206 protein-coding genes and 2 tRNA genes (2 of these 208 cut by a window edge) are annotated in these 227,620 nt (G+C 62.4%); 125 read left to right on the plus strand and 83 right to left on the minus strand.

Annotation, left to right across the window (positions count from 1 at the left end):
- The 14 genes from GLS_RS09065 to glmM form a co-directional block, all read left to right on the plus strand.
- Window positions 1-529, plus strand: the 3' portion of a protein-coding gene (locus GLS_RS09065; protein ID WP_041111978.1) for a YebC/PmpR family DNA-binding transcriptional regulator. 221 nt of this gene lie to the left of the window's left edge; 529 of the gene's 750 nt are visible here — the last part of the coding sequence; its start codon lies off the left edge, out of view; the stop codon is at window positions 527-529.
- Window positions 526-1,032: a crossover junction endodeoxyribonuclease RuvC gene (gene ruvC / locus GLS_RS09070; RefSeq protein ID WP_041111979.1), complete on the plus strand. Its 507-nt coding sequence runs from the start codon at window positions 526-528 to the stop codon at window positions 1,030-1,032. Before GLS_RS09065 ends, ruvC begins: the two co-directional genes overlap by 4 nt.
- Window positions 1,029-1,631, plus strand: coding sequence for a Holliday junction branch migration protein RuvA (ruvA, locus tag GLS_RS09075; RefSeq protein ID WP_041111980.1), 603 nt, complete (start codon window positions 1,029-1,031; stop codon window positions 1,629-1,631). The genes ruvC and ruvA overlap by 4 nt, the downstream gene beginning before the upstream one ends.
- Window positions 1,628-2,677, plus strand: coding sequence for a Holliday junction branch migration DNA helicase RuvB (ruvB, locus tag GLS_RS09080; RefSeq protein WP_041111981.1), 1,050 nt, complete (start codon window positions 1,628-1,630; stop codon window positions 2,675-2,677). The genes ruvA and ruvB overlap by 4 nt, the downstream gene beginning before the upstream one ends.
- Window positions 2,678-2,729: 52 nt before the next feature.
- On the plus strand, window positions 2,730-3,155 hold the full coding sequence (gene ybgC, locus GLS_RS09085; RefSeq protein WP_041111982.1) for a tol-pal system-associated acyl-CoA thioesterase: 426 nt from the start codon (window positions 2,730-2,732) through the stop codon (window positions 3,153-3,155).
- A 29-nt stretch (window positions 3,156-3,184) separates the two neighbouring features.
- Window positions 3,185-3,976: a protein TolQ gene (tolQ, locus tag GLS_RS09090; RefSeq protein WP_172492883.1), complete on the plus strand. Its 792-nt coding sequence runs from the start codon at window positions 3,185-3,187 to the stop codon at window positions 3,974-3,976.
- A 3-nt stretch (window positions 3,977-3,979) separates the two neighbouring features.
- Window positions 3,980-4,420: a protein TolR gene (gene tolR / locus GLS_RS09095; protein ID WP_024716946.1), complete on the plus strand. Its 441-nt coding sequence runs from the start codon at window positions 3,980-3,982 to the stop codon at window positions 4,418-4,420.
- A gap of 12 nt (window positions 4,421-4,432) precedes the next feature.
- On the plus strand, window positions 4,433-5,428 hold the full coding sequence (locus tag GLS_RS09100) for a hypothetical protein (RefSeq protein ID WP_041111984.1): 996 nt from the start codon (window positions 4,433-4,435) through the stop codon (window positions 5,426-5,428).
- Between the two features lie 16 nt (window positions 5,429-5,444).
- Entirely contained in the window at window positions 5,445-6,806 is a 1,362-nt protein-coding gene (gene tolB / locus GLS_RS09105; protein ID WP_041111985.1) for a Tol-Pal system beta propeller repeat protein TolB, read from the plus strand.
- 487 nt (window positions 6,807-7,293) lie between these two features.
- The gene (gene pal / locus GLS_RS09110) at window positions 7,294-7,773 is read left to right on the plus strand and encodes a peptidoglycan-associated lipoprotein Pal (protein WP_011253210.1); all 480 of its coding nucleotides are present in this window, start codon (window positions 7,294-7,296) and stop codon (window positions 7,771-7,773) included.
- Window positions 7,774-7,916: 143 nt separating this feature from the next.
- Entirely contained in the window at window positions 7,917-8,783 is an 867-nt protein-coding gene (locus GLS_RS09115; RefSeq protein ID WP_041111986.1) for a tetratricopeptide repeat protein, read from the plus strand.
- Between the two features lie 62 nt (window positions 8,784-8,845).
- Window positions 8,846-10,042 (plus strand): tRNA lysidine(34) synthetase TilS, encoded by a 1,197-nt coding sequence (tilS, locus tag GLS_RS09120; RefSeq protein ID WP_080692001.1) that lies wholly within the window; start codon window positions 8,846-8,848, stop codon window positions 10,040-10,042.
- Window positions 10,043-10,213: 171 nt separating this feature from the next.
- Window positions 10,214-12,118: an ATP-dependent zinc metalloprotease FtsH gene (gene ftsH / locus GLS_RS09125; protein WP_011253213.1), complete on the plus strand. Its 1,905-nt coding sequence runs from the start codon at window positions 10,214-10,216 to the stop codon at window positions 12,116-12,118.
- Window positions 12,119-12,211: 93 nt separating this feature from the next.
- Window positions 12,212-13,570, plus strand: coding sequence for a phosphoglucosamine mutase (gene glmM, locus GLS_RS09130; RefSeq protein WP_041111988.1), 1,359 nt, complete (start codon window positions 12,212-12,214; stop codon window positions 13,568-13,570).
- A gap of 68 nt (window positions 13,571-13,638) precedes the next feature.
- Here glmM and GLS_RS09135 read toward each other — a convergent pair whose 3' ends face one another.
- Window positions 13,639-14,382: a response regulator transcription factor gene (locus GLS_RS09135; protein ID WP_041111989.1), complete on the minus strand. Its 744-nt coding sequence runs from the start codon at window positions 14,380-14,382 to the stop codon at window positions 13,639-13,641.
- A gap of 190 nt (window positions 14,383-14,572) precedes the next feature.
- On the opposite strand from GLS_RS09135, the gene fliI reads away from it, so the two are divergent.
- Window positions 14,573-15,931, plus strand: a complete 1,359-nt coding sequence (gene fliI / locus GLS_RS09140; RefSeq protein ID WP_041111990.1) for a flagellar protein export ATPase FliI — start codon at window positions 14,573-14,575, stop codon at window positions 15,929-15,931.
- An 11-nt stretch (window positions 15,932-15,942) separates the two neighbouring features.
- Window positions 15,943-16,368 carry a flagellar export protein FliJ gene (gene fliJ, locus GLS_RS09145; RefSeq protein ID WP_041111991.1) on the plus strand — a complete coding sequence of 142 codons (426 nt, stop codon included), beginning with the start codon at window positions 15,943-15,945 and terminating at the stop codon, window positions 16,366-16,368.
- Here the strand turns inward: fliJ and GLS_RS09150 are convergent.
- The 3 genes from GLS_RS09150 to GLS_RS09160 form a co-directional block, all read right to left on the minus strand.
- Window positions 16,350-16,781 (minus strand): hypothetical protein, encoded by a 432-nt coding sequence (locus GLS_RS09150; RefSeq protein ID WP_041111992.1) that lies wholly within the window; start codon window positions 16,779-16,781, stop codon window positions 16,350-16,352. The genes fliJ and GLS_RS09150 overlap by 19 nt on opposite strands.
- A 68-nt stretch (window positions 16,782-16,849) precedes the next feature.
- On the minus strand, window positions 16,850-17,401 hold the full coding sequence (locus GLS_RS09155) for a hypothetical protein (RefSeq protein ID WP_226986559.1): 552 nt from the start codon (window positions 17,399-17,401) through the stop codon (window positions 16,850-16,852).
- Between the two features lie 11 nt (window positions 17,402-17,412).
- Window positions 17,413-18,696 (minus strand): aminopeptidase, encoded by a 1,284-nt coding sequence (locus GLS_RS09160; protein ID WP_041111993.1) that lies wholly within the window; start codon window positions 18,694-18,696, stop codon window positions 17,413-17,415.
- 84 nt (window positions 18,697-18,780) lie between these two features.
- Here GLS_RS09160 and GLS_RS09165 point away from each other — a divergent pair, with 84 nt between their 5' ends.
- Complete coding sequence (locus GLS_RS09165) at window positions 18,781-19,596, plus strand: glycosyltransferase family protein (RefSeq protein ID WP_041111994.1); 816 nt, start codon at window positions 18,781-18,783, stop codon at window positions 19,594-19,596.
- A gap of 52 nt (window positions 19,597-19,648) precedes the next feature.
- Here the strand turns inward: GLS_RS09165 and GLS_RS09170 are convergent, their stop codons facing one another.
- From GLS_RS09170 to GLS_RS09185, 4 genes are all read right to left on the minus strand, one after another.
- Entirely contained in the window at window positions 19,649-19,924 is a 276-nt protein-coding gene (locus GLS_RS09170) for a hypothetical protein (RefSeq protein ID WP_024716948.1), read from the minus strand.
- A 139-nt stretch (window positions 19,925-20,063) separates the two neighbouring features.
- A complete protein-coding gene (hisC, locus tag GLS_RS09175) occupies window positions 20,064-21,131 on the minus strand; it encodes a histidinol-phosphate transaminase (protein ID WP_041111995.1) in 1,068 nt (355 codons plus the stop codon).
- A complete protein-coding gene (locus tag GLS_RS09180) occupies window positions 21,128-21,628 on the minus strand; it encodes an ankyrin repeat domain-containing protein (protein ID WP_193363807.1) in 501 nt (166 codons plus the stop codon). Before GLS_RS09180 ends, hisC begins: the two co-directional genes overlap by 4 nt.
- Window positions 21,629-21,679: 51 nt before the next feature.
- Complete coding sequence (locus tag GLS_RS09185; protein ID WP_041111997.1) at window positions 21,680-22,684, minus strand: MBL fold metallo-hydrolase; 1,005 nt, start codon at window positions 22,682-22,684, stop codon at window positions 21,680-21,682.
- A gap of 137 nt (window positions 22,685-22,821) precedes the next feature.
- On the opposite strand from GLS_RS09185, the gene tkt reads away from it, so the two are divergent.
- The 11 genes from tkt (at window position 22,822) to GLS_RS09240 (ending at window position 35,327) form a co-directional block, all read left to right on the plus strand.
- On the plus strand, window positions 22,822-24,879 hold the full coding sequence (gene tkt / locus GLS_RS09190) for a transketolase (protein WP_041111998.1): 2,058 nt from the start codon (window positions 22,822-22,824) through the stop codon (window positions 24,877-24,879).
- A 12-nt stretch (window positions 24,880-24,891) separates the two neighbouring features.
- Entirely contained in the window at window positions 24,892-27,765 is a 2,874-nt protein-coding gene (locus tag GLS_RS09195; RefSeq protein ID WP_041111999.1) for a bifunctional transaldolase/phosoglucose isomerase, read from the plus strand.
- 3 nt (window positions 27,766-27,768) lie between these two features.
- On the plus strand, window positions 27,769-28,767 hold the full coding sequence (gene gnd / locus GLS_RS09200; protein ID WP_041112000.1) for a phosphogluconate dehydrogenase (NAD(+)-dependent, decarboxylating): 999 nt from the start codon (window positions 27,769-27,771) through the stop codon (window positions 28,765-28,767).
- Window positions 28,768-28,873: 106 nt separating this feature from the next.
- Entirely contained in the window at window positions 28,874-29,734 is an 861-nt protein-coding gene (locus GLS_RS09205) for a Cof-type HAD-IIB family hydrolase (RefSeq protein ID WP_193363808.1), read from the plus strand.
- Window positions 29,731-30,471 carry a 6-phosphogluconolactonase gene (gene pgl, locus GLS_RS09210; protein WP_041112001.1) on the plus strand — a complete coding sequence of 247 codons (741 nt, stop codon included), beginning with the start codon at window positions 29,731-29,733 and terminating at the stop codon, window positions 30,469-30,471. Before GLS_RS09205 ends, pgl begins: the two co-directional genes overlap by 4 nt.
- On the plus strand, window positions 30,468-31,163 hold the full coding sequence (rpiA, locus tag GLS_RS09215; protein ID WP_193363809.1) for a ribose-5-phosphate isomerase RpiA: 696 nt from the start codon (window positions 30,468-30,470) through the stop codon (window positions 31,161-31,163). Before pgl ends, rpiA begins: the two co-directional genes overlap by 4 nt.
- Window positions 31,164-31,165: 2 nt before the next feature.
- On the plus strand, window positions 31,166-31,702 hold the full coding sequence (locus tag GLS_RS09220) for a gluconokinase (protein WP_148295918.1): 537 nt from the start codon (window positions 31,166-31,168) through the stop codon (window positions 31,700-31,702).
- 3 nt (window positions 31,703-31,705) lie between these two features.
- Window positions 31,706-32,233 carry a YaiI/YqxD family protein gene (locus GLS_RS09225; protein ID WP_041112003.1) on the plus strand — a complete coding sequence of 176 codons (528 nt, stop codon included), beginning with the start codon at window positions 31,706-31,708 and terminating at the stop codon, window positions 32,231-32,233.
- A gap of 55 nt (window positions 32,234-32,288) precedes the next feature.
- The gene (locus tag GLS_RS09230) at window positions 32,289-33,161 is read left to right on the plus strand and encodes a LysR family transcriptional regulator (RefSeq protein ID WP_041112004.1); all 873 of its coding nucleotides are present in this window, start codon (window positions 32,289-32,291) and stop codon (window positions 33,159-33,161) included.
- 139 nt (window positions 33,162-33,300) lie between these two features.
- Window positions 33,301-34,743: an aldehyde dehydrogenase gene (aldA, locus tag GLS_RS09235; RefSeq protein ID WP_041112005.1), complete on the plus strand. Its 1,443-nt coding sequence runs from the start codon at window positions 33,301-33,303 to the stop codon at window positions 34,741-34,743.
- 56 nt (window positions 34,744-34,799) lie between these two features.
- Window positions 34,800-35,327 (plus strand): type 1 glutamine amidotransferase domain-containing protein, encoded by a 528-nt coding sequence (locus GLS_RS09240; RefSeq protein ID WP_041112006.1) that lies wholly within the window; start codon window positions 34,800-34,802, stop codon window positions 35,325-35,327.
- 73 nt (window positions 35,328-35,400) lie between these two features.
- Here GLS_RS09240 and GLS_RS09245 read toward each other — a convergent pair whose 3' ends face one another.
- The 4 genes from GLS_RS09245 to GLS_RS09260 all read right to left on the minus strand — a co-directional run bounded on the left by GLS_RS09245 (window position 35,401) and on the right by GLS_RS09260 (window position 41,676).
- Window positions 35,401-36,507 carry a glycerophosphodiester phosphodiesterase gene (locus tag GLS_RS09245; RefSeq protein ID WP_041112007.1) on the minus strand — a complete coding sequence of 369 codons (1,107 nt, stop codon included), beginning with the start codon at window positions 36,505-36,507 and terminating at the stop codon, window positions 35,401-35,403.
- A gap of 11 nt (window positions 36,508-36,518) precedes the next feature.
- On the minus strand, window positions 36,519-38,900 hold the full coding sequence (locus GLS_RS09250; protein ID WP_041112008.1) for a TonB-dependent receptor: 2,382 nt from the start codon (window positions 38,898-38,900) through the stop codon (window positions 36,519-36,521).
- Between the two features lie 108 nt (window positions 38,901-39,008).
- Window positions 39,009-40,448 (minus strand): ATP-binding protein, encoded by a 1,440-nt coding sequence (locus tag GLS_RS09255; RefSeq protein ID WP_041112009.1) that lies wholly within the window; start codon window positions 40,446-40,448, stop codon window positions 39,009-39,011.
- A 4-nt stretch (window positions 40,449-40,452) separates the two neighbouring features.
- Window positions 40,453-41,676, minus strand: a complete 1,224-nt coding sequence (locus tag GLS_RS09260; RefSeq protein WP_041112010.1) for a TIGR03862 family flavoprotein — start codon at window positions 41,674-41,676, stop codon at window positions 40,453-40,455.
- A 74-nt stretch (window positions 41,677-41,750) separates the two neighbouring features.
- On the opposite strand from GLS_RS09260, the gene panC reads away from it, so the two are divergent.
- Both panC and ade read left to right on the plus strand, forming a co-directional pair.
- The gene (panC, locus tag GLS_RS09265; RefSeq protein WP_041112011.1) at window positions 41,751-42,578 is read left to right on the plus strand and encodes a pantoate--beta-alanine ligase; all 828 of its coding nucleotides are present in this window, start codon (window positions 41,751-41,753) and stop codon (window positions 42,576-42,578) included.
- A 58-nt stretch (window positions 42,579-42,636) separates the two neighbouring features.
- Entirely contained in the window at window positions 42,637-44,334 is a 1,698-nt protein-coding gene (gene ade / locus GLS_RS09270) for an adenine deaminase (protein WP_041112012.1), read from the plus strand.
- Window positions 44,335-44,387: 53 nt separating this feature from the next.
- Here ade and GLS_RS09275 read toward each other — a convergent pair whose 3' ends face one another.
- From GLS_RS09275 to GLS_RS09285, 3 genes are all read right to left on the minus strand, one after another.
- Window positions 44,388-47,216 (minus strand): Hint domain-containing protein, encoded by a 2,829-nt coding sequence (locus GLS_RS09275; RefSeq protein ID WP_052327544.1) that lies wholly within the window; start codon window positions 47,214-47,216, stop codon window positions 44,388-44,390.
- Between the two features lie 225 nt (window positions 47,217-47,441).
- A tRNA-Arg gene (locus GLS_RS09280) sits at window positions 47,442-47,518 on the minus strand.
- A gap of 87 nt (window positions 47,519-47,605) precedes the next feature.
- Complete coding sequence (locus tag GLS_RS09285; protein ID WP_193363810.1) at window positions 47,606-48,640, minus strand: alpha/beta hydrolase; 1,035 nt, start codon at window positions 48,638-48,640, stop codon at window positions 47,606-47,608.
- A 51-nt stretch (window positions 48,641-48,691) separates the two neighbouring features.
- Between GLS_RS09285 and polA the strand changes: the two genes are divergently transcribed.
- The 4 genes from polA to GLS_RS09305 are packed head-to-tail and all read left to right on the plus strand — an operon-like array spanning window position 48,692 to window position 54,853.
- A complete protein-coding gene (gene polA, locus GLS_RS09290; RefSeq protein ID WP_193363811.1) occupies window positions 48,692-51,526 on the plus strand; it encodes a DNA polymerase I in 2,835 nt (944 codons plus the stop codon).
- A 13-nt stretch (window positions 51,527-51,539) separates the two neighbouring features.
- Window positions 51,540-52,148, plus strand: coding sequence for an SCO family protein (locus GLS_RS09295; RefSeq protein WP_041112013.1), 609 nt, complete (start codon window positions 51,540-51,542; stop codon window positions 52,146-52,148).
- Window positions 52,149-53,804: an ABC transporter substrate-binding protein gene (locus tag GLS_RS09300; RefSeq protein ID WP_041112014.1), complete on the plus strand. Its 1,656-nt coding sequence runs from the start codon at window positions 52,149-52,151 to the stop codon at window positions 53,802-53,804. It begins immediately after the preceding gene.
- A gap of 56 nt (window positions 53,805-53,860) precedes the next feature.
- Window positions 53,861-54,853, plus strand: a complete 993-nt coding sequence (locus GLS_RS09305; RefSeq protein WP_041112015.1) for a hypothetical protein — start codon at window positions 53,861-53,863, stop codon at window positions 54,851-54,853.
- A gap of 20 nt (window positions 54,854-54,873) precedes the next feature.
- On the opposite strand, the gene purD is transcribed toward GLS_RS09305, so the two are convergent.
- Window positions 54,874-56,103: a phosphoribosylamine--glycine ligase gene (gene purD / locus GLS_RS09310; RefSeq protein WP_041112016.1), complete on the minus strand. Its 1,230-nt coding sequence runs from the start codon at window positions 56,101-56,103 to the stop codon at window positions 54,874-54,876.
- A gap of 66 nt (window positions 56,104-56,169) precedes the next feature.
- Between purD and xseA the strand changes: the two genes are divergently transcribed.
- Together xseA and GLS_RS09320 are read left to right on the plus strand one after the other, a co-directional pair.
- A complete protein-coding gene (gene xseA / locus GLS_RS09315) occupies window positions 56,170-57,723 on the plus strand; it encodes an exodeoxyribonuclease VII large subunit (RefSeq protein WP_041112017.1) in 1,554 nt (517 codons plus the stop codon).
- Between the two features lie 36 nt (window positions 57,724-57,759).
- Entirely contained in the window at window positions 57,760-58,122 is a 363-nt protein-coding gene (locus GLS_RS09320) for a hypothetical protein (protein WP_041112018.1), read from the plus strand.
- Window positions 58,123-58,216: 94 nt separating this feature from the next.
- Here the strand turns inward: GLS_RS09320 and GLS_RS09325 are convergent, their stop codons facing one another.
- Entirely contained in the window at window positions 58,217-61,018 is a 2,802-nt protein-coding gene (locus GLS_RS09325; protein ID WP_052327650.1) for an Rne/Rng family ribonuclease, read from the minus strand.
- A 556-nt stretch (window positions 61,019-61,574) separates the two neighbouring features.
- On the opposite strand from GLS_RS09325, the gene GLS_RS09330 reads away from it, so the two are divergent.
- The 3 genes from GLS_RS09330 (at window position 61,575) to GLS_RS09340 (ending at window position 65,110) form a co-directional block, all read left to right on the plus strand.
- Window positions 61,575-62,399 (plus strand): N-acetylmuramoyl-L-alanine amidase family protein, encoded by an 825-nt coding sequence (locus tag GLS_RS09330; RefSeq protein ID WP_148295919.1) that lies wholly within the window; start codon window positions 61,575-61,577, stop codon window positions 62,397-62,399.
- A gap of 209 nt (window positions 62,400-62,608) precedes the next feature.
- Window positions 62,609-64,180: a 2-isopropylmalate synthase gene (locus tag GLS_RS09335; protein WP_041112020.1), complete on the plus strand. Its 1,572-nt coding sequence runs from the start codon at window positions 62,609-62,611 to the stop codon at window positions 64,178-64,180.
- 162 nt (window positions 64,181-64,342) lie between these two features.
- Entirely contained in the window at window positions 64,343-65,110 is a 768-nt protein-coding gene (locus GLS_RS09340) for a sulfite exporter TauE/SafE family protein (protein WP_080691945.1), read from the plus strand.
- A gap of 25 nt (window positions 65,111-65,135) precedes the next feature.
- Here the strand turns inward: GLS_RS09340 and GLS_RS09345 are convergent, their stop codons facing one another.
- Entirely contained in the window at window positions 65,136-65,642 is a 507-nt protein-coding gene (locus tag GLS_RS09345) for a hypothetical protein (RefSeq protein ID WP_041112021.1), read from the minus strand.
- A 48-nt stretch (window positions 65,643-65,690) separates the two neighbouring features.
- Window positions 65,691-65,945: a hypothetical protein gene (locus GLS_RS09350; RefSeq protein ID WP_041112022.1), complete on the minus strand. Its 255-nt coding sequence runs from the start codon at window positions 65,943-65,945 to the stop codon at window positions 65,691-65,693.
- A gap of 295 nt (window positions 65,946-66,240) precedes the next feature.
- Between GLS_RS09350 and GLS_RS09355 the strand changes: the two genes are divergently transcribed.
- The 5 genes from GLS_RS09355 to rodA all read left to right on the plus strand — a co-directional run bounded on the left by GLS_RS09355 (window position 66,241) and on the right by rodA (window position 72,075).
- Window positions 66,241-67,290 carry a rod shape-determining protein gene (locus tag GLS_RS09355; RefSeq protein ID WP_011253257.1) on the plus strand — a complete coding sequence of 350 codons (1,050 nt, stop codon included), beginning with the start codon at window positions 66,241-66,243 and terminating at the stop codon, window positions 67,288-67,290.
- 18 nt (window positions 67,291-67,308) lie between these two features.
- Window positions 67,309-68,238: a rod shape-determining protein MreC gene (mreC, locus tag GLS_RS09360; RefSeq protein WP_041112023.1), complete on the plus strand. Its 930-nt coding sequence runs from the start codon at window positions 67,309-67,311 to the stop codon at window positions 68,236-68,238.
- Between the two features lie 5 nt (window positions 68,239-68,243).
- Window positions 68,244-68,810 carry a hypothetical protein gene (locus GLS_RS09365; protein ID WP_041112024.1) on the plus strand — a complete coding sequence of 189 codons (567 nt, stop codon included), beginning with the start codon at window positions 68,244-68,246 and terminating at the stop codon, window positions 68,808-68,810.
- 77 nt (window positions 68,811-68,887) lie between these two features.
- Window positions 68,888-70,888, plus strand: coding sequence for a penicillin-binding protein 2 (gene mrdA / locus GLS_RS09370; protein ID WP_041112025.1), 2,001 nt, complete (start codon window positions 68,888-68,890; stop codon window positions 70,886-70,888).
- 11 nt (window positions 70,889-70,899) lie between these two features.
- A complete protein-coding gene (rodA, locus tag GLS_RS09375; protein ID WP_041112026.1) occupies window positions 70,900-72,075 on the plus strand; it encodes a rod shape-determining protein RodA in 1,176 nt (391 codons plus the stop codon).
- Here rodA and GLS_RS09380 read toward each other — a convergent pair.
- The 3 genes from GLS_RS09380 to GLS_RS09390 are packed head-to-tail and all read right to left on the minus strand — an operon-like array spanning window position 72,072 to window position 77,035.
- Window positions 72,072-74,105, minus strand: a complete 2,034-nt coding sequence (locus tag GLS_RS09380) for a DUF2075 domain-containing protein (protein WP_041112027.1) — start codon at window positions 74,103-74,105, stop codon at window positions 72,072-72,074. The two genes, rodA and GLS_RS09380, sit on opposite strands and share 4 nt — an antisense overlap.
- 4 nt (window positions 74,106-74,109) lie before the next feature.
- Window positions 74,110-76,164: a glycine--tRNA ligase subunit beta gene (glyS, locus tag GLS_RS09385; RefSeq protein ID WP_041112028.1), complete on the minus strand. Its 2,055-nt coding sequence runs from the start codon at window positions 76,162-76,164 to the stop codon at window positions 74,110-74,112.
- A complete protein-coding gene (locus GLS_RS09390; RefSeq protein WP_041112029.1) occupies window positions 76,157-77,035 on the minus strand; it encodes a glycine--tRNA ligase subunit alpha in 879 nt (292 codons plus the stop codon). Before GLS_RS09390 ends, glyS begins: the two co-directional genes overlap by 8 nt.
- A 154-nt stretch (window positions 77,036-77,189) precedes the next feature.
- Between GLS_RS09390 and GLS_RS09395 the strand changes: the two genes are divergently transcribed.
- The 5 genes from GLS_RS09395 to GLS_RS09415 all read left to right on the plus strand — a co-directional run bounded on the left by GLS_RS09395 (window position 77,190) and on the right by GLS_RS09415 (window position 82,742).
- Entirely contained in the window at window positions 77,190-77,966 is a 777-nt protein-coding gene (locus GLS_RS09395) for a DUF2076 domain-containing protein (RefSeq protein ID WP_041112826.1), read from the plus strand.
- Between the two features lie 144 nt (window positions 77,967-78,110).
- On the plus strand, window positions 78,111-79,682 hold the full coding sequence (locus tag GLS_RS09400) for an FAD-dependent oxidoreductase (RefSeq protein WP_041112030.1): 1,572 nt from the start codon (window positions 78,111-78,113) through the stop codon (window positions 79,680-79,682).
- 93 nt (window positions 79,683-79,775) lie between these two features.
- The gene (gene aspS / locus GLS_RS09405; protein ID WP_041112031.1) at window positions 79,776-81,572 is read left to right on the plus strand and encodes an aspartate--tRNA ligase; all 1,797 of its coding nucleotides are present in this window, start codon (window positions 79,776-79,778) and stop codon (window positions 81,570-81,572) included.
- A 136-nt stretch (window positions 81,573-81,708) separates the two neighbouring features.
- Entirely contained in the window at window positions 81,709-82,272 is a 564-nt protein-coding gene (locus tag GLS_RS09410) for a ferritin-like domain-containing protein (RefSeq protein ID WP_041112032.1), read from the plus strand.
- A gap of 197 nt (window positions 82,273-82,469) precedes the next feature.
- The gene (locus GLS_RS09415) at window positions 82,470-82,742 is read left to right on the plus strand and encodes a YXWGXW repeat-containing protein (RefSeq protein ID WP_024716818.1); all 273 of its coding nucleotides are present in this window, start codon (window positions 82,470-82,472) and stop codon (window positions 82,740-82,742) included.
- A gap of 43 nt (window positions 82,743-82,785) precedes the next feature.
- Here GLS_RS09415 and xth read toward each other — a convergent pair whose 3' ends face one another.
- Together xth and GLS_RS09425 are read right to left on the minus strand one after the other, a co-directional pair.
- A complete protein-coding gene (gene xth / locus GLS_RS09420; protein WP_041112033.1) occupies window positions 82,786-83,562 on the minus strand; it encodes an exodeoxyribonuclease III in 777 nt (258 codons plus the stop codon).
- Window positions 83,563-83,566: 4 nt separating this feature from the next.
- On the minus strand, window positions 83,567-83,911 hold the full coding sequence (locus GLS_RS09425) for a HesB/IscA family protein (protein WP_041112034.1): 345 nt from the start codon (window positions 83,909-83,911) through the stop codon (window positions 83,567-83,569).
- A 233-nt stretch (window positions 83,912-84,144) separates the two neighbouring features.
- Here GLS_RS09425 and GLS_RS09430 point away from each other — a divergent pair, with 233 nt between their 5' ends.
- The 10 genes from GLS_RS09430 to GLS_RS13000 all read left to right on the plus strand — a co-directional run bounded on the left by GLS_RS09430 (window position 84,145) and on the right by GLS_RS13000 (window position 93,942).
- Window positions 84,145-85,308 (plus strand): deoxyguanosinetriphosphate triphosphohydrolase, encoded by a 1,164-nt coding sequence (locus GLS_RS09430; RefSeq protein WP_041112035.1) that lies wholly within the window; start codon window positions 84,145-84,147, stop codon window positions 85,306-85,308.
- A 43-nt stretch (window positions 85,309-85,351) separates the two neighbouring features.
- Window positions 85,352-87,160: an arginine--tRNA ligase gene (argS, locus tag GLS_RS09435; protein WP_041112036.1), complete on the plus strand. Its 1,809-nt coding sequence runs from the start codon at window positions 85,352-85,354 to the stop codon at window positions 87,158-87,160.
- Entirely contained in the window at window positions 87,157-88,278 is a 1,122-nt protein-coding gene (locus GLS_RS09440; protein WP_041112037.1) for an SPOR domain-containing protein, read from the plus strand. Before argS ends, GLS_RS09440 begins: the two co-directional genes overlap by 4 nt.
- Before the next feature lie 10 nt (window positions 88,279-88,288).
- Window positions 88,289-89,053 carry a segregation and condensation protein A gene (locus GLS_RS09445; RefSeq protein ID WP_041112038.1) on the plus strand — a complete coding sequence of 255 codons (765 nt, stop codon included), beginning with the start codon at window positions 88,289-88,291 and terminating at the stop codon, window positions 89,051-89,053.
- Window positions 89,050-89,640, plus strand: coding sequence for an SMC-Scp complex subunit ScpB (gene scpB / locus GLS_RS09450; protein WP_148295920.1), 591 nt, complete (start codon window positions 89,050-89,052; stop codon window positions 89,638-89,640). Before GLS_RS09445 ends, scpB begins: the two co-directional genes overlap by 4 nt.
- Before the next feature lie 9 nt (window positions 89,641-89,649).
- On the plus strand, window positions 89,650-90,252 hold the full coding sequence (locus tag GLS_RS09455) for a preprotein translocase subunit TatB (RefSeq protein ID WP_041112040.1): 603 nt from the start codon (window positions 89,650-89,652) through the stop codon (window positions 90,250-90,252).
- A complete protein-coding gene (gene tatC, locus GLS_RS09460) occupies window positions 90,249-91,034 on the plus strand; it encodes a twin-arginine translocase subunit TatC (RefSeq protein WP_011253278.1) in 786 nt (261 codons plus the stop codon). The genes GLS_RS09455 and tatC overlap by 4 nt, the downstream gene beginning before the upstream one ends.
- Window positions 91,035-91,061: 27 nt before the next feature.
- Window positions 91,062-92,324, plus strand: a complete 1,263-nt coding sequence (gene serS / locus GLS_RS09465; protein WP_041112041.1) for a serine--tRNA ligase — start codon at window positions 91,062-91,064, stop codon at window positions 92,322-92,324.
- Between the two features lie 12 nt (window positions 92,325-92,336).
- The gene (locus tag GLS_RS09470; RefSeq protein ID WP_041112042.1) at window positions 92,337-93,077 is read left to right on the plus strand and encodes an META domain-containing protein; all 741 of its coding nucleotides are present in this window, start codon (window positions 92,337-92,339) and stop codon (window positions 93,075-93,077) included.
- A gap of 253 nt (window positions 93,078-93,330) precedes the next feature.
- On the plus strand, window positions 93,331-93,942 hold the full coding sequence (locus GLS_RS13000) for a helix-turn-helix domain-containing protein (protein WP_011253281.1): 612 nt from the start codon (window positions 93,331-93,333) through the stop codon (window positions 93,940-93,942).
- Window positions 93,943-93,978: 36 nt separating this feature from the next.
- Here GLS_RS13000 and GLS_RS09480 read toward each other — a convergent pair whose 3' ends face one another.
- On the minus strand, window positions 93,979-96,480 hold the full coding sequence (locus tag GLS_RS09480; RefSeq protein ID WP_193363865.1) for a helicase-related protein: 2,502 nt from the start codon (window positions 96,478-96,480) through the stop codon (window positions 93,979-93,981).
- Between the two features lie 135 nt (window positions 96,481-96,615).
- Here GLS_RS09480 and GLS_RS09485 point away from each other — a divergent pair, with 135 nt between their 5' ends.
- The 3 genes from GLS_RS09485 (at window position 96,616) to GLS_RS09495 (ending at window position 101,043) form a co-directional block, all read left to right on the plus strand.
- Entirely contained in the window at window positions 96,616-97,503 is an 888-nt protein-coding gene (locus tag GLS_RS09485) for a ferredoxin--NADP reductase (RefSeq protein WP_041112043.1), read from the plus strand.
- A gap of 25 nt (window positions 97,504-97,528) precedes the next feature.
- Window positions 97,529-98,923 (plus strand): glutathione-disulfide reductase, encoded by a 1,395-nt coding sequence (gene gorA / locus GLS_RS09490; protein ID WP_041112044.1) that lies wholly within the window; start codon window positions 97,529-97,531, stop codon window positions 98,921-98,923.
- An 80-nt stretch (window positions 98,924-99,003) separates the two neighbouring features.
- Window positions 99,004-101,043 (plus strand): FUSC family protein, encoded by a 2,040-nt coding sequence (locus GLS_RS09495; RefSeq protein WP_041112045.1) that lies wholly within the window; start codon window positions 99,004-99,006, stop codon window positions 101,041-101,043.
- 6 nt (window positions 101,044-101,049) lie between these two features.
- On the opposite strand, the gene GLS_RS09500 is transcribed toward GLS_RS09495, so the two are convergent.
- Together GLS_RS09500 and GLS_RS09505 are read right to left on the minus strand one after the other, a co-directional pair.
- Window positions 101,050-101,874, minus strand: a complete 825-nt coding sequence (locus GLS_RS09500) for an alpha/beta fold hydrolase (protein ID WP_011253286.1) — start codon at window positions 101,872-101,874, stop codon at window positions 101,050-101,052.
- A gap of 64 nt (window positions 101,875-101,938) precedes the next feature.
- Complete coding sequence (locus GLS_RS09505) at window positions 101,939-102,346, minus strand: hypothetical protein (protein ID WP_024716823.1); 408 nt, start codon at window positions 102,344-102,346, stop codon at window positions 101,939-101,941.
- A 219-nt stretch (window positions 102,347-102,565) separates the two neighbouring features.
- Here GLS_RS09505 and alkB point away from each other — a divergent pair, with 219 nt between their 5' ends.
- The 5 genes from alkB (at window position 102,566) to gltX (ending at window position 107,753) form a co-directional block, all read left to right on the plus strand.
- A complete protein-coding gene (gene alkB, locus GLS_RS09510; protein ID WP_041112046.1) occupies window positions 102,566-103,219 on the plus strand; it encodes a DNA oxidative demethylase AlkB in 654 nt (217 codons plus the stop codon).
- Window positions 103,220-103,266: 47 nt separating this feature from the next.
- Window positions 103,267-104,658: a class II 3-deoxy-7-phosphoheptulonate synthase gene (locus tag GLS_RS09515; protein WP_041112047.1), complete on the plus strand. Its 1,392-nt coding sequence runs from the start codon at window positions 103,267-103,269 to the stop codon at window positions 104,656-104,658.
- Entirely contained in the window at window positions 104,655-105,857 is a 1,203-nt protein-coding gene (locus GLS_RS09520) for a beta/alpha barrel domain-containing protein (protein WP_041112048.1), read from the plus strand. The genes GLS_RS09515 and GLS_RS09520 overlap by 4 nt, the downstream gene beginning before the upstream one ends.
- Entirely contained in the window at window positions 105,854-106,318 is a 465-nt protein-coding gene (locus GLS_RS09525; protein ID WP_041112049.1) for a hypothetical protein, read from the plus strand. Before GLS_RS09520 ends, GLS_RS09525 begins: the two co-directional genes overlap by 4 nt.
- Before the next feature lie 100 nt (window positions 106,319-106,418).
- A complete protein-coding gene (gene gltX / locus GLS_RS09530; protein ID WP_041112050.1) occupies window positions 106,419-107,753 on the plus strand; it encodes a glutamate--tRNA ligase in 1,335 nt (444 codons plus the stop codon).
- 44 nt (window positions 107,754-107,797) lie between these two features.
- On the opposite strand, the gene GLS_RS09535 is transcribed toward gltX, so the two are convergent.
- Genes GLS_RS09535 through cysS form a run of 4 tightly spaced genes read right to left on the minus strand, consistent with a single transcriptional unit; the run spans window position 107,798 to window position 111,830 of the window.
- Window positions 107,798-108,682 (minus strand): aldose 1-epimerase family protein, encoded by an 885-nt coding sequence (locus GLS_RS09535; protein WP_080691946.1) that lies wholly within the window; start codon window positions 108,680-108,682, stop codon window positions 107,798-107,800.
- Window positions 108,651-109,661, minus strand: coding sequence for an ion channel (locus tag GLS_RS09540; protein ID WP_052327651.1), 1,011 nt, complete (start codon window positions 109,659-109,661; stop codon window positions 108,651-108,653). Before GLS_RS09540 ends, GLS_RS09535 begins: the two co-directional genes overlap by 32 nt.
- A 31-nt stretch (window positions 109,662-109,692) precedes the next feature.
- A complete protein-coding gene (locus GLS_RS09545; RefSeq protein ID WP_041112051.1) occupies window positions 109,693-110,469 on the minus strand; it encodes an RNA methyltransferase in 777 nt (258 codons plus the stop codon).
- Window positions 110,470-110,471: 2 nt separating this feature from the next.
- Entirely contained in the window at window positions 110,472-111,830 is a 1,359-nt protein-coding gene (gene cysS, locus GLS_RS09550; RefSeq protein ID WP_041112052.1) for a cysteine--tRNA ligase, read from the minus strand.
- An 86-nt stretch (window positions 111,831-111,916) separates the two neighbouring features.
- Between cysS and GLS_RS09555 the strand changes: the two genes are divergently transcribed.
- A complete protein-coding gene (locus tag GLS_RS09555) occupies window positions 111,917-113,311 on the plus strand; it encodes an MATE family efflux transporter (protein ID WP_041112053.1) in 1,395 nt (464 codons plus the stop codon).
- On the opposite strand, the gene GLS_RS09560 is transcribed toward GLS_RS09555, so the two are convergent.
- Window positions 113,265-114,479: an MFS transporter gene (locus GLS_RS09560; RefSeq protein ID WP_041112054.1), complete on the minus strand. Its 1,215-nt coding sequence runs from the start codon at window positions 114,477-114,479 to the stop codon at window positions 113,265-113,267. The genes GLS_RS09555 and GLS_RS09560 overlap by 47 nt on opposite strands.
- A 100-nt stretch (window positions 114,480-114,579) precedes the next feature.
- A complete protein-coding gene (locus GLS_RS09565; protein ID WP_041112055.1) occupies window positions 114,580-115,050 on the minus strand; it encodes a BON domain-containing protein in 471 nt (156 codons plus the stop codon).
- A gap of 365 nt (window positions 115,051-115,415) precedes the next feature.
- Here GLS_RS09565 and rpsD point away from each other — a divergent pair, with 365 nt between their 5' ends.
- Together rpsD and GLS_RS09575 are read left to right on the plus strand one after the other, a co-directional pair.
- Complete coding sequence (gene rpsD, locus GLS_RS09570) at window positions 115,416-116,033, plus strand: 30S ribosomal protein S4 (RefSeq protein ID WP_011253300.1); 618 nt, start codon at window positions 115,416-115,418, stop codon at window positions 116,031-116,033.
- A gap of 166 nt (window positions 116,034-116,199) precedes the next feature.
- Window positions 116,200-117,747, plus strand: a complete 1,548-nt coding sequence (locus GLS_RS09575) for a peptide chain release factor 3 (protein ID WP_041112830.1) — start codon at window positions 116,200-116,202, stop codon at window positions 117,745-117,747.
- A 39-nt stretch (window positions 117,748-117,786) separates the two neighbouring features.
- Here the strand turns inward: GLS_RS09575 and mtnK are convergent, their stop codons facing one another.
- From mtnK to aroB, 8 genes are all read right to left on the minus strand, one after another.
- A complete protein-coding gene (gene mtnK, locus GLS_RS09580) occupies window positions 117,787-118,974 on the minus strand; it encodes an S-methyl-5-thioribose kinase (protein ID WP_041112056.1) in 1,188 nt (395 codons plus the stop codon).
- The gene (locus GLS_RS09585) at window positions 118,971-119,669 is read right to left on the minus strand and encodes an NUDIX hydrolase (protein WP_041112057.1); all 699 of its coding nucleotides are present in this window, start codon (window positions 119,667-119,669) and stop codon (window positions 118,971-118,973) included. Before GLS_RS09585 ends, mtnK begins: the two co-directional genes overlap by 4 nt.
- A 74-nt stretch (window positions 119,670-119,743) precedes the next feature.
- Window positions 119,744-120,586: an endonuclease/exonuclease/phosphatase family protein gene (locus tag GLS_RS09590; RefSeq protein WP_052327546.1), complete on the minus strand. Its 843-nt coding sequence runs from the start codon at window positions 120,584-120,586 to the stop codon at window positions 119,744-119,746.
- A gap of 17 nt (window positions 120,587-120,603) precedes the next feature.
- Window positions 120,604-121,287 (minus strand): carbonic anhydrase, encoded by a 684-nt coding sequence (locus GLS_RS09595; protein ID WP_024716826.1) that lies wholly within the window; start codon window positions 121,285-121,287, stop codon window positions 120,604-120,606.
- Between the two features lie 116 nt (window positions 121,288-121,403).
- Window positions 121,404-124,043: an alanine--tRNA ligase gene (gene alaS / locus GLS_RS09600; protein WP_041112058.1), complete on the minus strand. Its 2,640-nt coding sequence runs from the start codon at window positions 124,041-124,043 to the stop codon at window positions 121,404-121,406.
- 83 nt (window positions 124,044-124,126) lie between these two features.
- Complete coding sequence (locus GLS_RS09605) at window positions 124,127-124,690, minus strand: GtrA family protein (protein ID WP_052327652.1); 564 nt, start codon at window positions 124,688-124,690, stop codon at window positions 124,127-124,129.
- A 167-nt stretch (window positions 124,691-124,857) separates the two neighbouring features.
- Window positions 124,858-125,997, minus strand: a complete 1,140-nt coding sequence (locus GLS_RS09610; protein ID WP_041112059.1) for an OmpA family protein — start codon at window positions 125,995-125,997, stop codon at window positions 124,858-124,860.
- Window positions 125,998-126,313: 316 nt separating this feature from the next.
- On the minus strand, window positions 126,314-128,005 hold the full coding sequence (gene aroB / locus GLS_RS09615; RefSeq protein ID WP_080691947.1) for a 3-dehydroquinate synthase: 1,692 nt from the start codon (window positions 128,003-128,005) through the stop codon (window positions 126,314-126,316).
- A 60-nt stretch (window positions 128,006-128,065) separates the two neighbouring features.
- Here aroB and GLS_RS09620 point away from each other — a divergent pair, with 60 nt between their 5' ends.
- From GLS_RS09620 to GLS_RS09630, 3 genes are all read left to right on the plus strand, one after another.
- On the plus strand, window positions 128,066-128,479 hold the full coding sequence (locus tag GLS_RS09620) for a hypothetical protein (protein ID WP_041112060.1): 414 nt from the start codon (window positions 128,066-128,068) through the stop codon (window positions 128,477-128,479).
- Between the two features lie 10 nt (window positions 128,480-128,489).
- Window positions 128,490-129,425: a tyrosine recombinase gene (locus tag GLS_RS09625; RefSeq protein WP_041112061.1), complete on the plus strand. Its 936-nt coding sequence runs from the start codon at window positions 128,490-128,492 to the stop codon at window positions 129,423-129,425.
- Window positions 129,426-129,488: 63 nt separating this feature from the next.
- A complete protein-coding gene (locus GLS_RS09630; RefSeq protein ID WP_041112062.1) occupies window positions 129,489-130,463 on the plus strand; it encodes an acetyl-CoA carboxylase carboxyltransferase subunit alpha in 975 nt (324 codons plus the stop codon).
- A 46-nt stretch (window positions 130,464-130,509) separates the two neighbouring features.
- Here GLS_RS09630 and GLS_RS09635 read toward each other — a convergent pair whose 3' ends face one another.
- A complete protein-coding gene (locus GLS_RS09635; RefSeq protein ID WP_041112063.1) occupies window positions 130,510-131,280 on the minus strand; it encodes a competence/damage-inducible protein A in 771 nt (256 codons plus the stop codon).
- Window positions 131,281-131,379: 99 nt separating this feature from the next.
- Here GLS_RS09635 and GLS_RS09640 point away from each other — a divergent pair, with 99 nt between their 5' ends.
- Complete coding sequence (locus GLS_RS09640; RefSeq protein WP_041112064.1) at window positions 131,380-132,273, plus strand: SMP-30/gluconolactonase/LRE family protein; 894 nt, start codon at window positions 131,380-131,382, stop codon at window positions 132,271-132,273.
- A 1-nt stretch (window position 132,274) separates the two neighbouring features.
- On the opposite strand, the gene GLS_RS09645 is transcribed toward GLS_RS09640, so the two are convergent.
- The gene (locus tag GLS_RS09645) at window positions 132,275-133,282 is read right to left on the minus strand and encodes a bifunctional GNAT family N-acetyltransferase/(deoxy)nucleoside triphosphate pyrophosphohydrolase (RefSeq protein WP_041112065.1); all 1,008 of its coding nucleotides are present in this window, start codon (window positions 133,280-133,282) and stop codon (window positions 132,275-132,277) included.
- A gap of 1 nt (window position 133,283) precedes the next feature.
- Window positions 133,284-134,456, minus strand: coding sequence for a Rieske 2Fe-2S domain-containing protein (locus GLS_RS09650; protein WP_080691948.1), 1,173 nt, complete (start codon window positions 134,454-134,456; stop codon window positions 133,284-133,286).
- 479 nt (window positions 134,457-134,935) lie between these two features.
- Here GLS_RS09650 and GLS_RS09655 point away from each other — a divergent pair, with 479 nt between their 5' ends.
- Window positions 134,936-137,149 (plus strand): TonB-dependent receptor, encoded by a 2,214-nt coding sequence (locus GLS_RS09655; RefSeq protein WP_405002438.1) that lies wholly within the window; start codon window positions 134,936-134,938, stop codon window positions 137,147-137,149.
- A gap of 42 nt (window positions 137,150-137,191) precedes the next feature.
- On the opposite strand, the gene GLS_RS09660 is transcribed toward GLS_RS09655, so the two are convergent.
- Both GLS_RS09660 and GLS_RS09665 read right to left on the minus strand, forming a co-directional pair.
- Complete coding sequence (locus tag GLS_RS09660) at window positions 137,192-137,647, minus strand: hypothetical protein (protein WP_041112067.1); 456 nt, start codon at window positions 137,645-137,647, stop codon at window positions 137,192-137,194.
- A gap of 53 nt (window positions 137,648-137,700) precedes the next feature.
- Window positions 137,701-138,579: an ATP-binding protein gene (locus GLS_RS09665; protein WP_041112068.1), complete on the minus strand. Its 879-nt coding sequence runs from the start codon at window positions 138,577-138,579 to the stop codon at window positions 137,701-137,703.
- Between the two features lie 119 nt (window positions 138,580-138,698).
- On the opposite strand from GLS_RS09665, the gene yajC reads away from it, so the two are divergent.
- Window positions 138,699-139,043: a preprotein translocase subunit YajC gene (yajC, locus tag GLS_RS09670; RefSeq protein ID WP_024716829.1), complete on the plus strand. Its 345-nt coding sequence runs from the start codon at window positions 138,699-138,701 to the stop codon at window positions 139,041-139,043.
- 89 nt (window positions 139,044-139,132) lie between these two features.
- Here yajC and GLS_RS09675 read toward each other — a convergent pair whose 3' ends face one another.
- On the minus strand, window positions 139,133-139,741 hold the full coding sequence (locus GLS_RS09675) for a superoxide dismutase (protein ID WP_011253320.1): 609 nt from the start codon (window positions 139,739-139,741) through the stop codon (window positions 139,133-139,135).
- 68 nt (window positions 139,742-139,809) lie between these two features.
- A complete protein-coding gene (locus tag GLS_RS09680) occupies window positions 139,810-140,682 on the minus strand; it encodes an NAD(P)-dependent oxidoreductase (protein WP_011253321.1) in 873 nt (290 codons plus the stop codon).
- Between the two features lie 80 nt (window positions 140,683-140,762).
- On the opposite strand from GLS_RS09680, the gene msrP reads away from it, so the two are divergent.
- Window positions 140,763-141,701, plus strand: coding sequence for a protein-methionine-sulfoxide reductase catalytic subunit MsrP (gene msrP, locus GLS_RS09685; RefSeq protein WP_041112069.1), 939 nt, complete (start codon window positions 140,763-140,765; stop codon window positions 141,699-141,701).
- The gene (gene msrQ, locus GLS_RS09690) at window positions 141,701-142,327 is read left to right on the plus strand and encodes a protein-methionine-sulfoxide reductase heme-binding subunit MsrQ (RefSeq protein ID WP_080691949.1); all 627 of its coding nucleotides are present in this window, start codon (window positions 141,701-141,703) and stop codon (window positions 142,325-142,327) included. The genes msrP and msrQ overlap by 1 nt, the downstream gene beginning before the upstream one ends.
- Window positions 142,328-142,343: 16 nt before the next feature.
- Here msrQ and GLS_RS09695 read toward each other — a convergent pair whose 3' ends face one another.
- Window positions 142,344-142,907, minus strand: coding sequence for a uracil-DNA glycosylase family protein (locus GLS_RS09695; protein ID WP_041112070.1), 564 nt, complete (start codon window positions 142,905-142,907; stop codon window positions 142,344-142,346).
- A complete protein-coding gene (locus GLS_RS09700; RefSeq protein WP_041112071.1) occupies window positions 142,904-143,512 on the minus strand; it encodes a LabA-like NYN domain-containing protein in 609 nt (202 codons plus the stop codon). Before GLS_RS09700 ends, GLS_RS09695 begins: the two co-directional genes overlap by 4 nt.
- Window positions 143,513-143,711: 199 nt before the next feature.
- Between GLS_RS09700 and rpoZ the strand changes: the two genes are divergently transcribed.
- The 19 genes from rpoZ to gloA all read left to right on the plus strand — a co-directional run bounded on the left by rpoZ (window position 143,712) and on the right by gloA (window position 162,147).
- The gene (gene rpoZ / locus GLS_RS09705; RefSeq protein WP_024716831.1) at window positions 143,712-144,107 is read left to right on the plus strand and encodes a DNA-directed RNA polymerase subunit omega; all 396 of its coding nucleotides are present in this window, start codon (window positions 143,712-143,714) and stop codon (window positions 144,105-144,107) included.
- 36 nt (window positions 144,108-144,143) lie between these two features.
- Window positions 144,144-146,441: a RelA/SpoT family protein gene (locus GLS_RS09710; RefSeq protein ID WP_041112072.1), complete on the plus strand. Its 2,298-nt coding sequence runs from the start codon at window positions 144,144-144,146 to the stop codon at window positions 146,439-146,441.
- A 4-nt stretch (window positions 146,442-146,445) separates the two neighbouring features.
- Complete coding sequence (acpS, locus tag GLS_RS09715) at window positions 146,446-146,919, plus strand: holo-ACP synthase (RefSeq protein ID WP_041112073.1); 474 nt, start codon at window positions 146,446-146,448, stop codon at window positions 146,917-146,919.
- Window positions 146,920-146,949: 30 nt separating this feature from the next.
- Window positions 146,950-147,744, plus strand: a complete 795-nt coding sequence (gene lepB, locus GLS_RS09720) for a signal peptidase I (protein ID WP_041112074.1) — start codon at window positions 146,950-146,952, stop codon at window positions 147,742-147,744.
- Window positions 147,741-148,475, plus strand: coding sequence for a ribonuclease III (gene rnc / locus GLS_RS09725; RefSeq protein WP_024716833.1), 735 nt, complete (start codon window positions 147,741-147,743; stop codon window positions 148,473-148,475). The genes lepB and rnc overlap by 4 nt, the downstream gene beginning before the upstream one ends.
- 25 nt (window positions 148,476-148,500) lie before the next feature.
- Entirely contained in the window at window positions 148,501-149,388 is an 888-nt protein-coding gene (era, locus tag GLS_RS09730; RefSeq protein WP_011253331.1) for a GTPase Era, read from the plus strand.
- Window positions 149,389-149,499: 111 nt separating this feature from the next.
- A complete protein-coding gene (gene pyrH / locus GLS_RS09735) occupies window positions 149,500-150,240 on the plus strand; it encodes a UMP kinase (protein ID WP_041112075.1) in 741 nt (246 codons plus the stop codon).
- Window positions 150,241-150,308: 68 nt separating this feature from the next.
- Window positions 150,309-150,875 (plus strand): ribosome recycling factor, encoded by a 567-nt coding sequence (gene frr, locus GLS_RS09740; protein ID WP_041112076.1) that lies wholly within the window; start codon window positions 150,309-150,311, stop codon window positions 150,873-150,875.
- A gap of 95 nt (window positions 150,876-150,970) precedes the next feature.
- Complete coding sequence (uppS, locus tag GLS_RS09745) at window positions 150,971-151,651, plus strand: polyprenyl diphosphate synthase (RefSeq protein WP_049750784.1); 681 nt, start codon at window positions 150,971-150,973, stop codon at window positions 151,649-151,651.
- Entirely contained in the window at window positions 151,648-152,496 is an 849-nt protein-coding gene (locus GLS_RS09750) for a phosphatidate cytidylyltransferase (RefSeq protein ID WP_041112077.1), read from the plus strand. The genes uppS and GLS_RS09750 overlap by 4 nt, the downstream gene beginning before the upstream one ends.
- The gene (gene dxr / locus GLS_RS09755; RefSeq protein ID WP_041112078.1) at window positions 152,489-153,715 is read left to right on the plus strand and encodes a 1-deoxy-D-xylulose-5-phosphate reductoisomerase; all 1,227 of its coding nucleotides are present in this window, start codon (window positions 152,489-152,491) and stop codon (window positions 153,713-153,715) included. Before GLS_RS09750 ends, dxr begins: the two co-directional genes overlap by 8 nt.
- A complete protein-coding gene (gene rseP, locus GLS_RS09760) occupies window positions 153,708-154,808 on the plus strand; it encodes an RIP metalloprotease RseP (protein ID WP_041112079.1) in 1,101 nt (366 codons plus the stop codon). Before dxr ends, rseP begins: the two co-directional genes overlap by 8 nt.
- A gap of 132 nt (window positions 154,809-154,940) precedes the next feature.
- Window positions 154,941-157,409, plus strand: coding sequence for an outer membrane protein assembly factor BamA (gene bamA, locus GLS_RS09765; protein ID WP_052327549.1), 2,469 nt, complete (start codon window positions 154,941-154,943; stop codon window positions 157,407-157,409).
- A 52-nt stretch (window positions 157,410-157,461) separates the two neighbouring features.
- Window positions 157,462-158,358, plus strand: coding sequence for an OmpH family outer membrane protein (locus tag GLS_RS09770; RefSeq protein ID WP_193363812.1), 897 nt, complete (start codon window positions 157,462-157,464; stop codon window positions 158,356-158,358).
- A gap of 20 nt (window positions 158,359-158,378) precedes the next feature.
- A complete protein-coding gene (gene lpxD, locus GLS_RS09775; RefSeq protein WP_041112081.1) occupies window positions 158,379-159,428 on the plus strand; it encodes a UDP-3-O-(3-hydroxymyristoyl)glucosamine N-acyltransferase in 1,050 nt (349 codons plus the stop codon).
- A 112-nt stretch (window positions 159,429-159,540) separates the two neighbouring features.
- Window positions 159,541-160,050: a 3-hydroxyacyl-ACP dehydratase FabZ gene (gene fabZ / locus GLS_RS09780; protein WP_011253341.1), complete on the plus strand. Its 510-nt coding sequence runs from the start codon at window positions 159,541-159,543 to the stop codon at window positions 160,048-160,050.
- Window positions 160,051-160,055: 5 nt separating this feature from the next.
- Window positions 160,056-160,913, plus strand: coding sequence for an acyl-ACP--UDP-N-acetylglucosamine O-acyltransferase (gene lpxA, locus GLS_RS09785; RefSeq protein WP_052327654.1), 858 nt, complete (start codon window positions 160,056-160,058; stop codon window positions 160,911-160,913).
- A gap of 2 nt (window positions 160,914-160,915) precedes the next feature.
- Window positions 160,916-161,758, plus strand: a complete 843-nt coding sequence (locus GLS_RS09790; RefSeq protein WP_148295923.1) for an LpxI family protein — start codon at window positions 160,916-160,918, stop codon at window positions 161,756-161,758.
- Complete coding sequence (gene gloA / locus GLS_RS09795) at window positions 161,758-162,147, plus strand: lactoylglutathione lyase (RefSeq protein ID WP_011253344.1); 390 nt, start codon at window positions 161,758-161,760, stop codon at window positions 162,145-162,147. Before GLS_RS09790 ends, gloA begins: the two co-directional genes overlap by 1 nt.
- Here gloA and GLS_RS09800 read toward each other — a convergent pair.
- A complete protein-coding gene (locus GLS_RS09800; RefSeq protein ID WP_226986562.1) occupies window positions 162,131-162,346 on the minus strand; it encodes a hypothetical protein in 216 nt (71 codons plus the stop codon). The two genes, gloA and GLS_RS09800, sit on opposite strands and share 17 nt — an antisense overlap.
- Window positions 162,347-162,492: 146 nt before the next feature.
- Between GLS_RS09800 and rpmH the strand changes: the two genes are divergently transcribed.
- The 6 genes from rpmH (at window position 162,493) to argB (ending at window position 166,771) form a co-directional block, all read left to right on the plus strand.
- The gene (gene rpmH, locus GLS_RS09805) at window positions 162,493-162,627 is read left to right on the plus strand and encodes a 50S ribosomal protein L34 (protein WP_011253345.1); all 135 of its coding nucleotides are present in this window, start codon (window positions 162,493-162,495) and stop codon (window positions 162,625-162,627) included.
- Between the two features lie 49 nt (window positions 162,628-162,676).
- Window positions 162,677-163,051, plus strand: coding sequence for a ribonuclease P protein component (gene rnpA / locus GLS_RS09810; protein WP_041112084.1), 375 nt, complete (start codon window positions 162,677-162,679; stop codon window positions 163,049-163,051).
- A complete protein-coding gene (gene yidD / locus GLS_RS09815; RefSeq protein WP_034953791.1) occupies window positions 163,048-163,299 on the plus strand; it encodes a membrane protein insertion efficiency factor YidD in 252 nt (83 codons plus the stop codon). Before rnpA ends, yidD begins: the two co-directional genes overlap by 4 nt.
- Before the next feature lie 90 nt (window positions 163,300-163,389).
- Window positions 163,390-165,117, plus strand: a complete 1,728-nt coding sequence (gene yidC / locus GLS_RS09820) for a membrane protein insertase YidC (protein ID WP_041112085.1) — start codon at window positions 163,390-163,392, stop codon at window positions 165,115-165,117.
- 17 nt (window positions 165,118-165,134) lie between these two features.
- Window positions 165,135-165,815 carry a ribosome biogenesis GTP-binding protein YihA/YsxC gene (gene yihA / locus GLS_RS09825; protein WP_024716842.1) on the plus strand — a complete coding sequence of 227 codons (681 nt, stop codon included), beginning with the start codon at window positions 165,135-165,137 and terminating at the stop codon, window positions 165,813-165,815.
- Entirely contained in the window at window positions 165,812-166,771 is a 960-nt protein-coding gene (argB, locus tag GLS_RS09830; RefSeq protein WP_041112086.1) for an acetylglutamate kinase, read from the plus strand. Before yihA ends, argB begins: the two co-directional genes overlap by 4 nt.
- A gap of 27 nt (window positions 166,772-166,798) precedes the next feature.
- Here argB and GLS_RS09835 read toward each other — a convergent pair whose 3' ends face one another.
- Window positions 166,799-168,127 carry a sensor domain-containing diguanylate cyclase gene (locus GLS_RS09835; RefSeq protein ID WP_226986563.1) on the minus strand — a complete coding sequence of 443 codons (1,329 nt, stop codon included), beginning with the start codon at window positions 168,125-168,127 and terminating at the stop codon, window positions 166,799-166,801.
- Window positions 168,128-168,406: 279 nt separating this feature from the next.
- On the opposite strand from GLS_RS09835, the gene dapD reads away from it, so the two are divergent.
- From dapD to GLS_RS09850, 3 genes are read left to right on the plus strand one after another with little or no spacing between them, the layout of a single operon-like run.
- The gene (dapD, locus tag GLS_RS09840) at window positions 168,407-169,237 is read left to right on the plus strand and encodes a 2,3,4,5-tetrahydropyridine-2,6-dicarboxylate N-succinyltransferase (protein WP_011253351.1); all 831 of its coding nucleotides are present in this window, start codon (window positions 168,407-168,409) and stop codon (window positions 169,235-169,237) included.
- 4 nt (window positions 169,238-169,241) lie between these two features.
- Window positions 169,242-170,387, plus strand: a complete 1,146-nt coding sequence (dapE, locus tag GLS_RS09845) for a succinyl-diaminopimelate desuccinylase (RefSeq protein WP_041112088.1) — start codon at window positions 169,242-169,244, stop codon at window positions 170,385-170,387.
- Window positions 170,388-170,425: 38 nt separating this feature from the next.
- The gene (locus tag GLS_RS09850) at window positions 170,426-171,007 is read left to right on the plus strand and encodes a hypothetical protein (RefSeq protein WP_155720925.1); all 582 of its coding nucleotides are present in this window, start codon (window positions 170,426-170,428) and stop codon (window positions 171,005-171,007) included.
- Here GLS_RS09850 and truA read toward each other — a convergent pair.
- From truA to def, 3 genes are read right to left on the minus strand one after another with little or no spacing between them, the layout of a single operon-like run.
- The gene (truA, locus tag GLS_RS09855; protein WP_052327655.1) at window positions 171,004-171,813 is read right to left on the minus strand and encodes a tRNA pseudouridine(38-40) synthase TruA; all 810 of its coding nucleotides are present in this window, start codon (window positions 171,811-171,813) and stop codon (window positions 171,004-171,006) included. The genes GLS_RS09850 and truA overlap by 4 nt on opposite strands.
- Before the next feature lie 10 nt (window positions 171,814-171,823).
- Window positions 171,824-172,738 (minus strand): methionyl-tRNA formyltransferase, encoded by a 915-nt coding sequence (gene fmt / locus GLS_RS09860; RefSeq protein ID WP_041112091.1) that lies wholly within the window; start codon window positions 172,736-172,738, stop codon window positions 171,824-171,826.
- 6 nt (window positions 172,739-172,744) lie between these two features.
- Window positions 172,745-173,299 (minus strand): peptide deformylase, encoded by a 555-nt coding sequence (def, locus tag GLS_RS09865; protein ID WP_041112092.1) that lies wholly within the window; start codon window positions 173,297-173,299, stop codon window positions 172,745-172,747.
- A 191-nt stretch (window positions 173,300-173,490) separates the two neighbouring features.
- Here def and GLS_RS09870 point away from each other — a divergent pair, with 191 nt between their 5' ends.
- The 3 genes from GLS_RS09870 (at window position 173,491) to GLS_RS09880 (ending at window position 174,732) form a co-directional block, all read left to right on the plus strand.
- Window positions 173,491-174,003 (plus strand): Hsp20 family protein, encoded by a 513-nt coding sequence (locus GLS_RS09870; RefSeq protein WP_041112093.1) that lies wholly within the window; start codon window positions 173,491-173,493, stop codon window positions 174,001-174,003.
- Between the two features lie 91 nt (window positions 174,004-174,094).
- The gene (locus GLS_RS09875; protein WP_011253358.1) at window positions 174,095-174,346 is read left to right on the plus strand and encodes a DUF1150 family protein; all 252 of its coding nucleotides are present in this window, start codon (window positions 174,095-174,097) and stop codon (window positions 174,344-174,346) included.
- Between the two features lie 23 nt (window positions 174,347-174,369).
- The gene (locus GLS_RS09880; protein WP_011253359.1) at window positions 174,370-174,732 is read left to right on the plus strand and encodes a RidA family protein; all 363 of its coding nucleotides are present in this window, start codon (window positions 174,370-174,372) and stop codon (window positions 174,730-174,732) included.
- A 294-nt stretch (window positions 174,733-175,026) separates the two neighbouring features.
- Here GLS_RS09880 and GLS_RS13440 read toward each other — a convergent pair whose 3' ends face one another.
- The 9 genes from GLS_RS13440 to GLS_RS09920 all read right to left on the minus strand — a co-directional run bounded on the left by GLS_RS13440 (window position 175,027) and on the right by GLS_RS09920 (window position 181,226).
- Complete coding sequence (locus tag GLS_RS13440) at window positions 175,027-175,185, minus strand: hypothetical protein (RefSeq protein WP_193363814.1); 159 nt, start codon at window positions 175,183-175,185, stop codon at window positions 175,027-175,029.
- Between the two features lie 4 nt (window positions 175,186-175,189).
- A complete protein-coding gene (locus tag GLS_RS09885) occupies window positions 175,190-175,432 on the minus strand; it encodes a hypothetical protein (RefSeq protein WP_041112094.1) in 243 nt (80 codons plus the stop codon).
- A gap of 144 nt (window positions 175,433-175,576) precedes the next feature.
- On the minus strand, window positions 175,577-176,893 hold the full coding sequence (rpoN, locus tag GLS_RS09890; protein WP_041112095.1) for an RNA polymerase factor sigma-54: 1,317 nt from the start codon (window positions 176,891-176,893) through the stop codon (window positions 175,577-175,579).
- Window positions 176,894-176,902: 9 nt separating this feature from the next.
- Window positions 176,903-177,658, minus strand: a complete 756-nt coding sequence (gene lptB / locus GLS_RS09895) for an LPS export ABC transporter ATP-binding protein (protein ID WP_011253363.1) — start codon at window positions 177,656-177,658, stop codon at window positions 176,903-176,905.
- Window positions 177,655-178,614, minus strand: coding sequence for an LptA/OstA family protein (locus GLS_RS09900; RefSeq protein WP_041112096.1), 960 nt, complete (start codon window positions 178,612-178,614; stop codon window positions 177,655-177,657). Before GLS_RS09900 ends, lptB begins: the two co-directional genes overlap by 4 nt.
- On the minus strand, window positions 178,611-179,417 hold the full coding sequence (lptC, locus tag GLS_RS09905) for an LPS export ABC transporter periplasmic protein LptC (protein ID WP_041112097.1): 807 nt from the start codon (window positions 179,415-179,417) through the stop codon (window positions 178,611-178,613). Before lptC ends, GLS_RS09900 begins: the two co-directional genes overlap by 4 nt.
- Window positions 179,414-180,412, minus strand: coding sequence for a KpsF/GutQ family sugar-phosphate isomerase (locus tag GLS_RS09910; RefSeq protein ID WP_041112098.1), 999 nt, complete (start codon window positions 180,410-180,412; stop codon window positions 179,414-179,416). The genes lptC and GLS_RS09910 overlap by 4 nt, the downstream gene beginning before the upstream one ends.
- 19 nt (window positions 180,413-180,431) lie before the next feature.
- On the minus strand, window positions 180,432-181,076 hold the full coding sequence (locus GLS_RS09915; protein WP_011253367.1) for a ribonuclease D: 645 nt from the start codon (window positions 181,074-181,076) through the stop codon (window positions 180,432-180,434).
- A 63-nt stretch (window positions 181,077-181,139) separates the two neighbouring features.
- Window positions 181,140-181,226, minus strand: a tRNA-Leu gene (locus GLS_RS09920).
- 109 nt (window positions 181,227-181,335) lie between these two features.
- On the opposite strand from GLS_RS09920, the gene GLS_RS09925 reads away from it, so the two are divergent.
- The 4 genes from GLS_RS09925 (at window position 181,336) to GLS_RS09945 (ending at window position 189,499) form a co-directional block, all read left to right on the plus strand.
- Window positions 181,336-182,358 (plus strand): complex I NDUFA9 subunit family protein, encoded by a 1,023-nt coding sequence (locus GLS_RS09925; RefSeq protein WP_226986564.1) that lies wholly within the window; start codon window positions 181,336-181,338, stop codon window positions 182,356-182,358.
- A 795-nt stretch (window positions 182,359-183,153) separates the two neighbouring features.
- Window positions 183,154-184,593, plus strand: coding sequence for an NAD(P)-dependent oxidoreductase (locus GLS_RS09935; protein WP_041112100.1), 1,440 nt, complete (start codon window positions 183,154-183,156; stop codon window positions 184,591-184,593).
- On the plus strand, window positions 184,590-189,110 hold the full coding sequence (gene gltB, locus GLS_RS09940) for a glutamate synthase large subunit (RefSeq protein ID WP_041112101.1): 4,521 nt from the start codon (window positions 184,590-184,592) through the stop codon (window positions 189,108-189,110). The genes GLS_RS09935 and gltB overlap by 4 nt, the downstream gene beginning before the upstream one ends.
- A gap of 14 nt (window positions 189,111-189,124) precedes the next feature.
- Entirely contained in the window at window positions 189,125-189,499 is a 375-nt protein-coding gene (locus tag GLS_RS09945) for a hypothetical protein (RefSeq protein WP_041112102.1), read from the plus strand.
- A gap of 73 nt (window positions 189,500-189,572) precedes the next feature.
- Here the strand turns inward: GLS_RS09945 and GLS_RS09950 are convergent, their stop codons facing one another.
- Complete coding sequence (locus GLS_RS09950) at window positions 189,573-190,712, minus strand: acyltransferase family protein (RefSeq protein ID WP_041112103.1); 1,140 nt, start codon at window positions 190,710-190,712, stop codon at window positions 189,573-189,575.
- A gap of 112 nt (window positions 190,713-190,824) precedes the next feature.
- Between GLS_RS09950 and GLS_RS09955 the strand changes: the two genes are divergently transcribed.
- The gene (locus GLS_RS09955) at window positions 190,825-192,633 is read left to right on the plus strand and encodes a M3 family oligoendopeptidase (RefSeq protein ID WP_052327551.1); all 1,809 of its coding nucleotides are present in this window, start codon (window positions 190,825-190,827) and stop codon (window positions 192,631-192,633) included.
- An 8-nt stretch (window positions 192,634-192,641) separates the two neighbouring features.
- A complete protein-coding gene (locus tag GLS_RS09960) occupies window positions 192,642-194,003 on the plus strand; it encodes an ABC1 kinase family protein (RefSeq protein ID WP_041112105.1) in 1,362 nt (453 codons plus the stop codon).
- 95 nt (window positions 194,004-194,098) lie between these two features.
- Here GLS_RS09960 and GLS_RS09965 read toward each other — a convergent pair whose 3' ends face one another.
- From GLS_RS09965 to GLS_RS09975, 3 genes are all read right to left on the minus strand, one after another.
- Window positions 194,099-196,528 (minus strand): TonB-dependent receptor, encoded by a 2,430-nt coding sequence (locus GLS_RS09965; protein WP_041112106.1) that lies wholly within the window; start codon window positions 196,526-196,528, stop codon window positions 194,099-194,101.
- 339 nt (window positions 196,529-196,867) lie between these two features.
- On the minus strand, window positions 196,868-199,234 hold the full coding sequence (locus tag GLS_RS09970; RefSeq protein WP_041112107.1) for a glucose/quinate/shikimate family membrane-bound PQQ-dependent dehydrogenase: 2,367 nt from the start codon (window positions 199,232-199,234) through the stop codon (window positions 196,868-196,870).
- Window positions 199,235-199,501: 267 nt separating this feature from the next.
- A complete protein-coding gene (locus GLS_RS09975) occupies window positions 199,502-199,906 on the minus strand; it encodes a hypothetical protein (protein WP_024717091.1) in 405 nt (134 codons plus the stop codon).
- Between the two features lie 166 nt (window positions 199,907-200,072).
- On the opposite strand from GLS_RS09975, the gene uvrB reads away from it, so the two are divergent.
- Both uvrB and greB read left to right on the plus strand, forming a co-directional pair.
- A complete protein-coding gene (uvrB, locus tag GLS_RS09980) occupies window positions 200,073-202,286 on the plus strand; it encodes an excinuclease ABC subunit UvrB (RefSeq protein WP_052327658.1) in 2,214 nt (737 codons plus the stop codon).
- Between the two features lie 104 nt (window positions 202,287-202,390).
- Complete coding sequence (gene greB / locus GLS_RS09985; RefSeq protein WP_041112108.1) at window positions 202,391-202,897, plus strand: transcription elongation factor GreB; 507 nt, start codon at window positions 202,391-202,393, stop codon at window positions 202,895-202,897.
- A 19-nt stretch (window positions 202,898-202,916) separates the two neighbouring features.
- On the opposite strand, the gene GLS_RS09990 is transcribed toward greB, so the two are convergent.
- Window positions 202,917-203,390 (minus strand): NUDIX hydrolase, encoded by a 474-nt coding sequence (locus GLS_RS09990; protein WP_080691950.1) that lies wholly within the window; start codon window positions 203,388-203,390, stop codon window positions 202,917-202,919.
- An 86-nt stretch (window positions 203,391-203,476) separates the two neighbouring features.
- Between GLS_RS09990 and gshB the strand changes: the two genes are divergently transcribed.
- Window positions 203,477-204,454 carry a glutathione synthase gene (gshB, locus tag GLS_RS09995; RefSeq protein WP_041112109.1) on the plus strand — a complete coding sequence of 326 codons (978 nt, stop codon included), beginning with the start codon at window positions 203,477-203,479 and terminating at the stop codon, window positions 204,452-204,454.
- 9 nt (window positions 204,455-204,463) lie between these two features.
- Here the strand turns inward: gshB and GLS_RS10000 are convergent, their stop codons facing one another.
- Window positions 204,464-204,658 (minus strand): hypothetical protein, encoded by a 195-nt coding sequence (locus GLS_RS10000; RefSeq protein WP_041112110.1) that lies wholly within the window; start codon window positions 204,656-204,658, stop codon window positions 204,464-204,466.
- A gap of 164 nt (window positions 204,659-204,822) precedes the next feature.
- Between GLS_RS10000 and GLS_RS10005 the strand changes: the two genes are divergently transcribed.
- From GLS_RS10005 to GLS_RS10015, 3 genes are all read left to right on the plus strand, one after another.
- Window positions 204,823-205,503 carry a class I SAM-dependent methyltransferase gene (locus GLS_RS10005; RefSeq protein WP_011253381.1) on the plus strand — a complete coding sequence of 227 codons (681 nt, stop codon included), beginning with the start codon at window positions 204,823-204,825 and terminating at the stop codon, window positions 205,501-205,503.
- A gap of 86 nt (window positions 205,504-205,589) precedes the next feature.
- A complete protein-coding gene (locus tag GLS_RS10010; protein ID WP_041112111.1) occupies window positions 205,590-206,756 on the plus strand; it encodes a cbb3-type cytochrome c oxidase subunit I in 1,167 nt (388 codons plus the stop codon).
- Window positions 206,753-207,703 (plus strand): heme o synthase, encoded by a 951-nt coding sequence (locus GLS_RS10015; protein WP_041112112.1) that lies wholly within the window; start codon window positions 206,753-206,755, stop codon window positions 207,701-207,703. The genes GLS_RS10010 and GLS_RS10015 overlap by 4 nt, the downstream gene beginning before the upstream one ends.
- A 196-nt stretch (window positions 207,704-207,899) precedes the next feature.
- On the opposite strand, the gene GLS_RS10020 is transcribed toward GLS_RS10015, so the two are convergent.
- The 6 genes from GLS_RS10020 to GLS_RS13290 all read right to left on the minus strand — a co-directional run bounded on the left by GLS_RS10020 (window position 207,900) and on the right by GLS_RS13290 (window position 214,205).
- Window positions 207,900-208,850 (minus strand): Tim44 domain-containing protein, encoded by a 951-nt coding sequence (locus GLS_RS10020; RefSeq protein ID WP_041112113.1) that lies wholly within the window; start codon window positions 208,848-208,850, stop codon window positions 207,900-207,902.
- Entirely contained in the window at window positions 208,850-210,181 is a 1,332-nt protein-coding gene (locus tag GLS_RS10025) for a TldD/PmbA family protein (protein WP_041112114.1), read from the minus strand. The genes GLS_RS10020 and GLS_RS10025 overlap by 1 nt, the downstream gene beginning before the upstream one ends.
- A complete protein-coding gene (locus GLS_RS10030; RefSeq protein WP_041112115.1) occupies window positions 210,178-211,443 on the minus strand; it encodes a M16 family metallopeptidase in 1,266 nt (421 codons plus the stop codon). Before GLS_RS10030 ends, GLS_RS10025 begins: the two co-directional genes overlap by 4 nt.
- Window positions 211,444-211,502: 59 nt before the next feature.
- Window positions 211,503-212,903, minus strand: a complete 1,401-nt coding sequence (gene thrC, locus GLS_RS10035) for a threonine synthase (RefSeq protein WP_041112116.1) — start codon at window positions 212,901-212,903, stop codon at window positions 211,503-211,505.
- Between the two features lie 23 nt (window positions 212,904-212,926).
- The gene (locus tag GLS_RS10040; protein ID WP_041112117.1) at window positions 212,927-213,910 is read right to left on the minus strand and encodes a hypothetical protein; all 984 of its coding nucleotides are present in this window, start codon (window positions 213,908-213,910) and stop codon (window positions 212,927-212,929) included.
- A 64-nt stretch (window positions 213,911-213,974) separates the two neighbouring features.
- Window positions 213,975-214,205, minus strand: a complete 231-nt coding sequence (locus GLS_RS13290; protein ID WP_148295924.1) for a hypothetical protein — start codon at window positions 214,203-214,205, stop codon at window positions 213,975-213,977.
- 4 nt (window positions 214,206-214,209) lie between these two features.
- Here GLS_RS13290 and GLS_RS10045 point away from each other — a divergent pair, with 4 nt between their 5' ends.
- On the plus strand, window positions 214,210-215,373 hold the full coding sequence (locus GLS_RS10045) for a tetratricopeptide repeat protein (protein WP_226986565.1): 1,164 nt from the start codon (window positions 214,210-214,212) through the stop codon (window positions 215,371-215,373).
- Here the strand turns inward: GLS_RS10045 and GLS_RS10050 are convergent.
- The 4 genes from GLS_RS10050 to GLS_RS10065 form a co-directional block, all read right to left on the minus strand.
- Window positions 215,357-218,206, minus strand: a complete 2,850-nt coding sequence (locus tag GLS_RS10050) for a [protein-PII] uridylyltransferase (protein WP_041112118.1) — start codon at window positions 218,204-218,206, stop codon at window positions 215,357-215,359. The two genes, GLS_RS10045 and GLS_RS10050, sit on opposite strands and share 17 nt — an antisense overlap.
- Window positions 218,203-220,854 carry a DNA mismatch repair protein MutS gene (gene mutS, locus GLS_RS10055; RefSeq protein WP_041112119.1) on the minus strand — a complete coding sequence of 884 codons (2,652 nt, stop codon included), beginning with the start codon at window positions 220,852-220,854 and terminating at the stop codon, window positions 218,203-218,205. Before mutS ends, GLS_RS10050 begins: the two co-directional genes overlap by 4 nt.
- Before the next feature lie 95 nt (window positions 220,855-220,949).
- Window positions 220,950-222,506 (minus strand): murein biosynthesis integral membrane protein MurJ, encoded by a 1,557-nt coding sequence (gene murJ / locus GLS_RS10060; protein WP_041112120.1) that lies wholly within the window; start codon window positions 222,504-222,506, stop codon window positions 220,950-220,952.
- Between the two features lie 76 nt (window positions 222,507-222,582).
- Complete coding sequence (locus GLS_RS10065; RefSeq protein WP_041112121.1) at window positions 222,583-222,828, minus strand: hypothetical protein; 246 nt, start codon at window positions 222,826-222,828, stop codon at window positions 222,583-222,585.
- 106 nt (window positions 222,829-222,934) lie between these two features.
- Here GLS_RS10065 and GLS_RS10070 point away from each other — a divergent pair, with 106 nt between their 5' ends.
- Complete coding sequence (locus GLS_RS10070; RefSeq protein ID WP_041112122.1) at window positions 222,935-223,324, plus strand: DUF4112 domain-containing protein; 390 nt, start codon at window positions 222,935-222,937, stop codon at window positions 223,322-223,324.
- Here the strand turns inward: GLS_RS10070 and GLS_RS10075 are convergent.
- Window positions 223,318-223,812: a glutathione peroxidase gene (locus GLS_RS10075; protein ID WP_041112123.1), complete on the minus strand. Its 495-nt coding sequence runs from the start codon at window positions 223,810-223,812 to the stop codon at window positions 223,318-223,320. The two genes, GLS_RS10070 and GLS_RS10075, sit on opposite strands and share 7 nt — an antisense overlap.
- Before the next feature lie 181 nt (window positions 223,813-223,993).
- Here GLS_RS10075 and GLS_RS10080 point away from each other — a divergent pair, with 181 nt between their 5' ends.
- Window positions 223,994-225,175, plus strand: coding sequence for a NupC/NupG family nucleoside CNT transporter (locus tag GLS_RS10080; RefSeq protein ID WP_041112845.1), 1,182 nt, complete (start codon window positions 223,994-223,996; stop codon window positions 225,173-225,175).
- 100 nt (window positions 225,176-225,275) lie between these two features.
- Window positions 225,276-225,800 carry a superoxide dismutase[Cu-Zn] gene (gene sodC / locus GLS_RS10085; RefSeq protein WP_041112124.1) on the plus strand — a complete coding sequence of 175 codons (525 nt, stop codon included), beginning with the start codon at window positions 225,276-225,278 and terminating at the stop codon, window positions 225,798-225,800.
- Between the two features lie 9 nt (window positions 225,801-225,809).
- Here sodC and GLS_RS10090 read toward each other — a convergent pair whose 3' ends face one another.
- Window positions 225,810-226,784 (minus strand): NAD(P)H-dependent glycerol-3-phosphate dehydrogenase, encoded by a 975-nt coding sequence (locus GLS_RS10090; protein ID WP_041112125.1) that lies wholly within the window; start codon window positions 226,782-226,784, stop codon window positions 225,810-225,812.
- Between the two features lie 2 nt (window positions 226,785-226,786).
- Window positions 226,787-227,620, minus strand: the 3' portion of a protein-coding gene (locus GLS_RS10095; protein ID WP_041112126.1) for a 23S rRNA (adenine(2030)-N(6))-methyltransferase RlmJ. 6 nt of this gene lie beyond the right edge of the window; only the last 834 of its 840 coding nucleotides appear in the window; its start codon lies off the right edge, out of view; the stop codon is at window positions 226,787-226,789.

A 227,620-nucleotide genomic window follows, 5' to 3' on the forward strand; every position in this document is an offset into this window, starting at 1 on the left:
CGGTGCTGCCGGTGGCGACGACTATGTGGAAGTGCGTTACGAGGGCTATGGTCCGGCCGGCGTTGCGATCATCGTCGAAGGCCTGACGGACAACCGCAACCGGACGGCGGGTGAAGTCCGTGCCGCGTTCTCAAAGCATGGCGGGTCGCTGGGCGAGACGAATTCGGTGTCGTTCATGTTCCAGCGCCTGGGCGTGATCAGCTATCCGCTGGACGTGGCCTCCGAAGACGAGATGCTGGAAGCCGCGATCGAAGCCGGTGCGGACAATGCCGAGACGACCGAAGAAGGCCATGAAGTGACCTGCGCGATGGAGAACTTCTTCGCCGTGCGGGATGCGCTGGAGAGCCGTTTTGGCGAGCCGCAGTCGGCCAAGCTCGACTGGCGTCCGGAAAACAGCGTGACGCTGGACGAAGACAAGGCGCGTTCGGTCATGAAGCTGATCGACGTGCTGGAAGATAGCGACGACATCCAGGCCGTCTATGCAAACTTCGATATTCCCGACGACGTGGCTGAGGCGCTGGCTGCTTGATCCGCCTGATGGGCATTGACCCCGGCCTGCGTTTCATGGGCTGGGGCATCATCGACGTGGACGGCAATCATCTCAAGCATGTGGCTTCGGGTGTGATCGGGACCGATGGGTCCGAATCCGTGCCGCTGCGTCTGTGCGAGCTGCATGGCGCGCTCAAGAAGCTGATCCGTGAATATGCGCCGGCCGAGGCGGCTGTTGAGGAGACTTACGTTAACCGTAATGGCTCCTCGACGCTCAAGCTCGGCTATGCGCGTGGGGTGGCTCTGCTGACGCCCGCCTATGAAGGGCTGCCGGTTGCGGAATACGGGGCGATGACGGTCAAGAAATCCGTGGTCGGGACCGGGTCTGCGACCAAGGAACAGGTGACGATGATGGTGAAGCGGCTTCTGCCGGGGGCGGAGATCCGCAAGGCTGACGCGTCCGATGCGCTGGCGGTTGCGATCTGTCATGCCCATCATCGTGCAAGTGCGGCCCATGTCGTGGCCGGAAAGCGCATGGCATGATCGGGCAGCTCACCGGACTTGTCGGGCAGATCGAAGGCGAGCGCTGCATCGTGGACGTCAATGGTGTGGGGTATGTGGTCTCGGCCTCGACCCGCACATTGGCGGCGCTGCCGCAGCCGCCGTCCGTAGCACGCGTGCTGATCGAGACGATCGTGCGTGAGGATGCGATCCAGCTTTTCGGCTTTGCGACGACGGATGAGCGGGACTGGTTTCGCCTGCTGACGACCGTGCAGGGCGTGGGCGCGAAGGTGGCTCTGGCGATCCTCTCGGCGAACAGTCCGGGCGAGATCCTGCTGGCCATCAATGCCGGGGACAAGGGGTCTCTGACCCGTGCTGCTGGTGTCGGGCCGCGTCTGGCGGACCGGATCCTGAGCGAGCTGCGCAACAAGGTTGCGAAAATGCCGGGTGGGGGCGGGACCGTGTCCGCACCGGGGATCGTCTCAGGGCCGAGCGTCGAGAATGATGCGCTGCTGGCGCTGGCGGGGCTTGGATTCCGTCGGGCCGAGGCCTGGCCTGTGCTGAGCAAGGTGCTGGCCGAGAACGAGAATGCGACGCTTGATCTGGCGATCCGGCTGAGCCTGAAGGATCTCGCGCGATGAGCGACGACTACCGCGAAACCGATCCGGCCCGTCAGCCCGAGGATATGGGCGAGGGCAGTCTGCGGCCTGAAACGCTTGCGGATTTTACGGGCCAGAAAGCCAGCCGTGAAAATCTGGCGATTTTCATTGAGGCGGCTCGGGCTCGGAATGAAGCTCTGGATCATGTCCTGCTGCATGGGCCGCCGGGTCTGGGCAAGACGACGCTGGCGCAGATTGTGGCGCGTGAACTGGGTGTGGGGTTTCGGGCGACGTCCGGGCCGGTCATTCAGCGCGCAGGCGATCTGGCGGCGATCCTGACGAATCTCCAGCCGCGCGATGTGCTGTTCATTGACGAAATCCATCGTCTCCAGCCGGCGATCGAGGAAGTCCTCTATCCGGCGATGGAAGACTTCCAGCTTGATCTGATCATTGGCGAGGGGCCGGCTGCGCGATCTGTGCGGATTGATCTGGCGCCGTTCACGCTTGTGGCCGCGACGACGCGGGCCGGTCTGCTGGCGACACCTTTGCGGGACCGGTTCGGGATTCCGCTGCGGCTGGTGTTCTATACGCCGGAAGAACTCCGGGCGATTGTTTCGCGCGGGGCCCTGAAGCTCGGGATGCGGCTGACGGATGACGGGGCGGAAGAAATCGCCCGACGCTCCCGCGGGACGCCGCGTATCGCCGGGCGTCTGCTGCGACGGGTGCGGGATTTTGCGCTGGTGTCGAAGCATGCGGTCGTGGACCGGGCGCTGGCGGATGCGGCTCTGGGACGGCTTGAGGTCGATGAGCGCGGGCTGGATGCGATGGACCGGCGCTATCTCAAGCGGATTGCCGAGCATCATCATGGCGGCCCAGTCGGTGTGGAAACGCTGGCGGCGGGGCTTGCCGAAGCGCGCGATACGCTGGAAGACGTGATCGAGCCCTACCTGATCCAGGAAGGGCTGGTTCTGAGGACGGCCCGCGGGCGGATGCTGGGTGAGGCGGGGTGGCGTCATCTCGGCCTGACGCCGCCGGCGAGCCAGGTGGATCTGCTCTCCTCGCTGGAGCAGGACGATTCCGCGCCCTGAAAGGCCCTGAACGCGGTTCGGGGTCCGGGCGCACCATGACTGGAGAAACAGTATGGCCACGCACAAGATCAGGTTCCGGGTTTATTACGAAGACACCGATGCGGGCGGTATCGTCTATCACGCGCGCTATCTGGGCTTTGCCGAGCGTGCGCGGAGCGAGGCGATGCGGGATGCGGATGCGTCCGTCACCGAGCTTCTGAACGATTTCGGACTGGTCTTTGTCGTGCGTCAGGCCGCACTCCGGTATCGCTCGCCGCTCCGACTCGATGACGAGATGGAAATCGAGACGGCGCTGGAGGCCATGACTCCGACGCGGCTGAAACTTTGTCAGACCGTCCGGAATTATTCCGGGGGTGGCGAAACGGCTACGGTTATCGACGTTGAGCTGGCCTGTCTGAACGCTGCGGACATGAAACCTGCCAAAATTCCGCCTCGGTGGCGTGATGCAGTAAGAAAACTGGAGGCAGGAGAGGTCTGACCCACTTTCCTGTTTCGTCATGAAGTGCAATGGAGAGTCCTGACCCGCAAGGGACAGGATCTGTACAGGAGAGAACAGTGGATCATGAGGTAAGTTCGAGTGCGCTTGGGGCGGTCGGTGCGGCCGGTCTTTCGCCTCTGGACCTGTTCCTGCACGCCTCCATCGTTGTAAAGCTGGTGATGCTGGGTCTGCTGCTGTGCAGCGCCGGCGTATGGGCGATCATTGCGGAAAAAATCATTCTCATCCGTCGCGTCAATCGTGAAGCGACCGAGTTCGAGGACCGTTTCTGGTCGGGCGGATCGCTCGACGATCTTTACGAATCCGATGGTGCGCGTCCGACGCATCCGATGGCGGCCGTGTTCGGTGCGGCCATGGGCGAATGGCGCCGTTCCGCACGGATTGGCGGAATTGACCTGTCGCGGGGTGGCGTGCGCGAGCGCGTGGACCGCGCCATCGACATCACCATCATGCGTGAGAACGACCGTCTGACGCGCCGTCTGATCTTCCTTGCGACGATCGGCCCGGTGGCACCGTTCGTCGGTCTGTTCGGAACGGTCTGGGGTATCATGCATTCTTTCGCGTCCATCGCGCAGATGCACAACACGAACCTTTCGGTCGTGGCGCCTGGTATTTCCGAAGCCCTGTTCGCCACGGCGATCGGCCTCGTAACGGCCATTCCGGCCTATATCGCCTATAACGGTCTGAGCAATTCCTTCGAGAAGTTCGCTGACCGCATGGAAGCCTTTGGCACCGAGTTCGCGGCCATCCTGTCGCGTCAGTCCGAGGAACGTGCGGACGATACGACCGGCGGGAAGGCCTGAACCATGGGAATGTCTGCGGGAGGACGGGCTGGAGGTGGCGGACGCCGTAAGCGTCGCCCCGCGTCGGAAATCAACGTCACGCCGCTGGTGGACGTCATGCTGGTGCTGCTCATCATCTTCATGGTGACGGCGCCGATGCTGACCAGTGGCGTCAATGTGGATCTGCCGAAGACGGATGCCAGCCCGGTCAATTCGGATACCAAGCCGATCACCGTCTCCCTGAAGACGGATGGGTCGCTCTATCTGGGGGACCAGCAGGTGACGTCGGACCAGCTGATCGACCAGCTCAAGGCACAGTCGCAGAATGATCCGACCCATCGCATTTTCGTCCGTGCCGATGCGCATATCGACTACGGACAGGTGATGCAGGTCATGGGGCAGATCACGTCGGGTGGCTTCACGCATGTTGCGCTTCTCGCGCAGCAGCCCCAGAGCGGCCAGTAAGAGGCCGCTGCCGTGGTGCGTCCACGCCGCTCTGATAACAGGCGCTTTCGTCATGCGCTTTACGGATCAGCCGCCGTTCACCTGGGGCTGATCGCGTATCTGCTTGTGCAGATCCCCCCCGAAAAACCGCCCGAGCCGCCTGAGCCCCCCACGGTTCAGATGGAATTCGAGCAGGCAGGACCGCCGACCCATCCGGTCAAGGGCGATCATCCGGCGCCTGCGCCCGCTCCGGCCCCTGCACCCGTAAAGAACGAGGCGCCTCCCGCCCCGACGCCGCCCCTGAAGGCGCCGACGGAAGAGCCGCCTCCGCCACCACCGCCGCCTCAGCCCGTGCCGCCTCCGCCAGAGACGCCGCCGCAGAAACTGCCGGATATCAAGCTGCCGCCGAAAATGACGGATGAGTCGCCTGAGCCTGTGCCGGCGTCGCCTCCCAAGCCGTCACCGCCGTCTAAATCGACGATGGTTGCACCGCCGAGCCCGCAGACGCAGAAGGCCGACAAGCTGCCGGATATGCCGAAATTTTCGCATATGACGCAGCCGAATGCGGCCAAGAAAACCGAAGCGGACAGTCATTCGCTGCTGGCGACGCTGGACAATTTCCGGGCGGACCAGAAGCAGACCCATGCGCCGACCGCGAAGGCCAATCCGCCGCAGGGTGGTGCGCCTAACGGAGGTGGTGTGCCGAATGGTGACATCACCAAGTCCCTGTCCATGGCGGATCAGAAGGCCATCGGTGGGTCGGTGCGCCGCTGCTACACCGAAGACACCGAAGCGCGGAACTATGCGAGCTTTGTCGCGCATATGGTCGTGACCGTTGATGCGACCGGCGAGGCCCGGATTGTCAAATTTGCGCCTGAAACGGCTGCGAAGATGGCTGCAGATCCGTCTTACCGCGTTCTGGCGGAGCGGGCGCGGGATGCGGTGCTGAGCCCCACCTGTGCCCATCTGCCCATTCCCTCCAAGATGCTTGGTCAGACGCATGAGCTGCGTTTTGTCTTCAGGCCGTAATCCACGAGGAAGTCTCATGTCCTTCATTCCCGATACCGAAGCCGAGGCCCTGAGCGCGCTGTTTTCGCGCCGCTCCGTTCTGGGAGCGACCGCTGCCGGCGGTCTCCTGGCGACGCCTCTGGCGGCCTTTGCCCAGTCCGGTGCGGCCTCCGGCCCCGGCGAAGCAGAAATCACCGTCGATCAGGCCCGTCAGGAGCCGATCCCCATCGTCGTTCCGAATTTCGGGGCAGGGCTGGGTGAGCAGATTTCCGGCGTGATCACGTCCGACCTGAACGGAACTGGTCTGTTCAAGGTCATGAGCGGCAGTGTACCGCCGGGCTCCACGCCGGATTTCAGCGCTCTCAAGACCCAGGGCGCCCGTGCGGCCGTGGCCGGTCAGGCCGTGGGTGCGGGAAGTGTCCGCGTCGAGATGCGTCTGTGGGATGTGCTCTCCGGACAGCAGCTTCAGGGCACGGCCTATACGGCGTCCAACAGCAACTGGCGCCGGATCGCGCATATCATTGCTGACGTGATCTATGAGCGGATGCTGGGTGAAAAGGGCTATTTCGATACCCGCATCGCCTATATCGCCCGCACCGGTCCGCGCCATCACCAGATCACGCGTCTGGCCCTGATGGATCAGGATGGCGCGAACGAGCGCATGTTGACGGGTGGCGAGTGGCTGACGCTGACGCCGCGTTTCAACCCGGTGCGCGATCAGATCGCGTTCATGTCTTACGCCAACAACCGTCCGCGCGTGTATCTGTTCGATCTGGCCTCTGGCCGTCAGCAGATTCTGGGTGAGTTCGCGGGCATTTCCTTTGCGCCGCGCTTCTCGCCGACGGGTGGATCAGTCGTGTTGTCCGCCACGCGCGGGGGCGGGTCTGACATCTTCGTTGTCGATCTGGCGTCCCGTGCGAAGCGGCAGATCACCAATTCCAATGGCGCGATCGACACCAGCCCGTGCTTCAGCCCGGATGGTAGCCAGATCGTCTTCAACTCCGATCGTGGTGGCAGCCCCCAGCTCTACATCATGAGTGCATCCGGTGGGGCGGCGAAGCGGATTTCCTATGGCAGTGGCCAGTATGGATCCCCGGTCTGGTCCCCTCGTGGAGACCTGATCGCCTTTACCCGGATTGGCAGCGGCGGGTTCTCGCTCGGTGTCATGAACCCGGATGGTACGGGCGAGCGTATCCTGACGCAGGGCTTCACGGTGGATGGGGCGACGTTCTGTCCGAACGGTCGTGTGCTGGCGTTCTGTCGCCAGAGCGCGTCCGGTGCGGGCGGTGCGGGCTTCGCGTCCGGTATTGGTACGATCGATATTACGGGCTTCAACGAGCGTCCGATCCGGATCTCGACGGGTGCGTCCGACCCGGCCTGGTCTCCGCGGAACGGCTGAGGTCAGGCTCCGCGCTTTCGATTGGAAAGCGCGGATTTTCAGGGGCGGAAAACCCCTTTTTCCAGAGTCCCGTTGCGGCGTTGATTCGGTCGGTGGTCGTCAGGACCATGCAGACCGGCTCCGGGTGCTAAGCCTGCAACGCTTGGCTGCCACGCGGACAGCGCATGTATTCAAACTGCAAAACTTCAATGGTGAGACGAATATGGCGGAATTCTGCCACATTCGTCAGAGCTGGTGTGACATTTCTGCCGAGTTTTGTGGTTCCGAAACTGAATCGAACTTTCCGGCCTCAACCCGCGTTAAGACGACACTTGACCCATGATTTGAGTCATGAGTATGGGCGCTTATGGCCACTGGTTTTCAGGCGCGGCAGACAGGGATCGAAACCGACTCCTGCTTGTTCCGGTCTGGGAAGAAGTGGTCCGGGATAACGCGGCATTTTCCGCATTCGGTTCCAGATGTGGGGCCGTTCTCAGGATTGAGACACATGAAGTTCAAGGTATTTGGCGCGCTTGGTCTGGCGCTTGTTCTCGCAGCCTGTTCCAACGGCAACACCAACAAGGGTGACAGCACCGGCGCTGGCGCCGTGGCTCAGGAAGCCGGCCCGACGCCCGGCAGCGAAGCCGATCTGGTCGCCAATGTCGGCGATCGCGTCTTCTACGAGCTGAACCAGTCCCAGCTTTCTGAAGAAGCCCGCGCAACGCTGGACAAGCAGGTTGCCTGGCTCGCCAAGTACCCGCAGGTCAGCATCCAGGTTGCTGGCAACTGCGATGACCGCGGCACGGAAGAGTACAACATTGCTCTCGGCCAGCGTCGTGCAAACGCAGCCCGTGACTATCTGGTCGCCAAGGGCGTGAGCGCTTCGCGCATCACCACGATTTCCTACGGCAAGGACCGTCCGACCGCCGATGGCGATGACGAGCAGTCCTGGGCCCAGAACCGTAACGCCATCACGTCTGTTCGCTGAACCGACGTTTCAGGCCTGACGGACTGGGATGATGAGCGGCCGGGGGATTATCCCCCGGCCGTTTCTGTTTTATGACTGGGCCATGTCGCACGCGAGACCTGCCTGCGTGCCCGTGACCGTGAGTTTGTCTCAGGAGATCCGTTATGGTGCTGTCCCGTTCCCTGCGTGCCGTCTTTCTGGGCACGGCTCTTTCCGTCCTGTCGCCCGTCGTTCCGGCGCTGGCTCAGGATGCCCCTGACAGCGGGGAAATTTCTTCACGCGAAGCCATTGCCCTTCAGGATCAGATCGCATCCCTGCGGCAGCAGCTTTCTCAGGTTCAGAACGGTGGGGGGCTCGCTGCGCCAAGCACGACGGCGGCTCCGCAGGTTTCGGCCGCAGATGGTAATCTGACGGCGCAGCTTCTGGAGCGTGTTTCGGCTCTGGAAGAGCAGAACCGCCAGATGCGCGGCGAACTGGATCAGCTCAGCAATTCTGTTCGGGACAATCAGGCCAGCGTGTCCAAGCAGATTTCGGACATGCAGTTCGCGTCCCAGAATGGGGGCGGATCACCGGCCCCCGCTCCGGCCAAGGCCGCTACCGAGGAAAAGGCCTCTGCCCCCGCTGCCGAGGCCGCCGAGCAGCCGAAGACGGCTCTGGATGCTCTGAAGGCCGGCAACGCTTCCCTGCATTCTGGCAATTACACGGATGCGGAAAGCAATGCCCGCTTCGCCATCAAGACGGCGCATAGCGTGTCCGGCAAGATGGATGCGCAGTTCCTGCTGGCCCAGTCCCTGGCAGGGCAGAAGCAGTACCGTCAGTCCGCCGTTGCCTATTACGACGCCTATACCAAGGCGCCCAAATCCCTGAAGGCCCAGGACTCCCTGCTTGGCGTGGCAGCATCGATGCTGGCGCTCGGGGACAAGGGATCGGCCTGTCAGGCGCTGGACAAGCTCAAGACCGAGTTCCCCGCACCTGCGCCGCGTGTGAAGACGGCTGAGACGACGTTCCGGAGCCGTGCTGCCTGTCACTGAGCGATGTCTTGCTGAGTTCGGGGATGGAGCATCCGGTCGGGGAGCAGGAGTTTGCCGACCGGATGGCCAGGTTTGGTCCGTGGCCACCCGATATCGATGACGCACCGGTTGGGCTGGCTGTTTCGGGGGGCGCCGATTCCATGGCACTCGCGTTTCTGGCCCGCCGCTGGCGGCGGAATGTTGTGGCGTTCGTCGTGGATCATGCCTTACGTCCTGAGTCCGCTGCCGAAGCGCAGCTGACGGTTTGTCGTCTTGCCGCGATGAACGTGAAGGCCCGGCTTCTGACGCTTGCGCTGTTTCCGAAAGGCCGGATGCAGGAGCGCGCACGCCAGGCCCGGTTCGACGCTCTTGAGGCGGCCTGTGTTTCGGAGGGCTGTCTGGATCTTCTGGTTGCGCATCATGCCGGCGATCAGGACGAGACGGTGTGGATGCGGCATCTGCGGGCGAGCGGCCCTCTGGGGCTGAGCGGCATCCAGCCTGTTTCCGTTCGCGGGCGTATCCGGCTGGTCCGGCCGCTTCTTACGTTTCCCACAGCGCGTCTGCGCCTGACTCTGCAAGCGGAAAACCTGCCTTGGATCGAGGACCCGTCGAACGCCAACCGGCGTTTCGAGCGGGTTCGTCTGCGGCAGGACCTGACGCCGGAGCAGAGACAGGAAGCCCGGGCTGTGCAACGGGTGGCTCTACAGGCGCGTCAGCGCCTTGAGGCGGAACTGGCGGGACAGCTTGGGCGCCACGCCGTCTGGTATTCGCAGGGCTGGGTTTTTCTCGGGCAAGAGGGAGTGGACGAAGAGGCTCTGTCAGTTCTGATCCGGCTGGTTTCGGGAAATCCCTATCGTCCGGCGCGTGAGGCTGTGCGGACCCTGATGACACAGGGATACGGAACGCTGTCAGGGATTCAGGTCCGGCCGGCGGGGCGCTTTGGGGACGGGATCATTCTGGTGCGGGAGGAAAGGGCGCTTGGTCCGGCCGTTCCCGCGAATGCCGGAGCGGTGTGGGATGGACGCTGGCGCCTTCTGGCCTGCGATGTTCCACAGGGGAGTCTGATCGGGCCTCTGGGGGACGCGGTTCATGTGCTGGATTTGCGCAGGCTGGGCGTGCCGTATGCGGCTGCCCGTTGCCTTCCGGGCGTGTGGCATGAGGGACGACTGGTTTTGGGACCGCGTCTGGGGGAGATGGCCTGGGGCGGATTTGCCGGTGAGGCGGATTTTGTCTGGTCGTCCGGCGTCCCTGCGACGGGAGAAAATCATTTCAGGACGTAAAAAGAGCTTCAAAAACGCAAGAAATGCGTTTTCCTGCCCCCGATGGGGTAGGATCGTGGACGCGGAGGCTTATGTTATGAAGTCAACGCAGAATGTGACCGGTCGGCCAGTTGTGACGGGGGTTCCCGGACCGCATCTGACGGAACAGTCTGAAGGACGACAGAGAGCGAGATGAACAATTTAGGCCGTAACGTCGCGATCTGGGTGGTCATCATCGTGGTCGGAATGGCAGTGCTGACAGCCTTCCAGCCCGGTGGCGGCCAGCATGCAGCCCAGCAGATCGCCTATTCCGATTTCATCCATGATGTAGACCAGCATCAGGTCCGTTCGGTTGTGATCCAGGAGCAGAATGTCTCCGGGACGCTGACGAACGGAACGTCTTTCGAGACCTACGCTCCGCTTGATCCGAGCCTTCCGGCCCGTCTGACAGCCGCGAATGTCGAAGTGACGGCCAAGCCGATGGAAAGCGGCGAAAGCCCGATCCTGCGTTATGCGAGCGCCTACCTGCCGGTTCTGCTGCTGCTCGGGCTGTGCTTCATGGTTTTCCGTCAGATGCAGGGCGGTGGTGGCCGGGCCATGGGCTTCGGCAAGTCCCGCGCCAAGCTGCTGACGGAGAAGACCGGTCGCGTCACGTTTGAAGACGTCGCCGGTATTGATGAGGCGAAATCCGAGCTTCAGGAAATTGTCGAATTCCTGCGTGATCCGCAGAAATTCACTCGTCTGGGCGGCAAGATCCCCAAGGGTGCGCTGCTGGTCGGACCTCCGGGTACCGGTAAGACGCTGCTGGCACGCGCCATTGCGGGCGAGGCCAACGTGCCGTTCTTCACGATTTCCGGTTCGGACTTCGTGGAAATGTTCGTCGGTGTTGGTGCATCCCGTGTGCGTGACATGTTCGAGCAGGGCAAGAAGTCCGCGCCCTGCATCATCTTCATCGATGAAATCGATGCGGTGGGCCGTCATCGTGGCGCCGGTCTCGGTGGTGGCAATGACGAGCGTGAGCAGACTCTCAACCAGATGCTGGTCGAGATGGATGGTTTCGAGAGCAATGAGGGCGTGATCCTGATTGCTGCGACCAACCGTCCGGATGTTCTGGATCCCGCCCTGCTGCGTCCTGGCCGCTTCGACCGTCAGGTTGTCGTGCCGAATCCGGATGTCGCTGGTCGTGAGAAGATCCTGCGCGTTCACATGCGCAAGGTGCCACTCTCGTCGGATGTCGATCCGAAGGTGATTGCACGGGGTACGCCGGGCTTCTCGGGTGCGGATCTGTCCAATCTCGTGAACGAGGCTGCGTTGATGGCAGCGCGTCAGGGACGGCGCACGGTCGGTATGGCGCAGTTCGAAGAGGCCAAGGACAAGGTCATGATGGGGGCGGAGCGCCGTTCCATGGTCATGACCGAGGACGAGAAGCGCTCGACGGCCTATCACGAATCCGGACATGCCATCTGCGCCATCTTCACGCCGGGTAGCGATCCGATCCACAAGGCAACCATCGTGCCGCGTGGCCGGGCGCTGGGTCTGGTCATGACCCTGCCGGAGAAGGACAATATTTCCTACAGCCGCAAATGGTGCCTGGCCCGTCTGGTCATTGCCATGGGCGGCCGGGTGGCCGAGGAAATCATCTTCGGACGCGAGGAAGTCAGTGCAGGTGCCTCGGGCGATATCAAGAGCGCGACTGATCTTGCACGCCGCATGGTCACCGAATGGGGCATGAGCGATACGCTCGGCATGATTGCCTATGGCGATAACGGGCAGGAAGTGTTCCTTGGCCACTCCGTGACCCAGAGCAAGAACATTTCGGAAGAGACGGCCCGGGAAATCGACAAGGAGGTCAAGGTCCTGATCGATACGGCTTACAAGCAGGCTCACGATCTGCTGACCACCCGTATCGATGACCTGCACCGCCTGACCGCAGCGCTTCTGGAATATGAAACGCTGACGGGTGAGGACGTGGGTCGCATCATGCGCGGTGAGGCCATCGAGCGTACATCGGACGATGAACAGGTTCCCGATAACCGTCGTGCCTCTGTTCCGACCACGCGTCCAGGCGCGTTTGATCCGGCGCCTCAGGCGGGGTAATCAGGCAGCCAATCGCACCAACGGGCGCGTCATCGGGATCTTTCCCGGTGCCGCGCCTTTTTCATTTCTGGCAGACAGGCAGGATTCTTCATTATGGCCACCAAAAGGTCTCTGTTCGGTACTGATGGCATCCGGGGAACGGCCAATACCGCTCCCATGACGGTCGAGATCGCACAGAGGCTGGGGCAGGCGGCCGGTCTGTATTTCATGCGCAGCCAGAACCGCCGGCACAGCGTCGTGCTCGGCAAGGATACGCGCCTTTCGGGCTACATGCTGGAATGTGCCCTGGTTGCGGGTTTCCTGTCGGCCGGGATGGACGTCATTCTGGTCGGACCGCTGCCCACGCCTGCCATTGCCATGCTGACGCGCTCTCTGCGGGCAGATCTGGGTGTGATGGTCTCGGCATCGCACAACCCCTTTACCGACAACGGCATCAAACTGTTCGGACCGGACGGTTTCAAGCTTTCTGACGAGGTGGAAGGCGAGATCGAGGATCTGATGTCGCAGGATCTGTCCGCGCGCTTGGCGTCACCGGCGCAGATCGGCCGGGCGTCCCGTCTGACGGATGCGGCCGGGCGCTATATTGAGAATGCGAAGGCATCTTTTCCGCGTGGCCTGCGTCTGGATGGCCTGAAGATTGTCATCGACTGTGCCAATGGCTCGGCCTATCGCGTGGCGCCTACGGCCCTGTGGGAGCTTGGTGCGGAAGTCATCAAGATCGGCTGTTCGCCTGATGGGCTGAACATCAATGACGGCGTTGGATCAACGCATCCTGAAACGCTGTGTGCTGCCGTCAGGGAGCATGGTGCGGATTTCGGTATTGCACTGGATGGTGATGCGGACCGTGTCCTGATTGCGGATGAGAACGGCAATCTTGTCGACGGGGACCAGATCATCGGTCTGATTGCAGCCTTCTGGAAGCAGCATGACCGGTTGCGGGGCAATACGGTGGTGACGACCGTCATGTCCAATATGGGGCTGGAAAAGGCCCTGGTAGAGAATGGTCTCGAACTTCAGCGCACGGCGGTCGGTGATCGCTATGTCGTGGAACGGATGCGGGAAATCGGGGCCAATCTGGGCGGCGAGCAGTCCGGTCACATGGTCCTGTCGGACTATGCCACCACGGGCGATGGTCTGATTGCGGCATTGCAGGTCCTGGCGGTGTCCGTCGAGACCAAGCGGCCTGCCAGCGAGATCTGCCGTTTCTTTACGCCTTATCCGCAGCTTCTGAAAAATGTCCGCTATTCAGGGACCAGCCCGATGAGCAGTCCCGATCTCGCCGCGGCCAAGGCCTGGGCAGATGAGCGGCTGGCCGGAAGTGGCCGTCTTGTCCTGCGGGCGAGCGGGACTGAACCGCTGATCCGTGTCATGGCCGAGGCGCAGGATGAGGCGCTGGTGCATGAAGTTGTGGATCATGTCTGTGATGTCATCCGCGCGATCGCGCACGCCTGATTCTGGCAGATGACTGTAAGAAGCGGGAACCTGCCGTAAGCGGTAGGGGCGCCTGATCCCGAGGGAGGTCAGACGGCCGCGATGGCTGCGGGAACGCTGTTTCTGGACGTGGCGTCTGTCACAGCAGGGATTTCCGCGGTGTCGTCTTCGCGCAGGATGTAGCCGCGTCCCCAGACGGTCGCGATCAGGTTTCCCGCGCCGACATTCTGGAGTTTGCGACGCAGCTTGCAGATGAAGACGTCAATGATCTTCATTTCCGGCTCGTCAATGCCGCCGTAGAGGTGGTTGAGAAATGCGTCCTTGGTCAGGACGGATCCCTTGCGGATCACCAGCAGTTCCAGAATGGCATATTCCTTGCCCGTCAGGTGCAGCGGAGCACCATCGACCGTGACGTTCTTGCCATTCAGATCCAATTCCAGATTGCCGACGCGAAGCTTCGGCTCGGCAAAGCCACGGGAGCGCCGCATGACGGCCTGCAGACGGGCGACTAGTTCGCCTGCGTCGTAAGGCTTGGTCATGTAGTCGTCTGCACCCATGGAGAAGGCCCGGATTTTCGCCTGGGGGCGCAGCAGGGCGGACAGGACAAGGATGGGCGTCGTGATACGCGCGGCCCGGGCGCGGCGGATGACTTCGTAGCCTTCAAGGTCGTTCAGCATCAGTTCGAGCACCACCACATCGTAGTCGTAGTGGCGAAGCATCTCGATGGCCTCTTCGCCAGACGGCGTGTGGTCCACGGTGAAAGACGCGGTCCGCAGGATCTGGGACAGTGTGGTGGCGGCTGACTGATCGCTGTCGACAAGAAGGATACGCATGTTCTCAACTCCCGGCTTGGTGAAGCAATGGTTACTACCCAAGGTTGTGCATGTCGATAGACATGGATCAAAAATCGTAAAATTGTCATTATTTTTCCCGTCAGAGGAGAACGTTAGGGTTCTCTTAAGGGTGTGGTTGTAGGGTTGGAAGATCGGAACAATCCGCGGAAAACGGTCAGAAACTGCCACTATGGACGACTACGACAGACTGCTTGAAAGGCTTTCGAACCTCACCTGCGACTGGGTTGTAGGAAGCGTTAAAGACGTTATCGGTCTCTGCCTGACCGTTATCGGACTCGAAGGTTTCATTACGATTGGAGACCGAGTCGCGGTGAAAGCGCGTGACGGACGGGTTGTGCAATCCGAGGTTGTGGGCTTTCAGGGGGATGTCGCGCGGCTCATGTCCTTCGGGCCTCTGGACGGAATTGGTCCGGGCTGCGAGGCCAGGATTCCGCTGAACCGTCATGATGGTGGCCTTGGCGTTAATGAAAGCTGGCTGGGGCGCGTGCTGGATCCGCTGGGACAGCCGATCGACGGGAAGGGGCCTCTGTTTCCGTCGTTTGAACGGCAGCCGGTCCAGTGTCCTCCGCCCAATGCTGCAAGCCGGGCGCGACTTGGTGATCGTATCGACCTTGGGGTTCGAGCGCTTGATACTTTCACGACGTGTCGGCGCGGACAGAGGCTGGGGCTTTTCGCAGGGTCGGGTGTCGGGAAATCGACATTGCTGTCCATGCTCGCCCGGGGCGCGGACTGTGATGTCGCCGTGATCTCGCTTGTGGGTGAGCGTGGGCGCGAGGTGCGGGAGTTCATCGAGGATGATCTCGGGCCGGAAGGGCTGGCGCGGAGTGTGCTGGTGATCGCGACTTCTGATTCACCGCCACTGATGCGTCGCGAAGCCGCTCTATCCGCCATGGCCATTGCGGAATATTTCCGGAACCAGGGCAAATCGGTCCTGCTGCTGATGGATAGCGTGACGCGGTTCTGCATGGCGCTGCGTGAAATCGGTCTGTCGGCTGGAGAGCCGCCCGCGACCCGGGGGTATCCGCCTTCGGTGTTTGCCGAACTGCCGCGTCTTCTGGAGCGGGCGGGGCCTGGCTATGCCGATCAGGGCATGATCACGGCGCTCTTCACGGTTCTTGTGGAGGGGGATGACCAGAATGAGCCGGTTGCGGATGCCGTGCGTGGTATTCTGGACGGGCATATCATTCTTGACCGCAAGATCGGCGAGCAGGGGCGTTATCCTGCCATTGATGTTCTGCGTTCCCTGTCGCGTGCGGTGCCAGGATGTAATTCGCCTGAGGAAAATGCTCTGACGCAACGCGCGCGGGCTGCGATGGCGACCTATCAGCGGATGGCGGACATGATCCGGCTGGGGGCCTACAAGCCCGGAACGGATCGTGAGGTGGATGAAGCCATCGCCCTGATGCCGAAGCTGAACGAGTTCCTGTCTCAGGGGCGGAACGAACGCACCACGCGCGCCGAGGCCTTTGAACAGCTGGCGCAGATCATGCAGATGCCGCTGAAAAACCTGCCCCCGAATGAATCGTAAAGGACCTCACAATGGAACGCTCACCTCTCGAAACACTGATTACCCTGCGGGAGCAGGAGCTCGATCTTGTGGAACGCAGCTTTGCAGAGGCCGTGGCGCGGGAGACGGCTGCGGAAGAAAAACTGACTGCGGCGCAGGCGGAGATCCTGAACGAACAGCGGATCGCATCCAGCCCTACGGCAGATGATGGCGCCGTGGAGGCATTCAGCCGGTGGCTTCCGGCGGGGCGGCAGGCGGTCCTGGAAGCGCGGGAGCGCTGTCGGGAAGCGGCCATGGATCGCGCGGCGGTGCGTTCAGCCCTGATCGCTGCCCGGGCAGCGATGGAGGCCGTCAGGACCTTGCGGGAAGAGCAGAAGGAAGAAGAGCGGCAGGCTGACCTTAGAAAGGAACAGAATGTTCTGGACGAACTCGCTGTCCGTCAGTTCGGCAGGTCGTGAGAGGGTGCATGCCCGCGTAAGGCTGTCTCGATCTGGGCAGCGGTGCCAATCAGGGCGCAGGCGACCGGATGGGTGCTGTCGCGGACGAAGGCCAGGACGAGGTCGGGATCGCTCGGAAAAAGGTCGCTTTGCAGCGTGATGACGGGTGTCATTTCGCCGTTACGGGATGCCCCTTCAGCCGCGTGTGAGAGAAGGCGGGCAACAGCTTTTTCCAGCGCGGGAAGAAGTACCGTGTGAGGGGCGTCATGATGTGCGGCATGGGTCGCGATCAGTTCATCCCAGCCGTTACGGGTTACGAAAGCGGGGATGCCGTTAGCCGGCGTGTCGCGTTCGGCGCGCAAAAGGGCGCCGGACTGGGCCATGCCGAGGATATCCAGGGCAGGGAGAATCGTGGGGTCGAGTTTGATGGACATTCGGGTCTTTGGTTCGCGGGTGGAAGAGGCCGGCGTATTCCACGGAAGGCGCGGCCTCTGTGCCGGTGTCAGTGCGGCGGGTTGCCCATGGCCTGCATCAGGGCCGTAACCTGCTCGGGCTGGGCCTTGAAGAGGGCGACATTGGACGGGTTGGGGCTGGGCATTCCCGTCGGGAGCTGTCCGTTGCTGGCGGCGAGGGTCATGCCGAATGTGGTCATGCCCATCACAAAGCTCTCGGGTGTGAAACCGTGGCTTTGCAGGACGGGTGCCAGTCCCGGCACCTGACTGATCTGCCGGATCGTTTCTGAGAGGCTCGTGCCATGAGAGTTGGGGGGCTGGATATTGCGGGCCTGGAGTTCGGCGATCGTCGCTGCGGCCCGGGTCATGAAGTCAGGCGGCAGCGGGTAGTGCATGGCCCGTTCCGTATCGGCGCGGACCTGCGGCGAGACCTGCTGGGTCTGCTGTGGTGCACCCTGAAGGGGGGCACTTCCGTCGATCTGGGTCTGACTCTGGGTCTGGCTCGGGACGCCGCCCTGATAGGCGGATGGCGGGTAGGTCTGCGCCTGTGCCGCCAGTGGCAGCATTGCAGCGGAAACGAGAAGGGCAGAGAGCCCTGTCATGCGGGGAAATGTCATGCCTGCACCCATTCGCCAGCGCGCATCAGTGGCACGCGGTTGCCATTCTTGAGACCATCGAGGTCGATCTTGTCCGAACCAATCATCCAGTCAATGTGGATGAGGGAGTCGTTGACGCCGCGCTCCAGCAATTCTTCCGGTGTCAGGCCTTCGATATCGACCATGCACTTCGTATAGGCCTGACCGAGAGCGATATGGCTGGACGCATTTTCGTCGAACAGCGTGTTGCGATACAGGATCTTGCTGGCCGAGATGGGCGAGGAGTGCGGCACGAGGGCCACTTCGCCAATCCGGGCGGCGCCTTCATCGGTGCTGAGGATGCGTTTGAGCACGTCTTCGCCATGGCTTGCGGAGGCTTCGACAATCTTTCCGTTTTCAAAGCGGACCGAGATGTTGTCGATCAGCGTGCCCTGATGGAAAAGCGGCTTGGTGCTGCTGACCCGGCCATCGACCCTGCTGCGATGGGGCGTCGTGAAGATTTCTTCTGTCGGGATATTCGGGTTGCAGACAATACCGTTGCCCGATTTTTCCGAGCCGCCAGCCCAGAGATGACCGTCCGCAAGGCCGACCGTCAGATCGGTGCCGGGGCCGCTGAAATGCAGGGCCTCGAAGCGGCTGTCATTCATGTATTTTGCCCGGGCATGCAGACGGGCATTGTGGGCTTTCCACTCGGCGACCGGGTCGGCCACGTCGACGCGGGAAGCCTTGAAGATTCCATCCCACAGGGCGGCGAGTGCCTCGTCGGCCGGAAGCTCCGGGAAGACCTGTGCAGCCCAGGCCGGGGTGGCGCAGGCGATGATGTTCCAGTTCACGGCGAACTGCGTGATGATTTCCATCGCCGGGCGGTTGGCCTTGGAATTGGCACGATTGGCTCGGGAAATACGCTCGGGGTCCTGACCCTTCAGAAGGGTCGGGTTAGCACCCGTGATGGCCATGCGGGCTGCGCCTTCACGGAAAGCGCGTGCCATACCGTCAGCCAGCCATGTGGGGGCGACGTCGAAGGCGTCATCCGGGGCGTGGATGAAGCGGGCCAGCGTGGTCTCGTCATCCGCGTACAGCGTCGTCACCAGGGAGGCGCCGGCCTTGTAGGCGTGTTCCGTGACGCGGCGGACCAGCGGGACGGCGGCCAGAGGTGCTGTGATGAGAAGCTGCTGGCCCGGCGCGATGTTCAGGCCAACGCGGACAGCAACCTCGCCCAGGCGATCAAGCAGCTGTTCGTGCGAAAAGGTGGAAGGAGCGGACACGTTGGACTCTTTCGCAGTGATCATTCTGTCCGTCATGGTGTGCTCTGGAGCGCCGAAGTGCAAGAGAGCAGCGCGGGGTGTGACGTGACAGTCCTGTAGGGGCGCAGTATCGTTTCCGCCATGAAACCCGGACTTCACATTTTCGCCGATCCAGGCGAGCCAGACCAGCGGCCGTTCGATGTTGCGGTCGTCATGCCGAGCCTGTTGCGGCCGAGTATCGTCCGGGCACTTCAGTCCATCTTCGCGCAGAAGGGCGGGTTGCGGGTCCAGGTCATGATCGGGCTGGATCGCGCACCAGGAGAGGGTGCGGACGAACTGCTACGGCGTGCAGTCGAGGGACGGCCGCCGGGCTGGGCTGTTGAAGTTCTGTGGCCCGGTTATTCCACCTCCCAGAGGCATGGCGGATTTGGCCGTGCAAAGGATGGGGGCGTGTTGCGCAGTGTGCTCAGCCAGCTCTCGAACGCGCCGCGGATTGCCTATCTCGATGACGATAACTGGTGGGCGCCTGATCACCTGTCCTCCCTGCTGACGGCGATCGAGGGGCAGGACTGGGCCTGGGCCGGGCGCTGGTTCGTGCATCCGAGAACACTGATGCCCATCTGCGAGGATCAGTGGGAGTCTGTCGGGATCGGGGGCGGGATTTTCCGGGAAAGCTATGGCGGGTTTGTGGACCCGAACTGCCTGATGATCGATCGGACGCGGGTGCCGGAAGCTCTGGATATGTGGAACCAGCCTCTGGCCGGAGACGGGACACAGATGACGGCGGACCGGAATGTTTTCAGACTGCTGAAGGACAGGCCGGGCAGACCGACCGGCGAATATACGGCGTATTATGTCCTGACCGAGACCGACGGTCTTCATCCGGCACGGCTGCGGCTGATGGGGCCGGCGGCTTGGGATGCGGCATCCCGGAAAACGGTCGCTCAGGACGCCTGATGCAAAACGGCCGGTGCAGAGGGGAATTCTGCACCGGCCGTCTCAGACACCATTACATGGAGCGGATCGTATTGCGACGCGGCGGGCGGCGCTGGCGGTCGGACTGGGCGTCCGGATTGGCGGCCTTGGCAGCCTTTTCGCGCGCAATGGTGCGCAGTTCGACCTCCAGTTCGCGGATGCGGCGCTGGATGCTCTCCTTCAGCGTCGGAGAGGTGTGGGACTTCATGGACGCGATCGTCTCCTTGAGGTCCCGGAGCTGTTTTTCCTTTTCGGCCTGATTGCGGCGAATAGGCTGATTGTCGGACATCTGTCCCTGGAATGCACGCATGTGTTCTGTCTTTCCGCATGAAACATTCACAGGCCTCCCGCTCATCCGGAGGATGGCGGGATGGAGCACACGAAAGCGTGCCCGGCTGGCCCTGTCTGGCTCATGATTATGGGGGACGGAGTATTACCGTCCGGTTAATTCAGGATCGGGGAGAGAGGATGTCCCGCAAAGCGTCTGTCAGGCGTATGCAGGCCTCGTCCGTTCCGATCGAGATGCGCAGCCAGTCCTGGATGCGCGGGGTTGAGAGATGCCGGACAAGGATCGCCCGCTCGCGCAGGGCGGCGGCGATGGCTCCGGCTTTGTGCGCCGGGTGGTGCACGAGAACGAAGTTGGCACAGGATGGCAGGACTTGGAAGCCAAGATTTTGCAGATCCGGGACCAGCCTGTCACGGCTGGCAATGACGCGCGCCGTAATGTCCGCAAGCCAGTCGGTATCCTGGATCGCTGCGATGGCCCCGGCCTGTGCCGGGCGGGAGAGGGGATAGGAATTGAAGCTGTCCTTGACCCGGATGAGACCTTCGACCAGCTCCGGAGAGCCAATCGCAAAACCCACACGCAGCCCTGCCAAGGCATAGGACTTGGACAGCGTCTGGACCACTAGAAGATTGTCATACCGGTGTGTCAGTTCAATGGCGGACTGCGCCCCGAAATCGACATAGGCCTCGTCGATGATAACGGTCCGGTCCGGATGACGCTTCAGGAGCGTCTCGATCTGCTCCAGTGGCAGGGCAATACCGGTGTTCGCATTGGGGTTGGCAATGATGATGCCGCCGCAGTCGCCGGTATAGGCGTCGATGTCGATCGCAAAATCGTCATTGAGCGGGATGTGGCGGAATGGCTGTTCGAACAGGCCACAATAGACCGGATAGAAACCGTAGGTCACATCCGAGAACAGGACCGGCGCGTCGTCATGGAACAGCGCGCGGAAAGCATGGGCCAGCACTTCGTCCGAGCCGTTGCCAACGAAAACGCGGTTCGACGTTGTGCCGAAGCGCGTGGCAATGGTGTCGCGCAGAACTGTCGCCGTCGGGTCCGGATACAGGCGCAGATCGTCGGATGCGGCGTCCCGGATGGCTGCCAGCACTTTCGGGCTCGGGCCATAGGGAGACTCGTTCGTGTTGAGCTTCAGCAGGTCCGCGACTTTTGGCTGCTCGCCCGGGACATACGGGTGCAGGTCACGGACACGGCGGTTCCAGAAACGGCTCATGCGGGCGTTCCGGTGAACAGGCCGGTCATGAGCTGGCGTTCGGCGAGGTCGCGGGCGGAGACGCCGTCCGCATCCTTCAGGTCCGGGTTTGCTCCGGCGGCGAGGAGCTTCTTGGCCATGTCTTCACGATTGAACATGATGGAAAACATCAGCGGCGTGCGACCGGCATGATTGGCGTGATCCACCTGTGCGCCGTGATCGAGCAGAAGTGTTGCGATGTCGGTCAGGCCCTTGAAGGCCACACCGGACAGGGCCGTGGCGCCCTTGAGATCGGTGGCTTCCGTATCGGCACCACGGTCCAGCAGCAGGCGGGTGGCGTCCGCGTGGCCATTATAGGTGGCGACGATCAGCGCGGTGTAGCCGCGGCTGTCGGGCGTATCGATGGCCATGCCGGCGTCCAGAAACTGGGTCAGGAGGTCGGTATCGCCTTCACGGGCCGCGTCGATGAACAGGGCGGTGATCTGGTCTGACGTGAAAGTGACGTTCTGGGCGTTCATGACGGTTTCCACATGGCGGTGTCCCCTCGCGGGGTGTTGTCGGAGGGGAGGTTAGCTTTTTGTGTCAGCGGGCGGAAGGGTGAGGCTCTCACCGTTCTCCAGCGCTGCGAAGGGGCGGCTTCCGGGGCGGCTGGCGAATTCCAGACGGGTGGGGGGCTCCAGAATGGCCTCGTCGGTGAGCTGGAAGGTTCCGAAATGGATGGGTAGCCCCTGTTTTGCCCTGAGCGTATCAAAGGCCATGAGGGCTTCTTCGGGCGACATGTGGACGCGCCGCATCAGGTCGCGCGGGTCGTAGGCGCCTATGGGCAGAATGGCGAGGTCGATGTCCGGCCAGCGGCGGTGAATCGCGTCGAAATGCTTGCCCCAGGCCGTGTCACCCGCGAAAAAGACCGTGTGGCCATCCGCTTCGATCGTGAACCCGCCCCAGAGCGCGCGGTTGGAATCGAACGGCGTGCGGGCGCTGCCATGCAGGGCCGGGGTGGCCGTGATGCGGGCGCCGTCATCGGTCGCGCTTTCCCACCAGTCCAGCTCGGCAATGCGCGGCAGGTCGGCTTTTTCCAGATGGCGGCGGTTGCCGGGCAGGGACAGGCAGAGCGGGTCGTCCCGTTCGGCCAGGGCACGCAGGCTCGGCAGGTCCAGATGATCGTAATGGCAGTGCGAGACGAGGATGATGTCGATGCGGGGCAGGGCGTCGAGGGTGATGCCGGGTGGGCGGACGCGACGGGGACCGAAACTGCGGAAGGGGGAGCAGCGTTCGGAGAACACCGGATCAGTGATGATCCGCAGAGGCGCGCGTCCTGTGCGGCCAAACTGGAGCAGAACGGTCGCATGACCGATAAATGTAACGCAGCATTCCCCCGGAGCGGGTGTAACCTGCGGGAAGGCTTTCTGGGGCGGAAGGGCATCCGGCCAGCGGGGGCGCAGCCCCATCTGCCAGCGGAAAATATTCCCGATCCGCTGGGACGTCGTGCGGGCCGTGCGTGTTTCGTCCGGGCGCCAGGCCTCTGGATTTCGGTAATGACGCCCGTCGAAATGTGGCAGGTTGTCATCAAGCACAAGAGCGTGTTTCACAATATGGTTTACCAATCAGCCATTGCGTCCGGCGCGACTTCGCGTCATGCCGTGGCAGCAGAATGTGCGGGGGATATCGTTGCGTTTCTTCCCGTCAGTCACAAGCCGGAGACCCCATTCCGATGAGTACGCTTCCCCAACTCGCCATCAATACGATCCGTACCCTTGCGATGGAAGGTGTCGAACGCGCCAATTCCGGCCATCCCGGCACGGCCATGGCCCTTGCCCCCGCAATGTACGCGGTGTGGCAGCATGACCTGAAATACGATCCGGCCGATCCGTGCTGGCCGGCGCGTGACCGTTTCGTCCTTTCGGTCGGCCATGCCTCGATGCTGCTGTACTCCACCCTGTTCCTGACGGGCGTGAAGGATATCCGGGACGGCAAGGTCGTTGATGCACCGTCGCTTACTGTCGAGGATCTCTCGCAGTTCCGTCAGCTGAACTCCAAGACGCCGGGCCATCCGGAATACCGCTTTACCGCTGGTGTCGAGACCACGACCGGTCCGCTCGGCCAGGGTTGCGGCAATTCCGTCGGCATGGCGATCGCGCAGAAATGGATGTCCGCGCGTTATGACCGCCCGGGCTTCAAGCTGTTCGACTACCACGTGACGGTGTTCTGTGGTGATGGTGACATGATGGAAGGCGTGGCCTCCGAAGCGGCCTCCACCGCCGGTCATCTGGCTCTGGGGAACCTGACCTGGATCTATGATTCCAACCAGATTTCCATTGAGGGTTCGACGGATCTGGCCTTCACGGAAAACGTGGGCAAGCGCTTCGAGGCCTATGGCTGGCACGTCCAGACGCTGACGGACGGCAACGACGTTGACGCCATTCTGGCAGCGCTGAAAGCTGCACGCGCGGTGACGGACCGTCCGAGCCTGATCGTTCTCAAGACGGTCATCGGCTATGGCGCGCCCAAGAAGGCCGGTACGGCGTCGGCGCATGGTGAACCGCTGGGTGCGGACGAGATCAAGGGTGCGAAGCAGGCTTATGGCTGGCCGGAAGACGCTCCGGATTTCTACGTGCCGGACGGCGTGAAGGAGCACTTCGCCGAAGGCCTCGGCAAGCGTGGTGCGGAAGCCCATGCGGAATGGCGCGAGCTGTTCTCGGCCTATCGCGAGGCGCATCCGGAACTGGCGGCTGAAATCGACTGCATCATCGAGCATCGTCTGCCGGAAGGCTGGGACAAGGACATCCCGACGTTCGACGCCGATGCGAAGGGCATTGCTTCGCGTGCAAGCTCCGGTCAGGTGCTGAACGCGGTGGCGAAGAACCTGCCCTGGATGATCGGTGGCTCTGCTGACCTGACGCCGTCCACCAAGACGGACATCAAGGGTGGTGGCTCCTTCCAGCCGGAAAAATGGAATGGCAGCTATGGCGGCCGGAACATCCATTTCGGTGTGCGCGAACATGCGATGGGCTCCATCTGCAACGGCATCGCGCTGTCGGGCATCCGCGCTTACGGTTCGGGCTTCCTGATCTTCTCCGACTACATGAAGGCCCCGATCCGTCTGTCGGCCATCATGGAACTGCCGGTTCTGTACATCTTCACGCATGACTCCATCGGTGTGGGTGAAGACGGACCGACGCATCAGCCGATCGAGCAGCTTGCCCAACTGCGCGCCACACCGGGCATCATGACGATCCGTCCGTCCGACGCCAATGAAGTGGCTGAAGCCTGGCGCACGCTGATCCCGATGACGCACAAGCCGGCCGTGCTGGCCCTGAGCCGTCAGAACCTGCCGACGATCGACCGCACGAAATATGCCTCCGCCGCCGGTCTGGCGAAGGGTGGCTATGTGCTGGCGAGCTGTGAGGGCAAGCCGGACGTCATCCTGATTGCTTCGGGTTCGGAAGTCAGCCTCGTGGTTGCAGCTTACGAGAAGCTGACGGAAGAGGGCATCAAGGCCCGCGTGGTCTCCATGCCGAGCTTCGACCTGTTCGAAGAGCAGAGCCAGGAATACCGCGATTCCGTGCTGCCGCCTGACGTGATCGGTCGCGTGGCGGTCGAGCAGGCTGCGGCCTTCGGCTGGGATCGTTATGTCGGTCTGGGTGGCGCGATCATCGCCATGAACACGTTCGGTGCGTCGGCTCCGGCCTCGGCACTGCTTACGAAATTCGGTTTCACGCCTGAGGCGGTCTATGACGCGGCGAAGCGTCAGGCCCTGCGCGGCAAGTAAGGGAGAGATCCTGTGGCAGACACAATCTCCAACACCGGTCTGAACGAAGTCGGCAGCGTGCTGCGCGACCTTGAAAAATACGGTCAGTCTCCCTGGCTGGACTTCATCCAGCGCAGCTTCACCGAGGACGGCAGCCTCAGCAAGCTGGTGGAGGAAGACGGCCTGCGGGGTGTGACCTCCAACCCGGCCATCTTCGAGAAGGCCATCGGGCACGGCACGGAATACGATCCGCAGATCCGCAAGCTGCTCGAAGGCGAGGGCCTGTCTCCCGGCGAGCTCTACGAGCATCTCGCCATCGACGATATCCGCTCGGCCTGTGCGGTGCTGGATCCGGTGTTCGAAAAGACCAAGGGGCTGGACGGCTATGTCAGCCTCGAAGTCTCGCCCTATCTGGCCTTCGATGCGCATGGCACCATCACGGAAGCGCGCCGCCTGTGGAAGGCGGTCGGGCGTCCGAACCTGATGATCAAGATTCCGGGTACGGTTGAAGGCACGGGTGCGATCCGCGAAGCGATCGCGGACGGCATCAATGTCAACGTGACGCTGCTGTTCTCGCTGGACGCGTACAAGGCTGTTCTGGAAGCCTATATTTCCGGTCTTGAGGCCCGTGTGGCCCGGGGCGAGGAAATCTCGCGCATCTCCAGCGTGGCGTCGTTCTTCGTCAGCCGCATCGATGCCAAGATCGACGCGGAAATCGACCGTCGCGTTGCAGCGGGTGATCCGGAAGCCGAGGCGCTGAAGGCCATCCGCGGCAAGGTCGCGATCGCCAATGCCAAGATGGCGTATCAGTACTATCTGGAAGTCCGCAACAGCCCGCGCTGGAAGGCGCTGGCCGAGAAGGGTGCAAACCCGCAGCGTCTGCTGTGGGCCAGCACCGGCACCAAGGACAAGGCCTATTCCGATGTCCTGTATGTCGAGGAGCTGATCGGTCCCGAGACGGTCAACACCATCCCGCCCGCAACGTTCGACGCCTATCGCGATCACGGCAAGTCCCGTGCAAGCCTGACGGAGAACGTCGATCAGGCACGTCATGTGATGGCTGAGGTCGAGCGTCTCGGACTGGGTCTGGATGCAATCACGGCCAAGCTGGTCAAGGATGGCTGCGCGGCATTCAGCGTCTCGTTCGATACGCTGCTGACGGCCGTTGCCACCAAGCGCGAGGCGGTTCTGGGCGATCGTCTTCTGCGGGTCAGCGCGGATCTGCCGCCTGATCTGCGTGATGATGTCGCAGCGGCCGAAAAGGACTGGAGCCATAGTGGCGGTCTGCGCCGCATCTGGAAGAAGGACCCGTCTGTCTGGACGAACGGTCCGGAAGCCGGGTGGCTGAACTGGCTGACGGTCGTGCAGGATCGTCTGTGGCATATCGAGGAGCTGGAAGTTCTGGCCCGCGATGTCCGCAGTCGCGGCTTCAAGGATATCCTGCTTCTGGGCATGGGTGGTTCGAGCCTTGGTCCCGAGGTTCTGGCCGAGACATTCGGGCAGCGCGAAGGTTGGCCGAAGCTGCATGTGCTCGACAGTACGGACCCGCAGCAGGTTACGGCGTTCGAAAAAGCCATCGATCCGAAGAACACCCTGTTCATCGTGGCCAGCAAGTCCGGCGGAACGCTGGAGCCGAACATTCTGTTCGCGCATTTCTGGCAGGTGGCAGGGCAGGCTCTCGGCAAGAAGCCGGGTGACAGCTTCATCGCCATCACCGATCCGGGTTCGCACATGCAGAAGGTGGCCGAGGAAAACGGCTTCTGGCGCATTTTCTACGGCGATCCGAAAATCGGCGGTCGCTATTCGGTCCTGTCCAATTTCGGTCTCGTCCCGGCAGCTGCGAGCGGCATCGATGTCCGCAAGCTGCTGACGGTCACGCGCCTGATGGTGGAATCCTGTGACGGAAGCGCACCGCCTTCCGCCAATCCGGGTGCAGTTCTGGGCCTGATCCTGGGACATGCCGCGCACTGCTTTAATCGTGACAAGGTCACGATCCTGGCGTCCGAAGGCATTGCCTCACTTGGGGCCTGGCTGGAACAGCTGATTGCCGAGAGCACCGGCAAGAAGGGCCTCGGCCTCATCCCCATCGATGAGGAAGAGCTTGGAACGCCGGATGTCTACGGAACGGACCGCGTCTTCGTGGATCTGCTGCTGGGCGACGATGTTCCCGACAGCCGTCTTGGCGCCCTGCGTGCCGCCGGTGCGCCGGTGGTCACCATCCGTCTGGCGGACAAGGCCCAGATCGGACAGGCGTTCTTCCTGTTCGAGTTCGCCACGGCCGTGGCGGGTGCGGTTCTGGGGATCGATCCGTTCGATCAGCCGGATGTGGAGTTCAGCAAGCTCGAGACGCGCAAGCTGACCTCGGCCTATGCCGAGACGGGATCGCTGCCGCCGGAAACGCCTTTCGCAAAGGATGGTCCGCTGTCCTTCTATGCGGATGCGAAGAACACGGAAGCCTCTGGAAACAAAGGCGATGCGGTCTCCATCCTCAAGGCGCTCTTTGATCGCGTAAAGCCGGGTGACTATGTCGGGCTGCTCGCCTATATCAGGCGCGACCAGCAGACACGGGACTGGGCACAGTCCGTTCGCATGGAGCTTCGGGATGCTCTGAAGGTGGCGACAGCTGCCGAATTCGGACCCCGGTTCCTGCATTCGACGGGCCAGGCCTACAAGGGCGGACCCGACAGTGGTGTGTTCCTGCAGGTCACGGCGACGGATGCGGCAGATGTGCCGGTTCCGGGCCATGGCTTCAGCTTCAGTGTCGTGAAAGCGGCACAGGCGCGAGGCGATTTCGAGGTGCTCGCGGCCCGTGGTCGTCGTGCCCTCCGCGTTCATATCGATGGACCGCTGGAGGACGGGCTGAAGGCTCTGGAAACGGCGATCCACAAAGCACTGGCAGGAGCATAAGTCATGCGGATCGGAATCATCGGACTGGGACGGATGGGCGGCAATATTGCCGTCCGTCTGACCCGGCATGGACATGATGTCGTCGTGCATGACCGCACGCCGGAAGTGACCACCTCTGTCGTCGGGCGGTGTGAAGCCGGGCGTGCAACGCCTGCCGACACGCTGGCAGACATGGCAAAGCTTCTTGAAGGCGATGAGCACCGCGTGGTGTGGGTCATGCTGCCGGCAGGTGCCATTACCGAGGACTGCGTTCAGCAGCTTGGGGGTCTTCTGGGGCGTGGCGACATCATCATTGATGGTGGCAATACCTACTACAAGGACGATGTCCGCCGTTCGGCCGAACTGGCTGAAAAGGGCATTTCCTATGTCGATGTCGGGACTTCAGGCGGTGTCTGGGGTCTGGAACGCGGCTACTGCATGATGTTCGGCGGCACGAAAGAGACCGCCGAATACATCGACCCGATCCTCAGCGCGCTGGCGCCGGGCATCGGGGATGTACCGCGCACACCTGGCCGTGACGAAAAGGGTCATGACCCGCGTGCCGAGCAGGGCTATCTGCATTGTGGTCCCGCCGGTTCGGGCCATTTCGTGAAGATGGTCCATAACGGCATCGAATACGGCATGATGCAGGCCTTCGCCGAAGGCTTTGACATCATGAAGAGCAAGAACTCCCCGATCCTTGCGGAAAAGGACCGGTTCGAGCTCAATATGGGTGACATCGCGGAAGTGTGGCGTCGCGGCAGTGTCGTGTCGTCCTGGCTGCTCGATCTGACGGCCGAGGCCCTGACGCGTTCGGAGACGCTTAATGAGTTCTCCGGCGAAGTCGCGGATTCCGGTGAAGGTCGCTGGACGATCGAAGCCGCTATTGAAGAAGACGTGCCGGCTCCCGTCATGACGGCTGCGCTGTTCACGCGCTTCCGCTCGCGGTCGGGTAATAATTTTGCCGAGAAAATTCTCTCGGCACAGCGTTTCGGTTTCGGCGGACACGTCGAAAAGAAATAAGCCTGCGCCCCTCATGGGCAAGGACTGGCTGGCAGGGTATGGTTTTGCCATCAATGACCAGCCAGCCCCCGCAAAGACTCTGACGGGGGTTTTTACAGGGGCTCTTATGTCCGTTGACCTCGATGCCATCCACGCGGCTCTGCCGCCGCTGCCACAGACCATCCGGATGGTCGTGTCCGATATGGATGGAACCCTCCTGACGCCAGACAAGACCATCGCGCCTTCGACGCTGGCCATGGTCAGGGTGCTGCAGGAGCGGGGAATTCCCCTCTGTCTGGCCAGTGCGCGACCGCCTGCCGCCATGGTCCCCTATATCGAGCAGCTCGGTCTGACCGGGCAGAATGCCGGCTTCAATGGCGGCATTATCTTCAGGCCCGACGGGACCACGTCCGTCAGCCGTGTTCTGTCACCGGATGTGCTGTCGATCGTTCATGACATGCTGCATCTGCACGGGATCGAGACCTGGTTCCTGCGGCAGTCCTACTGGATGGTGCAGGACGCCTATACTCCCTTCGTGCAGCACGAGCAGGGCATCACCGGCCTGACGCCGCATCAGGTTCCTGATCTTCGCAAGGAGTTCGAGGGCATCGGGAAGGTCATGGGCGTGAGCAGCGATACCAGCCTGCTTCAGGACGTTGAGACCGAGCTTGGCGCCATGCTTCAGGGCGATGCGAGCGTGCGTCGTTCTTCCGATATACTTCTCGACGTGACGCCGGCCCTGGCCAACAAGGGTGAGGCTGTTCGCGAACTGGCGCTTGCCCATGGCATCGCGCCGCATGAGGTCGCCTGTCTTGGCGATGCCCATAACGATCTGCCGATGTTTTCGGTCGCGGGTCTGGGCATTGCGATGGGGCAGGCTGAAGACGATGTGAAAGCCGCCGCGCAGGTTCTCACAGACACCAACGAGCGCGATGGCTGGGCCAAGGCCGTCGAGCGCTACATCCTGCCGAGAGTTCCCAATCCATGACCACCGACATCCGTGCCGCCACGCTGGAAACCCTTCCTGACTCTGAAGCCGTCGCTCTGCGGATGGCCGATCTTCTCGTCGAAGGGATTCTGGCCAAGACGGATGGCCCGTTCCGGGTCGCCCTGTCCGGCGGTTCTACGCCCAAGCGCCTGTTCGAGATCCTGGCCACGCCGTCCCGCGCAAAGCTGATCCCGTGGGAGCGTGTCGAGATTTTCTACGGCGACGAGCGCCATGTGCCGGAAGGTCATGCCGACAGCAACCACACCGTCGGTCAGTCCGTCCTGCTGTCCCGCGTTCCGGTGCCGGCGCAGAACGTCCACGCCATTCCCACAGGTGGCACGGCGGAAGAGGATGCGAAGGCTTACGAAAAGACCCTTCAGGCCGCCTATGGGGCAACGACGCTCGATCCGCAGCGCCCGCTGTTTGATCTGGTCATGCTGGGGCTGGGCACCGATGGTCATACGGCCTCGCTGTTTCCGGGGCAGCCGGTCCTGAAGGAGCGGACGGCCTGGGTCGGGACGGCCGCCCCGTCTACAGCACCTTACGAGCGCATCACGCTTACTTATCCCGCCATCCAGTCGAGTGCGCTGGTCGTGTTCCTCGTGACGGGCGCCTCCAAGGTCGAGATGCTGGAGCGCTTGGTCGAGGGCGACAGTTCCATCCCGTCCGCACGGGTGACGAGCGAAGGACGGATCATCATTCTGGCAGACCGCGCTGCGGTGGGAGAAGACGCATGAGCGGTACGGATATGAACGTTCACAAGCGCACGGCTGCCCGTGAAGCTGCGGACATGGTCAAAAGCGGTATGGTCGTAGGGCTCGGGACCGGCAGCACAGCGGCGTACATGATCGAGCGTCTGGGCGAGCGCGTTGCGGAAGGCCTGGAGATCTTCGGCATTCCGACCTCGGATGACAGCGAGGACAAGGCGCTCAAGGCCGGGATCCCGCTGACGGATTTCAGCGCGCATCGCCGCATCGACATCGCCATTGATGGTGCGGACGAGGTCCAGCGTGGTTCGCTCAACCTCATCAAGGGTCTGGGCGGGGCATTGCTGCGCGAGAAGATCGTGGCGCAGGCGGCCAAGCGTTTCGTGATTATCGTGGACGGCACCAAGCCAGTGGACCTGCTGGGTGAACGGGCGCCGGTGCCGGTGGAGGTCATTTCCTTCGGCTGGGAATGCACGGCGGAACGTCTGGCCGCCTGTGGTGCACGCGGCGTGAAGCCGAGGACGGACCGGGCCGGATCGCTGTTTGTGACCGATACCGGCAACATGATCCTGGACTGCCATTTTGGACCGATCGAAAAGCCCGAGGAGCTGGCTGAGAAAATCGACCGGATTGTGGGTGTCGTGGAGCACGGCATGTTTCTCAACATGGCGTCTGAAGTCCTCGTGGCGACGCCGGATGGTGTGGAGCACTGGGAGCCATGAAAATGACGGAAAATGAAACACAGCTGGGTCTGAAGCCCCGTTTCCTCGTGGTTATGGGCGTGTCCGGGACAGGCAAGACGACGGTTGCAACCGGGCTGGCCACGCGTCTGGGCTGGCATTTTCAGGAAGGCGATGCACTGCACCCGCCGGCCAATGTCGCAAAGATGAGCACCGGCCAGCCGCTGACCGATGCGGATCGCGCCCCCTGGCTTGCGCTCTGTCATGACTGGCTGCGCGAGCAGGTGAAGGCCGGACATGGCGCGGTGCTGACCTGTTCCGCGCTCAAGCGCTCTTATCGCGAGCAGCTTCGCGGTGACGATCTGCCGATCGAGTTCGTGCATATCGACACGTCGGCCGGGGAACTTGCGGACCGCTTGCAGCGCCGGGAAGGGCATTTCATGCCGGCGAGCCTGCTGCCCAGCCAGCTTGCGACACTTGAAGTGCCAGGCGACGACGAGCCGGTGATCCGTGTCTCAGGCGAGAAGCATCCCGATGTGGTGCTGGAGGAGTTGATCCGCCATTTTCAGGCGGAGGACTGATTCATGGCCGAGACCACCCGGCTTCTGGTGGATGCCGATGCGTGCCCGGTCAAGGACGAGATCTACCGGGTCGGAGCACGCTACGGCCTGAAAACAATCATTGTCGCCAATAGCTGGATGAACATTCCGCAGTCTCCGCTTATCGAGCGCGTCGTGGTCCCGGAAGGGCCGGACGTGGCCGATGACTGGATTGCGGAACAGGTGACGCCTGCGGATATCGTCATCAGCAGCGATATTCCGCTCGCGGTGCGATGTCTGGCGAAACAGGCTTCCGTCCTGCGTCCCAATGGCGAGGAAATCGACGAACGCTCTGTCGGCATGGTCTCGGCCATGCGCGATTTGATGCAGGGTCTGCGCGAGACGGGGGCGGTCACGACCTATAATCCGTCCTTTGGCAAAGCCGACCGGAGCCGGTTTTTATCCGCACTGGATACACTCATCGTGCGACTCCGCAGGAAAGCTGCCCTCGCGCGATCGGTCCCCAGTTCTTCAGAAACAATCCACAGGCCCTTCCCCGGAGATGTTCCCTGATTCTGGGGATATCTTCTCCCGGGGGATAATCCCGTCCCGATGAGGATTTTTTCCCATGAATCCGCTCCGCCTTGCCCAGCTTGAGATGTTCTGCGCGGTCGTGGAGGAGGGAACGGTCGTTGCAGCGTCCCGGCGTCTGAACTGCGTGGCGTCCAATGTGACGGCGCGGTTGAAGGAACTGGAACTTCTGGTCGGGCAGGAGCTGTTCCTGCGTGAGAAAGGGCGTCTGACCCTCACTCCCGAAGGTCGCCTGTTCTATCAGCAGGCCATGCCGGTCGTGGCTGGCGCACGGAGCCTGACGGATCTGTTTTCCGAGGGCACTCCGCGCGGTGTCCTGAATATCGGAGCGCTGGATGTCGCGTTTGAGGGCTATCTGCCGCGGATCGTGCCTGAGTTCCTCAAAGCCTGCCCGGGTGTGGAACTGAAGATGTTCCTGCGCCCGACCTATACGCTGGAGCGGATGCTGGCGGATGGGGAAATCGATCTGGCGCTGACGGACGGGCCGATCGTTCATCCCCTGATGGAAAGCCGTTTTGCCTTTCGCGAGAAACTGGCGCTCGCCATGCCGGAAGGACAGAAAGGCGCGCGGGACGGGCAGCATGTGTTCCTGTTCAATACCGACTGCTTTTACCGGCGCTATTTCGAGACCTGGCTTGAGCGGCATGGCGTCTCGAACGCGATCATCCACACGGTTGAATCCTATGACGTCATTCTTGCCTGCGTTCAGGCGGGCTTGGGCATTTCCTGTGTTCCGCACAGCATCATTTCACAGGTCAAGAAACGGCGTCGTGAGGGGATCGCGTTTACATATCCGGAAGATCTGAAAGGCAGTGAGGTCTATTTCATCTGGCGTGAGCCGGGACTGAATGATCTGGGGCGGAGATTTCTGGACCATGCGCCAACACATCCGGACACTCACAAAAAGTGAGTCCTGAGCTTACGAATCATCACTTTTTATTATGAGAGAATGCCTGCACCTTACGGTCATCGAATGAACTGCTGGTTGGCTGATGCGTCTGTTTCATCACGGAGCGCATGGTCGCCACATAGAAAATGCAGGAACCTTCATGACTGAGAAAAACAATCTCTTCATTAATGGAAGCTGGGTCGCACCGAAGGGCGGAGAGTGGATCAAGGTTGAAAACCCGGCCACCAAAGCCGTCGTCGCCGAAGTCGCCAAGGGCGGTCAGGCCGATGTAGATGCGGCTGTCTCTGCCGCGAAATCGGCCTTCATTGGCTGGAGCCGCCGTATGGCCACCGAGCGTGCCGATTACATTCATGCGCTTAAGGATCTGGTGAAGCGCGACAAGGAAAAGCTGGCCGCCATCATCACGTCCGAAATGGGCAAACCACTGAAGGAAGCCCGGATCGAGGTGGATTTTGCAATCGGTCTGCTGCGCTTTGCAGCCGAGAACGTGCTGCGGCTTCAGGGTGAAATCATTCCCGGCAGCTCCCCGGAAGAGAAGATTTTGATCGATCGTGTGCCGCTGGGCGTTATCGGTGCGATCACGGCCTGGAACTTCCCGTTGGCTCTGTGCGCCCGTAAGATCGGTCCGGCTGTGGCTGCGGGCAACACGATTGTCGTCAAGCCGCATGAGCTGACGCCGCTGGCTTGCCTGCATCTGGCAAAGCTGGTCGAAGAAGCTAAGATTCCGCATGGCGTCATCAATGTCGTGACGGGTGATGGCAAGGATGTCGGTGTGCCGCTGGTGGCGCATAAGGACATCAAGCTCATCACGATGACGGGCTCGACCCCCGCCGGCAAGAAGATCATGGCCGCAGCTTCGGAAACGCTGAAGGAAGTCCGGCTTGAACTGGGCGGCAAGGCACCGTTCATGGTCATGGAAGATGCCGATATCGACCGTGCGGCTGATGCTGCAGTCACGGCGCGCTTCAACAATGCCGGTCAGGTCTGCACCTGCAACGAGCGCACCTATATCCACGAGGCTGTCTACGACAAGTTCGTCCAGAAGGTCCGTGAGAAGATCGAGGCTCTGAAGGTTGGGCTGCCGACAGACCCGTCTACGGATATGGGCCCGAAGGTGAGCGAGGACGAACTCAACAAGGTGCATGAAATGGTCGAGCATGCTGTCCGTCAGGGCGCACGTCTCGCCATTGGCGGCAAGCGTCTGACGGGTGGCGTGTATGACAAGGGCTATTTCTACGCCCCGACGCTGCTGACGGATGTCACGCAGGACATGGACATCGTTCATAACGAGGTGTTCGGTCCGGTCATGTCGCTGATCCGCGTGAAGGATTTCGATCAGGCGATCGCCTGGGCCAATGACTGCCGCTACGGCCTGTCAGCCTATCTCTTCACCAACGATCTGAGCCGCATCCTGCGTATGACCCGCGATCTGGAATTCGGTGAGGTCTATGTGAACCGTCCGGGTGGTGAGGCGCCGCAGGGCTTCCACCATGGCTACAAGGAAAGTGGCCTGGGCGGCGAGGACGGACAGCACGGCATGGAAGCCTATGTCCAGACCAAGACTATCTATCTCAACGCATAATTGTCTGACGGGCGGCGGCCTTTCCGTCGCCCGCATTCTCTGAAAGGACCGGAACCATGGTAAAAGTCGCTGCACTGGCCACTGACGGCCTCGAAGAAATCGAACTGACGGGTCCGCAGGAAGCGCTGGAAAAAGCCGGTGCGACCGTCACGGTCATTTCCCTCAAGGCAGGGGAATTCCAAGCCGTTAACAAGGACATCTATCCGTCCAACAAGATCCGGGCCGATCTGGCGATTGCCGATGCAAAGGCCGAGGATTACGACGCGTTGCTGCTTCCGGGCGGTCTGGCCTCTCCGGATGCGTTGCGGATGAACAAGGATGTCGTGGCATTCGCCCGCGCTTTCGTGAAAGCGAACAAGCCGATCGCCGCCATCTGTCACGGCGCGCAGACGCTGATTGAGGTGAATGAGCTGAAAGGCCGGACTGTCACGTCCTGGCCGGCCATCCGGACGGATCTGGAAAATGCTGGCGCGACCTGGGTGGATAATGAGGTCGTTGTTGACGGTCCTTATGTCTTCTCACGCTGCCCGGATGATATTCCGGCTTTCAATAAGGCGATCATCAAGCATTTCAAGCTCGCCTGAGATTTCTGTCAGGTCACAAAAAAAGGAGGCTCTCTCGGTCGGGGAGGCCTCCTTTTTTGTGGGGTAATGGCGTTCAGATCATGCCGTTCACGGCAATGCGTCCCAGAGCGGGATCATCCGTGAAGAAGCCGTCGATCCCCATGTCCAGATAGCGGCGGACTTCCGCGATCATGCCTTTGGGGTTGCGGGCGGCGTCTCCGGCATCGCTGCGCAACTGGGCCGGGAGGAAGTGGTTTTCCGGCCGTGCCGTATAGGAATGAACCAGCAGTCCGGCCTTGTGGGCATCCGTTACAAGCGTGGAGGGCTCAAGCCAGCCGCCCTTGCTGTCACGCGGGATCAGGTCCGTGTTGGATGGACCAATCACGTCGGCATAGCGGCGGATTTCCTTGAGGCCTTCCGGCGTCATGAGATCGCCGAACGTCGTGGTCTTGCCTGCTGCCAGAAGATCCGGTGGGACGTCCTTGCGCTCGCCCATAAGCAGCATCAGACGCGCCTGCGGGTTGATGGACAGGACGTCCGCCCGGATGCGTCCCAGATTGCCGGTCTCGAAGGACTGGAGTTCCAGCGGGGCCTGCCGTGTGTACTCGTGGGCGGCGATGGTCCGCAGGAACGCGGCTTCGGGGTTCAGGCCGAGGCTGTTGAAATGGGTGGAATGCTTGATTTCCGGCACCAGTCCAAAGACCTTGCCCGTCGCGGCCGACTGGGCGGCGACCTGCTCGATAACTTCCTCGAAGGTCGGGATTTCGAAGTGGTCGTCATAGCGGGTGTTGTGGACCCGGATCGTGGAAAGGCGTTCGCGGGCACGAAGGGTCTTGAGTTCGGCCAGTGTGAAGTCTGTGGTGAACCAGCCGGTTTCGTTCTTTCCGTCGATCTTCAGCGTGCGATGACGGGAGGCGAATTCCGGATGGTCCGCCACGTCCGTTGTGCCGGCGATGTTGCTCTCATGGCGGACGACCAGATGGCCGTCCTTTGTCATGACGAGATCAGGCTCGATGAAATCCGCACCATCCATCATGGCGCGGGCATAGGACGCCAGTGTGTGCTCCGGACGCAGGGCCGAGGCCCCGCGATGGGCGAACACGAGGGGCTTCGGTGCCAGTGAGGGGGCCGCCTTTGCCCGCAGGTGAAGAGCGGGAACTCCGGCAGCCAGCAGGCCCAGTGCGCGGCGGCGTGACAGCATGACGGAACTCCTTACAGGGCGGCGCTGATGCTCAGGAAGAACATGCGCGGCGCGATGGGATAGGCCGAGAACTGACCCGAAGTCTGGGTCGCGTTGATCGTGGACCATCCCTTGGTGTTTGTCAGGTTGGTAATGTTGCCCTGGACCTTCAGGGACGCCAGATGCGGGATGTTGTGGAAAGTGTAGCCCGCGTTCAAGTTGAACTGCGCATAGGGTGCGGCCCACATGTCGTTGGTGTAGGTCGCATAGCGCTTGCCGATGACGTCACCGGTGAACTGGCCGTAGGCGTTGCCCCAGTTGGTGGTGAAGACGAACTTCTCCGACCAGTCCGGCATGCCGACGACGTTCTTGCCAGCTGTATGGATGACGCTCGAGCCCGTGCTGTAGTTATCGTTGTAAACGGACTTGTTGTAGGACAGCGCGTTATATAGTGAGAAATGCGGGCCGAAATGGGTGGTGAAGGAGAAGTCCATACCATCCGTCGTGACCGAGCCCACGTTTGCAAGCGTGGTGGCCGAACCGATAATGGACGACAGGGTCTGCGTCGTCGCTACGGCCAGAAGACGGTTCGAGAAGTGGACGTGATAGTACTCGACCTGACCTTCAATGGCCGTCAGCGGGCCGAGATGGATCTGGCGATGCTCACGCAGACCGGTCTCATACGTCCATGAGGTTTCGGGCTTGCCGTTCTTCTTGAACTCTTCGAAGGCGGCCTGGCTGGTCGCACCCCAGGGGGTGGCGTTGCCGTAACCTGCGTCCTGATAGGAGCGCATGTTTTCCTGGATGTTGGCGAACCACTGTTCGTGCTTCGTGATGTCCCAGACCGCGCCGAAAGCGGGCAGGAACGGCTTGGCGGCATCAATTTCGCCACCCGGAGCCGTCACGGCATAGGACGGAGAGAGCGAGCCCGGCTTCGCAGCCACGGGGAGCGTGCCGTTCGTATAGACCAGCTCGGACTTGAAGCCCGCCATCAGGGAGAAAGTCTTCGAGATCTGCCAGTTATCCTGCAGATGCGTGACGAATGTATTGGTGTAGAAATTGTTGGTGTACTGGTCGATCAGGGCGTTCTGCTGGCGCTCGTAAGGCGTGGTCGGGTTGTTGGCGTCCAGCGGATACCAGCGACGGGCCTGCGTGTTGTTGTTGCGCTCATACCAGCCACCGACTTCGATCGAGTGTTTGCCGAGATGGTAGCGCAGCGTGGACATCAGGCCGCCGCGGTTGTCCCAGTATTCGGTCGTACGGGTTGCATAGCCCGAGCCACCGAAGACGGTGTTCAGATCCTGCCCCGGATAATAGGCGGCGAACAGCGTCGGCAGACCGGCAGCCGAGATCGGACCGGCCACGACACCTTCACCCAGATCATGGTGATAATAGATGCTGTTGTCCCAGTGCAGGTTCTCGCTGAAATCATGCGTCCATTTGGAATAGGCAAGGAAATCCTCGCGCTGGGCCGCTGAATAATAATTGCGGTAGTTCAGGCCGACGGCGTTGGCATTGGCCTTGGCATAGCTGAAATTCGGGTAGGTGAACGGGCGGACATAGAGACCATAACCGCTCGGCAGCGTAATGCTGTCCTCGTTCGGCTCAACCTTCTGGGACCAGTCGAAGAAGGTCGAAAAGTGGTCATGCTCACTGTTGTGCACGAACTTCGCGTTGACCTGATAGCCGCCCTGATGACCGGCGAAATCCCAGGCGCGGGCATCCTGACGGGAGAAGGAGACATAGGCCGAGTTGCCGTTGCCGAATTCACCCGTATCGATCCGGGCGAAGGTGCGGAACGTGGACCAGCTCCCGAAAACCTGTTCAATCTGCGCGCCGCGCTTCTTCAGCGGATCCTGCGTCGTGAACTGGAGCGTACCACCAAGGTTGGACGTGGACGCCGTGCCAAGCGCACCTGCACCCGAGGAGACCGATGCCGAGCCGATGTTCTCGCTGATGGCCGCGCGCTGCGGGGAGAGGCCGTTATAGTTGCCATAGGCCTGATCGCCGAGGGGGATGCCGTCGAGCGTGTAGCCGAGCTGGTTCTGGTTGAAGCCGTGGACATAGAGCGAGGAGTTCTGCTCGTTATTGCCCCAGGGATCGGCATTGTTGAACACGACGCCCGGCAGCATTTCCAGCGCCTTGATCGGGTTCACACCCGGCAGGATCCGCTGGATCTGCGTATGGCTCAGACCCTGTTCGGAGCGGGTCCGGCGTGCGGTGATGACGAGCTGTTCCGTACCGCCGGCCACGGCGTCAACCTTGGCCTTGTGTTTGGTGTCATGTCTGGCGGTAGTGGTTTTTTTCGTTCCTGTCGTTGCTGCCTCGACAGGGTGGGGAAGGGCTGCAGCCAGCGCAAATGGCGAGCAGAAAACGGTCAGAAGCAGGCGGGAACGCAGCAGGTTGCGCGGCATTGAAAGTCTTTCCGGATGGAGAAGAGATCGAATGCGGCGGAACCTAATCTTTCCTTAAAGAACTGCGTGTGAAGCTCCTGTGAACGTGGCGTGACAGAATGATGACAGTCAGGCCGTCTGCCATCCCAGCCCGACGATGGCGACGCGGCGGCCCAGCGGCGTCTCCTGAAGGACGATGACTTCGCGCTCTTCCAGATAGTTCAGCTGCCGGCGGGCACGGCCCAGAGAGTGCGTGCCATAGGCGCGGGCCAGAGCCTCGTCACCCGGGCAGGTCTCGCCGTCGAGTGCCGTGCGGGCGAGGAGGAGGAAGACGCCCTGCACGTCTTCGGGCAGGGTCGCAGCGATGGCCTGCGCCTGTTTCCAGTCCTCGCTTTCAGAACGCTCGCGGTCCAGCCCGGCGCGGATGGTGGCCAGCATCCGGTGGAACGGCCCCAGTTCCAGTACATTCCGCGACAGGCCCTGAATCCGCGCCCGGAGCTGGAAGTCCTGATACAGGGTGGCCAGCGGCTTATAGTCCGAGCCTTCCCCGGCCACGACTTCGGCCACCAGCGACCAGAGCTGGTCGGGATCGGCTTCGACGACGACGGCTGCCGGAGCGGGCTCTTCGGCCTCGCGTTCGGCGCCATAAGCATCGAGCTGTGCCAGCAGGTCCGGCGGGGGCGGACGGGATTCCCTGCGGGCACGGGGCGTAAATTCGTGGACCGGTTCGAGAATGATATCCCGCAGGTCTTCGGCCGAGACGGGTTCGAGCGGTACGAGAACCGGGCCGGTGGCATGACTGGCTGTCGTGACGGGACCGATGGTCACAAGCTTCGGACGACGGCTCAGGGCTGGGCCGAGCGCCATGAACTGACCGCGCGCCAGATCCCGGAAGGATTCCGCTGCCCGGCGCTCCATACCCAGAAGATCGGCTGCGCGCGCCATGTCGATATCAAGGAAGGTCCGGCCCATCAGGAAGTTGGACGCTTCGGCTGCGACGTTCTTGGCCAGCTTGGCCAGACGCTGCGTTGCGATGACACCGGCCAGACCACGCTTTCGGCCACGGCACATGAGGTTCGTCATGGCTCCGAGTGACAGGCGGCGGGCTTCATCGGACGTGTCGCCCCCCGCGACAGGCGCGAAAAGCTGGGCTTCATCGACCACCACGAGAACGGGATACCAGTGCGCGCGGGGAGCCTCGAACATGCCGTTAAGGAACGCGCCAGCTGCCCGAAGCTGCATTTCGGCTTCGACCTGTTCAAGGTTCAGCACCACGGAGGCCCGATGGGCGCGTACACGTTCGCCAGCAGCGCGCAGACTGGCTTCAGACTGATCTTCGACGTCGATCACCAGATGGCCGTAATGGTCGGCCAGGGTGACGAAATCGCCTTCCGGATCGATCATGACCTGCTGGACGAGGGTCGCGGTCTGCTCCAGCAGGCGCCGCAGAAGATGCGATTTTCCCGAGCCGGAATTGCCCTGGACCAGCAGGCGCGTGGCCAGGAGTTCCGGCAGATCAATGCAGGTGTCGGAGCCGTCGCGGCCCTGTCCGAGAACGATGGATGTCATGGCGTCAGGCGATAGCGGAATTGGACGATTCTAGCCACCCAAGGACGCCATTTGCAGCAGCATGAGCCGTGGAAAAACAGCCCTGAAGCAGATAGCCGCCCGTGGGCGCCTCCCAGTCCAGCATTTCTCCCGCCACGAAAACACCGGAGCGGGATTTCAGCATGAACCGCTCGTCCACGGCATCCTGCCGTATGCCGCCGGCTGTCGAGATGGCTCGATCAAGCGCGTCCATGCCAATCAGTGGCAGGGGAAGGGCCTTGAGGGTCTGAGCAAGCTGGAGTGGAGTGGCGTCTTTCGGGGTGGCGTGCTTCAGAAGGTCGCGGGAGGGTGCATCCAGCGACAGGGCCTTGCGCAGCCGGTTGCTCTGGCTCTCGCGTTCCCGCTGGGCCAGCAGGCGTTTGAGGACGTCATCGACTGAAAGCGTAGGGCGGAGGTCGAGCGTAAGGACTGCGCGTCCTGCGGCTGTGATCCTCTCCCGCAGATCCGCCGAGAGCGCGTAGAGCGCCGAGCCTTCCAGTCCGCGCGATGTGATGGTCAGGTCGCCACGGGTCTGGCGCGTGCCGAAGGATAGCCCCACGGAATGAAGCACGCTGCCTTCATGTCGGGCCGCAAAATCGGCGGGCCAGTCGGGTAGGAAACCGCAGTTTGCGGGAGCGAAAGGCGCTGTCTCATCCGTCATGAAATCCGCCCAGCGGCCGTCCGATCCCAGACGCGACCAGCTTGCGCCCCCCATGGTCAGAACGGTCGCATCGGCTTTGACGGTTCTCTGTCCGTCCGCCGTCTCGAACAGCAATGTTGCACCCTCCCAGCCCAGAAAGCGATGCCGGGTGTAGATCTGGACGCCCTGTTCCGTCAGCCGGTGGAGCCACGCGCGCAGCAGTGGAGAGGCCTTCATGGCTATGGGGAAGACGCGTCCTGAGGAGCCGGAAAAGCAGGTCTGTCCCAGTCCTTCGGCCCACTCCGTTAACGCCGATGGCGGAAACGCGCGGATAGCGGGTTCGAGCCAGTTCCGCGCTTTGCCGTAGCGGCTCAGAAAACGGTCCAGCGGCTCCGAATGTGTCAGGTTCAGGCCGCTGCGGCCTGCCATGAGCAGCTTGCGCCCCACGCTCGGCATCCGGTCGAAAACCTGCACTCTGCATCCTCGTGCGGACAGGATTTCTGCCGCGAACAGCCCTGCGGGACCGGCACCGATAATGGCGATGGATGGGGAAGGGGGCGCAGCATTCATAAGCGCCTGATTGCCATGTGAAGCAGGGTTTGTCAGGCTCCGCGCCCGCAGTTCTGGCGGGAAAGGGACATGACATGCAGGTTTTTGAGACAATCGGGGCATTTCGTGCAGCGCGGACGGCTTATCCGACCTTGGGTTTCGTTCCGACCATGGGATTTCTGCATGAAGGCCATCTCGAGCTGGTTCGACGTGCGAAGGCAGAAAATGGCGCGGTGGCCGTCAGTATTTTCGTCAATCCTACGCAGTTCGGCCCGAATGAGGATTATGCGTCTTATCCACGTGATCCCGAGCGTGATCTGGCGCTTCTGAAAGAGGCCGGAGCCGATCTGGTGTTTCTGCCGACGCCCGATGTGCTTTATCCGTCCGGTGCAGTCACCCGGATTGAAGTCGGCGGCGTTGCGGATGAACTCGAAGGCCAGTCCCGCCCTGGACATTTCTCCGGTGTGGCAACGGTGGTGACCAAACTGTTCAACATCGTCCAGCCGCAGCGGGCCTATTTCGGGCAGAAGGATGCCCAGCAATGCGCGGTTGTGCGCCGCTTCGTGGCGGATCTGGATATTCCGGTTGAAATCGTGGTCTGCGATATCGCGCGTGAAGCAGATGGTCTGGCCCGTTCCAGCCGCAATGTGCGTCTGACAACCGAAAACCGTCAGAAAGCTCCGGCCCTGTTGCAGGCTTTGCAGGAAGCCACGCGGCTGTTCCTCAATGGCGAGCGTGATGTGGACATTCTGGAAAATGCCATGCGTGCGGTCCTGACCGAAGCCGGACTTCCGGATATCGACTATGCGACGGTTGTGAACGCAGACACGTTCCGCCGCGAACAGCCCTGTTCCGATAACGCGCTGGCGCTTCTGGCAGTGCGGGCCGGGGAGGTCCGGCTGATCGACAACATGCCGCTTTGAGTTGCTCACCCTTCGTGCGGTATAAGCATGCACTGCTGACGTACGGAGGATTTCAGGCATGCAGAAAACCATCATGCGTCGCGTGGCCCAGGGTCAGGGCCACGAACCCGCCGATCTGGTCATCCGCAATGTCCGGCTGTTCGATCTGGTCACGGGCGATCTCATCCCAACCGATATCGCCATCTGCGGCGATCGGATCGTCGGGACTTACGGTGAATACGAAGGCGTGCAGACGATTGACGGCGTGGGCCGGATCGCCGTGCCGGGCTTCATCGACACCCATCTGCACGTTGAATCGTCGCTCGTCACGCCGTTCGAGTTCGATCGCTGCGTTCTGCCGCATGGTGTGACGACGGCCATCTGCGATCCGCATGAAATGGCCAATGTGCTGGGGCGTGCGGCGTTCGATTACTTTCTGGCCGCTGCCGAGCGGACCATCATGGATCTGCGCGTCAACCTGTCGAGCTGTGTTCCAGCCACGTCCATGGAGACATCGGGCGCGGTGCTGAACGTGGACGATCTGGTGGCGTATCGGGACCATCCGAAAGTGATCGGTTTGGCCGAGTTCATGAACATCCCGGGTGTTCTGAATGGTGATCCGGGCTGTGTGGACAAGCTGGCCGCCTTTGCGGATGGTCATATCGACGGTCACGCACCGCTCATGCGCGGCAAGGCCCTGAACGGCTATCTGGCAGCCGGTATTTCAACCGACCATGAAGCCACGGCTGCTGATGAAGCGCTGGAAAAAGTGCGCAAGGGTATGACGGTCCTGATCCGGGAAGGATCGGTCTGCAAGGATCTTGAAGCGCTGGTGCCGCTGCTGAACGTCGCGACTTCGCCGTTCTTTGCGTTCTGCACTGATGACCGCAATCCGCTCGAAATCGCCCATGAGGGTCATCTGGATTTCCTGATCCGTCGGGCCATCGAACTGGGTGTGGAGCCGCTGGCTGCGTATCGTGCCGCATCCCTGTCCGCGGCCACAGCTTTTGGCCTGAAGGATCGTGGACAGATTGCGCCGGGCAAGCGCGCGGATATCGTCTTGCTTGATGATCTGGAGCGCTGTCAGGTTTCAGACGTCATTTCCGCTGGTCGTCTGGTGAATGATGCGCTGTTTGCCAGCCGCGAGATCGTATCGCCCGTTGGGTTGGAAAGCGTGAAACTCCCCCGCCCCGTAACGGCGCAGGACATGGCTGTTGAAGGCAGCGGCAGAGACCGTCCTGTCATGGGGGTCATTCCTGGCCAGATCATCACGGAATTCCTGCGGCTGGATTTGCCTGAAGACCATGGCCATGTTCTGCCGGATCCGGAACAGGATGTCGCCAAGGTCTGCGTCGTGGCGCGGCATGGGCATAACGACAATATCGGGCGCGGTTTCGTGCGGGGTTTCGGTCTGAAGGAAGGCGCGCTGGCGTCGTCCGTCGGGCATGACAGCCATAATATCTGCGTTGTTGGAACCAGCGACGCCGACATGGCCTGTGCGGTGAATCATCTGGAGAAAACCGGTGGCGGTTTTGTGGCAGTCCGGAACGGACAGGTTCTGGCAGATCTGCGCCTCCCGGTCGCAGGCCTGATGAGCGATGCGCCTTACGAACAGGTCCGGGATGATCTCATCATCCTGCGCAAGGCGGCGAAGACGATGGGCGTTGTTCTGGAAGAGCCGTTTCTGCAACTGGCCTTCCTGCCGTTACCTGTGATTCCTCATCTCAAGATTACGGATTTCGGGATGATTGATGTCAGGACGATGAGCTTCGTCTGAAAAATGGCTGCTCTGAGGGCAGCCATTCACAAAGACAATCTGCTTGAGACGTCTCAGGCGCTCAGGGCCTGGGCAGCTGTCTCGTCTGCGGCGAGCAGATAGGGTCCCGCATTGACGATCTGAATACAGAGAACGCCGTTTCCGGTTGGTTCGCGATAACCCAGCGGCAGGGTCGCAGAACCGTTGGTCCAGCGCAGGTCTGGGTGTTCCCGCTGATGCCAACCGGGCAGGTCCGTGTTCAGATGGGTGTCAATGACGCGGCTTTCTCTGGAATCCCAGAGTTTCACGTTCCCGATCAGGACGCCAAGTGCGCGCCGGTCATCACAGAACGGGCCGATGACATCCGAAGGTCGTGATGACCGGGATCTGATGATGACCTTGTCGATGCCGGCTGGGATCTCGAACAGGAACTGGTCGCCGGTATGGCGCATGCGCCGAAGACGCTGGCCGGTGAGCGTGAAGACTTCAAGGCCGGGATCCGTGGTGGTGGCAGGAACGGTGGGGCGGCCCATACCCAGGGATTCGGCGCGCTCGCACAGCCGCTCATACACAGGCTGAACCTGGTCCGGCGCGATTTTAAGCGGAGCTGCAGCCTCGGCCCAGGATTTTGCGGGAGCGAACAGCGGAGAGACATTCGTGGTGAAACTCTGACGGTTGCCGGTATCGAGATAGCTTTCCGAAGGCAGGTTCTCCGCCAGAACAACGCTGTGTCTGTCTGTTTCGAAATGATGGTAGCGATAATGGGTGATCGAATGGTCATAGAAAATGCTTGTGCCGTTCACGAGCATTCTGGCCGGAACAAATCCCCCATCGACATAGATACAATGTTCGGGAGTCACCAGAAGATCCCGCGCGGGCTGGTTGTCACCAAAAGCGTTGGCCCGGATCCGGATAGGGTAGCCTGCATCCTCGCTATGCTCCGACGGGCTGACAATCGTATCGCGGTAACCGGTCCAGATAACGGGACGGAACGCTTTCTCATCGTCGAGAACTGCCACCAGATCCCCGATCTGAAGATCTTCAACCTTTACGTCCCCATGATCGGTACGGATCAGGGTGCCGGTCAGATAGCAGGTGTCCTGCCGCAAGGTCGAAATAACCCAGTCTCCATCCGGCAACTGGGACACACCTGCCGTAGCCGCTGGCGTGAAATCACTGGAGACCTGAATATTGTTGAGGACGAGCGTACTGTTGTCAGACCGCGTAATGGTCAGGGTATAGGTTCCATCCTGATTAAGGGAATATGCAGCAGATACGGGCGTATGGTTCCATACGGCAGTGCTTGCATTGTTGATGACGAATGACGTTCCTGCGCTGACATTCTGGAAGGATGCCGAGATTGTATTCTCGTTCCCGTCGAAAACAACCGTATTTGAAGTATTGTCGAAAATTACGCTTTGGGGAAAAGTGCGTGCTCCGAAGTATACGGTGCTGTTTTCCTGAATGTTGAGCGTTGATATATCAAGATAGGCAGGGGTGTTTTCCGAGCCGAATGTTGAATTGATCACATCAATGGTGCCGCCGCCGCAGATGTTCAGGGCATCGAGCACCACTTTCCCCGGATTGTTTTCGATTTTCAGCGTTCCCATGACCTGGACGTGTTCGCCCAGTTCCACACCTGAGGGTGTGTCAATCGTCAGGGTGCAACCGCCATAAATGCAGGCACTTGCTGTTGCGAAAGCATACCCTGCCCCAGACGTCTGGGCCGAAATCAGAAGGTCGCTATTCCCCATGAGTTCGATGCTGGCGATCTGGGTCGCGTTGGCCGTGGCAATGACACCGTAGGCGGACACCCCGTCATAGGTATCAAAATTGGCCGAATTCGCAGGAGTGTCCCAGGGCGTCGTTCCGAGTGCCCAGTTGGCTCCATCGGCCCAGTCCGCGCGGTTATCCGCAGTCGTGGCTGGTGGCGAAAAATGGTTGGTATTGGGCGTCTGGGTGCTGTCGTAAAAATATGTCAGCCCTGCGGGGGATGTATTGGTCGTGTCTGTAAAAGGGGCAGCGCTTGTCACGGTGCCAGTGGACGAAGCATTACTTTCAGAAAGGATATAGTTTCCGGCACTGTCCTGACTGAAACTTGCCGTTCCCGGAATGAATCCATTGGCTGTATGGACATCGTCCAGTGTTACGATCGTGCCCGTGGATGAATTGATCTGGACCGTCCAGGAACCGGTATTGGCATTCTGTGTCCAATTTGCGGAGACAGGGACCACGCCATCGGCAGCACGGATGGCAAAAAGGGATTTCTCGGAAACGCCGTAGAAAGCCGTGTTGATTGTCGCCCCGACATCATCCAGAACAAAGGTGTTCTGTGTGTTGGTGTCAAAAGTAACGGAACCGGTGCTGCCGGAGAGATCGGCGCAGAATGTTGCGTTATTCTGCAAAACAACCGAAAGATCGCCAGTAACGGCTACCGGATTGCTGACTGTGCCCAGCTGGGATCCGATCAGGTTCAATGTTCCGCTGCCGGAAATGGAATCGTTGTCGAGAACGGATCCTGTGTTGTTCAGGATGGTCAGCGTGCCATCGACGGTGCAGCTTGCGCCAAGTTCGACCGGAGCGGCCGTATTGATGACAACCGTGCCTTTGGAGGTGATGTCCAGGGCATGGGTGGCGAACACATAGCCGCCCAGTGACGACGAATTGGCTGCCGCCAGAATTTCAAGCGTGCCATAGTCGCCGACCGTGAGATTGAGGATCTGTCTGATGGCCGGATTACTGGCAACGGCGGTGGCAGGAGCGTCCGAAGTGCCGGCAATGACTACTGTTTCGCCCACGGTTGCCTGTGGAATGGAGTTGTCGCTCCAGTTTGACTTGGTCCCATCAGAACTCTGATAGTAAAAATCGTCTGATTCGGCGCCGATCCAGTAAACAGTCGTCATTCTTCAGGGCCTCTTGTGAGAGGGGTGGGACTGACGCTTCTGGGATGGGGAGGTTCACCACAATCTTCATCGCCAGCTTTTCAGGGGCATGGCAGATCATTATTCGTGTGTGGTTTATAAAAAGTTAAACGGAAGATTCGGCGCTGGACTTTAGTCGGAGCGACCTGCCTGTCCCGCAATATTTGCGGTGACTGTCTTCTGACAGAAATAGCGATTTAAGCTTGATGGTGGACCTGACGCGATTCGAACGCGTGACCTTTGCCTTCGGAGGGCAACGCTCTATCCAGCTGAGCTACAGGTCCATGCGCCCTCAGATAACTGCTTCGGCGACAGATTGCCAGCCCTCTTTTTTGAAAGTTCTGTCGTCAGGGCATACGGCTGGCAGAAGGTCATGGAAAAGTCTGTGTCTGGGCGGTGGCCTGCCATGCGGCAGCGGCGATATCGCCGCCTGATGGCAGGAAGCGGTCGGGGTCTGTCAGCCATGAGACGGCATCCTGTGCCGCGCCCCGGTGGTCCCGGCTGAGAAGATGATGGGCGCCGGGCAGTTCGTCGATCCGCGTGTCGGGGGGCAGTCTACGCAGCAGACGCGCCGTGAAAGGTGGCAGGACGAACTGGTCACGGCCACCAAAAATAATGAGCAGCGGGGTCCGGGCCCGGGGGGCGGCCTTGTAGGCGGTCTGCATCAGCAGGGTCAGGCCATAGAGTGGATGGATCGTCGAACTGTGCAGGGTGAGGGGATCGAAATACATCCGCCGCAGGGCCTTGAGGTTGTCGCTTGCAACCCGGTGACCGGGGACGGCCGATCCGTCGAGCTTCCAGTGTGGGGTCAGGAGATCAAGACCGCCCAGAATGCTCTCCCAGGGCTGACCGATATCGAGCGCCGCAGGGGCAAGCAGGATCGTGCTGCTGATATGGGGCGTGTCTGTCGCGGCCAGAAGCAGGGCTATGGCGCCGCCCATGCTTTCTCCCATGACGTGAATGGGTGTGCCGGGATAGCGGGTATGCAGCCAGAGCACCTGTTCACGGGCGTCCTGCACCAGTCTGGCCGTGCTGCTCCATCCACCCCGGTCGGCAGTTCCGCCAAAGCCCCGGATGTCCGGCGCGGCGAGCGTAAAGCCCTGGGACGTGAAGACCGATGCGGCGAACTCCCAGGCATCCCGGCTGTCGCCGTAACCGTGCAGGGCCAGGATGATGCCGCGGGGGCTCGGTGTGAGGGCCGGATACAGTCGCAGGGGAATATGGGCGCCATCCGACATGTCGAGTGTGAGTGTCGGGGGGATGAGGGCCGTTTCCTGTGCTGTCGGATGCAGGTCCGGAATATGGGGTGCCGTGCAGCCCTGTAGCGCCAGCGGGGTCATCAGGCAGAGCAGGCCGAAGGAAAGACGTCCGAGGCGGTTTGAAACGGAAGGGAATGAGCCTATCATCACGGATGATTTTAGAACGTCCGCTCCTTCGGGGCGAGAAGGGAGACATTCGTGCCGCCAGAAAAACCTGATCCGGGAAAAGCCGATCTGGAAAAGCCTCATCTGGTACTGATCGACGGGTCCGGTTTCATCTTCCGCGCGTTCCACGCCCTGCCGCCGATGAGCAGCCCCCAGGGCGTGCCGGTCAATGCGGTCTATGGCTTTACGAACATGCTGGCGCGTCTGCTGCGGGACCATGTGGGAACGCATTTGGCCGTGATCTTCGATGCCGGCCGCACGACGTTCCGCAACGAGATCTATCCGCAGTACAAGGCACACCGACCGGAAGCTCCGGAAGACCTGCGCCCGCAGTTCGGTCTGATCCGCGATGCTACGGCGGCTTTCAACGTGCCGTCGATCGAGCTTGCCGGATGGGAAGCGGATGACCTTCTCGCAGCCTATGCCAAAGCGGCCGTGGAAGCGGGCGGCTGCTGCACCATCATTTCGTCTGACAAGGATCTGATGCAGCTCGTGCGGCCCGGCGTCGAGCTGATGGACCCCATGAAGCAGAAGCCGATCCGCGAAGCCGAGGTCGAAGCCAAGTTCGGTGTTCGCCCTGATCAGGTCGTGGATGTTCAGGCGCTGATGGGGGATTCGACGGACAATGTGCCCGGCGTTCCCGGGATTGGTCCGAAAGGTGCGGCGCAACTCGTAAACGAGTACGGCACGCTGGAGCAGATCCTCGCCGCCGCGCCGGGTATGAAGGCGTCCAAGCGGCGTGACAATCTGATCGAGCATGCCGATGCCGCGCGCATGTCCCGCAGACTGGTGCTGTTGGACGACAACGCGCCGATGCCACAGCCGATCAGCGAACTCGGTTGCCGCGAGCCTGTTCGCGAGACCCTGCGGGACTGGCTGGAAGAAATGGGATTCCATTCCACCATCCAGCGCATGGGGCTGGGTCTGGCTGCAAAGCCGCGTCCGTTCACGCGCCAGATCGTCCGGCCTGAGGACAAGGCGGCTGCACGTGAGGAGGCTGCGGCCGTCACGATCCCCGATGCGCCTTATGGTCCGTATGAGACTGTGACGGACATGGACGCGCTGGACCGCTGGATTGCGGACGCCCGGGCTGCGGGTGTGGTGGCCGTCGATACCGAAACGGACAGCCTCAATGCGCGGCAGGCCAATATGGTTGGGCTGTCGCTGTCGGTTGCGCCGGGGAAGGCCTGTTATGTGCCGTTCCTGCACGAAACTATACGTGATCTTCTGGAAGAAGATTCAACCGGGGAGGCTTTCGTTCGTCAGCTGGATCGTACCGAGGCGCTGGAGCGTCTGAAGCCGCTGTTGCAGGATGCGTCCGTCCTGAAGGTATTCCAGAACGCGAAATATGATCTGACCGTCTTTCGTGGCGCGGGTGTTCCCGAGATTACGCCCATCGATGATACGATGCTGATTTCCTACGCCCAGTCCGCCGGTGAGCATGGGCAGGGCATGGATGAGCTGTCGGAACTGCATCTGGGGCACACGCCCGTCACCTATGATTCCGTAACGGGGACGGGGCGCAAGCGCATTCCGTTCGCGCAGGTCACAATAGAAGCCGCAACCGCCTATGCCGCAGAGGATGCTGACGTGACGCTCCGTCTGTGGCAGGTGCTGCGTCCGCAGTTGCGGACCCGTCAGGCGCTGGCGCTGTATGAGGAAATCGAGCGTCCGCTGATCCAGATCCTGACGGATATGGAAGATGTCGGAATCAAGGTGGACGCCACCGAACTGCGCCGCATGTCCGCCGATTTTGCCGAGCGCATGGGGACGATCGAGCAGGAAATCCACGAGCAGGTCGGGCGGAGCTTCAATGTCGGCTCGCCCAAGCAGCTTGGCGAGATCCTGTTTGATGAAATGGGGCTGCCCGGCGGCAAGCGAACGAAAAGCGGAAGCTGGGGCACGGATTCCGGGGTTCTGGAATCGCTGGCCGAACAGGGGCATGAGCTGCCGCGCAAGATCCTAGACTGGCGTCAGCTGGCCAAGCTGAAATCCACCTATGCCGATGCGCTGGTCCAGCAGATGGATCAGGACACGCAGCGGGTTCACACGTCCTTCCAGATGGCGATCACCACGACGGGACGGCTGTCTTCGAACGAGCCGAACCTGCAGAACATCCCCATCCGTACCGAGGAAGGCGCGCGCATCCGCAAGGCCTTCGTCGCCGCTCCCGGCTGCGTTCTGCTGTCCGCGGATTACAGCCAGATCGAACTGCGACTTCTGGCTCATGTCGCAAAGATTGAACCGCTGCTTGAGGCGTTCCGTCTGGGGCAGGACATTCATGCCCGTACGGCATCCGAAGTGTTCGGCATTCCGCTCGAAGGCATGGACCCGCTGACCCGTCGCCGGGCCAAGGCCATCAATTTCGGCATCATTTACGGCATTTCGGCCTTCGGTCTGGCGCAGCAGCTCCAGATTTCACCGGGCGAGGCGCGTTCCTATATTGATGCCTATTTCGCCCGCTATCCCGGCATCCGCGCTTATATGGAGCGGACCAAGGAAGAAGCGAAAAAGCATGGCTATGTCACGACGCCGTTCGGTCGCCGCTGTTATGTGCCGGGCATCACCGAAAAGAACGGTGCCCGTCGTGCCTATGCCGAGCGGCAGGCCATCAACGCACCGCTTCAGGGTGGGGCAGCAGATATTATCAAGCGCGCCATGGTCCATCTGGCGCGGCGTCTGCCAGCGACGGGTCTGAAGGCGAAAATGGTTCTTCAGGTGCACGATGAACTGCTCTTCGAAGTCGAGGAGCAGGACGCAAAGGCGCTGGCAGATTTCGTTCGCACGGAAATGGAAGGGGCCGCCAAACTTGACGTGGCTCTTGAAGTAGAAACCGGTATCGGCCCAAGCTGGGCTGACGCACATTAAAGACAGGAAGGTCATGCAGACCAATTACGAACGCCGCAAGCGGGTCGGCAATCGCATCATCTGGGGCGTTCTCGCCGTGGCGGCCGTTCTGGGATATGTCGGCTTCCATCTGGCGTCCAATGGTGGTCCGGGCCTTCTGGTCCAGTCCAACGGCAATGAGGTCGGCGGCAGCTTCCGGCTGGACTCGCTGGGCGAGAGCACCGTCACCGAAGGCGATTTCCACAACACCTGGATGTTGGTCTGGTTCTTCGACGCCAACTGCCCCGAGGACAAGTGCAAGCCCGTGCTGAAGAGCATGGAACAGGCGCTGGTCACGCTCCGGGCCGAGGGTATCCGCGTCTCGCCGCTGGCTGTCTCCCTCAATCCGTTCGACGAGGCTGACCCGCTTAAGGAATATGTCCTGCCCGTCGCACCCCACGTCATGCCGTTCACGGCCACGCCGAACATGATCAAGGCCATGACGGCCGAATATCATGCGCCGCTCCAGAAGGAGGGGGACCATTTCGTTCCCGCGCCGCAGATCGTCATCATGGACCCGAACGCCCGCTATGCTGGCACCATTCCGGCTGATGGCAACGCAGATGCTCTGATCGCGCGTCTGCGTGAACTGGCGAAGCGCTGAATGAAGCGGGGGGCTGCGCTTCTTGCGGCGGGGCTGTTTCTGGGGCCGGGCGCTTCTCAGGCACTTGCCGGAGAGCAGACCCCGCCTGACTGGAACGGCATCACGCTCGGCAGTCCCCATCGCGGCGGCACGCTGCATCTGACGGCAGATGGCCCCGGCGGGACGCTGGACCCGCAGATCAATTACGGCACCCAGTACATGCAGGTGTTCGTCAACATGTACGACCCGCTGCTGACTTTCCGTCTGGCGCGAGGAACAGCGGGGCTGGAGGTCGTACCGGACCTGGCCGATGCCATGCCGCAGATCAGCCCGGATGGCCTGACCTGGCGCCTGCATCTGCGGTCGGGTCTTCATTTTTCCGATGGTGCGCCCGTGCGTGTCGAAGATGTCGTGGCCTCTTTCCGCCGGATCTATCGTGCGGGCAGCCCAACCGCGGCCTCGTTCTATGGCGGTATCGTAGGCGCTGCGGAATGTCTGGAAACGCCCGATCGCTGCACGCTGCCCGGCGTTGAGGGGAATCCGGAAACCGGCGAGATCGTCTTTCATCTGACGAAGCCGGACGGCGAATTTCTTTACAAGCTCGCATTCCCGCATGCCGTGATTCTGCCGGCTTCAACCCCGGTTCATGATATGGGCGGCACAACGGTTCCCGGGACCGGGCCGTATCGCATCACGCAGTACGACCCGGGACACGGGATGGTTCTGGAGCGCAATCCGTACTTCCACGTCTGGAACCCGCAGGCCCAGACGGACGGCTTCGTGGATCGCATCGAATATGATTTCGGGCTGTCGGACGAGGCGCAGGTCACGGCAGTTGAGCAGGGGCGATATGACTGGATGCTGGACGCCAAGCCTGCCGACCGGCTGGGAGAGCTGGGCGCGAATTACACGTCCCAGGTCCATATCGAGCCGTTGCTGGGTCTATATTATCTGGCGATGAACACGCATGAAAAACCGTTCACGGACGTGCGCGTGCGCCGGGCAGTCAGCATGGCCGTCAACCGTCATGCCATGACGATCCTGTTCGGTGGCAGCGCCATCTCCGAGCCGCTGTGCCAGATGGTGCCGCATGGGATTCCGGGCGCCGATCTGGGTCTGGACTGTCCGCAGGATCTGGAAGGGGCACGCCGCTTGATCCATGAAGCCGGTGCGGATGGAGCGTCCGTCACACTGGTCGTTCCCAACCGGGCCATGGAACTCGGGATGGGCACCTATCTGCGCAATGCCCTGCAATCCGCCGGACTGAACGTCCAGCTTCGCCCCATTACGGCCGGGCTTGCGGAATCCTACGAGCAGAACAGCGCCAATCACGTCCAGATCGCGCTGTCCTACTGGTTCGCGGACTATCCCTCCGCCTCAACCTTCCTGGATGACCTGTTCGGCTGCGACAACTACCATCCGAACTCGGCCGTCTCACCGAACTATACAGGCTTCTGTGACCAGCACGTCCAGGCCCTGTTCGATCAGGCCCGCTCCCAGACAGACCCGACAAAAGCCGCCCCGATTTGGCAGGAGGCCGGACATGCCATTATGGAACAGATGCCCGGTGCCCCGATGATCCAGATGCGCACCGTCGATTTCGTCTCGAAACGGCTGGGGAATTATTATGCGACGCTCCTGAGCCACATGCTCTTTTCACATGTCTGGGTGCAATAAAGCCTGCGGAAATAGCAGTATTTTGTGCTTTCCTTTCTTCTCAGGAAGGAATGGGCATGAGAACAGTTTTTTGGATAGCGGTTCTGGCGCTCGTGCTGCACTCTGTGCCTGCCTGGGCGCAGGACAGGAATGTCTCCGACTGTATTGTGGCCTCCATCGTGCTTCCTTTACTCGGGGGGCAGGGTGACTCTCCACTCATTGCAGCCCGCGTTAACGGCGAGAAGGCGACCTTTTACGTCAGCCCGGCCTTTTCCCGCATTCTCGTGCATGACACGGCGGACCTCTGGTTCCCACGAGGCGGGGATGCTCCCCTGATGGCGCAGAATGGGGAACTGATCGTGACATCCAGAACTGGGCTGGATGATCTTCAACTTGGAGAACTCAATCTTCACGGCGTGCCCGCCAACCTTCTGGAAGGACCCGCCCGACACCAGATCAACGGCCTGCCGATCATCGGAATGCTGGGGCTGGGTGGAGATGTGTTTGACACGACATCAATCCTTCTGGACGTCCCGCACCGGAAAATCGCGTTACTGCGCTTCAGAGGTACGGCAGCCTGTCGCACGGCCCCTGAGAGGCTTATGGGGCCGGATGCTTATGGAAGCGATGTGTCTGCGGATGGCCGCATGGCTGTCACGATCGGTCATCACAGCCGGGAAATGGCTTTGGACCCGGATCTTTCGGAAACTGTCATGCCGCAGTCCTGGGCCAATGACGCTGGCGTGACGCCCGACGAATTAAGTCACGATCCCATTGTGACGACGCGCTATGTCGGCATCTCCGTGGGGCGCCGACATGCCGTCACGAATATGGACGTTGGCAGTCATGCCTTGCCAGCGTTCAGTGTCCTGTTTCAGTCGTCTCTTGAAAAGGGGGCATTTGGACTGCCGTTTTTCGAGCATTCTGCAGTCCTGATCGATCGGCAGAATGCCCAGGTTTTTGTTTTACCTGAAGAGAGCAGGCCTCTGGAGGCAGGACATCATCTGCATTTCGATGAAAGCCATCAGGGGCAAACGGCCGTCTCCCAGAAATCCGGGACGATCAACTGACAGCTTGCCCCTGTCCGATCTTACAGGCCGATATCGTTGCGGAAGATCTTGTCCTCCCACTGGATTGCGGATGCCCCTTCATAGGCCAGCTTCCGGGCCTCTTCCGGCGTCGCAGCTTTTGCACAGACCGTCAGCACACGCCCGCCATCCGCGACCAGAACGCCGTCGACCAGCTTCGTGCCTGCATGGAAGACCGAAACGCCTGGAACGGCCTCGGCACGTTCGATTCCGCTGATCCGGCCGCCCTTTTTCGGAGCGTCTGGATAACCGTTCGCTGCCAGTACCAGCGAGATCGAATGCTCGTCGGAAAATTCTGCGGCCGCGTGTTCGAGACTTCCCTGCGCCAGAGCGGCGAGGATCGGCAGCAGGTCCGATTTCAGACGGATCAGCAGGGCCTGTGCTTCTGGATCACCAAAGCGGACATTGTATTCGATCAGCTTCGGCCCTTCGGTCGTCAGCATCAGCCCGGCGAAGATCACGCCGCGGAATGGCGTGCCACGACGGACCATCTCGGCCAGCATCGGGCGCACCATGATGTCGAGGGCCTTTTCCTGCATCTCGCGTCCGAAAGCGGGGGGCGGGGAAATTGCACCCATGCCGCCCGTGTTCGGGCCGGTATCACCGTCGCCGAGGCGCTTGTGATCGCGTGCGGCACCGATGAGCACGGCCTTGTCATCCGAGCAGAACGCGAAGAGCGAGACTTCCTCGCCCACGAGACATTCCTCGATCACGAGCGGCATGCCGAGCCTGCGGATGGCGTCTTCGGCTTCTTCTACGCTCTGGGCCACGACGACGCCCTTGCCGCCAGCCAGACCGTCCGCCTTGATGACGATCGGTGCACCACGACGGCGCACGAATTCGATGGCCGGGGCTTCCTCTTCAAAGCGCTCCCAGCGTGCTGTCGGAATGCCAGCCGCGTCCGCCACATCCTTCGTGAACGCCTTGCTGCCTTCCAGCAGGGCCGCCGCCTTCGTCGGACCTGCGCACGGAATGCCCGCTTCGGCGCAGGCATCCGCCAGACCGGCCACCAGCGGCGCTTCCGGGCCGGGCACGATCAGGTCGATCTTCTGCTCCTGCGCAAAATGCACCAGCCCCGCGACATCATCGGCCTTGAGCGGAACGAGCGTTGCGACAGACGCCATGCCGGGATTGCCCGGTGCCGCATAAAGGGCGGTCAGACCCGGTGAGCGCGCAAGACATGTAGCCAGGGCATGTTCACGCCCTCCGGACCCGACCAGCAAAACGCGCATTCCGCTTATCCTTTATTATGCATTCGTGGGCTTCGTTTGACGGCGTGCGTAGCATAGACTGGCGGCATGATGGAGAGTGATGGCGCATCGATCCGCGGGAATGTTCCGCAATATTCGGTTTCCGAGATTTCCGGGGCGATCAAACGTACGCTGGAGAGTGGATTCGGCCGCGTGCGCGTCCGTGGCGAAGTCACGGAACTCAAGCGCTATCCCTCCGGGCATGTTTATCTGTCGCTCAAGGATGAGGGCGGCAAGATCGCCGGTGTGATCTGGCGCGGAAGCGTCTCACGCCTCGGCATGGCACCTGAAAACGGCAACGAGGTCATCGCGACTGGCCGCGTCTCGGCTTACGGCGAGCGTTCCAGCTACCAGCTCATCATTGACCGCATGGAGTTCGCGGGCGAGGGGGCGCTTCTTGCCAATATCGAGCGCCTGCGCCGCAAGCTGCTTGAAGAGGGCCTGTTCGACCCCGAGCGCAAAAAGGCCATTCCGTTCCTGCCGTCCCTGGTGGGCGTCATCACATCGCGCTCCGGCGCGGTGCTGCACGACATCATTACGACGATCAGTCGTCGCTTCCCGAGGGATGTGCTGCTCTGGCCGGTTCCAGTTCAGGGCGAAGGCGCAGCAGCCCAGATCGCAGCGGCCATTGAAGGCATGTCTGTCCGTCGCCCGCGCACGCCGGATGTGCTGATCGTCGCGCGTGGTGGTGGCTCGCTCGAAGACCTGATGGCGTTCAATGACGAGCGCGTTCTGCGTGCTGTGGCGAACTGCCCGGTGCCGATCATTTCCGCTGTTGGCCATGAAACCGACACGACGTTGATCGACCTTGTTTCGGACCGCCGCGCCCCTACACCGACCGCCGCCGCCGAAATGGCCGTGCCCCTACGCTCGGAAATGGTCGCGGACATGGCGCATCGCAATGCGCGTCTGACCGGGGCACTGACCCGCATCATCCAGACGGCGCGCGCGCGACTGGATCAGGCCGCCGCCCGTCTGCCCGATCTGCCTGGCCTGCTGGATTCCGCCCGGATGCGTCTGGACGATCGCGGCCAGCGTCTCGATCTGGCACTCCCCTCCTTTGTCATGCGCATCCGCAACCGGCTCGATGCGCCGGGGATGCACCTGCCATCGCCGGAGCTTCTGATCGGGCGCAGTCGCGCGCGGTTGCAGGCCCTGCGTCTGCCGGCGCCAGAGCTTCTCGTCAGCCGCGCCCGTGCCCGCCTGACGGCACCTACGACTCATCTTCCCAGCCCGGAACTGCTGATCGAGCGTCGCCGGGCCGCCCTGCGTCTGGTCTCTGGTGAACTTGAGACGGCCTGGCAGCGCGCGCTCCAGACCTTCCAACTCCGGACAGAGCGCCAGCGCCTGTCGCCCGATATCCTCAGAAGCGCCATCCGTCTCCAGCAGGCCCGGCTTCAGGGACTGGGCAGCCATCTTGAGGCCGTCTCTCCCCGGGCTATCCTCAGTCGCGGCTATGTCCTGGTGCAGGATGTGAACGGGCAGCCTGTCACGAGTGCGGAGGCCCGTCCTGTTGCGGATCGCGTCGTTCTGTCTTTCGCCGACGGTGATCGTGGGGCAAGACTGGACAGCCTGTCGCCGCAGGGCGATCTTGGACTGTAAATCTTTCATCCACCCGATCTGTGATCCGGAGTCTGCATGCGTTCGTTCTGGTTGAGTCTCGTTGCCCTGCCGCTGCTTGCAGCCTGTGCCAAGCAGCCGACGGCGCCAGCGCGTCCTGCGGGCTCGCCTCCGACGCAGGCCAGGATCCCGCCGCAGGATTTTGCGCCGGGCCTGGCCGAGGAGACGTCTGAAGACGGCAAGAAGAAGCTGTTCAACGATCCTTCGGCCCCGCTGAATACGCCGCTCTGTGGAACGGCGCTTCAGGAACAGGCGCAGGCGGGGGCGGCGATCTATCCGCAGAGCGTGGCGAGCACGAGTTCCTGCCCGCGCAATGCCTGTTTCCAGCCGCTGACCGGGACCTATATCGCAGCAACCGGCGCACAGAGCGTCTGCCGCTAAAGCAGACTTCAGGGTTTATCCGGGACAAAAGAAAAAAGGCCGGTGGGGATATCCCCACCGGCCTTTTTCTTGGTTCGCGGAACGCGCTGACGGATCAGCGCTTCCACCAGCCGGCACGACGCTTCGTCGGCGCGACTTCATCGATGTTCACCGGCTGAAGGATATTTCCTTCCTCCGTGGTCGGAGCCTCGACAGGCTTGGCCTTCGCTGTGCGACGGGCGCGGGTGCGCTTCGGCTTGACGGCTTCTTCGGAAACAGTCTCCGCGGGAGCCGCAGCGACTTCGGCGGTGGGCTCAGCCGGAGCTTCAGCCTCGACGGGCTGAGCCTTCGGCGTCCGGCGCGTCCGGGTCCGACGCGGCTTGGGCGCCTCTTCGGCCACGGGCTCTTCCGGAGCCGGAGTGGCTTCTGCTGCCGGGGCTTCTTCCGCAACCGTCTCGGCCGGAGCGGTTTCCACAGCCTTGGCGCGGGCCGGACGACGTCCGCGACCACGACGGGGCTTGGGGGCCTCCTCGGCCACCGGTTCTTCCACGACGATGGTCGTTTCAGCAGCCGGAACATGCTCGATCACGATTTCCGTGGGCGTGCTGATCCCGGTCTGAAGGGCTTCGGTCGTCCCTTCAAATTCGGCCTGCTCGATCACATCGAAGATGTCGAAGCTGCCACCGAACGGATCGGCAGGCGTCGGACCCCTATAGCGACGCGGTGCCGGACGCTCCTCGCGCTCTTCACGACGACGCGGGGTGCGGGCCGGGGCAGGCGCGTTCGAACGGGTGGTCGCAGCCGCGCGCGCCGGGGCGACGTCACGACCCTCGGATACGGGCTGTGCAGCCGTATCTTCAGACCCTTCGGTGTCCTTGACGACGCGCTTGAAGCGGGTGCGGCGACGGCCCGGGATGATGCCGTTTTCGTCAGCGGCTTCGGGAGCGGCGATCTCGCGGGTTTCGGCCTTCGGGGCATCCTGCTCCTGGCTGTTTTCCGCTGCCGGAACGCCTCCGTTCTGCTCGCGACGGCCACCACGACGACGGCGACGACGGCGACGGCGGCCGCCGTTGCTTTCCTCTTCGCTCTCGGATGTGGCCACGTCCTCGATGATCTCGGCGTCGACAACCGGCGTTTCCGTCCGCACGACGACAGGCGCTTCTTCCTCGATGATCTCGATCGTACGGATATGCTCCGGTGCGCGTTCCGGCGCACGGACCTGGGCGGGAGCCGGGGTCTGGGCCTGAAGGCGCTCGATGCGCATGTCAGCCGCAGCCAGGTTCTCTTCCGTGCGGAAAATCACCTGCATGCGGTGATGGCGTTCGATATCCGCCAGCCAGGAGCGCTTGTGATTGAGGATGTAAAGCGCGATGTCCGAGCCCACATGCACCTCGATTTCGGACGAACGCTGGCGGGCGCCTTCCTCGTCAATGGCGCGCAGGACGTGCAGGGCCGAGCTTTCCGTTCCACGGATGAAGCCGGTACCCTGGCAGTGCGGACAGGGCGTCAGGACGGATTCCGCAATGGACGGACGCAGGCGCTGGCGGGACATTTCCAGCAGACCGAAATGGGAGATGTGTCCGACCTGGATGCGGGCGCGGTCGGAGCGCAGGGCTTCCTTGAGGCGCTTCTCCACCTGTGCGTTGTGACGGCGGCTTTCCATGTCGATGAAATCGATCACGACCAGACCGGCCAGATCGCGCAGACGCAGCTGGCGGGCGACTTCCTCGGCGGCTTCGAGGTTCGTGCGCAGGGCCGTTTCCTCGATGTTGCGCTGGGAGGTGGACTTGCCGGAGTTCACGTCGATGGCGACGAGAGCTTCGGTCTGGTTGATGACCAGATAACCACCGGACGGCAGACGGGCCGTCGGTGAGAACATGGCGTCCAGATGGCCTTCGACATTGTAGCGTGCGAACAGGCTCTGGCCACGGTTCTGCCAGAGCTTCACCTTGTTGGCGTTGCTCGGCATCAGCAGGCGCATGAACTCGCGCGCGCTCTTCCAGGCCGCTTCGCCATCCACGAGGATGTCTTCGATGTCCTTGGAATACAGGTCACGGATGACGCGCTTGATGAGGCTTGCTTCCTCATAGACCAGCGTCGGCGCGACCGAGGACAGGGCGTGGGAACGGATGTCGTCCCAGAGCTGGAGCAGATATTCGCAGTCGCGCGTCACTTCCGCGGCCGGACGGCCGGCACCGGCTGTGCGGACGATCATCGCCATGGATTTCGGCAGATCCAGCTCCGCGATGACGTCGCGCAGGCGGCGGCGATCGGAATCGGACGTGATCTTGCGCGAGACGCCACCGCCACGCAGGGCGTTGGGCATCAGGACACAGTAGCGACCGGCGAGGGAGATATAGGTGGTCAGGGCCGCGCCCTTGTTGCCACGTTCTTCCTTGACGACCTGCACCAGCAGCACCTGACGGCGGCGGATGACTTCCTGGATCTTGTAGTTGCGCAGGAAACGGGCCGTGCGGCGCGACGATGCGCTTTCCTCACCCGTATCGTGCTCGCCACCGACGGTTTCGGGCGCGCGACGGTCCTGGTTGTCGCCGTCTTCGCTGTCCGTGGCGTCTTCGGCAACCGTTTCGGTCTCGGCATCATCGGAAGACTCACCGCGCTCGGCAATTTCCTCTTCCTGGAGCGCGATGAGCTTCTCGCGGTCTGCGACAGGGATCTGGAAATAGTCGGGGTGGATTTCGCTGAAGGCGAGGAAGCCGTGGCGATTGCCGCCATATTCGACGAAAGCGGCCTGAAGGCTCGGCTCTACGCGAATGACCTTGGCAAGATAGATATTGCCCTTGAGCTGCTTCTTGGTCGATGTCTCGACGTCGTAATCTTCGACGCGGTCACCATCCATGACCACAACACGCGTTTCTTCCGCGTGTGTGGTGTCGATGAGCATACGCTTGGTCATGGAAAACTGAACTCCACGACGCTCCGCAATGGCTGCCTTGGCCGGGCGGAACGTCAGATTGTGTGGGGTGGAGGGAACGGCGCAGTCCGAACGCACAGCGGCGGGACACGTTGGGTCCCGTTCCGGTGAGGTCGTTCGCTGCAAGCACGTTGAGTGACATTCGTCCCCTGAACAGACGGCCGGTCCAGAGTCTGGAGCCGGATGAAAAACCTGATCCGGACGGGCGGCTGGCCTGTACCGGAATCCATAAGATCGCCAGTTCGATCCGGTCAGGACAGGATGCGGAGGGCTAGTCGCGCATCTGTCAAACGACGGGACGTCGTGGCGGGGACAGGAAAAGGCGGGAGCGGTACGGGAAAGGCGTGAGCCCGTGTCCGGTCGGACCGCGCTTTACAGGTCCCTGTCACGCAGGATGACCGAAACAGCCTTCCGTGGCAAGCGCGGCGTTTTTCATTTGTCCGTGCGCTGTTTCTGGTGCGCTTTCTGCCATGTTCCTGACAGGGTTTTGTGCTGTATGATTGTCCCGTCATTCACCGCCGGACGCTGGGAACAAGGGATGCTGACGCGACGCACACTGGTAAGTGGTCTCTCGGGGCTGCCGTTGCTCACTCCTGTTGCGGCATTCGGGCGCCATCCGCTGCATAGGAAACTGTCTGCACCCGCCGTGCATCGCGGTGCCGCACCTCCGAAGCCGCTCGTCATGCTGGACCCGGGACATGGCGGAAAGGATCCGGGTGCGATCGGGATTTCCGGTACCTATGAAAAGCATATCGCGGAAGCTGCTGCGTCCGAACTGAGCCGTCAGCTTCTTGCTTCAGGTCAGTACCGTGTTGCCATGACGCGCTCCGAAGACCGCTTCATCCCGCTGGAAGGACGCGTCGAACTGGCCCAGCGGCATCAGGCGCATCTCTTCATTTCCATGCACGCAGACGCCCTGCATGACAGGGATGTGCGCGGTGCGAGCGTCTATACGCTTTCAAGCGGGGCATCGGATGCGCAGACCGCGTCTCTGGCCCGGACGGAAAACAGTGCGGACCGCTTTGCCGGACCGGCCTTTCACGGCATGTCGCCCGACGTGCAGCAGATCCTGGCCAGTCTGGTTTCGGAAGAAACGCGGCGAGGTTCGGCGCACATGGCGGCAAGTGTCGTCAATTCGTTCCGCAACAGGATCGGACTCCTGACCCATCCGTCACGTCATGCGGCCTTCGTGGTCCTGAAATCGTCTGAAATTCCGTCTGTTCTGGTAGAGATGGGATTCATGTCCAACCGCCTCGATGAAGCGGCACTGCGCCAGGCTGTGCATCGCACCCAGGTCGCCAGTGCGATGAAAACCGCCATAGACCGCTATTTTGCTACTCATGCAGGCGTCATGACGGGCTGATCTGCTCACATTGCAATAGAGACTTCATGGTCATGCGGGTTGCGCATGACGAAAGAATCGGTCATTTAACGCAGCCATGACGTTTCTTTCGATCCTCTCGCTTCGACTTATCGGCCCCTGAACGCCTTATCCAAGGCGGACAGCGCTCCGTTGCGTTCAGGGGATGACAGATCAAAAACCTTCCTGAACCAGACGAGACGATCACAATCATGAGCTTCCACCATCCGTCTTTCGGCACGATCGCCGACGACCGCGTCATCATCTTCGACACCACGCTGCGCGACGGCGAACAGTCCCCCGGCTTTTCGATGAACCTCGAAGAAAAGCTCCGCATGGCCCATGCGTTGAGCAACCTGGGCGTGGACGTGATCGAGGCCGGCTTCCCCGTGGCGTCCGAAGGCGATTTCGAGAGCGTGCGTCGCATCGCTGAGGAAGTCCGCGGATCGGTGATCTGCGGTCTGGCCCGCAGTGGTGGCAAGCGTGACATCGAATCCTGCGGCGAAGCGCTGAAGAAGGCCGAGCGGCCGCGTATCCACAACTTCATCTCCACCTCTCCGCTGCACATGAAGTACAAGCTGCGGATGGAGCCGGAGACGGTTCTGGAAATTATCGCGTCGGGCAACCAGAAGGCACGTCAGTTTACGGATGACGTGGAATGGTCGGCCGAAGACGGCTCCCGCACCGATCCGGACTTCCTGTGCCGCTGCGTGGAAATGGCGATCCGCAATGGCGCCAACACGATCAACATCCCCGATACGGTCGGCTTTGCCACGCCGGAAGAAATGCGCGCCATTTTCACCATGCTGCGCGAGCGCGTGCCGGGCGCGGATCAGGTCATTTTCTCCGCACATAACCATAACGATCTGGGCCTCGGCGTTGCGAACACGCTGGCGTCCGTCGAAGGTGGCGCACGCCAGATCGAATGCACCATCAACGGCATCGGCGAGCGCGCAGGCAATGCGGCGCTTGAAGAAATCGTCATGGCGCTGCGCACGCGTCACGACCAGTACGGCAAGACGACCGGCATCGAGACGACGAAGCTGCTGGGCATGTCCCGCATGCTGGCCACGATTACGGGCTTTGATGTCCAGCCGAACAAGGCGATCGTCGGCCGCAATGCGTTCGCGCATGAAAGCGGCATCCATCAGGACGGTATCCTGAAGAACGCCGCGACCTACGAGATCATGACGCCGGAAAGCGTGGGCTGGAACAAGACGTCGCTGGTTATGGGCAAGCATTCCGGCCGCGCGGCGTTCCGCGACAAGCTGGCGCAGCTCGGTTACCCGCCGCTGGAAGACGAAGCCCTGAACGCCGCCTTCGCGCGTTTCAAGGATCTGGCCGACAGCAAGAAGGTCGTATTCGATGACGATATCCGTGCGCTCGTCGATGACGAGAGCCGCGATCACGAGCGGGTCCACCTGATTTCGCTGGAACTGGCGTCCGGCACGAAGCAGAAGTCCCACGCCAAGCTGGAAATCAGCGTCGATGGCGCCATCCAGTATGCGGCTGTCAGCGGCAACGGACCGGTCGATGCGGCCTTCCGCGCCATTGGTGAAGCATTCCCGCATACGGCCGAACTCGCACTGTTTTCTGTCGCCAACGTTACTGAAGGAACCGATGCGCAGGCCCGCACTACAGTGCGCCTGCAGGAAAACGGCAAGCTCGTGGACGGGCAGGGCGCCGATGCCGACACGGTGGTGTCCGCCGTCCGCGCTTATATCCATGCGCTGAACAAGCTGCTGACCAAGCGTGAGCGGACGGAGCCGGAAGCGCTGTCCTGATCCTCAGGAACAGGACGCTTTCACGAAACGGGCATGCGGGGAGACCTGCATGCCCGTTTTTTGGACACGAATACAAACAACTAAATATAATAGTTTATATAAGAAGTAGACAAACATAACACGATCGGTATGGTTCCCTTATCTGTGGAATAAGGGACCGTCATGCCGCATTCATGGCTTTATACGCTTTCAGGACTGCTGGTTGGTTTTCTGGTAGGAATGACCGGTGTGGGTGGCGGTTCCCTGATGACACCGCTGCTAATCCTGCTTTTTGGCGTCAAGCCGCAGTCGGCCGTGGGGACGGATCTTCTCTATGCCGCCATCACCAAGATCTTCGGTACGGCCCTTAATCGCCATCATGGTGTTGTACGTTGGAGAATCGTTCTTCTTCAGATGGCCGGCAGCCTTCCCGCAGGCCTCCTGTGCCTGATTTTCCTGCGCCACTTCGGCCCGAGTCCGTTTGTCTCGAAGCTGATTACCGAAGTGCTGGGCGTGGCGCTCCTGCTGACGGTTCCTGCCATCCTGTTCAAGCCATGGCTCCAGAAATGGTCCATCGGTGCGGGAACGCTGCGTCCGCAGACCGTCGATGTGCTGACGGTTGTGCTGGGTGTTGTGCTGGGCACGCTGGTGACGCTGTCGTCGGTGGGGGCGGGGGCCATCGGAATGGCGGCGCTGACGGTGCTTTATCCACGGGTCAGCACGCGGGAACTCGTGGCGACGGATATCGCCCATGCTGTTCCGCTGGCGCTTCTGGCCGGTGGCGGCCACTGGCTTCAGGGCGCGGTTGATACCGTTGTGCTGGTGGAACTGCTCATGGGGTCCATTCCAGGCATCCTGCTTGGGACGCTGCTGGCTGGACGCCTGCCAGAGGATGCGCAGAGATGGTTTCTGGGCATCCTCCTGGCGATCATCGGTCTGAGAATGATCTGAGACCGATGGTTTCAGACGTCAGGTCTCAGTAACCATAGCCGCCCTGATAGTTCTGGGCCGGCTGCTGCTGATAGCCACCCTGCTGTGAGTATCCGCTGTTGGCCGGATACTGGCAGTTTGTGTTGGGCGGGCACTGATACTGGGGCTGCTGGCAGGTGGTGCCCGGAGGGCACTGGTACTGCGGCTGCATGTACTGGCCCTGCTGCTGCGGATACGCACCCTGCTGGCCGTTGTAATAACCCTGCTGCTGGCCATTGGCATAGCCGCTCTGATAGCCAGGGCGGTTGGGCGTGGTGATCGCACCTGCGCCGGCACCCAGAACGCCGCCAGCCAGTGCGCCGATCGCCGCACCACGGCCACCGCCTGCGAGAGCGCCGATCGCAGCGCCCGTTCCGCCGCCCAGAAGGCCGCCTCCCAGTGCGCGCGAGCCAGGATCATAGTTTCCCTGACATCCACCCAGAGCCATGACTGTGGCGAATGCTCCGACCAGCGCTGTACCGCGCAGGGCAGAGTGGGAAAAAGCGGTCCTCATAGTCCGAATCCTTGATCGTCTTTAACGGAAGAGAGCGCTGCTTATAGCTCAATATCCGTTGCGTGGGCGGTTGGGCGTTGTCGCTGCACCAACTGCCGCACCTGTGCCTGCTCCGGCAAGGGCCCCGATGGCCGCACCCGTGCCGCCGCCGGCCAGTGCGCCGATGGCCGCGCCGCCGCCGCCGCCGATCAGGGCGCCAGATCCGGCGCGTGCGCCACTGTCATACGGGCTGCCGCAACCCGTGAGGGCGACACCGCAAAGAGCCAGGGCTGCAAGAAAGCGGGGTGTTGTGAAGGTCTTCATGGCAAAACATCCTGTTTGGCGTTCCGGTCCGCAGCCCGATGACCGGCGCGGCGGAACGGTTTCGCGGATCTAGACACACAGAACGTGACAGAAGGGTGGCAGGATCGGGGCGCACGATTATTTTTTTCGATGTCCCCTGATGGGATCTGTACGATCCGTTAAGATCGGGCGCATTATATTGCGTCCTCGGGCCTTGCTGAACCTGCGTCGTCTGGTTAAGTCCACCCGCGGGGAACCGCCCCGCAATCACGATCCGCCATCTGTCCCCCGCACAGAGCCGCGCCAGGAGTTTTGGATGTTTTCTCGTCTGCTGGGTCTCATGTCTGCCGACATGGCCATCGACCTCGGCACTGCCAACACGCTCGTTTATGTCAAGGGTCGCGGTATTGTTCTCGACGAACCCTCCGTTGTGGCGATCGCCGAGGTGCGGGGCAAGAAACAGGTTCTTGCAGTTGGTAACGAAGCCAAACAGATGGTCGGCCGCACACCGGGAAACATCACGGCTATCCGTCCGCTGCGCGACGGTGTGATCGCAGACTTCGAAGTCGCGGAAGAAATGATCAAGCATTTCATCCGCAAGGTTCACAACCGCCGCGCCTTCGCTAGCCCGCAGATCATCATCTGCGTACCATCCGGTGCCACGGCCGTGGAGCGGCGCGCGATTCAGGAAAGTGCGGAAAGCGCGGGCGCGCGTAAGGTCATGCTGATCGAGGAGCCCATGGCGGCAGCCATCGGCGCGGGCCTTCCGGTCACGGAACCTTCGGGCAGCATGATCGTGGATATTGGCGGCGGCACGACGGAAGTGGCCGTGATTTCGCTTGGTGGTATCGTCTATGCGCGCTCGGCGCGCGTGGGCGGGGACAAGATGGACGAAGCCATCATTTCCTATATCCGCAAGACCTATAACCTTCTGGTCGGCGAAAGCTCGGCAGAGCGCATCAAGATCGAACTCGGCTCCGCCATGATGCCGGATGATCCCGCGAACCCTGACGGCCCGCTGACGGAAATCAAAGGCCGCGACCTCATCAACGGCGTGCCTCGCGAAGTGATCGTCAGCCAGGCCCAGATTGCCGAGAGCCTGGCCGAACCCGTTATGCAGATCGTCGATGCCGTGACGACCGCGCTTGAGAACACGCCGCCTGAACTGGCTGCCGACATCGTGGACAAGGGCATCGTCCTGTCCGGTGGCGGTGCGCTGCTGTACCGTCTGGACGAGGTGCTGCGTCTGTACACGGGTCTGCCCGTGACGGTTGCAGAGAACGCCCTGTCCTGTGTGGCACTCGGAACGGGACGGGCGCTTGAGGAAATGCGTCGTCTGCGCAGTGTTCTGAGCAGCATGTACTGAGGACTTGGCTGACGCCGGATGCTGTCCATCCATGCCCGGCAGGTGCTTGCAAAGGCCGTCCTGCCTATCCTGATCCTGCTGGCGGTCGGGCTCGTCCTTCTCGGACTGGTTCGTCGTCCGGCCGTTGACGGGGTGCGTCTGATGGCGACGGATTTCATGGCACCGGCCTATCATGGACTGGTCTGGCCGCAGGAGCGGGTAAAGGTCTGGCTGACGGATCTGCGCGGCGCGACGGATCTGGCGAAGGAAAATGCCCGTCTGCGGGACGAAAACCGCGCCCTGCGCCACTGGTATGATGTTGCCGTGGCGCTCGCGGCGGAAAATGGCCGCCTCAAGAAAAGCCTGCACTGGATCCCCGAGACGGTGCCCCAGTATGTGACCGGCCGGGTAACGCGTGATGATGGCGGACCGTATTCACGCGCGGTCCTGCTGGATGTCGGAAGCGGCCATGACGTGCGGATCGGGGATGTCGCGCTGGATGCCGCCGGGCTGCTGGGACGTGTCACGGAGGTCGGTCCCCATACGGTCCGCGTCCTGATGATCAATGACGATGCGAGCCGCATTCCCGTGACCCTCGGAAGTTCGCATGGCGACGCCATCATGGCCGGTGATGATACGGCCTCGCCCCGCCTGATCTTCTATCCGCAGGACCATCATCCCGTTGAAGGCGAGCGCGTGGAAACCCGCGGCCAAAGCACGATGCCGGCAGGGCTGCCGGTGGGCACGGTCCATTACAGTGCGCCCAACCGTCCGGTCGTGGTGCCGGATGCGGATCTGGACCGGCTGGATATCGTCCGCGTGTTCGATTACGGCGATGACGACTCGCAGGCCCCGGATGCGCCCGGCCGTGTGCGTGTGAAGAAGCTGCCGCAGAACCCTCTGACCGGTCCTCTGCCGTTCTCATGGCTGCCCAACCTGCCGGACATGCCGGGGCGGGGAGGGCAGTAAGCGTCATGGTTGCCGAGAACTCCACGCCGCATCTGCATTCCGCCGTCGAGCCGAAACAGACCTTCCGCCGTGCGCTCGATATGGCGGCGCGGGCGGCCATGCCGTCCCTGTTCATCATGTTTTCCGCGATCCTGCTGTCTGCGCCGTTCGGCATTCCCGGACAGGCACAGCTTCAGTTCGGGATTGCGATGTGCACGGTCTGGTTCTGGGCCTATAGCCGTCCGCGCTCCATGCCGGCTCTGGCAGTTTTCCTGTGTGGGCTGGTGGTGGAGATCTTCAGCTTCGGGCCGCCGGGAACCGTGCTGCTGTCCCTGCTGGTGATCTACGGTGTGGCGCATCACTGGCGCTATGGCCTGTCGCGTCTGGGCTTCATCGCGGGATGGCTGATCTTCAGTGTTTTTGCTGCTCTCGCTTCCTTTTTCCAGTGGGCGCTCGTGTGCCTGCATGCCGTGGCCCTTCTTTCTCCTGCACCCGGCCTCTTTCAGGCAGCGCTGACAATCGGTATCTATCCCAGCCTGACAGCGCTGTTTGTCTGGGGACGCCGCACATTTGCCAATCCCGATCAGGCCTGACAGCGTCTTTTGTGTTCCGCACGCCCTGTGGCGCGCGGAGAGCCGCTTTCTTTTCCGGATCCTGAATTCCTGCCCTGATGTTTTCCCGAAACAACCCTTTCCGGTCTCGGATACGCCAGAAGCGCCAGGCTGAGCCTGTGCGGTCGGGGCGTGGCGTTTTCACGCGCCGTGCGCTGCTGGTCATGGCCGTGCAGGCCGGGGTTCTGGGGGCGCTGGGGCGGCGGCTCTACACTTTGCAGGTGGTGGATGGCGGTCATCTGCGCCAGCTTGCCGAGCGCAACCGGACCAGCAAACGCCTGCTCGCTCCGGCGCGGGGCACGATCCATGACCGTTTCGGCGTGGCGCTGGCGGACAACAAGGTGAGCTGGCGCGCGCTCCTGATGCCCGAAGAGACGACCGATATTCCGGCCGTTATCGAACGTTTCTCCCAGATCGTCCCGCTGGACGAGCATGACCGCGCCCGGATCGAGCGCGACCTGCGGCATGTTCATAAATATGTTCCCGTCACGCTGCATGAATTCCTGTCCTGGGACGACATGGCACGGATCGAACTCAACGCGCCCTCCCTGCCAGGTGTACTGGTCGATGTCGGATCGACGCGACTTTATCCGTTCAAGGATCTGACGGCCCATATCGTGGGCTATGTCGCGCCGCCTAACGAAGAGGACGTGGCGAAGGACACGACGCTTTCGCTCCCGGGCATGCGTGTCGGACGCGCCGGGATCGAGCAGACGCAGGAAGCCGTGCTGCGCGGCGAGCCAGGCTCCGTGGAGATGGAAGTCAACGCGGTCGGGCGTGTCATTGGCGAGATCGACCGAGTAGAAGGCCAGCAGGGCGAGGATGTCCGCCTCACGCTGGATTCCGTCCTCCAGCAGCAGGTACTAAACCGTCTTGAGGATCGTGTGGCCAGTGCGGTGGTCATGGACTGCCGCAATGGCGAGGTGATGGCGATGGTCAGCACGCCATCCTTCGATCCGTCGCTGTTTGATTCCGGCGTCAGCCATGCGCAGTGGAACGAATGGGCGAATGACCCGCGCACGCCGCTTGTGGACAAGGCGGTTTCGGGCCTTTATCCGCCCGGCTCCACCTTCAAGCCCGCGGTGGCCCTTGCCGCTCTGAAATCCGGTTCCGTTACGGCTCAGGACCGTTTCAACTGTCCGGGATATTACGATCTCGGCGGGGTGCGTTTCCATTGCTGGAACCGCTGGGGCCATGGCCTCATCAACATGCGCGAAGGCCTGAAATATTCCTGCGACGTCTATTTCTATGAAGTGGCGCGTCGCTGCGGCATGGACCCGATCCAGGCCGTGGGCAACGCGATGGGGCTGGGCGTCAAGCTGGGGATCGAACTCCCGCATGTGCGCGCCGGTGTGATTCCTACGCCGGAATGGCGGCAGAAGCACGGCTTCCACTGGAACGGTGGTGACACGGTCAATGCCGGCATCGGGCAGGGCTTCGTGCAGGTGACGCCTCTGGCGCTTGCCACGTATGTCTCGCGCATTGCCTCGGGCCGGGATGTGCAGCCGCATCTGTTGCGGGCGACCAATGATCAGATGTCCGCGATGGCTTCCGTGGACGATGTGGCAAAGGTCGATCTGTCGCCCGAGTATCTGGACGTGGTGCGCGGGGGGATGTTCGCGGTCGTCAATGACCCGCATGGTACGGCACCCAAGGCACGGCTGGATCTGCCGGGCATCCAGATGGCGGGTAAGACCGGCTCCGCGCAGGTGCGGCGCGTCTCCCGGGCCCTGCGTGAATCCGGACACTTCAATTCCATGAACCTGCCCTGGGAGTATCGTCCCCACGCGCTGTTCATCTGCTTTGCGCCTTACGACAATCCGAAATACGCGGTCTCGGTGGTCGTGGAGCACGGTAACGCAGGTGCGGATGAAGCCGCCCCACTGGCGAAGCTCATCATGACCGACACCCTGCTGCGCGATCCCGCCAGTGACGTGCGTCCGCCTGCGCCGAGCGTTGCGCAAACACCGTCACCGGTCGCAGACGGAAGTGCACCTGCACCGATAGCTCCTGCACCCGCCGCCTCTCCGAAACAGACGGATCCGGGAGCGGCCCAATGAGACGGAACGGCATGAACACGTTCGGCTTCCTCAAATCCGACCGGCGGCTCCTGCGGGCCGAACCCGATTTCCGTCCGATGGCGCGCCTGCTTCAGGTCAACTGGCTTTATGTGCTGCTGGTCTGTGTGCTGGCGGGCGTGGGTTACATTGCCCTGTATTCGGCCGGTGGCGGGTCCGCCAAGCCGTTTGCGGGACCACAAATGGTGCGGTTCGGCTTCGGGCTGGTGATGATGATCGCCGTCTCGCTCGTCAGTCCGCGTATCCTGCGCATGGCGTCCGTGCCGATCTACCTGCTTTCCGTCACGCTGCTCGCCCTCGTGCTGCGGATGGGACATGTGGGGAAGGGGGCGGAGCGCTGGATCAATCTGGCGGGTATGCAGTTCCAGCCTTCCGAATTTGCCAAGATTGGCCTCGTCCTGATGCTGGCGACCTGGTTTCACCGCATCGGCAATGAGCGGATGGGCAATCCGCTACGCCTGATCCCGCCTGCGCTGCTGACCTTGCTGCCGGTCCTGCTGGTGCTCAAGGAACCCAATCTCGGAACCGCGACCATCATCGGCGTCATCGGTGCGACGATGTTCTTCGCAGCTGGAATGCGGCTGTGGCAGATCCTGCTGCTTGTGGCGCCGCTGCCGTTCATGGGCAAGCTGATCTACAGCCATCTGCACGACTACCAGAAGGCCCGGATCGACACGTTCCTGCACCCCGAACATGATCCGCTGGGTGCGGGCTATAACATCATCCAGTCGAAGATCGCACTTGGCTCTGGCGGCATGTGGGGCGAGGGATACCTGCATGGCAGTCAGGGGCAGCTGAACTTCCTGCCGGAAAAACAGACGGACTTCATCTTCACCATGATCGGTGAAGAGTGGGGCTTCGTTGGTGGGGTCGCTGTCATCACCCTGCTCGGAACGCTCGTCATGGGCGGAATGCTCATCGCCATCCGCAGCCGCAACCAGTTCGGGCGGCTGCTGGGTCTGGGCATTGCGATGGACTTCTTCCTGTACTGCGCCGTGAACCTGTCGATGGTCATGGGCGCCATCCCGGTCGGTGGCGTGCCGTTGCCGCTCATTTCCTATGGCGGTTCGGCCATGCTGACGATGATGTTCGGCTTCGGCCTGCTCATGTCCGCCTGGGTGCATCGCAATGAGCGTGATCCCGGCACGGAAGACGATGACGACGACTAGTCCTGAAGCAGGTCTGCCAGGTCGTTCTGCAAAGTGAAGGGCTGGGCAGGGGCCGCAGGCTCCAGAAGAGGCACGCCGCACCTCATCAGGAAATCTGCAATCCGGTTCAGCGTTTCCGGATCGCGTGTCGGGTCATCCGCGCTGCCCTGCGGCACCCAGATCAGCGTCTCGTAACGCGCCCGCGTCAGCAGAACGCGATAGGTGTTCAGCCGCCACAGTGTCGCTTCTGCTGTGCTGACATTGGCCCATTTCGTGCCTGAAAAGCGGCGTGGCTGCCAGCGATCGCCCGAAGGCGCACGGATCAAATCGCCGTCCCAGCACAGCCCCACAAAGTCCAGCTCCAGTCCCTGAATGGCAAACTCCGTCGCACAGGTTTCCAGCGCGTCGGAGGCCCGGATATCCCGGTCCGGAACCCAGCGGTTCAGGAACCATTGAGAGACGGCCTTGTCGTCCATATGCGGGACTTCACAGCCCAGCCCTTCGGCCCGCAGCCGCTTGGCCTTCGAACTCGCTACCAGCCCGCACCGATAGGTCAGGCGCGAACGGTGTCGCAGTCCCGTCCGCAGATCGTCCAGACTGCGTGTGAGACGGAACGGCAGATCCGTCTGTGCAGCCAGATGCCGGGCCGTCTCGACGTCTCCGTTCAGAACGGCGTTGACCCAGCGCGGTGCGGTTTCCTCGCGCAGAGAGCGGATGGCCACATCGAGATGCAGAAAACGCTGCCGCCCGGCTTCGAGCGTTGCGGGCAGATGCGTCAGATCCCCGGTGCCGATCACGTCTGGAGCGGCCTCAACGCGCCATGCCGGGCGGCTCAGAAGGGCCTCACCCCAGCAGGCCAGACCGCCTTCACCGTCATTGATTTCCTGCCCATGCCCGATCAGGCACAAAATGGCTGCGAACCCGTCATGCCGTCCCATGATGTTCAGCAGATGCGCAGGCTCGGACTCTGTCAGTTTCACATGCCGCTGCTGGCTTTTGCGTACGGCCTGAGCCTGCGTCCAGCAGCGCTGGGCTTCATCAATGACCATGACCTGTTCAGGCGGACATTCCCTCGGCCGCCCGACATAGTGATCGCGGAATTTCGTCAGGGACTGGATGGTGGACTCCATCCGTTGCTCCACGAGGGGACGCTTCTGCCCACGGCTGACTGTATCGCGCGTCAGAGCTTCCCGTAGAACCGAAACAAGGGTCGGGTTCCCGGTCAGGAAAGTCGCCCCCGTCCCGTCGCTCCCATCCGCAAAAGCCGCTTTCAGGCCACACAACGTCTTGCCCGCGCCCGGAATGCCCGAGACGAACACGATGACCTTGCGCCCTTCCATCCGGGCTTTTTCCAGAATGGTGGCGATGCAGGCAGAAGTCTGCGTCAGATTTGTCGCATCCGCACGGGCGGTATGGATATCGGCAACGCTGTGTGTGGCGTAAATCTGCCGTGCCGCTTCCACGATGCTCGGGACCGGGTCGTAAGGAGCGTGTTCCCACTGCGCGGGGATCAGCGGATTTTCGGCATGAGACGTCTGCGCTGCCAGTGTGGTCAGGAGCGTTTTCAGCCCGGTTGCATTGACGCGCTGAACTTCTGTGACGCCCAAAGGCAGCAGAAGCGGCGTTGTCTGAGCGCGGGGCGGCGCATCCGTGGCGACCAGAACGGGAATAAGCGGATGAGACCGGCTGGCGGCATGAAAATCCAGCAGGTCGAGCGCATACCCTTCCGTCTGGGAGAGGGCTGACGCATCGAAACTGGATGAGCCGATTTTGAATTCCAGAACGTAAATCGCGCCGGGCGACACCAGAACCGTGTCGATCCGTCCGCCAAGCCGCGGGATCGGGAACTCGAACAGAACCTGCCAGTTCTGCGCGTTGGGAATTGTAGGAAGGATATCGCGCAGAAGATCGATCTGCGCTTGCCAGGCACGAGCCTGCTGCGGCTCGCCCTGAAAGCGGTTCTGCACCACCTTGTGGGACAGGGCGGCGCAGAGCTGGTCCGGTGGGGTGTGAAGGAACGTGGTGACGGATCCGGACCACCACGCTCCCATGGCCTCAGCCCTCGATCTGGCCGAAATCGGCGATCAGTGCCGTTGTCTCCCGGAAGCGGGACAGCAGTTTGAGGCGGTTGGCCCGCACTTCCGGTTCCGGTGCATTGACCGTCACGGCCTCGAAGAACCGGTCCAGCGTCGAACGCAGGGCCGCAATGGCCTGCATCGCATCAGTGAAGCGCTCTTCCTTCAGGGCTGTCTCAATCGCGGGGACCGCCTGATCCAGACCGGCAGCCAGAGCGCGTTCCTCGTCCTGCGTGTAGAGAGCCGGATCGGGCGCGCCGGTATGCGGGCCGTCTTTCTTATCCTCGATGCGCAGGATGTTGGCGGCACGCTTGGCGGCGGCGAGCAGGTTGCGCCCGTCTTCCGTCTGGATCATTTCCGACAGAGCGGAAGTCCGGGCCAGAAGCCGGACCAGATCCCCATCAAGACCACCCGCCAGCGTTGCGGCAAGCACGTCATGCCGCTCACCTTCGCTGCGAAGCTGCACGCGCAGACGTTCCGCAATGAAGTCCGGCAGCTTGGCCAGTTCGCCACCCGTCCGCCCATTGGCGGCCTGTGCGAACAGCGCCTTCAGGTCCAGACGCAGCCCGTTGTCACGGATTGTGCGGATGATGCCGAGTGCCGCGCGGCGCAGCGCATACGGATCGCCCGAACCGCTCGGCAACTCGCCAATGGCAAAGAAGCCGGCCAACAGGTCCAGACGGTCCGCAAGGGCAACCGCGACCGAAACCGGTGCCTTCGCGGTGTCGTCTGACTGACCGCGCGGCAGATAATGCTCCGCCACGGCGCGGGAGACGGCTTCGTCCTCGCCATCATGCGCCGCATAATAGCCGCCCATGACGCCCTGAAGTTCCGGGAACTCGCCGACCATCCCGGTCGTCAGATCCGCCTTGGCCAGCAGACCTGCGCGCTCGGCCTGGGCGATCTGTGCGCCATCAAGACCCATGGCCTGCGCCACGGTGCCTGCCAGCTTCGAGATCCGCTCGGCGCGTTCGGCCTGAGTGCCTAGCTTGGCATGGAACGTTACCGCCGCCAGCGCCGGAACGCGGTCGGCCAGTTTGGTCTTGCGGTCCAGATCCCAGAAATGCCGCGCATCGGCAAAACGGGCGCGGAGCACGCGCTCATTGCCCGCCGTGGTCAGCTTGCCGCCATCCTTGAACGGCAGATTGCCGACGAATGCGAAGTACGGCGCAGCCTTGCCGTCCGGATTGCGCAGCGCGAAATAGCGCTGGTTGATCCGCATGGAGACCTGCATCACTTCGGCAGGCAGATCCATGAACGCCGCATCGATTTTGCCCAGAAGCGGCACCGGATATTCGACCAGTCCACAGACTTCATCGACCAGCCCGTCATCCTGCACGACCGTGATGCCATGCTGGTTCGCCAGACGCGTCACGCCGGTGCGCACCATGTCGCGGCGGCTGTCCATGTCCACGATGACCGAGCGCGTCTCAAGCTCTTCCTGCCACTGCTGGCCGGAGAGGATCTCGAACGGACCCGGCGCCAGGAAGCGATGGCCTTCGGAAAGGTTGGATGACTTCAGACCATGCGCGTCGTCTCCTTCGCGGGCGAGGGCGAACGGCACGACATGCCCGTCCAACAGACAGGCGATCCGGCGCAGTGGGCGGACCCAGGTGAAGTTCGAGCCCGCACCCCAGCGCATGGATTTCGGCCAGGGGAACTTCCACAGAAGCTCGGGCACGGCTTCGGCCACGCGGCTTTCCGCGCTCACGGGATCAAGCGATTTGTTCAGGACCCAGAAGCCGTTTTCCAGCGTCAGCTCATCCGGTGTCACGCCATGCTTGCGGGTGAAACCGGCCAGAGCTTTCTCCGGCGCACCCTTACGCGGGCCACGCTCGCACACGCTGCGGGCCGGGATTTCGGCATCGACGGTCAGGATTGCCGCAATGCGACGGGCACCGAAGAACGTGCGCAGATCACGCGGGTTCAGGCCATCCAGTGCCTTTGTCAGCAGCGAACCCAGATCATCGGCCGCGCGGGCCTGCATACCGGAGGGGATTTCCTCGCTGAACAGTTCGATAAAGAGTTCAGCCATGGGACGTCTCCTCCTCACCGGCGAGCCAGGCTTCGCAGGCGGCTTTGGCAAGCGCTCGGACGCGCCCGATATAGGATGCGCGCTCGGACACGGAGATCACGCCCCGCGCATCCAGCAGATTGAACAGATGCGAGGCCTTGAGGCACTGATCATAGGCGGGCTGGGCCACGCCGGCCTCGGCCAGACGCATGGACTCACGCTCGGCATCGTTGAAATGGGTCAGCAGCATCTGCGTGTCGGCGAGCTCGAAATTATGGCGCGAGTAGTCCTGCTCGGCGCGCAGGAACACGTCGCCATAGGTCAGGCCCTTGCCGTTGAAGTCGAGGTCGTAAACGTTCTCGACGCCCTGCACATACATCGCCAGACGCTCGAGCCCGTAGGTCAGCTCCGTAGACGGCATGACGGTCGGAATGCCGCCAACCTGCTGGAAATAGGTGAACTGCGAGACTTCCATCCCATCACACCAGACTTCCCAGCCCAGTCCCCAGGCGCCGATGGTCGGGTTTTCCCAGTCGTCTTCGACGAATCGGATATCGTGCAGTTCCGGATCGATCCCGATGGCGCGGTAGCTGTCGAGCAGCAACTGCTGGCTGTCTTCCGGCGTCGGCTTGAGCAGCACCTGATACTGGTAATAGTGCTGCAGGCGGTTCGGGTTCTCGCCGTAACGGCCATCCGACGGACGGCGGCAGGGCTGCACATAGGCGGCGGCCCAGGGCTTGGGGCCGAGCGCGCGGAGCGTGGTGTGAGGGGAGAGCGTGCCTGCTCCGAGTTCGGTATCGTAAGGCTGCAGGATGGCGCAGCCCTTCTCGGACCAGAATTGATGAAGGCGCAGGATCAGGTCCTGAAAGCAGAGCGGCCGGGTCGCAGACAATTCGATAGGCTCCGGTTGGCAGAAATCGGGCGCCACCTTACAGGCACAGACCCTTAACCGGAAGGGAGCGTCATTTCGCCGATCTTGTAGACTGGGCGCGAGTGCATCATATGATTGACGCTCTGCAATTTCTTCATCTGGAAGGATGATGACGATGAACAACGAAGAACGCGATCTGATCGCCCGTTTCGTCGCCCGTGTCGGGGGAGGGCCGCAGGTCACGGGGCCTGGACAGCCACCGGCCGCGCCCCTGCCGCCGATCGACCCTGAAGCGGACCGCTTCATCGCCGAGAACTTCCAGAAATATCCGGAAGCCCGCTACCGCATCACCCAGATGGCCGTGGTGCAGGAAGCCGCGCTTGCGCAGGCGCAGAACCGCATCCGCCAGCTCGAGTTCCAGCTCCAGCAGGCCCAGCAGCAGCTCGCACAGGTGCAGCAGTCGGGCGGGTCCAAGCCGGGACTGTTCGGTGGCCTGTTCAGTGGTGGCAACCGTCCGCAGCAGTCGGCACCGCCGCCGGGCTGGGGTTCGCAGGCTGCTCCCCCGCCGAACTTCATGCCGCAGCAGCAGTATGCGTACCCGCCGGGCTATCAGCCGGGCATGTTCCAGCGCGGCGGCTCGGGCTTCCTTGGCTCGGCGCTGACGACGGCCGCAGGTGTGGCTGGCGGCATGATGGCCGCCAATGCGCTTGAAGGCCTGTTCTCCGATCATCACGGTGCGGGTGGCGATGCCGCCGGTGGCTGGGGTGCGGGTGGCGACACCATCATCAACAACTACGGCAGCGATGCTTCGGCCTCCGATCCGTTCGGCGGTGCCGGGACCGATGCCGGCAGCTTCTCCGATTCCGATTTCGGCGGCGGTGGCGATGCCGGCGGCGGCGGAGATTTCGGTGGTGGCGATGGCGGTGGTGGCGGATTCGACGACATGTTCTGATCCGGCCTCCGTCAGACAGGCACTTTTCAAAGCCCGTCCGGACCCTGTGTCCGGGCGGGTTTTTTGATGTTTGCCAACCCGGCGCCCTATGCTGCGTTCGCTTTTATGACTGTTCCCAATTCCCCAACCGGGAGGCCATATCCGATGCCCCAATCCGCCCCGAACGCTGATTTCCGCGACCTCTCCGCTTTCGACGCGCTCGAAGATGGGAAGATCACGCCCTTTTCCCTGGATGGGACACCAGTGGTCGTCATCCGGGATGGCGACAGCGTGCATGCCTTTGCCGGCAAATGCCCGCACAAGGAAGCGCCGCTGGAGCAGGGAGCGTTCTGCCGGACGGAGAAGGGGAGCGTGCTGGTCTGCCCCTGGCACAAGGCCGTTTTCGATGCGGTGGATGGCAGTCTTGTCGAGCCTCTGGCGCTCGATCCCCTGCCGCAATATCCCGTTCAGGTTGTTGATGGCCGGGTGCTTGTCGGGCTCAGGCCGATGCAGCGTGAGGCGCCTGAAAAGCGACAGGAGAACGAGAGCGTCCTGCTCCTCGGCGCCGGGGCCGCGGCTGTCAGTGCGGCTGTAACGCTCCGGGCAGAGGGCTTTGCAGGCACCATTACGATGGTGAGCGAGGAAAAGGATCTTCCCTATGACCGCACGGCCCTGAGCAAGACCGTTCTCGTCAGCGAATCCGAAAAGGCCCATGCGCCGCCAGTGCGCGACGAGGAGTTTTACAGTGAACGCGGCATTATTCGTGTCCGCGGGCATGTGGCGCAGTTCGATCCGCAGACCCGCACGGCCAGACTACAGGACGGGACGGAACTGACGGCCGATCACGTCCTGATCGCCACGGGTGCCGTGACCAGAAAGCCGGATATTCCGGGCGTGGACATGAAGGGCGTCTATACGCTGCATCGCGAGGCAGATGCGGAGCGGATCGCCGCCATTCTGGATCCCGATCTGGCGGTGACGATCGTGGGGGCAGGATTCATCGGGCTTGAAGCGGCCTCGTCCCTGCGGCAACGCGGTGTGGGCGTGACGATCATCTCCGACAGCGAAATCCCGATGGAAAAGCAGTTCGGCCGCGAAATTGGTATTCGCCTGCGCCAGCTGCATGAAGAAAACGGCGTGGCGTTCGTCTCGGATGCGCGGGTCACGAAGATCTATGCCGATGACGGCAAGGACGGAACGGCTTCGGGTGTGGAACTCGACGACGGGACGCGTCTGCCTGCTGCTTTCGTGCTGCTGGGCGTAGGTGTGACACCCGCCACGGATTATGTGTCGGGTCTGGAGCGCGATGAGAGCGGCGCGATTGTCGTGAACGGTCAGATGCGCGTGACCCGAGGCGGGGAGGCCGGGGGCTATTCCGGCGTGTATGCGGCCGGGGATGCCTCCGCCGTTTTCCATGATGGCGCCCCACGGCGAATCGAGCACTGGCGCCATGCTGAAGTGCAGGGGCGGATCGCGGCCCTGGCCATGATGGGACATGACACGCCCAACGTGCCGATGCCGTGGTTCTGGACGCAGCAGTTCGGCAAGAAAATCGAGCTTCTGGGCTGGGGCGAGAGCTTCGATAACGTGGCGCTGGAAGGCGATATCCGCGGATTCAAGTTCCTCGCGACCTATCTCAAAGACGGCAGGCCCATCGCCCTGGCCGGGGCCGGGCATGCCGCAGACATGGCGCGGGCTGCGGTCGATTTCGATGGTTTCATGCAGGAAAAGGCCTGAACGTGCCCCCAAGGTCGCAGAAAACTTGACATGAGAGGGCCGTCCCGGCTTCCTGCGCCCACTTATCCGCACAGGACGTTGAAGAGGCCCGACATGCATCCATACCGCACCCATGACTGTAGCGCCCTGCGTGAGGAGAATGCCGGGCAGATTGTCCGTCTTTCCGGCTGGGTGCACAGCAAGCGCGATCATGGCGGCCTGCTGTTCATCGACCTGCGCGATCATTATGGCGTGACGCAGATCGTCATTCCCGCTGGTACGGACCTGCTGGAAAAGGCCGAGCGCCTGCGCGTCGAGAGCGTCATCACCGTGACCGGCAAGGTCGTGGTCCGTCATGGCTCCCAGCGCAACCCGAACCTGCCGACCGGTGACGTCGAGGTTCTGGCGGACGCCCTTGAGGTCCGCTCCAGCGCCGAAGTCCTGCCGTTCCAGGTAGCGGGCAACGAGAACTATCCTGAAGACCTGCGTCTGAAGTACCGCTACATCGACCTGCGTCGCGACAAGATGCACCAGAACATCATGCTCCGCAGCAAGGTCATCACGAGCCTGCGCCAGCGCATGATCGAGCAGGGCTTTACCGAGTTCCAGACCCCGATCCTGACGGCTTCGTCCCCTGAAGGTGCGCGCGACTTCCTGGTTCCGGCGCGTCTGCATCCGGGCAAGTTCTACGCCCTGCCGCAGGCTCCGCAGCAGTTCAAGCAGCTTGCCATGGTCGCGGGTTTCGACCGCTACTTCCAGATTGCGCCCTGCTTCCGCGACGAAGCCTCGCGCGCTGACCGCAGCCCGGGCGAGTTCTACCAGCTCGATTTCGAGATGTCCTTCGTCACTCAGGAAGACGTCTTCACCGTGCTCGAGCCCGTTCTCGCCGGCGTGTTCAACGAATTCACGCCCGAAGGCTGGAAGATCACGGACGGCGCATTCCCGCGTATTCCGTATGCCGACGCCATGCGTGACTACGGTTCCGACAAGCCGGACCTGCGCAACCCGCTGATCATCAAGGACGTCACGGATGCCTTCCGGGATTCCGGTTTCGGTCTGTTCGCCAAGATCGCAGCCTCCGGTGGCCAGATCCGTGCCATCCCGGCTGCGGGTGCGGGTGACCGTCCGCGCGGCTTCTTTGACAAGCTGAACAGCTGGGCGCGTGAAAACGGTGCCGGTGGTCTGGGCTACATCATCTTCGGGGAAGAGGGCGGCAAGGGGCCGATCGCCAAGAACCTCGAAGCCGATCGCGTCGAGAGCATCCGCGAAATCTGCGGCCTTAAGGCTGGTGATGCCGTGTTCTTTGCCGCAGGCAAGGGCGATGAAGTCGCCAAGTTCTCTGGCGTTGTCCGCACCAAGGTCGCAACCGAGTTGGACCTGATCGAGAAGAACGCGTTCCGCTTCTGCTGGGTCGTGGACTTCCCGATGTATGAGCTGAACGAGGAAACCGGGAAAGTCGACTTCTCGCACAACCCGTTCTCCATGCCGCAGGGTGGCCTCGAAGCGCTGAATACGCAGCACCCGCTGACGATCAACGCCTATCAGTACGACATCGTCTGCAACGGCGTAGAGCTGTCCTCGGGCGCCATCCGGAACCATCTGCCGGACGTCATGCTGCGCGCCTTCGAAATCGCGGGCTATGGCCCTGAAGTCGTGGAAGAGCGTTTCGGCGGTATGCTGAACGCCTTCCGTTACGGTGCCCCGCCGCATGGTGGTGCAGCGCCGGGCGTGGACCGTATCGTGATGCTGCTGGCCGATGAACCGAACATTCGCGAAGTCATCCTCTTCCCGCTGAACCAGAGCGGCGAAGACCTGATGATGGAAGCACCGGCCCCGGTCGAGCCCGCCCGTCTGAAGGAGCTGCATCTGGCGCTCGACCTGCCGAAGCCCAAGCCGACCGCCAGCAAGTAAGCCTGACGCAGCCTTATCCGCTGTTGAGAACCGGCATCTTCCATTCGGGAGATGCCGGTTTTTTTATATCGGCTGCAACACTTCGTCATTTCTATCGTTGGAGAAACAGATCCCAACCTTCAAGGCAGACACTCCAATGGCCGACGACAAGAAGAACGCCTTCCTGACAGACGTGCAGACGCTGCGCGCAAACGCAAAAAAATCCCTTGATGACGGTGCGGTGACCGCCACCTACAAGGGCGACGTCAAGACGACGATCGATATCCTTCAGGCCGTCGTGGCGACCGAACTGGTCTGCGTTCTGCGCTACACGATGCACGCCATTTCCGTCGAAGGCCTGACCAGCGAGAGCGTGGGCGCAGAGTTCAACGAACACGCAGCCTCCGAGCGCAAGCACATGCTGGCTGCTGCAAACCGCATCGACCAGCTCGGCGGTGTGCCGAACTTCAACCCCGAAGGTCTGGCCACGCGTTCCGCGACCGAATACGGCAATGGCGGTAAGCTGGTCGAAATGGTGAAGCAGGATCTGATCGCCGAGCGCGTTGTGATCGAGCATTATCAGGAACTGATCCGCTATTTCGGTGACAACGATCCCACGACCCGCATCATGCTCGAAGGCTTCCTGGCCGACGAGGAAGATCATGCCACCGATCTGCACGACCTGCTGGTCGCTCATGAAGGCAAGCCTTTCCTGAATTGATCGCGGTCCACCGGACATCTGAAAAGGGTGCTTCCTGCCACGGGAAGCGCCTTTTTTTGCGGTTATGCGGGGATCACGAAATCCGGAAATATAAAATTATGCACTGCCCGGATTCCGCCACAGATGCGCCTCAGACGCGCCAACACAAGCCGTGCATCATCTTTCCGTGACAAGGCGTCATGGAAAGGAGAGCATTGATGCTGAAACATCTGTCAGGGATCTTGGCTGTTTCCGCCCTGTTTGCAGGTACGATGGCGATTGCGCCAATGACGGGAACAGCCCATGCACAGTTCGTGCCCTATAGCGGCCCTTACCGCCAGCCGCCTCCGCCCCCGCATGTTCTGCCCGAACCTGTCCCGCCCCATCATGGCGACATGCGCTGGATTCCGGGGCACTGGCGCTGGAGCGGGAACGGCTATCAGTGGCAGCCGGGCCATCTGACGCGGCGATTCAATCTCCGTCACGCCTGATACGGGCAGGGGCCGGAGCTGTGTCTCTGGCCCCCTTGTGCTGTCAGACCGTGACCAGGACCGGAACGTGGTCAGAGGCCTTTTCCTTCGCGCGCTCGTCCCTGTCGATCACGAAGGATTTCAGCCGTTCCGTCAGGCGGGGGGACAGCAGCGCATGATCAATCCGCAGTCCTGAGTTCCGCTGGAACGCTGCCGCCTGGTAGTCCCAGAACGTATAATGCCGACCGGTGGGATGCAGGGCGCGCAGGGCATCCGTCAGCCCCATCCATTCCAGCCTGCGGAAAGCCGCCCGCGTCTCGGGTCGCACCAGCGCGTCATCCGGGGAAAGGGCGCCAGGAGCCAGATCTTCGTCCGTCGGGCAGACATTGAAGTCCCCGATGAACGCAAACGGCTTTTCCGCATCAAGCAGAACCCGCGCCCGGGCTGCCAGCGCGTCAAAGAAGGCGAGTTTGGTCGCGTAACCGTCCTCACCGCCGGAATTGCCGTTGGGCAGATAGAGATTGCCAATCGTTATCCCATCGAGTTCCGCCTCAATGTAACGCGCAGACGGATGATCGAAGCCGGGCAAGGTGTGATGCGTGACCGTAAAAGGCCGGCGCCCGATCAGGGCCACGCCGTTATAGGCCTTCTGCCCCGAGATCGCGACATGCAGCCCGGCTTCCGCGAACACGGCCGGGAATTGGCTGTCCTCGCATTTGATTTCCTGAAGGCACAGCAGGTCACATTCCGGATGACGCTCCAGCCAGTCCTGAACATGATGGGCGCGGGCCCGGATGGAATTGATGTTCCAGCTTGCGAAAGTGAAGGGCGTGGCACTCATCGGATCAGGTCAGCGAGAAGCTGGTGCCGCAGCCACAGGATGAGGCCGCATTGGGGTTCGTGACCGTGAAATGCGCACCCATCAGCTTGTCCACGAATTCCAGTTCGGCGTTCTCCAGCAGATCCAGACTGGTCGTATCAACAAATACCTGCGCGCCATCGCGTTCGATGACGACATCATCCGCAGCCCGGTCGCGTTCCAGCTTGAACTGGTACTGAAACCCGTTGCAGCCTCCCGCCAGAACCGCAACGCGCAATGCCAGCCCTTCAGGCTCGGGTTGGGCTGCGATGATGTCCTTGATGCGGGCGGCGGCGCTGGCGGAGATGCTGAAAGGCACGGTGTCGGACATGGGCGTGTGTTCCCGGAATCTGAAAAGGCGGCTGGACCCTGCTGGACCCAGCAAGACGGCTGCGGTCCTGATTATATGGTCAGAGCGGCGTTAAGGGCAAAGGCCGTGTGGTTGCACGCGCGCCGGGCTGGCGTAGAATGAAACCGTGATCCGGCCGGAAACGGCGCTCTACCGGCCATAAGGCTTCGGGGCAGGGTTCACAGCCAGACGGCTCACACACAGGACATGTCTTGATGGTAGCGATCTACGCGGTACAGGACTCCGGCTCCCGGGGACGACTCTATCCCGAAGTGGAAAGCCCCGTCCGCTCCCCCTGGCAACGGGACCGTGACCGTGTGCTGCACTCGGCCGGGTTCCGCACCCTGCAATACAAGACGCAGGTTTTCATCAACCATGAAGGCGATTTTTTCCGCACCCGCCTGACGCATTCGCTCGAAGTCGCGCAGATCGCCCGCTCGATCGCCCGTAGTCTGGACCTGAACGAAGACCTGACCGAAACCGTCTCACTGGCTCATGATCTCGGCCATACGCCGTTCGGCCATGCCGGTGAGGACGCGCTCGCGCTGGCCATGAAGGACTGGGGCGGCTTCGATCACAACACCCAGTCCCTGCGCCTCGTGACCGCGCTTGAAGCCCGCTACCACGCGTTCGACGGGCTGAACCTGACCTGGGAAGCGCTTGAAGGGCTGGCCAAACATAACGGCCCGGTCAAACGCCCCACACCCTATTTTGTGGAATACGACGCAAAGCACCATCTGGACCTGCAAAGCCATGCCTCGGCCGAAGCGCAGGTTGCTGCCATGTCGGATGATATTGCCTATCACGGCCATGATCTCGATGACGGTCTGCGCGCCGGGCTGCTGTCCTTCGAGGACATCGAAGACCTGCCACTGGTTGGCGAGGCTCTGCGCCGGTCGCGCGACATGGAGCGTCAGATCGGGCGGGAGGCGTCCGATCAGGCGCAGCGTGTGCGGCATGAAACTATCCGCGTCGTCATCAACCAGCTCGCAACCGACCTGACGGATCAGACACGCCGGAACCTTGAGGCGCTTAACCCGCAATCGGCGGACGACATCCGCCATGCCGGATACCCGGTTGTGGCGTTCAGTCCGGAAATGCGCGAGGCCAACAAGGCCATCCGTAAGTTCCTCTATGCCCGCATGTACAGGCACTGGCGCGTCAACCGCATGGCGCGGAAGGCCAAGATCGCGGTCCGGGAAATCTTCGACATCCTGTCCGAAGATCCCGGCCTTCTGCCCGATCCGCTGCGGGGCCGTGCGAAAGCCGCCGATGACGTGCAGCGCAGGCGTCTGGTGGCCGATTATATTGCCGGAATGACCGATCGTTTCGCGATGGAAGAACATCGACGGTTGACGGACCTCTCCGTGCTGGGCTGATAGAGCCTCTGATCTGAAGACGCGTTACAGGAATCGAGCTGAAATGGCCGCTGACACCACGACCCTTACGACTGACTGTCTCTTTGCCCGCACCCGGGTCCAGGTGTGCGACGCTCTGCGATCGGTCGTCCCCGGCCTGCCGGAAGAGGTGGTGCAGCGCGTCGATCTAACCCCCACCCGCGACCCGTCCCACGGTGACATGGCGACCAATGCCGCCATGCTCGCCGCCAAGCCCGCGCGCCGCAAACCCGCTGAAATCGCCGCCGAACTGGTCGAGAAGCTCTCCGCTCTGCCGGAAGTCGCCAAGGCCGAAGCCGCAGGCCCGGGCTTCGTGAACCTGACGCTCAAGCCTGAAGTTCTGCAGGGCGTGGCCGTCTCGATCCTCAAGGCCGGTGACCGCTACGGCCGCTCCACGATGGGGCAGGGAACGCGCGTGAACGTGGAATACGTCTCCGCCAACCCGACCGGCCCGATGCATGTGGGTCACTGCCGCGGTGCGGTGGTTGGTGATGCGCTGGCCAACCTGCTCGAAGCGGCCGGCAACACCGTCACGCGCGAATACTACATCAACGATGCCGGAACGCAGGTCGTCGCGCTGACCTGGGCCACGTACTGGCGTTATCTGCAGGTCATCGGCACGGAGATTTCCGCTGACGATTTCAGCCCGCTGACCCCGAACGGCCTGCAATATCAGGGCGAATACCTGATCCCTGTTGCCCAGAGCATCGCTGACAAGCACGGTCGCACACTCGCCAACCCTGACGGCAGCCCCGCCGATCCGTCCGTTTGGTTCGAAACCGTGCGTCGTGAAGCCCTGACGCAGATGATGGCGGCCATCCGCGAGGATCTGGAAGCGCTGGGCATTTCGCACGAAGTCTTCGCCAGCGAAGCCGAAACGCTGGCCAGTGGCCGCGTGGATGCCGCGATCGCAAAACTCGACAGCAAGGGCCTGCTTTATGAAGGCGTGCTGGAGCCGCCCAAGGGCAAGATGCCGGAAGACTGGGAAGCCCGTCCGCAGACGCTCTTCCGCTCCACCGAATTCGGCGACGATCAGGACCGCGCACTCCGTAAGTCCGACGGCACCAACACCTATTTCGCCAATGACATCGGCTATCACGCCCAGAAGGCCGAGAATGCCGATGTTCTGATTGACGTCCTCGGCGCCGATCATGGCGGCTACGTCTCCCGTATGCGGGCTGCGATTTCTGCCCTGACGGATGGCAAGACCGGTTTTGAAGTCGTGATGTGCCAGATCGTGCGCGTCGTGAAGAACGGCGAGCCCGTCCGCATGTCCAAGCGTGCCGGCACGTTCGTGACCCTGCGCGACCTGCTGGACGAAGTGGGCCGGGATGCCGTACGCTTCACGATGCTGACCCGCAAGGCCGATGCGCAGATGGAGTTCGATCTGGACGCTGTCGTCGCCCAGACACGCGACAACCCGGTGTTCTACGTCCAGTACGCCCATGCCCGCTGCCGCTCGGTCCTGCGTTCGGCCGAGACGATGTTTGGCGCGGACGCCGTGACGCCGGAAGCCCTGTGCAGCGCCGACCTGTCCAATCTGTCTTCGGACGTGGAACTGGCCGTCCTGCGCCGTCTGGCCGCGTTCCCGCGCAGCGTTGAAGCTGCCGCTACGGCGCGTGAGCCGCACCGGATCGCGACCTATTGCATTGATCTGGCCTCCGACTTCCATGCCCTGTGGAACCGGGGCCGCGAAGACACCACCCTGCGCTTCCTGCATGAGAACGATCGCGCAACCAGCCTGGCCAAGCTGGCACTGGTTTCGGCCATTGCGGGAACGCTGCGCTGTGCCCTCACCATTCTCGGCGTCGTGCCGGTAGAGGAAATGCGATGAGCCCGGAAAACGATCAGGATCGCAACCGCCCCGATCCGGGCGATTACGCCCGTACCCCGAAACAGCCTGCGGGTCCGGCTCCGGGAGCGCGTCCGCAGGCGCGTTTCGACCGCGAGCGCCTGAGCAATGACTATGACGACGAACCCCCGCCGCGTCGCCGCCCGGCTGGCGCCGGCGGTGCGTCCGGGGCAGGGCGTCTGACGTCCGTGCTGGGCAATGATCCTGCCACGCGCAAACTGGTTGGTGGCGCGGTCGGTATCGGCGTTGTGCTTCTGCTGGCCGTCGGCGGTTGGTCGCTCATGGGCAGCCATCATGGCGGCATCCCCATTATCGGTCCGCCGCCGGGCCCTGTTAAGGACCGTCCGGCAGATCCAGGCGGGATGCAGATCATGGGCGGCGATGACGGCGACACCGACATGACCGGCAACGGCGAGGCACATCTTGCTCCGGGTCCGGAGCAGCCGGATACGAAGGCACTGGCCCGCCAGTATGGCGTCCCGCCCGGAACGCCTGGGCCGGAAACACCGAAGACCGATGTCCCCAAGGCAGACGGTGCAGCACCGGATAACGCGCCGGTAGCCCAGACGCCTGCCATCCCGCCGGAAGCCGCCGCGCCTGCCGATACGGGACAGATGTCTCCGGGCACCGCGCTGCCTGCCACGGTTCCAGAGAAGCCGCAGGATCAGGCTGCCGCACCTGCCGAGGCGCCGAAAGCTGCACCGCCCAAGGAAGCGCCGAAGAAGGAAGAAGCGCCTGTCCACCATGCCGCGCGACCGGTCGAGAAGCCGCTGCCTGCGCCGGTTCCGGAACCTGAGAATGTCGGACCGCCGAAAGCCGCCGCTCCGGCTGCGGAGAAGGCGGAAACATCGGGCGGGACGCATGAAGTCCAGCTCGGCGCGCTCGACAGTGAAGCCGCAGCCCGCAAGGAATGGGACAGCCTGCGCCATCAGGCTCCGGCCCTGTTTGCAGGTCATACGCCACTGTTCGAGAAGACCACCCGCGGCGACCATACCTTCGTGCGTCTGCGGATCGGCGGTTTTGCGGATCTCAAATCCGCACGCGCCTATTGCGTGAAACTGCACGCACAGTCCGTCGCCTGTACGCCGGCCCAGTTCTGAGAGCTGGCGTTTGAGCGAGACACTTCATCTGACGCTTGACGGGTTCGAGGGGCCGCTGGACCTGCTCCTCGATCTGGCCCGCAGGCAGAAGGTGGATCTGGCGAAAATCTCCATCCTGCAACTGGTGGAGCAGTATCTGGCCGTCGTGGAAAAGGCCCGTGCGGAAGCGCGGAGCCTGCGGCTGGAGCTGGCGGCAGACTGGCTGGTCATGGCGGCCTGGCTCGCCTGGCTAAAATCCAAACTGCTCCTGCCTGCCGAGACCGAAGACCCGGACGCCGAAGACGCGATCGAACTGCTTCAGGAACGCCTGATCGAACTGGAACGGATGCGCGCCGCCGCCCGATGGCTGGCCGAACAGCCCCGTCTGGGGCTGGACGTGTTCCGGCGCGGACAGGGGGAAGATCATACCGAAATCGACCGCTCCGGTCTGCGCGTGGACATGCCCGCGCTGATCACGGCCTATCTTTCCGCCCGACGCAGGACCGGGCGCAGGCGCGTCTATGCGCCGCGTGCCCGCCGTTACTGGAGCGTGCAGGATGCGCTGTCCCGCCTCAAGCGCCTGCTCGGGACAGACCATGTTGTCGGCTGGCAGACCCTGACCTCTCTTCTGCCGGATCCGGATGAACTGGACGGCGAAGAGGGGCCTTACGGGCGCAATGCCGCTCTCGCAGGCACGCTTCTGGCGGGGCTGGAACTGGCCAAGGGCGGTGCGCTTGAACTGCGTCAGCCCGAGGCATTCGGGGAAATCGAATGGCGGGCGGCCACGCCCTCATGACGGATCCTGTAATGCTCGACCGGGCCTGCCTTCTCGTGGAGGCACTCGTTTTCGCCAGCCCTGAGCCTGTGAAGCCTGCGGCCATTGCCGAGCTTCTGACTGCACAATCCATCCCCGTGCCCGTCGAAGAGGCGCTTGAGGCTGTGCGGAGCCGCTACGCTGATCATGCGGTGGAAATGGTGCTGGTCGCGGGGGGATGGCAGTTCCGCACCCGGCCGGAATTCGCGTCCGCCCTGACCAAAGTCGTGGAAAAGCCCCGCCGTCTCAGCCGCGGCGCGATGGAAACGCTGGCCATCATCGCCTATCACCAGCCCTGTACCCGCGCGGAAATCGAGGCCATCCGGGGCGTCTCGCTCGGGCAGGCGGTGCTCGACGCCCTTCTGGAAGACAGTCTGATTGCCCCCAAAGGCCGCAAGGAAGTTCCAGGACGTCCGGTTCTGTGGGGCACCACGGCCAGTTTTCTGGAAAGTTTCGGTCTGCCGGATCTGCGAGGGCTGCCCCGCCGCGAAGACTTCCTGCTGGACCGCGCGCCCACGGAAGCAGAAGACGATGCTTCTGCCGTAGGCGGAACGGAGCAGACAGGCTAGGAATGATGCATGTTTGACTTCAGTTTCTCGGAAATCGCGCTGTTCGTGATGGTGGCGATGGTCTTCATCCGCCCGAAGGACCTGCCGGTTGCCATCCGCACCCTGTCGAACGGTTTAAAAGCGATGCGGCGCATGGCGGCTGAATTCCAGTCCCATGTGGACGAGATGGTCCGTGAAGCCGATCTCTCCGAAGCGCGCGACCAGTTCCGGGACCTGAAGAATTTCAACCTGCGCGACCGTGTTACGAAGGCCATCGACGGCGACAATTCCATCCGGCGCAGTCTGGAACTCGACACGCCCGCAAAAGCGTCCGCTGCCGATCTGCCGAGAGTTCCGCCAGCGCCACCGCTTCCTCCGCCGCCCCTGACCGATCTGGAAACGGTGCCCTATAATGCCCGTCCGCAGTTCGAACCGGCCGCAGACATCCCCGTCGAACCGGAACCCGAGCCCAACGACGATGTCGGGGATGCTCCGTCCATTCTGCCCCCCAGCACGGCAAGACGGCTCCTGCATGAGCGCTCCCGCTGGCGCGCCCCTGACATCCTGCCGCCCGTCCGCGCCATCCATGCCGGCCGGCGCGTGACCATTGCGAGCGGAAAGGACGGCGAATGACCGATACCGACAGCATCAATGACACGCCGATGCCGCTCCTCGAGCATCTCGTGGAGCTGCGCAAGCGGCTGATCTGGTCCATCGTGACCTTCGTGATCGCCTTTGCCATCTGCTATCATTATTCGGGCGAGATCTACCGGTTCCTGGCGGCCCCGCTCGGCAACATCATGCGCAAGAACGGCGAGCAGCCGCACCTGATCTATACCGCGCTGTATGAGGCCTTCTTCACCTATATCCGCGTGGCCGTTTTCGGTGCGACCTGCCTGTCCTTTCCCATGATCGCCATCCAGGCCTGGATCTTCATCGCGCCCGGCCTGTATCGCAGCGAGAAACGTGCCTTCGCGCCGTTCCTGATCGCCACGCCCATCATGTTTCTGATCGGCGCAGCACTCGCCTATTACGTGGTGTTCCCCTACGCATGGCAGTTCTTCCTGTCGTTCCAGACACCGCAGAGCACCAATGGTGGCATGCAGATCGAGCTTCAGGCCAAGGTCTCGGAATATCTGACGCTGGTCACGAAAATGATCCTGGCGTTCGGAGTCTGTTTCGAACTGCCCGTCGTGCTGACCCTGCTGGTGCGCGTGGGCCTGTTGAGTGTGGCGCAGCTCAAGCGTTTCCGCCGTTATGCTGTCGTTGCGTCCTTTGCGGTGGCCGCCGTGATTGCCCCTCCCGATGCGATTACGATGCTGAGCCTCGCCATTCCCCTCGTCGCCCTGTACGAGGTATCCATCCTCACGGCCCGGTTCGTCGAACCGAAACCCATGGCCGCTGATGAAGACTGATGACCAGACCTGCCGGAGCCCTGAACCATGCATGACCTGAAAGCCCTGCGCGCCGACCCGGCCGCTTTTGACGCTGCTCTCGCACGTCGGGGCCTGTCACCCGTGGGACAGCAGCTTGTCAGTGACGATGAAGAACGCCGCGCTGCACTGGCTGCGCTTCAGGAAGCACAGGGTGCACGCAAGGCGCTGGCCAAGGAAATCGGGCTGCTCAAGCGCCAGAAGCTCGACACCGCCGAGATTGAAGCGAAGGCCGTGGCCCTGCGTGACCAGATCGCCGGTCTGGAAGAGCGTGCCACCACGATCCAGACCCGTATCGACGACGTGCTGAAATCCCTGCCGAACCGCCTCGATGCCTCCGTGCCGGATGGAAAGAGCGAAGACGAAAACGTCGTCGTCCATGTCCGTGGCGAAAAGCGCGAATTTGCTTTCGAGGCAAAGCAGCATTTCGAACTGGGCGAAGCGCTGGGGCTGATGGATTTCCCGACCGCCGCCAAGCTGTCGGGCACGCGCTTCGTCGTCCTGCGCGGCGCACTTGCCCGTCTGGAACGCGCGCTCGGCCAGTTCATGCTCGATACCCACACGACCGAGTTCGGCTACAGCGAAACCAGCGTGCCGCTTCTGGTCAATGATGACGCGATGTACGGCACGGACAAGCTGCCCAAGTTTGCCGAGGACTCGTTCCGCACCGAAGATGGCCGCTGGCTGATCCCGACCGCTGAAGTCCCGCTGACAGCCTCTGTCATGGGCGACATCCTCCCGGCCGATGCCCTGCCGATCCGCATGACGGCGCTGTCCCAGTGCTTCCGCTCCGAAGCCGGTTCGGCCGGACGTGACGTCCGCGGTATGCTGCGTCAGCACCAGTTCACGAAATGCGAGCTGGTCTCCGTCGTGAAGCCCGAAGACAGCGACGCCGAGCATGAGCGCATGACGCAGGCTGCAGAAACGGTTCTGGAGCGTCTGGGCATTACCTTCCGCCGGATGCTGCTCTGCGCGGGCGATACGGGTTTCGGTGCGGCCAAGACGTTTGATCTGGAAGCCTGGCTTCCGGGGCAGAAGGCCTGGCGCGAAATTTCTTCATGCTCGAATACGCGCGATTTTCAGGCACGCCGCATGAATGCGCGCTATCGTGCCGAGAATGGACCGGCCTTCGTCAACACGCTTAACGGGTCCGGTCTTGCTGTCGGTCGGACGATGATCGCTGTTATGGAGACATATCAGAACGAAGATGGCAGCATCGATATTCCAGAGGTTCTGCGTCCTTACATGGGCGGGCTGAACCGCATCGGCTGAGGACTTTCAGGCATGATCACGATCCGTCGTTTCGCGTTGGCTCTTCTGACCGCAGGCTCCGTTCTCGCCTCATGCCCCGCCGAGGCGGACAGCATGCGCACCCTGCACGGTGAGGCGCTGTACCGTGAGCGCATGGCCCTGCCGCCGGGTGCCGTCCTGAGCGTCTGGATCGAGGATACAGGGGCCACGCATGGCGCCCCCCTGGTCATGGCCGAGCAGCGCGAAGAGATCCATCGTGGCGTGCCCATCCCCTACACACTGACTTACCCGGCTCTGCCGCCGGGCGGACATTACGTGCTGAATGCCGAAATCACGGTCGAAGGACGCAGGCTCTTTGCCACGCCGGACGGTGATACGCCTCTGGATCATCCCCGGCTCCTGCTGCGGCATGTGGCGGGCACGGCCATCCGCGCGCCTTACGGGGCGTGGCGGATCCAGAGCGTCGGCAGTCTTCATTTCGACAATACCGCCGAAGCGCCTGGCCTGACCCTGCAACAGGACGGCACGGTTTACGGCACGGATGGCTGCAACCGTCTGATGGGGCATTTCACCCTCTCGGGACAGACGCTTCATTTCCTGCCGCTCGCCATGACCCGCAAGGCCTGCCTGCCGGCCCTGATGGCGCAGGAGCAGCAGATCGGGGCTTTCCTGCCGAGCGTGACCTCATGGTCGCGTGACAGTGACAGTCATCTTGTGTTGCATGGAAGCGGTTCCGTTGGCACGATGGTCCTAGTCCCGCAGGATGCCCAGTAGGTCTCCCTAACAGCCAGTCCAGGCCTGATTTAAAAAAACTTTTGATCCTTCACGATTTTTTGGAAGGGCAGGGGGGTATCGCACCTCTTCCCCTGAAAACGGAAACGGGACTAATGTCACCCGGCTTTCTCCATACTCCAGATGGAGAGAGCAGAAAGATCTTCTCCCGTGTCATTGCGGGAGTCCTCTGACCGGCAGAGGTTTTTTGTCGCATGGCGTGACGCGCTATTGCTATCAGGCCGGAGGCTTGGGAATGAAAACAACGATCCAGCTTGGGCTGGGACAGAAATGGACGGCATCGGCCACTGCAGAGCAGGGTGCAGGTGAGGTCAGGGAGATCATGACTCTGGGGGCCGGCCGGGTGGGTTTCCGGGTGGAAAACCAGTCGCTGGCTCTGACGCAGGTTTCCGAGGCGGCGTACAGGGCATGGATCAGAGAGACGGAGGCCGTATTGACCAGAGACGCCATCCCAGCGGCGCAGCTTTCTCCGGGGCTGGAACTCGGGCGCCGCATCCGGCTTCTTCGGGAGATGGCGGGACTGAGCCAGCAGCAGCTTGCGGACAAAGTCGGGATCTCGCGCTCGGCCGTGGCATTCTGGGAAACGGGCCGCTCGGGGCATGTCGGCAAGCATCTGGGCAGTCTCGCGCAGGTGCTGGGCGTCGAACCTGAAGTGCTGCTGACAGGAATGGCCTACAAGGCCATCCAGGCGACGCTTACCCCTGACGAAAACACGATGCTCACGCTTTACCGGCAGCTTGATCCCCTCATCAAGCTTCAGGCCCAGAAATGGATCGAGCGCCGCGTGCGCAACAAAACAGGCGAAGAACAGGACGCAAAGCCTGTCACTCAGCCTAAAAGAGCCTGATCTCCCGGCCTGACAGATGTCAGGCCGGTCTGCGTTTTATGACGGACGCTTGCGCGGTCCGCCCGGCCGCCGGTTTCCTTTCGCGGGGAAACTGCGGCCCCCCGGCTTTTTGGGGCCGGAAAAACCCGCCCTGTTGCCGGGTCTGTCATTATGGCTGCTGCGGCCAGGGCGGCCCCCGATGCGCTGCTGCTTCTGGCTCTCGCGCATCCGGCTCTGGGTCCGCAGAACCTGTTCAATCCAGTCATTGAGAATGGACGTGTTGATTTCCGCGTCCTGACGCGCCGGATAGGCGTCCGGGAACCGCAGCGCCAGCCATCGCCAGGCCACAAGCCGCTTGTGCCGCTTCTCGGCCCGCTCCAGTTCCTCGCGCCCCGCCTGTTCCGGATGTGGCAGACGCCCCGTACCCGGCGGCGGCACTGAACGCCCGGCCGCATGATCAGCCGCCCACTGGACAAGCCGCTGAATACCATTGTCCCGCTCATCGATCGGGCACATGGCGTAGGTCCAGCGTGTCGAGAGGTCGAGGTTTTCCACGCCTTCCAGGGCAGCCGCGATTTCCAGCGCCTGCTCCATATCGGCCAGACGGTAATTCGGATCGTCCGCCCGCAGAACGGCGTGTTTGATGCGGGTCAGGACACCGTAGAGACTGTCGCTGCCGATCTCTTCGGCGACGGCCCGGACGATGTCCGAATCCGGCTGTACGAGGGGGCGCAGTTCCTTGATCTCTTCGGGCGGGGCGCTCAGCATTTTGCGGACAAAGGTTGGGCTGCCCGCACCAGCCAGTACGCAGACCAGCCCGCTTTCATGCTTGCCGTAACGCCCGGCGCGACCGCCGATCTGCTTGACTTCCTGCGAGACCAGATCACGCGTCTGCCGGCCGTCGAACTTGCGCAGCGCACTGAACACGACACGGCGGATGGAGAGGTTCAGCCCCATGCCGATGGCGTCCGTCGCAATGAGGATATCGGCCTCCCCGCTATTAAAGCGGGCGGCTTCGGCACGACGGACTTCCGGGCTCAGGGCTCCGTAAACCACGGCAACACGACGTCCGCGCGCCATAAGCTCGGCGCGGAGATCCAGCACTTCGCGGCGGGAGAAGGCGATGACGGCATCGCTGGGTTTCAGCTCATCGAGATGGAGCGTCTCACCCGCCTTGAGCGGGCTTTTGCGTTCGAGATGGATCTCGTCCACTGGGTCGTCGCAAAGCTCGGCAATGCGCTTGACGAGCGGGATGCAGTCCGGCGCGCCGAGGATGAAGACATGCCGGGCCGGGACACCCATGATGGCAGCCGTCCAGGCAGCACCCCGGTCCGGATCGGCCAGCATCTGGGCTTCGTCGATGATCGCGACGTCCACCGGGTTATGGAACGGGCACATCTCGACCGTCGCTGCCAGATGGCGCGCACCCGGCATTTCGATCCGCTCTTCACCCGTGGACAGCGATGCCGGAACGCCGCGTGAGAGCAGGGACTCGCGGAACTCATGGGCCAGAAGCCGCAACGGCGCGAGCGCCAGACCGCTCTCGGCATTCGCCAGCGCATTGAGCGCCGTATAGGACTTTCCAGAGTTCGTCGGTCCGGTCACCAGCGTGATGCGGCGCTTCAGCGCACGCGCCGTGCGGAAATGCCCGGCGAACCGGTCCAGCGCGGCCACGCGGGCAATGGCGGCATTGCCGGCCTTGTTGCCCAGATCCAGAACTTCCGGCCGATCCTTGGTTCCGCTGCGCCATTGCGGCAGGAAGGTCCGGAGCCGCTTGAGCTCCGAGGGATCGAAGAAGAACAGCTCGATCCCGTCCGGCCGCGTTTCTCGGCGGGCAATGGGAATCCGGTTTTCGGCGATCCAGCGCAGGGCTTCGCGACGCGAGCAGTGCAGGACATTCGGCAGCTCGTCGAAGCTGACCAGCCCTTCTTCCCACTGGCGCAGCCGTTCAAGCTCACGCGCCCTGCGTTCTTCTGCACGGGCCTGGATATCGGCCTGTTCGCGGGCACGGCGTTCTTCGGCAATCCGCAGATCGTCCTCGAAGCCGAGATCGACGCTGCCGAATGCGGCTGCGATGCTCTGGGAGAGTTTTTCAAGTTGGCCGCTCGACAGGATCACGCCAGTATCGGCCAGATCGGCGCGGACATCCTCCAGCACGGCACGCGGGGAGTCGCCCATTTCCTGCCAGCGCGTCATCAGGACATCGTCGAGCGTCCGGCGCAGGGCAGGCATGTCGGCACGCGGATCATGGATGCGCGCCGCAGCTTCCTGCGTATCCGGCTTGCCGACCCAGACCTCCCCAGCCCTGCGGCACACATTCATGAGCTGGGACGCCCAGGTTTTGCGGCGCACGACGCACAGCGCCTCGATCAGTCCATCAGGGGAAAGGGTCGCCTCCGGCCCTTCAAGTCTGCGCGCAACCTGACGCAGCAGGGCAGGGCGCTCGCGCGGCGTGATGTCGAGCGGGGTCCCGAATTCGGCCTCGGCCCGCTGAAGGGCGCGTTCGGCCGGGGAAAAAGAGTCGGAAAGAGTGGCGTCCGGCATGGAGTCGTCTGTCATAAGAGTCTTGTGCGTCATTCCGGCATGCGCTTCAACGCGCATGGGTTTCCCGAGCGGCAACGATTGGGCTAAAAGACCCGACCATTATCAGGTCCGTGACCTGTTATCCGTTCCGAACCGGAGACAGAACCAGACATGTCCACCCCGACTTTTGCCGCCCCGACTCCGACCATTGACGAGCCCCTGACCGGCCTGGTGCCGTTCGAAGGCCATCCGAAGCAGTACCGCCTGGCTGAACCCAGCAAGGAATACGCCCACCTGTATCCGGCGAAGGTGCTGACGGTCCATCACTGGACGGACCGCCTGTTCAGCTTCACCACGACGCGCGATCCCGGCCTGCGTTTCGAGAACGGCCAGTTCGCGATGATCGGCATCGAAGTCGAAGGCAAGCCGCTCCTGCGCGCTTATTCGATCGCGTCCGCCAACTATGAAGACCACATGGAGTTCCTCTCTATTGCGGTTCCCGATGGCCCGCTGACCTCGCGTCTGCGCCATGTGAAGGTGGGCGATACGGTCCTGATCGGCCGCAAGCCGGTTGGCACGCTGCTGCTCGACAACCTCAAGCCGGGCCGCAACCTGTATTTCCTGTCCACGGGAACGGGTCTGGCGCCGTTCATGAGCCTCATCAAGGATCCCGAGGCTTACGAGCGCTATGAGAACGTGATCCTCAGCCACACTGTCCGCATCTCGGGCGAACTGGCCTATGAGAACCATATCCGCCACGAACTGCCGGAGCACGAGTTCCTGGGCGAGTTCGTCAAGGACAAGCTGCGCTATTACCCGGCTGTGACCCGCGAAGACTATGCCGTGACCGATCGCATCACCAAGCTGATCGAGGCGGGCAAGATCTTCGAGGATCTGGGCATCGACAAGCTCGATCCCGAGCATGACCGCGTCATGATCTGCGGTTCGCCCGAAATGCTGGCCGACACCGAAGCCCTTCTCGAGCGTATGGGTTTCGTGGAAGGCAATATGAGCCATCAGGGTTCGTATGTCGTTGAAAAGGCCTTTGCCGAGCGCTGAGGTCTCAAAGGCACGAAAGGCCGGGATGATGCAGGATTTTGATCTGTTCGTTATTGGTGCCGGTTCGGGCGGGGTGCGCTGTGCGCGCATTGCCGCCCAGAACGGAGCGCGCGTCGCGATTGCGGAGCGCCGACACTGGGGCGGAACCTGCGTCAATCTCGGCTGCGTGCCCAAGAAACTGATGGTCTATGCGGCCGAGTATGGCCACGAGATCGCCGATGCCCCGTCCTATGGCTGGGACGTCAAACCGGTTGCGCATGACTGGTCCACGCTGATCAGCGCCAAGGACCGCGAGATCGAGCGACTGAACCGCATCTATGTCTCAATGCTGGAAAAGGCCGGGGTCACGCTGTTTACGGGCGATGCCAGTTTCGTGGATGCCCATACGGTCGAGATCGGCCCGTCCGAACTGGCGCCGGATGCGTCCGTCCAGCGTGTCCGGGCGAAGAACATCGTCATCGCCACCGGCTCCACGCCCACACGCCTGAACATTCCCGGCGCCGAACATGCGATCGTCTCGGATGACGCCTTCTATCTGGCTGACCGTCCCGAGCGCGTTGCCGTGATCGGCAGCGGCTATATCGGTATCGAATTTGCCGGAATTTTCGCGGGGCTTGGTTCGAAGGTGGATCTGGTGTTCCGCCAGCAGCTTCCCCTGCGCGGCTTCGATCATGAAATGCGCGCCCATCTGGCCGAACTGCTGCCGCTGAACGGCATCAAGGCGCATCCCGGCCGCTCCCCCGAGCGGATCGAAAAGGTTGCGGCCGGCTATCGTCTGCATCTTGAAGGCGGGGACGTCATCGAGACGGACTGCGTGTTCATGGCAACGGGTCGTCACCCCAATCTGGCGCCGCTGAAGCTCGGTAATGCAGGCGTTGCCACATGGGATGGCCGCATTCCGGCCAAGCCCGATGATGCGACGACCAACGTGGCGGGCATCTATGCCATCGGGGACGTGACGGACACCTATAACCTTACGCCCACGGCCATTGCCGAAGGTCACATTCTGGCCGAGCGTCTGTTTGGCGAACCGGGCCGCGAATGGTCCTTTGCCACGACGCCCAAGGCCGTGTTCTTCTCCCAGCCGCTCGCCACAGTCGGCCTGAGCGAAGACGAGGCTGCCCAGAGCCATGATCTGGACATCTACACGTCCAGCTTTACGCCGATGCGCCAGACGCTTTCGGGCCGCAAGGGCAAGACCCTGATGAAGCTGGTTGTCGATGCAAAGAGCAAGATCGTGCTCGGTGCGCACATGATTGGTCCCGATGCGCCCGAGATCATTCAGGGCCTCGCCATTGCGATCACGGCAAAGCTGACCAAGCGGGATTTCGATCGCACGATCGGCCTGCACCCCACCAGTGCGGAGGAGTTCGTGACCATGCGGAGCCTCACACGTCACGTCCCCCGAAAAGCAGGCTGAACCATCATGGCGGCGCGTAACGGTCTTACGGAGGCCCCGCAGTCGGGCCGTCACACAGTTTCTGAAGGGCAGCACCGGGCATGAAGTTTGGCTGGCTGTTTGCCCCGTCCATCACGTCCGTCATGTTTGCCCTCCGCACCACGATCGCAGCGCTTCTGGCGCTGGCGATCGCGCTGTGGATGGAGCTTGGTGAGCCACAATGGGCCGCCATGACCGTCTGGATCGTCGCTCAGAACTCCCGCGGCGAGAGTATTTCCAAGGGCCGCTGGCGTCTCGTTGGTACCGTGATCGGGATGGTGATGGCCATCGTGCTCATGGCGGCCTTTCCGCAATATCCCTGGCTGTTTCTGCCCGCACTCGCGCTCTGGGTCGGGCTGTGTGCCGGTCTTGCGACGCTGACGCATAACTTCCGCGGCTATGCCCTCGTGCTGGCCGGCTATACCTGCACCATCATTGCGCTCGGTGCGGTCAAAGAGCCCGATCACGTCTTCAACGTTGCGATGGCGCGCGGCACCTATATTTTCCTTGGCGTGATCTGCGAGACGGCGATGGGCATGATTGCCCTGCCCAATGTCGCGGGCAGGGCGCGCGAGGAACTTCGCAAGCGTCTTCAGGGTATTCTGACCCGGGCCATTCCTGCCCTGACAGCCGTGCTCCGCCAGAAGCCGGGCGCTACGGACGACCTGTCCACCCTGCTGGGATCGCTTCAGGCTTCCAGCGATCAGATCGAATTCAGCCGCATCGAAATCCGCAGCGAGGGCAACGAGGTCGAGCACGCCTATGTCACGCTCGGGCTTGTCGCGCGCGTCCTGTCACGCGGGCTGGGTCTGCGGACCCGCATGACGTCCGTCACGCATCAGCCCGAAGCCCTGCGGCCTTTCCTGGAAGACATGGCCACTGCCCTGGACGGGCTGCCGGAGCGGCTTCTCACGGATCGTCGCGGCATCGCGGCCCTGGTCCAGACCGAAGCCCTTCTGGCGGAGTGCCGGGGCCGCATGCAGACGATCCTGCCCCGCGATGATGAGGATTCCCTGAACGAAGGGATCATTCTCACCGGCGTGGAAGTCATGCTCTCGGATCTGTGCGAGACGCTGCGTTCCTACCGGGCCAGCGTGGATGGCGCTCCGGTGTCGGAACGCCATCGCCTGACCCGCAATCCGGACTGGCGTGCCTCGATGCGCAATGGCGTGCGCACGACCGTGGCCCTGCTGTTCGGCGCCTATGTCTGGGAAGTCACGGCCTGGCCACAGGGCGGCGTGTTCCTGACCTTCATCGCCGTGGTCTGCGCGCGTTTTGCCACCTTTGAGAATACCGTCCTGCTGAGTGCGGCCTTCTTCTACGGTGCGGTTTTCGCTGCCCTGGCGAGCGTCATTCCGGTGTTCATCGTCATGCCGGTGACGGCCAATTATCCGTTCTTCTGCCTTGTGGCAGGGTTCTTCATGATGCTGGGCGGTCTGGCGTCCCGTAATCCCTCCACCGCCGTCATGGCGGCGTCCTATGGCACGTTCTTCCCGTTCCTGCTGGGCATGGACAACCAGGGACGCATTAACGAACTCGGCTGGTTCAACACCACCATTGCGCTCCTGCTGGGGCTGGGTGCCGGCGTGGTGATTTTCCGCGCCGTGCTGCCTTTTACACCCGCCCGGGCGGGTGAAGTCCTGCGGTATCAGCTCAAGCGCAGCCTGCGACGGCTAGCCCTGCCGGGCGTGGTGATGGACGAGTATGTCTGGATCAACGAAGGCACGCAGAGCATGGAGCGTGCCGTTCGCTTTGCCGGCTCCCTGTCCAGTGACCGGGCGGAAGCCATGCTGCGAGGGACGCTGTCCGTTCTGACCGTTGGGCGTAACGTGCTGATGCTGCGCAAGCTCGCCGAGCACGGAAGCCTGCCGGATACGGCGGTGACGGCGGTGGATGGGCTGGTCCGCAACCTGCTGCGGCGCAAGCTGCCCCTGACCCATACAACCGCTACGATCGATCCGACACTGGACGAGCTCTATGCGCTGGAGCGTCAGTCACAGGATCCGTCGATCCGGCATGATCTGGTTCTGGCCATCGGCTCCCTGCTGATCGTACGCACCGAAATGCCGGTCAGCAGGGCCTTTCTCAAGGGCGCGTTCTGACGCTCGTCAGGGGGTAGCGAGGAACCGCAGCAGGTCCTCGTTCACGCGCTCGGCGTGCGTCATGAACAGCCCATGCGGGGCGCCGTCATAGGAAATCCAGGTTGATCCCGGGATTGCGGCCGCAGCCTTCTCGCCCGCAATCCCCGCCGGGACGGCTGAGTCGGCCGTGCCATGGATCACCAGCGTCGGGATGGTAAAGGCCTGCAGATCGGGGCGGAAATCCGTCGTTCCCCACGCATCCACGCAGTCCAGCGTCGCCATCGGGCTCGCCATGGATGCCAGCAGGAAGGACCAGTCCAGCACGCCCTGGCTGACCGGATGATGCATCAGGCTGACGCCGTAAAAATCGGGAATGAAATCCTTCAGGAAGCCGAAACGGTCCTGACGGATCTTCTGCTTGATCCCGTCGAAGACGGAAATGTCCACGCCTTTGGGATTGTCGGAAGTCTTGAGCAGGAAGGGGACGACCGAAGACAGCAGCACCGTCTTGGAAATGCGTGAGCGGCCATGGCGGCTCAGATAGCGTGCGACTTCACCGCCGCCCATGGAGAACCCGACCAGCGTCGCATCCCACAGATCAAGCTGTTCAAGGATGACGGCCAGATCGTCCGCCAGCGTATCGTAATCGTAGCAGTTGATCGGATGGCCGGACTGGCCAAATCCGCGGCGGTCATAGGTGATGACGCGGTAACCCGCTTCGACCAGGGCCAGCGTCTGTTTTTCCCACATGTCCCCGGTGAGGGGCCATCCATGGATCAGGACGACGGGCTTGCCGGCCCCCATGTCCTTGACGTGAAGGCTCGTTCCATCAGTAGCGGTGATATACGGCATGGTTCTGATCCTCGAAGGCATTCATACGAGGATCAGAACTGGCTGCAGGGAGTTTGGTTGCGTCTTACCAGCCGTTTCCGCGCGGGGCTGTCCAGCCATTGCCCGATGCATCACCAAGCTGTCCGGACTGCGTGTTGTTGCTGCCCTGATAGGACGAACCGAACTTGGACAGGTTCGCACCCGTCACGGAATCTCGCTCCACACCGGCTTCGTGGTCGGGATCGGGACCATGCTCGAAATCGGTGGACGGCGTGTCAGAATAACCCGGCGGCGGCTTGCGATGGCCGCGGGCACGGAAATGCTCACCGCCAGTCGTGGTCTGGGACTGGGCATCGCTCTGACCTGGCTGCGTCGGAAGCGTCGTACCAGCCGCGTAGGGCTGACCGAAGGATGCGGTCTGGGCCTGTGCCGCCCCTCCCAGCAGAGCGGTCGCCAGCAGGGCGTGGCAGAAGAAACGGGAAGAGGACAACATGTGATCCGGTCCTTGGCCGATCATGACAACAAGGCTGCCTTCCGGAGGAAACGCGACGTCAGGCTCTGACATCCCCGGCAAGGCGGCATATCAGTCTATAATCGGCCCGCTTTCCCCCGTGTTCAAGACTTCTTTTCCTCTGGAACCGTTTCAGAGCCGCCCCATATCAGAAGACATGATGATATCAGTACGGGTTTTTCCGCTTCGGGGCGGTGACTGATGGATGATCTTCTGACGTCCATCCGTCCGCGAACCGTCCTGGCCGAAGGGGCCGTATGGCTGCCCGGCTTTGCCCTGGCCGAAGCGCCAGCACTCCATCAGGCCATTGCGGAGGTCTCCGCACAGGCGCCTTTCCGCCATTTTCATACCCGCATGGGGCCGATGTCTGCCGCGATGACATCCTGCGGGGCCTGTGGCTGGGTCGCCGATCCGTCCGGCTACCGCTATTCCCGAACCGATCCGCAGAGCGGGCAGCCCTGGCCTGCCATGCCAGACGCACTTCGTCACCTTGCCGTCCGAGCGGCAGCCGAAGCGGGGTATGAGGGCTTTGACCCCGCGTCCTGCCTCATCAACCGCTACGGGCCCGGAGCGAAAATGGGCCTGCATCAGGACAGGGACGAGGGGATGCCAGAGGCCCCGGTCGTGTCGGTTTCCCTTGGCGTACCCGCCCGTTTTTCGTTCGGTGGCTCACGCCGGACTGACCCGAAACGCATCATCGAACTGCTCGATGGCGATGTGGTGGTGTGGGGTGGGGTATCGCGCTTTGCGTGGCATGGGGTTTCGCCCATCCGCGAAACATTCCATCAGCAGACAGGTGCCATGCGATACAATCTGACGTTTCGCGCTATCAACGCCGCGCTTTTTCGGCCATAACCAGCGCCCCGCAACTTCTGCATTCACACTCATCCGGAGGGCATTTGATGCACCCCTCGAGCCAGACCCCGACGTCCACCAACACGATGTCCTGGTCTCCTGCAAGCTGGCGTTCCCGTCCCATCGTCCAGGCTCCATCCTATGCGGATGAAGCGGCGCTTGCTGCTGTCGAAGCTCGTCTGCATCGATACCCCCCGCTGGTTTTTGCGGGTGAAGCCCGCCGTCTCAAGACGCGCCTGGCTGCCGCATCGCGCGGAGAAGCCTTCGTTCTGCAGGGCGGTGCCTGTGCCGAGAGCTTCGACGAATTCACCGCCGACATCGTGCGTGACACGTTCCGCGTGCTGCTCCAGATGGCTGTGGTCCTGACGTTTGCCGCAAAGGTGCCGGTCGTGAAGATCGGCCGTATGGCCGGCCAGTACGCCAAGCCGCGTTCGTCCAACACTGAGACGGTCGATGGCGTGACGCTGCCCTGCTATCGCGGCGACATCATCAACGGCCCCGAGTTCACGCCTGAGGCCCGTATCCCCGATCCGGCGCGCATGGAGACCGGATATTTCCAGTCCGCCGGCGTGATGAACCTGCTGCGCGCCTTTGCGCATGGCGGTTATGCGAATCTGCATCAGGTTCATCGCTGGAACCTCGGATTCGTCGAGCGTTCCCCGCTGGCCGCCCGTTATCAGGATCTGGCCCATCGCATTGATGAGACGCTGTCGTTCCTGCGTGCCTGCGGTTTTGACGGCTCGGCTTCGCAGATCGACGAGACAGAGTTCTACACGTCTCACGAAGCCCTGCTGCTGCCCTATGAGCAGGCCCTGACCCGCGTGGACAGCACGAGTGGCGATTACTACGACTGCTCGGCTCATTTCCTGTGGATCGGTGACCGTACCCGTCAGCCGGAAGGCGCGCATGTCGAGTTCCTGCGCGGTGTGCAGAATCCGATCGGCATCAAGGTCGGCCCGACCACGACGGTTGCGGATCTCGAAAAGCTGCTCGAAATTCTCAATCCGAAGGACGAGGCCGGCCGCATTACGCTGATCTCGCGCATGGGCAAGGACAAGGTCCGCGATCACCTGCCGCCGCTGCTTGATGCCGTGAACCGCACCGGCCGCACCGTGACCTGGCTGTGCGATCCCATGCACGGCAACACCACGACCACGGCCAGCAAGATCAAGACCCGCTCCTTCGACAACATCCTGGGCGAGGTTCTCGGCTTCTTCGATGTGTTCGAGGCCATTGGCCGCCGTCCGGGGGGCATCCATCTGGAAATGACGGGGCAGGACGTCACGGAATGCATCGGCGGTGCGCAGTGCCTGACCGAGGCCGATCTGGGCGGCCGCTATGAAACATTCTGTGATCCGCGCCTTAATGCGGAACAGTCACTTGAAATGGCCTTCCTTCTTGCTCAGGAATTGACGGGACGAGCAGGAAAGAAAGAATGACCGCTTCCGATCCCCAGAATTCTCCTCAGGCCGCGCTTCAGCGCGCGCTTGGAACACTCGGCCCATTGGACGAGAAAACCATCGAAGCGCGGACGGACGCCTATTTCGGGCGAACGCGGCACATCGTGGAGCATTTCGGGGATTCCCGCGTCACCTATGCGGTGTTCATCCGCCGCCCGGTGATCGCGGCCTGCGGGCTGGTCGTCCAGTGGCTGAAGAACGTGGCGAAGGCCCAGGGCTTCGATCTGCACTGCCGGGAAATGTACGCCGAAGGCGAATGGGTCGGTGCGGGTGAGCCGCTGCTGTACCTGACCGGCAGCTTTGTCCGACTGGCCCCGCTCGAGACGCTGGTCCTCCAGCGGATCGGCTCCACCTGTGTGGCGGCCCATAACGCCTATCAGATGGCCATGGCCCTGCCGACCATCCCGTTCCTTGCCATGGATGCCCGGCACTGCGCGGGTTTTGAAATGCAGGAACAGATGGCCTATGCCGCAGGTGTTGGCTCCCGTGCGGCGCAGAAGGAAGGGGCCCGCGGCTTCATCGGCAACGCCAATGACGCCACGGCCGGTTTCTTTGGCCTCGATGGCGGTCTGGGCACGATGCCTCATGCCCTGATCGGCTATGCAGGCTCCACGCTGCGGGCGGCGGAGATGTATGACGAGGTCTATCCGAACGATCCACTGACAGTTCTGGTGGATTACTTCGGGCAGGAAATTACGGATGCGCTCGCCGTCTGCCGCCGCTTCCCCGAGCGTGCTGCAAAGGGCCATCTGAGTGTCCGTCTCGACACACATGGCGGGCGCTTCCTTGAAGGACTGGACCCCCAGACCTCATATGGTGTGCTTGAGCGTCACACGCCCGGCACCATCCGCCGCTACCGTTCCGATCAGGAACTGCGTGATCTGGTGGGAACGGGTGTGTCAGCCGCAGCCATCTGGCGGATGCGCGAAGCTCTGGATCATGCCGGTTTCCACCATGTGAAGATCGTCGCATCCTCGGGCTTCAACGTCGCCAAATGCTCGACGATGCGGGACGCTCATGCCCCGATTGACGTGATCGGCAGCGGGTCTTTCATCCCCGACCGCTGGTCCGAAACCTATGCAACGGCTGACATCGTGGCCTATGACGGGCAGCCCCGCGTCAAGCTCGGACGCGAGTTCCTGCTCCAGAAGGCCCGTGACAGCCAGGAGACATCATGACCGACGATACGATTGACCCTGTCGAAGGCGCACCCGAAAATGGCGCACAGCCGGGTTCGTGGAGTGTCCGCATCATCGACCTGTCCGGCGCGTCGGAAGACGAGGACGACACGGTCGAGGTCGTGAAGGACTTCATCGACCTGATGCACGCCAACGCCTATGCCCGTGCCTATGTCCGCGACAGCATCGAGCGCTGCCGCACGCCGGGCGCGAGCAGCAAGGAAGTGCTCGAAAACTGGTTCGCCTTTGGTGAGAACGCCGAAGTCGTGGATGCCGGCGAAGATGGCTGGAAGTCCTCCACGGAACTTGAAGACTTCGCGGCTACGCCCGCTACACCGATGGAGCGTGACTGGCGCGCCATCGATCCGCGTCGTCTCGTCGATGACGAGGAAATCGCCGGTCCGCCGGATGATGATGACGACGAGGATGACGAAAACCGTCACGAAGTGATCCGTCACTGAACACCCGGTGCAGGGAAGGGGCATGTTTCCCTTCCTTCACACGGCCGTTCCTACAAAACCTGCTCTGGCAACACGGCGCATCATGCGGCATTAAGGCGTCATGAAACTGCGCTTCGCTCCGTCCCCCACCGGTTACCTGCATGTTGGCAATGCGCGCCTTGCCGTCGCCAACTTCCTTTTCGCGCGCCATAACGGCGCCAAGTTCCTGCTGCGGATCGACGATACCGATACCAGCCGTGGCAAGCCCGAATATGAAGAAGCCATCGGCAAGGACCTGTCATGGCTGGGGCTGAAATGGGACGAGTATGTGCGCCAGTCCGAGCGTCTCGACCGCTATGCCGAAGTCATCGAAAAGCTGAAGGCGTCCGGCCGTCTCTATCCGTGCTTTGAGACGGAATACGAGCTGAACGCCAAGCGTGAAGCCCGCATCCGTGCCGGCAAGGCGCCGATCTATGATCGTGCCATGCTCAAGCTCACTGCTGACCAGCGCGCCCGCGCCGAAGCCAACGGCAAGACGCCTCACTGGCGCTTCCGTCTCAGCGATGGCAGCCGCAAGTGGCAGGACCTCGTCATGGACGAGTGCTCCGTCAAGCTGACGGCTATTTCCGATCCGGTTCTGGTGCGTGGCGACGGCACGATCCTTTACACGCTGGCCTCCGTCATCGACGATCTGGACATGGGCATCACCCATATCGTCCGCGGCGAAGACCATGTGACCAATACCGGCGTGCAGATCGACATCGCCGAAGCCCTTGGCGCAAAGCCCAACCACTTCACCTTCGCGCATCTGCCGCTTCTGCTGGATTCCGATGGAGGTAAGCTGTCTAAGCGGTTTGATGCGCTGGCTCTGAAATCCCTGCGTCAGGACGGGCTGGAGCCGATGTCGATTGTCTCCTATCTCGCCCGCGTCGGCTCCTCGGATGATCCGCAGGTCATGACGATGGACGAGGCCATTGCGGCCTATGACATCTCGCATGTCTCAAAGTCGGCGGCCCGTTTCGACATGACGCAGCTTCTCGCCCTGAACCGGCGTGCGCTGCACAACCTGCCGTTCGAAGCCGCGAAGATCCATCTTCCGCCTGAAGCTGACGAGACGTTCTGGCACGCCGTTCGCGGTAATGTGGATCTGTCGGCTGAAATCCCGCACTGGTGGGATGTGGTGCATGGCACGATCATTCCGCCGTCACAGCCCGAAGACCGCTCTTTCCTTCAGCAGGCCCTCGACACCCTCCCGGCCGAGCCGTGGGGCGAGGAGACGTGGAAGGACTGGACCAACGCGCTCAAGGAACAGTCTGGCCGCAAGGGCCGCAGCCTGTTCATGCCGTTGCGTCTGGCCCTGACGGGCGAGGACGCAGGGCCGGAACTGCATGTTCTGCTCGGCCTGATGGGCCGTGAGCGGACGGTCGCCCGTCTGCGGGACGCCATTCAGGCCTGAGCCTGTTGCCCGTCGCGCCGATCAAAAGCGCGACGGGCTTTTTTTCAGATTGCCCTGACGGACCAGAACGCCGTCCAGCTCTCACCCGGTTTCAGATGCAGCAGACCGGGCTTGCATGAAAAATCATCCGCCAATCCCGTCGGTGTCGCATATCCATACCAGGGTTCGATGCACAGGAATTCCGCGCCTGGCTTTGTCCACAGACCAAGTTCCCGGAAGCCGCCCCAGACGAACCGGATGCCATGCCCGTCCGGATCAACCATATCCACGGACCGGCTTTCCGGCTTCTCCAGGATGAGGGCGTCCTTTGCAAACAGCGCATCCGTCAGGGGAAGAATGTTGTCCCTGACCGGGGTATGGAACTTCTCCGGCAGCATCAGCCCATCGGCACCGATCCGACGGACGGGCAGGGGCTCGTCATATTCGAAGACCAGCCTGTAGCTCTCTTTCGCCACACCGTCCTTCAGCGGCCAGCGGAACGCCGGATGCGCGCCGAGTGAGGCATGGAGGGTCTGGCTACTGTCCGGGTTGTGCAGGTGGTACGAGACCCGCAGCGTGGCGTTCTCGATCAGATAGACCACCCGCAGGCGGAACGCGGCAGGAAAGAGGGCGCGGCTTTCCGCATCGTCCACGAGTTCCAGCGTGCAGCCTTCAGCCGTCCGCGCGATCCATCGGAACACCCGGTCCCGCGCCAGTCCGTGCTGTCTGAGATGCACGGGCTGCCCATTGAGCGTGGCCCTGTCATCAGGGAGCTTCCCGATGATCGGGAACAGGATGGGCGAATGTTTCGGCCATGCCGGTCCTGCGTTCCAGAGCAGGTCTTCCGATCCGCTGCGCAGGGCAACCAGCTCGGCGCCATGACGTCTGACCGAGGCCTTCAGCAGGCCGGTGCCGAAATCATGTCTGTCGTCCGTCACGAAATCCGTCATGGGATGTCTCCTGTCGGGGGGTAGGATCAGGTGCCTTGGGCGTATCACCCGGTTCGGTCGTATGGAAGCGACGGAAATCGACCTCCACCCGGCCATCCGGACGATTTTCGATCATATCCGAAAAACGGTAGCCGTGTTTGACATGTCCGATCTCATAGGCGTGACGGGCAAAAACGGTCTGCGACGAAATCTCGTCCGTGCCATCCATTGTGATGATGATTTCCGCGTTCTGGCCGATGAGCGTCTCCGCAGTGAGGCCGTAAAGCGGGCTGTGCTCGTCGATCAGATGGGTTGCGTTCAGGCTGATCCGGAAGATCGGCATATGGGACTGCACCAGCGTCAGCCGGTCAAACCGGCGCACCAGACGTCCGCGCTCATCGGGCATCAGCCGCGTCAGGGTCATTTCGATATTGGCTGAGAGGATCAGCGTGCGGCGTTGGTTGGCCAGACGGATCGTCAGTGTCGGGATTACGTCGTCATAGGAGACGACCGCCACATGGCTGAACAGCACCCGCGCGCGGGGACGGGAGAAACGGGCAAACACCAGCCCTGTCGCCAGGGCATTGAGCATCATGCCAGCCAGAACTTCAAAAGAAACGATCGTGTTTGTCAGCCGCCCGACGGGGGCCATGGTGCCGTAACCGACGGTCGAAATGGTTTGCACGCTAAAGAAAACATCATCGAGGAAGTCGCCGTGCGGGACACCGCTCACACTGTGCGGGATGACGTAATACATCAGCGCAAAGGCGACATTGATGACCAGATACAGACCCATGGATGCCCAGAAGAAGGCAAACCAGCTCATGGTCATCAGGGTATGGTAGAGGTCGCCAAAGACACCCGCATCCAGACCGGTCCGGATGATGTCGCTTCGGCCGTTCTCTTCGAGAACATGGGCGCGGATCTTGTTGGCGGTTTCGACGACCGTTTCATGTGTTTCAGGATGGACTGGCACTCCAGGATCAGGTCGGGGTTCCATCCGTTTCCTATGGCGCCAGTGGATCATGGGATCAGCTCCTGTTCCTGCGGGCGCTGCTCAGTTCGCTGACAACGCCGTGAAGGGTGCGAAGCTCCTGTTCCGTCACTTCGCCTCGGGTGAAGAAATGACGCAGGTTCCGCACCATGCCAGGGCGTTTCTGCTCATTTCGAAGGAAATTCGTCTCGTCCAGATCGCGGATGAGATGGGACATGAAATTGTCCATCTCCCCCTTGGTCGCCACATGCGTCTCATTCGTCATGAGTTCGCGCGGCGGCGTCATGTCTTCGGTCAGGAACCATTCATAGGCCATGATCAGCACGGCTTGCGCGAGGTTCAGCGACATGAATTTCGGGTTGAGCGGATAGCGGACCAGCGTATCGGCGCGGGCCATGTCCTCGTTGTCCAGCCCGGCGCGCTCGGGTCCGAACAGGATGCCGGTGCGCAGACCGCGATTGGACGCAACGCGCAGTTCGGCCGCGGCTCCGCGCGCGGTCATGACCGGCTTGACCACGTGGCGCGGGCGCGGGCAGGTCGCGAAAATACGGTGCAGGTCGGCGACCGCATCGTCCACGGTCTCAAACACTGTCGCGGCATCCAGAATCCGGTCCGCGCCCGAAGACGCATACCAGGCGCGTTCCTGCGGCCAGCCGTCGCGCGGCGCCACGATGCGCAGATGGAACAGGCCGCCATTCGCCATGGCGCGCGCGGTCGTACCGATATTCTCGGCAAGCTGCGGGCGCACAAGGATCACAACCGGATCGAAATCACCGATAGGGCCGATATTCGCCCCGCCGTCACGTCCGGTCATGGTTAAGCCTTCCGCCATGTTGTGCCACCAGGGCCGTCTTCAAGAGTGATGCCATCGGCTGCAAGCTGCGCACGGATGGCATCGGCACGGGCGAAATCGCGGGATTTGCGGGCTGCAAGGCGCTCTTCAATCAGCTTTTCGATCGCGCCGGCGTCCACACCGGACTGGAACCATTCGGCAGGCGTGACATTGAAGAGGCCCAGCAGCTTTCCGGCTGCCAGCAGGCTGGAAGCTCCATCCTGATCGCCCTGCATGGCGGCATCCGCCAGAGGGTGCAGGGCGGCAATGGCCAGCGGCGTGTTCAGGTCATCGCACAGGGCATCCATGACGGCAGCGGGGACTGCGCCGCCGGGCTGTGCGTTTCCGCGTTCCAGTGCCCGGTACAGCCGGTCCAGAACCCGGCGCGCTTCCTCAAGCTTCTCCCAGCTGAAATCCAGCGTGGAGCGGTAATGCGCGCCCAGATAGAGCAGACGCAGCGGCTCGGCCGGTGAGCGGTCCAGCACTTCGCGGATCGTGAAGAAATTGCCGAGCGATTTCGACATCTTCTCGCCGTTCGACAGCAGCATCCCGTTATGGACCCAGTGCGTGGCGAACTTGCCGTGCGGGTAGCAGCACATGGACTGCGCGCGCTCGTTCTCATGATGCGGGAACAGCAGATCGTCGCCACCGCCATGAATGTCGAAGCTCTCGCCCAGATAACGGTGCGACATGGCCGAGCATTCGATATGCCAGCCCGGACGACCGCGCCCATACGGGCTGTCCCAGCCCGGCAGATCCGGCTCGGACGGTTTCCACAGCACGAAATCGCCCGGATCACGCTTGTAGGGCGCGACTTCAACACGTGCACCCGCAATCATGTCATCCAGCGAGCGCCCGGACAGCTCTCCATAAGATGGGAAATTGCGCACCGCGAACAGGACATGACCTTCGGCCACATAAGCATGGCCGTTCTCGACCAGACGCCCGATCATTTCCAGCATGTCGTCGATATGATGGGTCGCGCGCGGCTCGATATCGGGCGGCAGAATGAAGAGTGACGCGAGATCTTCATGAAAGGCCTGCGTCGTGCGCTCGGTCAGGGCGGAAATGTCTTCCCCGTTTTCCTTCGCGCGCGCGTTGATCTTGTCATCCACGTCGGTCACGTTGCGGACATAGGTCACGCGCGGATACATCGTGCGCAGCAGGCGGATGAGGATATCCGCACACATCATGGCGCGCAGATTGCCCAGATGCGCGCGGTCATAGACGGTCGGTCCACAGAAATAGACGCGCACATTCTCAGGATCGAGGGGCGTGAACGGTCGCTTGTCGCGAAGATGGGTATCGTGCAGGCGGAGCACGTTTGCAGCAGGATCGGCCATACGCCGATCAATGCGCCAGCCTTGGTTCAGGTGCAACAGGCTTTGTTACTCTTGTCGGAAGGTTTGGCCCCTGTAATAGGGGGCACATGAGCAGTGCCCTTTCCAGTCCGCCGACCGATCCGACAACCCCGCGCAGTCATGCGCTGGCCCTGCTGCGCGTTGCCCTGCCGCTGGCCCTGTCGCAGCTTTCTGAAATGGCCATGGGTGTTACGGATACGATCCTGCTGGGTGGCCTCGGTGTGACGGAGGTCGCGATTGGTGGCCTGTCGAGCACATTTTTCTTCACGACGATGGTGACCTTCCAGGCCATTCTGGGCGGGGCAGGGGTGCTTCTGTCGCATGGCCGCGGCGCGGAAGAACATGGCCGGACGTCCCATGACGGTCGTAGCGTCATGAGTGCGACGCTGATGCTGGCCATTGCGGTCTTCATCCCCTGCGCGCTGCTGCTGGCTTTCTCCAAGACGATTTTCGGTGCGATCGGCGAGCCTGCCGAGGTCGTCACGCATGGCAGCCGTTTCATCGACATCCTGCTGCTGTCGCTACTGCCCGATCTGGCAGTCATCGGCGTCCTGCGTGTAGCGCTACCAGCACTTGGAGCGGAGACGCTGCTGCTCTGGATCATGCCGGCCATGGCGGTCTGCAATGGTCTGACCAATGCGGCGCTCATTCATGGCTGGGCCGGGCTGCCTGCGATGGGGCTTTACGGTTCTGCGACCGCCACGACGCTGACCGGCTGGGTGGTCAGTTTTGCGCTGTTCGGACTGTGCCTGACCCATCCGCGCGTCCGGGGGGTGCTGAAGCCCGCTGCCGTGCAGTGGCCTGTCGTGAAGGAACTGCTGAAGCTTGGCGGTCCGATGATGATGGGGGCGGCGGCCGAGATCCTGATGTTCCAGATTACCAGCCTGCGGGCCGGCGAGCTTGGAACGCACAGTCTGGCCGCCCATCAGGTGGCGCTGAATGTCAGTTCGCTGCTGTTCATGGTGTGTCTGGCGATCGGGCAGGCGACCAATGTCCGCGTGGCATACTGGCGCGGTGCCGGCCGTATGGAGCAGAGCCGTCGCGCGGCCCTGACCGGCACGGGCATCGTCCTGATGTGGAGCCTCGCCACATCCTCGCTGCTGCTGATCTGGCCGGAAAAGATCCTGCCGCTGTACTTTTCGAATCGCGCACCCGATCCCGAGACGACGGCGCTCGTCGTCATCCTGCTGCGGACCGCCGGGCTCTATCAGATCGTGGATGGGCTGCAATGCGTGTTCAGCGGTGCCCTGCGCGGTTGCGGCGATGCCGTGACGCCCATGCTGATTGCAGTAGCGAGTTACGGTCTGATCGGTCTGGTTTTCGGGGGATGGCTGGCCTTCCACCAGCATGTTGGTGTGGAAGGCCTGTGGATTGGCATGGCGCTGGCGCTGGCCACGACCTGCGTGGCCTTCGGGATCAGGCTGCTGCGTGTGATGCGGAAGCCCGTCCCTGCCAGATCGTGATGAAATAGATCAGCAGTCCCAGAGCCGAGAACACGGCTCCGCCCCAGCCAACCGATCCCAGTCCGAACCCGGAGCTGACCAGTACGGCGCCCAGCCAGGCGCCAAAGGCATTGGCCAGATTGAAGGCTGAATGGTTGAGCGAGGCTGCCAGCGTCTGTGCGTCTCCGGCGACTTCCATCAGGCGCGTCTGAAGGGCCGGGGAGAGCATGATGATCCCGGCCGGGACAAGGAACGTGACCGGCAGCATGGCGTAGGGCGAGGGCAGAAGTAGCCAGAACCCCAGCATGAAGACGATGCTTGCCGTCAGCGAGACGATCACCGTCCGGTCAATGCTGCGATCCGCCATGGTGCCGCCGAGCGCATTGCCCGCAACCATGCCCAGTCCCCACACGACCTGATAGACCGCGACAAGCCAGCCTGGCAGATGCGTCACCTGCGTCAGGCCGGTGGTCAGGAAGGTGTAGATCCCGAACAGACCACCAAATCCGACCGCGCTGGTCAGCAGCGTCAGCAGGACCTGCGGCCGCTTGAATGCGCCGAGTTCGGACAGTGCGGTTGCGCCCGGATGCGGCCTGTCGCGTGGCGCAAAGAACCAGATGCCTGCGAAACACAGCACGCCCAGTGCTGCGATGCTGCCGTAAGCCACGCGCCAGCCCACATGATTGGCGGCATAGGTCGACAGCGGTGAGCCGATCACCGTCGAGATCATGATGCCCGACAGCACCTGCCCGACGGCCCGCCCACGCCGGGCACGCTCGACCATCGACGCGCCGATCAGCGCCGAAACGCCAAAGAAGGCACCGTGAGGCAGGCCCGTGATGAAGCGCATGAGTTCGATACCGGCAAAGCCCGGCATCAGGATGCTACCGATATTGCCCGCGATGAACAGGCACAGCAGGCACAGCAGAAGCGTACGGCGGGGCAGGCGTGCACCGATGATCGCAATCAGCGGTGCGCCGATGACAACGCCCATCGCATAGGCCGAGATTGCCCAGCTTGCCTGCGAAATGGTGATGTTCAGGGAATGGGAGAATTCAGGCAGCAGTCCCATCATGGCGAATTCGCCGGTTCCGATGGTGAAAGTCGCCAGCATGAGGGACAGCATGGCCGGTCCGACACCGTGGGGTGGGCGCACCCGCTCGACGTCGAGAGGTTCGATGGAGTCCATAAGAAGTAAGTCCGGGAATGGAGGTCAGGACCGCCCTGCCATTGCCGGATACTGAAAAGCGGTAACGGCTCCCCGAGAGGGAGGAGCCGTTACGGACAGATCAGTTCTCGGTTGGCAGACGGATGGTCTGACCCGGATAAATGTCATCCTTGGATGTGACAAGCGGTTGATTTGCATCAAGGAGCTCATCACCCGTGACATCCTGGGGCAGCTTGTCGGCAACCTCGTCCAGCGTCTTGCTGGTCTTGATCTCCAGGAACTCCGGATCGGGCGTGCCGGGGGGCACGGCAATCTCGGCCTCGACCGCGGAGACGCCCGCGACGTTGCCCGCCGCCAGGATCATCTGGTCGCGTTCCTTGGCGCTTTTCGCCTTGCCACGCAGATAGATGGTGCGGTCATCGATCACCAGATGGGACATGTGCATCTGGGCCAGGCCAAATCTCTTGAAGGCACGCTTGATGACGCTCTCCCCGGGCTTGGGGGGCAGCGGCGCGTCAAGGGACTGGACCAGTCCTTCGAGGGAGCCTTCGCCGACACGGCCGGCCTTGGGATTGAAGCGATAGATTTTCATACAGGAAACTCGAAAAAGCGTGTTGCTCCCCCAGGGCGCGCTTCTTCGGAAGCACAGGGGGAGTTCCGGACCGTTAGCGCAGCCGGACATAAAGTGGTTGCGCATTTTCCGAACCCCCAATGCAAGAAAATCACAGGGCTCGCAGGCAGGTTTTGATTGACCCCGACCGGGGACTCCTGTAGGCGCGACGGCACAGCCGGAAACGTGGACGTACCGGCCGGACCATCAGTGCGGGATTCTGCATCCCGCCGGCCCGGCATCTGGGTGCGCGCCCGTCCTTTCCAATCCGGGGAAGGGCCTACCGGCACAACAAAACGGACCGCCATGCAGCATGGGGCGGTTCTGATGAGTACAGGGGTCAACCCATGTCAAAGCGTCTTGAGAGCAAGTACAAGATCAATCGCCGCCTCGGCGTCAACCTGTGGGGCCGTGCCAAGTCCCCGGTCAACCGTCGCGAATACGGCCCCGGCCAGCACGGTCAGCGCCGCAAGCAGAAGCCGTCCGACTTCTCCATCCAGCTGATGGCCAAGCAGAAGCTCAAGGGCTACTACGGCAACATCAGCGAGAAGCAGTTCCGCAAGTATTATGACGAAGCCGTCCGTCGCAAGGGTGATACGTCCGAGAACCTGATCGGCCTGCTGGAGCGTCGTCTGGACGCCGTTGTGTACCGTCTGAAGTTCGCGATCACGCCGTTCGCTTCGCGTCAGTTCATCAGCCACGGCCACGTCACGGTCAACGGCAAGAAGGTGAACATCCCGTCCTACCTCGTGAAGGAAGGCGACGTCATCGAGGTTCGTGACTCCTCCAAGCAGCTCGCCATCGTGCTTGACGCTGTTCAGACGGGTGAGCGCGACACGCCGGAATACGTCGAAGTCGATCACCGCCAGATGAAGGGCACGTTCCTGCGTACCCCGGTTCTCTCCGATGTGCCGTACCCGGTGCAGATGGAACCGAACCTGGTTGTCGAGTTCTACTCCCGCTAATCCGATCCCGGGCCTACCGGCCCGGATCAGAAAGCGACCGGAAAGCGCCGGGCGGGTCTCCCGTCCGGCGCTTCCTGTTTTCAGGCCCACCGCCCGTATGCGCGGCCAGTGCCGGTTTGCGGCGTTCTGGCATAGTTCCGGGCGTCCCGTTCCCATCGGAGTTCCCATGTCCGAAGCCCCCAGCGCGGAAATCAGCCGCGAGATCGCCCGTCGGCGCACCTTTGCCATCATCTCCCATCCGGATGCCGGTAAGACGACCCTGACCGAGCGTATCCTGCGTGCCGGTGGCGCCATTCAGATGGCGGGCAATGTCCGCGCCAAGGGCGAGCGCCGCCGTACCAAGTCCGACTGGATGGGCATCGAGCGCGACCGCGGCATTTCCGTGGTGACCTCGGTCATGACGTTTGAATATGGCGACTGCGTCTTCAACCTGCTCGATACGCCGGGCCATGAAGACTTTTCCGAAGATACTTATCGCACCCTGACAGCTGTGGACTGCGCGGTCATGGTCATCGACGCCGCCAAAGGCATCGAGGACCGGACCCGCAAGCTGTTCGAAATTTGCCGCCTGCGCGACATTCCCATCGTCACCTTCATCAACAAGATGGACCGTGAAGCGCAGGACTGCTTTGCGCTGCTCGATGAGATCGCCAACACGCTGGCTCTGGATACGTCTCCAGCGACCTGGCCGATCGGACGAGCCGCCAAGTTTATCGGCACGTATGACCTGCGTACGAAGGAAGTGCACACCAAGGAGCCGGTCGGCGAGGACGATCCCCGCATCATCCAGATGCGCGAGGAAGTCGAACTGGCCGAAGCCGCACTGCCCGAGTTCGATCGTGAATCCTTCGATGCGGGTCATCTGTCGCCGGTTTTCTTCGGCTCGGCCATGAAGGAAATTGGCGTCACGGATCTGCTCGACGCGCTCGTCGCCTATGGTCCGGCCCCCCGTGCCCAGCAGACCGAGACCCGGGAAGTGAAGGCGAGCGAGGATCAGGTTACGGCTCTGGTCTTCAAGATCCAGGCCAACATGGACCCCAATCACCGCGACCGCATGGCGTTTGCCCGCGTCTGCTCCGGCCGTCTGACCCGTGGGATGCGTCTCAAGCATGTCCGCACCGGCAAGCAGTTCGCCCTGCACACACCACAGTTCTTCTTTGCCCGTGACCGCCAGCTTGCCGAAGAAGCGTTTGGTGGCGACGTCGTGGGCATACCGAACCACGGCACATTGCGCATCGGCGATACGCTGAGCGAGAGCGAAGACCTGCGTTTCACTGGTGTGCCGCACTTTGCCCCCGAAATCCTGCGCCGTGTTCGCCTCGATGATGCGATGAAGGCCAAGAAGCTCCGTCAGGCTCTTGTGGAACTGGCCGAGGAGGGCGTCGTCCAGCTCTTCCGTCCGCAGGACGGTCTGTCGCCGATCGTGGGCGTGGTCGGAACGCTGCAGCTCGACGTGCTCCAGTCCCGGCTTCAGGGTGAGTACGGCGTGGCCATCGGCTTTGAGAGCACGCCCTATTCTCTGGCCCGCTGGATCACCGGCGACCGTGCCAAGATCGAGGCGTTTCAGGATCTGAACCGATCCGCCATGGCCGACGATCTGGACGGAGATCCGGTTTTCCTCGCGACATCGTCCTTCATGATGCGCCGGACCATCGAGATGAACCCCGATCTGGAGTTCCACGATATCAAGCAGATCGGCATGGCCTCGGTCTGAAACGGAAAAACCCCGCTCTGTAAGGAGCGGGGTTTTTTCTTACAGTCCCATCAGGGAAAGAACGCTGTCGAAGGATCGGAGCGATGCGCCTTCGACAATCAGCGTCCGGCCGATCTGAAGCGCCTTCTGTCGTGCGAGCAGACGCTCCTGTTCCGTGGTGCAGAGACCATAATCCGCGACCTGTGCAAATCCGACGGTTCGGCGGATCATCTCCAGCCCGCAGAACCCGGCCGTGTCGCGCAGGATTTCGCTCAGGAAGGTTTCAATGAGGGCTGGTCGGGTATCGGGGCCGGACAGCGCCCACATATCTCCGCAGCCTGCCCGAAGGCTGGCTCGCAGTTCTTCGGAAAACTTCTGCCAGAAGGCCAGCATCTCTGTCCGGATTGCGTCCACCTTGTGCGGAGCCGCGCAAAGATGCAGCGCCAGATTGCCCAGATAAAGACCGCAGTCAAAGCCGATGGGCCCCATCGTTGCGAACTCACCGTCAATGACCCGCACGTCCTCGCCATCCAGCATGATGGAGCCTGTATGCAGGTCGCCGTGCAGCAGGGCCTGCCGGGCTGTCAGGAAGCGGTCCTGAAGCCGTCCGACGGCCTGATGCAGGACCTGATCGGTCTGAAGTGCCTTCACATCCGCCCGCAGGCCTTCTTCCGGCTCCGGATTGCGGTCACAGACTCGATACGGGTCCGTCAGGATTAGGTCGACCGTAATGCGGGTGAGGGCGGTATTGCCGGAAAACTGTTCCAGCAGATGCGCGCCGGTTTCAAAGGGCTGGCTGATCCAGCCCGTCGCCTGGATGGTGCGGGCGACATACGACCCGATCACGACGGAAAACCCCGGAGCGGCCTGATCCGCGATCAGGGCTGAACGCAGCACTTCATGGTCCGTCAGGCATTCCATGACGAGCAGGAACAGGTCCGGATCATAAGCGAAAAGTTCGGGCATCAGCCCCGTAACGGCCGGGGCGACGGCCTGCATGTAGCGCGCCTCATACAGGGCGCGTTCCAGAGGCATCGGCCAGTCCGGTGCGACGCGGACATGGGGCAGAGCCTGCTTGCAGCACAATGCTCCCGCCGGACCATTCACCAGAAACACCGTATTGAGATTGCCGTCACTGACTTCGCGAATGTCCCAGTCGGCAGCCCCGCCGCCCAGACGCTCTGAGAGGTCATGTCGTTGGGCCAGCCAGTCCCGCAGGGCCGGGGCATCGAGAATACGGTAGGTCATCGGGTTTGCTCCAGCATGGCAGACAGGGTGGGGACGAGCCGTTCGGGCAGTTCCGTATCAGGCTGAACCAGTTTCAGCGCCTGATATTCCGCATTGCCAAGACGGCGGCAACGTTCCTTCAGGCCTTCGAAATCCAGTGTGGTGGTAAGATCCATTCCGATATCCACGATATGCGTCCGCGGATGCTCGCAGGCCAGAAGACAGCCCTCGACCTGGCAGTCGGCTTCCGTCAGACCCAGTTCCTCGTGACATTCCGCCAGAAGCTGGGCCGCCAGATCGATCTCCGCCTCACCCTCGCGGCTTTCCACATTGCCCGCCGGAGCGCCCTGCCAGTAGCCGGGAAGATAGATGGAGTGTTCCGACCGCTGACCGATCACGATCCCGTCTCTGGTGCGCAGCAGCCCCACAACTGCCAGCGGGCGTAGCATTTGCGGGCCATAAAGATCCGGCTCACGCATCTGGGCGAGAACCCGGCGGTATTCGGACCAGTGACCGCTGATGACGTCCGACCCGATTACATCCGCACAGAAAACGCGGCCGTTATACAGGCTGGGATGCTTCGCAAGTGCAGCCTCCCAGTGCGATGCCACGCAGGCTTCGATTTCCGAAGACAGCACCGGCATGGAGCGTCCGACCCGCACGACGACATCGGGTTCCAGAGGCGTCACAGGCCATTCTGACGGGGGAGGGGGCATCTGATGCTCCGGGCGAAACAGCGGAAAGAGGGGGCTCTTTCATGGACCGGAATATCCGGCCTCGCAACGTGCGGTCAGGGCATTTCCAGCCGGACCGAAACCGGACAGTGATCAGACAGTCCGGCAGGCACCGTATCGTTCTTATAGGTCATGACCCGCAGGCTGTCGGGCACAAGCCAGTCCCGCGCTGCATTACCCAGCAGGATGTGATCGATGAAATATTCCCCACCCCAGCACGGACTGGCCTTGCCCGCCGTCGTGAGCGTAACGGGCGTTTCGGCCTCGATCTGCTGCATCAGCGGATCATGCAGCGTCAGACGGCGGTTGAAGTCCCCCATAACCGCATAAGCCTCGCCCTCATCCTGCCGCTCCAGCATCCAGTCCTGCATGATGCGGACCTGCTGGTACAGGGTCGGGCAGGAATGCTGGCGCTGGTTCAGCGGCTGGTCCCAGCATCCGGTCTTGAGATGCACCACCAGAAGACGCAGGCTCGCCTGACCGTCGCTGATGGTCACATCCAGCCCACCCCGCAACTGGTGCGGCGCGTCCGGACCTGCGACGTTCAGGGCTGAGAGCTCATCATTGACCGTCACGCGCAGATCCCGACGCACGGCTACGCCTACCCGCTGCACCACAGGATCGGGTGTCAGGATGATCTGATAGGTTGTGGAACTGAAAACACGGGATGCGGCGAGGGGGCCGTCCATTTCTTCGAAAGCCACGACATCCGAGTCCAGATGCCGGGCATAAGCCGCGAGTTTTGCGAAATCACGGTGCTCGCCCCCTGGAACATCTTCCGGCAGGGCCGGATCTCCGGACGGGCGCAGCGTCAGCCAGTCCATGTTCCAGGTTGAGAGTTTGATCGTATGGGCCGAAACGGGCCCCATGCTGCCGGCCAGGAAAAGGCCGGCCAGCATGGAAGCCGCTGCCTGCTTCAGGCTGCCTGTCCTTCGGTCGCGCGGATTTCCTCAAGCACGTTCTCGACGGTGCGCGTCTTGCGCGTGCCCTCGTCGAGAATGAGGATCTCGCCCTTGGGGATGTCGTAGAACCAGCCCTGAAGCTTCAGGGCACCCTGTGCCAGCGCCCGGACGACCGTGGGATGCGTGCGCAGATGCACGAGCTGGAGCAGCACGTTGTATTCGGCAAGCGAACGGATATCTTCCGGTCCGGCATCTTCGGCCTTCAGATCGCCCAGGGCCGCGCGTGCGGCTTCACCATGGCGCATCCAGCTCTTGACCGTCGGCAGGCTGTCCAGCTTCGGCGAGTTCAGATCCATCAGCGCGCCCATGGCGCCACAGTTGGAGTGACCGCAGATGATGACGTTCTTCACCTTGAGCGCGCCAACCGCGTATTCGATCGCGGACGATACGCCGCCGAGCATTTCGCCATAGGCCGGGACAATGTTGCCGACATTACGCACGATGAAGAGTTCGCCCGGCTCCGTCTGGGTAATGAGACTGGGGCTGATCCGGCTGTCGGCGCAGGTAATGAACAGGGTGGACGGAGACTGGCTGGAGGCCAGGCTCTCGAACAGTTCCGCATTTTCCGGATAGACGTCCGTTTCGAATTTCCGGACGCCGCCCAGCAGTTTCGCCAGAGTATCACGACCACAGGCCATGGTGTTCTCCTTCATCTTGAACTACCGGGCAGTTAGAAGGCTTTGTCAGGGCAGGTAAAGCATGATTCCGGTCAACCCATGCTTTGTAACCGCCCTGACATACCATGACGCGTTTCTTATGCGGCTTCCAGTGTCTTGCGCAGCATTGCAAATACTGCGTCCGAGTCTGCGTTTGGACCACCGGCCTGCGCCATGTCCGGACGGCCACCACCGCCCTTGCCACCCATCAGGGCCGAGGCTTCCCGAACCAGCTTCACGGCATCCAGACGGTCCGTCAGGTCCTTGGTCACAGCAATTACGATGCTGCCACGGCCATCCGCACTGGACATCAGCGCCACGACGCCGGACCCGATCTGCTTGGAGATGCTCTCCGCAAGGCCCTTGAGTTCCTTTGGGCTGACATCGCCCAGATCACGTGCCGAAAGCGTAATGCCGTTGATGCTTTCCGTGGCACTGGTGCCTTCACCGGTCGCGAGCTTGCGCTGAAGATCGGAAACCTGCGCCGTCAGGGACTTGCGCTCTTCCAGAAGTGCCGCCACGCGGGAGGCGGCATCGGCAACCGGAACCTTGAGCAGGTCCGCAATCTGCTTCAGACGGCTCTCGGTCTCCAGCGCCAGTGCTTCAGCGGCGAGACCACAGACGGCCTCGATCCGGCGCACGCCAGCCGAGACGCCGCTTTCCGAGACGATCCGGAACGGTCCGATCTCGCCAACGCGCCCCACATGCGTGCCACCACAAAGCTCGATGGAATAGGCCGCACGATTATCGTCGCCTTTGCCCATCGAGACCACGCGGACTTCATCGCCGTATTTCTCGCCGAACAGCGCCATGGCACCTTCCGCCACGGCTTCGTCCTGCGTCATCAGGCGGGTCTCGACCGGGGCATTCTCGCGGATGCGGGCATTGACCTCAGCCTCGACTGCCGCCAGCTCCTCATCCGTCAGCGGGCGCGGCTGGCTGATATCGAAGCGCAGACGCTCCGGCGCATTCAGGCTGCCCTTCTGCGTGACATGCGTGCCGATCTGGCGACGCAGGGCCTCATGCAGCAGATGGGTCGCGGAGTGATGGCCACGAACCGCCGTGCGACGTGCATGGTCGATCTCGGCATGAACCGCCATACCCGGCTTCAGCGTCCCCTCGACGACCTTGCCGTAATGCACGATCAGATCGCCATTGCGCTTCTGCGTATCGGTGATCTCGACGCGCACGCCCGGAGCTGTCAGCGTTCCGTGATCGCCAACCTGACCTCCGCTTTCGCCATAGAACGGCGTCTGGTTCAGCAGGATTGCGACCGTGTCGTCACCAGCCGGCGCCTCGGCCAGTTCGTCATTGCCCCGGAAAATGCCTTGCACTTCCGCATCAGCCTTTTCGGAAACATAACCGAGGAACTCGCTCGGACCGTGCTTGTCGCGTGCGTCGAACCATACCGTTTCAGCTGCGGCATCGCCCGAGCCGACCCAGGCCGCACGTGCACGCTTGCGCTGCTCGGCCATGGCAGTCTCGAAACCGGCCTCATCCACCGTACGGCCCTTCTCACGCAGCGCATCCTGCGTCAGATCCAGCGGGAAACCGAACGTGTCATAGAGCTTGAACGCCACGTCACCCGGAAGAGCGTCCTTGTCACCCAGACGGTCCAGCTCATCAGACAGCAGCGTCAGGCCACGCTCCAGCAGAGCGGTGAAGCGTTCTTCTTCGCCCTTCATCGTCTGTGCAATCAGGGCCTGATGTTGGACGAGTTCCGGATAAGCCGCGCCCATCTGCTGGATCAGCGCCGGAAGCAGGCGATAGAATACCGGCTCCTTCGCGCCCATGATGTGCAGATGGCGCATGGCGCGACGCATGATGCGACGTAGCACATAACCGCGGCCTTCCTTGGACGGCAGCACACCATCAGCGATCAGGAACGCGGTGGAGCGCAGATGATCAGCCACAACGCGATGGCTGGCCTTGAACGGACCATCGGCATCTTGGTGCATGATTTCGGCCGAGGCCTCGATCAGTGCGCGCATCGTGTCGGTGTCGTAGTTGTCGCGCTTGCCCTGCATGATCGCGGCAAAACGCTCCAGTCCCATGCCCGTGTCAATCGACGGGCGGGGCAGGGCATCGCGCGAGCCATCCGGCTGGTCGAGGAACTGCATGAACACGAGGTTCCAGATCTCGACGAAGCGGTCACCATCCTCGTCCGGGCTTCCCGGAGGGCCCCCGAACACGCTGTCGCCGTGATCGTAGAAGATCTCGGAGCACGGACCGCACGGGCCCGTGTCACCCATGCGCCAGAAATTGTCAGATGTGCCGATCCGGATGATCCGGTCATCGGACAGGCCGGCGATTTTCTTCCACAGATCGGCTGCGTCCTCGTCTTCCGCATAGACGGTAGCGAGCAGCTTGTCTTTCGGAAGTCCGAAATCACGCGTCAGCAGTGTCCAGGCGAACTCGATGGCTTCCGGTTTGAAGTAATCCCCGAAGCTGAAATTGCCCATCATCTCGAAGAACGTATGGTGGCGCGCCGTGTACCCGACATTGTCGAGATCGTTGTGCTTGCCACCCGCACGCACGACCTTCTGTGCCGTGGTGGCACGGGAGTAGGGGCGTGTTTCCTGGCCGGTGAAGACGTTTTTGAACGGCACCATGCCAGCATTGGTGAACAGCAGTGTCGGGTCGTTCTGCGGCACCAGGGATGCCGAAGGAACGATGCGGTGGCCCTGCGAACCAAAGTATTCGAGAAAGGCCGATCTGATATCGTTGGTGCTGGTCATGATGAGGGAGCGTCAGTTCCGGGAAGACAGGGAAATAATCTGCCTGTCCTTAGACTATTGTGGCCGCCTTGGAAATGCAGCCCTCAGTCATTGCGGCCATGCGTCCTGATACCATTGTCGGGAAGGGAAGACAGATCCGGTTCAGGTTCGGGTGCCGTCAGACCCGCCGCAGGGATCTCCACAGCCATCTGAACCAGTTCAAGCGGTGTTTCGGGTGTCTGCGCCCGGAAGACAAGACGACGGGAAAGATTGAAGTTCGCCACCATTCCACACAGGGCGCCTGCCGCCAGCGCAAGCTCAGGATAGTTCACTGTCAGTGGAACCGTCGCGTAAAGCAGGAACACCATGCCGCGATTGAGCAGAAAACCGAATGAATTGGCCAGCAGGAACCGCAGCCATTGAAGAACCATGTGCTGGTTTTCCGCCGCGGACAGTCGGAATGTCCAGATGCGGTTAAGGCACCAGTTTCCTGTTGCTGCTACGAAATAGGCAATCAATGTGGCTGCGATCAGACCCGCAGGAACGCGCAGCACGGAGACCGTTCCCCAATCCACCAGGAAACCGAAGGCACCGACGGTTCCAAAGCGCAGGAACTGATCGATGATTTCCGGTCGGCTGCGCGGATAGAAAATACGGCTGCGTCGCAAGGAACATGTCTCCGGAATATCGGGATGGGCTGGCTCTAGCGTGCCGGGAAAGGCAATCGCAAGCGGAGTTTCGCCCTGAACATCGCATTTGCCCAAAGAAAAAGGCGCCCCGAAGGACGCCTTTCTCGATACCGAAGTCGAAGACCCGGCGTCAGATCATGTCTGAATTACTTCAGGATGATCTCGACGCGACGGTTCTGCGGCTCGCGGGTGTTCGGGCCGGTCGGAACCAGCGGCTTGGACTCGCCGTAGCCGTGGATGTCGATGGCAGCAGCCGGGACACCGTCACGGATCAGCTCAGCCTTCACGCTGGAAGCGCGACGGTTGGACAGACCCAGGTTGTACTTCTCGCCGCGGGGACCCGGGTGAGCAGCAGAGTTATCCGTGTAGCCGTTGACTTCGATGCGCGTCGTCTGGACGTGCGTGGAAGCCTGGGCTGCCTGGGCAACGATCTCACGGGCGCGGCCCGTCAGGTCAGACTTGTCCCAGTCGAAGAACACGAGATACGTGCGGGCCGGGGTCGGAGCCGGCGGAACAACAACCGGAGCCGGCGGCGGCGGCGGCGGAGCCGTGTCGAAGGCATAGCGCAGGCCCAGGATGAACTGGTGCGAGAAGCGCTGGTCGAAGTTCACGTTGCCCTTGTGAACGCCGGAAGCGTTGTAGGCCGTGGAACGATACGGACCGTTGACGAAGTCCTGACCGATGAAACGGTATTCCGTCGTGACGGCCAGACCCGGAACGTTCGGGATGTCGTAGGCTGCACCGACGATGCCCTGGTACGCGAAGCTGCCCTGCGTGCCGCCCATGCGGTCAACAGCGCCGTTCACGTAGTTGGTCGTGGTCGGGTTGTAGTGCTGCCACAGATAGCCAGCGCCGACACCGACGAACGGCGTAACGGGGACGTTCAGGCCGAAGTTGGCGAGATCGATGTCATACAGCACGTTGACGAGGCCACCATAAGCCTGGTCGGACCCGTGGGTCATGCCGTTAACAGCCGTCGGACGACGGTGGTTGATCTGGGAGTAGTTGTACAGACCCTCGACTTCAACGCGCAGGCCGTTACCGAAGCCCCAGCCGAATGCACCGAAACCGGTGAAGCCGTCGTGGTGGCGGTAGCGGGAGCTCGAAGCAGCGTTGCTGCTCGTGCCGTCAGCCTGCGTCGTCGGCGAGAAGGAGCCGTGCTGCTGCTGAACCAGGTTGTAACCACCGCCGATGTTGACATAGGGGCCGGTGATCGTGCTGGCCATGGCAAGCGACGGTGCGGCGACCATCGACGTCATGGCAAGGAGTGCCGTGCGGAGACGCATGTTTTCGTCCTCTTAGTGACTAACGTTCGAGCCGTTGGAAAATGCTTTCACCAACGGACCCAGCGCGATGCATAAGCGCATATAGAGCGCAGAGTTCCCCGGGACAAAGCCAGTCAGGGTCTTCAGGCTCTACTCGGGGTAGGGGAGTGACATAAAAGCCACAGTCCATTTCGCCCGCTTCACGATCTACGCCTCGCGTCTACGTTGCCTTAGCTCATGGTTCCAGCAGAAGCCAGAGGCGGGAGAAGAAATCAGCTATGCAAAAATGGAAGCAAAACAGGCATTTAGCTGCCATGTGACGGAATTTTAACATTCCTCACGGACGGCAGCCTTCGCGGATGAGCAGATTACGCACTGTTTCTGAAGAAATATCACGGGTCGTGAAGGCCTTCCCGATCCCGCGCAGCAGAACGAAGGCAACCTTCCCGTCCTGCATTTTCTTGTCCCGAGTCATGTGGTGCAGAAGTGTGCCGGCAGAGAACGACTCCCGGAACCAGTCAAAACTCACTGGCATGTCGAGACTGCGCAGATGACGGTCCAGTCGATGCAGGTCTTCGACTGGCGCGTACCCAAGTTCCACGGACAGGGCCATGGCGAGGTGAATCCCGATCGAGACCCCTTCGCCGTGGAGCAGGCGTCCGTCATATCCCAGTTCCGCTTCCAGGGCGTGTCCGAATGTATGCCCCAGATTGAGCAGCGCTCGGCCGCCGACAGAGGCCTGTTCCTTTTCATCAGCCGCCACGACCGCCGCCTTGAAGGCGCAGGCCCGACGGACGGCTTCCGCCAGGGCAGCAGGATCGCCGTCCAGCACCGCGTGTCCATGCGCTTCGCACCAGGCGAAAAGCTCCGGATCTGCAATGAGCCCGGATTTGACGATCTCGGCGTATCCTGCAACGCGCTGGCGACGGGGCAGGGTCGCCAGAGCGGAACTGTCGGCGAGAACCGCGATGGGCTGATGGAACGCCCCGATCAGGTTCTTGCCCGCTGGTGCATTGATTCCCGTCTTGCCGCCGACGCTGCTGTCCACCTGTGAGAGCAGTGTGGTCGGGATCTGTACGAAGGGAAGTCCGCGCAGGGCCGTAGCCGCGACAAATCCGGCCAGGTCGCCCACGACTCCGCCACCCAGGGCGACAATGGTCGTCTTGCGCTCGATGCCCGTGGACAGGAGTTGGTTCATGACATCGCCGTAGCAGGCGAGGGACTTGCTTTCTTCGCCGCCGGGAACTGAAATCACATCCGCGCGGATGCCGGTTTCCTCGAACGACGCAAGAAGCCGAGGCAGATGCAGTTCAGCCACGGTTGCATCCGTAATGACGACGACACGCTTCTGTGGCAGGTGCGGGGCCAGCCGGGCGCCGGCACGCGAAATGAGATCCGGCCCGATCAGCACATCATAATTGTGATGGCTGAGCGAGACATGCACTGTCTCCGGCCTGCGATATTCCTCCAGGACTTCCCGTACGCGCTGCACGCCCTGTTCCACCGTGTCATCTCCACAATCGATAATGATGTCCGCCTCGGCGTAGACGGGGTAACGCAGCCCGACCAGCCGCTCCAGCACCTCATCCGGGCGTCCCTGCGCCAGAAGCGGACGCCCCGCACGTCCGGCAACCCGCTTGACGAGGACATGCACCGGCGCGCGCAGCCAGACCGAAACCGCATTACGGCGGACCAGATGGCGCGTCTGGGCATCCATCCAGGCCCCACCACCCGTGGCGAGGATGCAGGGTGGGCCGTCGAGGAGTCGCTGGATGACGCGGCGTTCGCCGTCCCGGAACGATGCCTCGCCATGGCGGGCGAAGATTTCGGGAATCGAACAGCCGGCCGCTCTTTCGATCTCGATATCGGCATCCACGAACGGCAGCCCGCAGATCTGGGCAAGGCGCCGTCCGATGGTGGTTTTGCCAGCCCCCATCATTCCAACGAGCACAACCGTGCGTGACGGTATGCCATCGGGCGAGAAAAAGGGTTCCGGCTTGGCTGAAAGGGGGAAAGGCAGGCGTGACATGCCCTGCTACCTATCATAGGAGAAGGAACACGTCCTGCCCTCACTTCGAGACCTTTTTCAATGGCAAATCTTGATCGTTCCCTTTTCCGCCTGCCGATGATCGGCGGGGCTGTTGCCGTCCTTCTTGTTCTGGGCGCCGGCGGAGCGTTTCTGCGTCTGGGCATGACGGCCACTCCGCCGGCCCAGACCATGGTTCACAAGGATCTGTCCGGAGGCGCGTTCGCCGCTTCCGCCACCCCGCAGGCTGCGCTTCCGGCCATGCCGCCCGTGCCGGCAGCCGGACCGATGCCCGCCGCCCAGCCGGCTCCGGCACCTGCCATGGTTCCGGCTTCCGCTCCCGCAGCGGCTGCTCCGGCTGCCCCTGCCGCCGCACCGCTGACGCCTTCCACACCGCTGCCGACGATGCCGGCTCCCAGGGCAGCGCCGGCCCAGCCCATGCCTGCTGCTCCGGTCGCACCGGCTCCCACGCACTGATCCATTCTTCATGGCGCGCGACAGTGACGTCCAGGGGGACTGCAGGCATGTCGAGGCTTTTCTGGAGATGCTTGCCGCCGAACGTGGCGCGGCACTGAAAACCCGTCAGGCCTACGCCTCGGACCTTGCCGATTTCGCAACGCACTGTGCGCCGCTCTCCCTCTCCGAAGCGGGAGGAGAGGAGGTCCGGTCCTATCTTGCGGAACTCTCCCGTGCGGGACTGGCGGCGCGGACAGCGGCCCGGCGTCTGTCCTGCCTGCGCCAGTTCTATCGCTTCCTGATGCTCGAGTCGGTACGTGAGGACGATCCGACCGAGCGCCAGCAGGCCCCCCGAATAACGTCCTCTCTTCCCAGGCCGCTGGATGAAGACGAAATCCGCCTCCTGCTGGAAACCGGCACGCGTGGCCATGAAAACGAACGCCGGGACATCGTCTCCCGCGCCGCGCTGGAGCTGCTCTACACGACCGGCCTGCGCATTTCCGAACTGCTGGCCCTGCCGGCAACCTGTGTGCATGTCCGCGGACCGATGCTGCTGGTGCGCGGGAAAGGTGGACGCGAACGGCTGGTGCCTTTGTCCCAGAGTGCGCGGGAGGCGGCGGATCAACTCGTGTATTTCGATCGCGATCTCGGCAGTCCGTGGCTTTTTCCCGGACGTGATCCGCAGAAACATCTGACGCGGCAGGGATTCGACAAGATCCTGCTTGCGTGCGCCCTGAAAGCCGGCCTCGATCCGGACCGCGTCAGCCCCCACGTCCTGAGGCATTCGTTCGCCAGCCATCTTCTGGCGCACGGGGCCGATCTGAGGGCACTCCAGATGCTTCTGGGTCATGCCGATATCGCCACCACGCAGATCTATACGCAGGTCATGTCCGAGCGCCTGCGACAGGCCGTGGAAGCGCATCATCCGCTGGCACGGAAGGCCGGGGCCCCGGTCGGTGCGGGCTGAACCGATCATTCCGCATATCGCAGGGACTGTTTCCGGACGCGCAGGCGTGCTATCGGGCTGGCCATGCGCCAATTCCTAGATTTCGAGAAGTCGGTCGCCGAACTCGAGACCAAGATCGACGAACTCCGCCAGATGGGCAGCCAGGGCAAGGACTCCGGCACCAGCGGCATCAATATCGATGACGAGATTGCCCGTCTGTCCGAGAAGGCCGACAAGCAGCTCCGCTCGACCTATGCCAAGCTGACGCCGCTGCAGAAAGTGCAGGTGGCCCGTCACGCCCAGCGCCCCAAGGCGCTGGACTACGTGCGTCTGCTGACCACGGACTACACGCCGCTGGCCGGTGACCGCGCCTTCGGTGACGATGACGCCATGATCGGTGGTCTGGCCCGTTTCCGTGGGGAACCGGTTGTTGTTGTCGGGACCGAGCGTGGCCACGACACCGAAACGCGCCTGAAGCACAATTTCGGCATGGCCCGTCCCGAGGGCTACCGCAAGGCGCAGCGCCTGATCGAAATGGCCGGACGTTTCGGCCTGCCGGTGCTGAGCTTCATCGACACCGCCGGCGCCTGGCCCGGAATCGACGCCGAAGCGCGCGGACAGGCCCAGGCCATCGCGAAGTCGATCGATGTCTGTCTCAAGGCGCCCGTGCCGCTGGTCGTGACCGTGATCGGCGAGGGCGGTTCTGGCGGTGCCATCGCCATCGGTGCGGGCGACCGCATCCTGATGCTCGAGCACTCGATCTATTCCGTGATTTCGCCGGAAGCGGCAGCGTCCATCCTGTGGCGCGATCCGAAGCTGGCTCCGGCAGCAGCGGAAGCTCTCAAGCTGACGGCACAGGACCTTCAGTCCCTCGGCGTGATCGACCGTATCATTCCAGAGCCCCTCGGCGGCGCCCAGCGCGCTCCGGAAGAAGCCGTAAAGGCGGTCGGGAACGCGATTGCCGAAGAGCTTGTTTCCCTTCAGGGCCTCACCGGACCGGCACTGATCCAGAAACGCCGGGACAAGTTCCTTTCCATGACCCGCGCCCCTCTGCACTGAGGGAGCCTTCAAAAGCCGCTGCTTTCCCGCAGCGGCTTTTGTGTTTTCAGGCTGGCTGCTTGTGTGCCGCTTCCCCAGCCAGCGGCTCGCGTCCATGCGCCATGATGAGATCATGCAGCGCCAGGGCCGCTTTCCCGACCAGATCCCCGTCATAGCCCTTGGCGACCAGCGCCACACCGCTAGCGCCATCCGGCAGGTGGTAGGGATAGGACCCGAGATCGACCGTCGGGAATGTTTTCTGCAGCGTCGCCAGATCGGCGGCGAAATCGCCTTCCTTCAGGCCTGCGGCATGCCAGCTGGCGGAAACGAGCGGCGCGCCCTTTTCCAGTTGCGGTACCAGCCACGCGACCATCGAGGCAAAGATCGACGGTACGCCCGCCATGACATGGACATTGCCGATGCTGAAGCCGGGCGCCACGGATACCGTGTTGAGGATCGGCGTGGAGCCCTCCGGTAGATAGGCCATGCGCTGGCGGGCCGCGTTGAACCGGTCCGCACCCAGCGCGGCTTCCAGCAGGCGGAAGCTTTCCTCATGCCGGACCAGCGGTGCCCCCATCGCGGTGGCGACGCATTCGGCCGTGATGTCGTCATGCGTCGGTCCGATGCCGCCTGACGTGAAAACGAGGTCGAATGCCGCGCTGCATTCGCGAACCGTCCGCACGATCCGCTCTTCGATGTCGGGAATGACCCGGACTTCCATAAGCCGGATGCCCTGCGCATTGAGCGCCTGGGCCAGAACCTGCGTATTGGCGTCCTGAGTGCGCCCTGAGAGGATCTCGTTGCCGATGACGAGAAAACAGGCAGTTTTTTGAAGCATCTGTCCGCTCCTGATAGTCTTCGCCACAGAACGTAACGGCTCGCCTCGCGTTGTCGAGGACAAACCCGCTCCGGACTTTCGTTTTCATCAGGAGGAACCATGACCAGCATCCCGCTTCACCAGCCCGAATGCATTCTCGATCTGCGCGCGACGCTGGGGGAGGGGCCTGTCTGGATTGAGGGCGAAAAAAGCCTGTATTTCGTGGATATCCCGGAAGCGAAGATCCATCGCTTTACACCCGCCAGCGGTGCCCATCAGACATGGTCCGCGCCGGACCGCGTGGCGTTCCTGCTTCCTGTCGCGGACGGGACATTCCTCGCCGGGATGCCGGACGGCCTGCGCCGTTTTGATCCCCGCAACGGCAGCTTCTCCGAGCATACGATCGTGGAAGCCGAAAAGCCCCGCAACCGCCTCAATGATGGCTGTGTCGATCCGCAGGGGCGCGTCTGGTTCGGCACCATGGACGATGGCGAGGAAAACCCCTCCGGTTCGATCTATCGCGTCGTTCACGACGGCAAGGGGCTGAACATCACCCATCACGACGAAGGCTATACCGTCTCCAACGGTCCCGCCGTCTCTCCGTGCGGCAAGGTGCTGTATGTCTGCGACAGCCCGGAACAGACGATCTACGCTTTTGACATCAAAGCAGATGGCGATCTCGCAAACGAGCGTGTCTTTGCCCGGCTGGAGCACGGCTATCCCGACGGGATCGTGACCGACAGTGAAGGGACCATCTGGTGTGGAACCTGGGGTGGTGGCCGTGTGGAGCGTTTCAAGCCGGATGGTACGGAACTGCCGACGATTCCCATGCCCGTCACGAATGTCACGAAAGTCGCTTTCGGGGGCGATGACCTGAAAACGGTTTTCGTGACGACCGCGCGCAAGGGACTGGACGCAGAGACGATGGCGAAAGAGCCGCAGGCCGGCTCCCTGTTCGCCTTCCGCACGGATGTCGCGGGTGTTCCGCAGCAGGTCTTCCGCCTGAACGGCTGACCTAGTCCAGAAGCTCCTGCAGAAGCGGGATCAGGGGAAGGTCAGGATCGGGCATGGCGTAGCGGCCGAGATCGGCGGCCGCGACCCATTCCAGCGTCTGGCCTTCGCGCGGGGTGGGAACACCCCGCCAGCGCCGCACCACGTAAAGCGGCATCAGCAGATGGAACGGCCCGGCGTTTTCGCTGACGAAGGTGAAGGGTGCCAGACAGGCTCCCGTCAGATCCAGCCCCAGTTCCTCGCGCATTTCCCGGATCAGCGCCTGCTCAGGCGTTTCGTCGCGCTCGACCTTGCCGCCGGGGAATTCCCAAAGTCCCGCAAGACGCTTCCCTTCCGGACGCTTGGCGAGAAGGATCCGCCCCTTCGCGTCGAGCAGGGCAGCCGCCACGACCAGCAATGTCCGGGGTTTGGGCGCTTCCGCGACGACCGGGGTGACCTCAGTCGGGGACGGAGCGGGGGCCTCGGGTGGTTCCTGCGTCTTCGCAAGGAACGTTGCGCGCGGCAGTTCGAACAGATCGATCGGGCAGTCCTGTCCGCGCGAGACGAAACGTCGGCTGGATGTCCCCGTCTTCACAAAGCCGAGCTTTCCCAGAACCGCCGCTGACGCGACATTGTCCTGTGCGGCGTCGGCCGTGATCTTTTCCAGCCGCAGAACCGTCAGCCCCCATTCCACGACGCGCTGACCCGCCTGCGTGGTCAGGCCCTGTCCCCATTCCGTGGGGGCCAGCCAGTATCCGAGCGAGCCGGAACGCCGGTCATCGGAGAGCACGAGCGCGATCGCGCCCAGAAGCGCTCCGTCACGGGTAATGGCAAAATGATGTGCGCTGCCCTGGGCGCTGTCGCGACGGGTGGAGTCGATCCACTGTTCCGCCAGTTCGCGGGGATAGGGGAAGGGCAGGCGACTGAGCATCCGGACGACGCTCCAGTCATTGATGAGACGATGGATTGCCGGGGCGTCACCCGGCTGCAGGGAGCGCAGAACGAGTCTCCCTGCCTTGAGTTCTGGTGTCATGTCAGGACGAAGACACCTGATCATCTGCCGGCTTGTCGGCCGGAACGCCACACCGGGCCAAAAGCCTGCGCAGCATGTTGATGACCGGGAAGACTTCTTGGTTGTGGTCGCCGCCCAGTTCGTTCCAGGCCGCCTGTTCCAGCTCCACGATGTCCCGGTCTTCCTTGAAGATCCGCTCCGTGAACGCGACGAGGAACGGCCAGGCGATATCCAGAACCAGCTTCGCCTTCGGGCGGCGGATCGACAGCAGCCCGAACACGCGGCAGGTCTTCTCTTCAGCATCCTGCGGCACGTACACGATCCACAGATCCATGACCGGCGGCTCGTCACCGGTTGCGATGCGCAGCGTCTGGTACGGATATTCCGTCCGGATCGTCATGACGTCCTTGTGGGCGTATTTCTCGCTCGCGTCGCGACGCTCACCGAAGATGAACGTCTCGCCCCAGGGCTGCTTGCCACCGGTGCGGGCGAAGCTGTAGCGCGCCTCGACCAGTGTGGGCTCGTCCCGGCCGCCGAGGAAACGCGGCTTCATCTGGCCCATCTGCTTCATGTGCATGAACTGATGGTTCATATCCATCAGGTTCTCATGCATGAAACTGTAATGGCAGGCGACCGTCTCACCGAAACGGCGGGTCTTGTATTCGGGGTTGCCCACCGAGCCCAGTTGCGGAAACGGCGTACTCTCGGCTTTTGCCGGATCGCCCGGGAAGATGAAGATCAGCCCGCCTTCCTCGCGGCACGGATAGGTCCGCACACCGTTGGGAAGCTTGCCCTTGCCCAGATACGGCACGTCAATGCAGCGCCCCGAACGGCCATAGGCCCATCCGTGGTAGCAGCACTGGACCGCTTCACCACTGACCTTGCCGAGGCTGAGCGGAACCTGCCGGTGCGCGCAGCGGTCTTCCAGTGCGAATACGCTGCCGTCCATGGGGCGTACGAGCGCGATCGGCTGCCCGGCATAGCGCGTGCCGATGGTCTTGCCGCGCTTGAGTTCGCGCGACCAGGCGACCGGGTACCAGTAGTCGGGGTTGGACAGCACGCGCCGGAGATCCCCGGTCTTGCGGACCACATCTTCCACGGGAGAATATTCACCGATATCCGGGGCGATGACCCGATCCGTGTCCGGAGATGTGCTTTCGGCAGCAGCAGAAGAGGCAGAAATAGTCTGCGACATGAGTATCCTGATCCGTGATGAAACCGCGACGTCGTCTTGTTGGACATCAGCCTAACAGGCAAAGCCCCACCACAGGAAGAGATCATTCTTCACGGACGCAGCGCGTCTTTCCCGCAACATGCGGCACAAAAACCATCTTTTTCGTGTCATTGAAACATCATCTGGCAATGCTGGCGCTTTTCGGGCGATGCAGGCACGTTTAGGAGACCGCTTCCCAAAGTTCATAAATCACAGATTCCGGAGTTTCGGCCACGGTGCGAACCAGATCCCTGCTTCTTTCCTCCATCGCACTGTTTGCAGTCCGTCAGTCAGCCCTGGCCGCGGGCCACCAGCCTCTTCCGGCAGCCGACGATGCGGCGCCGGTCACGGCCCATGCCCGCACCCATGCGGCATCGCGCCATGCCGCAAACGTCACTCCGGCTTCGGGAGTCAAAAACACGCCGACCCGGAACACGCCTGCCCGCCACAAGGCCGAGGCGCTGGAATCCCGTGCAACGGAAAGCGTCGCTGTTACCGGACGTCAGCTGACGGGCCGTGATGCCGAGCAGGCCGTCTCCAAGGCCATCATGCGCCAGTATGTTCCGGGAACCAGCGCTTACAAGATGCTGGACCGTACGCCGGGCGTGAGCTTCACCTCCACCGATCCGTTCGGAATCGACAGCTTCGGCGCCAATCTTTACGTCCGCGGGTTCTTCATGAACCAGATGGGCGTCACGGTGGATGGCGTGCCGCTGAACGATCAGACGTACCAGTCCGTCAGTGGCATGAGCCTTGCCTCCGCCATCATCCCCGACGATATCCAGTCCATGCGCATGTCTCAGGGCGCAGGTTCGGTCGAACTCCCCTCGACCAACACGCTGGGCGGGACGATCCAGATCGGCTCTTCGGACCCGGAGGACAAGCGCGGCGGCAAGGTCAGCCAGTCCTTTGGCAGCTATGGCTCATACCGTACCTATGTCCGTCTGGACTCCGGCAAGCTGAACCCGACCGGTACGAAGTTCTACACCTCCTATGCCCGCACGGATGAAGGCATGTGGATGGGGAGCGGCGACCAGTTCATGCAGCAGGTCGATGCCAAGCTCGTCCAGCCGATCAATGAACGCAGCCGCATGTCGGCTTTCTTCAACTGGTCCAGTCTGGCCCAGTGGAACTATCCGGACACGTCTATCGGCATCCTGAAGAACCTCGGCTGGCGCACGCCGCATCTCTATCCGAATTACGGGCTGGCTTACGGGATCGCCAATGGCACGAGCGCGCTTCCGACCGGTTACGGGAATGTACCGGGCATCGATGGCTCCAACATCGCCATGTATGACGGCGGCCAGGCTGAAACCAACTATATGGGCGGTCTGCATTTTGACCTCGCCCTGACCGATCACCTGACCTGGAACACCACGATCTACGGTCACAGCCAGACCGGCTATTACAGCTATACGGATTCGGACGATCCCTCGCCGAACGGCGCGCCGTTCTCTGAAGAAGTCTGGCAGAACCGTCAGGAGCGTTACGGCCTCGACACCAGCCTGCGCTATAAATGGGGCCGCCACACTTTCGAAGGCGGCGTCTGGTATGAGAACAACAACCAGCAGGCAGGGCTGTTCAATTACCAGCAGCCGATTCTGGGACAGGGCGCGCCACTCAAGGCTGTGGGCCCCTATGACGTTTATGGTCCGGCCTTCCTCGAGGGCTATAACTTCCAGTGGACCACGAACGTCATGCAGTTCCACCTGCAGGACAGCATCCAGCTTGCCCAGGGCCTGACGCTGCATGCCGGCTTCAAGTCCATGACGGCCACCACGTCCGGCGGTGCGCAGTACAATAATGCTGACTGGACAGGCGCCGATGCCCTGCCGAACGGCTCCCTGACCGCATCACAGGCTTTCCTGCCGCACGTCAATCTGGACTGGCACATCAACCGCCACCACGAGATCTATGTGGACGTGGCCGAGAACATGCGAGCCTATGAAGTCTCGGCCTATGGTGTGGCGAACTCGGTCTATTCCGTGCAGGATCAGGCCACGTTCCAGGCCCAGAAAAAGTCCCTCGAGCCGTCCAAGGCGTGGGTCTATCTCGGCGGCTACCGCTATACGTCGAAGTACCTTCAGGCGAACGCCACCGTCTATCACGCCAGTCTGATCCACCCGATCCTGGCGGCAGCTGTCGGCTCCCTGACCAATCCGGTTTCGCAGGTCATCGATTTCGGCCACATCTCCATGACGGGTGCGAATGGTGACATCACAGTCACCCCGATCGACGGCCTGAGCATCAGCAACAACCTGAGCTACAACAAGGGCACGTACGACCGGAATGTCGACACGGTTGGTGGCTATTATGCTCTGGCGGGCAAGAACATCGTCAACTACCCGGCCTGGATGTACAAGGCCGCCATTGCCTATAGCTGGAAGGGCATGACCGCGCATTTCGATGCGAATTACTACAGCCGCCGCTACTACAGCTTCATGAACGACACCTCGATTGGCGGTTACTGGCTCGCCAACGCCGGCGCGCAATACCGTTTTGGCAAGCTGAGCGTCCTCAAGGACGTCACGGCAAGCTTCAACGTCTATAACCTGTTCAACACCAAATACATCTCCATGATGGGCGAGAACGACAACCCTGCCGTCGGCGACTACCAGTCGATGGAGCGCGGTGCCGTTCGGGAGTTCTTCGGAACCATCAGCGCGTCATTCTGACCCGCGGAAGAGGCAGGCGGCTTTGGCTGCCTGCCTTCATCGTCAGGAGAAAACGGGCAAAACTGCCGGGTCAGGGTCGTCGGCGTTTCGTCCCGTCAGACATGCGCGGGCCTTACTCACAACACGTCTGCCCCGGCTCACAGTGCGTCGGAACAACTGCCGCAGAACGAGGATATTTTTTCCTGCTCCCGTCAGCAGCATCGCGAACGCAAGGCTGGACGCCGCTTCGACGAAGGACATAACTTCAAAACTGGTAGCGAAACCAAGAACATCCGGAGCCATCTGTAGGCTTGCGGCAAAACCATCATGGCCCAGTAGCCAAGTGGCACAGCCCACAAGCAGAAGAGTTCCCAGCGCAAGAATGCCTGCAGTGTAGGGAAACTCTCTCACCCATCTGACGGGACGTGTCACAAGCCGATCACGACAGATTCTGCCGATAGATGTATCTGGAGCCGCATAAGCCAGAAAAAATGCGGCGATTATCATCAGGATGATCATATTGCTACTCTCGTGCGTTCGACGTCTTGTGCGAGCACAAACAGCCCTGAAATTCAGGCATCCTGTTCGGGGGTTACACCCAGTTCGGCGCTCAGATCGCTGATGAACTGCGAGGCCACACGACCGGATCGGCTGCCACGCGCCATAGCCCATTGCAGCGCTTTCCGGCGGAGTTCCTCGCGCGGAACCGGCAGCTTGTAATAAGCCGCATAGGCTTCGACGATCGCCAGATAATCGTCCTGCGTCGCGCCATAGAGTCCGATCCACAGACCGAACCGGTCCGAAAGCGAGACCTTTTCCTCAATGGCTTCCGACGGGTTGATCGCACTGCCCGTCTCGTTCTCGATCATGTCCCGCGGCATCAGATGACGCCGGTTCGATGTCGCATAGATCAGCACGTTCTCAGGGCGTCCGCCGATCCCGCCATCGAGAACAGATTTGAGCGACTTGTAATCCGCATCCTGGCTTTCGAACGATAGGTCATCACAGAACAGGATGCAGCGCCGCTTCGTGGTGCGCAGGACGGCCAGCAGCTTCGGCAGCGAAGACAGTTCGTCACGCTGGATTTCGATCAGCGCGAGTGTCCCGCCGCCCTTTGCCCGCTGTTCCTCGTTCACGGCTGCGACGGACGCCTTCACCAGCGAGGACTTGCCCATCCCTCGCGCGCCCCACAGCATCACGTTGTTCGCGCTGAAGCCTTCCGCGAAATGCCGGGTATTGGTCATGACCTGATCCATCTGCCTCTTCACGCCCTGAAGCAGGGACAGCGGCACACCCGAAACCTTCTCGACCGGTGTCAGAACGCCCAGAGCGGCCTGCCACAGAAAGGCGTCATGTTTATGCAGGATGTCCGCACTCGGCGGCGGCGGGCTCATCCGCTCCAGACTGTCGGCAATACGTTCGAGAACACTGAGCAGGGCATGGTCGGTCATGGAAAACGGTCCCGGAACGAAAGGGGTTGAGATCAAAAGACATCGGCGCCGTGCTTGACGGGCAGCCCCCGGACGATATGGTCCCCGCCAGCTTCACTCAAGACTGGACCCTTACATCCATGAGCAGTCTGTTCATTTCTTCCGCCCAGGCCGCCGATGGTGGTGGCCTGCTGTCCAATCCGCAGGTGCTTCAGTTCGCCCCGATGATTTTCATCTTCGTGGTGTTCTATTTCCTGCTCATCCGTCCCCAGCAGCAGCGCGCCCGCAAGCTGCGTGACGAGCAGGGCTCCCTGCGTCGCGGTGACCGGATCGTGACGGCAGGCGGTATCGTCGGCGTCGTACAGGCCACCCGTGATGACAGCGACGAAGTGGATGTCGAGATCGCCCAGGGCGTGCGTGTGAAGATCGTCCGCAGCACGATCACGAACATCATGCCGCGTGACAAGCCGGCCAACGATTCCTGATCCGGTCTTCCAAAAGGCCCGTTCATGAAAAACGCCCCGCCCGGAAAACCGGACGGGGCGTTTTTTTATTCTGATGAGCCCGAAAGGGATCAGGCAGATTTCAGCTCGGCTTCCGCGAACTCGTAGTTGGCGAGCTTGTCCAGATAGTTCGTGATGTAGTCCGGACGACGGTTGCGGAAATCGAGGTAGTAAGCGTGCTCCCACACGTCGAGGCCCAACAGTGCCTTGCCCTGACCTTCGGCCAGCGGGTTGGAGCCGTTTGCCGTCTTCGTGACAGCCAGCTTGCCGGACTTGTCCAGCACCAGCCAGGCCCAGCCTGAGCCGAACTGCGTCGTGGCAGCCTGCTTGAAGAGCTTCTTGAATTCTTCGACGGAGCCGAAGTCTTCAGCGATCTTCTTTTCCAGACCGGTCGGGATCTGGCCGCCCTTGGGGGACAGGTTCTTCCAGAACAGGATGTGGTTCCAGTGCTGGCCTGCATTGTTGAAGACCGGAGCGATCTCGGGCTTGCCGTAGGAGAACGCGATGATCTCCTCAAGCGTCTTGCCAGCCAGTTCCGGCTTGCTTTCCACGAAACCGTTCAGCGCCGTGACATAGGCCTGATGGTGCTTGTCGTGGTGCAGTTCCAGCGTTTCCTGGCACATGCCGGCACCGGCGAGGGCGTTTTCTGCGTAGGGCAGGGGGGGAAGTTCGAAAGCCATGATGTCACTCCTTGGCAGAATAAGACGAGGTGACCGCCCTCAGGGGCGGCCGCTCCCGCATATCGTTCTCATTTATGGGGAAGATTGGCAACGCTGTGTTCCATCGCACCGATGAGGGCCGAGTAGTCCTCATTCGCATGCAGACGGTTCGAAAGGGCCAGCGCCTGATCGGCAACCGCCATGCCCGGCATGAATGCGCCAACCTTGCGTCCGGCATCCAGCAGAAGCCCCATATCCTTGGACATGAGCCGGGTCGGGAACTGGGACGGGAATTCGCGGTTCTGCCCCATCTTCAGCTTGCGCTTGTGATGCGGGCTGACCACAGCCACCTGCTGAAGCGTGTCGAACACGACATCACGGTCCAGTCCCGCGGCCAGCCCGTAAGAGACGCCTTCCGCGATGACGTTGAGCGTGGCACCCATCACGCCGTTCACAACCAGCTTCAGCCGTGCAGCCGAACCGGCAGGCCCGGCATGGATCGTCAGCTTACCGATGACGTCCAGCACCGGCTGCGCACGCTTGACCACGGCTTCGTCACCGCCCACGAGCATGACCAGATCGCCGGTCTCGGCTTCAGGCGTGCTGCCGGACATGGGGGCATCAAGCAGGGAAAACCCATGTTCGACAGCAAGGCTGGCAAAGGCGTCGGCCTGATCGGGGGAGACGGTGGAGGTATCGAGAACGAGCTTGCCGGGTGTCAGGGCCGCAAGTGCCCCGTTCTCGCCATGCAGGGATTCGTTTTCCGCCGCATCATTCGGCACACAGAAGATGATGATCTCGGCCGCTTCGGCAATCGCACGGGGCGAGGGAAGCATTTCCGTCTCGTCCTTGCCGCCCGACGGGGCATAAGCCACCACCGGATAACCGGCTTTCCGAAGATTGGCCCCCATACGCTGGGCCATGGCGCCATAACCGATAAAACCGATCTTTGGACTCGACATGGAAACTGGCTCCTTGTGATGCGTTGCAACAGACTAACGCATCATAGGTGCCAGAGTTTCGCAGAGTCCGGAAATTGATCATGGCGCTTTTTCGCTATCCCCGCCCCCTGCCATCCGAAATCACGCCGAGGGACATGTATCTCTCGCGACGCAGCCTCATCGGCGGTGCGGCAGCGCTGGGCGCAGTTTCCGCCACTGCTGACGCAGCAACACTCCAGACACATCCAGGGCCATATTCAGGGAGCCTCACGCCCACGCCACACGAAGACGTGACGCATTACAACAACTTCTACGAATTCGGCATGGGTAAGGCTGACCCCGCGACTCAGTCGCAGGCTTTCCATCCTCTGCCGTGGACGCTCGAAATCACCGGTCTCGTGCGTAAGCCAGTCCGTCTGGATGTGGAGCAGCTACTGCGCTCCCCGGCGATTGAGGAGCGCATCTACCGCATGCGCTGCGTGGAGGCGTGGTCCATGGTCATCCCCTGGGATGGTATCCCGCTTGCCACGCTGCTGAAGGATGCCGATCCCGATCCCCGCGCCACGCATGTCGCTTTCGAAAGCATCGTACGGCCCTCCGAAATGCCCGGTCAGACCGAAGCCCTGTCTGGCATCCAGTGGCCGTATGTCGAAGGTCTGCGTCTGGATGAGGCCATAAACCCGCTGACCCTGCTGGCACTCGGCATTTACGGTGAAACCCTGCCGAACCAGAACGGTGCGCCCCTGCGTCTCGTCGTCCCCTGGAAATATGGATTCAAGGGGATCAAATCGATCCAGCGCATCCGCCTGCTGGACCACGAGCCTCCGACAACGTGGAACAGGCTCGCTCCTGACGAATACGGCTTCTACGCCAACGTCAATCCGCAGGTCGATCATCCCCGCTGGAGCCAGGCGACCGAACGGGTCATCGGCGCCCATTCCCTGTTCGGCGCTATGCGGCAGCCGACCCTGATGTTCAATGGTTACGGGGAGCAGGTCGCAGATCTTTATCGTGGCATGGATCTGCGGAAAAACTTCTGATGCCGCCACGCCTCACGCCTGCGGTTTCAGAGATACCCGGCGTCTTGCAACGACACTGGCGCCTGGTCCTGTATCCCGTCGGCATGCTCCCGGCAGCGTGGCTCGTCTGGCAGGGGCAGCATGGTGCGCTCGGTGCCGATCCGGTCAATGTTTTTGAACGCTTACTGGGTCTGTGGGCATTCCGGTTCCTGCTGGCCTGCCTCGCCCTTGCGCCGCTGAGGCGTTTTACAGGCCTGAACCTGCTCCGATACCGGCGCCTGGCGGGTCTGCTGGCGTTTTTCTATGCCGGTCTGCACCTGCTGGCCTATGTCGGCCTCGATCACGGCTTTGACTGGTCAGTCCTGTGGGCGGACATGATGCACCGCTATTTCATCATTCTGGGAATGAGTGCGCTCGTCCTGCTCATTCCGCTTGCCCTCACGTCCAATGCCCTGTCCATGCGTCTGCTCAAGCGGCGATGGAAGTTTCTGCACCGGCTGATCTATCCCGCAGCAATTCTGGCGGGCATCCACTTTTTCCTGTCCTTCAAGACCCTGAACAGTGTGTCCGCTCCTTATCTCGCAGCCCTGGCCCTGATTCTGCTGAGCCGTCTCCTGCCGCGTTCACGGACAGGAAACGAGGTCTAGTCACAAGTTAGGCTGTTCAGGCAGCCGGCCGCAGGGCTGCACGGATTTTCGGAGAGAGTTCCGTCAGGGCAGAGCGCCGCTGCGTCAGCATGTCAGCCGGAATGGGGCGGGTCGGGAAGTGACATCCATCCGCCAGAAGCAGCCCGTCCGGCAGATGGGTGATTTCGCCGGGCCGGAAATCAAGCCGCGAAAGCGGAATTCCGCACGCCCCGAGCACGGCGATATGCGCGCTGATCCCGAGCGTCAGGACCAGCTTCAGCCTGTGCATGTTCTGCAGTTCAGTACACAGGGCCGCGCTGCATTCCTCAAGTTCGGAAGGAAGTGCCAGCGGCTGGGGAGAGAGGGGCTGCATCACGGTGGTGATGCGCCCCACGATCGCGTCCGGCGATGCGGGCGCTGCATCGAAAACGATAGTGTTGGCTCGCAGAAAGGAGCCCAGAGTCTCCACGGCGTCTTCCGGATCGAGGCACACGATCAGCATCTCGGCTGAAAGAGGCCCAATTCCTGACCGCCCCCCTTCCGAAGCGGGAAGAGGCGGCGGCGGGGAAGCGGTCGGTCCGGTAGAAGCCCGAGGTGTCATGAATCTCTAGTCTCGTCACTGTTGATGTCGGCAGGATGACGGACAGGTCCCTGTCTGGGGGGATTGCGCGGTTCCGCCTGACGGCGCGTGAACGAAGGCGCAATGTCGGCCAGTTCCACGAACAGGTCAGCCTGACGGCGCAGGTCGTCCCCGATCATGGGGGGCGTCGAGCGCATCGAGGAAATGACCGTAACCCGGACCCCGCGCGCCTGTACCGCTTCCACGGCGCGCCGCAGGTCGGAATCACCGCTTACGATCACGGCATGATCGAGGCGGCCGGCCTGTTCCAGAAGATCCACTGTCAGTTCGACATCCATGTTTCCCTTGATACGCCGTCTTCCTGAATGATCCGTAAACTCCCGGGCATTTTTCAGCACGAGGTGATAGCCGTTATAAGCCAGCCAGTCGGTCAGGGGACGAAGGGGGGAATAGTCGTCCGTTTCGGGCATCGCGGCGTAATAGAAGGCACGCTGGAAAAGGCACTGGCTTTCAAACAGGTTGCGCAGGCTGCGGAAGTCGACTTCAAACCCCAGATTGCGGGCTGCGTGATGGAGGCTGGCGCCGTCGATGAAAAGGGCTGTGCGTTCGTTCTGGCGCAGAAGCATAATGGTAATCCTGGTATGTAAAATATGTTTCCCTGTACGACAGGGGCAGAGGCTGCCTTCCAGCTGCGAACGAGCTTGGATGCACTCAGGTTCAATTCCGGAGGTGAGGCAGGTGCGGATTGCAATCGCATGAACCGCATGTTATTGCCAGCATTCTCTCTTATTTTATTCCTAGTCTTACCCGAAGGGGGCCTGTCGCATGGCGCGCGTAACCGTCGAAGATTGCATCGAGAAGGTTCCTAACCGTTTCGAACTGGTTCTGCTTGCTGCACAGCGTGCACGCGGCCTGTCGCGCGGTGAGGAAATCCGTCTGGATCGTGAAAACGACAAGAACACGGTCGTCGCCCTGCGCGAAATCGCCGAAGACAAGGTGAGCCTGCCGGTCCTGCGCGAAGGCATCATCCGCTCCCTGGCCCGTGCGCCGGAGCCGGAGCCCGTCGATGAGGAAGTGCTGGATCTCATCCCGACCGACCAGAACATCTTCGGTCTTCAGGATGTCTCCACCGAGGAAGAGCATGCCCACATGGCAGAGAACATGTCTGCTGACGAGGCTGCCGCGATCGAAGCTGAACTGGGTGGCCGGGGTCGTCGCTGATTTCTGCCCAATTCCACTGAAAGGGGGATATGCTTCATGCCTGATGCATCTTCCCCGACTGCGCCCCCGCCCGTAGCGAGCGGGGACTTCAAGCCGTCCATTGCCGGACTGCTCCGACGGATCGAAAGCTACGATCCGTCCGCCGATCTGACCCGGATCGAAGCCGCCTATGATGTCGCCGCAAACGCCCATAACGGGCAGCGTCGCGATAATGGCGATGCCTACATTACCCATCCCATCGCTGTCGCAAATATCCTTGCCGGTTTCCGCATGGACGCGACTTCGATCATGGTGGGGCTGCTTCACGATACCGTCGAAGATACGGGTGTCTCCTGTGACTCCTTGAAAGCCCGTTTTGGTGAAGATGTCGCGGCTCTCGTCGATGGCGTGACGAAGCTCACCCGGCTTGAACTCCAGTCCGACCGCACCAAACAGGCCGAGAATTTCCGCAAGCTCGTTCTGGCCATGTCGCGGGATATTCGCGTCCTGATCGTCAAGCTGGCCGATCGTCTGCACAACATGCGCACGCTGCATTACGTGCAGCGGACCGATCGCCGGCAGCGTATCGCCCGCGAGACGATGGATATCTATGCGCCTCTGGCCGAGCGCATCGGTATGGATCGGGTCAAGACGGAGCTTCAGAACCTTTCCTTCGCCCAGCTTGAGCCCGAAGCCGATGCAACGATCCGTGCCCGCCTGAACTTCCTGCGGGGGCAGGGGGCAGATGTCATCGAGCAGGTCCGTCAGGAACTGATGGCCCTGTGCGCCGAAAGCGGGATCGACAAGGTCGAAGTGACGGGGCGCGAAAAATCGCCCTATTCGATCTGGGAAAAAATGCAGCGTCGAAATGTGGCGTTCGAGCAGCTCTCGGACATCATGGCGTTCCGTCTGCTCGTTCCCACACGCGACGCCTGCTACATGGCGCTCGGCGCGATCCACGGCGCTTATCCGATGATCGCCGGGCGCTTCAAGGATTACATTTCTACACCCAAGGCCAACGGATATCAGAGTCTTCATACCGGCGTGACCCTGCGTCATCCGCGCAATCAGAAGATCGAGGTCCAGATCCGGACCGCCGAAATGCACGATCTGGCTGAAAACGGCGTGGCGTCGCACTGGGCCTATAAGGAACACGCAACGCCGAGCGAGCGTGAAGCTGCCGCTCTGTCGTCGGCCTTCGGCGCGCCAACCCGCAAGCTGCGCTGGGTTCAGGACCTGCTGGAAATTCTCGAGGACAGTCAGGCTCCCGACGAGTTCCTCGAAAATACCAAGCTCGAACTCTATCAGGACCAGGTTTTCTGCTTCACCCCCAAGGGGCAGCTGATTTCCCTGCCGCGCGGCGCAACACCCGTTGACTTTGCCTATGCCGTGCACAGTCAGGTCGGCGACACCTGTGTCGGCGCGAAGGTCAATGGTCGTCTGATGCCCCTGCGGCACGAACTGCAGAACGGCGACCAGGTCGAGATCATGACGGCCCGTGGCGGCACGCCGTCCCCGTCCTGGGAGCGGTTCGTCGCAACCGGCAAGGCCCGTGCCCGTATCCGGCGCTTCGTGGCGCAGCAGCAGCGTCAGGTCCATCTCGACAACGGTCGCGCCGCCATCGCCAAGGCGTTCCGTCAGGAAGGCGTGGACGGTTCCGAAAAAGTCCTCGATGGGATTCTCAAGGAACTGCGTCAGGCGTCGGTGGAAGACCTGTACGTCTCGGTCGGAAACGGTCAGCTCGGCCCCAAGGATGTGGTCAATACGGCCTATCCGGAGCTGCGTCAGAGCGTCCGTGCGCCGAGAATGGTGCCCGGCCTTTCTCCTCGCTTTGGCCAGTCCCTCATGCTCGGTGCAGGGCATGCCGGATCCAAGAACACGGCGACCCATTCGGGAAGCACGATCAAGGGAATCGGTTCAGGCATCGCCATCAGCTTTGCAGGCTGCTGCCGCCCGCTGCCGGGTGATCCGATCGTCGGGATCATCGCTCAGGGCAAGGGGGTCACGATCCACCGTCGTGGCTGCCAGAACCTGTCTAGCTTCGCCGATACGCCCGAGCGTTTCCTGGAGGTGGACTGGGACTACGAGGCTCTCGGTCGCCGTCAAGGGGCCGAACCTTATACGGCCCGCCTGTCGGTCGTGGCCGCCAACGAACCCGAAGTTCTTGCAACGCTTACCAATGTGGCCGCCAAGCACAATGGCAGCGTCATCAACCTCAAGATCGTCAACCGGCAGCTCGATTTCATGGAAATTCTGGTTGATCTTGAAGTGAAGGATCTGCGTCACCTCTCGTCCATGATCGCAGCATTCCGGACAGCGGTGGGCGTCATGCAGGTCGAGCGGGCCAAGGGATGACGTCATGATCCTCGGCATGGGGACGGACCTGTGCATGATTTCGCGCATTGAAAAAAGCGTCGAACGCTTTGGGGACCGTTTCCTGAATCGCGTTTTTACCGAAGCCGAGCGCGCCTATGCTGATCGTTTCGCGGGGGCTGCGCGCATGGGGAGCTATGCGAAGCGCTGGGCGGCCAAGGAAGCCTGCGCCAAGGCTCTGGGAACAGGCTTCGCCAATGGGGTTCTGCTTCAGGATATCGGAGTCTGTAATGGCCCGGGCGGCGCGCCGGAACTCCTGCTTTCAGGCGGGGCGGAAGAAGCCCTGAAGCGCCTGACCCCGCCAGGGCAGGGAGCCCAGCTTCTCGTCAGTATGAGCGATGATCCGCCCTTTGCCCTTGCGCAGGTCATCATACAATCCGTCCCCCTGACGGGTGTGCAGTCCGCTCCGCAAGCATCCGTCCGGATTGAACCGCTCGCCAATGCCGCCAAGCTGCGTTAAGAGCGTCTCATGACCAAGGAGAACAGGCCCGTGCAGGGTTCAGAAAGTGCCGGCGACAAGCCCGCGCGCCGCGAAGAGACGCTTGGCGAGAGCATCCGCTATTTCTGCGTGCTGCTGCTGGCCGTATTTGCCGTGCGATCCCTCGTGGTGGAGCCTTTCAACATCCCGTCCGGCTCTATGATCCCGACGCTGCAGATCGGCGATTTCGTTCTGGTCTCGAAGTTCAGCTACGGCTATTCGCGCTTCTCGTTTCCGTTCTCGCCGAATGTCTTCAACGGCCGGATCCTGGGTTCCGAACCTCATCGCGGCGATGTCGCGGTCTTCCGTTTTACGCGTGATACGTCCGTAGACTACATCAAGCGCATCATCGGTCTGCCCGGCGACCATATTCAGGTTACGGGCGGCAAGCTGATCCTCAATGGTATTGAAGTTCCCCGCACGTCGCTGGGTCACTACGAAGTGCTGGACGAGAACAACCGTCTCCTCAGTGGCGACCGCTATCGTGAGAGCCTTCCGGGAAGTGCGGGTCGTCCCACCGTCGAGCATGATATCCTCAAGCTGACGGATGAGGGATTCGCCAACGACACGCCCGAATATGTCGTGCCGGAGGGCTCTTTTTTCGCCATGGGTGATGACCGTGACGACAGTGCCGACAGCCGCTTTCAGGGCGATGGTCCGGATGATCTCGGCTTTGTCCCGATGCAGAACCTTGTCGGTCGCGCGCCCATCGTCCTGTTCTCCATGGATATGCGTCACCCTGCCTGGCAGTTCTGGTACTGGCCGACCGAGATCCGCTGGAACCGCTTCCTGCATTCCGTCACATGAAACTTTCCCACACAGAAGCCCTGGCCTCGATGCAGGCCGCCCTGGGGCATAACTTCAAGAAGCCCGAACTGCTGAGCGAGGCCCTGACGCACCGTTCTGCCGTCTCCGGACGTGACCCGCGTCGTGCCCGCCGGAACCAGCGCCCCAAGGGCAGCGGATCGAACGAACGCCTCGAATTCATTGGCGATCGCGTCCTCGGCCTGCTGATGGCCGAGTGGCTGCTGGAGCGCTATCCGGACGAGCAGGAAGGGGCCCTCGGTCCCCGTCACGCCCATCTGGTATCACGGACCGTGCTGGCCGAAATCGCCGATCAGGTCGGTCTCTCGGCCTCGCTCCAGATTTCCCCGCATGAGGAAGATGCCGGGATCCGGCGTCTGTCCAGCATCCGTGCGGACGCGATGGAAGCCCTTCTCGGTGCGCTGTATCTCGATGGCGGTCTGGAACCGGCCCGCCGTGTGGTGCACCAGTACTGGCAGTCCCGCATCGAAAGCGCCGACCGGCCCCACAAGGAGCCCAAGACGCTGCTGCAGGAATACATGCTCTCGCAGGGGCTGCCGCTTCCGCATTACGAACTCCTGTCTTCGGACGGTCCGTCACATGCGCCGGTTTTTCGCGTCAGCGTCACGACCATGGGGCATACGGGAACGGGAGAAGCCGGCAGCAAGAGGCTGGCAGAAAGCGCAGCGGCAACCGCCCTGCTGAAACACCTCGGTCAGAATGTGGCGTCCTGAGATGTCATCAACAAAGGATCAGAACATGACCACGCGCTGCGGTTTCGTGGCTCTCGTCGGCGCCCCGAACGCGGGGAAATCCACCCTGCTCAACCGGATTGCCGGAGCCAAGCTGTCCATCGTCAGCCCCAAGGCCCAGACGACCCGTTTCAGGACGCTCGGCATCGTCATGCAGGACAATGCCCAGATCATCCTCGTGGACCTGCCCGGCATTTTCAAGCCGCGCCGCCGCCTCGACCGGGCGATGGTCAACGCGGCCTGGTCCGGCTCGCAGGACGCGGATCTGACCCTGCTGCTGGTGGATGCAAAATCCGGCCTGCGCGAGGACGTCCGCGAGATCATCGCCAAGCTGGCCGAAAGCAAGAACCGCATCTGGCTCGTTCTGAACAAGACGGATCTCGTCGAGCGCGGTGAACTCCTGCCTCTGACGCAGGAAATCAGCGGTCTCATCAATGTCGAGCACGTCTTCATGCTGAGCGCCCGTTCGGGTGAGGGCGTGAGCGATCTGATGGCCCGTCTGGCCGCCGAGCTGCCCGAAGGGCCTTTCCTCTATCCCGAAGACGACCTGACGGACCTGCCGGACCGTTTGCTCGCCGCCGAGCTGGTCCGCGAGCAGATCTTCATGCAGACGCATGAGGAAATTCCCTATCAGGCCACTGTCGAGACCGAGAGCTTCAAGGAGCGCCCGGACGGATCGGTGCGGATCGAGGTGACGATTTACGTCTCCCGTCCCGGGCACAAGGCCATCCTGATCGGGGAGGGTGGTCACAAGATCAAGTCCCTCGGCGCACGGGCGAGGATGGAGCTTCAGGAGCTTCTGGACCGCAAGTGCCATCTTTTCCTGAACGTCAAGGAACGCGCGGGATGGGACGAGGAAAAGGCCCGGCTGCGTGCCATTGGTCTGGACGACTGAAAAAGAAAGGTGCCGGAGCGTTTGAAATCCGGCATCCTGACATCGCTTGTTCCAATCCCGCCACGTCTGTATGACAGGCGCACGTCAAGACACATCCAGCCAGAGACGGGCATGATGACCGAAAATCGAGAACAGAGCCCCTCCTACAAACGCGTCCTGCTCAAGGTGTCCGGTGAGGCACTCATGGGCGACGGACCGTCAGGGGTAGACCCCGTAATGGTGGACATGGTTGCCGCCGATATCGCCGATGTGGTGGCTTCCGGAGTGGAAGTCTGCCTCGTCGTCGGCGGTGGCAACATCTTCCGCGGCCTCGCGGCCGCAGCCAAGGGCATGGACCGCGCGCAGGGTGACTATGCCGGCATGCTGGCCACTGTCATCAACGCGCTGATGCTGCAGAACGCGCTCGAGCGCCGCGGCATGGAAACGCGCGTCATGACCGCGATCCAGATGGCCGCCATTGCAGAGCCCTATATCCGCCGTCGGGCCGTGCGCCACATGGAAAAGGGCCGCGTCGTCATTTTCGCAGCAGGCACCGGCAATCCGTTCTTCACGACGGATACGGCCGCCGCCCTGCGCGCCAACGAGATGGAGTGCGACGCGCTCTTCAAGGGGACGCAGGTGGACGGCGTCTATTCCGCTGACCCGCGCCGCAATCCGGACGCCCAGCGCTATGACCAGCTGACCTATCTCGAAGTCCTGGCGCGCGACCTGAACGTCATGGATGCCGCGGCCATCAGCCTGGCGCGTGAAAACAGATTGCCCATTGTGGTCTTCAACATGCATGCTCCCGGCTCCTTCGGGGCCGTGATGCGTGGGGAAGGGCTCTTCACCAAGATCATCGAAGCGGACTGATCTCCGCATTTTCAACGAAATCTTCAGGCTCTCTCCTGAAAACCACGTCGAACTGAAAGGAACAGCTCATGTCCGCTGCCCTGAATGACCTTCTCGCCGATCTGACCCGCCGTATGGACGGTGCGATCGAAAGCCTGCGCCGGGACCTTTCGGGCCTGCGTTCGGGCCGGGCCAGCCCGAACCTTCTGGAGCCGGTGCGCGTCGAAGCCTATGGCTCGGAAGTTCCGCTGTCGCAGGTCGGTTCCATCGCCGTTCCCGAAGCCCGCATGCTGACGGTGTCGGTTTGGGACCGCACGGTTGTCGGCGCCGTCGAGCGTGCCATCCGTGACAGCGGGCTTGGCCTTAACCCGTCCACGGACGGTCAGACGGTTCGCGTTCCCATTCCGGCCCTGACCGAAGAGCGCCGTAATGAACTGGCCCGTGCAGCTGCCCGCTATACCGAAAACGGCAAGATTTCCGTGCGTGGCGTGCGTCGTGACGGTATGGAACAGACCAAGGCGCTGGAAAAGAAGAGCGAGATCAGTCAGGACGACATGAAGACCTGGACTGACGCCATCCAGAAGCTGACGGACCAGTACATCAAGAAGGTCGACGATATTTTCGCGGACAAAGAACGCGAGATCAAACAGGTCTGATTGCGCATTTGTCTGCAGGATCTCTTCCCCGTCACGACCGTATCGTCTCCTCTTCATCCGGAGGCGGCGTGAGCGTCGTTCCCGTCCATATCGCCATGATCATGGACGGGAACGGCCGCTGGGCCCGTGCGCGCAAACTCCCTGTGGCCGCAGGGCACCGTCAGGGTGCGGAATCCGTACAGCAATGTGTTCGCACGGCCATCCGTCAGGGTGTGCGATACCTGACGCTTTATGCGTTCTCTTCGGAAAACTGGCGCCGTTCCGCAGAGGAAGTCGGGGATCTGACATCCCTGCTGCGCTTCTATCTGCGTCACAAGATCAACGAGCTTCATGCCCAGGGCGTGCGCCTGCGGATCATCGGTGAGCCCGAGCGTTTCGAGGGTTCCCTGCGCGAAGAACTGCGCCGCGCCGAAGCCCTGACGCTCCACAACACGACCCTGACCCTCACGCTCGCGCTGTCCTATGGTGGCCGCGCGGATATCGTGCAGGCTGCCCGCCGGCTGGCTGAAGACGCCGTTGCCGGCAAAATCGCGGCCGAAAGCATCAGCGAAGCCATGCTCGACGATGCGCTCCAGACTTCCGACATGCCCGACCCCGATCTGGTCATCCGCACCAGTGGCGAGTGTCGCCTGTCCAATTTCCTGCTCTGGCAGAGCGCCTATGCGGAGCTGGTTTTCATGGATGTGCTCTGGCCCGATTTTGGCGAAGTCGAGTTTCTCGAAGCCCTCTCGCGCTTTGCGAGCCGCCAGCGCAGGTTTGGTGGCCGCCCCGCATGAGTGCCTCCTCCAGATGGTCTGACCTGCGCCTGCGCCTGCTATCCGCTGCGGTCCTGATCCCGGTTGCGGCGTTCTGCATCTGGCAGGGTGGTCCGGTCTATGACGCCCTGATCCTTCTGGCGATGTTCGGTCTGGCCTGGGAGGGTGAAACCCTCATCCGCCAGCCTCTCAAGACATGGCGTGGCGCCCTTCTGCTGGCTTGGCCCGTCATTGCCGGTCTGGCAGCCCTGAAAGGGGAGTGGAGCGCCGCCTTCTGGATGATCTGGCCCACCCTGATTTTCGGCTTTCCGGCCAGCGTGCCCGTCGTTGTTGCCATCATCGGGGGCCTGTCGCTCCTGTGGCTGCGGCACCTGCCGCTCGGCATGGCGTCCGTTCTGTTCGTCATCTCCGTCGTGGTCGCGAGCGACAGCTTCGCCTATCTAGCCGGTCGTATTTTCGGCGGCCCGAAGCTGGCTCCTTCGATTTCACCGGGCAAAACCCGCTCCGGCGCAATCGGCGGCCTTGTGGGTTCGGCGCTGGCCGGTGGTCTGGTCGCCTGGCTGACCGTGCCGGGCACCCAGCTTGGCGGCCTGGTCTGCGGCGCTGTCCTGAGTGTGTTTTCCCAGAGCGGAGACCTTCTGGAAAGCGCCGCCAAGCGTTGTCTCGGCGTCAAGGATTCAGGCCGTCTGATTCCTGGACATGGCGGCCTTCTGGACCGCTTTGACGGTCTTCTCGCCGCGGCACCTGCCGCAGCCCTGCTTTCGCTCGCGGTTGCCGCGCAGCCTTTCTGGTCCATCCTGCCTGCAGATCTGACTGGCGGTTCTGCACACCCACCCATTCTTCAGGGGAGTTCTTCTCATGACTGACGGTTCTGCGCGTCCAACACGCCGCCGCATCACGGTGCTCGGCAGCACCGGCAGTATCGGAACTTCAACGGTCGACCTTCTTGCCCGGATTCCGGATGAGATCGAGGTGCGGGCCCTTGTCGGCGGATGCAACGCCGCCCTGCTGGCCGAACAGGCCCGTCGTCTGAACGCCGAAGTCGCCGTCATTCATGATGAAAGCCGTCACGAAGAGCTGAAATCCTGCCTCGCCGGAACAGGCATCCGGACTGCTGCTGGCCGTCAGGCCGTCATCGAGGCCGGCGCCATGGAAGCCGACTGGACCATGGCAGCCATTACGGGCGCCGCGGGCCTCGAACCTACGCTCGCTGCCGCCCGCAACGGTCATGCCGTGGCTCTTGCAAACAAGGAAGCGCTTGTCTGCGCCGGCGATGTCATGCTGCGCGCCGTTGCCGAAGCCGGTGCGACGCTCCTGCCCGTCGATTCGGAACACAACGCCATCGCCCAGTCGCTTGGCGACTGTGACATGGAGAGCGTCGAGAAGATCATTCTGACGGCTTCTGGCGGACCGTTCCGCAAATCCTCAATCGAGGAAATGCGTGCCGCCACGCCGGAAAAGGCGCTGAAGCATCCGACCTGGACGATGGGGGCGAAGATCACGATTGATTCCGCGTCCATGGCGAACAAGGGTCTGGAAGTCATCGAGGCGGCCCGTCTCTTCGGCCTGACCGAAGACCGGATCGATGTTCTGGTTCACCCCCAGTCGGTCGTGCACGGACTGGTGCAGTTCCGCGACGGCAGCCTCGTCTCCCAGATGGGCTCGGCCGATATGCGTATTCCCATCGCCCACACACTCGCCTGGCCGAAGCGCATGGTGACACCCTGCGAACGTCTTGATCTTGCTGCCTATGGCCGTCTGGAGTTCGAGGCGCCGGATGAAGTGCGCTTCGCCCCCCTGCGCCTTGCCCGCCAGGTTCTCCGGGCCGGTGGCGCGGCACCAGCCGTTTTCTCCGCCGCGAACGAAGTTGCCGTGGATGCGTTCCTCAACCGGCGCATCGGCTTCCTCGGTATCGGCGAGACAATCGACGCTGCGCTGCAGGCTATGGATGAAAATCCGGAACTCAGGACCCTCGATGACGTGCTGCACTGGGACGCGCGGGGCAGGGCCCTCGCCGAAGCCCATATCCTGCGGCAGAGTGGGGGGCTGCGAAACGACGTGAGCGAGAACGCCCTGAATGCATGATCTTCTGCGGACCATTCTGGCCTATGTCCTGATTCTGGGGATCCTCGTCTTCATCCATGAACTCGGGCATTACCTCGCGGCGCGCTGGCGTGGTGTGAAGGTCGACACCTTTTCCATCGGTTTCGGCCCTGCTTTGCATCGCTGGCACGATCGCTCGGGCACGGAATGGCGCATCAGTGCCATTCCCCTGGGCGGGTTCGTCAAGCCGCACGGCTTCGAAGGTCCGGAAGATGCAACCGACGAACAGAAAGCCGCCTGGATTCCGGGCCGGACTTTCCATGACAAGCCCGTAGGCTCCCGGGCTATCGTCATCCTCATGGGCCCGGTCTTCAATTTCATCTTCGCGATCCTGGCCTTCACTGTGCTGTTTGCGGTGGTGGGCAAGCCCGAGATCCACGGGGATATCTCGCAGGTCACGGCCGGAAGTCCGGCGGACCGTGCGGGCGTAAAGCCCGGTGACGTGATTACCCGGATCGGCAATACGCATATCCTTGGCGCCGAGGATGTTATGGCGACCGTCGCGTCCCATCCCGGTCAGCAGACGGTTCTGGGCATCCATCGTGGTACGGAAAATCTCAGCCTTCCGGTCACGCTCGACACCGTGAAGAATGGTGGCCACGACATGGGCAGCCTCGGCGTGGCGTTTGCCATCTCGAGGGGACGTCCCGTTTCCCTGCCTTCGGCCTTCATCATGGGGATGCAGGAGACCTGGGACAAATCGGTCATGACGCTTCAGGGCGTCTGGCAGATCCTCAGCGGGCAACGGAGTGCGAAGGAACTGGGTGGGACGATTCGCATCGCGCAGCTCTCCGGTCAGGTCGCCAGCTACGGTCTGGCCAGCATCATTTCCTTCATGGCGCTGCTTTCGATCAATCTTGGCCTGATCAATCTTTTCCCAATTCCCGTGCTCGATGGGGGGCGTCTCGTGTTCTATGTCTGCGAGGCGATCCGCGGCCGCCCGGTTTCACGCAGGGTGCAGGAGGTGAGCATGCAGGTCGGAATGGCTCTGATCGGCGCTCTTTTCCTCTTTTCAACGGTCAACGATCTGACCAACATCGGACTGTTCCACTGGCTCTTTCACGCAGTAAGCTAAATATTCTGAAAAGACTTGTGATACAGTTGAACACGTCAGGGCATCTTGCGCGGGACAGGGGTTATCGGATACCTCCGCCAATGGCGTAACGTGTCAGTCGCCTGCAAAAAATATGTTACAAGGAAAGCCGGTTTGTCAGGATCACGGTCAAGAGGTTCCCGGTCTTCGAACAAGCGTCTGGTGCTTCTCGCATCAGCCTGTCTGCTGCCCGTCGTCCTCGGAACGGCTCAGGCGCGTTCCGTTCGTCATCAGGCCCCGGCATCAGCCCCCGGTGGAAACATCATCCAGGCCATCTCGGTAAAGGGAAACACCCGTATCGAGACGAGCACGGTGCTGTCCTACATGGTCGCCCAGCCCGGTGACACGTTCAATCAGGATGACCTCGACCGCTCGCTGAAGACGCTTTACGCCACGGGTCTGTTCAAGGACGTGACACTGCACCGTGACGGCAACACGCTTCTGGTGGACCTGGTCGAGAACCCGATCGTCAACCGCATCGTGTTCGAGGGTAACCATGCGCTGAAGGACGAGGATCTCCGCAAGGAAATCAGTCTGCGTCCCCGCGCCGTGTTCTCGTCCCAGACGACCGCTGCCGACCGCCAGAAGATCCTGAACCAGTATGCCGGCAAGGCCCGCTTCGGCGCGACCGTCACGCCCCAGATCGTCAAGCTGTCCCACAACCGCGTGGACGTGGTCTTCAACATCAACGAAGCCCAGCAGACGCTCATCAAGAAGATCGTTTTCGTCGGCAACCACGCCTTCAGCGAAGCACGCCTCTCCCAGGTCATCTCGTCCAAGGAGACGATCTGGTACCGCTTCTTCTCGTCCTCGGATGAATACAATCCCGAGCGCGTGAAGTACGATGCAGAGCTGCTGCGCCGCTTCTATCTGCATAACGGCTTCGTCGATTTCCACATGGTGGACGCCACAGGCGAGCTCGCTCCCGACCACAAGTCGTTCTACATCACCTTCACCGTGCATGAGGGCGACCGCTACCGTCTGGGCAAGATGGATGTGCGCTCCAGCGTGCGCCATGTGACGCCCGAGATGCTGCGCCCGCATGTCGAGCTGTTCCCGCATCAGATCTATGACGGTACGGCGATCCAGAACAACACGAAGAACATGCAGGAATGGCTCCAGGCATCTGGCCATCCCTTCGCCATGGTCCGTTCGGAAATCGCCCGGAACCCGGAAAAGCACATCGTTGACCTGCTGTTCGACGTCACCGAAGGTCCGCATGTCTATGTCGAGCGTATCGACATCAACGGCAACACCATCACCCATGATGACGTGATCCGCCGGAACCTGCCGATGGCCGAAGGGGACCCGTACACCCCGTTCGACCGCAAGTATTCCAAGCTTGGTCTCCAGGATCTCGGCTATTTCAGTTCGGTCTCTGTCGATCAGACGCAGGGCTCCGCGCCTGACCGTGTGAACGTGTCCGCGAACGTGGTTGAAAAGCCGACCGGCGAGTTCTCCCTGGGTGGCGGTTACTCGACGGACGTCGGTATTCTCGGTAACGCCTCGATCAAGCAGCACAACCTGCTCGGAACGGGTGTGGACGCCGGTATTTCCGGAACGGTCGCCTACTATGAAAAGCAGGCCGACATCTCCATTACCGATCCGTACTTCCTGAACCGTAACCTTGTGGCCGGTGCGGATTTCTACTTCATTCAGAACAACTACCAGACGTATCAGAGCTATAAGGAATCCCAGTACGGCATGAGCCTGCGTCTGGGTTACGCCTATAACCGATACCTGTCGCAGTCCTGGAACTATACGCTCGTTGACCGTCAGGTCGGCAACTTCTACGACGCTGCTGCCGTCGCCGAAGATCCGAGCCTGATCCAGTGGGTGCCGTCGATTTACGTCCAGCAGTCGGCCGGCTGGTCGCTGCTCTCGCAGATCAGCACATCCGTGACCTATGACCGTCGTGACCGCCGCATGAACCCGCATTCGGGTTACATGTTCAAGGTTGGTGGCGACTTCGCCGGTCTGGGCGGTAACTCGAAATATGCCCGTGTGAAGGCGGATGGCGCCTACTACCTGCCGCTCGATGACCTGACCGGAAACCATGACTGGACGTTCCAGTTCAAGGGCGGCGTCGGTTACATGGGTGACTGGAGCTCGAGCGGAAACCGCAACATCATCGATAACTTCTATCTTGGTGGTGAAAACCTGCGAGGCTTCCTCCAGGGTGGTGTCGGCCCGCGTTCAGGCCATCTCAAGATCAACGGTGTCTATATCCCGGCCCAGGGTCAGGAAGATCTGCTCGGTGGTCGCTTCATGTACACGGCCTCCGCACAGCTCAACTTCCCGCTGCCCATGGGTGACGATCTCGGAATTTCGGGTCGCGGCTTCATTGATGCCGGCAGTCTCGCAGGCCTGCGCGTCAAGCATCTCTATACGAACCGCACGAATGACGGCGACAACTACACCCCGATCACCGGTGACAACCTGATCCCGCGTGTTTCCGGCGGTCTCGGCGTGTCCTGGAAGAGCCCGTTCGGCCTCGTCAACATTGATGGCGCCGTGCCGATCCGCAAGGAACATGGTGACCGTCTCTATCCGCTGCGTTTCGGTTTTGGCCAGCAGTTCTGAACTGTTCGAGACCTTGCCGTCCTGTTTCTCAACCCCTTGCCAAGAGGTGGTCATGACCCTCAATTCCCTGATGCGCACGGTTTCGGCCGGCGCGCTTCTGGCAGCGACGATTCTCGTCTCCGCTCCGGGCGCCCATGCCCAGGCTTCCGGCGGCAATGGTGGCTGGTTCGTTCCCAAGGCTGCTCATCCTGACGCCCCTCCGCCGCGCCCTGTCCAGCGCCGCGTTCCGGAAGCGGCGCCCGATGAGGAAGAAGATTCCGCACCGGCTGAACAGCAGCAGGCTCCGCCGATCCTGCCGCTGCCGCCGATCCCGGCTCCTCCGAGCATCGCAAAGGCCTCTCCGCCGCCGGCTGCCGTCATTGGCGTGATCAATGTCCAGGCCGTCATGCAGATTTCCAGCGCCTGGCAGGAAATCCAGCAGGTTCTGGGTGCCCGCCGTGACCGTCTGGCGCAGGCCGTGCAGCGTGAGGAAGCCGCCTGGCGTGGCGAGCAGCAGAAGCTTCAGGCCCAGGCCCGCAGCCTGACGTCCGACCAGATCCAGCTGCGCGAACGTCACCTGCAGGAACGCCGTGCCAAGGATCAGCACGATTTCGGCAATCAGGCCCGCATCATCCAGGAAGCGGCACAGGTTGCCATGCACCAGATCGAGCGTGAGCTGGAAGAGCCGAACGGCATCATCGCCGCCGTTGCCGCTGCCCACAACATGAACCTGATCCTGCATGCGGAGCAGGTCGTGCTTCATGTTGGCGGTCAGGACATCACCGAGGAAGTCGGCACGCAGCTCAACAAGACGCTGCCGCATGTCTTCATTCCCGATGATGGCGTGGACCCCGAGCAACTCGCCCGCTCCGGCAAGATGCCCACCACGGCTGACGAACAGCGGCAGGCCCAGGGACCGCAGGCTCCGGCGTCCGCACCGAGTGAGTCCGTTCTGCGTCAGCATCACTGAGGCGACGGGCCGTGTCTGACATGACAGCAAACGAAAGTCGTCCGGGCGACAGCCGTTTCTTCCAGCGTTCCGGACCTTTCGGTCTGGAACGGCTGGCAGAGGTCTCGGGCAGTGACATCATTCCGGCCGCATCGGGGAAGGGACTGCCCGAGTTCCGTGGCGTTGCGCCCCTGCATGTTGCAGGCCCGGATGAAATCAGCTTCCTCGACAACCGCCGCTACCTGCCGCTTCTGGCGGAAACGAAGGCCGGAGCGGTCATTCTCTCCCCGGCCTTTACCGACAAGCTGCCCCCCGATACGGCGGGGCTGGCCTGCAAGGCGCCTTATCTGGCCTGGGCACGTGTAGCCACGCTGTTCCATCCGGCTCCCGCTTCCACGGGTGTCCGCCATCCGAGTGCCTGGATCGCGGAAGACGCCGAAATTGGCGAAAACGTCGAAATCGGTCCTTTCGCCGTTATTGGCAGCGGCGTCCGTATCGGTCGTGACAGCATTGTCGCAAGCCATGTCAGCATCGGCCAGAGCGTCGAGATCGGTGAGCGTTGCCGGATCGGCGCCCATGCCGCCATCTCCCATGCCCGGATCGGTGATCGCGTCACGCTCTATCCCGGTGTGCGCATCGGGCAGGACGGTTTCGGGTTCGCTGTTGGTCCTGAAGGTTTCGAAACGGTCCCCCAGCTCGGGCTGGTCGTGCTGGAAGACGGTGTGGAAGTGGGGGCGAACTCCACTATCGACCGCGGTTCCATGCGTGACACCCTGATCGGAGCCGGAACCCGGATCGATAATCTCGTGCAGATCGGCCACAATGCCCGTCTGGGACGCTGCTGCATCGTCGTTTCGCAGGCCGGGATTTCCGGCTCTACGGAACTGGGTGATTTTGTCACCATCGCTGCACAGGCCGGCCTGATCGGACATATCAAGATCGGCGCGAAGGCCCGGATCGGCGCCCAGTGTGGCGTCATGTCGGATGTGGATGCCGGCGCTGACGTCATCGGCAGCCCCGCGATGCCGTTCCGCGAATTTTTTCGTAATGTTGCCACCTTGCGGAAACTTTCGCGTAAAAGCGGGGACTAGCAGTCCTGCGGCGCGGATGGTAACTCCCCCGCAGGTTTGCTAAGGGAAGCCATTCGTGCTGCCACAGGGCAGCGACTGACAGACAACACCGCTTGAAGGGCATGGTGAAACGATGGACCGAGTGGACGCTCCAGCCGAACAGATGACTCCCGCGACAGACGCCGCTGCTGACAGCCATCAGGTTCCGCAGAGCATCGACATCCTGAAGATCATGCAGTCGATCCCGCATCGCTATCCGTTTCTGCTGATCGACAAGATGGTCGAGATCCATGCCGGGCAGTCCGCCATCGGCATCAAGAACGTGACGGTCAACGAGCCGTTCTTCCAGGGACATTTCCCGTCTCACCCCGTCATGCCGGGCGTGCTGATCGTCGAGGCCATGGCCCAGACGGCAGCGACGCTGGTGGTCATGACGCTGGGCAAGGCGTTTGAAGGCAAGCTGGTCTATTTCATGACGATCGAAAATGCGAAATTCCGCCGCCCGGTCGGCCCTGGTGACCAGCTCCGGATCCATGTCGACAAGGAGCGCTCACGCGCCAATGTCTGGAAGTTCAAGGGTGTGGCCCGCGTGGACGATGTTGCCGTTGCCGAAGCGACCTTCAGTGCGATGATCATGGGTTGACCCTGATGCAGATGGCAGGCAAGCGCCCCGAAACCGCCGAAATCCATGCGACCGCCATCGTCGACCCGCGTGCGCGCATCGGGGAGAACGTGCGCATTGGCCCCTGGTGCCTGGTCGGTCCCAATGTCACGATCGGTGACGGGGTCTGTCTGCACGCGTCCGTTCTCGTGGATGGCTACACGACCCTGCGTGAAGGCGTGGAAGTCTATCCGTTCGTGACGATCGGTCTGGCGCCGCAGGATCTCAAATACGCTGGCGAACCGACGCTATGCGAGGTCGGGGCCAATACCGTCATCCGTGAAAACGTGACGATTCACCGTGGCACCGCGCAGGGACATGCCCTGACGCGGATCGGCGCGAACTGCCTGATCATGGCCAATTCACATGTCGCCCATGACTGTGTCCTCGGTGACCGTGTCATCATCGTCAACAATGTCGTCATGGGCGGTCATGTCGAGATCGACGATGACGCCAAAATCATGGGCTCGGCCGCGCTGCACCAGTTCGTACGGATCGGCCGCGGTGCCGTTGTCGGCGGTGTCTGCGGTGTGGAAATGGACGTCATTCCTTACGGAAGCGTTCTGGGGAATCGCGCCCGTCTGGTCGGACTGAACTGGATCGGCCTGAAGCGTTCCGGTGTTGGCCCTGAGGAAATGCAGGCCATGCGCCGCGCCTTCCGGACGCTTTACCCGCGCCATGGCGCGACGGAGTCCGTTCTGGAAGCCCGGATTGCTGAAGTCCGTCAGGAATACGGGCATCTCGCCCGCATCGCCGAAATGCTGGACTTCATGGAAGCCCCCAGCCGTCGAGGCCTGACCCGCGTTGCGCGTCAGGAAGGACAGTCCGAAACCGAAGGCGCCTGATCGTGGGGGATCGTGGCTGCATCGGCATTCTGGCAGGCTCGGGACCGCTTCCCGCGCAGGTCGCCGCCGCAGCCATCGCCAAGGGGCGCAAGGTTTTCGTCATCGGGTTCCGGGATTTCGCCGATCGTGCGCTTCTCGAACCTTACCCGCACGAAATCATCCGTCTTGCCGCTGCCGGGGACATTCTCGGTGCCCTCAAACGGAACAACTGCCGCGAACTGGTGCTGATCGGGCCGGTGCGTCGTCCCGCCTGGCGTGACCTGCGTCCCGATGCGGAAGGCGCGCGTATTCTGGCCAGGCTGGGCCGCGCCATCTTCTCGGGCGATGACGGGCTGCTCGGAGCTGTCGTCCGTGTCCTCGGTGAGGAGGGCTTCCATGTCCGCGGCGCTCACGAGTTTCTCGAACATGCCACCGGCCGCTCCGGAACCCTCGGCCGCGTCCTTCCGGACGCCCAGGCCAAACAGGATATCGCCCGTGGTGTCGAAGTCCTGAAGGTGATGGCAGCTCTGGACATTGGTCAGGGGTGCGTTGTCCAGAACGGTCTCGTGCTGGCTGTGGAGGCTCTGGAAGGGACGGATGCCATGCTGGGGCGCTGTGGGCGGCTTATGCAGGCGGGAAGCGGCGGCGTTCTGGTGAAGATGCCCAAGACGGGGCAGGATCTTCGGGCGGACATGCCGACGATCGGGCCGGAGACGCTGGAGAATGCGGCCCGGAACGGATTGCGGGGCGTTGCGTTCCAGCCCGGAGTGACCCTCATGACGGACCCTGCAGGCTGTGTGAAGCTGGCGGATCGTTATGGGCTGTTTCTGTATGGGCTGACGCCGGAAGATCTGAAGGACAAGTGATGAGCACGTTTCTGCATACGATGGTGAGAATCCGGGATATCGACCGGAGTCTGGCGTTCTACAAGCTGCTCGGGATGAAGGAACTTCGCCGCAAGGAAGTGCGTGAGGGGCGTTATACGCTCGTTTTCATCGGATTCGATGACAATGAACACGGACAGGCCGAGATTGAGCTGACCTATAACTGGGACCAGGAAACCGACTATGAGGTCGGCACCGGTTTCGGGCATTTCGCAATTGGCGTGCCGGATGTGGCCGCTCTTGTTGAGACGGTCCGCAGCGGAGGCGGCAAGGTGACACGTGAGGCCGGTCCGCTGAAATTCGGGACGATCATCATTGCGTTCGTCGAGGATCCCGACGGCTACAAGATCGAGCTTATCGAGAAGAAGTAAAGTTTTTCAGCAGCTTCAGGGCATTTTCCAGCGCATCGACGATCGTCTTTGCGTTCTGCTGGACCGCCTTGTCCTTGTGCGTGCCGAGAATGTCGGCACAGAGCAGGGCAGGGGCGAGCGCGTTGCGCATGTCGTGGCGGAAGGTCGCGACGTCCTGAGGGGAGTTGCTGGCGGGGAGAGTATTGCTGGACTCGGGCATGGGCTGAAGTTCCTGTGGGTCTGGCATTGACATGAGGGGCCTGCGTGCTTACAAGCCCGGGTCTCAATCACCGGGCGTTTCGTGCGCCCGATCGACGCGGATGTCCAGCAGTTGAGGCGTCCGCCTGGTTTTTAAGGATCAACGTCATGAAGCGCACGTATCAACCCTCCAAGCTGGTTCGCAAGCGTCGTCACGGTTTCCGTACGCGTAGCGAAACCGTCGGCGGCCGCCGCGTACTGGCCAACCGTCGCTCCAAGGGTCGCAAGAAGCTCTCCGCCTGAGTTTGACCCGATCGGCACGATCCATACAACAGGCCACACTCCGCGCCGTTTGAAAAAACGGCCGCAGTTTCTGCGTGTGGCCGGGAAGGGGCGCAAGGTCGCCACTCCCGGTATGGTCGTGCAGATCCTGCCGGATGACACAGCGACCGAAACCCGCGTCGGTTTCACGGTTACGAAAAAAGTCGGTAATTCTGTCATCCGTAACCGCACCCGCCGTCGCCTCCGCGAGGCCCTGCGTCTCGTTGCGCGGGAAGACGGTCTGCCTTCCGGCGATTTCGTCCTCATCGGACGGGACAAGACCCGGGAGCGCGATTTTTCCCTTCTCAAGGATGATCTGCGTCAGGCTCTTCGCAAGGGGCTGGACGTCAATTTCCGGGAAAGCCCCCGCGGGCCGTCTGGCAAAGGCCGGGACCGGGCGAAATGATCGCGTCCGTGATCAGGAAAGCCGTTACGGCCCTGATGCTGTCGCTCATCGACGCCTACAAGCTTTTCATCAGCCCGTTCATTGGCAGGAACTGCCGGTTCGATCCGACATGCAGCACCTACGCGCTGACGGTCATCCGTGAGCATGGGCCTGTACGTGGGGGATGGCTTGCACTGCGCAGGATCGGGCGCTGTCATCCCTGGTCAGAAGGGGGTGTGGACCTGCCTCCGAAGCCACACCGGCATTAAAAAAGCCCTCCGCCTATTGTTTTGAATGCGGTTTTCGGCCACTTGAGGCGCAAGCCCTATTCAGTGAGACGAAAGACCGGCATCCGCCCGATGGACACCAAACGCATTATTGCGGCCACACTTCTCTCGGCCCTTATCCTGATCGGTTTCGACTATTTCATGCCGAAGCCCCATCAGGACGATCCCCATCCCGTCACACATGCGCCTGCAGCACAGGTTCAGAACAGCGCGCCGACCACGGCTGCGCCACCTGCCGAGGCTGCTGCCGAAACGCAGGCGACTGCGCGGCGCATTCCGGTGACGGGGCCGGACGTGCAGGGCTCCCTCAACCTGAAGGGCGCGGTGCTGGATGATCTGATCCTCACGAAATATCGTGAGACCCTGGCCAAGGACAGCCCGCTGGTGCGGCTGCTGGACAAGGCGGGGAGTGCGCATCCCACGTTCGTCGTGATCGGCTGGACGAATGCTCCGGGCTCCAATGCCCGCCTGCCGGACCTGAACACGGTCTGGGAGAGCTCGGACGAGACACTGACGCCGGACCATCCGGTGACGCTGCACTGGGATAACGGGCAGGGGCTGGTGTTCTCCATCCAGATTGCACTGGACGAGCACTACATGTTCGCCGTGAGCCAGACGGTCGAGAACCATTCGGGTCAGCCGGTTGCTCTGGTGCCGTTTGAGCGCGTGCAGCGTGACTATGATGCGCCGGAAGGGGCTTTCACCGCGCATGAAGGGCCAATCGCCGTTATCGGTGGCCGGATGCAGGATGAGAGCTACAAGAACCTGCGCAAGGGGGCTGACCATCCGGATCACGTGTCCTGGTCGTCCACGGGTACGAATGGCTGGGATGGTATCAGCGACAAGTTCTGGCTGACCGCCGTGGCTCCTGCGGATGGCACGCCGGTTTCGGCGAGCTTTGCTTACGTGCCGGGGACGCCGGGGTCGTATCAGGTGGGCATGTCCACCCAGAACGCCCAGCAGATCATGCCGAACGGTTCCATCACCGAGAAGAGCCATGTCTTTGCCGGTGCGAAGGTCGTCAGCCTGCTTCAGGGCTACAGCAAGCAGCTTGGCATTCCCGATCTGGACAAGGCGATCGACTTCGGCTGGTTCAGCTTCCTGACCCGTCCGCTTCTGACGCTGCTGCACTGGCTGTATCTGCATCTGGGTAATTTCGGTCTGGCGCTGATGGCGCTGACACTGATCGTCAAGATCGTTCTCTTCCCGCTGGCTTCCAAGGCTGCCCAGTCCTCGGCGCGGATGCGTCTGCTGGCGCCGAAGGTCAAGGAGATCCGGGAGAAGAACAAGGACGATCCGATGGCCATGAACCAGAAGGTCATGGCGCTGTATCGTGAAGAGAAGGTGAGCCCGGCGAGCGGCTGTCTGCCGATGCTGATCCAGGCGCCGATCTTCTTCTGCCTGTACAAGATCCTGAACATCAGCATCGATGCGCGTCATGCGCCGTTCTTCGGCTGGATCCATGATCTGTCGATGCCGGACCCGACGAACGTGTTCAACCTGTTCGGGCTGTTGCCGTTCGATCCGACGCATTACTCGTCGTTCCTGCATGTCAGCATCTGGGGCACGGCGCTTGGCCTGACGTTCTGGCTGCTGCAGCGCCAGACCAGCTCGACGGCGAGCCTTGATCCGGCACAGGCGCGGATGATGCAGTTCATGCCGCTGGTCTATGTGTTCTTCATGTCCGGCTTCCCGGCCAGTCTTCTGGTCTATTACACCTGGAACAACCTGCTGACGGTTGCGCAGCAGATGTTCATCCAGCGCCGGACGGGTCTGCCCGTTCCGGTCTCGCGGACCTGAGGCCCGGCAGAGGCATGATGAAAGAAATCCCGGGGCCTCCGACCGAGGCCCAGATCGAGGACGGGCGGCTTCTGTTCGCAGGAGAATGTGAATTCTTCTTCGGCTCGCAGAAGATCGACCAGCTTCCGCCTGTCGGCCGCCCGGAAGTTGCGTTTGCCGGCCGGTCCAATGTCGGTAAGTCGAGCATCATCAATGCGCTGACGGGGCGTCGTGCGCTGGCGCGGGCGTCCTCCGAGCCGGGGCGGACCAAGCAGCTCAACTTCTTCAATCTGGCTGACCGCCTGTCCCTCGTGGACATGCCGGGCTACGGGTTCGCCAAGGCGGCGAAGTCGGTCAAGGAAGACTGGCAGGACATGATGTTCGCCTATCTTCGCGGCCGGACGACGCTGGAGCGGGTCATTCTGCTTCTGGATGCGCGGATCGAGCTCAAGGCGTCGGACAAGGATGTCATGGAGCTGCTGGACCGTGCGGCCGTGGTGTTCCAGATCGTGCTGACCAAATGCGATCAGGTGAAGCCGAAAGCGCTGGCGGCGAAAATTGCGGAAGTCGAGGCGCTTGCGCTCAAACATGCCGCCGCCTATCCGCGCATCATTGCCACCAGCAGCGAGACCGGTTTCGGGATCGAGGATCTGCGGGCTGAAATTGCCCGTTTTGCCGTGCCACTCCAGACGTCAGGGGAAGGACAGTCCGGATCATGACCAGTAAGACCCCCATTGAAAACAACAGCCGGACGCATAGCGACAAGCTGCCGGACGTGGCGCCTGTCGTGAATGCGGAGGAAGCGCAGCAGCAGGCTGCCATTCTGTCCAGCGCGCTGCCGTTCCTGCGGCGCTATGCCGGGGACACGATTGTCGTCAAATATGGTGGTCATGCCATGGGCGAGGGCAAGCTGGCGCATGCCTTTGGCTATGACATTTCCCTGCTCAAGCTGGTCGGGATCAATCCGATCGTAGTGCATGGCGGTGGGCCGCAGATCAGCGCCATGCTGGACCGGTTGAAGATCCGTTCGGAGTTCATCGACGGGCTGCGCGTGACGGACAAGTCCATGGTCGATGTGATCGAGATGGTCCTGTCCGGCAGCGTCAACAAGCAGGTGGCGCAGCTGATCAACCGGGCCGGAGCACTGGCCGTCGGCATTTCCGGCAAGGATGGCGGGCTGATCCAGGCACGTCGTCTGACGCGTACCAAGCGTGATCCGGACAGTGAGATCGAGAAGGTCATCGATCTGGGATTTGTCGGACAGCCGGAAAAGATCGATCCGCGGGTGCTGTATGCGCTGCTCGGCGCGGGGCTGATTCCCGTGATCGCCCCCGTGGGTGTCGGCGAGGACGGCGAGACCTACAACATCAATGCTGACACTGCCGCTGGCGCGATTGCCGGTGCAGTCCATGCCTCGCGTCTGCTGATGCTGACGGATGTTCCGGGCGTTCTGGACGAGAACGGCAAGCTCATCGAAGAGCTGAGCGCGGAAGAGGCCATGCGCCGGATTGCGGACGGGTCGATTTCGGGCGGCATGATCCCCAAGGTTGAGACCTGCCTCGAGGCAGTCCGCAAGGGCGCGAAAGCCGCCGTCATTCTGGACGGGCGCGTGCCGCACAGCTGCCTTCTAGAGCTGTTCACACGGGCCGGACCGGGAACGCTCATCAAGGCGTAACCAACTGGTAGCAGGACTGGACCGGGATTATGGCGCTTCGTGTGAGAAGCGCCATTTTCTGTTTTCGGCCACGCCTTCCTGAAGCGCCTGTATGCCACGTTCGAGCAGGCTCTCGGGGGTTTCATCGGCATTGGCTTCCCGGGAGACCAGTCCCAGCTGAAGCGGCAGGTGGACCGGCGGATCGATCAGGATGGGAATGCCGTGGGCCGTCATGCGCTCGGCCCGTTCGGCTGCGGCAAAGCGGTCCCCGCCATCCATCCAGAGCCCGAACGTATTGTTGCTGATCCGGCCGATGGCATCCGTCGGGCGGATAGCTTTTCGCAGAAGAGCCACGCATTGACGCAGCGCCTCTTCGCCGGCCTCGAAGCCCCGGGTCTTTGAAAGCTCTGTCAGGCCGGGCACGCGGGCGATGATCAGGGTTGCGGCCATCGCCTCCTGATCCAGCCGGCGGCTACGCCGCTCCATCTCCGCTTTCAGGCCGTTCCAGTTCAGAAGGTTCGACGCGATGTCGTAGTCGGAATCCGTCAGGATCCGGCGGTGGATGCTGTCCAGTTCCCAAAATCCGGCCAGCAGGGAGCACACCGTCTCGCAGAGCTGCCGGTCCTGCGCAGACCAGGGCTCGGAGCGCCAGAGGACGAGGCAGAGCTGTCTGAGGCTGCGGATGTTTTCGCGGCGGATCATGACATGGCTGCTGCCGGTCCTGAACAGCTCCGTGCCAGCCTGAGGGGCGGGTGTCGACAGGACGGACTGGATGTCCGCAGGCAGGGTGGATGATGTGAAAAGAAAGCTTTTCGGAGCCGCGGTGTCCAGCAATGCGCCTTCTGTAGCTAGGGGGGCGAGCAGGGCGTCCATTGCTGCGGCAGAGGCCAGTCTGGGAACGATGGCCTTGCGGAGTGCGGTGGTGATGGCGGCGAGGATCGTGATCCCGGCGGTGTCGGAATGGCCACCCGTGACATGAGCGGTATCAGGCTGGGGAGCAGAATCGCTTTCGGCCGGGGCCGCAATGGCGGCGGGGATTCCAGGTAGAGTCTGTGAGACCGCCTTGAGGGTGCCGCGTGTTCCGGTGATCCGGCCTTCGCTGTCCTGGAATGGGCATGAGGAGAGGATGACGGTCAGGGGCTCGCCCTGCGGGGTCGTGATCTGGACAGGCGTACCGGTATGGGTCTGAAGGACGTTCACGGTGTCGCACAGCGCGCTGAACGGGCGGCCGATCAGGGGCGTCGTGGGCTGTCCAAGCCATGTTTCGGGGGAAATCAGGATGATCCGGCCCCGGCTGTCAGTCTCGAAGACCAGATCCACCGCCTGATAGAGCAGGGAGCGCCAGCGTTCGCGGCTTTCGAGAGTTGACGCCAGCATGTTCCGCAGGTCCTGCGGGGTCCTGTCCGGGGACGGATTGTTCATGAACTGGGAGAACAAGGAACGCAGATCAGGCAAGGGTGACATATCCCGCAGAGAGCTCTCGGTCGGGCCAGTCAGTCAAAGCCCCCGGTTTTCATAAGCGTGATTGGTTAAGAAGTCATTAACAATGCTGGAGCACGGGCAGAGCGGCCGTCAGGAGTAAAGATCCGTTGACATGAAACCCCTGGAACCGCATGGTCCGGCGGATTTCTGCTTCTTTTTTACCGGACCGACCTGATGCCGAATGCACCCCTTCGTACCGCCATTGAAGCTCTGTGGGAGCGTCGTGCGACGCTCAGCGCCCGTACGGAAGGCGAAGACCGCGATGTCGTGGAAAAAGTCCTGTCCGCGCTGGATGCCGGGACGCTGCGTGTCGCCGAGCCGTTCGCAGATGGCTGGACTGTTCATGAATGGCTGAAGAAGGCGGTCCTGCTGTCGTTCCGTCTGAATGACAGCAGGGTCATGGAGCGCGGTTGCGGCGGTGAGCCGGCATTCGACAAGGTTCCGCTGAAGTTTGATGGCTGGGACCAGTTCCGGTTCGCCGAGGCCGGTTTCCGTGCGGTTCCGGGTGCGATCGTGCGTCGCTCCGCGTTCATCGCGCCGAATGTGGTGCTGATGCCGAGCTTCGTGAATGTCGGCGCGCGCGTCGACAGCGGCACGATGATCGATACCTGGGCGACGGTCGGGTCCTGCGCCCAGATCGGCAAGAACTGCCATATCAGCGGTGGTGCGGGCATTGGTGGCGTTCTGGAGCCGCTGCAGGCTGCTCCGGTCATCATTGAAGACGACTGCTTCATCGGTGCGCGTTCGGAAGTGGCCGAGGGCGTGATCGTCGAGAAGGGCTCCGTTCTGTCGATGGGCGTGTTCCTGGGCGCCTCCACCAAGATCGTGGACCGTGCGACGGGCGAGATCTTCATGGGCCGTGTTCCGGCCTATTCCGTCGTCGTGCCGGGCACGCTGCCGCCGAAGGAGCCGGGGATGCCGTCGCTGGCCTGTGCGGTGATCGTCAAGCGTGTGGATGAGCGGACTCGCTCCAAGACCTCCATCAACGATCTTCTGCGCGACTGATCCTGTGACGGGATCAACCTTTCCGACAGATCCTGTGGCGCTGGCCCGGGATCTGCTGCGCTGCCAGTCGGTCACGCCGGCCGATGGAGGGGCTCAGGCGCTTCTGGCAGGTGTGCTGGAAGGGATGGGGTTCGAGACGTTCCATCTCCCTTTCGGGCCTGCTGACGCGCCGACGCCCAATCTTTATGCCCGGCTGGGGAAAGGGCATCCTGCCCTCTGCTTTGCAGGGCATACGGATGTCGTGCCGCCGGGCGAGGGCTGGGCGCATGATCCGTTTGCGGCGGTTATTGACGGTGACCGGCTTTATGGACGCGGGATCGCGGACATGAAGGGCGGGGTGGCCTGTTTCGTGGCGGCCGTTGCGCGGCGTCTGGAACAGGGGGCGCTCAAGGGTTCCGTCTCGCTGCTGATTACGGGAGACGAGGAAGGTCCGGCGCATTTCGGGACGAAGCCGGTCATTGAATGGCTGGCGGAACGGAGTGAACTGCCGGATTTCTGCGTTTTGGGCGAGCCTACCAATCCCCAGGCACTGGGGGATGTCATCAAGATCGGGCGTCGGGGCAGCATGAATGCTGTCGTGACCGTACACGGGACGCAGGGGCATGTGGCCTATCCGCATCTGGCGGATAATCCGGTCCATCGTCTTCTGGCAGCGTTTTCCGAACTGACGGCGCGGGAACTGGATGCGGGGAGTGAGTGGTTCGATCCGTCGTCCCTTCAGGTCACGAGCATCGATGTCGGGAACGGGGCGACCAATATCATTCCGGGAAGTGCTGTCGGCCGGCTGAATATCCGGTTCAATGATCTGCACACCGGGGCCGCTCTGACGGCGTGGATCGAGGATGTGGTGCGGCGTCACGCGCCTCAGGCGGACGTACAGGTGTCCATCAGCGGCGAGGCGTTTCTGACGCAGCCGGGGGATGCGGTAACGTGCCTGTCCGAGGCTGTACGCAGTGTCACGGGTCGGACGCCCCGGCTCGATACCGGCGGCGGGACGTCGGATGCGCGGTTTATTTCGCAATACTGCGAGGTGGCGGAGTTCGGCCTTGTCGGCGCGACGATGCACAAGCGTGACGAAAACGTGGAGCTTGGGACGCTGGAGGATCTGACACGGATTTATCTCGCGTTCATGGAAGGATACGGGCTGTGACTCCCCGACGGCCGGGTCCGTTCCCACCCACCGGGAATATGGCCATTCCTCTGGGCGTGTGGCTTCTGGGGCGGGGACGGTCCGAAGGGATTAACTGTTTCGCACCCGGAGCGGGAGCCCTGTTCGCGGCTCTGGCACCGACGGTTGCGCTGGCGGTCATTGGTGTGTGGATGGCGTTCATGCTCCCGCCAGCCGAACGGATCATGGGGCTGGTGCGGGCTGTGGTGCCGCTGGTCTGCACGCTGTTGCAGCTTGTGGTGTCTGAGCTTTATGCGGGCGCCCTGAGCCGCAAGGGTCTGTGGACGCGTTATGCCACGGCATCGCTCTGGTGCGGATGGCTGCCACTGGCCATGCTGATCATGGCCCAAGGCGTGCTGCATCTCGTGCTGCCGGGGGCTGCGGCGTCCAGCCAGGCGTTGGGCGGCCTCGCTTTCGGGGCGCAGCTCTATACGCTGTGGCTGACCTGGTATGTGACGAAGGTCGGGCTTGTGACGACTGGCTGGCAGGCTTTTGTCATGACCGTCCTGCAGACCCTGCCGGTGGGGGGGCTGCTCTGGGTCCTGTGGCTGCTGCCGCCGCATTACAATGCGGTTGTCGATCTGCTCGGGCTGTCGTCCTAGGAGCGGTTGAAGGGATCGTCGGGATAGCCGACATCCATCAGGCAGAGCCCCTCGGGAGGGGCTGTCTGCCCGGCCGCGCAGCGGTCTTTTGCTTCCAGAATTTCAATGATCTTTTCGACCGGCCACTGACGTGAGCCGATCATCATCAGGGTGCCGGCCATGTTGCGGACCTGATGGTGCAGGAAGGAGCGCGCCTTCGTGTCGATCATGACCAGTTCGCCATCGCGATGGATGTTCAGGACGTCCAGCGTGCGGATGGGGCTTCTGGCCTGACAGGCGACGGCGCGGAAGGATGTGAAGTCATGCGGGCCGAGGAGATGGTTTGCGGCCTGCTGCATGAGGTTCACGTCCAGCGGGCGCTTGATGTGCCAGACGCGGTTTTCCATCAGGCCCGGACGGGCAGGACGGTTAAGGATGGTGTAGCGGTAGCTGCGCCAGGTCGCGGAGAAACGCGCGTTCCATTCCGGGCCGACTTTCGCTGTTTCCAGCACGACGACGCGGTGGGGTTTGAGGTGGTATCCCATGCCGTCGCGGATCTGCCGGGCGTCGATCGGGGCGTCATCCGGGAAATCAAGATGGATGACCATACCTGCTGCATGCACGCCCGCATCCGTGCGTCCGGCGGTGATGCTGGGAACGGGGCGGTTGCGAACCAGTTTTGAGGCGGCGGCTTCGATCAGGCCCTGAATGGAGGTGCCGTCGTTCTGCTTCTGCCAGCCGAGATAGCCGGTGCCGTCATATTCGATGCGAAGGGCCCAGCGGTTCAGACCCGTGGGCTCGGCGGCAGGTTCAGCGAGAGGCTCCACAGCCTGCGTGTCAGACAAGGCGGGTGCCTTTCGGCACGGGCTGACCGCGCAGGAAGTCGGAGGCGGACATCATGCTGCGACCGGGTTTCTGCAGACGGTCGATGCGCAGGGCACCGGTGCCGCAGGCGATGGTGAGGCTGTCATCGAGCGTGGTGCCGGGGGCAGCGCTATGGCTCTCTGGAGGCAGCGGGGTGGCTGCACCGATCTTGAGGACCACATCGTCGAGCGTGGTGAACGCGCCGGGCCAAGGCGTCAGGCCACGGATCTGGCGGTCGATCTCGGCGGCGCTGCGCGTCCAGTCGATACGGCCGTGATCGCGGGTCAGGCGCTCGGCATAGGTGACGCCCTCTTCGGGCTGCGGAACGGGTTTCGGCTGTTCGGCGAGCGCACGGACGACCAGACGGCCACCGATTTCGGACAGGCGGTCATGCAGCGTGGTGGCAGTGTCGGTCGCGCTGATAGGGGTGGATTCTTCCAGCAGGACCGCGCCGGTGTCGAGGCCCTCATCCATCTGCATGATGGAAACACCGCTCTGGCTGTCGCCTGCGACGATGGCGGACTGGATGGGCGACGCGCCACGCCAGCGGGGCAGGAGGCTCGCATGGATGTTCAGGCAGCCCAGACGCGGGGCGTCCAGCATTGCTTTTGGCAGAATGAGACCATAGGCGGCGACCACGGCGGCATCGGCCTTCAGGGCGGCGAAGGCTTCGTGTTCGGCCGTGTCGCAGCGGACGCGCGCAGGAGTGCGGACCTCGATCCCGGCAGCTTCGGCAGCTTCATGGACCGGCGAGCGGCGCAGTGCCTTGCCGCGTCCTGCCGGGCGGGGCGGCTGCGTGTAGACCGCGACCACCTCGTGACCGGCGTCGAGCAGGGCGTGCAGCGCCGGGACCGAAAAGTCCGGCGTTCCCATGAAGATCAGCCGCATCGGGGATCAGTGCCTTCTGAGTTTCTGCTCTTTGGCCAGGCGGCGCATGATCATGTTGCGCTTGAGCGTCGAGAGGTGATCGACGAACAGGATGCCGTCGAGATGGTCCATTTCGTGCTGGATGCAGGTGGCGAGCAGGCCGGATGCATCGCGCTCGATCGTCTCGCCCGCAAGGTTGCGATAGCGCACGCGGATCGATTCGGGGCGGACGACTTCGGCATACTGGTTTGGCAGGGAGAGGCAGCCTTCCTCACGCGCGGTAAGCTGATCGGAATCAGAAATGATTTCCGGGTTGATCAGCAGCATGGGCTCACGCGGGGCGTCTTCTTCGGCCACATCCACCAGGGCGAAGCGCATGCCCAGACCGACCTGCGGGGCGGCGAGGCCGATGCCCGGGGCCTTGTACATGGCGGAAAACATACCCGGAAGCTGTTCGCGGATGAAGGCAATGTCCTCGGGGCGCACGTCGCGGGTGACCTCCCGCAGCACGGGCTGGGGGGCGATCAGGATCGGGGTGGGCGGCACCGCGTCGATGCCGGACAGGAAATCGAATTCGCTCATGTCCTGCGATGTAGCGAGCGCGGGCGCCAAATGCCAGTGCAAGATCGGGTTTGAGTGCAGGTTTTGCGTTGTGTCCTGTAAGGGTAGAGCTTGCATCCGTGCGGGTGGACACCATATCGTGGGGTCAGCCGGTTGCCGCATGATGGGACCGGCCCTGTTTATGTCTCGCTCATGGAGGAGGCTTTAGCCCTATGTCCGGTCGCCTGTTCACGTCCCCGATGTTCCTCGGTTTCGATCACCTCGAGCAGATGCTTGAGCGTGCTGCCAAATCGACGTCTGACGGTTATCCCCCCTATAATATCGAGCAGCTCAGCGCCACGGCCCTGCGGATTACGCTGGCTGTCGCGGGCTTCGTGATGGACGATCTGCAGATCACGCAGGAAGACAACCAGCTCGTGATCCGCGGCCGTCAGGCGGATGACAGCCAGGGGCGCATCTTCCTGCATCGCGGCATTGCGGCGCGGCAGTTCCATAAGGCGTTCGTGCTGGCCGAAGGTATCGAAATTGGGGGCGCCTGGCTTGATAACGGGCTGCTGCATATTGATCTCCTGCGTCCGGAGCCGGAAGTGCGCGTCAAGCGGATTGCCATTTCGCAGGGACGGCGCAGCCCGGCACCAGGGCCGACGGTCCATCATGAAGTGGTGCCCCCTGTCGTGAAGACGCGGCGTACGACGCGGCCGGCGCGCGATATTGACGACGAATAGGTCCGGCACGCGCCTCTGCCGGCCAGATTTTCTACAGACTGAACCCAGGGCCAGGCGGCATGAACCGCCGTGGCTTCAGAAGGAACCTGACTTGAACAATCCCTTCGAAAACGGTGATCGTTCGGACGACAAACTCCCCGCGGATCTGCGGCGCATCACGGGGCCGCAGCTCCTGACGCTGGGCATGTCCCACCTCGCCTATGTCAAATCCGTCATGCATGACGGGGAACTGGTTGTGGCCATCCATGCCGCCGACGGCACGCCCATGGCGGTCGCGGAAGACGAGGAAAGCGCACTCGATGCGATCCTCGAGCATGAGATGATCCCGACCCTGCTTCAGTAATTCCAGCCAGAAGGTCCACGCCCGTGAGCAAGAACGCCGATATTACCCGTCACCTCGAAGAAGAGCGCCTTGCGGGCGTGGTGGTCCATAACGGACTGGCCTATCTGGCCGGTCAGGTTGCGGATGATGCCAGCCTCGATACGGAAGGGCAGACGGTCGATATCCTGCGCCAGATCGACGCGCTTCTGGCCTCTCTGGGGACGGACAAGAGCCGGATCCTGTCGGTTCAGATTTTCCTGACGGATATCGGAGAGATCGGAGCAATGAACCGGGCCTGGGACGCCTGGCTGGATACGGCAAACAAGCCGGCCCGGGCTACCGTCGAGGCGAAGCTGGCTGTGCCGGAGTGGCGCGTTGAGATGACGGCGATCGCCGCGCTGAAATAATCGACGTTTCCGGGTTTCCCCGGGAATAAAAAAGCCGCTCTTCCAGTTCGGGAGGGCGGCTTTTTTGCGTTCAGATGCCTGTTGCACGGGACAGCACGTCAGGGAGGCGACGATTTCTCGGGACGATCTGCGTCAAGGAAATCCTGGACCGTCTGTGAGAACTTCTCAGGCTGATCCAGCATAACGAAATGGAAACTGTTCACGACACGATAATGACGGAAGACGTTCCCGTGACTGTCCTGCAGGCCCCGAAAAAACCAATGGCTGTCAGAAGGCCTTACAGAACCGAAGGGATCAGTCCTGAAGTTCGGACTTGATTTTCTTGATTTCGGCTTCGAGGGCGTGGATGCGCACCGGGTCTGATTTTTCGGCGCGGGCAAGGTCGCGTTCGACTTCTTTCAGGCGGTGTTCGAGTTTCTGCTGGGAGGGGAGTTCGTGGGAATGGCCGGTCATGGTCTTACTTCCGTGTCAGGATCTGGGTGGCGAGGGCGGTGATGTCGGCGCTTTCGATGCCTTCGGGATTGCGAAGGGCGCGTTTGGCGATTTCCTTCTGCTCTTCGGTCGCGCCTTCAGCGCCCTTGAGAACGAAATGAGCCAGTTCCTCGACTTCGCCTTTCGTCAGCAGCTTGGGCTGACGGTGTGCCTTTTCGGCAAGGTGATGCAGGCTTGATGATTCGTGGGGGACGGGATCGTTGGACATTAGAAATATTCCTGTCAATTCAGCACCCACAACGGCTGCCGTCTGCCTGTTAAACATGGTTTGACATAAATGGTTTTCAATAGAGATATCGAAAATTGCTCTGTCGCGAACCGTATTGAGCGGAGAATGAACTGTTCCAGTTTCTCAAGATGTGCGGCGCAGTCTCTTGCGTTGACTGGATTTCGCGATGCCAAGACCTTCGCGATATTTGGCGACGGTACGGCGCTGGATGGAAAATCCTTCCTTTTGCAGCAGGCCTGTCAGGGCGTCGTCGGACAGGACGTTGTCGCCCTCGGCGGCCACCAGGGCCTGGAGGCGGTGCTGGATGGCATGGGCACTCTGAGTGGTGCCGTCTTCGGATGTTAGGGCGGTTGAGAAGAACAGTTTGAGTAGAACAGTACCGCGGGGCGTATCGATATATTTGCTGCTGACGATGCGGCTTATGGTGCTTTCATGCAGTTCCGTACGTTCGGCGATTTCACGCATGGTCAGGGGGCGGAGCGCAGTGGGGCCATCGCGCAGGAAAGCAGCCTGATGCTGGATGATGGCGCGGCCGACGGTCAGGAGCGACTGTTTGCGACTGTGCAGTGCGCGGATGAGGGCTGTCGCCTCGCCTGCGTAGGCCAGCAGCATCCTGCCCGCTTCCGTATGGCTGTCGATCTGCGCGCGCAGTGTGTCGTCGAGCCGGACTTCTGGCAGCAGACGCGTGTTGAGGGTCAGGCGAAATCCGGTGCCATTGGGGCGCACGATCAGGTCGGGTTCAATAGGCGGCGCGGGGGGTGGCAGGCTGAGGCCAGGGCGCGGATCTAGGGCCTGGATCTCGGCCAGCATGTCCAGCAGGTCATCCTGATCGAGAGCGCATTTTTCACGCAGTCTGCGCCAGTCCCGTCGGGCGAGCAGATCCAGATTGTCGAGCAGGGTCTGCATCGCCGGGTCGAGGCGGTTGCGGACCCGAAGCTGGGCGGCCAGACACTCTTCGAGTGAACGGGCGAAGAGGCCCACGGGTTCGAGATGCATGAGAGTCTGGCGGATCGCCTCCAGGCGAGGCGCGTCTATGCCGAGTTCGGCGGCGAGGTCCGTAACGGAGACGGGGAGGCGGCCGGTTTCGTCGAGACTGTCCAGGAGGTGGAGGGCCGCGTGATGGTCGTCCGGGGGAAGAGAGAGGCGGATCTGGAGGATCAGCCCGTCGCGGTCAGACGGAGGCGGAGCGGCGGCTTCCGGGCGGTCGGGGGCGGTGGTGAAGCGGTCCGGGTCGTCGTCGTGGAAGTCTTCCGACGCGGGGAGGGCTTCAGGAGCTGTATCGCCGGGCTCCAGGATGAGGAGTGGGTTGGTTTCGCAGACCTGCCGGAGATGCTGGGCGAGATCGGTCTGCGTGTATTGCAGCAGCGCAATCGCCTGACGCAGCTGGGGCGTCATGACGAGAGACTGCGACTGACGCTGGATCAGGCCCGGGACAAGCATCCCGGCATGTTACAGCGAGAAATTCTCTCCGAGATAGACCCGACGGACGTCTTCGTTCGCGACGATGGCTTCGGGGGTACCTTCCATCAGGACCTGACCGCCATGCATGATATAGGCGCGGTCAATGACTTCGAGCGTTTCGCGGACGTTATGGTCCGTAATCAGCACGCCGATGCCACGATCCTTCAGATGTGAGACGAGATCGCGGATTTCACCGACGGCGATCGGATCAATACCGGCCAGTGGTTCGTCGAGCAGGATGTAGTTCGGCTGGCTGGCGAGTGCGCGGGCGATTTCGAGACGACGACGCTCACCGCCGGACAGCGCGAGCGAAGGCGAGCGGCGCAGATGGGTGATGCCGAACTCGGCCAGCAGGCCGTTGAGCATCAGGTCGCGCTTTTCCGGATCGGGCTCGACGACTTCGAGGGCCGCCATGATATTCTGCTCGACGTTCAGGCCGCGGAAAATGCTGGCTTCCTGCGGCAGGTAGCCGACGCCGAGGCGGGCGCGGCGATACATCGGCAGCTGCGTGATGTCGGCGCCGTCCAGCGTAATGGTGCCGGTGTCGGGCTGAACCAGGCCGACAATCATATAGAAGCTGGTCGTCTTGCCCGCACCGTTCGGACCGAGCAGGCCCACGGCTTCGCCGCGCTGGACCTGAAGCGAGACGTTCTTGACGACGGCGCGCTTCTTGTAGGACTTGCCGATGCCGCTTGCGACGAGACCCGTTGGAGGCGGCGAAGAGGGAATGTAGCTGTCTGTCACTTGGGTGCCTGGCTGCTGTTGGCCTCGTTCGGCACGACGAGCCCCTGGATGGGCGAGTCCGTGCCCGGCAGCATGGTTGCAATGCCGGTCTTCATGTTCACGATGGCCTGCGAGCCGTTGTTCTGGTTCTGGCCCTGCGTGACATGGACATGTCCGATCAGGCGCGCGATCTGGGTATCGAAAACATAGACACCGCGGTCGCCGGTACCGGTCTGTGTCTGGGTGCGCAGGACGACATGGCCCCAGCCATAGGCGCGGTCGAGTTTCGAGGCGCCGCCGCCCATCGGATTGGAGGAATCGGCGGCCTGTGCCGGCTTGGCCGACTGCGGTGTGCCGGGCGCCGGGGCGTCGCTGGGTTTGCTGAAGGAAACCAGCACGTCCGCCTTGACCTGCTTGCCGTCATTGGTGGTGACAGTGGCGTCACCACGGCCAACCGACATGCGCGTTTTCGAGTGATATTCCATCACGTCACGCGCCGTCAGGACGTCCTGCGGGGTCGTCAGCTTCAGATGTTTGCCGGTCATGACCATGACCGCCTGGTCCATGTCGTACAGGGCATGATCGCCCCAGCCCTGATCGGTCTGGTTGTAGATATGGACGTTGCCGCGGGCCTCGATCCGGTACAGCTCAAGGGAGCCTCCCATCGGGTCGCCGCTGTTATCCTTGGCGTTGGCCGGGGGCGGCGGGGGAGCAGGCTGCCCCGGAGGCGGCGTTTTCTTGCGCAGATATCCGATCAGCGTATCCGCATCGACCGTCACATCTCCACGCACGGCCCGCGCGCCGCCCGTCAGCGTCACAGTCTGGGCATTGCGGTCGTAGATCTCTTCTTTTTTCCAGAAGAGCTGGACGGCTTCGCCGTGGGACATGTCCAGTCCGTCCGCATGCGCCGGGGCGGGGGGAAGTGCGAGCGGCAGGGCGATGAGGAGGGGGAGGAGGGCTGCGGGGCGGGGGGTCATTTTTCGGTCTTCAGTCCTTGCAGGTGCAGGCGGGCCGCCGCACTCGGAGGGCCGTTGTCATCGTTGCGGACCGTCAGTCCCGGTCCTGTAAACTGCATGATACCTGCATGCTGGTCCAGAAAATAGCCTTGGGCGTCCTGCCGGCCGAAGGGGCCTTCCGCGTGGACCCAGTCGCGGGATGCGATCACGTCGGCCTTGAGGTCCAGATCGGCGGAGGGGCCGTTCATGAGGAGGCCGTCGTCACGGTAGAGCACGACGTGGTCGTCGAGATCGAGCGTCTGTTCGTGCTGCATGTAGACGCCGCGGTCGGAGCGGATATGGGCCCAGGAATTGCCGGAGAGCTGGATGTCGGCGACGGGATCGACCAGGTCCACGCGATCGGGGCCCTGCTGGTGGGTGGTGCGGGCGGTGATCATGTAGGGGTGGTTATGGGCGTCGAGGCCGCGATAGGTGGCCTGTTCCATGTTGCCGCTTTCCACGCGCAGGCGGGCCATTTCCTTCAGGGCGGCGCGGTTCTGGTTCATGAGATGGGAAATCTCGGGCCAGGCGGCGATGGAGCTGAGCAGGACGAGGGCCAGGCCCGGCAGCGCCCATTTGGCGAATCCCAGAAGGGAGCGACGGCGGGCGAGCTGTTCGGCGTCGGGGGCCTGGCGGATGCGCTGGAAGGCTGCGCGGCGCAGGCTGTCGAGGCGGGCGAGGCTCTCGGCGCGGTCGGGATCGAAATCCTCGCGGCGGACGCGGGGCTCGCCGTTCTCGGAACCCGGAGCGTTGGGGCCGGGAGCGTCCGGGTTGGGGCCGTTCATGACAGGCCGCTTCGCAGGAGGTCGTGGACGTGGACGATGCCCGTGGGACGGCGGTCTTCATCAACGATGAAGAGGCTCGTGATGGGGCGCTCGCGCTGGTTCATGAGCTGCAGCACGTCCTGCGCCAGTGTGGTGGGGGTGGCGGTGACGGGGGCGGCGTTCATGACGTCCTTCGCCGTGGTCGTGTCGAGGTCACCGGAGAGGGCGCGGCGCAGATCGGCGTCCGTGATGAGGCCCTGAAGTACACCATTGTCATCAGTCACACCCATGCACCCGAATGACTTGCGTGTCATCTCGAGAATGACGGAGCGCAGCGGGAGGCTGCCCTGTCCGAGAGGCAGGGCGTCCCCCGTGTGCATCAGGTCGCTGATGGGGCGCAGGCGGGCGCCGAGGAGGCCGCCGGGGTGGAAGGCGCCGAAATCGCGGGCCGTGAAGCCGCGTTTTTCGAGCAGCGCGAGGGCGAGGGCGTCGCCCAGGGCGAGTTGCAGCAGGGTGCTGGTTGTGGGTGCCAGGCCCATCGGGCAGGCCTCGGTGCTGCTGGGGAGGACCAGCGGGATCTCGGAAGCGCGGGCCAGGGCGGAGGTGCCGACCGAGGTGATGGCGATCACGCAGTGGTTCTGCCGGGCGGCATAGGCCAGAATCGCGGCGAGTTCGGTGGTTTCGCCGGAATTGGAGAAGGCCAGGATCAGGTCGCCCGGGGCCACCATGCCGAGATCGCCATGGGCGGCTTCTGCGGGGTGCAGGAAAAGGGAGGGCGTGCCGGTGGAGGCGAGGGTAGCCTGGATCTTGCGGGCGATATGGCCGGATTTGCCGATGCCGGTGACGATCAGGCGGCCTTCGCTTTCGGCGATGCGGTTCACGGCCTCGCAGAAGGCTTCCCCGAGCGGGCCGGAGAGGGCGTGTTCGAGGGCCTGAAGACCTTCGCGCTCGATGGAGACGGTCTGGAGCGCCGAATCGAGCGCAGTACGGAAGGGGCGGGGCGACGGACGGTGCATGTTCAGGCCAGGCCGGAAATCAGGCGCGGTGCGAGAAAATGTCGGGCTCTTCGTAGCCCATGAGGTCCAGCCGGCAGCGGGCCGGAAGGAAATCGTAGCAGGCCTGCGCGAGGTCACGGCGGTTTTCACGGATCAGCATGGCTTCGAGCTTATCCCACAATGCGTGAAGATACAGCACGTCCGAAGCGGCATAGCGGAGCTGGTCGGGGGTGAGGGTCTGTGCGCCCCAGTCCGAACTCTGCTGGTGTTTGGAGATTTCGACACCCAGAAGGTCGCGGCACAGATAGGCCAGGCCGTGGCGGTCGGTGAAGGTGTAGACCAGCCGGGCGGCGATCTTGGTGCAGATGACCGACGGGATTGTGATGTTGAAGGCGTTCTGCAGGACTGCGACGTCAAAGCGTGCGAAATGCATCAGCTTGGTGACGGAATCGTCTGTCAGAAGAGCCTTGAGATTCGGGCAGTCATAGCCGCGGCCGCCCATGGAGACCGGTTTGATCTGAACGAGATGGGCTTCACCGTCGCCGGCTGAGAGCTGGACGAGGCAGAGGCGGTCACGATGGGGATTGAGACCCATGGTCTCGGTATCGATGGCAACAAGGGGGCCGAGATCGAAATCGTCTGGCAGATCGCCGTCATAAAGATGGATGGCGTTCTGCTGGCTCATTCTATTGTCACCAAGTTTTTTTGATCACCAGAGGATCGAGGCGATATGTCGCCTGATCGTCTGTGGTGCCCAGAAGAAGACTCGAACTTCCACGTCCTTTCGGACACAGGTACCTGAAACCTGCGCGTCTACCAATTCCGCCATCTGGGCTCAGAAAGCACCGGGTTTTTTCAGTTTCCTGAGGCATCCCGGCTCGGTGAAGAGGCGTTTACCCCTGCACGTGTGGGGCGTCAACAGCCAAACTGAAAGAAAAGCAAAAATGCGTACAAATTTTTCCGTAGAGGGCACCGGTGGCGGCATGGATGACGGGATTTATGAGGGGAGCGGGCCGGACAGGGGCGCGCGGTCCGTGGGGCGCGTTGTGGCGGTTCTCGGCGGCGGGGGCTTTGTTGGCCGCGAACTGGTGGGCCGGCTGGTGGCGTCGGGGCATGTGGTGCGCGTCGGCAGTCGCAATCCTGAGGGCGATCAGGCGCTGGCCCGCTTTCCGGGTGACGGGCGTGTGGAATTCATCAAAGCGTCCGTGAATGACGCGGACTCGCTGGAGCGTCTGTTCAGCGGGGCTGATGCGGGAATCAATCTCGTGTCGATCATGTCGCCGGATGTGAAGGCGATGCATCGGGTCAATGTGGAAGGGGCGCGGCTGGCGGCGCTGGTGGCCCGGCGCGAGGGGGTGGAGCAGTATCTGCACATGTCGGCCATCGGGGCTTCGATACGGTCGCCGGGAAATTACGGGCGGAGCAAGGGGCTGGCCGAGCGGGTGGTGCGGGAGGTGTTTGCGGAAGCGGCGCTGTTGCGGCCTTCGGTGATTTTTGGGCCTGAGGACAGTTTCTTCAACATGTTCGCGCTGATTGCCAAGCTCTCGCCGGTGCTCCCGGTGTTTGCGGCGGGGACGCGGTTCCAGCCGGTTTATGTCGGGGATGTGGCGCGGGCGGCGATGGCGCTGGTGACGCCGGAGCGTGCGGGCATGACGGTCGAGGCGGGTGGGCCGGATGTGCTGACCATGAAAGAGCTGATGGCGTTCGTGCTTGAGGCTTCGGGGCGGCGTCGCGTCCTGTTGCCGGTGCCGGACTATGTGGCGAAGCTCGAGGCGGAAATTCTGGAGCCGTTGCCGGGGCATCTGCTGACGCGGGATCAGGTTGTGATGATGGGGCTGGATAATGTGGTGCAGCCGGGCGCGGATGATCTCCAGTCGCTCGGGATTACGCCGACGGCGATGCGGAGTGTGGTGCCGGATTATCTGAAGGGCAGTATTTGTGAGAGCTGGCGGCGGTTCCGTAAATAACGGGCTGTTGTCCTGACTTGTCCTGCGAGGGATGGGGCGAAGATTTTCCGCTTTGATTGGGGGTGTCCGCCGGGAAAACTTGCGACGGACTGAACGGCAACGTAACGTCTTGTTGCGGCCTGTTGCAGGCAGGAGTTCAGTCCTGGACTTGGTGGAGCAAAGCTGGTGCGGAAAATTTCTTTAGCCATTCTGTGTTGTTCGCTACTGACTTCAGGATGCGCGCAGAAGCCGGTTCCGGTTATGATTGGCAATAAATATTATCTGGCTGGCGATAATCTCTGTGTGAAGTACAAGGTTTTGCCAGACGATTCGATCTCGTGTCTGAGTAAATGGGATAAGGTCACTGGCTCTAGATATGCCATGACGGATCGGCAGGTGAGCGATTACATCAAAAAAAGACAGATAATGACCAGGAATATTAAAAACAGAATGCATATGTCGGATTTGGAGTTGCAGATCTACAATCAGCAGCCGTGGCCTCAGTGGCAATAGAAAATGTATTGCCGGGATGTTCGGTTGGGACGCTCGTATGCGTGAACGGGTGGGGTGTAGCGGTTGCAGCACAGGGCCAATGTGTCCCTGATTGACGCGGGTATTGAGGGTGAATGATCCGGATCGGACCTAATAAATTGGATGAAAAATCCCGTTCCTGAGGCTGAGATGGGATAATCTTCCTGAAAGGTCAGTGTCACTGACTGTTATTGGATAAAGTGACGGAATAGCTGCTTTCGGACAGGTCTGATGTGCGTCCGGGGTTTGTGGTCGGGCGGGCATGTTTTGCAGGAGACACGACGCATGGCCGAACGCATGTTGCAGTTCGTCACCCACCCCCAGGTGCTTCCCGAGAAGCGCGATGCGGCTGAACGCCGTCAGGATTTCGGGGAGATTTACCGTGGGTTCGCGCGCAGCCGTGCGGAAGAGCAGGCGTCGCGTTGCTCGCAGTGCGGGATTCCGTTCTGCTCCGTGCATTGTACGCTGGGGAACAACATTCCCGACTGGCTGAAGCTGACGGCTGAGGACCGGCTGGAGGAAGCGTATGAGATGTCGTCCGCGACGAATACGTTTCCGGAGATCTGCGGGCGGATCTGTCCGCAGGACCGGCTGTGCGAAGGCAACTGCGTTATCAACAAGGGCTTTGAGAGCGTCACGATCGGCGCTGTCGAGCGGTTCATTACCGAAAATGCGTTCGAGCAGGGCTGGGTGAAGCCTGCGCTTCCCGATCGTGATCTGGGGCGGAGTGTCGGGATCGTGGGATCCGGGCCGGCGGGTCTGGCCTGTGCGGAGCGGCTGCGGGCTCAGGGTTATGAGGTTCATGTCTATGAGCGTCAGGACCGTGTGGGCGGGCTGCTGACTTACGGGATTCCGAGCTTCAAGCTGGAAAAGCATGTGGTGGCGCGGCGTCATGCGCTGCTGGAAGAGCAGGGGATCGTGTTCCATCTCTCCACGCCTGTTGGTTCGGGCGAGGGCGAGACGTCGCTTGAGGATCTGCGGGCGCGGCATGATGCGGTGTTCCTCGCGACGGGTGTGTATCGCTCGCGCGATGTGAAGGTGCCGGGGGCCGGGCTTGAGGGTGTTGTCGATGCGATCGACTTCCTGACGGCGTCGAACCGTCGGGGCTATGACGAAGATCCGGGCGAGGATGCGGCACTTCATGCGAAGGGGCGTCGGGTCGTGGTGATTGGCGGTGGTGACACGGCCATGGACTGCGTGCGCACGTCGATCCGTCAGGGGGCCGAGCGTGTGACCTGTGTTTACCGTCGGGACCGGGCGAACATGCCGGGATCGCGGCAGGAAGTTTACAATGCCGAGGAAGAAGGCGCGCATTTCGAATGGCTGGGCTCGCCGGAGGCATTCCTTGGTGACGGCAGCGTGTCGGGTGTGCGGGTGCTGAGGATGCGTCTGGGGGCTCCGGATGCGTCGGGGCGCCGGTCCATCGAGGGCACGGGGCAGCATGACGTGATCGAGGGCGATCTGGTCATCAAGGCTCTCGGGTTCGATCCCGAGGACCTGCCGGGGCAGTTCAATGAGCCTGAGCTGGCCGTGACGCGCTGGGGCACGCTGACGGTGCCGCCGGGGGGCTTTGCGACGAGCCTGCCGGGTGTGTTTGCCGGGGGCGATATCGTGCGCGGGGCGAGCCTGGTCGTCTGGGCGATCAAGGATGGCCGGGATGCGGCCGACGCGATCCATCATCATCTGACTGAAACAATGACCGGTGCTCTGGAGGCCGCGGAATGACACAGAATAACGATTTCATCCGCGAGTATGCCGAGAACGTCGAGCGTCTGAAGGGGCTGTATGACCCGTCGCAGGAGCGCGATTCCTGTGGTGTGGGTCTGGTTGCCTCGCTGGATGGCAAGCCGTCGCGTAGTGTAGTTCAGGCGGGCATCGAGGCGCTGGGCAATATCTGGCATCGCGGTGCGGTCGATGCGGATGGCAAGACCGGCGATGGTGCGGGCATTCATGTGGAAATCCCGCAGGATTTCTTTGCCGAGGCGATCCATAACGGCTCCAGCGACGATACGATCGACGGGCGCATTGCTGTCGGCATGGTGTTCCTGCCCAAGACCGATCTGGGGTCGCAGGAACGGGGCCGTCAGATCATCGAGACGGAGATCCTGAACTTCGGTTACGGGATCTATGGCTGGCGTCAGGTGCCGATTGATACGGCGTGCATTGGCGAGAAGGCCAACCAGACGCGGCCGGAGATCGAGCAGATCATGATCCGCAACCGGCTTGGCCGGTCCGAGGACGAGTTCGAGCGTGACCTGTATGTGTTGCGTCGGCGGATCGAGAAGCAGGCGACGGCGCAGCAGGTTGATCTGTATGTGTGTTCGATGTCCTGCCGCTCGGTGATCTACAAGGGCATGTTCCTCGCGGAGAACCTGACGGACTTTTATCCGGATCTGCTGGATGAGCGGTTTGTGTCGCGGTTTGCGATCTATCATCAGCGGTATTCGACCAATACGTTCCCGACCTGGAAGCTGGCCCAGCCGTTCCGTAAGGTGGCGCATAACGGCGAGATCAACACGATTTCGGGCAACACGAACTGGATGCGCTCGCATGAAACGCGGCTCGCGCATCCGGAGCTGGATCCGTACATGGCGGATCTCAAGCCGGTCGTGCAGGCTGCGGGTTCGGATACGGCGGCGCTGGATAATGTGTTCGAGCTGCTGACCTTTGCCGGGCGGGATGCGCCGATGGCAAAGACGATGCTGGTGCCGGCCTCTGGCGGTGCGAACTCGGCGATGTCGGATGCGGCGCGGGCGCTGTTCCGGTACTGCAATGCGGTGATCGAGCCCTGGGATGGTCCGGCGGCGCTGTGTGCGACGGATGGACGCTGGGTTGTGGCGGGGCTGGACCGTGCGGGTCTGCGTCCGCTGCGGTACAGCATCACGCAGGATGGTCTGCTTATCGTGGGGTCCGAGACCGGGATGGTTCGGGTGCCGGATGCGCGGGTCAAAAGCCGCGGGCGGCTTGGTCCGGGGCAGACGCTGGCGCTGGATCTGAAGGAAGGGCGGCTTTACCAGTCCGAGGAACTGCTGGAGATGCTGGCGTCACGTCAGGATTTCCGGGGCTGGGTGAAGCGGATCCGCGATATCGAGCCGATTGTGCGGGATGTGGTCGAGCCTGAGGCGCTGGATCCGGATGTGCTGCGGCGGCATCAGGTGGCGGTCAGTCTGACGCATGAGGAGCTGGAGACCATTCTGCACCCGATGGTGGAGAATGCGGCTGAGGCTCTGGGCTCGATGGGCGATGATACGCCGCTTCAGGTGCTGTCCACGATCTATCGCGGGCTGGCGCATTATTTCCGTCAGGGGTTCAGTCAGGTTACGAATCCGCCGATCGACTCTTTGCGTGAGACGCGGGTGATGAGTCTGGTCACGCGGCTGGGCAATCTGGGAAATATCCTCGATCAGGCGCCGGAGCAGTGCGATCTGTTGCAGTTGCCGAGCCCGGTTCTCACGATTGGTGAGTTTGACGAACTGCTGAAGGTCTGCGGTGAGAATGCGGGTGTGATCGACTGCACTTTCCCGGCCGAAGAGGGCGAGGAAGGTCTGCGGGCGGCGATTGCGTCCATCCGGGCGCAGGCTGAGGATCATGTCCGTGGCGGGTGCACGCATCTGTTCCTGACGGATGACAATACGGATGCGACGCGGGTTGCGATTCCGATGATCCTCGCGACCGCGGCCGTGCATATTCATCTGGTGCGCAATTCGCTGCGGACGTTCACGTCCCTGAACGTGCGGACGTCGGGGGCGATCGATGTTCATGCGATTGCGGTGACGATTGGTGTTGGCGCGACGACGGTGAATCCGGCTCTGGCGCAGTATTGCGTAGCGGACCGGCTGCGCCGCGGGCTGTTCGGTAAGATGTCGCTGCGTGAGGCGATGGAGCGGTATCGCAAGGCCGTGGACAAGGGTCTGCTCAAGATCATGTCCAAGTCGGGCATTTCGATCATTTCGGCCTATCGTGGCGGGTATAATTTCGAGGCGATCGGGTTGTCCCGGGCGCTGGTGGCAGAGTTCTTCCCGGGCATGCCGTCGCGGATTTCGGGGATTGGTCTGCCGGGTATTGCGCGCAACATCCTTGGCGCGCATGCGGCGGCGTGGAACCGGAAGGTCGAGGCGCTGCCTGTTGGCGGGCGGTACAAGCTGCGCCGTCAGGGTGAGACGCATGCGTTCTCCGGGCAGCTCGTGCACATGCTTCAGAGTGCGGTGACGGCGAACAGCTTTACGCTGTACCGGCGTTATGCGGATGCGGTGCGCCAGATGCCGCCGGTGGCGCTGCGTGATCTGCTGGATTTCAAGCCGACCCATGCGCCGGTTCCGGTGGATGAGGTGGAGAGCATCACGCAGATCCGCCGTCGTCTGGTGGCGCCGGGGATTTCGCTGGGCGCGCTGAGCCCGGAGGCGCATGAGACGCTGGCGATTGCCATGAACCGGATCGGGGCGAAGTCCGATTCCGGTGAGGGTGGCGAGGATGCCGAGCGGTCCAAGCCGCGTCCGAACGGGGACAATGCGTCTTCGGCGATCAAGCAGGTGGCATCCGGGCGTTTTGGTGTGACCGCGCAGTATCTGAATGACTGCCGCGAGATCGAGATCAAGATGGCCCAGGGTGCGAAGCCCGGTGAAGGCGGGCAGCTTCCGGGCTTCAAGGTGACGGAGCTGATCGGGCGTCTGCGTCATGCGACGCCGGGGGTGACACTGATTTCGCCGCCGCCGCATCATGACATCTATTCGATCGAGGATCTGGCGCAGCTCATTTACGATCTCAAGCAGATCAATCCGACGGCGACCGTCACGGTCAAGCTGGTGGCGCGGACGGGCATTGGCACGATTGCGGCCGGTGTGGCGAAGGCCAAGGCGGATGCGATCCTGATTTCCGGTCATTCGGGCGGGACGGGTGCGAGCCCGCAGTCTTCGATCCACTATGCGGGTCTGCCCTGGGAGATGGGGCTGTCGGAGGCGCATCAGGTGCTGATGCTGAACCGGCTGCGGCATCGTCTGGTGCTGCGGACCGATGGTGGCATCAAGACGGGTCGTGACGTTGTCATGGCGGCGATGCTTGGTGCGGAAGAGTTCGGTATCGGTACGGCAGCACTCGTGGCGATGGGCTGCATCATGGTGCGTCAGTGCCACTCCAACACCTGCCCGGTGGGCGTGTGTGTGCAGGATGAGAAGCTGCGGGAGAAGTTCGGGGGATCGCCTGAGAAGGTCATCAACCTGTTCACGCTGATTGCGGAAGATATCCGGCATATTCTGGCGGATCTGGGTGTGCGGTCGCTGGAAGAGGTGATCGGGCGGACGGATATGCTGCGGCAGGTGTCGCGTGGTGCGGATTATCTGGATGATCTGGATCTGAATTCGCTTCTGGTTCAGGCCGATCCGGGTGGTCATGCGCGGTTCTGCACCCGTGAGGGGCGCAACGAGGTTCCCGAGACGCTGGACGGGCAGATCATCCCGGATGCGACGGCGCTGTTCGAGCGTCGGGAGAAGCTGCATCTGCATTACACGGTGCAGAACACGCATCGTGCGATCGGTACGCGGGTTTCGGGGCTGATTACGCGCAAGTTCGGCATGAAGGAGCTTCCGGAGGGGCAGCTCACGCTGTCGCTGCGCGGTTCGGCCGGGCAGTCGCTGGGCGCGTTTGGTGTGCAGGGGCTCAAGATCGAGGTCGAGGGCGATGCCAACGACTATGTCGGCAAGGGGCTTTCGGGGGCGACGATCGTTGTCCGCAAGTCACCGGCGGCGCAGTGGGCATCCGAGCAGAGCGCGATCATTGGCAATACGGTTCTGTACGGGGCGACGGCGGGGACGCTGTTTGCGGCCGGGCAGGCGGGTGAGCGCTTTGCGGTGCGTAACTCGGGTGCGACGGCCGTGGTCGAGGGCTGTGGCTCGAATGGCTGCGAATACATGACCGGCGGGACGGTCGTGATCCTTGGGGAGACGGGCGACAATTTCGGCGCCGGCTTCACGGGGGGCATGGCTTATGTGCTGGACGTGAAGGGGCTGTTCGAGGCGCAGATCAACCCGGATACGGTGATCTGGAACCGCGTTCAGGCCGGCAGCCGCTGGGATCAGGAGCTTCGGGCACTTGTGGAGCGGCATGTTGCGGAGACGGGCAGCACCTATGCCGCGGATCTGCTGCATTGCTGGGAGCGGACGCTGGAGCGGTTCTGGCATGTTGTGCCGCGCGATTATGCGCGGATCATTGGCTACGTTCAGGAAGACCTGTCCCAGCTTTCGGCCTGACGGGCGTAAGGAAGATGGTCGATACTGTCGGTGATCTGACGTTGACTTATGATGAGATGGCTTCGCTGAGGAGCTATCTCATCGCAACGGTTTTTGAATTTTTTGATAGCATTGAAATGGCAGCATTGGGAATATTTCAGTCTAATGAAATATTATCAATGGCAAAGAAGGTATCTTCCTTTATAAGGTGGGATAAAAAAGAGTATAAAAATATATTTTCTGACCATGATTATCAAATTATACATAATTGTATTCTTCATGGAGAAATGGCTCTTGGCATTTATTCTACCTACAAAAAGCACATCGACTATGAAACATGTGATTTCGGAATTACAAAAGATAAGATTTATAATTATATTCAGGAATACAGTAAAAATGCAGGATGGTAATCCTGTTGTTGGTCTTGGTTCAATGAAAGTCTGAATTCAGGATTTTTCCGATATGGTTATTGCTCTGCGCTGGTTATGGAAGAAACTGACCGGGGCGGAGTTTCAGGCAGGGGCGTTCTACGAGGCGCCATGAGAGGATGGCTCCGCCGATTGTGGTAAGGATCGTGAGGATCAGGGCGTGTCTGCGGCCGAGGCCGTAGCGGGACTGAAGGTCGCCTGCGGTCATGATGAGGGGCAGGTGGCACAGGTAGAGCGCGTAGCTGTGCGTACTGATGCTGCGGACTGCCGGGCCGATCAGGGGCGGCAGGGTTCGCAGGCGCATCATGGCGGGCATGCACAGGGCATAGCCCAGTCCCGTGACATCAAATGAGACCATGGCGCCGAAGCGCGGAGGCCAAAGGGCACCATCTCCGGTGTTGCGCCACCAGACGGTGAGCACGATCGCGGTGCCTGCGGCGGCGAGCAGTGTGCTGTAGCGGGTGATGGCGGGTCTGTGCCGGTAGAGCCAGGCGGCGGCGATGCCCCATGCAATCGCGTCGAAGCGGCAGGGGACGATCTTGCTGGTGACTTCGTCCCAGTTGACGTCCGTGGGGAGTGACAGGCGCCAGCAGAACGGAACGATGAAGAAGGCCGCGAGCGTGGTTCCGAAGGCTGTGGCGGGTTTGATCCGGCAGGCCAGGAGCGTGAGCAGCAGGGCGGGGAAGGCGATGTAGAACCATTCCTCCACGCAGAGCGACCATGTGACGCCGTACCAGTTCGAGACCATGGGCCAGCCGAGATTCTGCGTCAGGGTCAGGAACCAGGGCAGGGCGTGCCGGGCTTCGTCCCATGGCACGCCGTAGGGGCCGAAATAAGCGAGCGGGATGAGCAGCGCGAACAGCCAGAAATAATAGGCCGGAAGGGTGCGCAGCCAGCGGCGGAGCAGGAAGATGCCCCAGCCTTTCAGGGAGGTTCCGCGTTCCAGCAGGTCCAGCATGATCGTGCCGATCAGGAAGCCGCTGAGGACGAAGAACAGCATCACGCCGTAGAAGCCGAGCACCGCCAGATGGAAGGGGAGGCTGTGGTGCCACCAGGAGGAGAACAGGATTCCGTCATGGCAGATCAGGACATCGAGGATGGCGACCGTGCGCACCAGATCGGGGCCTGCGATTCGCGCCTTCAGGTTTTCAAACGATGTCAGTGTCTCGTATGCCTGGGGGGGGTATATTTGCATGAAGTGGCGGAAGATCCGGGGTTGCGGGCTTTGCGGCGGTTTTACACTACGGTTTTGTCATCAACATCCCGTTTGACGGGGGGGATTGTGGCTTTAAGGTCAGGATATGACCATGCTCTTTTCTGCCGCTGACGGCACGCCGCATTCGTCCTCCGGGGAGCAGATGCCTCCCCGCTGGGATCTCTCTGACCTCTATGCCTCGCCGGAAGATCCGGTTCTGGTGTCGGATTTTGACCGCTGGGCCGGGGCGGCGCGGAGTTTCTGCGAAACGTACAAGGGGCGTCTGGAGACGCTGAGCGGCGCGGAGCTTGCGAAGGCGTTTGCGGAGTATGAGGCGATCGAAGAAGGGCTCGGGAAGATCGGGTCTTTCTCCAGCCTTGGCTTTGCGGCGCATACGACCGATCCGGTCTGGGGGCGGTTTGCGCAGGGTGTGCAGGAGCGGATGACGGAGGTGGCCTCTGATCTGATGTTCTTCACGCTGGAGCTGAACCGCATTCCGGACGAAGTGCTGGCGCGGATCTGCGAGGCGCAGGAGATGCGCAAATGGGATCCGTATCTGCGGGATCTGCGGATGTACCGGCCGTATCAGCTCTCCGACGAGGTCGAGCAGGTGCTGATGGACAAGTCGGTGACGGGGCGGAATGCCTGGAACCGGCTGTTTGACGAGACGATGGCGACGCTGAGTGTCACGATTGACGGTGAGGAGAAGCCGCTCGGGGATGCGTTCAATCTGCTGACGAATACGGACCGCGCAAAGCGCGAGGCTGCGGCGCAGCAGATCAGCGCGGTGCTGGGTGAGAACTCGCGTCTGCTGACGATGATTACCAACACGCTCGCCAAGGACAAGGCGATCGGGGACAAGCTGCGGGGTTATCCGCGTCCCACCAGTGCGCGCAATCTGGCGAATATGGTCGAGGACGAGGTTGTCGATGCGCTGGTGGGCGCTGTGGACGAGGCCTATCCGCGGCTGGCGCACCGGTATTATGCGCTCAAGGCAAAGTGGCTCGGGCTTGAGAAGCTGGAGCACTGGGACCGCAATGCGCCGCTTCCGGGTGTTGAGGCGCGCAAGATCGACTGGGAGCAGGGCAAGGAAATCGTGCGCACGGCCTATGCCGGGTTTGATCCGGGCCTGGGCGAGATCGTGAACCGGTTCCTGACGCATCCCTGGATTGATGCGGCACCGGTGGCGGGCAAGTCTTCGGGGGCGTTCTCCCATTCCTGCGTGCCGTCGGTGCACCCCTACATCCTGATGAACTATCGCGGGCAGCCGCGGGATGTGATGACGCTGGCGCATGAGCTGGGGCATGGCGTGCATCAGACGCTGGCCGGGCAGAAGCAGGGCTATCTGAATGCCGATACGCCGCTGACGCTGGCGGAGACGGCATCGGTGTTTGGCGAGATGCTGACGTTCCAGTCCCTGCTGGATGCGGAGCATGATCCGAAGCGCCGTCGTCACATGCTGGCGGCGAAAGTCGAGGACATGCTGAACACGGTTGTCCGGCAGATCGCGTTCTATCAGTTTGAAGTGAAGGTCCATGACGAGCGGGCGAAGGGTGAGCTTTCGCCGGAGCGTCTGGGGGAAATCTGGCGTGAGGTTCAGGTCCGGAGTCTGGGGCCTGCGTTCCATTTCACACCGGATTATGACCTCTACTGGTCTTATATCCCGCATTTCGTGCATTCCCCGTTCTATGTTTATGCGTATGCTTTCGGGGATTGTCTGGTGAATGCGCTTTATGGCGTTTATCAGGAAAAACCAGAGGGTTTTGCTGCGAAATACCGGACCATGCTCGAAGCGGGCGGGACGCTGCGTCACAAGGAGCTGCTCGCGCCGTTCGGACTTGATGCGACAGATCCGGGTTTCTGGCGTAAAGGACTGGATGTGATCTCGGGACTGATTGATCAGCTCGAGCAGGAGGACTGAGGAGCATCATGGCGAGGGATCTCGACAACACCGGCCTCATGGGGGAGCTGCGTCGCATGGCGCGGACCTCCGGCGCGGTCGGCGGCATTGCGGCGCGGATGGCGGGCAGCCGTCTGGGCTTCAAGACGGACAAGGGCGTTCATGCAGAGGGCCTGAAGTCGGCGTTGGGAAACCTCAAGGGGCCGCTGATGAAGGCGGCCCAGCTCCTTTCGACCATTCCCGGCGCTCTGCCTGACGAATATGCGGAAGAGCTTGCGCATCTGCAGTCCAATGCGCCGCCGATGGGCTGGAGCTTCGTGCGCCGTCGCATGCAGGCCGAGCTTGGCGCTGGATGGGAAAAGCATTTCCGCTCCTTCAGCCATGAGGCCGTGGCGGCGGCGTCGCTCGGGCAGGTGCATCGGGCGCGGCTGGCGGACGGACGCGAAGTGGCGTGCAAGTTGCAGTATCCGGATATGCAGGCGGCCGTGGATTCGGATCTGCGGCAGTTCCGGGCGGCGCTGGGCATTTACCGGCAGTTCGAAACCGCGATCCGTCAGGACGAGGTTTATACCGAACTGGCCGACCGTCTGCGCGAAGAGCTGGATTACCGGCGTGAGGCGAGCCATCTGCGGCTGTATCGGGACATGCTTGCGAATACGCCCGAAGTGACGGTGCCGGCTCCGGTTGAGGCGTTGTCCACGGGGCGGCTGCTGACGATGGACTGGGTGAGCGGGCGCAGCATGCGGACCGTTCTGGGCGAGAACCTGCCGCAGGAAGACCGGAACGCGATGGCGACGGCGCTGTTCAAGGCCTGGTACACGCCGGTTTATCGCTATGGTGTCATTCACGGTGACCCGCATATGGGCAATTTCACCGTGCGGGACGATTATGGCCTGAATCTGCTGGATTTCGGGGCTGTTCGGATCTTTTCGCCGCGTTTTGTGGAAGGGGTTATCGACCTGTTCACGGCGCTGCGGGAGAACAATGAGGAACTGGCGTTCCATGCGTATAGCAAGTGGGGCTTCCAGGGGATTTCGCGCGAGACGGCGAGCATTCTGAATGAATGGGCACGGTTCTTCTATCGGCCGCTGATGACGGACCGGGTGTGTTCCATGCAGGAGAGCAATGATCCGGCTGAGGCGCGGCAGGTTCTGGAGAAGGTCTATGACGGGCTGAAGCGGACGGGCGGTGTGAAGCTGCCGCGTGAGTTCGTGCTGATGGACCGTTCGGCGATCGGGCTGGGGAGTGCCTTCCTGCGTCTGGAGGCGCGGCTGAACTGGCACCGGATGTTCGAGGAGCTGATCGAGGGCTTCGACGTGAATGTGCTGGCGCAGCGTCAGCAGGAGGCTCTGGCGAAGGCGAAGGTGCCGCCGGCGCTGTCTTCGCTCTGAGGGTTTGAGGTTATGAAAAAGGGGCGCTTCCGTTGCGGGAAGCGCCCCTTTTTTTGGTCATGGCTTGGGGTGGCGCGTGATCCGCCACGAAGCCTTCAGAAATCCACGCTTGCGCTGCCGCCGACGAAGAAAGGTGAAGCGACGTAATAAGTCGTGCTTCCTGCGACGATTGCGGAGCCGAAGACGCCGGTTGTTGCTTTGCCGTTTGAGGCAGTTCCGTTCACGAAGCCAAGATAGTGATTGTTCGTGATGTTCTGGATGTTGAGCTTGAGAACAGGGTTCTTCAGGACGCCATAGTTCCGGAAGCGGTAGCCTGCATGGACATCCATCGTGACATAGCCCGGGATGGACGTATCATTATTGAAGGTGGCGTACTGCTTGCCGACATATTTCAGTCCGAAACCGCTGAAGAACGCGCCGTCGTCATAATCCAGGTTGAAAGCCACCTGAACCTTTGCGGTCTGGGGAGCGAACTTTCCTTTACTGTGGACATAATCATTGGTGCTGCCGCCAGCAGCGACGTTGCTGTCGGTTCGGGCGTCAATATATTCCGCGGAAATATAGGGGCGGAGGTGGTACAGGATGGGGCGTGTTCCGATTTCGAAATCGACGCCATCGGCGTGGGAGTTACCGCCGTTGACGCTCGTGGAATAGTAGGCCCCGTTAGACTGTACAACGGTCTCGGAATAGAGACGGTTGGTGAAATTGTAGTGGAAATAGCTCAGTGTTCCATTGAAGAGCGCGCCCTGATAGCGGATGCCTGCTTCTTCGGAAATCGAGATTTCCGGTTTCATGTTGGTGTTGGCCTTGGTGCTGTAGCCTGAGCCGGACGTGTATGTGCCGGAATCGTAGAGCGCCGTGTTCATCGGGATACGGAAATTGGTTGTTCCCGATGCGAAGAGCTGGATTTCGTTGTTCAGCTTGTAGCGGATGGATGCGGCGGGGAGAGGCTCGTTCCAGCTTCCGTTGATATAGGGGCCGGTGGAGGTGTCCGGCAGGAAGTTGTGACCCTGTCTGGCGACCATCGCGTATTTCAGTCCGGCCTCGAGCGTCAGATGATTATTCAGCAGCGAGAGGCTGTCATCGATGAACAGCGTGTGGATACGGGTCTGGGTGAGGGTGTCGCGATATTCAGCCGTGACGCCGTTGGAGAGGACCATGTTCGTCCCGCCGCCATAGACGTCCAGCGGGGTGCCTGTTGCCATGTTGACGAGGCTGTAGGGGCTGGTCTGGAGCTGCTTGGAATACTCGAACCAGTATCCGATCATCAGGCGGTTTGCACCCGTATGCAGGGCCAGTTTGGTGACGGCGCCGGGGCGATAGGTCTGTGTGTTGGAGGGATTGTAGACCAGAAGGCTCTTCGTATTGGATGAATTATACTGTCCGATGGAAGCAGAGAGCGTTTGAGCCCCGTACTGCTGGCTGGACAGGCTTTCGCTGTAGGCGCCGCCGCCGTTACCGTTGCCGTACCAGAAATACGGTGTTTCCGTGAGGGTCAGGTGGTCGGTCAGTGTGAATGTCGAAGGGGCGCTGGCATAGATGTTGGTAAAGGGGTTCTGGTGCAGCTTGTAGTAATTGGTGCTGGGGCTGCTGGGGTTCCACTTGCCGGTATAGGTATAGTTGACGCCGTATTTCTTCCAGTTTGCCAGCGACATGGACGGGAAGAGGGTGCTGTTGCTCTGGTTGCCGACGATTGCGAGGGAAATCCGGTTGCCCTGACCCCATTCATTGACCCATTTCGTTTCGCCGTGCAGCTTTCGCTGGGAGCCGGGGCCACGCCATGAATCTTCATGGGCTGCGGAGAAGGATACGTAGCCCTTGAGGTTGGTGTTGCCGATTTTTCCGGTGTCCATGCGTCCGAAAATGCGACGGGAATTGTAACTGCCGTATGTTCCATCCAGATGGCCGCCGAAGTGGTCCTTCGGATCGAGCAGATACATGTTCACGGCACCGCCGGATGCGCTGATATGCGGGCTGTCCAGATCTGCGGAGCCCTGCTCGACATTGATGGAGCGGAGGTTCTCGGAGTCTACGATTTCCTGCGGATAGACGGCGTAGTTTCCGATGTCGTTGATCGGGAAACCTTCCAGCGTGAAGCCGATCTGGCTGGCATTCAGGCCGCGCATGGTCATGTTGCCGCCATTGAGGCCGAGAGGATCGACGGAGGTGGTGTTCACACCTGGCAGCATTGCAATGAGCTGCATCGGGTTGACGCCCGGCGTCTGCTTGGAAATGAACTCCTGTGTCACGGTCGAGCGGGATTTTGCCGCATCTTCGTGGACCATCAGACCTGCGCCTGGCGAGGACCGGCGGCTGCCCTGGACGCGGACGGTTTCGGATCTGGCTTCATCTGTTGGCGAGGTGGAGCCCATCATGGACGGGCTATCTTCCTTCGTTGCGGCGGATTTATGGGTTTGTGTGTGACGGTGGCTCTTGGACTTTGGCGCGACGTCAGACTGGGCGAAAGCGGCGGAAACGCTTAGGGCCAGAGCGGTCGTGGCGCAGAGACAGTAACGAGATCTCATCGTCGTGGTAAATCCTTGGAAGATGCCGGGTTATGATGGCTCTGTATGAGCGCTTTCCGGAGACGCAGTTATCACGGACGATTTGGTTTTGTTATTACAGTTTGATGACGAAATAAAATATACTTCCGTGTTTCTTTGTGAATTCGTTTTGAATTGTTTGGATACATATTTCGTTTCTTAAGTAACCAATTGTCTCTCAAGAATTATATTTTGAGTTCTGGGAGCGTTGGGATCGAAGCGCGCCGGATGTGCGCAGAAGTGCCTGTCGGGTTCGGTGGAGGTCATGAAAAAAGGGGCGCTTCCCACAAAGGAAGCGCCCCTTTTCCTGGTTCTGCGCTCTTATTCTTCGGAGGGCAGGGCGTAGGCGATGACGTAGTCGCCGCGGTTTTTGTCGACGCCGGAGCGGGTCAGGCCGCCTGCGGTGACGACGATGTACTGTTTGCCGGTCTTGTCGGACATGTAGCTCATCGGAGCGGCCTGTGAGGCGACGGGGAGACGGGCTTTCCAGACGACTTCGCCGGTGTCGGTGTTGAGCGCGCGGACATAGTTGTCGAGCGTGCCGGAGAAGAAGACCAGGCCGGTATGGGTGGCCAGCGGGCCGCTCATGGTCGGCATTCCGAGCGGGATGGCGAGGCCGGGGACCATGCCGTGGACCGGCATGTCCTGGATCGTGCCAAGCGGCATGCTCCATTTGACCTTGCCGCTGCGCAGGTCGATGGCGTTCATCGTGCCATAGGGCGGTTTCACGCAGGGGAGACCGGCGGGGGAGAAGAACATCGAGCGGACGACGCCCCAGGGGGTGCCTTTCTGTTCGGAATATTCGCCTTCCGAGCTGGGTTTGAAGCCGCTGCGGCGGGCTTCTTCTTGCTTCATGAACTTGCCCCACTGGGCCATGCGGATGTCGTTGACCAGCAGCGTTCCGGTGCTTTCATCCACGGCGCCGCCGCCCCAGTTGATGCCGCCGTAATAGCCCGGATAGATGATGGTGGCCTGCTTCTCGTTGACGGGGGTGAACTCGCCTTCATAGCGGTAGGAGGCGAACTGGATGCGGCACAGGAGCTGGTCGAAGATCGTGCCGCCCCACATATCGCTGGGTTTCAGGCGCTCTGTTCCGATGGAGAGGGCGGAATAGGGCTGTTCGGGGGCGAGGTACTGGTGTTCCGGTGCGCCGTCCTGGGGGACTTTGCGCATTTCCACGGGGACGATCGGGGTGCCGTCGCGGCGGTCGAGCACGAAGATCTGGCCGCGCTTGGTCATGGCGATGATCGCCGGGCGGGTGCCGCCATGGCCGTCCGGAATGTCGTAGAGGATGGGCTGGGCCGTGGCATCGTAGTCCACGAGATCGTGGTTGGCGGTGCGGAAGTGCCAGCGTTCGTCGCCGGTTTTGGCGTCCACGGCGACGAAGGCGTCGTTGTATTCATCCGAGGCCTTGCTGCGGTCGCCGCCCCAGAAATCGGGGGTCTGGTTGCCGAGCGGGAAGAAGACGAGGTTGAGTTTCGGGTCGTAGCTGGCGGTGCCCCACATGTTGGGGGTTTCGGCGGGGTAGATCTCGCCTTCGGCCAGTGGTGTGGTGCCGCGATGCGGGTTGGTGGCGTCCCAGGCCCAGACCTGTGCGCCGGTGCGGACGTCGTAGCCGCGGACGACGCCGGAAGGCTCGCCTGTGCGCTCGTTATCGGCGATGCGGCCGCCGACGACCACGATGTCACCCGCCACGAGGGGGGCGGCGGTCGGGTAGTAGGAGCCGGGGGCTGTCGGGCCGAGGCCGGTCAGGAGATTGACGTTGCCGTTCGTTCCGAAATCCGTGCAGGCCTGGCCGGTGCGGGCGTCGATGGTGATGAGGCGGGCGTCGATCGTGGTGAGGACGATGCGCGAGGCGCAGGGCGCGTTGGCGTCCGTGGCTGTGCTGTCATGCCAGTAGCCGACGCCGCGGCAGCGCTGCCAGACTTTCGTCTGGGCGTGGGGGTCGAACTTCCACTTTTCCGTGCCGGTGTCGGGGTCGAGGGCCGAGACGATGTTGTGGGGTGAGCAGATATAGACCGTATCGCCGATCTTGATGGGGGTGCCCTGGAATTCGGCGCCGTTCAGCGCCATGTCGCCGGTGCGGTAGGTCCAGGCGACGCGGAGCTTGCTGACATTGTCGCGGTTGATCTGTGTGAAGCTGGCGTAGCGCGTGCCGGAAGCTGTGCGGCCATAGGCGGGCCAGTCATGGCCGGGCTGGTCGGAGTCGGCGGTGGACGCGGTTTCCTGCGGGTGGGTGGTGTCCTGCGGGGCGATGGTCGGGTGGACCCGGAACATGCCGGCGAGGAAAGCCACGATGATGGCGCCGAGTGCGCCGGAGGTGGCCCCTGTGACGGGGCGGGTGAAGTAGCGCCGGCCGGGGCCGCTGAGCCAGGGCGCCATGAGAGTCGCGATCAGGGCGACGCACAGGAACACGATCAGGCGGGAGAAGCTGGGCCAGAAGCTGGTGCCGACTTCGGCGAGCGACCACAGGGCTGTTGCTACAAGCAGGCCGAGGGCGATCCATGTCGAGAGGATGTTGCGACGGATCATGTAGACGCTGCTGGCCGCCAGCGCGATGCCGGCGAGGGTGTAGAACCACGAGCCGCCGAGGATGATGAGGTGGAGGCCTTCGATGATCAGGAAGGCGGCCATGAGGGCGCCCAGAATCCCGATGATCATGGAGAGCGTGCGGGGGCCGCTGTTCATTTGGGCAGGCCTCCTGCGCAGGGAGGCGTCTGGCGCGACGGGCTCTGTGCCGTTCTGCAGGGGAGATGAGGTGATCTGAAAAGCATCGGACTGAAATCCTTGGATCCGGATTGATCAGGACGATGCATGGCATGTCTGTGCTTGTGTTAAACGTAACGTTTATAGGAGCACATATAACATAATCATCAACATGATATCACAATATGTGTGTGATATGTTTTGACGCAAATGCCCGGGGCCCGGACGGGTGCCGGGCCTCTGGAGCGATCAGAAGATTTCCTTGATCAGGTCGTTGCCGATGCTGAAGCCGGCGCCGGCTTCGACGGAGCGGGCGAAGCCGGAATTGAGGATGTTCGAGACGAAATTGTTGTCCGGTACCGGCTGGACGGGGGCCTGCTGGGTCGGGGCCTGATAGGTGGTCTGGCTGCCGTAATCCTGCTGGGCGTTGGCGAGGGCGGCGTGGAGCTGTTGCAGGAGGTTTGTGACCTGCTGCTGTTCGGCCTGGAAGGCGAGGGCGAGTTCGCGCAGGTCGAGGGACCATTCGCGGGCCTGCATGTCGCCACCCTGGGCGGCGGCCTGCATCTTGGACCCCAGGGCCTGAAGGGCCTGGGCGGACTGCTGGGCCTGTTGCTGGAGCTGGTTGTAGGTCTGCTCGATCGTCTGGACGTCCATGACGGTTCTTCCTTCAAAGATACGGGAGTGTTGATACCCCCGGGGAACGAGTCTCTCCATCCCTTTCAGCAATAAATTGTCATAAAGATACGCAGGTGGAATGCTGTCTTTACGCAAGAGGGTGGGGAAGGCTCTTGCTGTCCGTGATGCGCTTTCCCATCTTGGCATGATGGCCATAAAAGAATCCTCGTCCGTCCGTAATGCGACCGCAATGCCGTTGACCCAGTTCCTGCCGGAGCGGCAGCCTGCGAAGGCGAAGACGCGCAAATTCGTTGTCAAATCGGATTACGAGCCGGCGGGCGATCAGCCGACGGCGATTGCGGAGCTTGTGCAGGGCGTCGAAGGTGGCGAGCGGGATCAGGTCCTGCTTGGCGTTACGGGCTCGGGCAAGACGTTCAGCATGGCGAAGGTGATCGAGGCGACGCAGAAGCCGACGCTTATTCTTGCGCCGAACAAGACGCTGGCAGCGCAGCTTTATGGGGAGATGAAGCAGTTCTTCCCGGATAATGCGGTCGAGTATTTCGTGTCCTACTACGATTACTACCAGCCGGAGGCGTATGTGCCGCGGTCGGACACGTATATCGAGAAGGACAGCCAGATCAACGAGCAGATCGACCGGATGCGCCATGCCGCCACGCAGGCGCTGCTGGAGCGCAACGACGTTATCATCGTGGCGTCCGTATCGTGCATTTACGGTATCGGGTCGGTTGAGACGTATTCGAAGATGGTGGTGCGGCTTGAGGTTGGCGGGTCGATTGACCGCGACCGGCTGATCAAGGCGCTGGTGGAGTTGCAGTACCGGCGCAATGATGCGGCGTTCGAGCGCGGGACGTTCCGGGTTCGGGGCGAGCAGATCGATATTTTCCCGGTGCAGAACGAGGACCGGGCCTGGCGGGTGTCGCTGTTTGGCGATGAGATCGACCAGATCGTGGAGTTCGACCCGCTGACGGGGAACAAGACGGCAGATCTGGCGGAAATCAGCGTCTATGCGAACTCGCATTACGTGACGCCGCGGCCGACGCTCAATCAGGCGATGATCGGGATCAAGAACGAGCTTCGGCAGCGTCTGGCGCAGTTTACCGAAGAGGGGAAGCTGCTGGAGGCGGAGCGTCTGTCGCAGCGGACCACGTTCGATCTGGAAATGATCGAGACGACCGGCGCGTGCAAGGGGATCGAGAACTACTCGCGCTATCTGTCCGGGCGTGGGCCGGGTGATCCGCCGCCGACTCTGTTCGAATATCTGCCGGAAGATGCGCTGCTGATCGTCGATGAAAGTCATGTCACGGTGCCGCAGATTGGCGGGATGGAGCGTGGGGACAGGGCGCGCAAAAGTGTGCTGTCGGATTACGGGTTCCGTCTGCCGTCCTGCATCGACAACCGTCCGCTGGCGTTCGGGGAATGGAATGCGTTCCGGCCGCAGTCGATCTTCGTCTCGGCGACGCCGGGTCCCTGGGAAATGGAGCAGACGGGCGGTGTGTTTGCCGAGCAGATCATTCGTCCGACGGGGCTGATTGATCCGGTGACGGATGTGCGCCCGGTCGAAGGGCAGGTCGATGATCTGCTGCATGAATGTCGCGAGGCGATCAGCAAGGGCGGGCGTGTTCTGGTCACGACGCTGACCAAGCGGATGGCCGAGGATCTGACGGATTATCTCGGGGAGGCGGGCGTCAAGGTCCGGTATCTGCATTCGGATGTGGATACGCTGGAGCGGATCGAGATCATCCGCGATCTGCGCCTTGGGGCGTTTGATGTGCTGGTCGGGATCAACCTACTGCGTGAGGGGCTGGATATTCCGGAATGTTCGGTCGTGGCGATTCTCGATGCGGACAAGGAAGGGTTCCTGCGCTCCAGGACGTCGCTGATCCAGACGATCGGACGTGCGGCGCGTAATGTCGATGGGCGTGTGCTGCTTTATGCGGACAAGATGACGGACAGTCTGAAATACGCAATCGAGGAAACGGCGCGGCGTCGGGCCAAGCAGACGGAATGGAACGAGGCGCACGGGATTACGCCGATGACGGTGCGCTCGAAGATTGGCGATGCGCTGTCTTCGGTGTTCGAGCAGGATTATGTGACGGTGGCGCCGGACGGGTCTGGCGATACGGAGCAGTTTGTTGGCAAGTCCCTGCCGGCGACGATCCAGGAGCTGGAAAAGCGGATGCGGGAGGCTGCGGCCAATCTCGACTTCGAGCAGGCGGCGCGGCTGCGCGACGAGGTCAAACGTCTGGAAGCGATCGATATGGGGCTGGAGCCGCCGCCGATTGCGAACTCGACCGCTGGGCGGCCGGGCGCGCGGAAGGCTCCGAAAACGCCTGTGCCGCTGGGACCGGGTGGGGGCGGCTACGATCCGGCGAAGAAGAAGCGTGGCCGGGGGCGTTGATCCGGGCCATACGGTCTTTTCGATTTTTGGACGTTGCTGGTTTTTTCAGGATCTGAACATGGGTTTTTCGTTGCTGGTTTCTTCGGTGGGGGCAGGTCGGGCGCATGGCTGAGAAGACGCCGCTGTCGCATTATCTGTCGCCGAAGGGGGCGGCCGTCATGCGCGCCGAGTTGAAGGAACTGGCGCAGAAGGAGCGGCCGCGGATTGTGGAGATCGTGTCCTGGGCGGCGGGGAATGGCGATCGTTCGGAGAATGCGGATTACCAGTATGGCAAGCGCCGGTTGCGGGAAATTGACCGGCGCATGCGGTTTCTGGGCAAGCGGTTGGAGAATGCGGTGATCGTGGATCCTGCGGCCCAGACGACGCGGGACCGTGTGTTTTTCGGGGCGACCGTGACGTATGTGGACGAGGATGACGTCGAGCATACGGTGACGATCCTTGGTGTGGACGAGTCTGATCTGGCGCGGGGGGAGGTCAGTCTGGTGTCGCCTGTGGCGCGGGCGCTGATGCGGACGCGGGTCGGGGATGTGGCGATGTTGCAGACGCCGCGTGGGCCGGTCGAGATCGAGATTTTGAAGATTGTTTATCCGGTGGCTGTGGCGGCGGACTGAGCGCTCGGGACAGAACAGCTCAGGGCAGGAGTATGCCGTCGCGCAGACGTTCGGTTGTCTCCCACAGGGTTGTGCGATTGGAGTCCCAGATCAGGTGCTGGCGCGCGTTTTCGTAGGAAAACCATTCGCAGGTCGTGTGCTCAGGCGAGAGAGACAGGGTCTGTCCGGTGGCATCGGCTGCGAAGCAGTGTTCAGGGATGGCATAGAGCAGCGGTGACCATGTGGCGTGGGCAGCGAAATGGCTGACCGGGATGGTGGCGCTGGCCTGTAGCGGGAAGGGGAGCGTGTCTGCAGAGAGGCCACTTTCTTCCTTCATTTCGCGCTTTGTGGCCTGAAGCAATGTTTCGCCGTCGTCACTCCCGCCTGTGATGGCTTGCCAGTCCCCGGAATCGCTGCGCCGGAAGAGGGCGTATTCGGTGTCGCTGCCGGTTTTGCGGAAGGGTAGGACGAGGACCTGGCACGGGGCGCGTCTTGGCGCGGTCAGGGTTGGCAACTTCGCAGAAGGGGGATTTTGAAAAACCGGGGTGTGCGGTTACAGAGGACTGGACCACTCCTCTTTCTCCCTGCCGGAGTTTTCCGATGTCCCGTTCTCTTCGCGTTGCTGTCCAGATGGATCCTCTGGAGTACGTCAATATTGATGGTGACTCCACGTTTGCGATGATGCTTGAGGCGCAGGCGCGCGGCTATGAGCTGTGGGTCTATCCGGTGACGACGCTGAGCCTGGTCGAGGGACAGGGTAAGGGCGGACGTGTGCAGGCCCGGGCACGGCGCGTCGAGGTGCGGCGCGAGCGGGGCAATCATGCGACGTTCGGCGAGGAGCAGGTGCTGGATCTGGGGCAGACGGATGTGATCCTGATGCGTCAGGACCCGCCGTTCGACATGGGCTACATCACGGCCACACACATGCTTGAGCATGTGCATGGTGTGGGCGAGGGGCGGTCGCTGGTGGTGAATGATCCGGTGGCTGTGCGCAATGCGCCGGAGAAGCTGCTGGTGACGCATTTTCCGCATCTGATGCCGCCGACGCTCGTGACGTGGGACACGCGCGAAATCCTGGCGTTCCGCGAGAAGTATCAGGACATCATCGTCAAGCCGCTTTACGGCAATGGCGGATCGGGAATTTTCCGGATCAAGCCGGATGATGAGAACCTCGGTGCGCTGCTGGAGATGCATTTTGCGCGTTCGCGTGAGCCGCTCATGATCCAGCGCTATGAGCCGGCCGTGCGTCAGGGCGACAAGCGCATCATTCTGGTGGACGGTGAGGCGATTGGCGCGATCAACCGGGTTCCGGCGACGGGTGAGGCGCGGTCGAACATGCATGTTGGCGGTCGGGCCATGAGTGTGGAGCTGACGCCGCGGGATAGGGAAATCTGTGAGTCGATCGGGCCGTATCTGCGCGATCACGGGCTGATTTTCACGGGGATCGACGTGATCGGCAACTGGCTGACGGAAATCAACGTCACGTCGCCGACCGGTCTGCAGGAGCTGGACCGTTTTGACGGGATCAACAGCGCCGGGCTGATCTGGGATGCGATCGAGAGGCGTGTTCTGGCCTGAGGGGCCCGGTCAGGATTTATCGTCTTTGGGCGGGGGCGTGTAACTGAACGGAAGCTGGGCTTCGGGTGCATTGTCCTCGACGGGGGCGGGGTTGTCTTTCCCGAAACGGTTGCTGAACCAGGCGATAACCTGCTGGCGGAAATACAGGAAATAGATTCCGGCCCAGATGATGAATGTGAGCCCCACGAGGGAATAGATCAGCACTGTTGTCCTCCTCGGGCCTGTCCGATGTGTCGCTTTGAAACGTCTTGCGCACTGCGTGTCTTGCCAGATGCATATCCGGGAGGGCAAGAAGGTGCCAATTGAACATGTTCCGGACAGCTCTGGCCTGTTGAGGGCCGGGCGGACAAAGAAGGTCGCATATCATCATGTCCTCAACCCTTTCCCCGCGTTCGGCACTGGACGCGGAAGCCGTCAAGACGGCTTATCGCCGATGGGCCCGCGTTTATGATACTGTTTTTGGCGGTATTTCGGGGTACGGACGTAAGAGAGCAGTGGCTGCGGTCAATGCCCTGCCAGGCGAGAGGGTTCTGGAAGTCGGCGTTGGAACGGGGCTGGCCCTGCCGTCCTATTCCCGCGACAAGCGGATCACGGGAATCGATCTTTCCGAAGACATGCTGGAGCGTGCGCGCATCCGCGTCCTGCAGGATCATCTGACGAATGTGGATGATCTGCTGGAAATGGATGCGGAAGCCACGACGTTCGAAGACGACAGCTTCGATATCGCCGTTGCAATGTTCGTCGCTTCCGTCGTGCCGCATCCGGACCGGCTGCTGGCCGAGCTCAAGCGTGTCGTGAAGCCGGGCGGACATATCCTGTTCGTCAACCACTTCCTGGCGACGGGTGGTCTGCGTCTTTCGGTCGAGCGGGGCATGGCCCGCGCATCGCGTTCGCTGGGCTGGCATCCGGATTTTGCGATTGAATCGCTGCTGCCGCCGGAAGACCTGCGTCGCGCCACGCTGACGCCGGTTCCGCCTGCGGGGCTGTTTACACTCGTGACATTGCCGCAATGCGAGAGTAAAAGCGACGCAGCAGCCCTGGTCGCCTGATCGGCGTTTGGTTCCGCACTTGTGTCGGCGCCGAGTATTCCGACGCTCGCTGCGGTATTCCTAGTTCAGGGACCGACTACGCGATCATGACTTATCAGGCCGTCGATACTGCCCCAGCCCGTTCCAGCCGCCGAGTCGGAACGTCTTTCATTCTGCTGGCACTTTTTGCCGGTCTGCTGGGCGGGTCGCTGGCTCTGCCAATTCTTCAGACACATCCCACGAGCGGCCAGGCGTTCTGCCACGGTATTCTCATGACGTTCTTCGTCATGTGCCCTGCCGCGCTTGGTGGTTTTGGCCAGTGGCTTCTGCCGTCCGCGCTGGGGACTGACCGGACGGTGCTTCGGGGCCTGACGATGGCCGGGTTCGGGTTCCTGTCTTCCGGCGTGGTGCTGCTTCCGGTTCTGCCGTTCGTAGCTCTGCTGCTGTGGTCGGTCGGGATTCTGGCTGTGGCGATTGACGTGATCACCACATGCCTGGAGGGACGGACCTGTCGTTTCCGTGACATGTCGCCGCTGGCCTGGTCGCTGCTGGCGACGGCGTGCAGCGTTGTTCTCGTGGCGCCGGTTCTGGCGGCGGTTGTGACGCGCGGCATGATGGACGGGATTACGACCACGGCCCTGATCGAGACGCTGCATCTTCCGGAAACCGCGCTGATGCTGACGCCTGCTCTGGGACTGGTGGCGTCCGCGCTGCTGTCGCGCTCGTCCAGGGGGGGCGCGTCCTGGACGGTGGCGCCTTATGTTTTTGGCGTCATGGGCATTGGTGGTCCGCTTCTGTGGATGGACGGGCTGTATGGCTCGCTTCCCGCTGGCGTGACGGCCAGCCTTGTTTTTGTGACGCAGATCGTGCCGTCGGTGGTGCTGATTGGTGCGCTGTGCCGGGACGTGTGGCAGCAGAAGCGGGATCTGGATGGTGCCGCGCTCTGGGCGATCGGCAGCATTCTGCTGTTCACGGCGGGATGGCTGTCTGACTGGCTTCCGGGACATTCGGGCGATCATACGGCTGTGGCGTTCGGCGGTATCATGGCGCTTTGCGGTGGGTTCTATGCCTGGGTTGAGATGCTTCTCCCCCGTCGGATTCCCGTGATGATGAGCCGGCTGCATGCCGGGCTGATGCTGGTCGGGGCGTTCTGTTCGATCGTGCCGGGCGTCATGATCTATGGTGAGGTTCTTATGGGGATCAGTCTGCTGGCCTTTGGTCTGGTCGGGCTGTTCCTGTTGAGGGAGACCGGGCGTGCCCGGGTCTCGGCATGAGCGATACGGCGACACCTTTAGCCCCTTCGGGGGTTTTTTCCGTTCCGGGGAAGGATGGTGATCCGTCCCTGCGTGAATGGCTGGCGCTTCTCAAGCCGCGTGTGATTTCGCTGGTGGTGTTTACGGGTGCCGCTGGCATGGCTGTGGCGCCCCGCTGGCCGTCCATTCCCATCGGGCTGATTACCATCCTGTGCATCTGCATCGGGGCAGGCGCCGCGGGTGCGATCAATATGTGGTATGACCGCGATATTGACGCGATCATGAAGCGGACGGTCGTGCGGCCCATTCCCGATGGGCGGATGCCGGAGCAGGCGGCGCTGGTTTATGGCGTTGTGCTCTCGGTTCTGTCGGTGGTGGTGCTGTGGCTGGCGACGAATGCGCTGGCGGCGGGGATCCTGGCGTTCTCGATCTTTTTCTACAGCGTCATCTACACGATGTGGCTCAAGCGGAGCACGCCGCAGAACATCGTGATTGGTGGGGCTGCGGGCGCGTTTCCGCCGATGATCGGCTGGGCTGCGACCATGAACTCCATGGCTGTGCTGCCGGTGGCGATGTTTGCGATCGTGTTCCTGTGGACGCCGCCACATTTCTGGTCGCTGTCGCTTTATGCGTGCAAGGATTACGGCAAGGCAGGCATTCCGATGCTGCCGGTCGTGAAGGGCGCACGGCATACGCGGTGGCAGATCCTGATCTACACGTTCATTCTTACGGCCGTTTCGCTGGTGCCGAGCTTCGTGCATGAAGTCGGGCTGACCTATACGGTTGTGACCAGTCTGCTGGATCTGGGGTTCATTCTCTGCGCGTTCCGGGTGCTGATGGACAAGCAGGATGCGGAAGGGGTGAGCCTGACGAAGGACAAGCCGGCGCGGTTTGCGTTCCGGTATTCGCTGGCCTATCTGTTCCTGCTGTTCTGTGGGCTGCTGGTTGACCGGGTTCTGATCGGATGAACATGACCACTGATATTGATCTTGCCCGCAAGCGGCGTCTGAGCCGGATTACGGGGATTGTTGGTGGTGTGGTGCTGCTGGCTGTGATCTTTTACGTGATTACGCTGACGCGGCTGTAAGGGCCGGAGTTCAGCTTTTTATTCAGGCAATAAAAAAGGCCCGGGGTTTCCCGGGCCTTTTCTGTTTCTGGGGCTTTTTAACCAGCCTGCTGGATGGCGGAAAGGATCCAGTTGCCGCGGCCATCAGCACGGACGAAAGTCCAGAGTTCGGTCACGGTGACGGGCTCGGTGGAGCTGCCGTCGATGACGTTGCCCATGGAGTCCGTGGTGACGTCCGTCATGGAATAGCGCATGGCGACCGTGGCGTAGGTCAGGTTGCCTTCGCGCCAGGCTTCGGAGAGGTCACCGCGCTGGAACTGGACGTTGGAGACGATGTTCCGGGCGCCGCGGCTGGCGAGATCGGAAAGCTGGGCGTTGAAATAGCCCGTCATTTCCGGGGTTGCCATGCTGGCGAGGGCGCGCATGTTCTGTGCGCTCCAGGCAGCCTGGATGTCGAGCAGAAGGCGCTGGAAACTCAGGTAGTCGTCATTGGTCAGCGTCACGGGTGTGCTGCCGCCTGCGTTGCCGAAGGAGGATGCACCTGCGGAAGAGGGCATGCCCATCGGGCTGCGCTGGCCACGGTTACCGAACATGCGCAGGACGAAGGCGATCAGGCCGCCGATGATGAGAACCTGCAGCAGGAAGCCGAAGAACGACGTGCCGCCGGTCATGCCGCCCATGAAGCCGTGACCGCTCAGCAGACCGAACAGGCCTGCGCCCAGAAAGCCACCTGCAAAGCCGCTCAGGAACGGATGGCGGACCGGGTAGGAGGGTCTGTAGACCGGGGCGCCGAAGCCGGGCATCGGGCGGGCCGGAGCGGCATAGCCCGGTGAGCCGTAATTGGGCGAAGGACGCGGGGTTGCGGACTGGTCCATCGGGCGGGCCCAGCCGGGCGTGATGGATGTGCGCGGCGGGGCGCTCCAGGTGTGGGAGCCGCGGCTTCCGATGGAGCTGCCGCCGCCCGGGCGCGCATCCGCTGTTCCCAGCGCGCCGAGGCTGACAGCGCAGAGGAGGGCGAGGGCGGTCGTAGAAAGTCGGAATTTACGCATCAAAGTCCTGCAATGTTCATGCCGTCGATCCGGATACTTGGCGCATTAACGCTCTGCCGGAACATTAGATCACTGCCCGGAATCATGCGGGCAAACATGTCCTTGAGATTGCCGGCCACCGTGAGTTCGGCAACGGGTTCGGCAATTTCGCCGTTGCGGATCATGAAGCCCGAAGCGCCACGGCTGTAATCGCCGGTCAGCATGTTGACCGACGAGCCCATGAGCTCGGTGATCAGGATCCCTTCACTGATATCGGAACGCAGGGCCTCGGAAGAAAGGGTTCCGGCTGCGAGATGAAGATTTGTCACACTCGGGGAGGGCGGTGAGGCGACCCCGCGGCTCGCGCGGCCGTTCGTGGGCATGTTGAGCTGGCGGCCGCTTCGGGAGTCGAGCAGCCAGGTCTGGAGCACGCCGTCCGCGATCAGGTCCAGCGGCAGGGCGGCGCAGCCTTCGGCGTCGAAGGGGCGGGAGGCTGCACCCCGGATGCGGCGCGGGTCGTCATGGACGGTCAGGCCGGCGGAGAGGATCTGCTTGCCGAGGCTGTCCTTGAGGAAGGACGTTCCGCGCGCGATGGCGGCACCATTGATGGCGCCGACCAGATGGCCGAGCAGGGTGCCGGAGACGCGCGGGTCGTAGATAACGCTGTAGGTGCCGGTGCGGGGGCGGCCGGGATTGACGCGGGCCAGGACGCGCTCGGCGGCTTCGCGGCCGATGACGGCCGGGCTTTCGAGATCCTCGAGATGCACGGCGCTGCGGAAGGCGTAGTCGCGCTGCATCGTGGGGCCTTCGCCGGCGAGGACGCTGGCGCTGGTGGAATGTCCGGTGCGGCTGTAGGCGCCGAAGAAGCCTGCGGAGGTGCCGAGTGCGACCGAGGTGCGACCGTGACCGGCGGAGGCGCCGTTGGTGTTGGTGATGCCTTCAAAGGACAAGGCGGTGTCTTCGGCTTCGCGGGCGCGGGCGAGGAGGTCGTCCATGCTCGGGGTGGAGCTGCATTCGAGGTCCAGTCCGGTGGCGTCGAAACGGCCCTGAAGGGCGGCTTCGGCGAGGCCGGCATACTGGTCTTCGGGGACCACGAGAGCCATGGCGCAGGCCTGCTCGGCCAGACGGTCGAACTCGGCCTCGTTCAGAACGCTTGTCGAAACCGTGGCCGCCCGCTTGCCGCGAAAGACGCGCAGGCCGAGGGCGACGCTCTCGGAGCGTTCGATGCCTTCGGGGACACCCTTGCGAACGAGTGCGGACTCGGACTCATCGCGGACGAGGATGGCGTCCGCATGGTCCGCGCCATGACGGCGGGCTGCGGCAAGGAGGGCTTCGACGGGCGTTGTGGTCATGCGGCGAGCCTTGCTGTGATGTCCTCGAGCGAGGGCATGTTGTCGATGGGGCCGATGGCGGTGAAGGTTGGCGTGCCGGAGAAAATGGTCCGGGCGACGCGCAGGATGTCCTCTTCCGTCACCGCGTCGATCTTGGCGACCGTTTCGGCCGTTGGGACGGGGCGGTTATGGACCTGGATCTGGCGGGCGAGCTGTTCGCAGCGGCTGCCGGTGCTTTCCAGAGACATCAGGAGCGAGGATTTGAGCTGGGCGCGGGCGCGGGACAGCTCTTCCGCGGTCAGCCCGTCCTGCAGGCGCTTGAGTTCGTCGATCATGACGGGGACGAGCTCGGCGGTCTGTTCTTCGCCCGTACCAGCGTAGAGGCCGAACAGGCCGCTGTCGCTGAAGGGGGAGGCGAAGGAATAGACGCTGTAGACCAGACCCCGACGCTCGCGGATTTCCTGGAACAGGCGCGAGGACATGCCGCCGCCGAGGAGCGTCGAGAGGATCATGACCGCGTAATGGTCGGGGTGCATGTAGCTGACCGAGGGGAAGCCCATGACGAGATGGGCCTGATCCAGTTCGCGGGTCGTGCGGAGTTCGCCGCCTTCATACGCGGCCGCGCGGGGACGGGGCGTCTGATGGGTTGGGAGGTCGCGGAAATGCTCCTTCACCAGATCGACGACCTGCTGATGGTGCAGGTTTCCGGCAGCGGCGATGGTGATGTTGTGGGTCGTGTAGTGCTCGCGCATGTAGGACATGAGCGTGTCGCGGGTCATGGTCGAGACGCGTTCTTCCGAGCCCAGTGTGGGGCGGCCCATGGGCTGTTCGGGGAAGGCGCGTTCCTGGAACTGGTCGAAGATGATGTCGTCGGGGGTGTCGTTGGCCTGACCGATTTCCTGAAGGATCACGCCGCGTTCGCGCTCGATTTCGGCATCGAGGAACGTGCTGTGGGTCAGGATGTCACCGATGATGTCCACGCCGAGGGCGAGGTCGTTCTTCAGCAGTTTAACGTAATAGGCGGTGGTTTCGCGGGCGGTATAGGCGTTGATGTAGCCGCCGACATTCTCGATCTCCTCGGCGATGCGGGAGGCGGAGCGGCGCTCGGTGCCCTTGAAGGCCATGTGTTCGAGGAAGTGGGAGACACCGTTATTGTCGGCGGTCTCGTCGCGCGTGCCGATGGAGACATAGGCTCCGAAGGAGACGGTTTCGACGCGGTCCATCCGTTCGGTGATGATGGTCAGGCCGTTATCGAGTCTGGTGACTTCAATCGTATCGGGCATGAGGTTCCGTATTGTCGAAGGAAGGCAGGCTCCCCGGCTGGGGAGCCTGTGTTGGACGATCAGCCGCGCCGGATATGGGCGCGGACGGCGTCCTGAAGGCCGGCAATCTGACTGTCCATGCACTCATAGCGCTCGGTGCGCTCGAACAGGTCGGACAGGTGCGGCGGGAGTTTGGGGTGGATGCCGGTGGCGGCGATCACGGCGTCCGGGAACTTGGCCGGGTGGGCCGTGGCGGCCGCGACCATGGGGATGCCGGGTTCCTGGAAATGCTTGCCGACGGCGAGGCCGATCGCGCTGTGCGGGTCCGCGAGATAGAGGCTCTCGTTATAGAACAGGCGCATGGCTTCGCTGGTCTGTTCGTCGGTGAGGGTCATGCCCTCGAACACCTCTTTCATGCGGGTCCAGGCGTCGTGAGGGACGGCCATGCGGCCGGTCTCGCGGAACTCACGCATGATGGCGGCGCAGCGGGTGGAGTTGCGGTCCAGCAGTTCGAACAGCAGGCGCTCGAAGTTGGACGAGACCTGAATGTCCATCGAAGGCGACAGGCTGGGCTCGACCGTGCGCACGCTCATGTCGTTGTCGATGACGAAACGAGTGAGGATGTCGTTGCGGTTGGAGCCGATGCAGAGCTTCTTGATGGGCAGACCCATCTGCTTTGCGGCCCAGGCGGCAAGAACGTTGCCGAAATTGCCGGTCGGGACCGAGAAGGAGACTTCGCGGTCCGGAGCGCCGAGAGCCAGGGCCGCGCGGACGTAATACGGGATCTGGGCGGCAATGCGGGCCCAGTTGATCGAATTGACGGCCGAAAGCGAGACCTCGTCACGGAAGGTGTGGTCGGCGAACATCGCCTTGACCAGGTCCTGACAGGTGTCGAAATCGCCTTCGACGGCGATGTTGAGGATGTTGTCGTCCTGAACGGTCGTCATCTGGCGGCGCTGGACGTCGGACGTACGGCCCTTCGGGTGCAGGATGACGACGGAGAGGCGTTCGCGGCCGCGGCAGGCCTCGATGGCAGCAGAACCGGTGTCGCCGGAGGTTGCGCCGACGATTGTAACGTGGCGGTTGCGCTGGGTCAGGACGTGGTCGAACAGGCGGCCGAGCATCTGCATCGCCATGTCCTTGAAGGCGAGCGTCGGGCCGTGGAACAGTTCGAGGGAGTACAGATCCTGCTCGACCTCGACCAGCGGGACGACGGCGGCGTGGTCGAAATCCGCATAGGCGTCACGCGTCATGTCGCGCAGGGTGTCGACGTCGATCGCGCCTTCGGTGAAGAGGGCGATGACTTCGGCGGCGAGGTCTGGATAGGAGAGCGTGCGCCACTCGCGCAGGGTCTGTGGGCTGATCTTGGGCCAGCTCTCCGGCATGTAGAGACCGCCATCTCCCGCCAGGCCGGCGAGAAGGATGTCAGAGAAGTTCGGGGCGTCGGCGGTCAGCTCGCCGCGGGTCGATCGGTAGCGCATGGGGAAATTTATATCACGTCCTGTCAGGGCAAGGCGATGCGAAGAATGTGGGTTGTGCCATCTTCCGTGGCCAGAACGGCCATCTGGTGGCTGTCTGAGACGGCGGGGGCGCCTGCATCGAAGAGGCGCTGGTCACGGAGGATCCGCAGCGGGATGCGGTCGCTGCCGAATTTCAGGATGCTGCCGACGGTGATGTCGGACAGGTAGAAGGTGTCATCCGGGGTCAGGGTCGCGCCGCCGAGGCTGGGGGTTGTCCGCCACTCGGTGATGCCGTCGAGCTGTTCGACGGCGGTGAAGGTCGTATCGGTCAGCAGGGCGGTTTCGATGCGGGACATGGGGCCGCAGGCGGGCTGGTAGAAGAGCCACTGGCCTTTCGCATCCAGCATGAGGAAGCGCACATTGCCGCCGGCCATGGGGTGTCCGTCCGGTCCCATGCGCGGCTGGTTGTTGCGCAGGAGGGGGTGACGGCCGGTGAGGGACATGTCGTAGGGCAGGAAGCGGGTGGCCTTGCCGGTCTGGAGGTTTGCCACGACGAGGGCGGGTTTGCCTTCATCGGCCAGATAGGCGTGGATATCGTGGACCTGCAGGGCGATCAGGTTGCTGCCCTGCACCGTGGCGCCGCTCAGGGGAATGCGGGACTGGACCGATCCGTCCTGCGACATCCGGATGAGGGCGGGCTGTGCGCCGGTTGCCAGGCCCCACAGATCGGTGCCGGACCGGGTCAGCGCGACCAGGCGGTCCGTGGGCTGACTGGGGCCGGGAAGGGGAGAGACCGTATTGGCAGCGTCGATCCGGACGGGATGTCCGTTGGTATCGAGGGCCAGATAGGTCCCGTTTTCGGCGGCGAGCAGCGTTGTGGGCTGTAGGCCCGGGAGCGTTGCGTCTGCTGTGATGGACGCCTGAACGGGAGCGTCCTGCCAGGGATGATCCGCTCTGGCGGGGGTGGCCATGACGGCCAGTGCCGCAAGGCCGGTAGCGGCGGCGACGTGCAGGAGACGGGTTTTCATGCCTCTGACATTGCCCTGCCAGCCGTGTTTGGCAAGTCAGAAGTGGTCTGAACGTGCCATCAGTTCAGGACTGGGATTCTTTTTTGGTGTTGTCTTTTGCACCGTCAGGATGGGTTTCGGCGGCTTTGGCCAGCCGCTCGACCATGCGGGGCGAGGGCTTGGGGTTGGAAAGCCAGGGCGAGAGTTCGTGCTCGACGGGGAACAGCACGGCGGCATGCATCAGGAGGGCGGCTTCGACGGTCAGGCACTCGATCGACCATCGGTTGTCCGGGCAGGCCGTCGGACAGTTCCGCAAAGTCGTGAATCGCAGGCCGCAGGATGGGGGTGCGCTGGCCAATCTGGGGGCGGCGTTATTTGCCTGCAACGCGTTCGACGAAGCGGCGACAGTTCTGTCGCAGGCCTGTGAGCGGGGCGCGCGGACTGCGGAGACGCTCAACAGTCTGGGGCTGGTGGAGATGGCGCTGGGCGATCTTCGCGCGGCCTGTGAGACGTTGCAGGAAGCGCTGCAACTCCGGCCTTCGGATGGGCGGATCGCCAACAGTCTGGGGACGGTGCTGATGGAAATCGGGCGGCTGGAAGAGGCCGAGGCGCTTTTTGGGGCGATCGTGATGCGCGAAAGCGGAGAGGAGGCGGATCGGGCGCGCTTCAACCGGGCGATCATTCTGCTGGGGCAGGGGCGGTTTGCGGAAGGATGGCGGGATTTTGAGAGCCGTCGGTCGCTGCTGCGTGTGGTTTCGGATGTTCCACACTGGGATGGTTCGGCGGGAGAGGAGCCTGTGGCCGTTGTGGGCGAGCAGGGGCTGGGCGATGAGGTGCAGTTTCTGCGGTTTCTGACGGAAGCGGCCAAGCGGCGACCGTTGCGGCTGAGGTTCCGGGCTGCTGCGCTGGCGGATTTGATGCCGGAGCTGGATCAGGGGCGGATCCTGCCAGCGGACGGGCCGGTGGCGGCTGAGGTCAGTCTGCTGAGTCTGCCGGCGGTGCTGGGGATGGATGATGTGCCGTCAACGGAGCCGTATCTGGCGGTTTCGGAAAAGCCTGAGGTGGTGCGGATTGGGGTCTGCTGGTCGGGGAATCCGTCCTATCGGTTTGATCGCAGGCGGTCGGTTCCGGTGGAGTGTCTGGAAGCTCTGCGGCAGGTGAACGGCGTGCGCTTTGTGGCGCTTCAGCGCGGCGATGTGCCGGACTGGATGGAGCAGGTTCCGCTTGAGACGCCTGTGGATCTGGCGCGGGAAGTGGGGCGGTGTGCGCTGGTGATCAGCGTGGATACGCTGGTGGCGCATATGGCGGGTGCGCTGGGGCGAGCGTTGTGGCTGCTCAACCGTGAAGGTGGTGACTGGCGGTGGAAGGATGTGGACTGGTACGGGGATGTCCGGCAGTTCCGGCCGCCCTCCGGTGTGGCGGTTGCCGCGGGATGGGAGGCCGTGCTGCGGGAGGTCGCCGAAGCGCTCAGCTTGCGGGTGTAGCGACTGGAGAGCTTGTGAGGGAGGCGAGCAGGGTTTCGCGCAGGCGGGCGAGGCGGACCGGATCGGTGATTTTCAGGCCCAGCAGGTCCCGCACATAGAACACGTCCACGGCGCGCATGCCGTAGGTCGTGATATGGGCTGAGGAAATCTGAAGTGACGCGCTGCTGAGGGCGGATGTGACGTCGTGCAGCAGGCCGGGGCGGTCGCGGCCATTGACTTCGATGACGGTGTGACGGTCCGAGGCCGTGTTGTCGATGACGACGCGGGGCGGGACGTGGATCGCGCGCATCCGGCGCGAGGTGCTGTGATGGCTGGCGTCTTCGATGCCCTTGCGGATGTCGAGGCGTCCCGAAAGGGCCTGTTCCACGAGATGGTTGAGGCGGCCGAGCTGGTGGGGTTCCTCGAAAGAGCAGCCTTCGCCGTCCTGCACCCAGAAGGTGTCGAGCGCCATGCCGTCGCTCAGTGTGTGGATGCGGGCGTCCACGATGGAGGCGCCCGCGACGGCGAGGGCGCCTGCGATCTGGGAGAACAGGCCCGGATGGTCGGCGCAGAGCACCGTGAGTTCGGTGACGCCGCGTTCGGGGATGGGGAAGGCTTCGACCGTGACCGGGGAGCGGTAGCGGTCCGAATCGTGGACCATGCGGGCGTGGCGCATCTGGGTGTCGGTGTCGAAGCCGAGCCAGTAGCTCGGATAGCCGAGGTCCAGAAAGCGGTCGATGCTGCTTTCGGGCAGGGTTCCGGCAAGGCCGTCGCGGGCGAGTTCGCGGGCGTGGTTGACGCGGCTGTCGCGTTCGGTGGCGGCCAGTCCGCCTTCCAGCACCTCGGCGACGCGGGAGAAGAGCTCGCGCAGGAGCGTGGCTTTCCAGGCGTTCCAGACCTTCGGGCTGACGGCGCGCATGTCGGCGATGGTCAGGAGCAAAAGGAGGCGCAGGCGTTCGGGGGACTGGATGGTGTCGGCGAGGTCGAGGATCGTGCGGGGATCGTCGATGTCGCGGGTGAAGGCGGTCTGGGACAGCAGGAGATGGTGCAGGACCAGCCAGGAGACGGTGTCGGTTTCTTCGGGGTCCAGACCGAGCTGCGGGCAGATGGTGAGCGCGAGGTCGGCGCCGATTTCGGAATGGTCGCCGCCGCGTCCCTTGCCGATGTCGTGCAGCAGGACGGCGACGTAGAGCGCGCGGCGGGAACGCAGGTCGCTGGCCAGCGTGTAGGCCAGGGGGATCTCGTCCGCCATGCGACCGGCTTCGATCTGGCCCATCATGCGGACGGCTTCGACGATGTGCTCATCGACCGTATAGATATGGTAGCTGTCGAACTGCATCTGCCCGACGACGCGCGACCAGTCCGGCAGAAGGCGGCCGAGAAGGCCGGTCTCGTTCAGGATCGGGAGCCAGAAGGGGACGGCTTTGGTGTCGTCCGCGCTGGGCTCGCAGAGCAGGTCCAGAAAGATTTTTGCGGTTTCGGGATCGTCGCGCAGGGTGACGGCGTGGCGTTCGTTGCGGATGATCTGCTGCATCGCGATCGGATGCAGGGGCAGATCGTGGCGGCGGCCGCAGTCGAGCAGGCGGAACATTTCGCGGGGCTGGGCCGCGAAGGTCACGGGCTCGATGGGGCAGATGCGGCCGGCGATGGTCTGGAACTCTTCGGGGCCGGGGACGATTTTGGGCGGCTCGCCGGTGGTCTGGTCCTGAAGATGCATCAGCACGACGGGTTGCAGCACGCTGGTGAGGCGCATGACGTCGCGGGCGGTCAGGAAATAGTGGCGCATGAAGCGCTCGACGCCGCGCTGGCGGCCGTGCGTTGCGTAGCCCATGCGGCCGCCGATGACGGGCTGGACGTCGAAGGTCAGGCGTTCCTCTGCGCGGCCGGTGATGTAGTGCAGGTGCAGGCGGACGGTCCACAGGAAATCCCATGAGCGGCGGGCGCGCAGGGATTCGCGGTCTGTCAGCAGGCCGAAGGAGGCGAAGGACGGCGTCTGCGGGGCTTCGGCGGGCTGGCCGTTGCGGTCCGGGGTGGAGACGGCGCAGCCCAGGGCGGCACGGCCCATCCAGTTCAGGGTCTGGAGGTCCCGCAGGCCGCCGCGGCCTTCCTTGATGTTGGGCTCGACCATGTAGGGATTGTCGCCGAAGCGGCGGTGGCGCTGTTCGCGTTCGGCGATCTTGCCCATGACGAATTCGCAGAGCCGGTCGTTCTGCAGATCGGCGCCGAGGGCGCAGCGCAGGTCGCGGGCGAGGCCGCGCTCGCCGTGCAGGAAGCGCAGGTCGAGAAGGGCGGTGCGGATGGTGAGGTCGCTGTCGGCGTCGCGGACGCATTCGGCGATGGAGCGGGTGGCGTGGCCGACGCGCAGGCCGAGATCCCACAGGGCGTAAAGGATGAACTCGATCCGGGCGGTCATGGCCGGGGTCGGGTCACCGGGGATCAGGAAGAGGATGTCGATGTCGCTGAAAGGGGCGAGAAGTCCCGCGCCGTAGCCGCCGGTGGCGCAGAGGCAGAGGGTTTCGCCGGGGGATTCGTGTTTCTGTGCGGCGAGTTCGGCCAGCGCGCAGACCATGTCGTCGGCCTGGTGGGCGAGGGCGCGGGCGGCGTCGATTCCCGACATCCTGCGCTTTTCGAACTCGTGACGGACAGTGGCGTTACCGCTGCCGAGATGCCGCCGCAGGATCGAGAGGACGTTCTCGCGGGTCGTCTGCCCCTGTGCCGCAGCCGTATCGAGAGCGGTCTGCAGGGAGGAGGCCGGGTCGCACGGGGGGGAGGCGGTTCGGTCAGACAGGGGCTTATCCGTATCGTCAGCGAAGGAAAGAGAAGGAGTTTCGCCCCAGAAAGAGGTTTCTTTCAAGTGCCGTTTCCTGAGGCGAGGCGTTTCAGTTCGTATAGCGCATCCAGCGCGTCCCGGGGAGAGAGATCATCGGGGTTCAGGACCCTGATGGCGTCTTCCAGCGGGGTGGGAATGGGGGGCACTGCGGGCTCGGGCGCGGGGGGAATTTCCGGCTCTGCCACGGCTTCGAAAAGGGGCAGCGAGGAGCGGGAATCGGCCTGTTCGCGCTCGAACTGCGTGAGGAGGCGGCTGGCGCGATTGACCACGGATTGGGGGATTCCCGCCAGTTTTGCGACATGCAGGCCCCAGCTTTTGCGGGCGGCACCGGGGCGGACCTCGTGCTGGAAGATGACCTCGCCGCGCCATTCTTTCACGGCCATCGTGTAGGGGGCGAGACGGGGGAGGAATTCGGTCAGGGCGCCGAGTTCATGGAAATGTGTTGCAAAGATTGTCCGGGAGCCGAGCTGGGTGTGCAGGGCCTCGAGCGTTGCCCATGCGATGGACAATCCGTCGAGGGTGGCGGTGCCGCGGCCGATCTCGTCCACGACGACGAGGGATTTCGGGCCGGCCTGATTGAGAATCGCCGCCGTCTCGGTCATTTCGACCATGAAGGTCGAGCGGCCGCGGGCGAGGTCGTCCGCGCCGCCGACACGGGAGAACAGGCGGTCCACGACGCCGATATGGGCTTCCTTGGCCGGAACGGGGAGGCCCGCCTGCGCGAGAATGACGGCCAGTGCGGTCTGTCGCAGGAAGGTGGATTTGCCGGCCATGTTCGGACCCGTGAGCAGCATGGCGCGGTGTTCGGGGGGCAGGGCGCAGTCATTGGGGATGAAACGGGCGTCCGCGCTTCCCGACTCGGCCAGTGCGGCTTCCACGACCGGGTGTCGGCAGGCAACGAGATTGAATTCGGTGCCGTCCGTGACGGTGGGGCGGCACCATGAGCCGCCCTCCGCGAGCAGGCTGCAGGAGCGCAGGACGTCGGCGAGGGCCAGGAACTCCGCAACTTCATCGAGGGCCGGGGTTTGCAGGATGCGGGCGCAGAGCTCGGCGAAGATGCGGCGTTCCAGCGCAGACGCCTTGTCGGCGGCTTCGAGGATCGCGCGGTCCAGACCGGCGAGTTCTTCCGTGGAGAAGCGGGCGAGGCTGGCTGTGCCCTGACGGAAGGACAGTTCCGGGTTGTCGCGCAGTTTCGTGCCGGCAGCGGACGGGACTTCGATCACGTAGCCGAGTTGTGCGTGGTGTTTGATCTTGAGGTTTGAGACGCCGAATTTTTCGGACAGCTCGCCCTGCATGGCGGCGATGATGCGGCGGCTTTCGTCACGCAGGCCGCGATAGCGGTCCAGTTCGGTGTTGTAGCCGGGGGCGATGAAGCCGCCATCTTCGATCCGGGCGGGCAGGGTTTCGGCGACGGCGGCCTGAAGCTGCTCCAGCAGGGCGTCGGCGCGGCCGTACAGGCCTGCGGTGAGGGTACGGATCAGGGCGGGGGTGTTCTGGTCGCAGGCGGGCTGGAACAGGGCGGTGATGTCGTTGGCGGCGATGAGCGTGTCGCGGATGGCGGCGAGGTCGCGCGGCTGTCCGCGTCCGGCGGAAATGCGGCCTAGCGCACGTGCAGGGTCGGGCGTGCGGCGCAGGATGTCGCCGAGAGCCCCGGACAGGCCGGGGATGGATTGCAGCCAGAGCCAGCCGTTCTGGCGGTCTGTGATCGCGGTGGCGTCGGTCAGGGGGGAGGCGAGCCACTGGGCGAGGAGGCGGGAGCCTGCGGCTGTGGCGGTACGGGTGACGGCGCCGAGGAGGCTGTGTTTCGTCTCGCCGTCGCGGGTGCGGAGGATATCGAGGCTGGCGCGGGTGGCGGGGTCGATGCCGAGAACGCCGTCCGTGCCCTGCGGGATGGGGCGGGAGAGGCGCGGGAGGGCACCGGCCTGACTGCGCTGGACGTAGTTCAGGGCCATGGCGCAGGCGATGGCCTGTTCGGGCGGGAAGTCCCCGAGAGCGTCGATCTGGGCGACGCCATAGCCGCGGGCGACCAGGGTGCGGGCGCTATCGAGCGTGGGGGGGACGGCGACGGGAGCTAGACGGGAGGCGTAGTCCGGCGGGATCAGGTCGGGTTCGGACAGGATCTCGGCGGCGTCGAGCCGGGCCATGAGTTCGGGCAGGGCGGTCTCGGGGACCGAGGCGGTTTCGAAGGCGCCGGTGGAGATGTCGATCCAGGCCGCGCCGACCGTCTTTGCGCGCTTTTCCGGGCTGCGGGCGATGGCGAGGAGCAGGTTGGCGCGTCCGGCTTCGAGCAGTTCGTCTTCGGTCAGGGTGCCGGGGGTGACGACGCGGACGATGGCCCGGGAGAGCGGGCCTTTCTGGGGCTTTTCGCCTTTTTTCGGTGGGACCTGTGTCTGTTCGGCGACGGCGACGCGGAAGCCGCGACGGATCAGGCGGGACAGATAGGCCGGGGCTGCTGCGACAGGGACGCCACACATGGGGATCGGCTCGCCCTGATGGGTGCCGCGGGCCGTGAGCGCGATGTCGAGCGCCATGGCGGCGGCCTGCGCATCGGAGAAGAACAGCTCGTAGAAATCGCCCATGCGGAAGAACAGGAGGGCGTCGGGTTCCTGGTGTTTGAGGTCGAACCACTGGGCCATCGCGGGGCTGGCGTTTTCGGCGGTAGGCAGGGGCATGAAGGTGCCGATGGGTCCGGTCTCCGGGCTGTCACTTCGGGAAGGGGTTGGGAAAATAACGTCTCTCCGCCGGTGTGTGAACCGGCGGGATGGGGTCAGCGGGCGCGTCGGCGGTTCAGGCGTGACTGGAAAGCCACGGTGGCGTCACGCAGGCGCACCACTTTCAGGGCATCGAGCATTACGGCGTAGACGAGCATGCCGAAGATGATCAGCGCCGTGAGCATGCCCAGACGCCACACGCCGTGCCAGGCGGGCAGGCCGGGGGCTGCGAGCTTTTCTGCCGCCGCGACCCACAGGGCCATCATAATACCGGCACCGGCAATGCGCAGGGCGCGGCCTCTCAGGAGCGGATCGGCGATGAAGAGGCCGCGTCGGTGCAGGATAACGGCGAGCAGCGTGCAGTTGACGAAGGCGGCGATCGTGCTGGCCAGCGGCGGCCCGATATGGCCGAGCGGACGGTAGAGCAGAAGGTTGAGGACGAGGTTCAGGGCCAGCGTGAAGAAGCCGATGCGGACGGGGGTGACGGTGTCGCCTTCCGCGAAAAAGGCCGGGGAGAGGACCTTGATGAGGACGAAGGCGGGCAGGCCCAGCGCGTAGGCCTGGAGGCACTGTCCGGAGAGGATGGCGTCGCTGACGGTGAAATGGCCGTAGCCGAACAGGGCGGCCATGATGGGGGAGGCCAGAACGATCATGCCGATCATGGCGGGCAGCGTCAGGAGCAGCGTGTAGTCGATGGCGCGGTTGAGGCTCGAATGGACGGCGGTGCGGTCGTTATTGGCGATGTGGCGCGTCAGGAGTGGCAGGAGGGCCGTGCCGGCTGCCGAGCCCAGCACGCCGAGCGGGAGCTGGTTGATGCGGTCGGCGAAATACAGGATCGAAGGGGTGCCGACGGGCAGGTGCGTGGCGATGATGGTATCGACGGTCAGGTTGATCTGGGTGACGCCGGAGCCGACGAGGCCGGGGCCCATGCGGCGCAGGAGGGCGCGCATGTCGGGGGACAGGCTGGGCCATGTCAGATGCGGGGCCATGCCGGCACGTCGGGCGGCCCAGTACAGGGCGCCGAGCTGGACAACACCGGAGAGCGTTACACCCCAGGCGCTGACGACGGCGGTGTTGTGCCAGACCAGTGCGCCGAGGAGGATGGCGGCGATGCCGATGATGTTGAAGGTGACGTAGGCGGCGGCCGCTGCGGTGAACTTGCCGAGGCCGTTCAGCACGCCGGAGACGAGTGCTGCGCCGCAGATCAGCAGCATGTAGGGGAACGTGATTCGCGACAGGTGCACCGCGGTTTCGAAACGGGTGCCGGTGAGGCCCGAGCCGATGAAACTCACGACCAGCGGCATGAAGATTTCAGCCAGGATGGTCAGCAACGCGAGCCAGAGCATCAGTCCGGACAGGGCCTGCCCTGCGAAGCGCAGGGCGGACTGGTGACCCTTTGTTTCGTAGCGCTCGGTGAACATCGGCACGAAGGCGGCGTTGAACGCGCCTTCGCCGAAGAGGCGCCGGAACATGTTGGGCAGGCGAAGCGCGATCAGGTAGGCATCCTGAACGGGGCCGGCACCAAGGAACGCGGCGAGAAGCTGGTCACGAACGAGGCCGAGGACACGCGAAAGCATGGTCCAGCTGCCGACTGTCAGGAAATTGCGAAGCATTTCCTGATCCTAGCCGATCATTCAGCGCCGTGACATATCCCCCGTTACAGGAAAAGCGCAGTGTGACGGATGGGCTTCAGCGCAGGACCGTTTCGCGGTTGTGCAGCGTCGTTTCGGCTCTGGCGGGCTGCTGGATCGTGGGGCGGATCGCGGCAAGGCCGATGCAGAGCAGCGTGACTTCAAGCATCAGCATGGCGCTGGCCCAGAAGATGCCGGACAGGCCAAGGAAGGTCGTGACGTGATGGGCCACGGCCGGGGTCAGTGCGCCGAGTGCGGCGACGACCAGAAGGGGCAGGATCGGGCGGAGGGGTGAGTCCTTCATAAATGTCTCCTGTCACATTTCTGACTTGAACTCTGGCGGCTTTCGATACGGTTGTTCAAGGAAAAAAGATGAACTTCCCTGTCGCTGTTGCGTGATAGGGGGTGCCATGAGCGATTTTTCAAAGATTTCCCCGCCTGTGAGTGTCGCCGAGCTTCGCCTGAGGCTGGAGCGGATCCGGCGTCTGGCCTGGCTTCTGAACTCTGCCGCGAGGATTCCGGGGCTTCGGCTGCGGGCGGGGCTGGATACGCTGCTGGGGCTTCTGCCAGGCGGCGGTGCGTTGATCGGGACGGCGCTGTCGCTTTATATCGTCTGGGAAGGGCGGCGGATGGGCGTGGACCGCCAGATCGTACAGCGGATGCTTGGCAATGTGGCGATCGAGGCCGTGGTGGGCCTCGTACCGCTGGCGGGGGATCTGTTCGATACGGTCTTCAAGGCCGATCTGCGGAATATTGCGCTGATCGAGGCTGCGCTGGCCGGACGGCTTGGCGTTCAGTGATCCAGCAGGACCTTGCGGATGGCTTCCTCAACGCGGTTTGAGGCGGGCTTGGCTAGTGGCGTGAACCAGTTGACGAGTTTGCCATCGCGGTCGGTCAGATATTTGTAAAAATTCCAGCGTGGACGGGCGAGGAAGCCGCCCTGTTTGTCCAGCCAGCGGAACAGCGGGGTGGTTTCGGGGCCGCGCACATGCTGGCGCGCGGTCATGGGGAAGCTCACGCCGTAATTGCGGTGGCAGAAATTCTTGATGTCTTCGGACGAGCCGGGTTCCTGCTGGCCGAAATCATTCGACGGCACGCCGATGATCATCAGGCCTTCAGGATAGTCGCGGCCGTAGCGGGACCAGAGGTGCTGGAGGTCTTCGTACTGGGGAGTGAAGCCGCATTTTGATGCCGTGTTGACGATCAGCAGCGGTCGTCCGCGATAGGCCGAGAGGTCGATCGTGTCGCCGGACAGGCCGGGAAGGCTGAAATCATAGGCACAGGTCATGGGGCTTCTCCCTATCAGTCGGCGGCATCCTAGCGGTTCGGGGGCGTGCAGGCGAGAGAGGAGGGGTGGACAGGACGTGACATGACGGACAGGTTCAGGTCGTTTCGGGTTCAGTTCCGGGTGCGTCGTTCTGTTTTTGGGTGAGGAGTTTGCCTGCGTGATCCTGCGCGTCCTTGTCGGCATGGCCGGTCTTCTGTTTCTGGGTGCGCTTTTGTCCACCAACCGCCGGGCCATCGACTGGTCACTCGTCGGACGGGCGCTGCTGTTGCAGATGCTGATTGCGGCGGTCGTACTTTGGGTGCCGGCGGGTGCGCATGGGCTGCATCTGATGTCCGATGCGGTGACGAAGGTCCTGTCTTACGGGGATGTGGGGAGTGCGTTCCTTTTCGGTGGCTTGGTCGGGCCGAAGATGAACGGGCTGTTTGGCAATGACAGTTTCGTCTTTGCGCTCAAGGTTCTGCCGGAGATCGTTTATGTCGCAGCCCTTCTGGGGCTGTTGCAGCACTGGGGCGTGTTGCAGTTCCTCTCGAAGCTGATTGGTGGTGCGCTGTCGCGGGTGCTGGGGACGACGGGGCTCGAATCGTTCTCGGCGGTGCTGACGATTTTTCTGGGGCAGAGCGAGATGCCGATCGCGCTTCAGACCTGTCTGGCGGAAATGTCGGAAGGGGAGTTGGCGACGGTGCTGTGCAGCGGGACGTCGTCGATCGCGGGGTCCGTGCTGGCGGGATATGCTTCGCTTGGTGTGCCGATGGAGAACCTGCTGGCGGCGTCCTTCATGGCGATCCCGGGGGGACTGCTGTTCTCGCGCATTCTGTTTCCGGGGCCGCGCCGCTCTGATGCGCAGATTGCCGGGGCGGATCACGGGCATCACAGCATGTTCGAGGCCATTGCGGATGGCGCGATGAATGGCGCGAAAATCGCGGTGGCTGTGGGGTCTGTGCTGATTGCGTTCGTGGGGCTGATTGCGCTGGCGAACGGGATTCTGGGTGCGGTTGGGCTGTCTCTGGCGCGCATCCTGGGGACGGTGTTTGCGCCGTTTGCCTGGCTGCTCGGGGTGCCATGGAGCGAATGTGTCGTGGCGGGCGGGCTGCTGGGGCAGAAGATCGCGTTCAACGAGTTCGTGGCCTATGTGAACCTGTCGCCGCTGATCCATGCGCATGCCCTGTCGCAGCGGACGATTACGATCCTGTCTTTTGCGCTGTGCGGGTTTGCGAACATCTCCACGATCGGGATCCTGATCGGGGCATTCGGGAGTGCGGAGCCGCGTCGGCGGACGGATGTGGCGTCGCTGGCGGTGCGGGCCGTGGCAGCGGGGACGCTGTCTAATGCGATGAGTGCGGTGATTGCGGGGCTGTTCGTCTGAGCCGCAGGGGCGTTCACGAATCTCTGATCCATGGGATGGCTGGATCCGGGTAGGATGCGAACAGTTATCATCTTCCTCTGATCAGACTGTGAGTTTCTCCATGCGCCGTTCCGGATTCCTGACCCTTCTTCTGGCCTCTGTGATGGCTCTTCCTGCTCTGGCGTCTGCGGCGGAGCATGTGAGCGGGGAGCTGAAGGGGACGGATGGGGCCACGCACGGGATCGTGGATGTGACGGGAGCGCCCAAGGGGGTTCTGCTGCGTCTGCAGGTCCAGGGGCTGACGCCGGGCTGGCACGGGATTCATTTCCATGAAAAGGGGAGCTGTGCGGCTCCGAAATTCACCAGTGCGGGTGCGCATGTGCATGCGGTGACGCCGGTTGTGCATGGCCTGCTGAGGGCAGATGCGAATGATGCGGGGGATCTGCCGAACCTGTATGTCGCTGCGGACGGGACGGCGACGGTGGAGCTTTATTCCACGCTCGTTTCGCTGAAGGGTGGCAATGGGCTGCCGGCGCTGATGGATGCTGACGGGGCGTCCGTGGTCATTCATGCAAAGCCGGATGATTATCAGACCCAGCCGATTGGCGGTTCGGGAGACCGGGTGGCCTGCGCCGTTCTGCACTGAACCACGCTGTTATTCCCGGGTCGGGGGGCGGTCCAGCAGAAGGTGACGCGCTTCCTCGATCGAGACGCCGTCATTGAGGAGGCGGGTGACGGTTTCGATGATCGGCACCCGCACGTTGTGCTGCCGGGCCAGGGCGAGCATGGCCGGTGCGGTCAGCACGCCTTCTGCGACTGTTGTGCGTGAGGCGAGGATGTCTGCGAGCGGGCGGCCTTCGCCGAGTTCCAGACCGACACTGTAGTTGCGCGAGCCGCGTCCCGTGCAGGTCAGGATGAGGTCGCCCATGCCTGCGAGGCCTGCGAGCGTGCTGGCGCGGCCGCCTGTGGCTTCGGCGAGGCGGCCGATTTCGGCGACGGCGCGGGTGATGAGGGCGGCGCGGGCATTTTCGCCGAGGCCTGCGCCGATGGTGATGCCGGCGCCGATGGCGATGACGTTCTTGGCCGCGCCCGCAAGCTGGACGCCGGCAGCATCATCGCTGGCGTAGAGGCGGAAGCTGGACGTGTTGAGGAGCGCCGTAAGTTTCTGCGCGAGAGCGAGGTCTGTACAGGCCAGCGTTGCGGCGGCGGGGAGGCCTTTTGCGACTTCGATGGCGAAGTTGGGGCCGGAAAGGACGCCGGTCGGGCGGCCGGGCATGGTTTCGGCCAGAACATCGAGCGGCAGGAGGGATGTGGCCTGTTCCAGTCCCTTGCAGCAGGTCACGACGGGGACTGCGGGATCGAGCACGGTCTGGAGGCGCGTGGAGACGTCGCGGGCGGTCTGGACCGGGGTGACGAGCAGGGCGACGTCTGCGCTGCGGGGGAAATCACCGGTGATGGTGACGTTTTCAGGCAGGGTGATGTCCGGCAGGCGCGGGAGGGTGCGGGTTCCGGGTGGGATCGGATTGCGCATCCAGAGTGTCACGTCCGCGCCTGTCGCTGCTGTGGCGCAGGCCAGCGCCGTTCCCCAGGCTCCGGCGCCGATGACGGCGATATGCGGACGTGTGGTCATGGTTATTCTTCTGTCAGTCGTTCGATGTTGATCTGGATGTCTTCGGCCTCGGGAGAACGCAGGCCGGTGGCAAGGGCTTCGAGAATGTTGCGGGCGTCGTCTTCAAAGCCGAACGGGGCGTTGACGACCAGCAGGCCGCAGCCGTTCAGGCGGGAGGGATCGACGGGCGGGCGGAGCAGGAACTCGCAGGCGAGCATGTCCCGGATGCCGGCGTCCTGAAGCGCCGTGTAGAAGGCGCGGACGGGTGTGCGGTGTTTGATCGGGTACCAGACGGCGATGATCCCGGCGCGGAAGCGGGTGCGGATCAGGGCGATGGCGTCGGCGCAGCGGGCGAAATCGTCCGGCTTTTCAAACGGCGGGTCGATGAGGACGAGGCCGCGCTTGAGATCCTTCGGCGGAAGCAGGGCGCGCAGGGCTTCATAGCCGTCACGGTGATGGATTGCGGCCTGCGGATCGGCGTGGAAGAGGCGGCGCAGGGGGCGGACGTCTTCGGGGTGCAGTTCGCAGGCGATGAGCTGGTCCTGCGGGCGGAGTTCGGCGCGGGCGAAAGCCGGGGAGCCGGGGTAGCGGTGCCGGTCCTGCACGTTGGGGCGCACGGCGTCGAGATAGTCCGCAAGCGGCTCGGTGGCTGGCTGTTCCAGAAGCTGGCCGATGCCTGCGCGCCATTCGCCCGTCTTTTCGGCTTCTTCGGATGACAGGTCGTAGCGGCCGCATCCGGCATGGGTGTCGAGGACGACGAAGCCCGCGGGTTTACGCTTAAGCGCCTTGATGAGTGCCAGAAGCAGGGCGTGCTTCATGCAATCGGCGAAGTTTCCGGCGTGGTAGATGTGACGGTA

Origin of the sequence: Gluconobacter oxydans DSM 3504 (assembly GCF_000583855.1) — a bacterium.
GTDB classification, from domain to species: Bacteria; Pseudomonadota; Alphaproteobacteria; order Acetobacterales; family Acetobacteraceae; genus Gluconobacter; species Gluconobacter oxydans.

What these genes read in the sequence shown, in the direction of transcription:
- GLS_RS09345 (WP_041112021.1), bottom strand. Translation starts at nt 65,642, where the DNA reads ATGAGGACCGCTTTTTCCCACTCTGCCCTGCGCGGTACAGCGCTGGTC.
- GLS_RS09955 (WP_052327551.1), top strand. Translation starts at nt 190,825, where the DNA reads ATGCTCTTTTCTGCCGCTGACGGCACGCCGCATTCGTCCTCCGGGGAG.
- GLS_RS09240 (WP_041112006.1), top strand. Translation starts at nt 34,800, where the DNA reads ATGGTAAAAGTCGCTGCACTGGCCACTGACGGCCTCGAAGAAATCGAA.
- GLS_RS09255 (WP_041112009.1), bottom strand. Translation starts at nt 40,448, where the DNA reads ATGACATCCATCGTTCTCGGACAGGGCCGCGACGGCTCCGACACCTGC.
- rodA (WP_041112026.1), top strand. Translation starts at nt 70,900, where the DNA reads ATGAACACGTTCGGCTTCCTCAAATCCGACCGGCGGCTCCTGCGGGCC.
- GLS_RS09560 (WP_041112054.1), bottom strand. Translation starts at nt 114,479, where the DNA reads ATGGACTCCATCGAACCTCTCGACGTCGAGCGGGTGCGCCCACCCCAC.
- GLS_RS09355 (WP_011253257.1), top strand. Translation starts at nt 66,241, where the DNA reads ATGTTTTCTCGTCTGCTGGGTCTCATGTCTGCCGACATGGCCATCGAC.
- argS (WP_041112036.1), top strand. Translation starts at nt 85,352, where the DNA reads ATGGCCGCTGACACCACGACCCTTACGACTGACTGTCTCTTTGCCCGC.
- GLS_RS09545 (WP_041112051.1), bottom strand. Translation starts at nt 110,469, where the DNA reads ATGACCGGACGTGACGGCGGGGCGAATATCGGCCCTATCGGTGATTTC.
- GLS_RS09630 (WP_041112062.1), top strand. Translation starts at nt 129,489, where the DNA reads ATGCGCCAATTCCTAGATTTCGAGAAGTCGGTCGCCGAACTCGAGACC.
- GLS_RS09400 (WP_041112030.1), top strand. Translation starts at nt 78,111, where the DNA reads ATGCCCCAATCCGCCCCGAACGCTGATTTCCGCGACCTCTCCGCTTTC.
- GLS_RS09260 (WP_041112010.1), bottom strand. Translation starts at nt 41,676, where the DNA reads ATGAATGCTGCGCCCCCTTCCCCATCCATCGCCATTATCGGTGCCGGT.
- rpmH (WP_011253345.1), top strand. Translation starts at nt 162,493, where the DNA reads ATGAAGCGCACGTATCAACCCTCCAAGCTGGTTCGCAAGCGTCGTCAC.
- GLS_RS09160 (WP_041111993.1), bottom strand. Translation starts at nt 18,696, where the DNA reads ATGACGGACAGAATGATCACTGCGAAAGAGTCCAACGTGTCCGCTCCT.
- GLS_RS09710 (WP_041112072.1), top strand. Translation starts at nt 144,144, where the DNA reads ATGCCTGATGCATCTTCCCCGACTGCGCCCCCGCCCGTAGCGAGCGGG.
- gltB (WP_041112101.1), top strand. Translation starts at nt 184,590, where the DNA reads ATGACACAGAATAACGATTTCATCCGCGAGTATGCCGAGAACGTCGAG.
- GLS_RS13000 (WP_011253281.1), top strand. Translation starts at nt 93,331, where the DNA reads ATGAAAACAACGATCCAGCTTGGGCTGGGACAGAAATGGACGGCATCG.
- gltX (WP_041112050.1), top strand. Translation starts at nt 106,419, where the DNA reads ATGAAACTGCGCTTCGCTCCGTCCCCCACCGGTTACCTGCATGTTGGC.
- GLS_RS09960 (WP_041112105.1), top strand. Translation starts at nt 192,642, where the DNA reads ATGGCGAGGGATCTCGACAACACCGGCCTCATGGGGGAGCTGCGTCGC.
- GLS_RS09135 (WP_041111989.1), bottom strand. Translation starts at nt 14,382, where the DNA reads ATGCGTATCCTTCTTGTCGACAGCGATCAGTCAGCCGCCACCACACTG.
- uvrB (WP_052327658.1), top strand. Translation starts at nt 200,073, where the DNA reads ATGATGGCCATAAAAGAATCCTCGTCCGTCCGTAATGCGACCGCAATG.
- pyrH (WP_041112075.1), top strand. Translation starts at nt 149,500, where the DNA reads ATGATGACCGAAAATCGAGAACAGAGCCCCTCCTACAAACGCGTCCTG.
- GLS_RS09650 (WP_080691948.1), bottom strand. Translation starts at nt 134,456, where the DNA reads ATGTCGCAGACTATTTCTGCCTCTTCTGCTGCTGCCGAAAGCACATCT.
- GLS_RS09610 (WP_041112059.1), bottom strand. Translation starts at nt 125,997, where the DNA reads ATGCGTCTCCGCACGGCACTCCTTGCCATGACGTCGATGGTCGCCGCA.
- GLS_RS09800 (WP_226986562.1), bottom strand. Translation starts at nt 162,346, where the DNA reads ATGCCCGAGTCCAGCAATACTCTCCCCGCCAGCAACTCCCCTCAGGAC.
- GLS_RS09900 (WP_041112096.1), bottom strand. Translation starts at nt 178,614, where the DNA reads ATGACCCCCCGCCCCGCAGCCCTCCTCCCCCTCCTCATCGCCCTGCCG.
- GLS_RS09205 (WP_193363808.1), top strand. Translation starts at nt 28,874, where the DNA reads ATGTCCGTTGACCTCGATGCCATCCACGCGGCTCTGCCGCCGCTGCCA.
- GLS_RS10080 (WP_041112845.1), top strand. Translation starts at nt 223,994, where the DNA reads ATGGCCGGTCTTCTGTTTCTGGGTGCGCTTTTGTCCACCAACCGCCGG.
- GLS_RS10065 (WP_041112121.1), bottom strand. Translation starts at nt 222,828, where the DNA reads ATGAAGGACTCACCCCTCCGCCCGATCCTGCCCCTTCTGGTCGTCGCC.
- GLS_RS09155 (WP_226986559.1), bottom strand. Translation starts at nt 17,401, where the DNA reads ATGACAGGGCTCTCTGCCCTTCTCGTTTCCGCTGCAATGCTGCCACTG.
- GLS_RS13440 (WP_193363814.1), bottom strand. Translation starts at nt 175,185, where the DNA reads ATGACCGGCCATTCCCACGAACTCCCCTCCCAGCAGAAACTCGAACAC.
- scpB (WP_148295920.1), top strand. Translation starts at nt 89,050, where the DNA reads ATGACGGATCCTGTAATGCTCGACCGGGCCTGCCTTCTCGTGGAGGCA.
- lpxD (WP_041112081.1), top strand. Translation starts at nt 158,379, where the DNA reads ATGACAGCAAACGAAAGTCGTCCGGGCGACAGCCGTTTCTTCCAGCGT.
- GLS_RS09645 (WP_041112065.1), bottom strand. Translation starts at nt 133,282, where the DNA reads ATGACACCAGAACTCAAGGCAGGGAGACTCGTTCTGCGCTCCCTGCAG.
- xseA (WP_041112017.1), top strand. Translation starts at nt 56,170, where the DNA reads ATGATGGAGAGTGATGGCGCATCGATCCGCGGGAATGTTCCGCAATAT.
- GLS_RS10090 (WP_041112125.1), bottom strand. Translation starts at nt 226,784, where the DNA reads ATGACCACACGTCCGCATATCGCCGTCATCGGCGCCGGAGCCTGGGGA.
- rpiA (WP_193363809.1), top strand. Translation starts at nt 30,468, where the DNA reads ATGAGCGGTACGGATATGAACGTTCACAAGCGCACGGCTGCCCGTGAA.
- GLS_RS10010 (WP_041112111.1), top strand. Translation starts at nt 205,590, where the DNA reads ATGACTTATCAGGCCGTCGATACTGCCCCAGCCCGTTCCAGCCGCCGA.
- GLS_RS09325 (WP_052327650.1), bottom strand. Translation starts at nt 61,018, where the DNA reads ATGACCAAGCGTATGCTCATCGACACCACACACGCGGAAGAAACGCGT.
- GLS_RS09165 (WP_041111994.1), top strand. Translation starts at nt 18,781, where the DNA reads ATGAAACCCGGACTTCACATTTTCGCCGATCCAGGCGAGCCAGACCAG.
- GLS_RS09975 (WP_024717091.1), bottom strand. Translation starts at nt 199,906, where the DNA reads ATGGACGTCCAGACGATCGAGCAGACCTACAACCAGCTCCAGCAACAG.
- fmt (WP_041112091.1), bottom strand. Translation starts at nt 172,738, where the DNA reads ATGCGGCTGATCTTCATGGGAACGCCGGACTTTTCGGTCCCGGCGCTG.
- rpsD (WP_011253300.1), top strand. Translation starts at nt 115,416, where the DNA reads ATGTCAAAGCGTCTTGAGAGCAAGTACAAGATCAATCGCCGCCTCGGC.
- def (WP_041112092.1), bottom strand. Translation starts at nt 173,299, where the DNA reads ATGAGCGAATTCGATTTCCTGTCCGGCATCGACGCGGTGCCGCCCACC.
- dxr (WP_041112078.1), top strand. Translation starts at nt 152,489, where the DNA reads ATGACTGACGGTTCTGCGCGTCCAACACGCCGCCGCATCACGGTGCTC.
- GLS_RS09365 (WP_041112024.1), top strand. Translation starts at nt 68,244, where the DNA reads ATGGTTGCCGAGAACTCCACGCCGCATCTGCATTCCGCCGTCGAGCCG.
- GLS_RS09935 (WP_041112100.1), top strand. Translation starts at nt 183,154, where the DNA reads ATGGCCGAACGCATGTTGCAGTTCGTCACCCACCCCCAGGTGCTTCCC.
- GLS_RS09485 (WP_041112043.1), top strand. Translation starts at nt 96,616, where the DNA reads ATGTCCACCCCGACTTTTGCCGCCCCGACTCCGACCATTGACGAGCCC.
- tatC (WP_011253278.1), top strand. Translation starts at nt 90,249, where the DNA reads ATGACCGATACCGACAGCATCAATGACACGCCGATGCCGCTCCTCGAG.
- GLS_RS09225 (WP_041112003.1), top strand. Translation starts at nt 31,706, where the DNA reads ATGGCCGAGACCACCCGGCTTCTGGTGGATGCCGATGCGTGCCCGGTC.
- ade (WP_041112012.1), top strand. Translation starts at nt 42,637, where the DNA reads ATGCAGAAAACCATCATGCGTCGCGTGGCCCAGGGTCAGGGCCACGAA.
- tkt (WP_041111998.1), top strand. Translation starts at nt 22,822, where the DNA reads ATGAGTACGCTTCCCCAACTCGCCATCAATACGATCCGTACCCTTGCG.
- mutS (WP_041112119.1), bottom strand. Translation starts at nt 220,854, where the DNA reads ATGCCCCTGCCTACCGCCGAAAACGCCAGCCCCGCGATGGCCCAGTGG.
- era (WP_011253331.1), top strand. Translation starts at nt 148,501, where the DNA reads ATGACCACGCGCTGCGGTTTCGTGGCTCTCGTCGGCGCCCCGAACGCG.
- tilS (WP_080692001.1), top strand. Translation starts at nt 8,846, where the DNA reads ATGGCCAGGTTTGGTCCGTGGCCACCCGATATCGATGACGCACCGGTT.
- fliI (WP_041111990.1), top strand. Translation starts at nt 14,573, where the DNA reads ATGGACGACTACGACAGACTGCTTGAAAGGCTTTCGAACCTCACCTGC.
- ruvA (WP_041111980.1), top strand. Translation starts at nt 1,029, where the DNA reads ATGATCGGGCAGCTCACCGGACTTGTCGGGCAGATCGAAGGCGAGCGC.
- argB (WP_041112086.1), top strand. Translation starts at nt 165,812, where the DNA reads ATGACCAGTAAGACCCCCATTGAAAACAACAGCCGGACGCATAGCGAC.
- GLS_RS10040 (WP_041112117.1), bottom strand. Translation starts at nt 213,910, where the DNA reads ATGAAAACCCGTCTCCTGCACGTCGCCGCCGCTACCGGCCTTGCGGCA.
- aldA (WP_041112005.1), top strand. Translation starts at nt 33,301, where the DNA reads ATGACTGAGAAAAACAATCTCTTCATTAATGGAAGCTGGGTCGCACCG.
- GLS_RS09625 (WP_041112061.1), top strand. Translation starts at nt 128,490, where the DNA reads ATGGCGCGCGACAGTGACGTCCAGGGGGACTGCAGGCATGTCGAGGCT.
- ybgC (WP_041111982.1), top strand. Translation starts at nt 2,730, where the DNA reads ATGGCCACGCACAAGATCAGGTTCCGGGTTTATTACGAAGACACCGAT.
- GLS_RS10030 (WP_041112115.1), bottom strand. Translation starts at nt 211,443, where the DNA reads ATGCCCGATACGATTGAAGTCACCAGACTCGATAACGGCCTGACCATC.
- mrdA (WP_041112025.1), top strand. Translation starts at nt 68,888, where the DNA reads ATGTTTTCCCGAAACAACCCTTTCCGGTCTCGGATACGCCAGAAGCGC.
- GLS_RS09910 (WP_041112098.1), bottom strand. Translation starts at nt 180,412, where the DNA reads ATGCACCGTCCGTCGCCCCGCCCCTTCCGTACTGCGCTCGATTCGGCG.
- GLS_RS09575 (WP_041112830.1), top strand. Translation starts at nt 116,200, where the DNA reads ATGTCCGAAGCCCCCAGCGCGGAAATCAGCCGCGAGATCGCCCGTCGG.
- GLS_RS09700 (WP_041112071.1), bottom strand. Translation starts at nt 143,512, where the DNA reads ATGCTTCTGCGCCAGAACGAACGCACAGCCCTTTTCATCGACGGCGCC.
- GLS_RS09595 (WP_024716826.1), bottom strand. Translation starts at nt 121,287, where the DNA reads ATGGCCTGTGGTCGTGATACTCTGGCGAAACTGCTGGGCGGCGTCCGG.
- gloA (WP_011253344.1), top strand. Translation starts at nt 161,758, where the DNA reads ATGAGCACGTTTCTGCATACGATGGTGAGAATCCGGGATATCGACCGG.
- ftsH (WP_011253213.1), top strand. Translation starts at nt 10,214, where the DNA reads ATGAACAATTTAGGCCGTAACGTCGCGATCTGGGTGGTCATCATCGTG.
- rpoN (WP_041112095.1), bottom strand. Translation starts at nt 176,893, where the DNA reads ATGCTTGTCCCGGGCCTGATCCAGCGTCAGTCGCAGTCTCTCGTCATG.
- GLS_RS09965 (WP_041112106.1), bottom strand. Translation starts at nt 196,528, where the DNA reads ATGAGATCTCGTTACTGTCTCTGCGCCACGACCGCTCTGGCCCTAAGC.
- GLS_RS09115 (WP_041111986.1), top strand. Translation starts at nt 7,917, where the DNA reads ATGGTGCTGTCCCGTTCCCTGCGTGCCGTCTTTCTGGGCACGGCTCTT.
- pgl (WP_041112001.1), top strand. Translation starts at nt 29,731, where the DNA reads ATGACCACCGACATCCGTGCCGCCACGCTGGAAACCCTTCCTGACTCT.
- aspS (WP_041112031.1), top strand. Translation starts at nt 79,776, where the DNA reads ATGCATCCATACCGCACCCATGACTGTAGCGCCCTGCGTGAGGAGAAT.
- GLS_RS09525 (WP_041112049.1), top strand. Translation starts at nt 105,854, where the DNA reads ATGACCGACGATACGATTGACCCTGTCGAAGGCGCACCCGAAAATGGC.
- fabZ (WP_011253341.1), top strand. Translation starts at nt 159,541, where the DNA reads ATGGACCGAGTGGACGCTCCAGCCGAACAGATGACTCCCGCGACAGAC.
- tolB (WP_041111985.1), top strand. Translation starts at nt 5,445, where the DNA reads ATGTCCTTCATTCCCGATACCGAAGCCGAGGCCCTGAGCGCGCTGTTT.
- GLS_RS09330 (WP_148295919.1), top strand. Translation starts at nt 61,575, where the DNA reads ATGCTGACGCGACGCACACTGGTAAGTGGTCTCTCGGGGCTGCCGTTG.
- cysS (WP_041112052.1), bottom strand. Translation starts at nt 111,830, where the DNA reads ATGGCCGATCCTGCTGCAAACGTGCTCCGCCTGCACGATACCCATCTT.
- GLS_RS09970 (WP_041112107.1), bottom strand. Translation starts at nt 199,234, where the DNA reads ATGAACAGCGGCCCCCGCACGCTCTCCATGATCATCGGGATTCTGGGC.
- GLS_RS09150 (WP_041111992.1), bottom strand. Translation starts at nt 16,781, where the DNA reads ATGTCCATCAAACTCGACCCCACGATTCTCCCTGCCCTGGATATCCTC.
- dapD (WP_011253351.1), top strand. Translation starts at nt 168,407, where the DNA reads ATGCCGAATGCACCCCTTCGTACCGCCATTGAAGCTCTGTGGGAGCGT.
- GLS_RS09410 (WP_041112032.1), top strand. Translation starts at nt 81,709, where the DNA reads ATGGCCGACGACAAGAAGAACGCCTTCCTGACAGACGTGCAGACGCTG.
- gorA (WP_041112044.1), top strand. Translation starts at nt 97,529, where the DNA reads ATGATGCAGGATTTTGATCTGTTCGTTATTGGTGCCGGTTCGGGCGGG.
- GLS_RS10005 (WP_011253381.1), top strand. Translation starts at nt 204,823, where the DNA reads ATGTCCTCAACCCTTTCCCCGCGTTCGGCACTGGACGCGGAAGCCGTC.
- lptC (WP_041112097.1), bottom strand. Translation starts at nt 179,417, where the DNA reads ATGAACGGCCCCAACCCGGACGCTCCCGGCCCCAACGCTCCGGGTTCC.
- GLS_RS09850 (WP_155720925.1), top strand. Translation starts at nt 170,426, where the DNA reads ATGGCCATTCCTCTGGGCGTGTGGCTTCTGGGGCGGGGACGGTCCGAA.
- sodC (WP_041112124.1), top strand. Translation starts at nt 225,276, where the DNA reads ATGCGCCGTTCCGGATTCCTGACCCTTCTTCTGGCCTCTGTGATGGCT.
- GLS_RS09415 (WP_024716818.1), top strand. Translation starts at nt 82,470, where the DNA reads ATGCTGAAACATCTGTCAGGGATCTTGGCTGTTTCCGCCCTGTTTGCA.
- gshB (WP_041112109.1), top strand. Translation starts at nt 203,477, where the DNA reads ATGTCCCGTTCTCTTCGCGTTGCTGTCCAGATGGATCCTCTGGAGTAC.
- lpxA (WP_052327654.1), top strand. Translation starts at nt 160,056, where the DNA reads ATGCAGATGGCAGGCAAGCGCCCCGAAACCGCCGAAATCCATGCGACC.
- GLS_RS09770 (WP_193363812.1), top strand. Translation starts at nt 157,462, where the DNA reads ATGACCCTCAATTCCCTGATGCGCACGGTTTCGGCCGGCGCGCTTCTG.
- ruvB (WP_041111981.1), top strand. Translation starts at nt 1,628, where the DNA reads ATGAGCGACGACTACCGCGAAACCGATCCGGCCCGTCAGCCCGAGGAT.
- tolQ (WP_172492883.1), top strand. Translation starts at nt 3,185, where the DNA reads ATGGAGAGTCCTGACCCGCAAGGGACAGGATCTGTACAGGAGAGAACA.
- GLS_RS09675 (WP_011253320.1), bottom strand. Translation starts at nt 139,741, where the DNA reads ATGGCTTTCGAACTTCCCCCCCTGCCCTACGCAGAAAACGCCCTCGCC.
- GLS_RS10015 (WP_041112112.1), top strand. Translation starts at nt 206,753, where the DNA reads ATGAGCGATACGGCGACACCTTTAGCCCCTTCGGGGGTTTTTTCCGTT.
- GLS_RS10025 (WP_041112114.1), bottom strand. Translation starts at nt 210,181, where the DNA reads ATGACCACAACGCCCGTCGAAGCCCTCCTTGCCGCAGCCCGCCGTCAT.
- GLS_RS09540 (WP_052327651.1), bottom strand. Translation starts at nt 109,661, where the DNA reads ATGGAACCCCGACCTGATCCTGGAGTGCCAGTCCATCCTGAAACACAT.
- thrC (WP_041112116.1), bottom strand. Translation starts at nt 212,903, where the DNA reads ATGCGCTACCGATCGACCCGCGGCGAGCTGACCGCCGACGCCCCGAAC.
- GLS_RS10020 (WP_041112113.1), bottom strand. Translation starts at nt 208,850, where the DNA reads ATGCGTAAATTCCGACTTTCTACGACCGCCCTCGCCCTCCTCTGCGCT.
- GLS_RS09220 (WP_148295918.1), top strand. Translation starts at nt 31,166, where the DNA reads ATGACGGAAAATGAAACACAGCTGGGTCTGAAGCCCCGTTTCCTCGTG.
- GLS_RS09680 (WP_011253321.1), bottom strand. Translation starts at nt 140,682, where the DNA reads ATGTCGAGTCCAAAGATCGGTTTTATCGGTTATGGCGCCATGGCCCAG.
- xth (WP_041112033.1), bottom strand. Translation starts at nt 83,562, where the DNA reads ATGAGTGCCACGCCCTTCACTTTCGCAAGCTGGAACATCAATTCCATC.
- GLS_RS10070 (WP_041112122.1), top strand. Translation starts at nt 222,935, where the DNA reads ATGAGCGATTTTTCAAAGATTTCCCCGCCTGTGAGTGTCGCCGAGCTT.
- GLS_RS09230 (WP_041112004.1), top strand. Translation starts at nt 32,289, where the DNA reads ATGAATCCGCTCCGCCTTGCCCAGCTTGAGATGTTCTGCGCGGTCGTG.
- murJ (WP_041112120.1), bottom strand. Translation starts at nt 222,506, where the DNA reads ATGCTTCGCAATTTCCTGACAGTCGGCAGCTGGACCATGCTTTCGCGT.
- GLS_RS09750 (WP_041112077.1), top strand. Translation starts at nt 151,648, where the DNA reads ATGAGTGCCTCCTCCAGATGGTCTGACCTGCGCCTGCGCCTGCTATCC.
- GLS_RS09585 (WP_041112057.1), bottom strand. Translation starts at nt 119,669, where the DNA reads ATGCCCCCTCCCCCGTCAGAATGGCCTGTGACGCCTCTGGAACCCGAT.
- msrQ (WP_080691949.1), top strand. Translation starts at nt 141,701, where the DNA reads ATGCCGCCACGCCTCACGCCTGCGGTTTCAGAGATACCCGGCGTCTTG.
- GLS_RS09665 (WP_041112068.1), bottom strand. Translation starts at nt 138,579, where the DNA reads ATGACCGACCATGCCCTGCTCAGTGTTCTCGAACGTATTGCCGACAGT.
- GLS_RS09555 (WP_041112053.1), top strand. Translation starts at nt 111,917, where the DNA reads ATGAGCAGTGCCCTTTCCAGTCCGCCGACCGATCCGACAACCCCGCGC.
- GLS_RS09350 (WP_041112022.1), bottom strand. Translation starts at nt 65,945, where the DNA reads ATGAAGACCTTCACAACACCCCGCTTTCTTGCAGCCCTGGCTCTTTGC.
- GLS_RS09515 (WP_041112047.1), top strand. Translation starts at nt 103,267, where the DNA reads ATGCACCCCTCGAGCCAGACCCCGACGTCCACCAACACGATGTCCTGG.
- GLS_RS09245 (WP_041112007.1), bottom strand. Translation starts at nt 36,507, where the DNA reads ATGCTGTCACGCCGCCGCGCACTGGGCCTGCTGGCTGCCGGAGTTCCC.
- GLS_RS10075 (WP_041112123.1), bottom strand. Translation starts at nt 223,812, where the DNA reads ATGACCTGTGCCTATGATTTCAGCCTTCCCGGCCTGTCCGGCGACACG.
- yajC (WP_024716829.1), top strand. Translation starts at nt 138,699, where the DNA reads ATGAGCAGTCTGTTCATTTCTTCCGCCCAGGCCGCCGATGGTGGTGGC.
- pal (WP_011253210.1), top strand. Translation starts at nt 7,294, where the DNA reads ATGAAGTTCAAGGTATTTGGCGCGCTTGGTCTGGCGCTTGTTCTCGCA.
- GLS_RS09495 (WP_041112045.1), top strand. Translation starts at nt 99,004, where the DNA reads ATGAAGTTTGGCTGGCTGTTTGCCCCGTCCATCACGTCCGTCATGTTT.
- GLS_RS09695 (WP_041112070.1), bottom strand. Translation starts at nt 142,907, where the DNA reads ATGACACCTCGGGCTTCTACCGGACCGACCGCTTCCCCGCCGCCGCCT.
- panC (WP_041112011.1), top strand. Translation starts at nt 41,751, where the DNA reads ATGCAGGTTTTTGAGACAATCGGGGCATTTCGTGCAGCGCGGACGGCT.
- mreC (WP_041112023.1), top strand. Translation starts at nt 67,309, where the DNA reads ATGCTGTCCATCCATGCCCGGCAGGTGCTTGCAAAGGCCGTCCTGCCT.
- serS (WP_041112041.1), top strand. Translation starts at nt 91,062, where the DNA reads ATGCATGACCTGAAAGCCCTGCGCGCCGACCCGGCCGCTTTTGACGCT.
- GLS_RS09335 (WP_041112020.1), top strand. Translation starts at nt 62,609, where the DNA reads ATGAGCTTCCACCATCCGTCTTTCGGCACGATCGCCGACGACCGCGTC.
- GLS_RS09640 (WP_041112064.1), top strand. Translation starts at nt 131,380, where the DNA reads ATGACCAGCATCCCGCTTCACCAGCCCGAATGCATTCTCGATCTGCGC.
- glmM (WP_041111988.1), top strand. Translation starts at nt 12,212, where the DNA reads ATGGCCACCAAAAGGTCTCTGTTCGGTACTGATGGCATCCGGGGAACG.
- GLS_RS09170 (WP_024716948.1), bottom strand. Translation starts at nt 19,924, where the DNA reads ATGCGTGCATTCCAGGGACAGATGTCCGACAATCAGCCTATTCGCCGC.
- GLS_RS09480 (WP_193363865.1), bottom strand. Translation starts at nt 96,480, where the DNA reads ATGACAGACGACTCCATGCCGGACGCCACTCTTTCCGACTCTTTTTCC.
- GLS_RS09945 (WP_041112102.1), top strand. Translation starts at nt 189,125, where the DNA reads ATGGTCGATACTGTCGGTGATCTGACGTTGACTTATGATGAGATGGCT.
- GLS_RS09430 (WP_041112035.1), top strand. Translation starts at nt 84,145, where the DNA reads ATGGTAGCGATCTACGCGGTACAGGACTCCGGCTCCCGGGGACGACTC.
- rseP (WP_041112079.1), top strand. Translation starts at nt 153,708, where the DNA reads ATGCATGATCTTCTGCGGACCATTCTGGCCTATGTCCTGATTCTGGGG.
- purD (WP_041112016.1), bottom strand. Translation starts at nt 56,103, where the DNA reads ATGCGCGTTTTGCTGGTCGGGTCCGGAGGGCGTGAACATGCCCTGGCT.
- GLS_RS09620 (WP_041112060.1), top strand. Translation starts at nt 128,066, where the DNA reads ATGGCAAATCTTGATCGTTCCCTTTTCCGCCTGCCGATGATCGGCGGG.
- GLS_RS09520 (WP_041112048.1), top strand. Translation starts at nt 104,655, where the DNA reads ATGACCGCTTCCGATCCCCAGAATTCTCCTCAGGCCGCGCTTCAGCGC.
- GLS_RS09950 (WP_041112103.1), bottom strand. Translation starts at nt 190,712, where the DNA reads ATGCAAATATACCCCCCCCAGGCATACGAGACACTGACATCGTTTGAA.
- acpS (WP_041112073.1), top strand. Translation starts at nt 146,446, where the DNA reads ATGATCCTCGGCATGGGGACGGACCTGTGCATGATTTCGCGCATTGAA.
- aroB (WP_080691947.1), bottom strand. Translation starts at nt 128,005, where the DNA reads ATGTCACGCCTGCCTTTCCCCCTTTCAGCCAAGCCGGAACCCTTTTTC.
- yidD (WP_034953791.1), top strand. Translation starts at nt 163,048, where the DNA reads ATGATCGCGTCCGTGATCAGGAAAGCCGTTACGGCCCTGATGCTGTCG.
- GLS_RS09590 (WP_052327546.1), bottom strand. Translation starts at nt 120,586, where the DNA reads ATGCTGGCCGGCCTTTTCCTGGCCGGCAGCATGGGGCCCGTTTCGGCC.
- msrP (WP_041112069.1), top strand. Translation starts at nt 140,763, where the DNA reads ATGGCGCTTTTTCGCTATCCCCGCCCCCTGCCATCCGAAATCACGCCG.
- GLS_RS09275 (WP_052327544.1), bottom strand. Translation starts at nt 47,216, where the DNA reads ATGACGACTGTTTACTGGATCGGCGCCGAATCAGACGATTTTTACTAT.
- GLS_RS09305 (WP_041112015.1), top strand. Translation starts at nt 53,861, where the DNA reads ATGAGAACAGTTTTTTGGATAGCGGTTCTGGCGCTCGTGCTGCACTCT.
- GLS_RS09285 (WP_193363810.1), bottom strand. Translation starts at nt 48,640, where the DNA reads ATGATAGGCTCATTCCCTTCCGTTTCAAACCGCCTCGGACGTCTTTCC.
- GLS_RS09565 (WP_041112055.1), bottom strand. Translation starts at nt 115,050, where the DNA reads ATGAAAATCTATCGCTTCAATCCCAAGGCCGGCCGTGTCGGCGAAGGC.
- glyS (WP_041112028.1), bottom strand. Translation starts at nt 76,164, where the DNA reads ATGGCTGAACTCTTTATCGAACTGTTCAGCGAGGAAATCCCCTCCGGT.
- GLS_RS09250 (WP_041112008.1), bottom strand. Translation starts at nt 38,900, where the DNA reads ATGCCGCGCAACCTGCTGCGTTCCCGCCTGCTTCTGACCGTTTTCTGC.
- GLS_RS09395 (WP_041112826.1), top strand. Translation starts at nt 77,190, where the DNA reads ATGAACAACGAAGAACGCGATCTGATCGCCCGTTTCGTCGCCCGTGTC.
- alkB (WP_041112046.1), top strand. Translation starts at nt 102,566, where the DNA reads ATGGATGATCTTCTGACGTCCATCCGTCCGCGAACCGTCCTGGCCGAA.
- GLS_RS09440 (WP_041112037.1), top strand. Translation starts at nt 87,157, where the DNA reads ATGAGCCCGGAAAACGATCAGGATCGCAACCGCCCCGATCCGGGCGAT.
- GLS_RS09885 (WP_041112094.1), bottom strand. Translation starts at nt 175,432, where the DNA reads ATGTCCAACGATCCCGTCCCCCACGAATCATCAAGCCTGCATCACCTT.
- uppS (WP_049750784.1), top strand. Translation starts at nt 150,971, where the DNA reads ATGATCATGGACGGGAACGGCCGCTGGGCCCGTGCGCGCAAACTCCCT.
- yidC (WP_041112085.1), top strand. Translation starts at nt 163,390, where the DNA reads ATGGACACCAAACGCATTATTGCGGCCACACTTCTCTCGGCCCTTATC.
- GLS_RS09870 (WP_041112093.1), top strand. Translation starts at nt 173,491, where the DNA reads ATGTCCGGTCGCCTGTTCACGTCCCCGATGTTCCTCGGTTTCGATCAC.
- GLS_RS09925 (WP_226986564.1), top strand. Translation starts at nt 181,336, where the DNA reads ATGCGTACAAATTTTTCCGTAGAGGGCACCGGTGGCGGCATGGATGAC.
- GLS_RS09835 (WP_226986563.1), bottom strand. Translation starts at nt 168,127, where the DNA reads ATGCTGGCGTCAACTCTCGAAAGCCGCGAACGCTGGCGCTCCCTGCTC.
- greB (WP_041112108.1), top strand. Translation starts at nt 202,391, where the DNA reads ATGGCTGAGAAGACGCCGCTGTCGCATTATCTGTCGCCGAAGGGGGCG.
- GLS_RS09535 (WP_080691946.1), bottom strand. Translation starts at nt 108,682, where the DNA reads ATGACGGATTTCGTGACGGACGACAGACATGATTTCGGCACCGGCCTG.
- alaS (WP_041112058.1), bottom strand. Translation starts at nt 124,043, where the DNA reads ATGACCAGCACCAACGATATCAGATCGGCCTTTCTCGAATACTTTGGT.
- fliJ (WP_041111991.1), top strand. Translation starts at nt 15,943, where the DNA reads ATGGAACGCTCACCTCTCGAAACACTGATTACCCTGCGGGAGCAGGAG.
- GLS_RS09300 (WP_041112014.1), top strand. Translation starts at nt 52,149, where the DNA reads ATGAAGCGGGGGGCTGCGCTTCTTGCGGCGGGGCTGTTTCTGGGGCCG.
- hisC (WP_041111995.1), bottom strand. Translation starts at nt 21,131, where the DNA reads ATGAGCCGTTTCTGGAACCGCCGTGTCCGTGACCTGCACCCGTATGTC.
- GLS_RS09660 (WP_041112067.1), bottom strand. Translation starts at nt 137,647, where the DNA reads ATGATCATCCTGATGATAATCGCCGCATTTTTTCTGGCTTATGCGGCT.
- mtnK (WP_041112056.1), bottom strand. Translation starts at nt 118,974, where the DNA reads ATGACCTACCGTATTCTCGATGCCCCGGCCCTGCGGGACTGGCTGGCC.
- GLS_RS09380 (WP_041112027.1), bottom strand. Translation starts at nt 74,105, where the DNA reads ATGGGAGCGTGGTGGTCCGGATCCGTCACCACGTTCCTTCACACCCCA.
- GLS_RS09455 (WP_041112040.1), top strand. Translation starts at nt 89,650, where the DNA reads ATGTTTGACTTCAGTTTCTCGGAAATCGCGCTGTTCGTGATGGTGGCG.
- frr (WP_041112076.1), top strand. Translation starts at nt 150,309, where the DNA reads ATGTCCGCTGCCCTGAATGACCTTCTCGCCGATCTGACCCGCCGTATG.
- GLS_RS09340 (WP_080691945.1), top strand. Translation starts at nt 64,343, where the DNA reads ATGCCGCATTCATGGCTTTATACGCTTTCAGGACTGCTGGTTGGTTTT.
- rnc (WP_024716833.1), top strand. Translation starts at nt 147,741, where the DNA reads ATGAAACTTTCCCACACAGAAGCCCTGGCCTCGATGCAGGCCGCCCTG.
- GLS_RS09505 (WP_024716823.1), bottom strand. Translation starts at nt 102,346, where the DNA reads ATGTTGTCCTCTTCCCGTTTCTTCTGCCACGCCCTGCTGGCGACCGCT.
- GLS_RS09915 (WP_011253367.1), bottom strand. Translation starts at nt 181,076, where the DNA reads ATGAGCCAGCAGAACGCCATCCATCTTTATGACGGCGATCTGCCAGAC.
- GLS_RS09295 (WP_041112013.1), top strand. Translation starts at nt 51,540, where the DNA reads ATGCAGACCAATTACGAACGCCGCAAGCGGGTCGGCAATCGCATCATC.
- GLS_RS09470 (WP_041112042.1), top strand. Translation starts at nt 92,337, where the DNA reads ATGATCACGATCCGTCGTTTCGCGTTGGCTCTTCTGACCGCAGGCTCC.
- GLS_RS09635 (WP_041112063.1), bottom strand. Translation starts at nt 131,280, where the DNA reads ATGCTTCAAAAAACTGCCTGTTTTCTCGTCATCGGCAACGAGATCCTC.
- GLS_RS09425 (WP_041112034.1), bottom strand. Translation starts at nt 83,911, where the DNA reads ATGTCCGACACCGTGCCTTTCAGCATCTCCGCCAGCGCCGCCGCCCGC.
- gnd (WP_041112000.1), top strand. Translation starts at nt 27,769, where the DNA reads ATGCGGATCGGAATCATCGGACTGGGACGGATGGGCGGCAATATTGCC.
- GLS_RS09500 (WP_011253286.1), bottom strand. Translation starts at nt 101,874, where the DNA reads ATGCCGTATATCACCGCTACTGATGGAACGAGCCTTCACGTCAAGGAC.
- yihA (WP_024716842.1), top strand. Translation starts at nt 165,135, where the DNA reads ATGAAAGAAATCCCGGGGCCTCCGACCGAGGCCCAGATCGAGGACGGG.
- GLS_RS09180 (WP_193363807.1), bottom strand. Translation starts at nt 21,628, where the DNA reads ATGAACGCCCAGAACGTCACTTTCACGTCAGACCAGATCACCGCCCTG.
- tolR (WP_024716946.1), top strand. Translation starts at nt 3,980, where the DNA reads ATGGGAATGTCTGCGGGAGGACGGGCTGGAGGTGGCGGACGCCGTAAG.
- rpoZ (WP_024716831.1), top strand. Translation starts at nt 143,712, where the DNA reads ATGGCGCGCGTAACCGTCGAAGATTGCATCGAGAAGGTTCCTAACCGT.
- GLS_RS09320 (WP_041112018.1), top strand. Translation starts at nt 57,760, where the DNA reads ATGCGTTCGTTCTGGTTGAGTCTCGTTGCCCTGCCGCTGCTTGCAGCC.